This window comes from Accumulibacter sp. (genome assembly GCF_036625195.1).
In the GTDB taxonomy this organism is placed as follows: Bacteria; Pseudomonadota; Gammaproteobacteria; order Burkholderiales; family Rhodocyclaceae; genus Accumulibacter.
The window spans coordinates 3,143,276-3,373,961 of sequence record NZ_JAZKUG010000001.1 but is presented as its reverse complement, the minus strand read 5'-3'; the positions used below and the strand labels follow the sequence as shown (position 1 = coordinate 3,373,961).

General features: G+C 67.7%; 168 protein-coding genes, 9 tRNA genes, 3 rRNA genes and 4 pseudogenes (2 of these 184 cut by a window edge). 101 read left to right on the top strand and 83 right to left on the bottom strand.

Annotated elements, in window-relative coordinates:
• Together amrS and V5B60_RS14860 are read left to right on the top strand one after the other, a co-directional pair.
• Positions 1-800, top strand: the 3' portion of a protein-coding gene (gene amrS, locus V5B60_RS14865) for an AmmeMemoRadiSam system radical SAM enzyme (RefSeq protein WP_332347784.1). The gene continues 310 nt to the left of window position 1, outside the view; 800 of the gene's 1,110 nt are visible here — the last part of the coding sequence; its start codon lies off the left edge, out of view; it ends in the stop codon at positions 798-800.
• Complete coding sequence (locus V5B60_RS14860) at positions 797-1,498, top strand: hypothetical protein (protein WP_332347783.1); 702 nt, start codon at positions 797-799, stop codon at positions 1,496-1,498. Before amrS ends, V5B60_RS14860 begins: the two co-directional genes overlap by 4 nt.
• Here the strand turns inward: V5B60_RS14860 and V5B60_RS14855 are convergent.
• From V5B60_RS14855 to V5B60_RS14835, 5 genes are all read right to left on the bottom strand, one after another.
• Positions 1,495-1,830, bottom strand: coding sequence for a hypothetical protein (locus V5B60_RS14855; RefSeq protein WP_332347782.1), 336 nt, complete (start codon positions 1,828-1,830; stop codon positions 1,495-1,497). The genes V5B60_RS14860 and V5B60_RS14855 overlap by 4 nt on opposite strands.
• Before the next feature lie 153 nt (positions 1,831-1,983).
• Positions 1,984-2,952 carry an alpha/beta fold hydrolase gene (locus tag V5B60_RS14850; RefSeq protein WP_332347781.1) on the bottom strand — a complete coding sequence of 323 codons (969 nt, stop codon included), beginning with the start codon at positions 2,950-2,952 and terminating at the stop codon, positions 1,984-1,986.
• Between the two features lie 187 nt (positions 2,953-3,139).
• Positions 3,140-3,469 carry an addiction module antidote protein gene (locus V5B60_RS14845; RefSeq protein WP_332347780.1) on the bottom strand — a complete coding sequence of 110 codons (330 nt, stop codon included), beginning with the start codon at positions 3,467-3,469 and terminating at the stop codon, positions 3,140-3,142.
• Between the two features lie 5 nt (positions 3,470-3,474).
• The gene (locus V5B60_RS14840; RefSeq protein ID WP_332350577.1) at positions 3,475-3,768 is read right to left on the bottom strand and encodes a type II toxin-antitoxin system RelE/ParE family toxin; all 294 of its coding nucleotides are present in this window, start codon (positions 3,766-3,768) and stop codon (positions 3,475-3,477) included.
• A gap of 134 nt (positions 3,769-3,902) precedes the next feature.
• Positions 3,903-4,124 carry a hypothetical protein gene (locus V5B60_RS14835; protein ID WP_332347779.1) on the bottom strand — a complete coding sequence of 74 codons (222 nt, stop codon included), beginning with the start codon at positions 4,122-4,124 and terminating at the stop codon, positions 3,903-3,905.
• 1,013 nt (positions 4,125-5,137) lie between these two features.
• Between V5B60_RS14835 and V5B60_RS14830 the strand changes: the two genes are divergently transcribed.
• The gene (locus V5B60_RS14830) at positions 5,138-5,437 is read left to right on the top strand and encodes a hypothetical protein (RefSeq protein WP_332347778.1); all 300 of its coding nucleotides are present in this window, start codon (positions 5,138-5,140) and stop codon (positions 5,435-5,437) included.
• Between the two features lie 191 nt (positions 5,438-5,628).
• Here the strand turns inward: V5B60_RS14830 and V5B60_RS14825 are convergent, their stop codons facing one another.
• The 5 genes and pseudogenes from V5B60_RS14825 to V5B60_RS14805 all read right to left on the bottom strand — a co-directional run.
• Positions 5,629-6,036, bottom strand: a complete 408-nt coding sequence (locus V5B60_RS14825; protein WP_332347777.1) for a hypothetical protein — start codon at positions 6,034-6,036, stop codon at positions 5,629-5,631.
• 407 nt (positions 6,037-6,443) lie between these two features.
• Positions 6,444-7,613 (bottom strand): annotated as a pseudogene (locus V5B60_RS14820) (IS91 family transposase).
• A 10-nt stretch (positions 7,614-7,623) separates the two neighbouring features.
• A complete protein-coding gene (locus V5B60_RS14815) occupies positions 7,624-7,977 on the bottom strand; it encodes a phage integrase N-terminal SAM-like domain-containing protein (protein ID WP_332347776.1) in 354 nt (117 codons plus the stop codon).
• A gap of 93 nt (positions 7,978-8,070) precedes the next feature.
• Complete coding sequence (locus V5B60_RS14810; RefSeq protein WP_332347775.1) at positions 8,071-8,295, bottom strand: addiction module protein; 225 nt, start codon at positions 8,293-8,295, stop codon at positions 8,071-8,073.
• A 152-nt stretch (positions 8,296-8,447) separates the two neighbouring features.
• Positions 8,448-8,987: pseudogene (locus tag V5B60_RS14805) on the bottom strand (ATP-binding cassette domain-containing protein); the annotation flags it as partial.
• 193 nt (positions 8,988-9,180) lie between these two features.
• On the opposite strand from V5B60_RS14805, the gene V5B60_RS14800 reads away from it, so the two are divergent.
• From V5B60_RS14800 to V5B60_RS14785, 4 genes are all read left to right on the top strand, one after another.
• Positions 9,181-9,861, top strand: a complete 681-nt coding sequence (locus V5B60_RS14800) for a hypothetical protein (RefSeq protein ID WP_332347774.1) — start codon at positions 9,181-9,183, stop codon at positions 9,859-9,861.
• A 734-nt stretch (positions 9,862-10,595) separates the two neighbouring features.
• On the top strand, positions 10,596-11,168 hold the full coding sequence (locus tag V5B60_RS14795) for a DUF2760 domain-containing protein (RefSeq protein ID WP_332347773.1): 573 nt from the start codon (positions 10,596-10,598) through the stop codon (positions 11,166-11,168).
• Positions 11,165-13,012, top strand: a complete 1,848-nt coding sequence (locus V5B60_RS14790) for an Hsp70 family protein (protein WP_332347772.1) — start codon at positions 11,165-11,167, stop codon at positions 13,010-13,012. Before V5B60_RS14795 ends, V5B60_RS14790 begins: the two co-directional genes overlap by 4 nt.
• Before the next feature lie 49 nt (positions 13,013-13,061).
• Entirely contained in the window at positions 13,062-14,831 is a 1,770-nt protein-coding gene (locus tag V5B60_RS14785; RefSeq protein ID WP_332347771.1) for a hypothetical protein, read from the top strand.
• A 28-nt stretch (positions 14,832-14,859) separates the two neighbouring features.
• Here V5B60_RS14785 and V5B60_RS14780 read toward each other — a convergent pair whose 3' ends face one another.
• Positions 14,860-15,687, bottom strand: coding sequence for a DUF3313 domain-containing protein (locus V5B60_RS14780; RefSeq protein WP_332347770.1), 828 nt, complete (start codon positions 15,685-15,687; stop codon positions 14,860-14,862).
• A 216-nt stretch (positions 15,688-15,903) separates the two neighbouring features.
• Between V5B60_RS14780 and V5B60_RS14775 the strand changes: the two genes are divergently transcribed.
• A complete protein-coding gene (locus V5B60_RS14775) occupies positions 15,904-17,109 on the top strand; it encodes a hypothetical protein (protein ID WP_332347769.1) in 1,206 nt (401 codons plus the stop codon).
• Between the two features lie 108 nt (positions 17,110-17,217).
• Entirely contained in the window at positions 17,218-18,015 is a 798-nt protein-coding gene (locus V5B60_RS14770) for a 2-phosphosulfolactate phosphatase (protein WP_332347768.1), read from the top strand.
• Between the two features lie 24 nt (positions 18,016-18,039).
• On the opposite strand, the gene V5B60_RS14765 is transcribed toward V5B60_RS14770, so the two are convergent.
• The 3 genes from V5B60_RS14765 to V5B60_RS14755 form a co-directional block, all read right to left on the bottom strand.
• Positions 18,040-19,620, bottom strand: coding sequence for an MBL fold metallo-hydrolase (locus V5B60_RS14765; RefSeq protein WP_332347767.1), 1,581 nt, complete (start codon positions 19,618-19,620; stop codon positions 18,040-18,042).
• A gap of 154 nt (positions 19,621-19,774) precedes the next feature.
• Positions 19,775-21,172 (bottom strand): DUF3999 domain-containing protein, encoded by a 1,398-nt coding sequence (locus V5B60_RS14760; RefSeq protein ID WP_332347766.1) that lies wholly within the window; start codon positions 21,170-21,172, stop codon positions 19,775-19,777.
• Positions 21,169-23,937, bottom strand: coding sequence for a DUF2339 domain-containing protein (locus V5B60_RS14755; RefSeq protein WP_332347765.1), 2,769 nt, complete (start codon positions 23,935-23,937; stop codon positions 21,169-21,171). The genes V5B60_RS14760 and V5B60_RS14755 overlap by 4 nt, the downstream gene beginning before the upstream one ends.
• Positions 23,938-24,204: 267 nt before the next feature.
• Here V5B60_RS14755 and V5B60_RS14750 point away from each other — a divergent pair, with 267 nt between their 5' ends.
• Both V5B60_RS14750 and V5B60_RS14745 read left to right on the top strand, forming a co-directional pair.
• Positions 24,205-25,830 (top strand): hypothetical protein, encoded by a 1,626-nt coding sequence (locus V5B60_RS14750; RefSeq protein WP_434735335.1) that lies wholly within the window; start codon positions 24,205-24,207, stop codon positions 25,828-25,830.
• Between the two features lie 198 nt (positions 25,831-26,028).
• The gene (locus V5B60_RS14745; RefSeq protein WP_332347764.1) at positions 26,029-26,493 is read left to right on the top strand and encodes a hypothetical protein; all 465 of its coding nucleotides are present in this window, start codon (positions 26,029-26,031) and stop codon (positions 26,491-26,493) included.
• A gap of 36 nt (positions 26,494-26,529) precedes the next feature.
• Here the strand turns inward: V5B60_RS14745 and V5B60_RS14740 are convergent, their stop codons facing one another.
• Positions 26,530-27,339 (bottom strand): inositol monophosphatase family protein, encoded by an 810-nt coding sequence (locus V5B60_RS14740; RefSeq protein WP_332347763.1) that lies wholly within the window; start codon positions 27,337-27,339, stop codon positions 26,530-26,532.
• Between the two features lie 66 nt (positions 27,340-27,405).
• On the opposite strand from V5B60_RS14740, the gene V5B60_RS14735 reads away from it, so the two are divergent.
• The 12 genes from V5B60_RS14735 (at position 27,406) to V5B60_RS14680 (ending at position 36,361) form a co-directional block, all read left to right on the top strand.
• Complete coding sequence (locus V5B60_RS14735) at positions 27,406-28,209, top strand: RNA methyltransferase (RefSeq protein ID WP_332347762.1); 804 nt, start codon at positions 27,406-27,408, stop codon at positions 28,207-28,209.
• A 64-nt stretch (positions 28,210-28,273) separates the two neighbouring features.
• Positions 28,274-29,026 (top strand): serine O-acetyltransferase, encoded by a 753-nt coding sequence (cysE, locus tag V5B60_RS14730; protein ID WP_332350574.1) that lies wholly within the window; start codon positions 28,274-28,276, stop codon positions 29,024-29,026.
• Positions 29,027-29,083: 57 nt separating this feature from the next.
• Positions 29,084-29,575, top strand: coding sequence for a Fe-S cluster assembly transcriptional regulator IscR (gene iscR, locus V5B60_RS14725; RefSeq protein ID WP_332347761.1), 492 nt, complete (start codon positions 29,084-29,086; stop codon positions 29,573-29,575).
• 56 nt (positions 29,576-29,631) lie between these two features.
• Positions 29,632-30,789, top strand: a complete 1,158-nt coding sequence (locus tag V5B60_RS14720; protein WP_332347760.1) for a cysteine desulfurase family protein — start codon at positions 29,632-29,634, stop codon at positions 30,787-30,789.
• 87 nt (positions 30,790-30,876) lie between these two features.
• Entirely contained in the window at positions 30,877-32,088 is a 1,212-nt protein-coding gene (locus V5B60_RS14715) for an IscS subfamily cysteine desulfurase (RefSeq protein WP_332347759.1), read from the top strand.
• A 28-nt stretch (positions 32,089-32,116) separates the two neighbouring features.
• Entirely contained in the window at positions 32,117-32,506 is a 390-nt protein-coding gene (gene iscU, locus V5B60_RS14710) for a Fe-S cluster assembly scaffold IscU (RefSeq protein WP_034933954.1), read from the top strand.
• 34 nt (positions 32,507-32,540) lie between these two features.
• On the top strand, positions 32,541-32,864 hold the full coding sequence (gene iscA / locus V5B60_RS14705) for an iron-sulfur cluster assembly protein IscA (protein ID WP_295351292.1): 324 nt from the start codon (positions 32,541-32,543) through the stop codon (positions 32,862-32,864).
• Between the two features lie 94 nt (positions 32,865-32,958).
• Positions 32,959-33,486: a Fe-S protein assembly co-chaperone HscB gene (gene hscB, locus V5B60_RS14700; RefSeq protein ID WP_332347758.1), complete on the top strand. Its 528-nt coding sequence runs from the start codon at positions 32,959-32,961 to the stop codon at positions 33,484-33,486.
• Between the two features lie 58 nt (positions 33,487-33,544).
• Positions 33,545-35,446 (top strand): Fe-S protein assembly chaperone HscA, encoded by a 1,902-nt coding sequence (hscA, locus tag V5B60_RS14695; protein WP_332347757.1) that lies wholly within the window; start codon positions 33,545-33,547, stop codon positions 35,444-35,446.
• On the top strand, positions 35,443-35,784 hold the full coding sequence (gene fdx, locus V5B60_RS14690; protein WP_332347756.1) for an ISC system 2Fe-2S type ferredoxin: 342 nt from the start codon (positions 35,443-35,445) through the stop codon (positions 35,782-35,784). The genes hscA and fdx overlap by 4 nt, the downstream gene beginning before the upstream one ends.
• Positions 35,781-35,975 carry a Fe-S cluster assembly protein IscX gene (iscX, locus tag V5B60_RS14685; protein WP_034933942.1) on the top strand — a complete coding sequence of 65 codons (195 nt, stop codon included), beginning with the start codon at positions 35,781-35,783 and terminating at the stop codon, positions 35,973-35,975. The genes fdx and iscX overlap by 4 nt, the downstream gene beginning before the upstream one ends.
• On the top strand, positions 35,972-36,361 hold the full coding sequence (locus tag V5B60_RS14680; RefSeq protein ID WP_332347755.1) for a DUF2237 family protein: 390 nt from the start codon (positions 35,972-35,974) through the stop codon (positions 36,359-36,361). Before iscX ends, V5B60_RS14680 begins: the two co-directional genes overlap by 4 nt.
• A gap of 49 nt (positions 36,362-36,410) precedes the next feature.
• Here V5B60_RS14680 and V5B60_RS14675 read toward each other — a convergent pair whose 3' ends face one another.
• Positions 36,411-37,517, bottom strand: a complete 1,107-nt coding sequence (locus tag V5B60_RS14675) for a M12 family metallopeptidase (RefSeq protein ID WP_332347754.1) — start codon at positions 37,515-37,517, stop codon at positions 36,411-36,413.
• Between the two features lie 267 nt (positions 37,518-37,784).
• Between V5B60_RS14675 and V5B60_RS14670 the strand changes: the two genes are divergently transcribed.
• From V5B60_RS14670 to V5B60_RS14660, 3 genes are all read left to right on the top strand, one after another.
• A tRNA-Pro gene (locus V5B60_RS14670) sits at positions 37,785-37,861 on the top strand.
• Positions 37,862-37,942: 81 nt separating this feature from the next.
• Positions 37,943-38,019: transfer RNA gene (locus V5B60_RS14665), tRNA-Arg, on the top strand.
• Between the two features lie 8 nt (positions 38,020-38,027).
• Positions 38,028-38,103 (top strand) — tRNA-His (locus V5B60_RS14660).
• A 490-nt stretch (positions 38,104-38,593) separates the two neighbouring features.
• On the opposite strand, the gene V5B60_RS14655 is transcribed toward V5B60_RS14660, so the two are convergent.
• The 3 genes from V5B60_RS14655 to V5B60_RS14645 all read right to left on the bottom strand — a co-directional run bounded on the left by V5B60_RS14655 (position 38,594) and on the right by V5B60_RS14645 (position 40,369).
• On the bottom strand, positions 38,594-38,848 hold the full coding sequence (locus tag V5B60_RS14655) for a DUF2442 domain-containing protein (RefSeq protein WP_332347753.1): 255 nt from the start codon (positions 38,846-38,848) through the stop codon (positions 38,594-38,596).
• 18 nt (positions 38,849-38,866) lie between these two features.
• The gene (locus V5B60_RS14650; protein ID WP_332347752.1) at positions 38,867-39,070 is read right to left on the bottom strand and encodes a hypothetical protein; all 204 of its coding nucleotides are present in this window, start codon (positions 39,068-39,070) and stop codon (positions 38,867-38,869) included.
• 513 nt (positions 39,071-39,583) lie between these two features.
• On the bottom strand, positions 39,584-40,369 hold the full coding sequence (locus V5B60_RS14645; RefSeq protein WP_332347751.1) for a PEP-CTERM sorting domain-containing protein: 786 nt from the start codon (positions 40,367-40,369) through the stop codon (positions 39,584-39,586).
• A gap of 447 nt (positions 40,370-40,816) precedes the next feature.
• On the opposite strand from V5B60_RS14645, the gene V5B60_RS14640 reads away from it, so the two are divergent.
• The 18 genes from V5B60_RS14640 to V5B60_RS14555 all read left to right on the top strand — a co-directional run bounded on the left by V5B60_RS14640 (position 40,817) and on the right by V5B60_RS14555 (position 63,925).
• On the top strand, positions 40,817-41,071 hold the full coding sequence (locus V5B60_RS14640; protein WP_332347750.1) for a hypothetical protein: 255 nt from the start codon (positions 40,817-40,819) through the stop codon (positions 41,069-41,071).
• Positions 41,072-41,256: 185 nt separating this feature from the next.
• Positions 41,257-41,649 carry a hypothetical protein gene (locus tag V5B60_RS14635; RefSeq protein ID WP_332347749.1) on the top strand — a complete coding sequence of 131 codons (393 nt, stop codon included), beginning with the start codon at positions 41,257-41,259 and terminating at the stop codon, positions 41,647-41,649.
• Between the two features lie 48 nt (positions 41,650-41,697).
• A complete protein-coding gene (locus V5B60_RS14630; protein ID WP_332347748.1) occupies positions 41,698-42,999 on the top strand; it encodes a lytic murein transglycosylase in 1,302 nt (433 codons plus the stop codon).
• 10 nt (positions 43,000-43,009) lie between these two features.
• Entirely contained in the window at positions 43,010-44,332 is a 1,323-nt protein-coding gene (locus V5B60_RS14625; protein WP_332347747.1) for an HD-GYP domain-containing protein, read from the top strand.
• Positions 44,326-44,988: an ABC transporter ATP-binding protein gene (locus V5B60_RS14620; RefSeq protein ID WP_332350572.1), complete on the top strand. Its 663-nt coding sequence runs from the start codon at positions 44,326-44,328 to the stop codon at positions 44,986-44,988. The genes V5B60_RS14625 and V5B60_RS14620 overlap by 7 nt, the downstream gene beginning before the upstream one ends.
• Positions 44,985-47,495: an FtsX-like permease family protein gene (locus tag V5B60_RS14615; RefSeq protein WP_332347746.1), complete on the top strand. Its 2,511-nt coding sequence runs from the start codon at positions 44,985-44,987 to the stop codon at positions 47,493-47,495. Before V5B60_RS14620 ends, V5B60_RS14615 begins: the two co-directional genes overlap by 4 nt.
• Positions 47,496-47,754: 259 nt before the next feature.
• Complete coding sequence (locus V5B60_RS14610) at positions 47,755-50,367, top strand: Calx-beta domain-containing protein (RefSeq protein ID WP_332347745.1); 2,613 nt, start codon at positions 47,755-47,757, stop codon at positions 50,365-50,367.
• A 138-nt stretch (positions 50,368-50,505) separates the two neighbouring features.
• Positions 50,506-51,426 carry a DUF4338 domain-containing protein gene (locus V5B60_RS14605; protein ID WP_332345729.1) on the top strand — a complete coding sequence of 307 codons (921 nt, stop codon included), beginning with the start codon at positions 50,506-50,508 and terminating at the stop codon, positions 51,424-51,426.
• Positions 51,423-52,943 carry a transposase family protein gene (locus tag V5B60_RS14600; protein ID WP_332346274.1) on the top strand — a complete coding sequence of 507 codons (1,521 nt, stop codon included), beginning with the start codon at positions 51,423-51,425 and terminating at the stop codon, positions 52,941-52,943. The genes V5B60_RS14605 and V5B60_RS14600 overlap by 4 nt, the downstream gene beginning before the upstream one ends.
• Before the next feature lie 445 nt (positions 52,944-53,388).
• Positions 53,389-53,763, top strand: a complete 375-nt coding sequence (locus tag V5B60_RS14595) for a hypothetical protein (RefSeq protein ID WP_332347744.1) — start codon at positions 53,389-53,391, stop codon at positions 53,761-53,763.
• Positions 53,764-53,818: 55 nt separating this feature from the next.
• Positions 53,819-55,936, top strand: a complete 2,118-nt coding sequence (locus V5B60_RS14590) for a CsgG/HfaB family protein (RefSeq protein WP_332347743.1) — start codon at positions 53,819-53,821, stop codon at positions 55,934-55,936.
• Between the two features lie 19 nt (positions 55,937-55,955).
• On the top strand, positions 55,956-56,297 hold the full coding sequence (locus tag V5B60_RS14585) for a hypothetical protein (RefSeq protein WP_332347742.1): 342 nt from the start codon (positions 55,956-55,958) through the stop codon (positions 56,295-56,297).
• Between the two features lie 112 nt (positions 56,298-56,409).
• On the top strand, positions 56,410-56,934 hold the full coding sequence (locus tag V5B60_RS14580) for a glycine cleavage system protein R (protein ID WP_332347741.1): 525 nt from the start codon (positions 56,410-56,412) through the stop codon (positions 56,932-56,934).
• Between the two features lie 59 nt (positions 56,935-56,993).
• Positions 56,994-57,287, top strand: coding sequence for an antibiotic biosynthesis monooxygenase (locus V5B60_RS14575; protein WP_332347740.1), 294 nt, complete (start codon positions 56,994-56,996; stop codon positions 57,285-57,287).
• Positions 57,284-58,468 carry an iron-containing alcohol dehydrogenase gene (locus tag V5B60_RS14570; RefSeq protein WP_332347739.1) on the top strand — a complete coding sequence of 395 codons (1,185 nt, stop codon included), beginning with the start codon at positions 57,284-57,286 and terminating at the stop codon, positions 58,466-58,468. The genes V5B60_RS14575 and V5B60_RS14570 overlap by 4 nt, the downstream gene beginning before the upstream one ends.
• 218 nt (positions 58,469-58,686) lie before the next feature.
• A complete protein-coding gene (locus V5B60_RS14565) occupies positions 58,687-60,237 on the top strand; it encodes a TIR domain-containing protein (RefSeq protein ID WP_332347738.1) in 1,551 nt (516 codons plus the stop codon).
• On the top strand, positions 60,234-62,345 hold the full coding sequence (locus V5B60_RS14560) for a hypothetical protein (protein ID WP_332347737.1): 2,112 nt from the start codon (positions 60,234-60,236) through the stop codon (positions 62,343-62,345). The genes V5B60_RS14565 and V5B60_RS14560 overlap by 4 nt, the downstream gene beginning before the upstream one ends.
• Positions 62,342-63,925, top strand: coding sequence for a HEAT repeat domain-containing protein (locus tag V5B60_RS14555; protein WP_332347736.1), 1,584 nt, complete (start codon positions 62,342-62,344; stop codon positions 63,923-63,925). Before V5B60_RS14560 ends, V5B60_RS14555 begins: the two co-directional genes overlap by 4 nt.
• Before the next feature lie 77 nt (positions 63,926-64,002).
• Here V5B60_RS14555 and V5B60_RS14550 read toward each other — a convergent pair whose 3' ends face one another.
• From V5B60_RS14550 to V5B60_RS14500, 11 genes are all read right to left on the bottom strand, one after another.
• Positions 64,003-67,869 carry a PAS domain S-box protein gene (locus V5B60_RS14550; RefSeq protein ID WP_332347735.1) on the bottom strand — a complete coding sequence of 1,289 codons (3,867 nt, stop codon included), beginning with the start codon at positions 67,867-67,869 and terminating at the stop codon, positions 64,003-64,005.
• 7 nt (positions 67,870-67,876) lie between these two features.
• Positions 67,877-69,820 (bottom strand): PAS domain S-box protein, encoded by a 1,944-nt coding sequence (locus V5B60_RS14545; protein WP_332347734.1) that lies wholly within the window; start codon positions 69,818-69,820, stop codon positions 67,877-67,879.
• The gene (locus V5B60_RS14540; protein ID WP_332347733.1) at positions 69,817-71,043 is read right to left on the bottom strand and encodes a PAS domain-containing protein; all 1,227 of its coding nucleotides are present in this window, start codon (positions 71,041-71,043) and stop codon (positions 69,817-69,819) included. Before V5B60_RS14540 ends, V5B60_RS14545 begins: the two co-directional genes overlap by 4 nt.
• The gene (locus tag V5B60_RS14535; RefSeq protein WP_332347732.1) at positions 71,019-71,246 is read right to left on the bottom strand and encodes a hypothetical protein; all 228 of its coding nucleotides are present in this window, start codon (positions 71,244-71,246) and stop codon (positions 71,019-71,021) included. Before V5B60_RS14535 ends, V5B60_RS14540 begins: the two co-directional genes overlap by 25 nt.
• 203 nt (positions 71,247-71,449) lie before the next feature.
• Positions 71,450-75,343 (bottom strand): PAS domain S-box protein, encoded by a 3,894-nt coding sequence (locus tag V5B60_RS14530; RefSeq protein WP_332347731.1) that lies wholly within the window; start codon positions 75,341-75,343, stop codon positions 71,450-71,452.
• A gap of 89 nt (positions 75,344-75,432) precedes the next feature.
• On the bottom strand, positions 75,433-77,406 hold the full coding sequence (locus V5B60_RS14525; RefSeq protein WP_332347730.1) for a PAS domain-containing protein: 1,974 nt from the start codon (positions 77,404-77,406) through the stop codon (positions 75,433-75,435).
• Positions 77,403-79,289, bottom strand: coding sequence for an ATP-binding protein (locus V5B60_RS14520; protein ID WP_332347729.1), 1,887 nt, complete (start codon positions 79,287-79,289; stop codon positions 77,403-77,405). The genes V5B60_RS14525 and V5B60_RS14520 overlap by 4 nt, the downstream gene beginning before the upstream one ends.
• A 13-nt stretch (positions 79,290-79,302) precedes the next feature.
• Positions 79,303-81,444 (bottom strand): CHASE domain-containing protein, encoded by a 2,142-nt coding sequence (locus tag V5B60_RS14515; RefSeq protein WP_332347728.1) that lies wholly within the window; start codon positions 81,442-81,444, stop codon positions 79,303-79,305.
• Complete coding sequence (locus tag V5B60_RS14510; protein WP_332347727.1) at positions 81,434-84,376, bottom strand: PAS domain-containing hybrid sensor histidine kinase/response regulator; 2,943 nt, start codon at positions 84,374-84,376, stop codon at positions 81,434-81,436. The genes V5B60_RS14515 and V5B60_RS14510 overlap by 11 nt, the downstream gene beginning before the upstream one ends.
• A gap of 164 nt (positions 84,377-84,540) precedes the next feature.
• The gene (locus V5B60_RS14505) at positions 84,541-89,793 is read right to left on the bottom strand and encodes a PAS domain S-box protein (protein WP_332347726.1); all 5,253 of its coding nucleotides are present in this window, start codon (positions 89,791-89,793) and stop codon (positions 84,541-84,543) included.
• An 83-nt stretch (positions 89,794-89,876) separates the two neighbouring features.
• Positions 89,877-91,049, bottom strand: a complete 1,173-nt coding sequence (locus V5B60_RS14500; RefSeq protein WP_332347725.1) for a response regulator — start codon at positions 91,047-91,049, stop codon at positions 89,877-89,879.
• Positions 91,050-91,443: 394 nt separating this feature from the next.
• On the opposite strand from V5B60_RS14500, the gene V5B60_RS14495 reads away from it, so the two are divergent.
• Genes V5B60_RS14495 through V5B60_RS14485 form a run of 3 tightly spaced genes read left to right on the top strand, consistent with a single transcriptional unit; the run spans position 91,444 to position 92,616 of the window.
• On the top strand, positions 91,444-91,704 hold the full coding sequence (locus V5B60_RS14495; protein ID WP_332347724.1) for an integrase core domain-containing protein: 261 nt from the start codon (positions 91,444-91,446) through the stop codon (positions 91,702-91,704).
• The gene (locus V5B60_RS14490; protein ID WP_332347723.1) at positions 91,701-92,201 is read left to right on the top strand and encodes a hypothetical protein; all 501 of its coding nucleotides are present in this window, start codon (positions 91,701-91,703) and stop codon (positions 92,199-92,201) included. Before V5B60_RS14495 ends, V5B60_RS14490 begins: the two co-directional genes overlap by 4 nt.
• The gene (locus V5B60_RS14485; protein ID WP_332347722.1) at positions 92,185-92,616 is read left to right on the top strand and encodes a putative toxin-antitoxin system toxin component, PIN family; all 432 of its coding nucleotides are present in this window, start codon (positions 92,185-92,187) and stop codon (positions 92,614-92,616) included. Before V5B60_RS14490 ends, V5B60_RS14485 begins: the two co-directional genes overlap by 17 nt.
• 340 nt (positions 92,617-92,956) lie before the next feature.
• On the opposite strand, the gene V5B60_RS14480 is transcribed toward V5B60_RS14485, so the two are convergent.
• The 5 genes from V5B60_RS14480 to V5B60_RS14460 form a co-directional block, all read right to left on the bottom strand.
• Positions 92,957-93,811: a hypothetical protein gene (locus V5B60_RS14480; RefSeq protein ID WP_332347721.1), complete on the bottom strand. Its 855-nt coding sequence runs from the start codon at positions 93,809-93,811 to the stop codon at positions 92,957-92,959.
• The gene (locus tag V5B60_RS14475) at positions 93,811-99,270 is read right to left on the bottom strand and encodes an eCIS core domain-containing protein (protein WP_332347720.1); all 5,460 of its coding nucleotides are present in this window, start codon (positions 99,268-99,270) and stop codon (positions 93,811-93,813) included. Before V5B60_RS14475 ends, V5B60_RS14480 begins: the two co-directional genes overlap by 1 nt.
• 228 nt (positions 99,271-99,498) lie before the next feature.
• Positions 99,499-99,753 carry a hypothetical protein gene (locus V5B60_RS14470; RefSeq protein WP_332347719.1) on the bottom strand — a complete coding sequence of 85 codons (255 nt, stop codon included), beginning with the start codon at positions 99,751-99,753 and terminating at the stop codon, positions 99,499-99,501.
• A complete protein-coding gene (locus V5B60_RS14465; RefSeq protein ID WP_332347718.1) occupies positions 99,750-100,580 on the bottom strand; it encodes a hypothetical protein in 831 nt (276 codons plus the stop codon). Before V5B60_RS14465 ends, V5B60_RS14470 begins: the two co-directional genes overlap by 4 nt.
• Positions 100,564-100,908 carry a hypothetical protein gene (locus V5B60_RS14460; protein WP_332347717.1) on the bottom strand — a complete coding sequence of 115 codons (345 nt, stop codon included), beginning with the start codon at positions 100,906-100,908 and terminating at the stop codon, positions 100,564-100,566. The genes V5B60_RS14465 and V5B60_RS14460 overlap by 17 nt, the downstream gene beginning before the upstream one ends.
• Positions 100,909-101,428: 520 nt before the next feature.
• Here V5B60_RS14460 and V5B60_RS14455 point away from each other — a divergent pair.
• Positions 101,429-101,572: a hypothetical protein gene (locus V5B60_RS14455; protein ID WP_332347716.1), complete on the top strand. Its 144-nt coding sequence runs from the start codon at positions 101,429-101,431 to the stop codon at positions 101,570-101,572.
• Positions 101,573-101,800: 228 nt separating this feature from the next.
• Here V5B60_RS14455 and V5B60_RS14450 read toward each other — a convergent pair whose 3' ends face one another.
• Entirely contained in the window at positions 101,801-102,658 is an 858-nt protein-coding gene (locus V5B60_RS14450) for a hypothetical protein (protein WP_332347715.1), read from the bottom strand.
• Positions 102,659-102,896: 238 nt separating this feature from the next.
• Here V5B60_RS14450 and V5B60_RS14445 point away from each other — a divergent pair, with 238 nt between their 5' ends.
• A complete protein-coding gene (locus V5B60_RS14445) occupies positions 102,897-103,253 on the top strand; it encodes a UPF0175 family protein (protein WP_332347714.1) in 357 nt (118 codons plus the stop codon).
• A complete protein-coding gene (locus tag V5B60_RS14440; protein WP_332347713.1) occupies positions 103,217-103,714 on the top strand; it encodes a DUF3368 domain-containing protein in 498 nt (165 codons plus the stop codon). The genes V5B60_RS14445 and V5B60_RS14440 overlap by 37 nt, the downstream gene beginning before the upstream one ends.
• A 241-nt stretch (positions 103,715-103,955) precedes the next feature.
• Here the strand turns inward: V5B60_RS14440 and acuI are convergent, their stop codons facing one another.
• Both acuI and V5B60_RS14430 read right to left on the bottom strand, forming a co-directional pair.
• Entirely contained in the window at positions 103,956-104,939 is a 984-nt protein-coding gene (acuI, locus tag V5B60_RS14435; protein WP_332347712.1) for an acrylyl-CoA reductase (NADPH), read from the bottom strand.
• Positions 104,940-105,014: 75 nt separating this feature from the next.
• Entirely contained in the window at positions 105,015-105,698 is a 684-nt protein-coding gene (locus V5B60_RS14430; RefSeq protein WP_332347711.1) for a helix-turn-helix domain-containing protein, read from the bottom strand.
• Positions 105,699-105,752: 54 nt separating this feature from the next.
• Between V5B60_RS14430 and V5B60_RS14425 the strand changes: the two genes are divergently transcribed.
• A complete protein-coding gene (locus V5B60_RS14425) occupies positions 105,753-135,647 on the top strand; it encodes an Ig-like domain-containing protein (protein WP_332347710.1) in 29,895 nt (9,964 codons plus the stop codon).
• A gap of 265 nt (positions 135,648-135,912) precedes the next feature.
• On the opposite strand, the gene V5B60_RS14420 is transcribed toward V5B60_RS14425, so the two are convergent.
• Together V5B60_RS14420 and V5B60_RS14415 are read right to left on the bottom strand one after the other, a co-directional pair.
• Positions 135,913-136,335, bottom strand: a complete 423-nt coding sequence (locus tag V5B60_RS14420; RefSeq protein WP_332347709.1) for a HEPN domain-containing protein — start codon at positions 136,333-136,335, stop codon at positions 135,913-135,915.
• Positions 136,259-136,624, bottom strand: a complete 366-nt coding sequence (locus tag V5B60_RS14415) for a nucleotidyltransferase domain-containing protein (RefSeq protein ID WP_332347708.1) — start codon at positions 136,622-136,624, stop codon at positions 136,259-136,261. Before V5B60_RS14415 ends, V5B60_RS14420 begins: the two co-directional genes overlap by 77 nt.
• Before the next feature lie 160 nt (positions 136,625-136,784).
• On the opposite strand from V5B60_RS14415, the gene V5B60_RS14410 reads away from it, so the two are divergent.
• Positions 136,785-137,531: a hypothetical protein gene (locus V5B60_RS14410; protein WP_332347707.1), complete on the top strand. Its 747-nt coding sequence runs from the start codon at positions 136,785-136,787 to the stop codon at positions 137,529-137,531.
• Between the two features lie 49 nt (positions 137,532-137,580).
• Here V5B60_RS14410 and V5B60_RS14405 read toward each other — a convergent pair whose 3' ends face one another.
• Together V5B60_RS14405 and V5B60_RS14400 are read right to left on the bottom strand one after the other, a co-directional pair.
• Positions 137,581-138,489, bottom strand: coding sequence for a DUF4351 domain-containing protein (locus tag V5B60_RS14405; RefSeq protein ID WP_332347706.1), 909 nt, complete (start codon positions 138,487-138,489; stop codon positions 137,581-137,583).
• 3 nt (positions 138,490-138,492) lie between these two features.
• Positions 138,493-139,638: pseudogene (locus tag V5B60_RS14400) on the bottom strand (IS3 family transposase).
• 217 nt (positions 139,639-139,855) lie between these two features.
• On the opposite strand from V5B60_RS14400, the gene V5B60_RS14395 reads away from it, so the two are divergent.
• The 10 genes from V5B60_RS14395 (at position 139,856) to V5B60_RS14350 (ending at position 146,670) form a co-directional block, all read left to right on the top strand.
• Positions 139,856-140,875 (top strand): hypothetical protein, encoded by a 1,020-nt coding sequence (locus tag V5B60_RS14395; RefSeq protein ID WP_332347705.1) that lies wholly within the window; start codon positions 139,856-139,858, stop codon positions 140,873-140,875.
• 487 nt (positions 140,876-141,362) lie between these two features.
• Positions 141,363-142,583 carry a tyrosine-type recombinase/integrase gene (locus V5B60_RS14390; protein WP_332347704.1) on the top strand — a complete coding sequence of 407 codons (1,221 nt, stop codon included), beginning with the start codon at positions 141,363-141,365 and terminating at the stop codon, positions 142,581-142,583.
• Between the two features lies 1 nt (position 142,584).
• Positions 142,585-142,842 carry a DUF4160 domain-containing protein gene (locus V5B60_RS14385; RefSeq protein WP_034908722.1) on the top strand — a complete coding sequence of 86 codons (258 nt, stop codon included), beginning with the start codon at positions 142,585-142,587 and terminating at the stop codon, positions 142,840-142,842.
• Between the two features lie 5 nt (positions 142,843-142,847).
• Positions 142,848-143,108, top strand: a complete 261-nt coding sequence (locus V5B60_RS14380; protein ID WP_332347703.1) for a DUF2442 domain-containing protein — start codon at positions 142,848-142,850, stop codon at positions 143,106-143,108.
• Between the two features lie 69 nt (positions 143,109-143,177).
• Positions 143,178-143,408, top strand: a complete 231-nt coding sequence (locus V5B60_RS14375) for a type II toxin-antitoxin system MqsA family antitoxin (RefSeq protein WP_332347702.1) — start codon at positions 143,178-143,180, stop codon at positions 143,406-143,408.
• Between the two features lie 110 nt (positions 143,409-143,518).
• Positions 143,519-144,058 (top strand): hypothetical protein, encoded by a 540-nt coding sequence (locus V5B60_RS14370; protein WP_332347701.1) that lies wholly within the window; start codon positions 143,519-143,521, stop codon positions 144,056-144,058.
• A gap of 132 nt (positions 144,059-144,190) precedes the next feature.
• Positions 144,191-144,409, top strand: a complete 219-nt coding sequence (locus tag V5B60_RS14365; RefSeq protein ID WP_332347700.1) for a helix-turn-helix domain-containing protein — start codon at positions 144,191-144,193, stop codon at positions 144,407-144,409.
• Between the two features lie 8 nt (positions 144,410-144,417).
• Entirely contained in the window at positions 144,418-144,696 is a 279-nt protein-coding gene (locus tag V5B60_RS14360; protein WP_332347699.1) for a hypothetical protein, read from the top strand.
• The gene (locus V5B60_RS14355) at positions 144,693-145,124 is read left to right on the top strand and encodes a DNA primase (RefSeq protein ID WP_332347698.1); all 432 of its coding nucleotides are present in this window, start codon (positions 144,693-144,695) and stop codon (positions 145,122-145,124) included. Before V5B60_RS14360 ends, V5B60_RS14355 begins: the two co-directional genes overlap by 4 nt.
• Positions 145,117-146,670: a YfjI family protein gene (locus V5B60_RS14350; RefSeq protein WP_332347697.1), complete on the top strand. Its 1,554-nt coding sequence runs from the start codon at positions 145,117-145,119 to the stop codon at positions 146,668-146,670. The genes V5B60_RS14355 and V5B60_RS14350 overlap by 8 nt, the downstream gene beginning before the upstream one ends.
• A gap of 174 nt (positions 146,671-146,844) precedes the next feature.
• Here the strand turns inward: V5B60_RS14350 and V5B60_RS14345 are convergent.
• Positions 146,845-147,980, bottom strand: a protein-coding gene (locus V5B60_RS14345) for an IS3 family transposase (RefSeq protein WP_332347696.1) whose coding sequence is annotated in 2 segments (ribosomal slippage) — positions 146,845-147,728 and positions 147,728-147,980 — 1,137 coding nt in all. Because the reading frame shifts where the segments join, the coding sequence is not laid out codon by codon here.
• Positions 147,981-148,219: 239 nt separating this feature from the next.
• Here V5B60_RS14345 and V5B60_RS14340 point away from each other — a divergent pair.
• The 3 genes from V5B60_RS14340 to V5B60_RS14330 all read left to right on the top strand — a co-directional run bounded on the left by V5B60_RS14340 (position 148,220) and on the right by V5B60_RS14330 (position 149,888).
• A complete protein-coding gene (locus V5B60_RS14340; protein WP_332347695.1) occupies positions 148,220-148,696 on the top strand; it encodes a hypothetical protein in 477 nt (158 codons plus the stop codon).
• 22 nt (positions 148,697-148,718) lie between these two features.
• The gene (locus V5B60_RS14335; RefSeq protein ID WP_332347694.1) at positions 148,719-149,162 is read left to right on the top strand and encodes a hypothetical protein; all 444 of its coding nucleotides are present in this window, start codon (positions 148,719-148,721) and stop codon (positions 149,160-149,162) included.
• A gap of 102 nt (positions 149,163-149,264) precedes the next feature.
• Positions 149,265-149,888: a hypothetical protein gene (locus V5B60_RS14330; protein ID WP_332347693.1), complete on the top strand. Its 624-nt coding sequence runs from the start codon at positions 149,265-149,267 to the stop codon at positions 149,886-149,888.
• A gap of 11 nt (positions 149,889-149,899) precedes the next feature.
• Here the strand turns inward: V5B60_RS14330 and V5B60_RS14325 are convergent, their stop codons facing one another.
• On the bottom strand, positions 149,900-152,704 hold the full coding sequence (locus V5B60_RS14325) for an ABC transporter substrate-binding protein (RefSeq protein WP_332347692.1): 2,805 nt from the start codon (positions 152,702-152,704) through the stop codon (positions 149,900-149,902).
• A 470-nt stretch (positions 152,705-153,174) separates the two neighbouring features.
• On the opposite strand from V5B60_RS14325, the gene V5B60_RS14320 reads away from it, so the two are divergent.
• On the top strand, positions 153,175-153,507 hold the full coding sequence (locus V5B60_RS14320) for a hypothetical protein (RefSeq protein WP_332347691.1): 333 nt from the start codon (positions 153,175-153,177) through the stop codon (positions 153,505-153,507).
• A 302-nt stretch (positions 153,508-153,809) separates the two neighbouring features.
• Here the strand turns inward: V5B60_RS14320 and V5B60_RS14315 are convergent.
• The 4 genes from V5B60_RS14315 to uvrC all read right to left on the bottom strand — a co-directional run bounded on the left by V5B60_RS14315 (position 153,810) and on the right by uvrC (position 156,521).
• Positions 153,810-153,883 (bottom strand) — tRNA-Cys (locus V5B60_RS14315).
• Between the two features lie 63 nt (positions 153,884-153,946).
• Positions 153,947-154,022 (bottom strand) — tRNA-Gly (locus V5B60_RS14310).
• Between the two features lie 103 nt (positions 154,023-154,125).
• Complete coding sequence (gene pgsA / locus V5B60_RS14305; RefSeq protein WP_034940628.1) at positions 154,126-154,704, bottom strand: CDP-diacylglycerol--glycerol-3-phosphate 3-phosphatidyltransferase; 579 nt, start codon at positions 154,702-154,704, stop codon at positions 154,126-154,128.
• On the bottom strand, positions 154,704-156,521 hold the full coding sequence (gene uvrC, locus V5B60_RS14300; protein ID WP_332347690.1) for an excinuclease ABC subunit UvrC: 1,818 nt from the start codon (positions 156,519-156,521) through the stop codon (positions 154,704-154,706). The genes pgsA and uvrC overlap by 1 nt, the downstream gene beginning before the upstream one ends.
• Before the next feature lie 272 nt (positions 156,522-156,793).
• On the opposite strand from uvrC, the gene V5B60_RS14295 reads away from it, so the two are divergent.
• Together V5B60_RS14295 and V5B60_RS14290 are read left to right on the top strand one after the other, a co-directional pair.
• Positions 156,794-159,241, top strand: a complete 2,448-nt coding sequence (locus V5B60_RS14295; RefSeq protein WP_332347689.1) for a tetratricopeptide repeat protein — start codon at positions 156,794-156,796, stop codon at positions 159,239-159,241.
• Positions 159,238-160,053, top strand: a complete 816-nt coding sequence (locus V5B60_RS14290; RefSeq protein ID WP_332347688.1) for an N-acetylmuramoyl-L-alanine amidase — start codon at positions 159,238-159,240, stop codon at positions 160,051-160,053. Before V5B60_RS14295 ends, V5B60_RS14290 begins: the two co-directional genes overlap by 4 nt.
• Positions 160,054-160,116: 63 nt before the next feature.
• Here V5B60_RS14290 and V5B60_RS14285 read toward each other — a convergent pair whose 3' ends face one another.
• Complete coding sequence (locus V5B60_RS14285) at positions 160,117-160,848, bottom strand: queuosine precursor transporter (RefSeq protein WP_332347687.1); 732 nt, start codon at positions 160,846-160,848, stop codon at positions 160,117-160,119.
• 166 nt (positions 160,849-161,014) lie between these two features.
• On the opposite strand from V5B60_RS14285, the gene asd reads away from it, so the two are divergent.
• On the top strand, positions 161,015-161,872 hold the full coding sequence (gene asd / locus V5B60_RS14280) for an archaetidylserine decarboxylase (protein ID WP_332347686.1): 858 nt from the start codon (positions 161,015-161,017) through the stop codon (positions 161,870-161,872).
• 360 nt (positions 161,873-162,232) lie between these two features.
• Complete coding sequence (locus V5B60_RS14275; RefSeq protein WP_332347685.1) at positions 162,233-162,958, top strand: hypothetical protein; 726 nt, start codon at positions 162,233-162,235, stop codon at positions 162,956-162,958.
• 41 nt (positions 162,959-162,999) lie between these two features.
• On the opposite strand, the gene V5B60_RS14270 is transcribed toward V5B60_RS14275, so the two are convergent.
• The 4 genes from V5B60_RS14270 to V5B60_RS14255 all read right to left on the bottom strand — a co-directional run bounded on the left by V5B60_RS14270 (position 163,000) and on the right by V5B60_RS14255 (position 166,914).
• Positions 163,000-164,640, bottom strand: a complete 1,641-nt coding sequence (locus V5B60_RS14270; RefSeq protein WP_332347684.1) for a 3-(methylthio)propionyl-CoA ligase — start codon at positions 164,638-164,640, stop codon at positions 163,000-163,002.
• Positions 164,640-165,551: an alpha/beta hydrolase gene (locus V5B60_RS14265; protein WP_332347683.1), complete on the bottom strand. Its 912-nt coding sequence runs from the start codon at positions 165,549-165,551 to the stop codon at positions 164,640-164,642. The genes V5B60_RS14270 and V5B60_RS14265 overlap by 1 nt, the downstream gene beginning before the upstream one ends.
• 9 nt (positions 165,552-165,560) lie before the next feature.
• The gene (locus tag V5B60_RS14260; protein ID WP_332347682.1) at positions 165,561-165,848 is read right to left on the bottom strand and encodes a putative quinol monooxygenase; all 288 of its coding nucleotides are present in this window, start codon (positions 165,846-165,848) and stop codon (positions 165,561-165,563) included.
• A gap of 154 nt (positions 165,849-166,002) precedes the next feature.
• Positions 166,003-166,914, bottom strand: a complete 912-nt coding sequence (locus V5B60_RS14255) for an oxygenase MpaB family protein (protein ID WP_332347681.1) — start codon at positions 166,912-166,914, stop codon at positions 166,003-166,005.
• Between the two features lie 338 nt (positions 166,915-167,252).
• Here V5B60_RS14255 and V5B60_RS14250 point away from each other — a divergent pair, with 338 nt between their 5' ends.
• From V5B60_RS14250 to V5B60_RS14235, 4 genes are all read left to right on the top strand, one after another.
• Complete coding sequence (locus V5B60_RS14250; protein ID WP_332347680.1) at positions 167,253-168,488, top strand: phospholipase D-like domain-containing protein; 1,236 nt, start codon at positions 167,253-167,255, stop codon at positions 168,486-168,488.
• Positions 168,489-168,996: 508 nt separating this feature from the next.
• Positions 168,997-169,437: an inner membrane protein YiaA gene (yiaA, locus tag V5B60_RS14245; RefSeq protein WP_332347679.1), complete on the top strand. Its 441-nt coding sequence runs from the start codon at positions 168,997-168,999 to the stop codon at positions 169,435-169,437.
• Positions 169,438-170,061: 624 nt separating this feature from the next.
• Positions 170,062-171,048 carry a cysteine synthase A gene (gene cysK, locus V5B60_RS14240; RefSeq protein WP_332347678.1) on the top strand — a complete coding sequence of 329 codons (987 nt, stop codon included), beginning with the start codon at positions 170,062-170,064 and terminating at the stop codon, positions 171,046-171,048.
• 760 nt (positions 171,049-171,808) lie between these two features.
• The gene (locus V5B60_RS14235) at positions 171,809-172,981 is read left to right on the top strand and encodes an RtcB family protein (RefSeq protein ID WP_332350570.1); all 1,173 of its coding nucleotides are present in this window, start codon (positions 171,809-171,811) and stop codon (positions 172,979-172,981) included.
• Between the two features lie 171 nt (positions 172,982-173,152).
• On the opposite strand, the gene V5B60_RS14230 is transcribed toward V5B60_RS14235, so the two are convergent.
• Positions 173,153-173,989, bottom strand: a complete 837-nt coding sequence (locus V5B60_RS14230; protein ID WP_332347677.1) for a sulfite exporter TauE/SafE family protein — start codon at positions 173,987-173,989, stop codon at positions 173,153-173,155.
• Positions 173,979-174,845 (bottom strand): MBL fold metallo-hydrolase, encoded by an 867-nt coding sequence (locus V5B60_RS14225; RefSeq protein ID WP_332347676.1) that lies wholly within the window; start codon positions 174,843-174,845, stop codon positions 173,979-173,981. The genes V5B60_RS14230 and V5B60_RS14225 overlap by 11 nt, the downstream gene beginning before the upstream one ends.
• Positions 174,846-174,965: 120 nt before the next feature.
• Between V5B60_RS14225 and V5B60_RS14220 the strand changes: the two genes are divergently transcribed.
• Genes V5B60_RS14220 through V5B60_RS14200 form a run of 5 tightly spaced genes read left to right on the top strand, consistent with a single transcriptional unit; the run spans position 174,966 to position 177,195 of the window.
• Positions 174,966-175,295 (top strand): metalloregulator ArsR/SmtB family transcription factor, encoded by a 330-nt coding sequence (locus tag V5B60_RS14220; RefSeq protein ID WP_332347675.1) that lies wholly within the window; start codon positions 174,966-174,968, stop codon positions 175,293-175,295.
• Positions 175,295-175,729 (top strand): YeeE/YedE family protein, encoded by a 435-nt coding sequence (locus V5B60_RS14215; protein WP_332350569.1) that lies wholly within the window; start codon positions 175,295-175,297, stop codon positions 175,727-175,729. The genes V5B60_RS14220 and V5B60_RS14215 overlap by 1 nt, the downstream gene beginning before the upstream one ends.
• A gap of 9 nt (positions 175,730-175,738) precedes the next feature.
• A complete protein-coding gene (locus V5B60_RS14210) occupies positions 175,739-176,185 on the top strand; it encodes a YeeE/YedE family protein (RefSeq protein WP_332347674.1) in 447 nt (148 codons plus the stop codon).
• 30 nt (positions 176,186-176,215) lie between these two features.
• Entirely contained in the window at positions 176,216-176,614 is a 399-nt protein-coding gene (locus V5B60_RS14205; protein ID WP_332347673.1) for an OsmC family protein, read from the top strand.
• A gap of 11 nt (positions 176,615-176,625) precedes the next feature.
• The gene (locus tag V5B60_RS14200) at positions 176,626-177,195 is read left to right on the top strand and encodes a Tll0287-like domain-containing protein (protein ID WP_332347672.1); all 570 of its coding nucleotides are present in this window, start codon (positions 176,626-176,628) and stop codon (positions 177,193-177,195) included.
• 64 nt (positions 177,196-177,259) lie between these two features.
• Here the strand turns inward: V5B60_RS14200 and V5B60_RS14195 are convergent, their stop codons facing one another.
• The 4 genes from V5B60_RS14195 to V5B60_RS14180 form a co-directional block, all read right to left on the bottom strand.
• Complete coding sequence (locus tag V5B60_RS14195) at positions 177,260-178,093, bottom strand: PEP-CTERM sorting domain-containing protein (protein ID WP_332347671.1); 834 nt, start codon at positions 178,091-178,093, stop codon at positions 177,260-177,262.
• Positions 178,094-178,329: 236 nt separating this feature from the next.
• On the bottom strand, positions 178,330-181,017 hold the full coding sequence (locus tag V5B60_RS14190) for a mechanosensitive ion channel domain-containing protein (protein WP_332347670.1): 2,688 nt from the start codon (positions 181,015-181,017) through the stop codon (positions 178,330-178,332).
• A complete protein-coding gene (locus V5B60_RS14185; protein WP_332347669.1) occupies positions 181,014-181,928 on the bottom strand; it encodes a transporter in 915 nt (304 codons plus the stop codon). The genes V5B60_RS14190 and V5B60_RS14185 overlap by 4 nt, the downstream gene beginning before the upstream one ends.
• A 42-nt stretch (positions 181,929-181,970) precedes the next feature.
• Positions 181,971-182,528 carry a YSC84-related protein gene (locus tag V5B60_RS14180; RefSeq protein WP_332347668.1) on the bottom strand — a complete coding sequence of 186 codons (558 nt, stop codon included), beginning with the start codon at positions 182,526-182,528 and terminating at the stop codon, positions 181,971-181,973.
• A gap of 258 nt (positions 182,529-182,786) precedes the next feature.
• Between V5B60_RS14180 and V5B60_RS14175 the strand changes: the two genes are divergently transcribed.
• Positions 182,787-183,872 (top strand): magnesium transporter CorA family protein, encoded by a 1,086-nt coding sequence (locus V5B60_RS14175; RefSeq protein ID WP_332347667.1) that lies wholly within the window; start codon positions 182,787-182,789, stop codon positions 183,870-183,872.
• 78 nt (positions 183,873-183,950) lie between these two features.
• Here V5B60_RS14175 and V5B60_RS14170 read toward each other — a convergent pair whose 3' ends face one another.
• The gene (locus V5B60_RS14170; RefSeq protein WP_332347666.1) at positions 183,951-185,696 is read right to left on the bottom strand and encodes a SulP family inorganic anion transporter; all 1,746 of its coding nucleotides are present in this window, start codon (positions 185,694-185,696) and stop codon (positions 183,951-183,953) included.
• A gap of 293 nt (positions 185,697-185,989) precedes the next feature.
• On the opposite strand from V5B60_RS14170, the gene V5B60_RS14165 reads away from it, so the two are divergent.
• The 3 genes and pseudogenes from V5B60_RS14165 to V5B60_RS22270 form a co-directional block, all read left to right on the top strand.
• Complete coding sequence (locus tag V5B60_RS14165) at positions 185,990-186,268, top strand: toxin-antitoxin system TumE family protein (protein ID WP_332347665.1); 279 nt, start codon at positions 185,990-185,992, stop codon at positions 186,266-186,268.
• Positions 186,265-186,609: a MarR family transcriptional regulator gene (locus V5B60_RS14160; protein WP_332347664.1), complete on the top strand. Its 345-nt coding sequence runs from the start codon at positions 186,265-186,267 to the stop codon at positions 186,607-186,609. Before V5B60_RS14165 ends, V5B60_RS14160 begins: the two co-directional genes overlap by 4 nt.
• A 47-nt stretch (positions 186,610-186,656) precedes the next feature.
• Positions 186,657-186,833: pseudogene (locus V5B60_RS22270) on the top strand (IS1096 element passenger TnpR family protein); the annotation flags it as partial.
• Between the two features lie 72 nt (positions 186,834-186,905).
• On the opposite strand, the gene V5B60_RS14155 reads toward V5B60_RS22270, so the two are convergent.
• The 6 genes from V5B60_RS14155 to V5B60_RS14130 all read right to left on the bottom strand — a co-directional run bounded on the left by V5B60_RS14155 (position 186,906) and on the right by V5B60_RS14130 (position 192,151).
• A complete protein-coding gene (locus V5B60_RS14155; protein ID WP_332347663.1) occupies positions 186,906-187,790 on the bottom strand; it encodes a polyphosphate kinase 2 family protein in 885 nt (294 codons plus the stop codon).
• A 357-nt stretch (positions 187,791-188,147) separates the two neighbouring features.
• Positions 188,148-188,825, bottom strand: a complete 678-nt coding sequence (locus V5B60_RS14150) for a hypothetical protein (RefSeq protein WP_332347662.1) — start codon at positions 188,823-188,825, stop codon at positions 188,148-188,150.
• 12 nt (positions 188,826-188,837) lie between these two features.
• Positions 188,838-189,710, bottom strand: coding sequence for a DUF2092 domain-containing protein (locus V5B60_RS14145; RefSeq protein WP_332347661.1), 873 nt, complete (start codon positions 189,708-189,710; stop codon positions 188,838-188,840).
• A gap of 58 nt (positions 189,711-189,768) precedes the next feature.
• Positions 189,769-190,056 (bottom strand): hypothetical protein, encoded by a 288-nt coding sequence (locus tag V5B60_RS14140; RefSeq protein ID WP_332347660.1) that lies wholly within the window; start codon positions 190,054-190,056, stop codon positions 189,769-189,771.
• A 50-nt stretch (positions 190,057-190,106) separates the two neighbouring features.
• Positions 190,107-191,447: an OmpP1/FadL family transporter gene (locus V5B60_RS14135; RefSeq protein ID WP_332347659.1), complete on the bottom strand. Its 1,341-nt coding sequence runs from the start codon at positions 191,445-191,447 to the stop codon at positions 190,107-190,109.
• 41 nt (positions 191,448-191,488) lie between these two features.
• Positions 191,489-192,151, bottom strand: a complete 663-nt coding sequence (locus V5B60_RS14130) for a MarC family protein (protein ID WP_332347658.1) — start codon at positions 192,149-192,151, stop codon at positions 191,489-191,491.
• Between the two features lie 464 nt (positions 192,152-192,615).
• On the opposite strand from V5B60_RS14130, the gene V5B60_RS14125 reads away from it, so the two are divergent.
• Complete coding sequence (locus V5B60_RS14125; RefSeq protein WP_332347657.1) at positions 192,616-193,176, top strand: PEP-CTERM sorting domain-containing protein; 561 nt, start codon at positions 192,616-192,618, stop codon at positions 193,174-193,176.
• Between the two features lie 121 nt (positions 193,177-193,297).
• A complete protein-coding gene (cls, locus tag V5B60_RS14120; RefSeq protein ID WP_332347656.1) occupies positions 193,298-194,728 on the top strand; it encodes a cardiolipin synthase in 1,431 nt (476 codons plus the stop codon).
• 120 nt (positions 194,729-194,848) lie between these two features.
• Here cls and V5B60_RS14115 read toward each other — a convergent pair whose 3' ends face one another.
• From V5B60_RS14115 to V5B60_RS14095, 5 genes are all read right to left on the bottom strand, one after another.
• Positions 194,849-196,864, bottom strand: a complete 2,016-nt coding sequence (locus V5B60_RS14115; RefSeq protein ID WP_332347655.1) for a methyl-accepting chemotaxis protein — start codon at positions 196,862-196,864, stop codon at positions 194,849-194,851.
• 153 nt (positions 196,865-197,017) lie between these two features.
• On the bottom strand, positions 197,018-199,087 hold the full coding sequence (locus tag V5B60_RS14110; protein WP_332347654.1) for an SIR2 family protein: 2,070 nt from the start codon (positions 199,085-199,087) through the stop codon (positions 197,018-197,020).
• Between the two features lie 15 nt (positions 199,088-199,102).
• Positions 199,103-200,461: a hypothetical protein gene (locus V5B60_RS14105; protein WP_332347653.1), complete on the bottom strand. Its 1,359-nt coding sequence runs from the start codon at positions 200,459-200,461 to the stop codon at positions 199,103-199,105.
• Between the two features lie 41 nt (positions 200,462-200,502).
• Positions 200,503-201,078 (bottom strand): NUDIX hydrolase, encoded by a 576-nt coding sequence (locus V5B60_RS14100; protein WP_332347652.1) that lies wholly within the window; start codon positions 201,076-201,078, stop codon positions 200,503-200,505.
• 314 nt (positions 201,079-201,392) lie between these two features.
• Positions 201,393-201,866, bottom strand: a complete 474-nt coding sequence (locus V5B60_RS14095) for a DUF2721 domain-containing protein (RefSeq protein WP_332347651.1) — start codon at positions 201,864-201,866, stop codon at positions 201,393-201,395.
• Positions 201,867-202,141: 275 nt separating this feature from the next.
• Here V5B60_RS14095 and V5B60_RS14090 point away from each other — a divergent pair, with 275 nt between their 5' ends.
• From V5B60_RS14090 to V5B60_RS14070, 5 genes are all read left to right on the top strand, one after another.
• Positions 202,142-204,739, top strand: coding sequence for a hypothetical protein (locus V5B60_RS14090; protein ID WP_332347650.1), 2,598 nt, complete (start codon positions 202,142-202,144; stop codon positions 204,737-204,739).
• Positions 204,740-204,896: 157 nt separating this feature from the next.
• Positions 204,897-205,226, top strand: coding sequence for a hypothetical protein (locus tag V5B60_RS14085; protein WP_332347649.1), 330 nt, complete (start codon positions 204,897-204,899; stop codon positions 205,224-205,226).
• 243 nt (positions 205,227-205,469) lie between these two features.
• On the top strand, positions 205,470-205,913 hold the full coding sequence (locus tag V5B60_RS14080) for a glycine zipper 2TM domain-containing protein (RefSeq protein WP_324601177.1): 444 nt from the start codon (positions 205,470-205,472) through the stop codon (positions 205,911-205,913).
• A gap of 70 nt (positions 205,914-205,983) precedes the next feature.
• A complete protein-coding gene (locus V5B60_RS14075; protein WP_332347648.1) occupies positions 205,984-206,400 on the top strand; it encodes a hypothetical protein in 417 nt (138 codons plus the stop codon).
• 130 nt (positions 206,401-206,530) lie between these two features.
• Positions 206,531-206,604: transfer RNA gene (locus tag V5B60_RS14070), tRNA-Gly, on the top strand.
• A gap of 182 nt (positions 206,605-206,786) precedes the next feature.
• Here V5B60_RS14070 and trmB read toward each other — a convergent pair.
• Together trmB and V5B60_RS14060 are read right to left on the bottom strand one after the other, a co-directional pair.
• Positions 206,787-207,458 (bottom strand): tRNA (guanine(46)-N(7))-methyltransferase TrmB, encoded by a 672-nt coding sequence (gene trmB / locus V5B60_RS14065; RefSeq protein WP_332347647.1) that lies wholly within the window; start codon positions 207,456-207,458, stop codon positions 206,787-206,789.
• Positions 207,448-208,455, bottom strand: a complete 1,008-nt coding sequence (locus V5B60_RS14060; protein WP_332347646.1) for a tRNA dihydrouridine synthase — start codon at positions 208,453-208,455, stop codon at positions 207,448-207,450. Before V5B60_RS14060 ends, trmB begins: the two co-directional genes overlap by 11 nt.
• Positions 208,456-208,714: 259 nt before the next feature.
• Here V5B60_RS14060 and V5B60_RS14055 point away from each other — a divergent pair, with 259 nt between their 5' ends.
• On the top strand, positions 208,715-210,256 hold the full coding sequence (locus V5B60_RS14055; protein WP_332347645.1) for a GGDEF domain-containing protein: 1,542 nt from the start codon (positions 208,715-208,717) through the stop codon (positions 210,254-210,256).
• Between the two features lie 86 nt (positions 210,257-210,342).
• Here V5B60_RS14055 and V5B60_RS14050 read toward each other — a convergent pair whose 3' ends face one another.
• Positions 210,343-211,737 carry a PAS domain-containing sensor histidine kinase gene (locus V5B60_RS14050; protein WP_434735334.1) on the bottom strand — a complete coding sequence of 465 codons (1,395 nt, stop codon included), beginning with the start codon at positions 211,735-211,737 and terminating at the stop codon, positions 210,343-210,345.
• Positions 211,738-212,210: 473 nt separating this feature from the next.
• On the opposite strand from V5B60_RS14050, the gene V5B60_RS14045 reads away from it, so the two are divergent.
• From V5B60_RS14045 to hybE, 7 genes are all read left to right on the top strand, one after another.
• Positions 212,211-213,389, top strand: coding sequence for a hydrogenase small subunit (locus V5B60_RS14045; protein WP_332347643.1), 1,179 nt, complete (start codon positions 212,211-212,213; stop codon positions 213,387-213,389).
• A gap of 1 nt (position 213,390) precedes the next feature.
• Positions 213,391-214,431 (top strand): hydrogenase 2 operon protein HybA, encoded by a 1,041-nt coding sequence (gene hybA / locus V5B60_RS14040; protein ID WP_332347642.1) that lies wholly within the window; start codon positions 213,391-213,393, stop codon positions 214,429-214,431.
• Positions 214,428-215,597 (top strand): Ni/Fe-hydrogenase cytochrome b subunit, encoded by a 1,170-nt coding sequence (hybB, locus tag V5B60_RS14035; RefSeq protein WP_332347641.1) that lies wholly within the window; start codon positions 214,428-214,430, stop codon positions 215,595-215,597. Before hybA ends, hybB begins: the two co-directional genes overlap by 4 nt.
• Before the next feature lie 23 nt (positions 215,598-215,620).
• Complete coding sequence (locus tag V5B60_RS14030; protein WP_332347640.1) at positions 215,621-217,324, top strand: nickel-dependent hydrogenase large subunit; 1,704 nt, start codon at positions 215,621-215,623, stop codon at positions 217,322-217,324.
• Between the two features lie 77 nt (positions 217,325-217,401).
• Complete coding sequence (locus V5B60_RS14025; protein WP_332347639.1) at positions 217,402-217,893, top strand: HyaD/HybD family hydrogenase maturation endopeptidase; 492 nt, start codon at positions 217,402-217,404, stop codon at positions 217,891-217,893.
• Position 217,894: 1 nt separating this feature from the next.
• Positions 217,895-218,203: a HypC/HybG/HupF family hydrogenase formation chaperone gene (locus V5B60_RS14020; RefSeq protein WP_332347638.1), complete on the top strand. Its 309-nt coding sequence runs from the start codon at positions 217,895-217,897 to the stop codon at positions 218,201-218,203.
• On the top strand, positions 218,203-218,781 hold the full coding sequence (hybE, locus tag V5B60_RS14015) for a [NiFe]-hydrogenase assembly chaperone HybE (protein WP_332347637.1): 579 nt from the start codon (positions 218,203-218,205) through the stop codon (positions 218,779-218,781). Before V5B60_RS14020 ends, hybE begins: the two co-directional genes overlap by 1 nt.
• A gap of 141 nt (positions 218,782-218,922) precedes the next feature.
• Here the strand turns inward: hybE and V5B60_RS14010 are convergent, their stop codons facing one another.
• On the bottom strand, positions 218,923-219,870 hold the full coding sequence (locus tag V5B60_RS14010; protein ID WP_332347636.1) for an MBL fold metallo-hydrolase: 948 nt from the start codon (positions 219,868-219,870) through the stop codon (positions 218,923-218,925).
• A gap of 93 nt (positions 219,871-219,963) precedes the next feature.
• Between V5B60_RS14010 and V5B60_RS14005 the strand changes: the two genes are divergently transcribed.
• Positions 219,964-220,797 carry an alpha/beta fold hydrolase gene (locus V5B60_RS14005; protein ID WP_332347635.1) on the top strand — a complete coding sequence of 278 codons (834 nt, stop codon included), beginning with the start codon at positions 219,964-219,966 and terminating at the stop codon, positions 220,795-220,797.
• Here the strand turns inward: V5B60_RS14005 and msrA are convergent.
• The 7 genes from msrA to V5B60_RS13970 all read right to left on the bottom strand — a co-directional run bounded on the left by msrA (position 220,781) and on the right by V5B60_RS13970 (position 226,865).
• Positions 220,781-221,329, bottom strand: coding sequence for a peptide-methionine (S)-S-oxide reductase MsrA (gene msrA / locus V5B60_RS14000; RefSeq protein ID WP_332347634.1), 549 nt, complete (start codon positions 221,327-221,329; stop codon positions 220,781-220,783). The two genes, V5B60_RS14005 and msrA, sit on opposite strands and share 17 nt — an antisense overlap.
• A gap of 140 nt (positions 221,330-221,469) precedes the next feature.
• Positions 221,470-221,583 (bottom strand): 5S ribosomal RNA (gene rrf / locus V5B60_RS13995).
• Between the two features lie 83 nt (positions 221,584-221,666).
• A 23S ribosomal RNA gene (locus V5B60_RS13990) occupies positions 221,667-224,553 on the bottom strand.
• 235 nt (positions 224,554-224,788) lie between these two features.
• Positions 224,789-224,864, bottom strand: a tRNA-Ala gene (locus V5B60_RS13985).
• 53 nt (positions 224,865-224,917) lie between these two features.
• Positions 224,918-224,994 (bottom strand) — tRNA-Ile (locus tag V5B60_RS13980).
• A gap of 61 nt (positions 224,995-225,055) precedes the next feature.
• A 16S ribosomal RNA gene (locus V5B60_RS13975) occupies positions 225,056-226,591 on the bottom strand.
• The 16S, 23S and 5S rRNA genes sit together here with 3 tRNA genes alongside, the layout of an rRNA operon.
• Before the next feature lie 197 nt (positions 226,592-226,788).
• Positions 226,789-226,865 (bottom strand) — tRNA-Met (locus V5B60_RS13970).
• Between the two features lie 377 nt (positions 226,866-227,242).
• Here V5B60_RS13970 and groES point away from each other — a divergent pair.
• Together groES and groL are read left to right on the top strand one after the other, a co-directional pair.
• Entirely contained in the window at positions 227,243-227,533 is a 291-nt protein-coding gene (groES, locus tag V5B60_RS13965; RefSeq protein WP_034942117.1) for a co-chaperone GroES, read from the top strand.
• 98 nt (positions 227,534-227,631) lie between these two features.
• Complete coding sequence (gene groL, locus V5B60_RS13960) at positions 227,632-229,284, top strand: chaperonin GroEL (protein ID WP_332347633.1); 1,653 nt, start codon at positions 227,632-227,634, stop codon at positions 229,282-229,284.
• 128 nt (positions 229,285-229,412) lie between these two features.
• Here groL and V5B60_RS13955 read toward each other — a convergent pair whose 3' ends face one another.
• Positions 229,413-230,686, bottom strand: partial view of a SurA N-terminal domain-containing protein gene (locus V5B60_RS13955; RefSeq protein WP_332347632.1) — the 3' portion only. The gene runs 637 nt beyond the window's last position; 1,274 of the gene's 1,911 nt are visible here — the last part of the coding sequence; its start codon lies off the right edge, out of view — the gene reads right to left on this strand; its stop codon occupies positions 229,413-229,415.

Genomic DNA, 230,686 nt, shown 5'->3' with positions numbered 1-230,686 from the left:
AGAACTGGGACATCTCGAAATCGAAGGACATGGACCGGCTGCTCGACGCCGCCGGGCCCGACGACATTGCCCGCGCAGCCGTCGCCTACGGCGCGCAGTCGGTCGCCTTCACCTACAACGACCCGGTGATCTTTGCCGAGTACGCGATCGACACCGCCCTCGCCTGCCACGAGCGCGGCATCCGCACCGTCGCCGTCACCGCCGGCTATATCCACCCCGCGCCGGCGCGCGAGTTCTTCGCCGTCATCGACGGCGCCAACGTCGACCTGAAGGCCTTCACCGACGATTTCTACTTTCGCCTCTGCGGCGGTCACCTGCAGCCGGTGCTCGACATCCTCGCCTACATCCACCACGAGACCGACTGCTGGCTCGAGATCACGACGCTGCTGATCCCCGGCAAGAACGACTCGCCGGCCGAGATCAAGGCCCTCGCCGACTGGGTGGCGCGCGAACTCGGGCCGCAGGTGCCGCTGCACTTCACCGCCTTCCACCCCGACTGGAAGATGGACGATCTGCCGGCGACCCCGGCGTCGACCCTGACGCAGGCGCGGCGAATCGCCATCGACGCCGGCCTGCATTACGTCTATACCGGCAACGTCCATGACAGCGAGGGCGGCACCACCTTCTGCCCGGGCTGCCAAGCGGCGCTGATCGAGCGCGACTGGTACCACATCCGTCACCACGACCTGCCCGCCGACGGCCACTGCCCGCACTGCGGCACCCGGATCGCTGGCCACTTTGCGCGCTTCGGCAAGCCTTTCGGGCCACGCCGGGTGCCGGTCAGGCTGTTGCGTCCTTGACCGGCGCGTTCGCCTTCCCGGGCCAGACGCCGATCGCCATCGCCGCCGGCCAGGGCTCGCTGCAGGGATTGCTGACGCTGCCGGCGCGGCTCTGCGCACTGGTCGTGCTGACGCACGCCGGGCCGGCACCGGCAGCACGTGACGATGCCCTCGCCGTCATCCTGCAGCATGCCGGCATCGGCACCCTGACGCTCGATCTGCTGACGCCGGCGGAAGAGCGTTTCGCCGATCTGCAGCACAACGTCTCCCTGCTCGCCCGCCGTCTGCTCGACGGCCTGGCGCTGCTCAAGCAGCGGATGCTGCTCGGTGAACTGCCGCCGCTGCCGATCGGCCTCAGTGCCGCCGGTGACTGCTCGCCCGTCGTGCTGCGCGTCGCCGCGCTGCGCGATCACGACATCTACGCGCTCGTCTGCCGCGGCGGGCTGATCGATCTCGCCGGCGCCCTCTACCTGCGCTCGCTGGCCGCGCCGCTGCTGGTCCTCGTCGATGAGAACGACGAGCGCAGCACGACGAGCAACCGCCGCGCGCTGCGCCAACTGGCCTGCCCGCACGAACTGCAGACCCTGGCTGCCGCGGCCGACTCGCCCACTTCGGCAGCGGCCTTCGAGCGGGTCGCGCGCGCCACCGCGCGCTGGTTCATCGACCGCCTGCCCGCCGCCAACCCGGCACCTGCCACCGTGACGCCGGCGGCCGGCTAGTCTGGCGGCAACGCCGGATCCGGTGGCACTGCGTCGGGTGAAAGCACCGGTGATGCGCCGGTCTCGTCGGGCGGGAGCGCCCGGTCGGGCCGCACCGCGCCCGGCGACCACACCGGTCCGGAATCGGTCTGATCGGGTGCCAGGGCCCTGTCCGGACGGACTGCCCCGGGCGAGAGCGCCGGCTCGCCGACGCTTTCATCGGGCGACAGCACCCGCTCCGGGCGCACCGAGCCATCACGGCGATATTCCTGCGCCTGCAGCGGCGGCAGACCGGCGACCGCGATGGCCGCGCACAGCAGCACCCGCGACGGGATGCAACGATTCAAGCGCATGCTCATCCTCCCTTGACGGCAGCGCCGACGCGACGGCCGGCGCGGTGCCTTCGATGTTTGCTCCAACGGTGGCGAGATGGGCACTGCATCCGTCGCACGGCTGCAGCGGCTGCAGTGCCCGATGCGCCCTCAGCATTCTGGCGCAGAATCCACCTACGGAACCGCATTTTCAGCCAGGAACGAGGAGACGAGGGACAGCACCTCGTCTTCCCTCTCGCGGTGCGGAGTGTGGCCACACGCATCAAGCATCTCCATTCTTGCCGGCCCGCTGACACCTTCCGCAATGCGGCGCGGGAACGCAGCGGATCCGAACTCATCCGAATCGCCGTGAATCGCGAGCACCGGGCAATGCACCTGCGCCAGGTAGGGATCCAGCGACCACGCACGAAACTCTGGAGACAGCCAGACCTCGGTCCAGGCATCCAGTACCCAGCGCGCGCTCTGCCCGTGCCACCTGACGATCCGGGAGAACTGGCGGTGGTCGGCAAAGGACTGCATGGCCTGCCGGATGCCGCACAGCGTTCGCTCCTCGACGAATGCCTGCGCGGACTCGGTGATGACCGCCACGCAGCGATTTTCCGCAACAGAGGCCGCGACCAACGCCATGCCGCCACCGACGCTATGGCCGAAAAGCACGTACTCGCAGAGCCCAAGAGCATCGGCAATGGCCGGCCAATGAAGCCGTGCCTCGTCGTCGATGAAGCCGCGGTCCGCAGGCGTCGTCCGGCTGCTCGACTGGCCAAATCCAAGGCGGTCATACGCCAGGACCGGGCGGCCTGTCCTCGCGGCCAAGGTCGCCGGGAAACTGCGCCACTGTTCGACCGAACCCAGCGAGTCGTGCAGCAGGACGATCGGCGCATGCGTGGCGCCATCGGGCTGCCAGTGGCGAACGAATACCTGCCCGCCAGCCACCTCGACCAAGCAATCATTCACTGCGACAGCCATCTCGTTGTCCTTCGTGCATGATCGGGATGGGGAAAAGCCGCGCGGCGGCCGGTTCCGACCTGGACTCTGCGCTTCATGAATTCCGCTTGTTCTGGAAACCCTGGACTGTCTTCCAAGATTCCCGTTGTGCTTCGAGTGATTCGCAATGTCCTCGTCTGGGTCGAACTCGATGCGCATTCTTCAATCCAGCCACACCAGAGTCAGCGCTCAAGGTGCGCGCGGGTTCTTGCCTCTGGAGGCCGAATTGCAGGTTCAGCGGTGAGCGAAGCGAGTACGCTGCAATGCGATGCTTGTGCAAGGCCCGGTTGACTGCAGGGTCGGGCGTCATGCGGCACCGCTGCGGCGTGGTAGGTTGACTTACTCGTTAGACGCCACTCGGTAATGCCTGAGCATGAAGCCTCACTCCAAGTGCCTTGGCTACCTTGAGAACGGTTGCGAAGCTAGGATTTCCTTCCGCGCTCAGTGCTCGGTACAGGCTCTCGCGACTGAGGCCAGCATCCTTGGCTACTTGTGACATACCTTTGGCACGAGCGATGTCGCCGAGAGCACGGGCAATTCCTGCTGCGTCTTCAGGCGCTTCTTCAAACCATGCGTCCAGATATGCGGCCATCTCTTCCGGCGTGCGCAGGTGTTCCGACACATCATAAGGTGTCGTCTTTGTATTGCCAGATTTCTTCGTACTTGCCTTGACCATGACCACTACTCCAAATATTTCCGATTGAGCAATAGTGCTTTGGCAATGTCCTTTGCCTGGGTTGACTTGTCGCCGCCCGCCAGCAACAGAAGGAGCCTGTCGCCGCGAAGAGAGTAGTAAACCCTGTATCCAGGACCAACATCGACCTTGAGCTCCGAAACACCCTCAGTGAGATCTCGATGTGTACCGGGATTTCCGTGAATCAGACGATCAACGCGCATCAGCACGCGAGCCCTTGCGGCCAGATCCTTCAGGCCGTCGATCCAGGCGCGGTAATCATCGGTCTTCTCGACTCGCATTGGTGCAATGTAGCTCAAAGGCTACACCCTGGCAAGCACGCCGAGAATTCGTGTTGGTGGCGTCCAATCGGGATGGGAGAAGGCCTCGCGGCCTCCCGCTCCCACACCACCGGACGAACGGGTCACGTATCCGGCTACTCCTGGCTTCCCCGTTCGATGATCCTGCAGATGTCAAGGTAGCGTTGATGCGAACCGGTCTCCGCGGCAGTCCTGGCGGCGTCGATTTCGTTCAGCAGCCGGGCGCAGAAGCGTTCAAGGGCAACGGCATGCAGCTTGCGAAACAGCTGCCAGTCAGACTCGGAAATCTCGCGCGTCATGAGGTTCGGCGTCTGCGTGATTCGGAAGAAGAGCGTCATACAACTCGTTGGACCACGCCCGGCGGGCTGCCAGAAACGCCCGATAGGGCTCACTTCCCCAAGACTGAAGGTCGGCAATGATTTCGCCGATGGTTAGAACGGCAAAGAAACCCCGTTCACGGACAACTGCGGCTCGACCTTCGTCTGTAGCCGCACCCCAAACAAGAATTGCTCCGTCAATCGGAACCTCGCGCCGGCGAACGTAAGCGTGTAGCCCAGGCTGCTTGAGCGCAGCCGCAAGTAGTGCAGCGAATGCTGGTTTGGTGTGATGGTCGAGCTGGCGGGTCTCTGCCAGAACGAAGTACTTGTAGTCCTGATACTCGATTTCGCACTTCAACTCGGCGGGGTAGATGCTCCCAGTTTGTCTGCTCCGAAAAGTGAAGTCGAGCGTGGAACCGGACACTTCACCTTCCTTCCGAAGTGTGGGGCGACCCAAGTCCTCGTATGGTGACCGCGGATCGGCAGCCCAGATGCGCACGATTTCCTCTGAGAAGATGCCGAAGACCCTGGAGAGAAACTTCCCTCGGGCTTCGGGCGATGTTGCGTTCCGGAATGCGGCGATGAACTGCGTAGTCACGGTTTCAGACGCCCAATCGGGAGAGGAGAAAGCCTCGCTGCCTCCCCCTCCCACACCACCGGACGAACCGGTCACGTATCCGGCGGTTCGATGAAGCAAATTCCTGCCGCGGCGCAAGGCTCGGTAGTCCCGTTTGGTCGAAGAAGGCGATAAGCGCGCCGACTGCAGAGACGACGGCGGCGAAAAGCGCTACGGTTGCACTGAATTCGGGTGAGCCGGGGATCATGGGGTTATGTGGCCTAACGTCTAAGCTCAGGGGCGCTGCGCGGCTTTATCGCGCACCGTCCTTTGGAGCGCAGTGTTAGGGGTTAGCTCACCGGCGAAGGCTCTCGATGAGTTGCCACGAGGACTTGCCAGGAAGGCGACACTCCCAGAAGCGCCAACCATTCACAGGGCTACCTGTTACAGCTACTGCGGCGGCTGACGGAGAGTCATAGTGCTGCCCGTTGACTACAAGCGCGCCACCTTCAACGCGGCCAGTGCGAACTTGGCCTTTGTAGGTAGCTCGAAACTCGGTGCCTGCGGGAAACCGAACCCCTTTAGCAACCCAATCGTCTGGGGATGGGCCGGATGTTTCCTTCGCAGTACTCGCCTTGCCTTGGCCGAGGCCAAGAAGCTCGCGAATGACGTCGTTGTAGCTGACATCTTCCGTTGCCCTGCGGACGGTGAGCTGTTTGAAAACGTCGAAGTCGACTTCAACGGTATGCATGGTTCGCTCCTGAAAAATTGCGCGTGACCCAATGTCTCGTCGCATTGCGAGCACTATAGTACTCCGAGGACTGCGAGTCAAGAGCGATCTTTAACCCCTAACGAATAGCGTTTATCTGCCGCGCCGAAAGCGTCCGGCCTTGCCGCTGGAGCATCCGCGGCAGATAAACGCTATTCGTTAGGCGCCAGCACTGCCGCGAGGAGTGCTTTGCAACGCAACTACTTCTTTGATGAGGTGCCGACCAAGTAGCAGCCGCCTTCATAGGCCCCAATCCCGGCGGCGATAACGGCGCCGGCAGCAATCACAGGCGTGGACATGACGACGGCACCCGCCGTGCCAATTGCACCGGCGGTGCCTGCAAGGATGCCAGTTGTGCCAGCCGCCGACGCTCCTGCTGCTGTAGAGCCGAGCATCCAAGCACCAGAGACAGCGTTCTGAATGGCATAAAGACCGGCTGCCTTCATGCCCATGCCAGTCGCGGCAGTTGCGGCTGCTCCGACGCCAGCGCTCGTTGCCGTAGTCTTGCCGAGCAAGCTGGAAGGGGTGTATTCGCACAGGCCCGCAGCGTGTGCTCCCCCAGAAGCGAAGAGCACTACAAGGGTGACTGCAATGTTGGCATTCCGCATTTCGGCTCCTCAGGATGAAAGCATCGTAGCGGCGACGACCGGACCTAGCAATTTCTGGCGCCTAACGAATAGCGTTTATCTGCCGCGCCGAAAGCGTCCGGCCTTGCCGCTGGTGCATCCGCGGCAGATAAACCTCGTTGGACTGAAGCGCCTCGACGGCGGTACTTATGGGGATTGTAAGCCCCCCGCGCCGCGGGTCAAGCCACGGGTAAGCCCCAGATGGCGTGACCAGAGGCAGACGAACGGCTCCGTGCCGTTCGCGAGCCGGTGAACGGAACGAAACGGGCGAACTGGCACGCGGAAAGCTGCGGCAGAATGGAGCGCTCGGCAAGCAGACGACGAGGCACCGCCTGGCAGCCCGAACCGCCATCGCCCATGGGGAGCGCCTTGCCCAGCAGCAGCCGTGTTCATGGCGGCCCGCGAACGGAGGCGCTCTGCGGCATGGCCTGACGCAGGGCCGGAATCGCCGCCGTCGGCACGAAGCGTCCGTCGTGGCAGTGGGAACAGCGCGCCCACTCCGCTCGGCCGACGCGCTGCAGGAAGTCCTCCACCGTCGCCGTGATCACCGCATCAGGTGCCGGCACCGACAAGGCCTGCCGCGCCAGCGCCAGCTTCGTCGCCTTCGCCGCCGGCGCCAGCAGGCCGTAGTGCCGAATCCGCTTGCAGCCGCTCGGCAGCACGTGCAGCAGGAAGCGCTCGATGAATCCCGCCGCCGGCAGCCGGAGCACGCGTTTGCCAGGCGGCGCGCGCACGCGGAAGCGGACGGTCGTCTCGTCCATGGCGGCGAGACGACCGTTCGAGATTGCCACGCGATGGGTGTACCGACCGAGGCATTCGAGCTATGCGAGGACCTGCTCTGGCCCGCCGAGCGGCTGCTTCGCGTAGACCACCCAGTCGTGCGCGTAGAGCTGCTGACGCAGAAGCTGCCAGAGCTTCTCGTCGGCCAGCGATTCCGTCAAGCGCTGGCGCGGGCCGCGGGCCTCGCTCAGAGCCGCGATGAACTTGCCGCGGAAGACCCGTGACAGCGCCCGAACGGGAAGCAGGAAGCCGCGCGTCGGCGACCGCCATTCGCCTTCGGGCGTCAACGCCCCACCGGTGACCAAGGCGTGCACATGCACGTGCCGCCCGAGATCCTGCTTCCAGGTGTGCAGGATCAGCGAGAACGCCAGCTTTCCTCCCAGCCAGCGCGGGGGGTTGGCACCGAATTCGGTGAGCGTGGCCGCCGCCGCGCCGAAGAGCATCTCGTAGATCACCCGCGGACGTTGTCCGACCAGCGCGTGCAGCGCCTGCGGCAGGGTGAACACCAGATGGAAGTACGGCACCGGCAACAGCTCCTGGCGCCGTTTCGCCAGCCAGTCCTCCCTGGCTCGCGTCTGGCACTGCGGGCAGTGCCGGTTGCGGCACGAGTGATCCACGTGGCGCGTGACCCCGCAGCAGTCGCAGGTCTCGACATGGCCGCCGAGTACAGCGGTGCGACAGGCGACGATCGACCGCCAGACCTTGGCCCTGGCCGGCGACAGGACCTGGTTGGCGAGGTACGCCGGCCCATGCCGGCGGAAGACCTCGGCCAGGGTCACTGGCGAGAACTCAACCGAGCGGGGCGAGCAGCTCCAGGGGCGAGGTGTTGCCGATCCGCTTCGAGCGCGCCAAGTGCAGGTCGCGCGAGGTCGTCGACAGATATACCCGCAAGCCGGCGGCGTAGGTGGTCATCAACAGCGTGCGTCCGCGCAGGGTTCGCGCCGCGTCGATCAGGCGTGCGACCTCTTCGCGCGACAGGATCTGCGGCAGGCGCTTGGGCACCTTCGCCATCGGGATGTCGAAACCGGCTTCCGGGCGACCGAGCACCCGCCGATAAAGGAAGCGCAGCGCACACGATGCCTGGTTGACACTGGCGTAGGCCAGCTTGCGGTCGCGAATCAGGTGCAGCAGGTAGGCCGGCACCTCGACGGGCTGGGCATCACCGGTCGAAGTGGCAACAGCGCGCTACTTCCTATGCGCCCAGTAACCAGGGCGCCAGAGGAGCAACAACAAGCTTCACCTCAGCGACGCACGAACCTGTGCAAGTGCATCAGCAATTGGAATGGTCTGTACCGCTCCACTCTCGATGTCGGAAATTCTGCGCTCGGTTTCGGCGGCCCATGCTTCCTCAACCTCAGCATCTTCGTCGAGACTGGCAAGCAATACCTGGGCGAACGCCGCGCGTTCACCGACTGTAAGTTGCAGGGCTTCGGCTTCGAGCAATTCGAGTTTGTTTCCCATGGCGAGTGCCTCCGTAGAGAGAGAGGTCATTGTACTGCGGGCCCGGTGCCGAGTGCTTGCCCCGGCGGTCTGCACGCCATCGCGAATGGCGCACCCCGTCGTCGGGCGCTTCCATTCCCGTAACGATCCCAAGCGCAGCGCGCCGGAGCGCCTCAGCGCGCGATCGGCCGGTAGCGCTTCCGTTTCGGGCGCGATGCTTCCTCGCCGAGGCGGCGTCGCTTGTCTTCCTCGTACTCGTGGTCGTTGCCGCCGAAGAAGGTCCATTGCCAATCGCCCTCGCAGGCGAGGATGTGCGAGCAGATGTGGTCGAGGAACCCCGAGATCTCCTCGCAGACCGTCTTGTTGCCGTCGAGACCGTCGCGGATCTGGTCCACGTAGGCGAGGCGGATGGTGTCGCCGACCTCGATCTCGCCCGAATCGGGCTGCTGGCTGCCGGTGAGCATGCAAGAGAGCGTCGACTTGCCGGCGCCGTTCGGGCCGACGATGCCAACCATCGCTCCCGGCGGAACGCTGAAACTGAGCCGGTCGAGCAGCAGGCGGTCACCGAAGGACTTGCGGACGTTGCGCAACTCGATCAGCTTGCCGCCGAGGCGCTCGCCGACCGGGATGAAGATCTCCTGCGTCTCGTGGCGCTTCTGGTACTCGACGCTCGCGAGTTCGGTCTGGTTGTCGAGGTCGGCGCCGCTGCTGGCGATGATCGCCTCGAGCCGCGCCTGCTCCTTCCGCCGGGTGGCAAAGCCCCGCGCCATGCACACTCGGCCCGGTCGAGCCGCCGCGCGCGGCGCAGGAACGCGGACAAGCGCATCAACAGCTTGCCAGAAGGGGCGCAGCGCGCTAATTTCCCTTCGGCAGTCCTGCCATTGACCCTTTACCGGTGACCCCATCATGAATGACCGAGAAACTCGCCGTTATGACATGTTCGGCCGCGTGCAGATTTTCGGCAGTTGCAACGCCGCGGATTTCGTCACCGGCAGCAAGGCGGCCGGGCATTTTGCCCGGCTGGCGCAGATCATCTGGGATCTCGATGTCGAAAAGGCGCGGCAGGGGGGCGGATCGGCGACAGCCAAGGAGCTTCTGTTCGATTCGCTGCGTCTCGACCTGCAGAGCATTGCGCGCACGGCGCGCGCCATCGATGTCGGCGAACCCGGCTTCGCCGACCGCTTCCGCAGCCCCGAAAATCCGACCCAGAATGCGTTGCTCACCGCCGCCGATGCCTTCGCGCGCGAACTCGCCGACCCGGCCGTCGTGGCGAAGTTTCTCGCCTACGAGTTGCCGGCCGATTTCGTCGCCGAACTCGCCGATGAGGTTGCCGCGATCCGCTCCGCCGAGACCAGCATGCAGTCCGACGACCAGAGCGGCGTCGCCAGCACCGCCGCCGTCGGCCGCCTGATCCGCGAGGGTACGGCCGAGGTGGTGCAGCTCGACGCCATCATGAACAACAAGTACGCCCGCAACCCCGCCAAGCTGCGCGCCTGGGACAGCGCCAGCCACGTCGAGCGCGCGCCGCGGCGCGAGAGAAAACCCGCCGGCGGCACGCCACCCGGCGCGTCGACAGCCGCGGGGTAGCCAGCCGCGCGCCTCCGTCCGCAGAGTGGCTCGCGACGGTCATGGCTGATGCGGCTCATGACCGTCTCCGTCATCCCCGGCCCTTCTCCCGGGCGTCCCCTGCCAGCCCTCGGCCGACCGGCTCCAGGATCGGGCTCGCACGCCCCTCGCTCCATCTCGCACGTCCCTGGCTTCATCTCGCACATCCCTGGCTACATCTCGCACGCCCCTCGCTCCATCTCGCACGTCCCTGGCTTCATCTCGCACGCCCCTGGCTTCATCTCGCACGCCCCTGGCTGCATCTCGCACGCCCCTGGCTCCATCTCGCACGCCCCTGGCTTCATCTCGCACATCCCTCGCTCCATCTCGCACGTCCCTGGCTCCATCTCGCACGTCCCTGGCTTCATCTCACACGTCCCTGGCTGCAACGTGCACGGTGCCGGCAGCGTCGCGCCCGTGGCAGCGGGCCGGCGCGTGGCCGCGCGCTACCGAATTTCGGCAAAATGGTTTATATTGCGCCGCAACAGACGCGCCCGTCGCAGCACCGGCGGCCGGCCATCGAGCCGGCTGCGGTCCGCCGGCCGGCGTTGCGTCTCACCCCGGCCATCGCTACCATGCGCACGCCAGCGCGCCCGAGCCCCGTCGCCACCGGCAACAGACCGGCGCCGGGCCCGGCTGGCGGCCGTCGCCGAGCCACGGCCGAACCCGCGAACACCCGACCGCGCCGCCCGCGCGGCAGACACCAGGAACCATCCATGAAAGCAGCCCACCCATCCCTGTTGAGCAGAATCTCGATTGCCTTCGGCACCTTCTTCGCCGTCCTTGCCGACGGCGACCTCGCTGCCCGCATCCAGGCCTTGCGCAGTGGCGAGCAGCGCCACGAACCAGCGGCGCCGCCGGCCCCGCCTGCCGCCGCCGCCAGACCGGCGCCGCCGCCGCTGCTCGCCGCGGCGCCCGACGGCGCGCTGCAGCTCCTCGGGCTGCTGCAGCGCGAAGCGCGCTTCATCGACTTCATCCAGGAGGATGTCGCCGCCTACGGCGACGCCGACATCGGTGCCGCGGCGCGCGTCGTCCATGAAGGCTGCCGCAAGGTGCTGCGCGAGAACTTCCGCATCGAGCCGGTGCGCGACGAGCCCGAAGGCAGCCGCCTGACGCTGCCGGCAGGCTTCGACGCCGCGGCGATCCGCGTCACCGGCAACGTCGTCGGCCAGCCGCCGTTTACCGGCAGCCTGACGCATCGCGGCTGGCGGGTGGGCGAAACGCGCCTGCCGCAACTGGCGAGCGGCCACGACCTGCGCATCGTTGCCGCGGCGGAGGTGGAACTGTGAGCGAAGCCAGATTCTCGATCGGCATCGACCTCGGCACCACCCACTGCGCGCTCTCCTATGTGGAGCTCGCGGCCTGCGACGGCGAGCAGGTCAGCCAGCAGGTGCTGCCGATCCCGCAGCTCACCGCACCCGGCACGGTCGAGTCACCCGGACTGCTGCCCTCGTTCATCTACCTGCCGCATGCCAGCGAACTCGCCAGCGGCGATCTCAGCCTGCCGTGGACGGCGGAGCACGACTACGCCGTCGGCGAAATGGCGCGCAGCCGCGGCGCGGCGACGCCGATCCGCCTGGTGTCGAGCGCCAAGAGCTGGCTTTGCCACGCCGGCGTCGACCGCCGGGCCGCGATCCTGCCGAGTGACGCACCACCGGAAGTCGCCCGGCTGTCGCCGCTCGAGGCCTCGCTGCGCTACCTCGCCCACCTGCGCGCCGCCTGGGACCACGCGCAACCCGCGGCGCCCTTCGTCGAGCAGGAAGTCGTCGTCACCATCCCGGCATCCTTCGACCCGGCGGCGCGCGAGCTGACTGCCGAGGCGGCGCGCGCCGCCGGCTGCGAGCGGATGATCCTGCTCGAGGAGCCGCAGGCGGCGCTCTACAGCTGGATCGAGAAGAGCGGCGGCGGCTGGCGCAAGCAGGTGCAGCCCGGCGACATCATCCTCGTCGTCGACGTCGGCGGCGGCACCAGCGACTTCTCGCTGATCGCCGTCGTCGAGCGCGACGGCAACCTCGAACTGCACCGCGTCGCAGTCGGCGAGCACATCCTGCTCGGTGGCGACAACATGGACCTGGCACTCGCCTACGCCGTCGCCGGCAAGCTGTCGGCGCAGGGCAGCAAGCTCGACGCCTGGCAGTTGCGCGCGCTGACGCACGCCTGCCGGTCGGCCAAGGAGGCGCTGCTCGGCGACCCCGATCTGGCGTCCGTGCCGCTGGTGATCGCCAGCCGCGGCGCCCGGCTGATCGGTGGCTCGCTGCGCAGCGAGCTGACGCGCGAGGAACTGGGCGCGACGCTGGTCGACGGCTTCTTCCCGCCGGCGGCGATCGGCGACCGGCCGCAGGGCCGCGGCCGCGCCGGCCTGACGCAGCTCGGCCTGCCGTACGCGCAGGACGCCGCCATCAGCCGCCACCTCGCCGCCTTTCTCGCCCGCCAGGTGGCGGCGACCGCCGACCTCGAGGGCTTCAGCAGCCGGCTGCCGGACGGCGCCAGCTTCCTGCATCCGACCGCCGTCCTCTTCAACGGCGGCGTCTTCAAGTCCGATCTGCTCGCCGAGCGGACGTTGACGATCATCAACTCGTGGCTCGCCGCTGAAGGGGCAGCGGCCGCGCGCCTGCTCGAAGGCGCTGACCTCGACCTCGCCGTCGCCCGCGGCGCCGCCTACTACGGCTACGTCCGGCGCGGCCAGGGGGTGCGCATCCGCGGCGGCACGGCGCGCGCCTACTACGTCGCCGTCGAGTCGGTGATGCCCGCCGTTCCCGGCATGCAGCCGCCGGTGCAGGCGCTGTGCCTGGCGCCTTTCGGCATGGAGGAAGGGAGCGAGGCGGCGTTGCCGGCGATGGAGTTCGGTCTCGTCGTCGGCGAGCAGGTGCGCTTCCGCTTCTTCGGTTCGTCGGTGCGCCGCCAGGACCAGGTCGGTACGCTGCTCGAAGAGTGGGAGCCGGACGAACTGCAGGAACTCGACGAGATCCAGACGACGCTGCCGGCCGACGGCCGCGCCGCCGGCGAGGTGGTCCGCGTCCGCCTGCACGCGCGCGTCACCGAAGCCGGCACGCTCGAGCTCGAGGCGCTGCCGCACGATGGTCCGCAGCGCTGGAAGGTCGAGTTCGACGTGCGCGCCGGCGCCGGCGATTGATCATTCAGCGCAGGATTTCACCCCCGTTGCCGGGCCATTGGAGATGTCGATGACTCTGAGAGATTTGCTGGCATGCCTCACCGTGCCGGATTTGAAGGAGCTGCTGGGCTTCCTGCAGAGCGGCGCCTCGAGCCCGCGCAAGGACGATCTGGTCGAACGCATCGTCGCCGCCATGTTCGGGCCCGAGCTGAAGGCAGTCTGGGCGCTACTGGACGAGACGCAGCAACTTGCCGTCCGCGAAGCGGCGCATCACCCGCTGGGCGAGTACTCCGACCGGCGGTTCCGCGCCAAGTACCAGCGCGCACCGGCCTTTCACATCGCCGCGGCGAGATCGTACGGCCATGCCGCAGGCAAGAAGACCGCCTTGTGCCTGTTCATCCTGTACTCGCCGGCTGAAGGCTGCTACGTCGTGCCGAGCGACCTGCGGCCGCACCTTGTGGCCTTCGTTCCGCCGCCCGCACCGCCAGGCATCGCAAGCTCGGAAGCACTGCCCGAAGACCCGCTCCTGACCGTCCGCCTGACCGAACGCGAAGCCTTGCAGGAAGTGCTGATCATGCTGCGCACCGTCGAACAGGAGCGCGTGCCGGTCAGCGACAAGACGGCGCTGCCGGGCGCCGCCAGCCTGCGCCTGCTGAGCGACAGGCTGGCGGGTGGCGACCATTACCCGCATGAGGTGAAGCAGTACGACTGGAGCCAGGAAATCGGCGCGATCAAGGCCTTCGCCTGGCCGATGCTGTTGCAGGCAGGCGGTCTCGCGGCGGTGGTGTCAGGCCGCCTGCAACTCAGCCCGGGCGGCGTCAAGGCCCTCGCCACGCCGCCGGCACAGGTGCTGCGCGGACTCTGGCAGAAGTGGCTGAAAAGCACCCTGTTCGACGAGTTCAGCCGCGTCGAAGCGGTCAAGGGGCAGAATGCCAAGGGACGCGTGATGACAGCCGTCGCGCCGCGGCGGGCGGCCATCGAGGCGACGTTGCAGGCCTGCCCGATCGGCCAGTGGATCGCCGTCGATGACTTCTCGCGCTTCATGCAGGCGACCGACCGCGTCTTCGCGGTGACCCACGATGCCTGGAAGCTCTACCTCTGCGACCGCCAGTATGGCAGCCTCGGTCATGCCGGGTGGGGCGGCTGGAACATCCTGCAGGAACGCTACATCTTCGCTTTCCTCTTCGAGTACGCGGCCACGCTCGGGCTGGTCGACGTCGCCTACGTCCATCCGGCGCAGGCGCGCTCGGACTTTCGTGACCAGTGGGGCACCGACGACCTGTCGTTCCTCAGCCGCTACGACGGTCTCAGAGCCTTTCGTCTGACGCTGCTCGGCGCGTATATCCTGGGTCGCGAGCCGGCCTACCAGCCACCCGCCATCGCCAGCAGCGTCGCCCTGTCATTCTCCCCGGAACTGCAGCTCGATATCGTCAGAGGCGCCCTCGCGGGCGAGGAAGCGCTGCTGCTCGACAACTGGGCCGTGCCCTTGCAGCCGGGAAGCTGGCGCCTCGACCGCGACAGGTCGCTGGCGGCGATCGAGAAGGGCCACGCCATCAGCGAACTGAAGGGCTTTCTCGAAAGCGCCGGTGGCCAGCCGCTGCCGGCGCCGTTCGCGTCCTTCATCGCGCTCTGCGAGCGCAATGGCACGGCGCTGAAGATGCTCGGCAACGCCGTGCTGATCGAGTGCCGCGACGCGGAAACCACCGCGCAGATTGCCGGCCGGCCGGAAACCTCCGCTCTCTGTCTGCGCGCCGGGCCCAAGACGCTGGTGGTGCGCAGCAACCAGCTGGCCCGCTTCCGCGAGCGGGTGCGCGCGCTGGGCTTCGGGATGGCATCCTGAAGCCCCCGGCGCAGCGCGCCGCGAAACGCTACGGCTGGCCGGCGCGCAGTTTGGCGAGACGCTCGGCCACCTGCAGCGACCACTTGTCGAAGGCATCCTTGGCATAGGTCCATGCCTGGAAGGAGCTGAGGTAGCCATTGGCCCAGGTCTGCGCCGCACCGACCGCCGAGGAGTTGACATCGACCGCGTACTTGCGGCCGATCTCGGTGTCGCGGCACTCGCCGAGAATCCGGCCCGACGCGCCGTCGCGGAACTGCATCTCCATGCCGGTCTCGCCCATGTACGGAGTCGATCCCGCCGGCCGGCCGGTGGCCGCACCGGAACCCGCCTCGGCGACGAAGCCGTAGGGAATCAGCGTCCCCGCCACACTGTCGGTGACCTTGGTCGGCACGAGATCGGTGAGTGCCACGCGCAGGACGACGACCCCCGGTCCCGGCTGGTTGACGATCTGCATCTGCGGCCGCAGCGCCTTGATGAGCGCGTGATGGAAGTAGTCGGTGAGGGTCGCGATGTCCTTCGGATCGAAGGTCTGCGGTCCGCCATCGCGCGACCTGAGCGAGACGTCGATGCGCGAGACCAGGACCGCGTTGTAGCGCGTGGCATCGAGTGCCGGGTCGCGCCAGCACTCGATCCCGTGCCCCCACGAGGTCGGACGCAGCCGGGCATAGTCGGAGAGAAAGCCGCTCTGCGTCAGTCGCGCCTTGTCCGTGGCGACGGTCGTCGTACCGCTGCCCAGCAGGCTGCCGCCGTCACCGGCGCAACCGGCGAGGAGTGCGCACCCGGCCACGGCGAAGGCCCGCAGGCTGCGGCGCCTGCCCGCCCGATGAAGAACTTGAAGAACTCGTGCTCGCTGCATCGTCTACCCCTCCGCGAAAAAATCACGCCGGCGATGGTAGCACGTGGGCTGCCTGACGCGCGCTTTGACACGCTGCCGGGCGCCGCCGATAATCGCCGCGCAGGAGAGTAAGGGGAAGCCGTGCCGCAGGTTCCAATCGTCGTCTGCCATGGCCGCTGCGCGACCGGCGGCGCCGACTCGCGAACCGCTGCAGCGACGTTCCCGTCGAGGGGGCACATGAAGATTCAGGAAGGCGCCGTCAGCGACGGCGGTGCAGGGTCAACGAGCAGCGACAGCAGGGCAGGGTGCGGCCGGCTGGCGGCCATCGGTCGCCACGAAGGCCGCCAGAGGCGGCGCGGCGGCGGCCTTCTGCTCGCGCTGCCGCTCGCCTGGGCCTTGCCGCTGCTGGCCTGCGAGCCGCATGTCGAGGCGCTGGCCGACCCGGCGCACGCCGTGCTGCGCGCCGACCGCTCGGCCTCTCCGCACTGCACGCTGGGCGAGGCAGACTACCGGCGGGTCGTCGGCGAGTGGCTGGCTCGCCGCGGCGGCGACGCCCCGGCGCTTTCGTCGCTCGCTCTCGGCCGCGCCGTCGAGCACCCGTGGATTTCTCGCCATCTGGTCGAGGCGGCCGCACGGAGCAGTGAATGGACGCCACGGCTGGCGCGCGCCACCGCCGCCGAACACAACCGCTTCGTCGCCCGGCTGCTCGCTGCGCCGGACTTCCTGCAGCGCCTCGATGCACCCTTCACCGCCACCGCCTACCGGGTGCACGGCGTGGTCGTCGAGAAGGTGCTGCTTCTGGCGCCCGGCGGCAGCGCACCGGCACCTGCTGACATGCGCCGCACACTGCCTTACGATGCGCAGCTCTGGTTGCGGCTGGTTGCCGATCGCGCGGCCCGCGGCGGCGGTGAAGGCGCCTCGCCGAGGCCTGGCGGCAAGCCACGGCGCCGCCGGCAGGCAGGCGCCGGGCGGCCGGGCGCGGCCGCCACCACACTTTTGCTGCAAGTTCCGGAAGGAGTCGATCCCTTGTCGATGCGTGCCCAGGTGGAGTTCGTTTCCGCCGACTTCCCGCCCTACCCCGGCGAGGACCAGCAGCTCAACCCCGGCCGTTACGGCATCCGTCTGGCGGAGTTCCTGGCACAGGAACTGCCGGCGCACGGCTTTCCGGTCGAGTCGGTGACGGTCGAGATGTGGGGCGTCCGCGTCGGCCTGCAGCACGCCGATTATCCGTTGTGGGTTGGTTGCGGCAACTACGAAGCGCATGAGAACGGCTTCCTCTGCTTCATCGAGCCGGCCACGCCAACCGTCCGCAAATGGTTCCGCAAGCTGCCGAACGCGCCGACGGTCGAGCGGCTGGCGAGCGCGATCGAGTCGATCCTGCAGGGCAGCGGCAAGGTTTCGCAACTCCGCTGGTGGTCGGAGAACGAGCTGCGCCGCCCCTGAGCCAACGGCCCTGCGGCGACGGCGATCGGCGTTTGACGGGTCGCCGGACATCGGGGATACTCGGCGGCCGGATCCGATCCACCACGACCAGAGGAGTTGCACGCCGCCATGCGTACCCGCCGCGTCTTCCTGAATCGCCTCGATCCGATCCGCGAGCCGGTTGACGCGGTGGTGGTGATCGACGTCCTGCGCTCCTTCAGCACCGCGGCCTACGCCTTCGTGGCCGGCGCCGGAACGATCTACCCGGTGGAGACGATCGCCGCTGCCTTCCGCCTGCAGCGGCAGCTCCCGGATGCCGTGACGACCGGTGCGGTCGGCGGCGGCGACCCAATACCGGGCTTCGATTTCGGCAACTCGCCCGCCGAGTTGCAGCACGTCCACCTGGCGGGCCGGCCACTGATCCAGACCACGGCTGCCGGCGTGCGCGGACTGACGCGCTTCCGCCACGCGCGGGCGCTGTTCGCCGGCAGCCTGGTGCTCGCGCGTGCCACCGCCAGCGCGCTGCTCGAGCTGCAGCCGGCGGAAGTGTGTTTCGTCATCACCGGCGAGTGGGTCGACCGCGATGGCGACGAGGATGTCGCCTGCGCCGACTACATCGATGCCCTGCTGCAGGGCGAGCAGCCCGATCCCGAACATTACGCGGCGCGGGTCCGCGAATCGGATTTCGGCCGCCGTTTCCTCGCCGACGACAACCCCCACCTGCCGGCGCGCGATCTCCACCTCTGTGCGCAGCCCGACCGCTTCGATTTCGCCCTCGCGGCAGCGCACGTCGATGGCCATCTGCAACTCCGCCGTGTGCGCTGCGCGCTTCCCGGACAGTCGCCGGCGGCCGGCGAAGTGCGCCATGCGCTGCGTCTGCGCGATACCCGCGGCACGCCGCCGACGGCGCGGACGGAGGGCTGCTGAAGCGACCGTCGCCGGCGGCGACGATCAGTTGCCCGCGAGTTGCGCCAGCGGCGCGTAGGGGGCGACGCTGCCGTGGCCGCCGGCAAAGCGCTCGGGGTCGATGCCGTAGCGGGCCACCGCCGCCCGCAGCGCTGCCTGGCCGGCGTTGAGGCGGCTGCCGAGCGGGTCGCGACCAGGGCTCCAGAGATCGGTGACGAAGCCGAGCCGGACATCGGGAACATAGCCGATGAGCATCGCGCTGGCGTGCGGATTGTCGACCTCGAGGACCAGGACCTCGCGTCCACCGTCGCTGATCCGCAGGCGATCGTTCACCTCGATGATGCGCGGCTCGCCGACGGCGCCCGGCAGGAGCGGGTTGCGGCGATGCGGGACGAGCGCCATCCGCCGGTAGTGATCGGCCGCGCCGGCGCCGACGACCAGCGTCGCGCCGGCGGCGATGAAGCTGCGGGCGCCGGCGATATGGTCGTGGTGGTGATGCGTCAGCACCAGATGACGGACGCGCTTGTGCGGGAACTTCTCCCGCAGCGCATCGAGCGTCCATTGCGCCTGCGCATCATTGATCGGTGCGTCGAAGACGACGAGCGAGTCCGCCAGCTCGACGACCATGCTGTTGTGCGAGCCACCCTGGACGAGCAGCACGCCGGGAGCGATCTCCTGCAACGCCAGACCGCGGCTGGCGCCCGCGTCCCAGCCGAGCATGTCGGAGTCGAGGAAGACGCCGATGTACTGGCGGCGCAGCACCCACTGGTAGGCGGGGATGCCCGGCCCGCCGGCGAGCGCTGCCGCCCGCCGACCGGGCGGCAGCTCGAACTGGCCGGCAACCGGCGGCGGATCGATCGTCACTTCGCTGAGGACGGTGTCGGCGACCACCTCTCCCGCCAGTTCGTAGACCTGCCGGTGCGCGACCTGGATGCCGCCGACCGGACGCCAGTCGGAAAGGACCAGGTCGAAGTCGAGGTCGCCGCGGACGAAATCGTAATCGAGGCTGCGCACGCGCGCCGGCAGGCCGCTCTCCGGGTCGAAGAGGACGATGAAATCTCGCCCGGCAGCGGCGTAGCGCACCGCCGGCAGGCTCCGCCCGCCGACCCTGAGCGGCGGCAGCGGCTGCGTCCACGCCGCCGCGCGCTGCATGTCGAGCGCCAGCAGCGGCGAACTGCGTGCCAGCTCGCGCAGCGCCGCCTGCAAGCGCACGCCGGACATCGCATGACTGGGCGGATCGGCCGCCCGGCTCTGGCCTGTCCGCGTGCTGCTGTCGATGCCGTAGACCTGGCCGCCCTCAGCGGTCATCACTTCGCTGAAGCGATACTCGCGCGCTCCCGGGTACGCCAGCTGACGCTGCCAGTCGATGCGGGCGGCGCCGCTGGCGAAGTCGCGCGTCAGGGTGAAGGCCGACTCGCCGGCGAAGCGTTTCTCGCCACCCGGCACCCGTGACTGCTCGGGCTCCCAGTGCTTCACCGTACCGCGGATCTGGACACTGCGGATGGCAGCCAGCGCGTCGCTGCCGCCGAGCGCCCGCACCGCCCGGTCGACGTCGACATCGCCGAACACGCGGCTGCTGCCGAGCAGCGTCGCGATGCCCAGCAAGATGAGTGTGATTCGCTTCATGTCTCCTCCAGTCAGCGCCAGGCGCCCGTTTCGATCGCGCCGGCGATCGCGAGTCGCCGGCACCTGCTGTGATGGACCCGGGGCGGCGGCGAATCGTTCCGGTCGCGCGCCAGCGGCCGCCGGTTGCTCGGAGACTGTCGCTGCCTGCGGGCACTCAAGCGGCAGGCCCGTCGTGCGGCGGGCGCGCGAGCTGCCGCGCCAGCCGCCAGGCCATCCCGGCGAGCACGCCGACACCGAGCAGGAGGCTGGCCCAGAGCCCCCAGAGCCGCCAGTCGATGCGGAAGCGGCCGGCCCCCTCGCCAGCCAGCGGGTGCACCGCGGCTGGCGTCGCGCGGCCGATCTCCAGGCCGCTGTCGGCGGCGGCGACCGGCTGCCCGTCGTCGCCGATGCGGTACCCCGGTACCAGGGTGCTGATCGGGTAGGCGGTCGGTTGTGCACGGTCGCTGCCGAAGGCGAGCTGGAACGGCGCCGGTCCGCGCGCGGCGAATACCAGCCCCTGGGACAACCAGCCGGCGGCCAGTTCGGGAACGCCGGCACCGAGACCGCCGCCGCGCTGATCGACGCGCAGCAGCCAATGGCGGTCGCCGTTGGGCACGATGGCGATCTCGGGACTTAGGACTTCCTGCCCGGCGGTGCCGAGCCGGTAGACGGTGGCCGTCGTCACCCGCCGCCACGGATCCGCTTCGCGCGCGCGCGACAGCAGCTCGACGGCGGCGACGCTGTTCGCTTGCGGCAGCAACAGGCGCAGGCGGTCGGCCGGGAACTGGCCGGCAAGGTCGAAGCGATGGCTGCCGGTCTCGTCCGGCACGGCGCTGCCCGCCACCTGCCGCCACAGTCGCGGCCGCTCGACGACGCTCGCCGCCGACTCGCCGCCGACGGCCGACAGTCGCAGCGCCGGGGTGTCGGCCGCCCAGCTCAGGCGGAAGTACTTCGCCTGCCGCGGCGCGAACTCGATCCGCCGGACCTCGAGCCGCTGTCCGCCCGCCGCCAGGCGGAGAACCGGTGCGTCGCCGACCAGCGTCGTCCAGCGGGCGAGATCGTCACTCGCCTCGACCCGTACGCGCGCGACGACATCCTCGCCCGTCGCCGGCAGTTCGAGCGCGAATGCCTGCAGTGGCTGCTCGACGGCGCTGGCGTCGACGAGGTAGCCGAGCAGCAGCGTCGGCGCGCTCGCCCCTGCCCGCTCGTCCATGCGCAGCACCGCCCTGCCCCCCTGCCGCTCGATGCGGACCTCGACGCCCTCGACGCCGGCGGTCGCGGCACCGCGCAGCGCGAACAGGGGCAGCGGCAGCAGCGTCGGCCGGGCGCGCGCTGCCGGCGGCTGCGGCAGCCAGGCGTGCGGCACCGCCTCGCCGGCAGCGTTGAACACCCGCAGGTCGCCGAGATCCGGACGGCGGACACCGGCATGGACCGCCGCCGGCAGCTCGACGCGCAGCAGTGGCTGTGACCCTTCGGCCTGCAGCAGCATGCCGAAAGCGAAGTCGCCCGGCGCTTCGGCGAGAGCCAGGACCGACCACAGCAGGCACAGCCAGCCGGCAAGGGTCTGCTTCATGGCGCATCCTCCTTCGGCGGCGCCGGCGCGAGGTAGCCGATCACCAGCATCAACAGGCCGACGCCGACGAACGAGACGATCCGTTCGATGGTGCCGGCATTCGACAGATCGACGAGCAGGAGCTTGCCGACGACGACCGCCATCAGCCCCGCGCCGGCGAGCCACAACGCTCGCCAGCGACGACGCGTCGCGACGACCATCGCCGCCAGAGCGAGCAGGGTCCAGAACAGCGACAGCGAGGCCTGCACGAGTTCCGAGCGCAGCATCGCCGCCGGATGCAGCGGCACCCCGGCCCAGTGATGCAGGGCGCGCAGGAGAACGGCATTGGCCCAGAGGAAAGCGGCGACGCCGAAGATTCCCCAGGCCACCGGCAGCGGCGCCGTGGCGTACGGCGGCAGCTGCAGGCGACGCACCGCGCTGAACCAGGTGGCGAGCAGCAGGAGGACGCCGGCTTGCGCCAGGTCGAGCGGGTTGAGCAGTGGCAGGTAGGGCAAGGGCCACGGGTTGCCGTCGGAGAGGACATTGCCGGCGATGAACCAGACGGCGAGGAAGACCGCCAGCGGCGTGCCGCCGAGGACGAAATAGGCGGCGCGGTGCGCGGCCACCGGCCAGTGCAGGCGCTCGCCACGCACCGCCAGCACGGCCAGCAGAGCCCCCGGCCACAGTGCCCAGCCGAGCAGCGGCCAGGCGGCGCGACCGCCGACCCAGCGATCGATGTTCCACGCCAGCTCCCAGGCGCCGATCACCGCCAGCAGCCACAGGCCGGCAGCATGCAGCCAATCGACATGCCGGGATCCATCGGCCTCGAGCCGCTGCAGGAGCCGGAAATGGGCGGCAAAGGCGACCGGCCAGGCCAGGTAACCGAGGTCGGCAAAGGGATGCGGCACGTGCCCGACGCCGAGCAATGCGAGCAGGAACAACAGCGGCAACAGGGCGAGCGCAGCGTGCCGCGCCGCCGGCCAGTCGCAGCGCCTCGCGAGCCAGGAGAAGAGCAGACAGGAGGCGGTGAAGAAGACGATCGCCGCATTGAGCTGCAGCGCCTGCGGCAGGAAGCGGTCGATCTCGTGCAGGCCGCTGCCACTCCACCAGGCGACGCCCCAGACCAAAAGCAGCGGCGACAGCACGCGCTCGGCGGCCCGCAGGGGCCGCGGTTCCTGCCGCCACGCGCGCTGCAGCAGCCAGGCGCCGGACAGCCCGGCGAGCGTCAGCAGCACGCCGCCGAGGAAGACGCCGTTGAGCAGCGGCCATTCGCCGGCGCGTGCCGGCAGTTCCGCGAGCTGGAAGAGGCCGGCGAGGAACTGCAGCAGGATGCCGAACAGCCGTGCCGGCAGCCGCTGCTGGCGGACGCCGACCCAGACCAGCGCGGCCCCCTCGATCGCCCAGGCGGCTGCGGTCCAGCGCCCGTCGAAGGCGAGCGGGATGGCCAGCGTCGTGAAGCCGATGCCGAGGGCGAGGAAGGCTTCGACCAGCAGGCGCTGCCCCTCGCCGAGACGCGACCACAGGGTACGCGCCAGCATCAGGTAGAAGGCACCGAGGGTCAGGGCACTCCACGCCGAACCGTAGGCGAAGCCGCGCACCAGTTCGACCTGCAACCCGAAGGTGATCAGCGGCAGGGCAAAGACCAGCGTCGTGTCGAGGCGGCTGGCGCGCGGTCCGCCAGCGCGCCGGGCGAACAGCACCGGCATCGCGGCGTAGATCAGGAAGAAGATGATCAGGAAAGGCTCGGTGGACGCGAAGTGCTCCGGCCGGTAGCGCAGCGCGCCCCAGACCGTGGCGATGGCGAAGGTGAAGACGAAGCCGACCAGGTTGAGCAACCGCCACGCCTTGAAGAAGGCGATCGCCAGGATGCCGGCGTTGAGCACGGCGTAGTAGCCGAACAAGCTCACATGATTGCCGGCGCCCGTCGCGGCGATGATCGGTGCGAGAAAGCCGCCGACCGCGCCGAGCACGGCCAGGACCAGGGCATCCTGCAGCACCGCCAGCATCGCCGCCAGCGCCGCGACGGCGAGCAGCATGATGAAGGCCGGCGCTGCCTCGAGCAGCCCGAACAGCCGCAGCGCACTGAAGATCGTCAGGTAGAGGAGACCGATGGCGCCGCCCTGCAACGCCAGGGCGTAGGCCTCGCGGGTCGTTCGCAGGCGCCAACCGAGCAGCAGCAGGACCACAGCCGCCAGCGCGACGCCGGTCAGTCGCAGCTCGAGCGGTACCTGCAGGTGCTGGTAGCTGTACTTGAGCAGGAAGGCGACACCGAAGAAGAGGACGATGACCCCGGCGCGCGCCATCAGGTTGCCGCGCAGCAGCCAGTCCACGCCGGCCGCCACCCAGCCGCTCGCCGGCTGTGCGGCGAGCGCTGGCGGCGCCGTCGAGTCGCCGGCGGCCGCTGGCGCGACGACGAACGGCGCGGCTGCCGCCGGCGGCAGCAGCGGGGTCGTCGCCTCGGCCGGCAGTTCGCCGGCAAGCCGCTCAACGCCGCCGGCAAGGCGCGGCGGGGTCGCGTCGACCGATGCCGCCGCGGCCGGCGCCGGGACCGCCGACGGCTGCGGCTCTGCCGGCGACGGCTGCGGCGACTGCAGCAGGCGATCGACGGCGCTTTCGAGCCGCTGCAAGCGCTCCTCGAGCAGGCGCTGGCGCTCTTCCTGCCGCTGCCGCGCGCGACTGCCGAGCGACCAGCCGACGATGCCACCAAGGAGCGCACCGACCAGCCACAGCCCCGAGTAAAGCTCGCCGACGAGCAGCGCTCCGAGTACCGCACCGAGAAACCACATCCGCGCCTCCGCACTCTGCGCCCACCGACTGCCTGCTCTCCCCTGCCAGCCCGTCCGGCATCGGGATGCAGCCGGGCGACCGCGCGCGCCCTACGCCCTAGTCTACGGCCATTCGCCCGGCAGGTGAAGCAGCAGCGCCGGCGACCCCCGTCCCCCGCGCGGCGCCCGCTTGGTGCACAATGGCGACGCCAGCGGCCGCCGCTGCCCGACCCGCACGCGCTGCACCCGCCGCACCCGACGCCGCACGAGACTTCCCGGAGTTCCGCCTTGCTCACGACCATCCGCCACTGGCTCGACCGCAACATCCTCGAACTCGGCCGCGAGATGCGGCTCTCCTTCCTGCCGCCACTGATGGTGTACGTCGCTGCCGGCGTATCCGGGCTGACCGGCATCGTCGGCACCTTCTTCGTCAAGGAGCACCTCGGACTGTCGGCCGCATTCCTCGCCGCCCTCGGCTTCTGGGCGGGAATCCCATGGGCACTGAAGATGCCGATCGGGCACCTGGTCGACCTCATCTGGCACCACAAGGCGGCCCTGGTATGGCTCGGTGCGGCGCTGATCGCCAGCAGCCTGCTGATCATGTACGGGCTGGTGAGCGAACCGCTGCGCATGGGCGCCATCATGTCGCTGGAAGCATGGTTCGTCGTCTCCGCCCTGCTGTCACCGGTCGGCTATGTCATCCAGGACGTCGTCGCCGATGCGATGACCGTCGAGGCGGTGCCGCGCGTCGACGAACACGGGCAGCCGCTGCCTGCGGAGACGCGGCGACTGATGAACACGACGCTGCAGACCCTCGGCCGGGTGGCGATCATCGGCGGCGGCGTGCTCGTGTCGGTCATCAACGTCCTCATGTTCCAGGGCGTCGAGACGCTGCCGCAGACGGCAAGGATCGCGGTCTACGCCCAGGTCTATGGCATGGCGCTGCTGATTCCGCTGGTTTCGGTGGCCGGCGTCGTGCTCGCCGCGTTGCTCCGCCGGCGCGACGAGCGACGGCTGCGCGCGCGCGGCTTCGACGAGGCGCGCCTGCGGGCGCTGCTCGAGCCACCGCTCGCAGCGGTGCGACCGAACTGGTGGATTCTCGGCGGCAGTGCGGCCTTCGTCGCCTTCAGCCTGGGCGTCGGCCTGGCGCAGTTCGAGTTCGGGCAGGAGATCATCTTCTTCGGATCCTTCGCCATCATCAGCTTCCTGATGGCGCGGCTGCTGCGCGAACTGGACGAGGATGCGCGGCGAACGCTGCTCGGGACGGCGATCATCATCTTCGTCTTCCGCGCCATCCCCGGTCCCGGCGCCGGCTCGACCTGGTGGATGATCGACGTCCTCGGCTTCGACCAGTCCTTCCTCGCCAGGCTGTCGCTGCTCTCGAGCGTGCTGACGCTGCTTGGACTCTTTCTCTTCCGCCGCTTCATGGGCGAACGGTCGATCGCCCACATCGTCGGCTTCCTCACCGTCGCCGGAACGCTGCTCAGCCTGCCGACGCTCGGCATGTACCACGGCCTGCACGAATGGACTGCGGCGCGAACCGGCGGCATCGTCGACGCGCGCTTCATCGCCCTGATCGATACGGCACTCGAATCTCCACTCGGGCAGATCGCGATGGTCCCGATGCTGGCGTGGATCGCCAATTCGGCGCCCGCCGGTCTCAAGGCGACCTACTTCGCGGTGATGGCCTCGTTCACCAACCTGGCGCTGTCGGCTTCGCAGCTTGGCACCAGGTACCTCAACGAGCTCTACCCGGTCAGCCGCGAGGTACGCGACCCGGCCAGCCAGGCCATCAAGGTGGCAGCCGACTACAGCGAACTCGGCAGCCTTTTCCTGACTGCCATCACCCTCGGGCTGCTGCTGCCCTTCGCAGCCATCTGGCTGACTCGCCTGTGCCGGCTGCGCAGCGCCTGAGCGCGGTGGGCGACCGTGACTGGCCCGCCACGCCCACCAAGCGCCGAGGATGGTTTATCCTTGCCGGCATGCGACGAGCTGTCCTGCCGACGGGCGCGTTCTTCGCTCGACTTGCCGGGCGGGCGGAAGTCGGTGATTGCGAACCTTCCCGCCTGCCACATGCCCAATTCGCAGCAACGACCCCGGAGGAATTCCAGCATGTACCCTGACCTCAGACGCCTGTCCCTGGCCGCCGTGATCGGCAGCCTCTTCGCCGTCACCGCCTGCGACTCCACTCCCCAATACGATCAATACGATCGCCCTTACGACGGCTACTCCTATGGTCGCCAGCCGGGCTACGGGCAGCCGGCGTACGACCAGCGTGACGCCTACGACCGGGGTTACCGCGACGCGCAGCGGCAGCAGGGCTACAACCGCTACGGCGGCCAGGACTACGAGCGCGGCTATGAGCGCGGACGACAGGAGGCGGAGCGCGAAAACAAGCGTGCCGCCAAGGAAGAGCGCCGCGAGCGCGAGGCGCGGGAGGAGTGGCGCCGGCGCGAGGAACAGCGCGGCAGTCACGATTACCGTCGTCCCGCCGATGTGCGCCCGCCGATGACCCCTCCGCAGCAGCCGGGATCACCGCCGCCGGCCCCGGGAACCTGGGGTATCAACGATGGCTGAGGGACGCGTCCCGCAGCGATCGTCGTTACGCGATGTTCAGGCCGGCAGCAGTGGCGTGCGGTGGACGTCGATCAGCTGCAGCAACTGGGCGAAGACCTTCGGCGTGCCGGCGACGACGTTGCCCGTCTGCAGGTAGCTTTCGTTACCCGCCAGATCGCCGATCAGGCCGCCGGCTTCGCTGATCAACAGCGCCCCGCCGGCGATGTCCCACGGCGACAGGCCGAACTCCCAGAAACCATCGAAACGACCGCAGGCGACGTAGGCAAGATCGAGCGATGCGGCACCCGGTCGCCGGATTCCCGCCGACCGGCGCGTCAGATCCTTGAAGATGGCGAGGTAGGTGTCGATGTGCTCATGGGCGCGATAGGGAAAACCCGTACCGATCAGCGCCTCCTCGAGGCGAAGACACTTGCTCACCCGGATGCGGCGATCGTTGAGGAAGGCACCACCCCCCTTGCTGGCGGTGAACATCTCGTTGCGCACCGTGTCGTAGACCACCGCCTGGGTCACCTGTCCGCGATGCGCCAGGGCGATCGAGATGGCATACTGCGGGAAGCCGTGGATGAAGTTGGTCGTGCCATCGAGCGGATCGATGATCCACTGGTACTCGCTGCCCGCAGCCCTGCCGGCGACCTGGCCGGACTCTTCTGCTAGAATCCCGTACTCCGGATAGGCCTCGCGCAGGATGTCGATGATCGCCGCCTCGGCCGCCTTGTCCACCTCGGTGACGAAGTCGTTCTGGCGCTTGCTGGTGACCTGCAGGTGCTCGATGTCCAGCGCGGCACGATTGATGATCTGGCTGGCGCGGCGCGCCGCCTTGATGATGATGTTCAGAGCTGGATGCATGTCTGCTGACGAACCTGACGGGCGGCTGCTGTCGCCCGGTTGGTGTGGAGGAGCCCCGATTCTAATATGAACCGCGCCGCCGGGGCCGATCCTTCGCACCTGCCGCTCGAACGTGTCCGCATCGTCCTCTCGCACACCAGCCATCCCGGCAACATCGGCGCCGCCGCCCGCGCCATGAAGACGATGGGACTGACGCGCCTGCTGCTGGTCAACCCGAAGCGCTTCCCGGACGAGGAAGCATTCGTCCGCGCGGCGGGCGCCGACGATCTGCTCGCGACCGCACGGGTGTGCAGCAGCGTCGACGAGGCCCTGGCGGACACCCGCTTCGCCTGCGCCGTGACGGCGCGCCAGCGAAATCTCGGGCCGCCGCCGCTGGCGGCTCGCGCCGCCGCGGCAGAGATCCTGGCGAGGACCGGCGATGGCGAGGTGGCGCTGCTTTTTGGCAACGAGACTGCCGGCCTGTCGAATGTCGAGGTGCAACGCTGCCAGCGCACGGTGTTCATCCCGGCAAACCCGGACTATGGCTCGCTCAACCTCGCGGCAGCGGTGCAGGTCCTCGCCTATGAGCTGCGCCTCGCGGCCTTCGCCAACGACCCACCGGCGTGCAGCAGAACCGTCGCCTTCGCCTCGCCACCGGCGAGCCACCAGGACATCGAGCGCTTCTATCAACATCTCGAACGGGTGATGGTGCGCAGCGGATTCCTCGACCCGCAACGTCCACGCCGGCTGCTGCCCAAGCTGCGGCGCCTGTTCGGGCGCGCCGCACTCGAACGGGACGAGATCAACATCCTGCGCGGCCTGCTCGATGCGGTCGAACGGCAGAGCACCACCCGGTACGTCGATCGCCACCCCGAAGGCATAGATGACTGAATTGGTCGGCTATTGTAGAATGCCGCCAGGCTTTCCCGTTGCCCCGCTCAAGGACTTCCACCCCATGTTCAGCCACCTGCGCGAAGACATCCAGTCGGTATTCGACCGCGATCCCGCTGCCCGGACCTTCTGGGAGGTGCTGACCTGTTACCCGGGCGTCCATGCCATGGCCTCGCATCGCCTCGCGCACTGGCTGTGGACGCACCACCTGCGCTGGTTCGGCCGCCTGGTCTCGCATTTCGGGCGCTTTCTCACCGGCATCGAGATTCACCCGGGGGCAGAGATCGGCCGCCGCCTGTTCATCGATCACGGCATGGGTGTCGTCATCGGCGAGACGGCGGTGATCGGCGACGACGTCACCCTCTACCACGGAGTGACCCTCGGCGGCACCTCCTGGAACAAGGGCAGACGACATCCGACTCTCGAAAGCGGCGTCGTCATTGGCGCCGGCGCCAAGGTGCTCGGACCGATCACGGTCGGCGCATCAGCCAAGGTGGGTTCGAATGCGGTCGTCGTCAAGAACGTTCCAGCGGGCGCCACCGCCGTCGGCAACCCTGCCCGCATCATCGACCCGGCGCAGGCGCAGAAGCGCGAGCAGATGGCTGGGAAGCTCGGCTTTTCCGCCTATGCGCTGGCGGCGGATCAGGACGATCCGCTGGCGAGGGCGATTCACGGCCTGCTCGACCATGCCGTCGAGGTGGACCGCCGTTTTGCCCTGTTGCTGACGCGGGTCGAGGCAGCCGGAGTCGAGGTTGACGGCGAACTGCTGCGCAGTGACCCGTTCGACCCCCAATACCTGAGTAAAATAGTTGACTAATCACCACCGGTCCACTAGACTTGGATTGTCCGAACAACCGCTCTACAAGGAGGAGCCATGCGACTGACAACAAAAGGACGCTTCGCCGTCACTGCAATGATCGACTTGGCGCTGCGCTGCAGCGACGGCCCCGTTTCTCTGGCCGGCATCAGCGACCGCCAGAAGATCTCCCTTTCCTATCTTGAGCAACTGTTCGGCAAACTGCGCCGCTACGGCCTGGTCGAGAGTGTGCGCGGCCCCGGCGGTGGTTACTGTCTGGCTCGCCCGACCAGCCAGATGACGGTCACCGACATCATTCGCGCCGTCGATGAACCGCTCGATGCGACGCAGTGTGGTGGCCGCGAGAACTGTCACGACGACGAGCGCTGCATGACGCACGAACTGTGGGCGACGCTGAACGACAAGATGTACGAGTATCTCAGTTCGGTCAGCCTGTCCGAACTCGTCGAGCAGCAGATCCGCAAGAGCGGCCACGTCGCGATCCTGCAGGATGCGCGGCGCAGCCGGCAAAAGCCGCGCAACGCCAAGACCCTGGCGGTCAGCGGCTGAGAGGCCGTGAAGGAGTCGCGTCGGTTGATCCACGACCGCTGAGCGTTCGCAACCCCATGTTCGCGCCCGTCTATTTCGACCACAACGCCACGACCCCGGTCGACCCGGAGGTGGTCGAGGCGATGTTGCCCTACTTCTCGCAGCAGTTCGGCAATGCCTCCAGCCGGCATGAGTATGGCCGGGCGGCGCGACGGGCGATCGATGAGGCGCGGGCACAGGTGGCGGCCGCGGTCGGCGCCCACGCCAGCGAAGTCGTCTTCACCAGCGGCGGCTCCGAAGCCAACAACCTGCTGCTCAAGGGCGCCGCCGCCTGCCTCAGGCCGGGCCTGCTGGCGGTCGGTGCCGCCGATCACCCGTGCGTTCTCAGACCGGCCGAGCAACTCGCACGGCGCGGCTGGAACCTGGAGAAGCTGCCGACAGACCCTGCCGGTCGGATCGATCGCGAGCGGTACGCAGCGGTGATGGCGCGCAAGCCGAGGATCGTCTCGCTCCTGCTCGCCAACAACGAAACCGGCGTCATCGAGGACATCGAGCCGCTGGCCGTGAGCGCCCGGGCCGCCGGTGCCTGGTTCCACAGCGACGCGGTACAGGCCTTCGGCAAGGTGCCGGTCGATTTCCGCCGCCTCAACGGTTGCGGCGTGCACGCGCTGACGCTGTCGGCGCACAAGATGGGCGGACCGAAGGGCGCAGCGGCCCTGATCCTCGACAAGCGCCTCGAGCTCGAACCGCTGATTGCCGGTGGTGGCCATGAGCGTGGCCTGCGTTCGGGGACCGAGAACGTTGCCGCGATCGTCGGTTTCGGCGTCGCCTGCCAGCTCGCGGTCGCGCGCCGGGCCGCGCTTGCCAGCCAGCTGGACCGGCTGCGGACGCAGCTCGAGGAAGGACTGGTCGCGCTGGGCGGCAGGCTCTTCGGGCAGAGCGCGGAACGTTTGCCGAACACGGTCTATTTCGCTTTCGCCGGCGTCGATGGCGAGACGCTGGTCGGCCATCTCGACCGCGCCGGCTACGCCGTGGCCAGCGGCGCCGCCTGTTCGAGCACCAACCCGGAACCCTCGCACGTGTTGCGCGCGATGGGCGTCGACGATGAACTGGCGCGCGGCGCGGTACGTGTCAGCCTGGGGCGTGGCAACACCGAGGAACAGGTGGCAGGCTTTCTCGCCACCCTGCGATCGACCGTCGACCGACTGCAACGATTGACGGCCATGGCTGTCTGAGCGGCGAGTGAGTTGGCCAACGCCCGCCGGCAACGACGGCAGCGGCCACGAACCTGACGCTGACTTCCACAACCCGGAGCAAGAACCATGTTGAAGCTGCCCATCTACCTCGACTACTCGGCCACCACGCCGGTGGATCCGCGAGTGGCGGAGAGGATGATCCCCTATCTCGTCGAGAAGTTCGGCAACCCCGCTTCGCGCTCGCATTCCTTCGGCTGGGAAGCCGAGGCGGCCGTCGAGGAGGCGCGCGAGGAGGTGGCGAAGCTGGTTCATGCCGACCCGAAGGAGATCGTCTGGACCTCCGGCGCCACCGAATCGAACAACCTGGCGCTGAAAGGGGCGGCGCAATTCTATTCCGGCAAGGGCAAGCACCTGGTGACGGTGAAGACCGAGCACAAGGCGGTCCTCGACACCTGTCGCGAACTCGAGCGGCAGGGCTTCACGGTCACCTACCTCGATGTCCAGGAGAACGGACTGGTCGACCTCGCCGCCTTCACCGCGGCCCTGCGGCCGGACACGATCCTCGCCTCGGTGATGTTCGTCAACAACGAGATCGGCGTCATCCAGCCGATCGCCGAGATGGGTGAAATCTGCCGCAGTCGCGGCATCCTGCTGCATGTCGACGCGGCGCAGGCGACGGGCAAGGTGGCGATCGATCTGGAAACGCTGAAGGTCGACCTGATGAGCTTCTCCGCCCACAAGACCTACGGACCCAAGGGAGTCGGCGCCCTCTACATTCGGCGCAAGCCGCGCGTCCGCCTGAACGCGCAGATGCATGGCGGCGGGCACGAGCGTGGTTTTCGTTCCGGAACCCTGCCGACGCACCAGATCGTCGGCATGGGCGAGGCGTTTCGCCTGGCGCGGCTGGAAATGGGTGCCGAGAACGAGCGCATCCGCATGCTGCGCGACCGCCTGCTGCGCGGCCTGTCGGACATCGAGGAAGTCTATGTCAACGGCGACATGGAGCATCGCGTGCCGCACAACCTGAACCTCAGCTTCGCCTATGTCGAAGGCGAGTCGCTGCTGATGGCGATCAAGGATCTGGCCGTGTCGTCGGGATCGGCCTGCACCTCGGCGTCGCTCGAACCTTCCTATGTCCTGCGCGCGCTCGGGCGCAACGACGAACTGGCGCACAGCTCGATCCGCTTCACCCTCGGCCGCTTCACGACCGAGGAGGAGGTGGACCACACGATCCGGCTGCTGCACGACAAGATCGGCCGCCTGCGCGAGCTGTCGCCGCTCTGGGAAATGGTCCAGGATGGTGTCGACCTGAACACGGTCCAGTGGGCCGCTCATTGATGCAGTACTGAACTGAAGGAGTAGCAACATGGCATACAGTGTCAAGGTTCTGGATCACTACGAGAACCCGCGCAACGTCGGTTCCTTCGCCAAGGACGAGGAAGGCGTGGCGACGGGAATGGTCGGTGCCCCCGCCTGCGGCGACGTGATGAAGCTGCAGATCAAGGTCGGCAAGGGCGGCGTCATCGAGGACGCCAAGTTCAAGACCTACGGCTGCGGCTCGGCGATCGCATCGTCGTCGCTGGTCACCGAATGGGTCAAGGGGCGGACGATCGACCAGGCGATGGACATCCGCAACACGCAGATCGCCGAAGAGCTGGCGCTGCCACCGGTGAAGATCCATTGCTCGATTCTTGCCGAGGACGCGATCAAGGCGGCGGTGGCGGATTACCGGAAGAAGCACGGCGAGCAGGCCTGAGTGGTTGTGACCGGTACGAAAGGAGATGGCTTTCATGGCAGTGACGCTTTCTGAGCGGGCAGCGACGCACGTCGCCCGCTACATCGTCAAACGTGGCAAGGGAATCGGTCTGCGCCTCGGCGTACGCACCAGTGGTTGCTCGGGAATGGCTTACAAACTCGAGTTCGCCGATGCCGCACAGCCCGACGACATCGAGTTCGAGTCGCATGGCGTCAGGGTCCTGATCGACCCCAAGAGCCTGCCCTACCTCGACGGCACCGAACTCGACTACGCACGTGAGGGGCTCAACGAAGGCTTCCGCTTCAACAATCCGAACGTCAAGGACGCCTGCGGCTGCGGCGAGAGTTTCAACGTATGAGGTTGGCGGCTTGCCGCTGCCGCCCGCGCCCGGCCGGCAGATGGCGCACGGGCGGGGCCCGCGCTGCTTGCCGGAACGCCTGACGCGCACAGCCATGGACTTCGCAGCCGACCATTTTTCGCTTTTCGGTCTTCCGGCCGCCTTCCGGATCGATCCGCTGCTGCTCGACCGGCGCTACATCGAATTGCAGACGCAGGTGCACCCCGATCGTTTCGCCAGCGCCGGCGAGGGCGCGAGACGCCTGTCGCAGCAGTGGGCGACGCGGGTCAACGAGGCGTACCAGACGCTGCGCAAGCCACTACCGCGCGCCAGGTACCTGCTCCAACTCGCGCGGCACGATGTCGGCAGCGAAAACAACAGCGCGATGCCGGCCGATTTTCTCGTCGAACAGATGGAATGGCGCGAGGCCGTTGCCGAAGCACGCGCCACCGGCGACCACCACGAACTCGAGCGCCTGCATCATCGCCTGCAGCGTGAACTGGCAGCACGCGAGGAGGAGATCGCCGCGCTGCTTGACGAGCGGCGCGACCTCGAACAGGCCGCCGATCACGTGCGACGGCTGATGTTCCAGGAGAAGCTGCTGTCGGAGATCGACGACGCGATCGCTGCCGGCGAAGAATGACCGCCGATCCGCCGGCAACCGCCGGTGCCCGCAACCAGCCTCAGGACCTCGTTTCTTCATGGCATTGCTCCAGATAGCGGAACCCGGCGAGTCGACCCTGCCGCACCAGCACCGGCTGGCCGTCGGCATCGACCTCGGCACCACCAACTCACTGGTCGCCACCGTCCGCAGTGGTCTCGCGGTCGTCCTCAGCGACGACCTCGGTCGGCCCTTGCTGCCGTCGGTGGTCCGTTACCTGCCCGACGGACAGATCGAGGTCGGCTACGACGCACAGGCGAGACAGGCGGATGATCCGCGCAACACGATCGTCTCGGTCAAGCGCTTCATGGGCCGCGGGCTGCGCGACATCGCCAACCCGGAGGGGCTGCCCTACCTCTTCGACGACCGCCCCGGCATGCTGCGCCTGCACACCGTGGCCGGAATCAGGAGCCCGGTCGAGGTCTCGGCCGACATCCTGCGCGTCCTGCGGCAGCGCGCCGAAGCATCACTCGGAGGGCCGCTGGCCGCCGCCGTGATCACCGTTCCGGCCTACTTCGACGATGCGCAACGGCAGGCGACGAAGGATGCGGCGCGCCTCGCCGGGCTGCCACTGATTCGCCTGCTCAACGAGCCGACCGCGGCAGCGATCGCCTATGGGCTCGACAACGCCGCCGAAGGCATCTACGCCGTGTATGACCTCGGCGGCGGCACCTTCGACATCTCGATCCTCAGGCTGACGCGCGGCGTCTTCGAGGTGCTCGCCACCGGCGGTGACTCGGCGCTCGGCGGCGATGATTTCGACCACCGCATCTTCTGCTGGATACTTGAGGCGGCGGCACTGCAACCGCTCTCGGTCGAGGACGCACGCATGCTGCTGACGCGGGCGCGCGAAGCCAAGGAGTTCCTGACCCTGCACGGCATGGCGCCGATCAACGCGCGCCTGAACAGCGGTGAAGTGGTCGATCTGACGCTCAGTACCGAAACCTTTGCCGAGATCACCCGCACGCTGCTCGCCAAGACCATGCAGCCGGTTAAGAAGGCCCTGCGCGACGCCGGCCTGTCGATCGGCGACGTCAAGGGCGTGGTGATGGTCGGCGGTGCGACGCGCATGCCGCAGGTGCAGCGGGCGGTCGGCGATTTCTTCCGGCAGGAGCCGCTGAACAATCTCGACCCGGACAAGGTGGTCGCCATCGGCGCCGCCATGCAGGCCAACCTGCTCGCCGGCAACGGCCGCTCGGGCGACGACTGGCTGCTGCTCGACGTCATCCCGCTGTCGCTCGGGATCGAGACGATGGGCGGCCTGGTCGAAAAGATCATTCCCCGCAATTCGACCATCCCGACCGCCCGTGCACAGGACTTCACGACCTTTCGCGACGGCCAGACGGCGCTCTCCGTGCACGTCGTCCAGGGCGAGCGCGAACTGGTCAGCGACTGCCGTTCGCTGGCGCGATTCGAGCTGCATGGCATTCCGCCGTTGGTTGCCGGTGCCGCGCGCATTCGCGTCAGCTTCCAGGTGGACGCCGACGGCTTGCTGGCGGTCAGTGCGCGCGAGCAGACCGCGGGCGCCGAGGCGAGCATCATCGTCAAGCCCTCCTACGGCCTGACCGACGACGAGATCGCACTGATGCTCAAGGACTCGCTGCTGCACGTGCGCGAAGACGCGGCGGCGCGGGCGCTGAAGGAATCGCAGGTCGATGCGCAGCGCCTCCTGGAGGCCGTGCGCACGGCGCTGGCCAGCGACGGCGAACTGCTGTCGGCGGACGAGCGCGCGCGCGTCGACGCGGATCTGCTGCGGCTCGACGATGCCGCGCGCGGCGACAACCGGCGGCAGATCATGCTGGCGATGGACGACCTGGAAGCCGACACCAAGGATTTCGCCGCGCGTCGGATGGACAAGTCCATCCGGCAGGCCTTTGCCGGGCGCAACATCAGCGAGATCGAGTCCGTCGCCCACCCGGCACGCCGAGAGGAAGCGCCATGACCCGGATCATCGTGTTGCCGCATGTGGACCTCTGCCCCGATGGCGCGCTGTTCGACGCCCGGGCGGGCGAGTCGATCTGCCAGAATCTGCTCGAGAACGGCATCGCCATCGAGCACGCCTGCGAGATGTCGTGCGCCTGCACGACCTGCCACGTCATCGTTCGCGAAGGCTTTGCCTCGCTCGAGCCATCCGACGAGGTGGAGGACGACCTGCTCGACAAGGCCTGGGGACTCGAGCCCGACTCCCGCCTCTCGTGCCAGGCGATCGTCGGGCAGACACCGCTGGTCATCGAGATCCCGCGTTACTCGATCAACATGGTCAAGGAGGGCAAGCGATGAGATGGACCGACATCAACGAAGTGGCCGTGGAACTGGCCGAAGCACATCCCGAGGTCGACCCGCTGCGCGTCAATTTCGTCGACCTGATGAACTGGGTCCTCGCCCTGCCCGGTTTCGAGGACGATTCCCGGCACTGTGGCGAGAAGATCCTCGAGGCGATCCAGCAGGCCTGGATCGACGAGCTGGCATGAAACCCGACGACTTCGGCGGCAGGCAGCGCAACGTCCTCGGCGGCATCCTCGGCTCGTGCAGCGAGCAGCCGATGACCGGCTTCTTTCGCGATGGCTGCTGCAACACCAGCGACGAAGACCTCGGCAGCCACACCGTCTGCGTCGTGTTGACCGCCGACTTCCTCGAATTCTCGCAACGGCGCGGCAACGACCTGTCGACGCCGCGCCCCGAGTTCGCCTTCCCCGGACTCAAGCCGGGCGACCGCTGGTGCCTCTGTGCCGCGCGCTGGCGCGAAGCGTTGCAGGCGGGCGTGGCGCCGCGCGTCGTCCTCGCTGCGACCAACGAAGCGTGCCTGCTGATCGTCGGCCTCGACGACCTGAAGCGGCACGCGATCGACCTCAACTGAGCCCTCCGGAGCGGCCACAGCCACCGGCGCGGCGGCCCGCGCCCACGGCTCAGCTGATCAGCAGCGAAGTCGGCGCGCTGGCAGTGGCGTAATAGAGGCGAACGCCAACCCGATGCAGACGCCCGGCCTGCAGGACCCGGTCGATGCGCGCATTGGCGTCGGTGCCACTGTCGTCATCGGCGGCGATCTGCACGTTGCCGGCCGGCGTCACCTCGAACAGCACCATGACGGTGTCCGAGCTGCCGCGGGTCTGCAGCTGGTAACTGCGCGTCGCCGGTGGCAGGAAATCGAAGACGCGGGTCTCGCCGCTGCCCAGCATCAGGTCTTGCGCGACGCCGACCGTCAGCGTCGGAGCCGCCGGCGGGGCGGCTGCACCGGGGTAGGTCTGCCGAATCCAGTCCCTGTCGGCCGCAGAAAGCCCGCCCTTCGGCTGCAGGCCGGCGCGATAGGCGGCCGGCTCGATGATCAGCCCGGCGCCGAAGGCATACTCCATCACCGAATCGGGATCCCAGGTGCTTCCCTTGACCTCCGCCGGGCTGATCTTGCGCAGGATGTTGAAGTCGATGTACCGGTCGTCCCACTTGTTCGGCGGACCCCGGAAGTAGCGCCGCACCGCATCGACATCCCAGCTGATGCCGGCGAACGGGTTCTGGTGCTCATGCTCGAGACCGAGCGCGTGGCCGATCTCGTGCATCGCCGTGTCGCGGCCATAGGGCGTATCGAGCGGCCAGCCGAAGTTCATCGTCCGCTGCCGCGGATCGCGAATCGTCAGATTGTCGCGGCCGACGTAGGACCAGGATCCGCCAGTCTGATCGAAGCCGATCCGCAGGCTGGCGCCTGCCGGCTGCGCGACCTCGCGGAAACTGATGCCGATCCCCAGACCGAACCAGGCGGCGAAGGCCTCGCGGACGGCTTCGATGTCACTCGCCTTGCCCTTCCAGCCTGCAGGCACATCGTCGCCAGCCTGGAAGCAGTGATAGCTCAACTGTGTGCCGTTGACCCACTTCTTGCCACCGGCGACGATCGCCCGCGCCCGCTCCGGCGCCACCGCCGGATCGAACTGGCGCGCTTCGACGATCGGCTGGCAGCAATAGCGCAGACCGCCTGCGCTGTCGCCAACCGCCGCCACTTCCTGATTCCGGGGATCGTCCGTCATCTGATTCTCCTTTGCAGCGCCAGTAATGATCACGGTGCCGGTGTGCTGCCGCCGGCAGCAGACGGGCGCCGGGCTCGACTCCCGAGCGGCTGTCAGCATGCCGCCTGCCGCGCCCGTGGTCAACCGCTGTCCTCACCCGCCATGCCAATCCCGCATCAGCCGAGGTGCGGCAGGCCGCCACCGGCACGCGGACCAGCCGACGAATGGCACAAATGGCAGCCTGCGCATTGACCCTGCTCCGGCCTGCTTGTAAAATGCCGCCTTCCTCGGGGCGTAGCGCAGCCTGGTAGCGCATCTGCTTTGGGAGCAGAGGGTCGTGAGTTCGAATCCCACCGCCCCGACCAGTTTGACAGGCAGCAGTTGCCAGACGCAGCAGGATGCGATACCCGGGGGAAATGCAGGCAACCAGCAGGTCTCGCACTCTCGCGCCCGTAGCTCAACCGGATAGAGCACCGGCCTTCTAAGCCGGGGGTCGTGAGTTCGAGTCTCGCCGGGCGCGCCAGAATGACGGCGGTGTTAGCTCAGTTGGTAGAGCACTGGATTGTGATTCCAGTGGTCACGGGTTCGAATCCCGTACATCGCCCCATCAAACCAAGTGGTTGGCTCTGGCATCCAGTCAGGATCGTTGATACTGGCCCTCGTGTAGCCAACATGTAGCCAAATTTGGGCAATCCTGGTCAACGCGACCAGAGCCATCAGGTGGCGGCGGTGCTCCGTCAGGCGCATGGTTTGGATCCTGCACGATCACGGCATGACGACGACTGCAGCCATCTTTCTCCGGTACCACCGCCAAGCTCCCCTGCCTTCTGCTTGCGCTTCCAGAGTTCCGCGCACGGCGTCGGGCGCTCGCGGATGTCCGACACCTTTTCGCCGCCCAATCCCCATGATGCGCGCCATCCGGGCACACCGAAGCATTGCCTCCCGATAGCGGCCGTCGCTCAGCGCACGCGGCGCGCCGATGTGGTTCTCGACCGTGCGCAACTGCGCCATCGCGGCCGGCAGCGAAACGCCCAGCTCCGCCGCCAACGCGTCGCGCAACACCAGCGCCGCTTTCAGCCGCGTGTGGCCGGAGCGCCTTACTGCAGCAACCTCTCGCCCGACTCCTTGATGAAGTGGTGCATGGCATCGGGCGCCAGATCCAGTTCGCCGGGCCAAGTGACAAAATAGCCGATCACGTAAAGCTGCCTGAAGATCTCCGGATCGCGCAGCTTGGCGAAGACGCCCCGGTAAGCCGTCGGTGCGATGCGCACCGTACCCTCAAGTCCGTCGGCAAACTTCACATGAAAGAGCCCATGTTGCAGAACCCGCGCTTCGCGAACCTCCCAATCCATGACCGCTTCTCCTTGGTCTTACTGCAGCGGCGCAATGTCGGCCGGCTGCTCATGCTGCTGGCACGAATCCCAATCCTTCAGCAACTCACCCTGATGCAGTTCGGCCCAGTCGAGCACCAGTTCGAGCGCCCGCCGTGCGGACCAGCGGCCTGGGCTGCGGCAGGAGCTGCACTGGCTGTCGCAGGCAGTGGCAAGCTGGAAGCGGAAAGCACAGAACGCCACGGCGGTTTCGTCGGAGAGACCACCCGCCTCGCGATCAGACCACCGCCGCCTGTTTGCGTCTGTTCATCCCGAAGCCGCGCGCCACCTCATGCTGGCTGATGCAGTCTGTTGCCGGGAGTTTTCGGCGATCAGCGCGTCCGCGTCGACCAGATGCTCACGCAGCAGGGGAGGCAGCGCGATGGTGCCGCGCACGCGGATGACCGGACTGCTGATCGGCGGACGGCCGCGCCGGACGGATGTCGGATCTCCGACCGCAGACCCCGGTATGAACGACCGGGGAATTCTGGCGCGAAATGTCAGGAAACGGGAAGATCCGGCGCACCGGGCTGCTGAGCACACCGACCTCCGGCAACGGTCATCGCTGTGCCAGACACTCCGGATGGTGAAAGCCATGACCGTTCCCCGCGCGCGGGCGAGGGGATATTCGCCAATCGCTCGCACGACTTGCACGCTGACGCAGTACGGCCCCGGCAGCGTGAACCGCCAGGGCCGTGGGCCGAACTCCTCGCGGAATCAGCCGCGGCTGCGGCGCCGCCAGCCGAGTGCGCCGAGCGCCAGGCCGACCAGCGCGAGCGAAGCAGGTTCCGGCACACCACCGACCGCCGGCGCGCAACCCGGCGCAGTCGGGTTGGCGGTGCAGAAATCGATCGCCGTATCCTGTACGCCGACGGTGAAACCGTTCCAGTATTCGTTGCTCAGACTGCGCCAGCTCACGGTGTCGAACGTCCCCTTGAACTGCAGCACGCCATGCGGCTCGCCGGTGCCCAGCAACCGATACTCGGTGCCCACGACCTGCTTGTACGAGGTCCCGCACCCCCAGTAACCGCACGCGTTGCCGTCGCTGGCATCGCCGAAGCTGAGGATGTCGAAGTCCCGGTCGAAAGCATAACCGTTGCCGTTCAGACTCACGTAGGCGAAGACCGGGTTGGCAATCGCCTCGGAGAATTGCAGGGTCTGCCCGCCGGCATACTGCAGGGCGATGATGTCGGTGGTGGGCGGCCGGTTGTCAACCGCACTGCTGGTGAAGGGCGACGTTCCGCCGGGACCGTCCGTGCCGTTGCTGTAATAGTAGTTGCCGCCGCTCGGCTGATAGAAGCCGACCCCCTGTGGGTTCGTGTAGGTCACGGTGACCGTCGAACTGCCCGTGGTGATCGTGCCCTGAGCCTGGAAGCCGGTGCCGGAATCCAGGTCGCCGCCAGTCCAGTCGGTCCAGAAGATCGGGGCCGCCGAGGCTCCGCCTGCGCTCAGGGTCAGGGTCAGCAGCACGGCCTTGCACAGCGAAGATACAGCCGTTTTCATGTCGTCCTCCGGGAAATCAAACAGTCTTTCTTTGCATGGAACAATCCTAGCAAGTCCCATGCCAGAATCCGGTGCGATCGATTCCCATCATTTATATCAATGACCGGCATCAGACTGGCGCAGAATGAGGGACGTCGCCATCGTCCGCCTGTAAAATTCTCCGACATCGAAATGACCGCGCCATCAGGAGGCGCCGAGCGAATGCGCAGCGCCGGGAAAGGGGCCCTGTCCCGGCCTGCCGCTGGCGCCCGTGTGACGACCCTGACCGATGGTCTGCAACGCCGGCCTGGGCTGCATGCCGCGAGACAGACGCAAGGAAATCGATGAAGCTGGACGACAGCGGCTTCGTCCTGCGCTCACAGACTTTCGCCGGCAACGCGTCCGAGACCGGCACGCCGACGTCCATGATCGGCTCTGTTCGGCCTCCTCCTCGGTTACGCGCTGGCCATGGCCTTCACCCGGTTGCTCGCTGGCGACCTCGGCGGCGGCTACTTTGCCGGCAACCCGCCGGTGATCGTGCCACGCCTCCTGCCGGCAGTCGGCTTCTTGTTCCCCGGTTGTGCCGCCAGCCTGGCCGGTGCCACCCCGCCGACCTGGCTGAACCTGCGCCAGCCCCGCGTCCGCAACCTCCGCCTCCGATGGCTCCATTCGCGTGAGCAAAAAAGGGGGTCAGACTTCCTGAGCGTCAAGAGGGGTCCTTGAGATTCCCGGCGAGACACTTGAGGAAGTGCTCGCGGCGGGCGCCGTCGCTTGCGAAAGTCTGGCCGAGGCATGCAACGGGCTGTTGTCCGGCGCCCGGATGCCACTGCTGGCCGCCTGACGGCTGGCCTGGATCGTCTACAATGCGGGCTCCGCCTGATTGCCGCGACCGCACCACGAGGACATCAATGAAACCCAGCCCACACGGCAGCGCCCCGACACCGCCTGGCGGCGGGCTGCTTGGCCGCATCCTGACCATGCTCGCCGGGGCCGTGCTGTTGGTCGCCGCCTTCATGTTCTCGCTCGTCGCGCTTGGCGTCCTGGTGGTCGGCGGCGTGCTCGTTTACGCCTACCTGTACTGGAAGACCCGCCACCTGCGCCGCCATCTCGAGGAGCAGATGCAGCAGGCGACGCAACAGCGCGAACAACGCGACGGACGGGTGATCGATGGCGAGGTGCTCGGCGGCGCCGAGTACGAGGGGCAGCCTGAGCCATCCGCCGCCAGCCGCGCAGCCGCACGGCTACCCCGGCCCGCCGACGTGCCCCCTGGCGAAGACACGCGCGACGACCGGGCGCGCTGAACCCCGACGCCGTTCCCTCCGACCTCACTCGTCCTCGACCGCCCACCCATGAAGACTGCCCACCTCACCCTCATCGCCAGCCTCGGCCTGATCGCTGGCCACGTCGCCGCCCAGAGCACCGCTGCCGGCGACCGCTTTGCTCCGTGCCTGGCCGGATTGCGCGCCGACGCGGCGGCGAAGGGCGTGCCGACGGCCAGCTTCGATCGCCTGACGAAGGGGCTGACGCCGGACATGAGTGTCCTCGAACTGCTCGATTACCAGCCAGAGTTCCGTACGCCGATCTGGGACTACCTGGCCGCCCTGGTCGACGAGGAGCGCGTCGCCGACGCGCTGGCGATGCGCCAGCAATGGGCCGCGCCGCTCGCCGCGGCCGCAGGGCGTTACCAGGTCGATGCCGACACGGTGATCGCCGTCTGGGGCGTCGAGAGCAACTTCGGGCGCAACTTCGGCAAGCGGCCGCTGCTCACCTCGCTCGCCACCCTCTCCTGCTACGGGCGGCGGCAGGCCTTCTTCCGCGGCGAGTTCCTCAGTACGCTGAAGATCCTCGACGCCGGCGACATCGCACCCGAGCGACTGGTCGGCTCGTGGGCCGGCGCCTTCGGCCACACCCAGTTCATGCCGTCCACCTTCCTGCGCCTCGCCGTCGATGGCGACGGCGACGGCCGGCGCGACCTGATCGACAGCGTCCCCGACGCCCTCGCCTCGACCGCCAACTTCCTCAACCGGGCCGGCTGGCGACCGGGTGAGCCCTGGGGCTACGAGGTTCTCCTGCCGGCCGGTTTCGACGCCAGCGTCGCCGGGCGGACGAACAAGCGACCGCTGTCCTACTGGAGCGAACGCGGCCTGCGTCGTGCCGACGGGCAGCCGCTGGCGGCAACGGCCACCCCGGCCGGACTGCTCCTGCCGGCCGGGCCGAATGGCCCGGCCTTCCTCGTCCTGCGCAACTTCGACGTGATCTACGGCTACAACGCCGCCGAGAGCTATGCCCTGGCGATCGCCCACCTCGCCGACCGCATCAAGGGCGGCAAGCCCTTCGTCACGCCCTGGCCGACCGACGACCCGGGGCTCTCGCGCCAGGAGCGGCGCGAGCTGCAGACACTGCTCTCTGCCCGCGGCCACCCGATCGGCGAGATCGACGGAATGATCGGCGCCAACTCACGGCAGGCGATCCAGGCCGAGCAGAAGCGGCTCGGCATGACGGTGAATGGCCGTGCCGGGCAGAAGCTGCTGCAGGCCCTGCGTGCACCGCCGCTTGCCGTGCCGGACGGCCCCTGGCGGCGGCAGCCGATGAATCCCGGCGCCATGGCTGCCGTTTCGGCGAGAACTCCGCTCGTCGTGCCCGCCGGCTGAGCCCGAACCGATGGCGACTGCCCCAGCTCGCGGCGACGGCGACATCCAGGAGGGCGAGATCGCCATCGTCGCGGCCCAGCTGCGCCCCGGCGTGCACGTCCGCCTGCCGATTCCCTGGATGGCGCATCAGTTCCTGTTCAGCTCCTTCGTCATCGCCGACGACGAGCAGGTCCGACTCATCGCCGCCATGCAGCTGCCGGAGCTTTTCTGCGACCCACGCCGCTGCCGGGTCGAACCGCTGCCGCCACCACGCGATATCGCAGTCGACCCGCCACCGACTGCCGACACCGCCGCCGAGCGGGCTCGCCTGGCGGCCGTGACGGCGGCGGCTCTGGCCGAGAAGCAGGAGCGCAGCCGCGTCATGCAGCGTCTGCGCGAGGGCCTCGACCGCGCGCAGAAGCTCTACCTCGGGGCGGCGACGGCGGTGTCGGGGGCCCTCCGGGACTTGCCCGCTCGCCCGCAGGAGGCCGTCGCCGAAGTGCTGCGCGTCAGCGCCGACTCGACGGCCGCGCTGCTCGGGGACACCGACAGCGCGCTCGTGCTGATCGCCGAGAGAGCGCACGACGACCGGCTCGCCGCGCACTCGCTGGCGGTGATGACGCTCGCGCTGCTCATCGGCAGACAGGCGCAGATTCCGCCGACAGCACTGCCGGCGATCGCCAGTGGCGCGCTGCTGCACGACATCGGCAAACTGCAGATCAGTCCGTCGATCCTGCGCAGCAGCGAGCGCAACCGGCACGAGGAGGCGATCTACCAGTCGCACGGCCCCAGCGGCCAAGATACGGCAAGGCGCGCCGGAACCCTTGCACCACCCGTGCTCGACGCGATCCGGCACCACCACGAACGCTGCGACGGCCGTGGCTTTCCGGACCGACTCAGCGGCAACGCGATTCCCCTGACCGCACGCATCGTCGCCATCGCCAACCGCTTCGACAACCTCGTCAATCCGCTCGAACCCGGGCGCGCGCTGTCGCCCTCGGAAGCCTTGTCCGTGATGTGGACCCGCGAGCGGCCGGCCTTCGACGAGCACCTGCTGCAGTTCTTCATCCGCGCCATGGGCGTCTACCCACCGGGATCGATCGTCCGCCTGACCGATGGCCGCATCGCCGCCGTCGTCGCCGCGGCAGCGGCAGACAAGCCGCTCCTGCCGACGGTCATGGTCTACACGCCGGAGATTCCACGCCAGCAGTCGATCATCATCGACCTGGCACGAATCGACGGCCCCGCCATCGAGCGTGCCCTGCGTCTGCAGGAACGCAGCCCCGAGGAGCTCGACTACCTGCTGCCGCGACGCAGGATCAACTGGTGCCACCTGTCCGAGCGACGATGCTGACGGTCACCGGCCTGGCCAGGCGACACCGCCAAGCCAGCCGCGCGCTGTTCACCGACCTCGCTCTGAGCGTCGCCACCGGCGAGATCGTCGCGCTGGTCGGTGAATCGGGGATCGGCAAGAGCACCCTGCTCAACTGCATCGCCGGCCTCGACATGCCGGACAGCGGCTCGATCGCGATCGGCTCGCCGGCGGTGGACATCGTCCGCCTCGACGAGGCCGCACGGGCAGCGCTGCGCGCGCGCAGCATCGGCTTCGTCTTCCAGGCCTTTCATGTCCTGCCGACGCTGACCGTCGCCCAGAACATCACCGTGCCGCTGCTCCTCGCCGGCGTGCCGCCGGCCGAACACGCGCCGCGCACGCGGGCGCTGCTCGACGACGTCGGCCTGTCGGGCTTCGCCGACCGCTGGCCGGCGTCTCTCTCGGGTGGCGAGCTGCAGCGGGTGGCCATCGCGCGCGCGCTGGTGCACCGGCCGCGACTGATCCTCGCCGACGAGCCGACCGGCAACCTCGACCCGCGCACCGCCGGCCAGGTGCTGGCGCTGCTGCTCGAACGGGTCCGCGAGCAGGGGGCAAGCGCGCTGATCGTCACCCATTCGCGGCACGTTGCCGAGTCCTGTGACCGCATCCTGACGCTGACCCCGCTAGGGCTCGAATGAGGATCCTCGCCGCCTGGCTGATCCGCGCCCAGTTCCGTACCCGACGGGCGGCGACGCTGCTGTCGATGCTGGCGATCGCCCTCGGTGTGGCGCTGGGCTACTCGATCCACCTGATCAACGAGGCGGCCCTCGCCGACTTCGCGCGCGCCATGAAGACCGTCCAGGGCGAGCCGGACGCCGTCATCGCCGCCCGTGACAGCGCCGGCGGCGTGCCGCTGACGCTGGTCGACGAGATCGCCAGCGATCCGGCGGTACTCATTGCCGGCGCGGTGATCGAAACCCGCGTGCGCATCGGCAGCCAGCGCACGCCGCTGCGCCTGATCGGCATCGACGTCTTCAGCGCGCCGGCGCTGATGCCGGCACTGCTGCCGCGCGATGCCGAGCGAGTGGCGACCGGCGGCATCCTCGATGGCGGGTTGTACGCCTCGCCAGCCCTGCTCGGCGAACTCGGCCTGCAGGCCGGCGCGACGCTGACGCTGCTGCGTGGCGATCAACGCTGGGTGGCGACGATCCGCGGCGACCTGCCCGCCGCCGGCCGCGACGATCTCCTGCTGGTCGCCGACATCGCCTGGGTGCAGGAACACTTCGGGCCAGCCGACGCGGTCAGCGAGATCCGCGTCCGGCTGGCGCCCGACGGCGATCCGGCCGGCTGGCAGGAACGCGTCGCGGCGCGCCTGCCGCCCGCCCTGCTGCTGCGCGTCGCAGAGGACGACGGCGAGCGCGCCGCGAACCTGTCGCGCGCCTACCGCGTGAACCTCAACGTGCTCGCTCTCGTCGCCCTGCTGACCGGCGCCTTCCTCGTCTTCGCGACCCAGCTCACCGCCGTTGCGCAGCGCTCGACGCAGTTCGCCCTGCTCGGCGTACTCGGCCTGCCGCCGCGCATGCGCCTGCTGCAGGTGCTGCTCGAAGGGCTGGCGATCGGCCTGCCCGGAGCCCTGTTCGGCCTCGCCCTCGGTTACGCGCTGGCCATGGCCTTCACCCGCTTGCTCGGTGGCGACCTCGGCGGCGGCTACTTTTCCGGCAACGTGCCGGTGATCGTGCCCCGCCTCCTGCCGGCAGCCGGCTTCCTGCTCCTCGGCTGTGCCGCCAGCCTGGCCGGTGCCGCCTACCCGGCCTGGCTGAACCTGCGCCAGCCGCTCGTCGCAGCACTCAACAACGGCTTCACCGCACACCCGCAGCGACCGCGCCAGCGCGGCCGGCAGCTGCTGCTGCCGGCCGCGCTGGCACTGCTCGCCGGCGGGCTGCTGCAACTGCCGCCGCTCTCGGGGGTGCCGCTGGCCGCCTACATCGCCATCGCGCTCGTCCTCTTCATCGGCGTCGCCGGCGCGCCGCTGCTGACGCAGGAGATCTTCGGCCGGGCAGCCGGATTGCAGTTGCCGGCACCGCAGCGCATCGCCCTGCAGAACGTCGCGCAGGCGCCGCTGATGGCGCAGGTGGCGGCCAGCGGCCTGATCGTCAGCTTTGCGCTGACCGCCAGCATGGTGATCATGGTGTCGAGCTTCCGCGTCGCGGTGGACCAGTGGCTCGACCATGTCCTGCCGGCACCGCTCTACCTGCGCGGCAAGGCGAGCCCACTGCCGCAGGAGCTGCTGACGGCCCTCGAGCGCCCCGACGCGCCCTTCCTGCGCGTCGAACGGAGTGCCTACGGCAGCCTGACGCTCGACCCGCGGCGACCGACAGTGGCGCTGCTGGTGCGCGAGCTCGACCGTCGCGACCCGGCCGCGCGCCTGCCGTTCACGGGAGCGGTGGTCGTCCCGCCGGCGGAGATGCCGGTGGTCTGGATCAGCGAGGCGATGCACGAGATCTACGGCAGCCGCCCCGGCCAGACCCTGCGCCTGCCCGTGCTCGGACGCGAGGTCGAGGTCTTCGTCGGCGGCATCTGGCGTGACTACGCGCGCCAGTTCGGCGCCATCGTGATCAGCCGCGAGGATCATCAGCGACTCGGTGGCGACTTCCGTCCAAACGATCTCGCGCTCTGGCCACGGCCGGGGCAGGAAGTCGCCGCCGGCGACTGGCTGGCGGCACAGGTCGCCGCGCACGGGCTGGAAGTCGCAAGCAGCGGCGCCATCCGCCAGTTGAGCCTGTCGATCTTCGACAAGAGCTTCGCCGTCACCTACGCGCTCGAGGCGGCAGCGATGGTCATTGGCGTCTTCGGTCTCGCCGTCACGCTCACCGCCAGCGTCTGGTTGCGCGCGCGCGAACTGGCGACGCTGGCCGCGCTCGGCTTCGACCAGCGCATGCTGCGCCACTCGCTGATGCTCGAAGGCGCGCTGATCGCCGGCATCGGACTGCTGCTGGGCCTCGCCTGCGGCATCGCCATCGGCGCCGTGCTGACGCACGTGGTCAATCCGCAGGCCTTCCACTGGCGGATGCCGCTCGACGTTCCCTGGCTGGCCCTGCTCGCCGGCGCCGCCGCGACGCTGGCCGCTGCCATCCTCGCCAGCCGCCAGGCCGCGCGCCAGGCGACGCGGCTGCCGCTGGCGCAAGTGCTCGCCAGCAGCCAGTGAGCGGGCGCCGGCGGCAGCACGGCCGCCGGCGATCAACGATTGCCACCGCTGGCCGTGGGGCCACCTATACTGTCTACAGACCGCTCCCGCCCGCACACCCGGATCGTCATGCCGCTGCTGGACAGCCGCGGCCACCGGCAAGCTGCGCGGGATCAGGGAGTGTCGTGTCGGCATCGGCAGCAGCCCGTCGTGGCTCCTGCCGCCAGCCATTCGCAGCGGGCGACGGCGGTCGCCCACGAGGTGACGGGACAGGCTTGCAATGAGTTCGCTGGCGCAGCAACGGAGGCCACCGGGTCGTTGCGGGTACGCGCTGCGGCAGCGCACCCTCCCCTTTCCCGCCCTTCTCGCCCTGGTCGTCCTGTCGCTGCTGGCCATTGCCTGGCCCCGCCTGGCAAGCGCCATCCAGAACTGCCACGACTACACCTATCATGCGCTGACCGGCGAGGACGGCAACATGCTGAGTGCCGGCGAACTGCGCGCCCGCCTGGCCGCGCGCGGCTACACGAAGTACCGGTACAGTGCGTCGGCCGCCGTCGGCCGGCTCGACGAAAAACAGCGCTACCGCCCGGGCGACGCGCTGCTCTTCGGCGACAGTCACTCGGGCGTCGTCAACCCGGCCGGAACGATCGACCACTACTTCCAGAATTTCGTCGGCGATAGCCTGCCACGCACGAGCGAGGTGGTCGATCCACGCGACCTCGACTACCAGAAGACCCTTTTCAAGGGCTGGACGGTCGAGCGCATCCTGCAGGCACACCCGACCTATCGCGAGGATCAGATCGAGATCTGGCGCAAGGGCAGCCCGGACACCATCGGCTTCGTCGAATCCTCGGGCGAGGTCGGCAAGGATGTCGGCCAGGTGAGCCTTGCCGTCCACAGGGCCGGCAGTGGCCGGGGCGCCGTCAGCGTGCAGATCGTTCCCCGCGGCAGCCCGTGGTATCTGGCGACGGCATCGGCGGGTGTCAGTTACCGGCTCGCCAGCGACACCCTCGACTGGGCCGACGGCGAGCTCGGCAGGAAAACCGTCGACGTCGAGATCCTGAACAGCGATGCCGAACCCGGTGACCGCGCGCTGCTGCTCGGTATCGCCGTCAAGCGCGGCGATGCCCGCCCGGATCGCTGGCCGGAGACGACGCTCGTCCTCAAGCGCGCAGCGGCGAGCCGCGATCGCTCGCGGATGGGCGGCGAGATCAGCTTCGTCGAGGACGCGGTCACCGCCGCTCCGGCCGACCGCCAGGTACGGCTCATCGTCACCCGCGACGGCTTCAGCAAGGGGGCGGTGACGGTCGACTATCAGACGCAGCCCGGCAGCGCCCGACCCGGGGTCGACTACACCCCGGTCACCGGCAAGCTCAGCTGGGCCGAGAGTGACAAGGGCATCCGCAGCATCGACGTTCCCATCCTGGCAGCTTCCGGCGGCGGTGCGATGGCAAGCTTCACCGTCACGCTCGCCAATCCGTCCGGCGGCGCCGAGGTCGTCCGTCCGGCGACGGTCACCGTCAATCTGCAGCGAGCGCCGGTGGATCCCGGACAAGCGCTTCCGGGAGGCTCGCGCGCCGGGCCTGCAGAGGGCGACACAAGCGAGCCGGATCCTGCCAGCGCAGGGTCGCAGACGCGGCGCAAGGAGTGCCGCTACCTGCGGCTGAAGCCGGAGCAGGTGCAGATCGGCGCGGGCGGTCAGCTCAGCTTCACGGCGACCGCCGTCTTCGACGACGGCTCCGAGGCCAATGTGACACGTCTCGCGAGCTGGCAGCCGGGGCCGGCGAACACCTATGGCGCGCCGCCGGAGGTGCGCTTCGACGAGCGCGTGATCGTCCGCGCACGCTGGGACGGCTGTGAGGGGAAGGCCACCGTCGACCTGCAGGCGGCCGCATGGACACCGCCCCTGAGCCACGCCGACGATCGCCGGCCGGCTGAACCGGGAAGCGAGCCCTGGCGTCCGACCTGGTATGTCCTCTGCGACCGGAGTGGCCGCGTCGTGTATGGCGAAGACACGACCCCTGCCCTCTTCGGCATCATCGCTGGCCCGTTCATGGGACCGCGACGCGCCGAGCAGTGGATCGGGGAGAACTGTCCGCGAACCGTGTGCACGATCGAAGGCACATACGGCCTGTGCGCCCGCGAGCCACCGCCGGCGGCAGCCGCTGGTGACGGCTACCAGGCACTCTGCGATCCGACGGGACACGTCGTCATCGGCCGCTCCAGCACCCTGTCCGGGCACCGCCCGATGTCGCCGGCACTCGCCGGCGAGGCCAGTGCGCGCTGGTGGATCGAGCAGAACTGCCCTTCCTGGACGTGCACGCCCGACGGCGCCTGCGCCCGCGCCGGAGCGATCCGCAGTGGTGGCCGCTGGGCTGTGGTCTGCAGCCGGCAGCACGGTGGCGTCGGCTTCACCGAGTACCCGAATCGCGTCGACAGCTGGGTCTGGGTCGAACATCTGCTGAGCGACGGTGATGCCCGCAACTGGCTGGCCGCCAACTGCCCGAGTGAGCGCTGCGACCGGGATGGTCGCTGCCTGCCCGGCGGCCCGGCCACCGCGCCGTCCGCCCAGCAGCGACCCAGTGAGGTGCCGACAGGCAGCGTGCTCGACCTCTATGGACAGCGAGAGCGCTCGCGCCAGGGCGCCGGCAGCGGCAGCCTCGGGCCTTATTGGGGAGTCGGTGGACGCTTCTCGTCCGACACCCTGCGGCAACAGATGTCGCGTGACGGCCAGACGCAGTCCACGTCGCGCGACGGCGACGGTCGCAGTGCCGGCGGCGAGGTCCACTGTGCCAGCGACGCCACGTGTCCCGCCGGGTACAGCTGCCAGAACGGCCACTGTCTGCCGGCAAGGACCGGCGACGGCCAGCAACAAGCCAGCCCTGAAGCATGACCCGCGCAGCCCAGTCGTAGCAAGGCTTGACGGCCACCGCAAAAAAAGGCTTTCGCAAAGGAGGGCTAGACAATTTTCGAGGCCTTTGGCAGAATAGGCTGAGGTTAGCGGATCTGCGTTTCTGGTGAAGGTTGTGCGATGGATGCGATGACGCCGAGCAGTTGGGTGCACTGCGGCCGGGAGTTCAGTGCGCGAGAGGTTGCCGACATCTGCGCGACGGTGGCGTGGCTGCCCGGGTTGGCGCGCCATGAACTGGCGGCGACGCTGTGCGAGCATCTGGGCTGGGTGACGCTGACGGGGACGGCGAAGACGGGCGCCTGCCTGGAGTTCCTGCAGCGCTTGCAGGCGGCCGGCCTGCTCGTCCTGCCCGCACAGCGGGCCGCGCGGGTATCCCGTTCGACGCCACGCTGCCCGGCGCAGCCCCGGGCCGTTGCCGAGCCGATGGTCGAGCCGACTCCGGTGGAGGTTTCGCTGTCGGCCCTGGCCCCGGTCCGCCTGGAAGTGATCCACGACACCGCCTTGGCGAAGCAATGGGATGATCTGATGGCGCGCTGGCACCCGCTCGGTTTCCAGGGTGCCTTCGGCTACCGGTTGCGTTACTTCATCACGGCGGGCGAGCTGCGGCTCGGTTGTGTCCTGTTGTCCGGTGCCGCCCGGGCAGTGGCCGTGCGCGACGACTGGATCGGCTGGACCGCTCAGACCCGGCGCCACAACCTGCCACGGGTACTCAACAACAGTCGCTTCCTGATCTTCCCGCACGTTCGCGTACCGCATCTGGCCAGCCAGGTGCTCGGCCAACTCGCGCGTCGTGCGCGCAGCGACTGGCTCGAACATTGGGGCTTCGAGCCCCTGCTGCTGGAAAGCTTCGTCGACCCGCGACAGCATACCGGCACCTGCTACCGGGCTGCCGGTTGGCAATTGCTCGGAGAGACCAGCGGACGCGGGCTGGCCCGCCCTGGGCGGACCTATCACAGCACGCCTCGGCAAGTATGGGTCAAGCCGCTCGGCAGCGACGGTCGGGACCGGCTGTGCGCCGTGACCGAGCCCACCCGGCGATGAGCAAACCCTGCAGTCGTCCGACGCGTGCCGGCATTCGGGCGCAACGCAGCGACAAGAGACGGCAGGAGCAGGCGCTGAACGCGAAGCGGCGCGCGATGGGACAACGGCCCCAGTCACCCCCGCCGCTGCCCAACCGATGCTCGGCCTTCACGACCATCGACGAAGAACGGGCAGCCCGCGAGGACGCCGTGAGCAAGCAGGCACGCCTCCTGCGCCAGGAGCTGCCGGCCTTGCTCGACCAGCTGGAACGGATTCCCGACCCGCGGGCCCCCAGGAAGCGCCGGCACAAGCTGACCGCGCTGCTGCTCTATGGGCTGCTGATGTTCGTCTTCCAGTTCGCCTCCCGGCGCGAGACCAACCGCGAAATGACCCGTCCGCAGTTCCTCGCCAACCTGCAATTGCTGTTCCCGCAGATCGAGGCCCTGCCGCACGCCGACACCCTCTATCGGCTGCTGCGCGACATCGACCTGACGCAACTCGAACAGGCGCACGTCGACCTGGTGCGCCGCCTGATCCGCGGCAAGAGCTTCCGGCGTTATCTGATCAACCACTGCCATCCGATCGCCATCGATGGCTCGCAGAAGCTCGCCGGCGACACCCTCTGGGCGGAGGAACTCCTGCAGCGCAGCGTCGGCAAGGACGAAAACCGCCACACCCAGTACTTCGTCTACGTGCTCGAAGCCAGCCTCGTCTTCCACGGCGGTCTGGTCATCCCGTTGCTCAGCGAGTTCCTCGAACACGCGCTGGGCGACAGCGAAGCGCAGAAGCAGGATTGCGAGCTGCGCGGCTTTGCGCGCTTGAGCGACCGGCTCAAGAGGCTGTTCCCGCGCCTGCCGATCCTGCTCGTGCTCGACGGACTCTACGCCAACGGGCCGGTGATGCAACGCTGCCGGCGCGCCGGCTGGCAGTTCATGATCGTCCTCCGGGACAAGGATCTGCCCTCGGTCTGGGAGGAGTTCCGCGCGCTGCAGCCCCGGCAGTCGCAAACCCGGCAGCTGGACTGGGGCAAACGCCAACAGCACTTCAGCTGGGTCAATGACATCGAGTATGCCTTTGGCGCGAACGGTCGTTGCCGGCTCAAGCTGCACGTGGTCGTCTGTGAGGAAAGCTGGCAGCGGGTCGACCAACAGGCCGCCATCGTGACCGAGACGGCACGCCACGCCTGGCTCTCCAGTCGGCCGCTCAGCTGCGAGAACGTCCATGTGCGTTGCAATCTCGGCGCCCGCCACCGCTGGGGCATCGAAGCGGGCTTCCTCGTCGAGAAACACCAGGGCTACCACTACGAGCATGCCTTTGCCCTCGACTGGAATGCGATGCGCGGCTACCACCTCCTGATGCGGCTGGCGCATGTCTTCAATACCCTGGCGCGCTTCACGCGACAGCTGCGCGATCTGTTCGACCAACTCGGCGTGCGCGGGGCCATCGCCTTCATCCGAAATTCCTGCGCTGCGCCCTGGCTCGATTCCGCGCGGATGCGCGTGCTTCTCGCCAAACCCTTTCTGCTGCAACTCGAGTGACCTCTCCAGGACGGCCCCAGGAACCACCCCGCGCGGTGCGCTCCGTGCAGGGAGAGGCTCGCCCAGAGATCACAACGGAGTTCCTGCCACCGATCGACACCCTCTTCACGGACCCCACACCACCCACGCATCCAGCCCTCACCTGCCACCAGCCTCCAGCAATCTGACCGCTTCAGCGCCGAAAACGGGGGCTTCCGGCAAGCGGGGCCGATTCAGCAGGGTCATGCTTCAGGGCTGGCAACAAGCCAGCGCCGCGACCCGCGACACGTCCAGCCGGCCGCCTGCTGTCGCGACACCCGCCGTCACCGGAGCCAGCGCAGCGGCCACCACAGCGGCCGCCCCGTCGACTGCGGCGGGCAGTCCGCCGGCCGGAGTCTACGAACCGAAGGGGAACGGTCAGCCCTGCCTGCAGGTCGGGCAGCAGATGGAGGCGCGCTGTCGCCAGATGTCGGAGGACTGCAACCGCCGCAACTGCTCGGGCGGCGGCTACTCGGGCTGCGCCCTCGATTGCCCGGGCTGTGGCGGCTATTTCGGCAGCTACATCGCCTGGTGCAGCCTGCACCCCGCTTACCAGGCGAAGGTGAGCGCCGGCCTGGCTGGCTTCGTCGCCGAGATCGGCACCTGCATCGCCCAGTTCCTCGCCGACGGCAAACCCGGCCGGCGCGAGCGGGGCGCCGACTGCCAACGCCAGGCGCAGCGCAAGCTGGACCAGGGCCGCGACGCCTGGGTGCAGCAGACCTGCCAGGCGCGCTGCGCCGAGGACGGCCGCAAGGGCGTGGCGGTGCTCGGCGGCGCCCGCCACCGCTGCGAATGCCATTGAGCGCCGCAACGCGCACCGCCGGCAGCCAGACGGCCGACGACGAGAAAGGAGCACGATGCAAGCCGCTGCACAGACGCCGCCAACCGCCGGCGGCGACCCGCCGAGCCCGCCCCCGATGACCGGTGCAGGCTTCGGCCGGCGACGCAGCACCGCCGTCGGCCGAAGCCTGAACAGTTGCTTCCGCCTGCTGGCGGGCCTGTTGCTGTCGGCGGCGACTCTCGCCGCAGCAGGCGAGTTCGGCCTCGAGCTGCGCGATACGGGCGACGCGAGCGGTGCCGAGGTGGCGACGGTGGCCCCGGACAGCAGCGCGGCGACAGCGGGCATCCAGCCCGGCGACATCGTCCGCCGTCTGCAGCAGACGCCGATCGGCGGCGCCGCCCAGTTTTCCCTGCGCGCCCGCAGCGTGCCTGCCGGCGAGCCCGTGACGCTGCGCATTTCGCGCCAGGGCTGGGAACGCGACATCGTGCTGCCGCCGCAGGCAGCCCGCCCGGCGCCAGCGCGACGGTTCGGCCTGCACCTGGCCGAGCCGGCTGCGGGCACCCAGCCCACCGGCAGCGTCGCGATCGCTGCCGTGCTCGCCAACACGGCAGCGGCCGAAGCCGGCCTGCAGCCAGGCGACCTCGTGACCCGCGTCGACGGCCATCCCCCCGGCGGCGCGAGCGGGCTCGTCGGCCTGCTGCAGGAGGCCGCTGCCGCCAACCGCCCCTTGCGTCTCGTCGTCCGGCGCGACGGCTGGGAGAAGGAAGCGCTGCTCAGTGCCGCCGCGCCAGCGGCCGCGATGACCACCGCCGAGTGGGACGCTGCCGACCGGCTCGCTGCGGCTGCCGTACCGGCGCCCGCCGCCGCGAGCCGGTCGGCTGCAGGCCGCGCAGCGGGCCCGCCGGCGGCCGACACTGCGGCAGCCGCGCAGGTGCGCGCCGAGCTGCTGGCGCTGGACGAAGCCAGCTACCGCGCCTACAAGACCGACCTCGAGCTGGCCGACGCCGCCTACGAAAGCGGCCGCTGGCAGGACGCCGAACGCCATTATCGGCAGGCGACTGCGCGCGTGCCCAGCGAAGCTCAGAGCTGGGCCAGGCTCGGCCATGGCCTGCTGATGCAGCAGCGTCATGCCGACGCCGTACGCGCCTGCCGCAAGGCACTCGATCTCTCTGGGCCACGGGCGGAGACGCTGAACAATCTCGCCCTCGCATACGCCGGACTCGGAGCCCTGGCGCAGGCGCGGGACGCCTATCTCAAGGCCATCGAGACGGCCCCGGAATGGCCGCTGCCCTACGCCGGACTGGCCCTGGTCCACTACACCCGCCAGGATTGGCCAGAGGCCGAGAAATACTACCGCCTGGCGCTCGAACGCGACCCCGGCAACGCCAGCCACCGCCAGATGCTGGAGGTGCTGCGGCAACGACAGGGCGAGCTGACGACGGCCAGCCCGGCGACGGCGGCGCCGGTCGCGGCGACGTCCGACGCCGCGGCCCTACAGCCAACGGCACCGCCGATGGCGACCGGAGCAGGCGCCGAACCGGCGGCGCGCCCGGCCGCCCGGTCCACCGGCGCGATGCCTGCCGAAGCCGTGCCGCTGGGCAGGAAGGCGATGATCGCGATCGGCGAATTCATGGTCAAGGCGGCGGGTGCCGGGCAATTCGTCGGCGATGGCCTGCGTGAAATGATGATGACGACGATGCACGAGAACGGTCGCTTCATCGTCGTCGAACGTCTCGATCTGCAGGGCCTTGCTGCCGAACAGGCCCTCTCGCGGTCGCCGCTGGCACGCCCGGACGCGATCATTGCCGAAAGGCAGATGGATGTCGCCGAGATCATGGTCTCCGCTGCCGTCACCGAGTTCGAGCTCGAAGCATCGGGCGGCGGACTCGAGCTCGGCGTGCCGAAGATTCCGCTCACTTTCGGCCATCAATCCCGCAACGCCCACCTGGCGATCGACGTCCGCGTCATCGACATCGCCACCGGTCGCGTGCTCGGGGCCAAGAGGATCGAGGGCAGGGCGAGCGCATCGCAGACCAGCATCGGCGCGACGCTGTCGCACCGCGGGGCCGCCATCCCGGTCAGCCTCGGCGGCTTTCGCAACACGCCGATGGAAGCCGCGATCCGCGACTGCGTGCAGCAGGCGAGCGAATACATCATCAACAGCACGCCGAAGAAGTACTTCCGGCACGACTAGCCGCCGATCGACGACGCCCATGGGAACGCCCCGCAGCAGCACCGCGCTCCTCGCCAGCCTCGTGCAGGCGATCGTCGGCACCGCCCAAGCGGCGACGGCCACCGTGCCGACGCCGGAAGTGCTGGAGATGTTCGCGCAGCGCGAGCGGGCGCGCAGCGAGCAGTTGTGGCTGCGCAGCGACCTGCAACCACCGCTCGTGCTGCCCTTCGCCACCCGCCATCCGCAACGCCCGGACTGGCAGGACCCCTGGTCGCGTCCACCGCGCAGCGAGCCGTCGCACGACGGCCGCGACCTGCCATGCCGTCCGACGCGGCACCCACCGCCGCCCTATCGGCGCTGCCCCGAAGCCGGCGCCTGGTGACCGGGCGCCAGCAGCTGCCGCCCTCTGCCGACGCAGTGCGTGCCGCAGCACCCTGCTCCGGCTCGCGGCCGCGCGTTAGAATGAGGGCTCACCGTCCCCGGAGCGCCACCTCATGAACGTTTCCCTGGTTCTCACCGTCATCGGCGATGATCGACCTGGTCTCGTCGAGCAGCTTGCGACCGCCATCAGCCGGCACCACGGCAACTGGCTCGAGTCATCGATGTCGAATCTTTCCGGCAAATTCGCCGGCATCGTCTGCGTCAGCATCGGCGAAGGCGATCTGCCGGCGCTCGAAGCCGAACTTGCCGCGCTGCCCGGCCTGCGCGTCGGCTGTGAGGTCTCGCGAGCAGCGGCCCCACCGGCTGCCACGCGGCGGCTCAAGCTGTCGCTCGTCGGCCACGACCGCATCGGCATCGTCCGCGAGGTGTCGCAGGTGCTCGCGCGGCACGCCATCAACGTCGAGGATCTCAGCACGCATACCGCCAGCGCACCGATGTCGGCGGGCATCCTTTTCCACGCGACCGCCGAGCTGACGGCGGCAGCGACCCTCGACGTCCGCCAACTGACCGGCGATCTCGAACATCTGTCGAACGACCTGATGGTCGACATCACGCTCGACGAGGCGATCCGCGCCTGACCGCACGCACCCGATGCGGTCGATCCATCAAGCAACCGTTGCCAGCCAAGGAGCGCATCATGCAGGTCACCCTCGTCCATGTCCGCGTCCGTCCGCAGTCGGTCGACGCCTTCATCGCCGCCACGCGGGCGAATCACGAAGCTTCGGTCGGCGAGCCGGGAAACCGGCGTTTCGACGTCCTGCAGGCACCTGAAGACGCCACCCGCTTCATCCTCTACGAAGCCTACGCCTCGGCCGCCGACGCCGCCGCGCACAAGCAGACGGCGCACTACCTCGCCTGGCGCGACGCCGTCGCCGGGATGATGGCCGAACCGCGCCGGGGTGAGCCGATGAACGGGCTGTTCCCGGCGTGAGCGACGCCTTCGCCCCCTTCTCGATCGCACGCCTGCCGCGCATCGAGTTCGGCAGTGGTGCTCTCGACCGGCTGCCGGCGATCGTCGCCAGTTACGGTAGCCGGGTGCTGCTCGTCACCGGCGAGCGCTCGTTCGTCGACTCGGCTGCCGCCGGCCGCGTGTTCGCGCAGTTCCAGCAGCTGGGCCTGGGTTGGCAACGGCTGCCGGTGTCCGGCGAGCCGTCGCCGGGGTTCGTCGATGACAGCGTCGCCGCGCTGCGCGGCACCACCTGGGATTGCGTCGTCGGCATCGGCGGCGGCAGCGCGCTCGATGCGGCGAAAGCGGTCGCCGGCCTGCTGCGGCCGGGGAATTCGGTGCTCGACCATCTCGAGGGGGTCGGCCCCGAATTGCCCTACCGCGGGCCGGCAACACCGTTCATCGCCGTCCCGACGACCGCCGGCACCGGCTCCGAGGCGACGCGCAACGCCGTCCTGACGGCGCCCGGCGGCTTCAAGAAGTCGTTCCGCGATGAGCGGCTGGTGGCGGAATGGGCGATCGTCGATCCCGACCTGCTCGCCACCTGTCCGCCGGCGCTGATCGCCGCCGACGGCCTCGACGCCTTCACCCAGCTCCTCGAGGCCTTCGTCGCCACACGGGCCAACCCGCTGACCGACGCCCTCGCCCGCTCCGGCATCATGGCCGCGCGCGACGCGCTGCTCGCGCTCCACCGCGAGCAATCGGCGACGGCCCGTGCGCAGATGGCCCATGCCTCGCTCTGCTCCGGGATCTGCCTGGCACAGACGGGTCTCGGCGCCGTGCATGGCCTCGCCTCGCCGCTCGGCGCCTTCTTCCCGATCCCGCACGGCGTCGTCTGCGGCACGCTGGTGGCGAGCGCGACCGCGTGCAACATCGCCGCCCTCGAAGCGCGCGAGCCGGACAACCCGGCGCTGCCGAAGTACGCCGAGATCGGCCGCCGCTTTGCCATGCAGAAAGGCCTCAACGGTCGCGACGCCCGCCACTTCCTCATCGACACGCTGCGCCGCTGGGAGATCGAACTCGAACTGCCCCGTCTATCGGCCTACGGCATCGGCGAGGACGACCTGCCGCGCATCGTCGCCGCCAGTCGCGGCGGCAGCATGAAGACCAATCCGCTCGTCCTCAGCGACGACGAACTGCGCCAGATCCTCGTCGCGCGGCTCTGAGCGTGGCGGGCCAGGCCATCTTGCCGCTAGTGGCGGCGGACCGGCGCTGCGATCATCGGGCCAACGCGTTGGCGGCTTGCATTGCCCATAGCCCTGTTAAATAATGGCACGGCAGGCGCGAGCAGGCGCCAGCGTGGTGGCTGCGGCGGTCGGGCCAGCGTACTGCGGGAACCGGAGCCGTCGCTTGCCGCCGACGCCTTGTCAGGAACGGATCAACGATGAGCTACGACGCTTTCCTGAGCTACAGCAGGGAGGACGAAGACGAGGTGACGCGGATCGCCGAGCGCCTGCGCGACGAGGCCAACCTGCAGGTGTGGTTTGACCGCTGGGAACTCGTCCCGGGCGACCCGTGGCAGGAAAAGCTCGAGGAGGCACTGCGCCAGCTCAACACCAGCGTCGTCTTCATCGGCCGCAAGGGGCTGGGCAACTGGCAGGCGCCGGAGGTGCGGGCGGCGCTGAACCGCAATGCCGAACGCAAGATGCGCGTGGTACCCGTGGCGTTGCCCGGCGTCGACGTCCGCGACGAGCGCATCCCGCTGTTCCTCAAGAACCTCGACTTCTGCCTCCTGCGTTCGCTCGACGACCAGCCGAACTTCGAGCGCCTCGTCGCCGGCATCACCGGCGTCCATCCGCGCTTCGCCCGCGCCGCGCAGGCGGCCCGTCCGGCGGCGACGACGCCCGAGCCGATCGACCCGAACCGCGAGGCGATCGCCTATCTGCAGGGACACCTCGAGAACGATGCCATCTCGTTTTTCGTCGGCCGCGGACTCATGTCGGCGCTCACCCCCTGCGACATCAGCGAGAAACTGTTGCGATCGCTCGAACTGATCGGCGAGGAGGCGCCGGTGATGCTCCCCTCGCTCGACCTCGCGGCCAACTACTACGCCGTCAAGAGCGACGAGAACCGCTTGCAGGCCGATGTCGCGAGCATCCTGCGCCAGGGTCATCTGCAGATACCGGCGGCCTATGGCGAGCTCGCGCTGCTGCTGCGGCAACTCTGCGCCCGCCCCGCCGGCCGTGGACGCCGGCGCTACCGCCATCTCGTCATCACCTCGGTGCTCGACACGACGATCGAGCAGGCCTTCCTGCGCGCCGGCATGGGATTCACACGCCTCGTCCAATCGGCCTCGGGCAGGCGGCTCGACATCAACCTCTACGACCAGGTCGAGCTGGGCGGCGGCGGTTTCATTCGCGTCGGCGAGCGCAGTGGCTACCACCACTCCTTCCCGCTCGACAGCAGCGACGACATGGACCGCGTCATCGAGGAATGCGACGCCCGCAGTGTCAGCCTCGAGCAGGCCGGCGCCGGCTCGCCCGATGCCACACAACTGGCGACCATCTTCGCCGATCTGCGCGAACCGATCCTCTACAAGCTGCACGGTTCGCTCGACGTTCGCGACAGCTTCACCCTCTCGACCGAACAGTACTACGAGGCCGTGTCGCGCTCGCCGTCGCACAAGGCGGTACCGGAGCAGATCGGACAGATTCTCTCCAACACGCCGATCGTCTGCCTCGGCAGCCGCATTCTCGACCCGGATTTCCGCCTCAGCTATTACCTGCTGCGCGAGTGCCTCGACGTCCGCCGCGGACAGATCCGGCGCTTCGCCGTACATCCCCGCGACCTCGGCGACCAGCGCGACTGCAGCCACCAGATGGGGCTGCGTGCCTGGAGCCGGCTGGCCAACTGGGCGACGACGCGTTACGGCGTCGAGATGCTCGACATGCGCAGCGAAGTCTTCCTCAAGCAACTGCGCGGGGGTTCGCCGTGACGACGCCGACACTCGAGCAGTACAAGCCGTACAAGGGCCCGGAAAGCTACCAGGTCGAGGACGCGGCCTTCTTCTTCGGCCGCCGGGAAATGGCAGACCAGATCGTCGCGCACGTCCTCTCGGCGCAGATGAGCCTGCTGCACGCCCAGTCGGGCGCCGGCAAGACCTCGCTGCTCAACGCGCTGCTGATCCCGCAGCTCGAGCAGCGTGGCTGGACACCGGTGCGCATCCTGCCGCAGAACGACCCGGTCCGGGCAACGCGAATTGCCTGCCTGCAGTACGTCGTGCCGCCGCCGGAAGCCGAGGCGCTTGCCCTGCGGCGGGCGCTCGACGGCCTCTTCAGTGCTGCCGACGATCCGACTCTCGACGAGCTGCTCGCCCGCTATGACGATGCGCAGATCCTGCCGCTGCGCGACCCGCGCAAACGCTGCCTCATCGCACCCGTGCCGCTCGATGAACTCGCTGCCCGTTACCCGGCGCTCGATGGCGGCAAGGTGACGCCCTACCTCTGCCGCCTGCTGCGCTCCAGCCTCGATCTGGCAAGCGTCGCCGACCATCTGGCGGCGATCGCCACCGCCTGTGGTACCGGCAGCGAGTCCTGGCTGCCGGTGCGCGGCGACACGCGCGTGCGGCAGCTGCTGCAGGCCCTCGATGCTCCCGCCTGTCGGGCGGCCTACGCGACGACGCTGGACTACCTCGACCTGCCGGTACGCGAGCTGCGCCCCTTCATCGACAACCTGCTGTGCATCTACGGCTCGGTGCGGCCGGGTTTCTGCCTCGTCCTGCTCTTCGACCAGTTCGAGGAGCTGTTCACGCGCTTCGTCGACGCCGGCTCGCTGCACGCCCCCGGCAGCCACGACATGCCCGACTGGCGCCTGCGCGTCGAGTTCATCGACGAACTGCGCACGCTCTGCCGCGAGCCACCGGCAGAGGACGGGCGCCGTCGTCGTGGTCGGCGGTCGCCACTGCCGGTCCGCTTCCTGCTCTCGATGCGCAGCGAGTACATCGCCCAGCTGCGGCCGATCCGCGAGTTCGTTCCCGAACTCGATCGCTCGGCCTGCCAGCTCGAACTGCTGACACAGGCCAGCGCACGGCAGGCGATCGAGGAGCCGGCGGTGCTCTACGGCTATACCTACGAAGAAGAGTGCTTCAACCAGATCCTCGCCGACCTGTTGAAGGAAGAGCGCTACATCGAACCGGCGCACCTGTCGCTGGTGTGCGAGAAGCTCTGGCTCGAATCCGGCCGCCAACTCGTCCGTGGCGCTGCCCCGGCTGCCGCCGCTGAGCTGCCGACCGTGCCGCTCGCCACGTACGCCGAACGCCTGCACGGCGCGCGCGGAATCCTGCGCGACTTCCTGCACGACTTCCTCGTCGCCCTGGCCGACGACGACGAGCGGCGAGAGGCACTCGAGCTGATCGAACCGCTGATCACCGGCAGCGGCACGCGCAACATCGTCGAACGTCGGCAACTGATCCAGTTTCCGTTCCGCGACCCGACGCGGCGGACGTCCCTGCTCGACAAGCTGGTCAACCGCACGCTGGTGCGCATCGAGCCACGCCTCGGTGGCCAGTTCATCGAGATCACGCACGAATTCCTCATCCCGGCGATCCAGGAGGCTCTGCAGAAATATCTCTACGGCAACGTCGAGTATCAGCAGTTTCGCGTCGCGCTGCGTGCCCTGGCAGAGAGCCAGCGCGATCCCGCTGCCTCGGCCACCGACTCGGTGATCAACCGCGCCGAGTTCGCCGTCCTCGACCGCAACCGGCAGCGCGTGCAATGGAACGGCTGGGCGGTCGAGCAGATGCTGCGCGCCTGGCTCTGCCACGGCAGCGGCAGCGAGCAGCGGGCGACCCTGCGTTACTGGCTCGACGCCGCCAGCGGCCTCGCCGCGATCGCCGACCTCGGCACCATCCGCCAGCGCCTCGCCGGCAGCGCTGCCGGACCGGGCTTTCTCTCGCGCCCCGAGCTGCAACAGATCAATGCCAACCGTGACCGACAAGCCTTCACCCCCGCCGAGCGGCTGGCGATCCTGCGCAGCGAACTCCTGCGCGCCACCGCCGAGGAGCATGCCGACGTGCGCCACTGGACCCAGCAGGTGATGCAATGAGCCCTCATCCCGCCCATCAGATCATCGACGAATTCCTGCAGGCGGAAGACAGCAGCGCGCAGGCGCGGCGCAATGCCGCCGTCGCGCTCGCCACCATCGCCGACGACACGGCACTGCAAAAACTGCTGCAGCTCGCCATCAGCGACGGCGACGCGGGCGTGCGCAGCACCGCCGAAGCCGAGCTGGCGACGCTTTGCCGACAGTCGCCGGCGAATCTCGGGCCGGCGATGGCGGCGACGCTCGGCAGCCCCGAGCAGGCGCCGCCAGCCTATGCGCTGATCGGCCGCCTGCAGGCGCAGGGCGCCATCCTGCCGCCGCTGCCGGCCACACTGCCTTGGCTGCACCTCGCGCTGTCGCTCTTCCGTCAGGCACGCGGTACGGCCGGCTGGTGGTCACGCTCCGTCCGCGCAATGGTGCCGGGACTCTTCACCGCCCTCCTCGGCGTCCTCGCCGCGCTCGCCTACCTGCAGTGGCTGGCCGAAATCAGCCTGCGCAGCGAGCACGACGTCGTCGGCCCGCTGGTTGCCAGCCTGCTGTTCATCGCCGGCCCGCTGATCGCCTTCGGCACCTGGCGAACGACGCCGTCCCGCCTGCATCCTAGACGCAGCAGTGGCGCGCTGGCGGAAATCGCCTGGGCGTGTCTGCATACGGCTGCGCCCGGCATCATCTGCGTCGCCGCAATCCTCCTCGACAACGCCAGGGGCGCCCTCGCCGACCCGGAAGACTGGGTCATTGCCGGCATGCTGCTCCTGCTGCCACCGATCGCCGCTGGCGCCATCCGCGCCGGCACCATTGCCGCGGACGGCGCGCTCGGCAGCTGCCGGCGTCTCGTTGGCGGCTGCTTCGCCAGCATCGTCGGCGCCGCTGCCGGCCTCGTCTGCGTCACCCTCGCCACCGGCCTCTTCCATGGCATCAGCGGCAGCGTCTGTTCGCAGGTCTGGATCTGGTGGCTACCGATCTGCTTCGGCCTCGCCGGCGCCTACGCCTGGATCGACGCCCGTGTTCCCTGCGCCCGCGAAGCGGCCGCCGACGGCCAGCGGCTGACGATCTGCGCCGGCATCCTCGCGCTCTTCCTCGTCGGCGCCCTGATGCCGGTGCTGCGCGCCAGCGGTGCCATCCGTGGGCTCGCGGAGCCGCTTGCCAGCGTCGATGTCGCAGCACTCGAGACGAAGCCGGCGACCATCCCGCTGCACTCGCTACCGGCACGAATCGAACTCAAGCTCGCCAGCAGCGACCGCTGGAACCTGATCGTCGACATCGACCCCCCGTCACCGGCAGGCGAATCCGGCGCCTATCTCTGGCGCGCCCGCAACCGGCCACCGCTGCAGCAGGTGGCACCGGGCTCGATCCACGAGATCGGTGGCAGGGGCACTTCGACCCTGCTCTTCTTCGAGCGCAAGCTCGACCAGCTGCTGCGCGACTCGCAGGCGCTCGGCGCTTTCCTCGACGCCTGGTGGGGCCGCCAGAGCATGCCGCCGACACCACCCGGACCTGCCGCCGACACCCCGTCGGCGCCACGCGTCGTCACGCTCTCGGCGTTCCCGGTGGCACCGACCGTCCACTTCGGCAGCAAGCAGTGAGTCGTCGTCATGATGGCCGCCACTCGGCAAGGCAGCGCCTGGTCGCGGCTCCGAGGGCCGAGCCACTGCCGGCATGATCAGCGCGGCTGCCCGCCGTCGCGCAGCACCGCCAGTGCGTCTTCGAAGCGGAAGGACTGCAGGTGGCGCTCGAGGAGGGTCGCGGTCGGGCCATCCAGAATCGCCCGAAACGCGCTGGCGTGCCTGGCGAAATGCGCCTGCGCCGCCGTGTCGCCGTGCAGCAGGAGATCTTCGAGGGTCTGCAGGACGCCACCAAGGTGCTCGGGGTCGACCGGCTCGCCGCCAGCCGCGCGCTCGGGGACGCCCAGCAAGACGGCGGCGAGTCCAACGAGCGTGTCCGCCAGCTCAGCGAGCAACGACTCGACGAGCGCCGCGTCCACCGCCGCCCCGCCCTGCCGCAACAGGACATCGAGACGGCTCGCGCCCTGCGCGAGACGGTCGACTCCCAGCGTACCGGCGACTCCCTTGAGATCGTGCGTGAAGCGCCGGGCCTCTTCCGGCACGCCCGCGACGAGATGCCTGCGGATCCGCTCGGCGTCGTCGCGATGATCTTCGATGAACTGGCGCAGCAGCGACACGTAGAGCTCGTCCTTGCCGCGCACCGCGCGCAGTCCTCGCCCGACATCGATCCCCGGCAGGCGGGCGAGGCGCTCGACGACTCCGGCGACATCCGTCGCGCCGCTGCCCTCGTCCCCTGCTGCAGGCGTCTCGGCCGCCTCCTGTCGTGGCAGCCACTGGAGCAGCGTTGCATAGAGCCGCGCCGGCTCGACCGGCTTGGCGACGAAGTCGTTCATGCCGGCCTCCGCGCACGCGCGGCGGTCGTCGGCGAAAGCGTTGGCCGTCATGGCGATGATCGGCACCGCGCCGTAACCCGGCAATCCGCGCATCTCGCGCGCTGCGGCGATGCCATCCAGCTGGGGCATCTGCATGTCCATCAGCACCAGGTCATAGGGGTATCGCCGCGCCCGGGCAACTGCCACGCGGCCGTCCTCCGCCAGATCGACCTCGAGTCCGACGGCGCGCAACAACTCGACGGCGACCTCGCGGTTGATGGCGTTGTCTTCGGCCAGCAAGACACGTGCCCGCCCTGCGCGCTGACGCAGCATCGCCTCGGCAGCCGCCGTCTGCCCGACCCTTGGGGCCAGCATCGCCGCGCTTCGGCCGACCTGCAGCCGGGCGGTGAACCAGAAGCGGCTGCCGCTGCCCGGGGTGCTGCAGACCCCGGCCTCGCCGCCCATCAGCTCGGCGAGTCGCCGCGTGACGACCAGCCCCAGCCCCGTACCGCCATGACGACGCGTCGTCGAGGCATCCACCTGCTCGAAGGGCTGGAACAGGCGGGCGATCTGCTCCGTTGTCAGACCGATGCCGCTGTCCGCGACCTCGAAGCGCAGCAGGACGTGGTCGCCCTGTTCCTCGATCAGGCGTACCCGCAGATCGATCGAACCGTGCTCGGTGAACTTGACCGCATTGCCAAGATAGTTCAGCAGTGCCTGCCGCAACCGGGTCGGATCGCCATGCAGCCAGGACGGCAACTCGTCGTGCTCGAAACCCAGGGCGAGTCCCTTCGCCCGAGCCGCTTCCGCCATCATCGAGAGGACGTTGTCGAGCAGGCTGACGAAGTGGAAGTCGACATTTTCCAGATCCAGTCGTCCGGCCTCGATCTTCGACAGATCGAGAATGTCGTTGATGACCCGCAGCAGGTGCTGGCCGGCGCTGTCGATCCGGTCGAGTCGCTCGATCTGGTCGGGTGGCAGCTGCTGCCGGCGCATCAGATGCGTCAGGCCGATGATCGCGTTCAGCGGTGTGCGGATCTCATGGCTCATGTTGGCCAGGAAATGGCTCTTCGTGCGACTGGCTGCCTCGGCGCGCGCCCGCGCCTCGTCGAGCTGTTGCGTCCGCTCGGCGACGAGGACTTCGAGACGGTGGCGGTGGCTGTCCAGCTCATGGCCGATGCGCTTCTTCTCGGTGACGTCCTCCTTCACCGCCACGTAATGGGTCGCCTGGCCATGACCGGCGCGCAGTGGCGTGATGATGGCGAATTCGACATACTCGCTGCCATCCTTGCGGCGGTTGATGAACTCGCCCTTCCAGGTTTCGCCACGGAGCAGCGTCTGCCAGAGCACGGCATAGGTTCCGCGGGGAGTCTTCCCCGATTGCAGCAGGCCCGGACTCTGGCCGATCACTTCGTCGCGGCGATAGCCCGTGGCGCGCAGGAAGGCATCGTTGACATACTCGATGCGCGCGTTCAGGTCGGTGATGACGATGCTCTCCGGACTCTGCTCGACGGCGAGAGAGAGCTTGCGCAATTCATCTTCCGCCAGCTTGCGCGCGGTGATGTCGCGATTGGCACCACTGCGGCCAAGATATTCGCCCTCCTCGCCGACAACCGGCTGACAGTGATGACCCAGCCAGCGAAGGGCCCCGTCCTTGCGCGTGATGCGGAACTCCATCTCGACATCGTCCGCGGCATGGTCGAGGGCCAGATGCAACCGATACGCCTGACGGTCGTCGGCATGGACCATCAGCAGCGCGAGATCCGGATCGGCGATCAACTCCTCCGGTTCGTAACCGGTAATCTTCTTGCAGGCGGGCGACAGGTACCTGAAATGACCGTCCGCCCCGCGCCAGAAGATCCAGTCGGCGGCGTTTTCCGCCAGCAGACGGAAATTGGTCTCCGATGCCCGGAGCGAAACGCAGGCATCCTCGGCGCGCCGGCGTTCGGCGAGCGCATCCTCCATCAGGTTCAGCGCCGCGATGCGGGCGTTCTGCTGTTCCTCCAGCACCGCCCTGAGCTTCATCTCGGTATCGAGGCGCTCGCGGATGTCGCGTACCTGGCAAAGCACCGAGCCGTCGGGCAGGCGGATGCCATTGACTTCGACGGCCACGCGGCCGCCTTCCCTGTCGGCGAGCGCGGTCGTGAAGGACTGCGCCTGCGGACTGCCGGCGCGGATGCGCTGCAAGCCGGGCAGCGCGCCCGCCGCTGGCGGCGGCAGGAGGTCCGCCAGGCCCATCCGCAGCAGCTCGCTTCGCTCGTAGCGCAGCAGGCGCTCGGCCTGCCGGTTGACGTAGATGAAGCGGTCGTCCACGCCGACCACCAACACCGCGTCGGGCGAGAACTCGAGGATCGTCTGCAGCTTCTCCTCGCTGCTGCGCAGTGTCTCGTACGCATTCTTGCGCACGCTGATGTCCTCGGAAAAGATGACGATGCCGCCGACGCCGCCAGCCGCCGCCTGCCAGGGCCGAACCTCCCAGCGCAGCCACTGCACCGTACCGTTGGCACGTTCGAAGCGATCCTCGTCGGCAGTAACGACTTCCCCCGCCAGGGCGCGCTGATGGACGGCTTTCCAGGCGGGTGAAATCTCCGGAAAGACCTCGTAGTGGCAACGACCGATGAGCTCCTGCCCGCCGAGCGCGTAGTCGTCCAGCCAGCGCCGGCTGACGGCGAGGTAGCGCATGTCGCGGTCGAACATCGCCAGCGCGGCCGGGGCATGGTCGAAGAACAGTTGCAGCCGGTCCTGCGCTTCCCTGCTCTCGACTGCTCGCCGCCTTTCCTCGCTGAGGTCCTGCACGCAGGCGATGCGATGCAGTGGCCGCCCGTCGGCATCGCGGACGATGGTGAGATCGATCCGCACCGGGAAGCGGCTGCCGTCGCGGCAGAGGTGCTCGCTCTCGAACAGCGTGTGCACCCCGCCATCGGCATCGCTGATCTGCGCGCGAACGGCATCGCGCAAGTCCGCCGGGAAGAGTTCCAGCAGGGCTTTGCCGAGCAGTTCCTCGGCACGGTAGCCACGCCGCCGGGCAAAGGCGGGATTCGCCGCCAGCAGCGTGCTGCTGCGCGCATCGGAGATGGCGAGGCCCATTTCGACATGTTCGAAGGCTGCGGCCCAGACCCGCGCCGTCGAATCATCTTCCCGGGCAGTGCTCATCGCCGTTTCAGCCGCCAGGGGAAGGCTCGCTGTCCGCCGTCGGCTGCAGGAACGCCAGCGGGTACGGCGGTTCGCGCCCAAGCTCGCGCGACAGTTCGTTGATCCGCTTCTTCAGCCCGACCATGTCGAGCTCCCGGCCGACGGTCGCGCGGTTGAAGCGCTCGAGTTCATCGTTGCGCCGACGCAGTTCCTGTTCGGCAAGCTTGCGGGCGGTGATGTCGAGGACCAGGCCGATCACCGCCGGCTTGCCGAGGTAATCGAAGCGCCGGGCATGCACTTCGATCTCGATCAGCTGGCCATCGCGGCGCACGCCGCGGCAGGTGTAGCTCATGCTGCTGGATTCACCCTCGAGGCAGCGGCCGATGCTTTCCCTGACGGCCGTTCGGTCTTCGGGGCTGACGAGTTCGTGCGCAGCGACCCGGTCGATCAGGTCGGCGGCCGATTCGTAGCCGAAGATGGCGGCGAAGCCGGGATTGACGTAGCGCAAGCGATCGTCCTGACGGATGTAGATGCCGGCGATCGACTGCTCGACCAGGGCGCGAAAGCGTTCTTCGCTCTGCCGCAGCGCTGCTGCCGCTTCCTCGCTGGCAATCCGTGCGGCGGTGGCCTCCTCGAGCAGACTCAGGGTCGCGCGCCGCACTTGCCGTTGCTCGTCGACAGCCAGCCTTTGTCCGGCACGCAGCGCCTCGACCGCCGCATCGCGCGCCGTGTCACTCTCCTGGCGGGCCAGTTCGGCCTCCTTGCGCCGGGAAATGTCCTCGACCGCGGCAATGAAGTAAGCCGGCTCACCGTTCTCCTGTCGCACGAGAGCCATCGTCGTCGTGGCCCAGAGAATGGTTCCTCCCTTGCGGCGATAGCGCTTTTCGATTGAAGCGCTGTCGACTTCGCGATCGAGCATGCGCTGCATCTGGTCGCGATCGGCGGCGACATCCTCCGCGTGGGTATCTTCCCCCAGGCTCCTGGACAGCAGCTCGGTTTCGCCGTAGCCCAGCATCTCGCCAAGGCGCTGGTTGACTCGCAGCCAGCGGCCATCGATTGCCACGATGGCGATACCGAACGCGCTCTGTTCGAAAATGGTCCGGAAGCGGCGATCGCTTTCCTCGCGCCGCGCGAGTTCCCACGACAGATTCTCCGCCATCCGGTTGCAGGCTTCGCCGACGCGGCCGAACTCCCCCTTCAACCCGGTGATCCGCCGCGACAGATTGCCGCCGGCGACCACCTGGATGTGCTCATCGAGCCTCCGCAGCGGGCGGATCACGTGGCGATCGACGGCCCACGCCGTGCCGATGCCGAGCAGAGCCAGCGCGGCGAGCGCAGCGCCCAGCAGCCACAGCAGCCTCGCCCGCGCCTGTGCCTCGAGCGGCGTCGCCGGCACCCTGATGCTCAGGATGCCTTGCAGATCGCCGGCGCGATGGCCGATGGCATCGTCACGCTCCGGACCGGCCGCCGTCAGGCGGACGTTCGCTGCGCCGCTGCATTCGCGGCAGCCCTGGTCAGCGCGGATCGGGCGCGCATGCAGATAGTAGCGTTGCCCGTCGACGCCGGCGAAGGCGACGAAGCGCGACTGCGCCTGCGGATCGGCGCGAAAATGCTCGATGGCCGCCATCTCGACGTCGTCGGCCTGGTCGAAACCCTCGCCGGCGTCGACGGCGACATTCCGCACCGACAGGCCGGTCGTCTCGCGGCTTTCCAGATCGCGCCCGATCCGCTGCATCGCATGCGCGGGCAGGAAGCCCAGCGTCCCTTCGTCGACCGGCAACCCGCTGTCGATAAACTGGCGGTGGTAGAGCTGCCGCATCGCCAAGACGATGCGATGGACGCGCTCGGCGTTGTCCTGCACGTTGGCTTCGACCCAGCGGCGGACGCAGTACTGCTGGCCGACGGCGAGGACGGCGAAGCCGATGCCCAGCACGACGAGCAGCGTACCCAGCAGGCGGCGCGACAGCGTCATGCCGGGTCATCCCGTGCAAAGGCCAGGGGATAGGGGGGCGCACGGCCGAGTTCGAGCGACAGTGCGTTGATGCATTTCTTCATCTCGATCATCGCCAGCTCGCGACCAATCGTCGCGCGACCGAGTCGTTCGAGCTCGGTGTTGCGCTCGCGCAGCTCGTCTTCCGCCTGCTTGCGGTCGGTGACATCGAAGATCACGCCATCGAAGTGGAGCTCCGTTCCGGCCGCAGCGCGGATCGGCCGCGCGTGGTCGAGTACCCAGCGCACGTCCCCGTCGGCCCGATGAATGCGGTAGACGGTGCTGAATGGACGGTCATCCCGGATCGCGGCGTCGACCTCCTGCCGCACCCGTGGCAGATCCGCGGCGAAGATCAGGTCTTGCCACGGCAGGGGATTCTCCTCGCGAAGGAAGTCCCGTGCCGAATGCCCGGTCAACGCCAGGACGCCATCCGACATCATCGTCGCGCGCCACGGCGGCAGCAACTCGCAGCGGTAGACCGCTCCCGGCAGGTTGCTGGTCAGCGAGCGGAACATCTGTTCACGTTCCGCCAGCGCGTCCGCTGCCCGCCGGCGCTCGCTGATGTCCCGCGAGATGCCGAAGATGCCGCAGATCCGCCCCTCGGCATCGCGCAACGGCCCCTTCGTGGCCAGAAACGTCCGCTTGCCGAGCGCCGTGTCGAGGCAGTCCTCGCTCGTCTCGATCCGCTCGCCGGCAACGATGCGCTCGCCGATGGCCATCAGCAGCCGGGCCTGCTCCTCCGGGAAGAGATCCCGGTCGTCGTGACCGAGCACCGCCGCGGCCGGCTTGCCGACATAGCGACACGCCGCCTGGTTGAACAGCAGGTAGCGGCCCTGGAGATCCTTGGCATAGATGGCATCGTCCGAATGGTCGGCAATGGCCTGCAGCAACTCGAGGGATCGCTGCCTCTCCTCCTGCATCGCGATCTCGCTCCGGTGCGCGGCGTCGATGCGGCTGAACTGGCGCCGCACGAGGACATAGAGCAGCAGCGTGGTGACGGCGACGAACAGCCAGCCCTTGAACAGGCTGACGCGAATGATCTGGTCCGGGTCGGTGAGCAGCGACTCCACTGCACGGTCCGAGAGCAGGATCCAGAGGCTGGCGAAAACGCCGTAGGTCGATACGACCAGAAACGAAGCCTGGTCAAGCTTCCGGCGGCGCCCGAGGTGCTGCTGCTGCGTCATGCCCGCCCAGGCGCACGGCATCGTCGCCAGCCGTTCCGGTGCCGCATGCGGATGTCCCGCCGGACCAGGTCGGGCGCCGGCCGGTCGTGCGCCAGGTCGCGGCAACGCCCGCCCGATGTCGCCGCCAGCACCCGGTACGCGCTCGCCGGCAGACCCGGGAGAACCTGCAGATTCTCTGCCGAATCATCGACGATCAGGATCGTCGCCCGCGTGCCCTCTGCCATCGATCGTGCCTCTCGCCAAGACCCGGTAGTTTAGAACAGATCGCTGCTCGTCGCCCGGGCATTTTCTCCGGCCGGGCCATGCTCCGCTGAGGCCTCGTCGCCGCGACCGCGTGCGTGGCAGCAGGCGTCGGTCGCAGCGCGACGTCGCGCCGGATCCGCAGTCGGCGCCGCACGCGAGGCGCGCGACCGCTGGCGGCGAAGGATCAGCGCGGCGCCGGGCTGTCGATGATCGCCAGCAGCTGCGCGAGTTCGCCGTCGACCGCCGCGACCAGCAGCGGGAGATCGGCCGGCGCCACGCCGGGATCCCTTGCCAGGGGCCTCTCGACCGCCTGTGCGGCCGCCGCCAGCTCCCGTGCGCCAAGCGTCGCCGCCACACCCTTGAGCGTATGCGCAATGCGCCGCGCCTCCGCGCCGGCACCACGCTGCAGGCAGTCTTCCACTTCGCGCATCGCGTTCCGCTGCGCAGTCAGCATCGAGCGCAACAGGCTCAGCAGCTTGACCCGATTGCCGCGCACGACGCCCAGGCCCTGCCGCAGATCCATGCCCGGATGCTTCGCCAGGCGGGCGATGACGGTCTCGTCGTCGGCAACGGGCGGCGCAGCGCTGTGCCCGGACACCGCCCCGCCGCCACCTGCCTGCCCGCCCTCCGCTGCCGGGTCCATGACCGGCAGCCACTTCTGCAGCGCGGCATAGAGGGTCGGCGGATCGACCGGTTTGGCGACGAAATCGTTCATGCCCGCTGCCAGACAGGCCTGGCGATCGTCGTCGAAGGCATTCGCGGTCATCGCCAGGATCGCCACGCCTTCGCGTCCGGGCAGGGAGCGGATCGCACGCGTCGCCGCGAAACCGTCCATCTCGGGCATCTGCAGGTCCATCAGGACGAGGTCGCAGGCGTGGTTGCCCAGCCACTCGACCGCCAACCGACCATTCTCGGCGACGTCGACGGACACCCCGGCCTCGCGCAGGAGTTCCGTTGCCACTTCGGCGTTGAGCGGGTTGTCTTCGACCAGAAGCACGCGTCGGCCGGCATGCGAGCGGCGCAGCTCGGCGGCACTGACGCCGCTTGTCGGACCGCTGCCGGCGGGTACCGGCTCACCGTGCTCCAGCCAGGCGGTGAACCAGACGCGGCTGCCCACCCCGGGCGTGCTTTCGGCGCCGGCATCGCCGCCCATCATCTGCGCCAGGCGGCGCGTGATCGCCAGCCCGAGTCCCGTACCGCCGTACTGGCGGGTCGTCGAGGCATCGGCCTGCTCGAACGACTGGAACAGCCGCGGCAGCACATCCGGCGCGATGCCGATGCCGCTGTCCTCGACCTCGAAGCGTACCAGGCTGCGGCTTGCGTCGCGATCGACTAGGCGGGCGCGCAGGACGATGCCCCCCTGCCGGGTGAATTTGACGGCGTTGCCGGCGCAATTGAGCAGGCACTGGCGCAGTCGGGTCAGGTCGCCACGCAGCCAGCGGGGAACGTGGTCGCCGTCAATGCGCACGCTCAGCCCCTTGGCGGCCGCGTCCTCGCCGATCAGGCTGGCGACATGGTCGAGCACTGCTTCCAGCGCGAAGTCCTGCGTTTCCAGCTCGATCCGGCCCGCCTCGATCTTCGCCAGATCGAGGATGTCGTTGATGACCGCGAGCAGATGCCTCGCCGCGTCGTCGATCCGGCCCAGCCGCTCGCGGGCGAGCGACGAGGTGGCATCGCGCCGCAGCAGGTGGGTGAGGCCGATGATCGCGTTCATCGGCGTGCGGATCTCGTGGCTCATGTTGGTGAGGAAGGCGCTCTTCGAGCGGCTGGCTGCCTCCGCCCGCGTGCGCGCCTCGCGCAGCTCGACCGTGCGCTGCTCGACGAGTTCCTCGAGATGGTGTCGGTGGGCGGCGAGTTCCTCGCCCAGCTGCTTCATCTCGGTGACGTCGTCCTTGACGGCGACGTAGTGCGAAACCGTGCCATCCGGCTGGCGGATCGGAGAAACGATGGCAGACTCGATGTATTCACTGCCGTCCCGGCGCCGGTTGACGAACTCCCCCTTCCACGTCTCGCCACGCTGCAGGCTCGCCCACAGCGAGGCATAGGTTGCCGGCGGCGTCCTGCCGGATTGCAGGAGACGCGGATTGCCGCCGATCAGTACGTCGCGACCGTAGCCGGTCTGTCGCAGGAAGGCCTCATTGACGTATTCGATCGTCCCTGAAAGGTCGGTGATGACGATGCTTTCGGGACTTTGCTCGACGGCCTGCGACAGCTTGCGCAGCGCATCGGCGGCGGCCTCGGCGCGTGCACGCGCCACCTGCGCGTCCTCCATCAGGCTCAGTGCCGCCAGGCGCGCGCGCTGCTGCTCGTCGAAGGCCTCGCGGAGCCGGTCTTCGGCAATCTTTCGCTGCGTGATGTCCTCGGAGAAGATGACGATGCCGCCGACCGTGCCGTCGCCGGCCTGCCACGGCCGCAGCTGCCAGCGCTCCCAGCGCACGCTGCCGTCGGCGCGCTCGAAGCGCTCCTCGTCGCGGCTGACGGTCTCGCCCGCCAGTCCGCGCTGGTGCGCCGCTTTCCAGGCCTCGCCGATCTCGGGGAAGACGTCGTAATGCGAGCGGCCAATGAGGTCGTGCCCGGCGAGGCCGTAGTCGTCGCGCCAGCGGCGGCTGACGGCAAGATAGCGCATCTCGCGGTCGAACATGGCGAGGGCTGCCGGCGCGTGGTCGATCAGCAAGCGCAGCCGCTGCCGGCTTTCCTGCAATGCCACGGCGTTGCTCTCCGCCTCCCGCCGCGCCGCGCTCTGCTCCGCCAGGGCAGCCTGCAGCGCCAACCCGGCCTGCTTCTGCGCGGTGAAGTCGATGAAGAACGCCAACGTTCCTTCCGGCTGCGGGATCGACGAAATGAGGATGTCGCGCCAAGTGCCGTCCTGGCAGGCAATCCGGTGCTCGCGCGGGCCGATGTCTGCGCCGGCGGCACTGCGCCGCCAGTTGGCGCGGGCGCGCTCGCGCGCCGCGGCCTCCGGGTAGGCTCGCTGAAACCACGCGTCGACATCCGGCAGTTCGTCCACCGTATAACCGAAGAGCTCGTGGAAGCGTCCGTTGAGCCGCACGATGCGACCGTCGTCGGCAACCATCGCCAGCGCCAGCGGCGCGCCATCAAGCAAGCGGTGAAACCGCTCGTCACTGGCGTTCTTCGCCGCCCGGGCGTCATCGATGCGCGCGCGCGCCGCGCTGAACTCGGCAATGCCGGAAGTGGTGCCCGACTCCTCGGCGGCGACAAGCATCGTCGCCTCGCGCTTGATTCGCCGGCTGGCGAGGACGCCGCCGACGATGCCGGCGAGCGTGGCGAGCAGGATCGCACCGGCCAGGATGACGAGCGACCTCAGCTGCGCGGCCTGATGGCTCTGGCGTGGAATCTCGACGACCACCGACCAGGCGGAATGTGCCAGCGGGACGACGAAGCGGTGGTCGGCATCGACATCGCGCGTGCTGTCGAAGCCGGCCGGCGAACGTCGCGCGATGTCGGCACCAGTGCCGTCCTGCAAGGCGAGCGACCAGTCATCAGGCATCGCCACCCGGTCGAGGCGCTGCTGCACCTGCGCCACCTCGATCGTCGTCAGCAGCAGGTGGCCGACCTTGCCGTCGCGCAGCCCGGGCACGACGATGGCGAGCAGCGGCACGTTGGCGACTGGCCCGAAGACGATGTCGCTCACCTGCGGCTGGCCGGTTTCGAGCACCAGCGGCACGACGCTGCGCCCCTGCGGCAGCGGCAACCTGGGCAGGTTCGCGCCAAAGGGTATGCGCGTGTTGAAGAGCATCTGTCGCGTACTGTCGGCGAGAATGACGTGGCTCCCGAAACTCTTCTCGAAGCTCAACGCATCGGCATAGAGATCCGGCCAGCGCCGCGGATCATCGGCCAGCCGCGAATTTGCGAGCACCTGCAGCGCGCCGATGCGCGCAATCAGGAAGCTGTCGTGGGCAGTGGCCTGGTTGTGCGCCAGGTTGCCGCCCTCGCGCAGGTGCCGGGCTTCCTGTTGCCGCAGGCTGTCCCATGCCAGCCAGACGGCGAGCAGCAGCAGCGGCGCAATGCACAGCCAGATCAGCCGCACGAGGAACGAAGCGAGTGGCCGCAACTTCATGGCTCTTCCCCCGGCACCGGGCGCCACGCCGCTTTCCGGATCGCCGGCGAAGTGACGCGGACGCTGCGGCAGCGGGTCGCCACGATGGGTCACCTGCGGCCTGTCGTCGCACCCGCCTGGTCCTCCAGAAAAACCAGCGGATAGGGCGCTTCGCGGCCGAGCTCCCGCGACAGCGCGTTGATCGTCTGCTTCATCTCGAGCATGTCGAGCTCGCGACCGATGGTAGCGCGGTTGAAGCGCTCGAGTTCGGCATTGCGCTGCCGCAGTTCGTCTTCGGCCACCTTGCGGCGGGTGATGTCGCGCGACAGGACGATGAACCGTTGGGTCTGGCCCGCCACCATCGGCTTGCAGGCGACCGAAATCTCGAAATGGCGGCTGCCTTCCGCCACCGGCAACGTGATCGTCCGGCCATAATCCGTACCGCACCGGCTGGCGGCCGCCAGCGCCGCCAGCCCCGTCGCGGCCGCCTCGGGCGGCAGCACGTCGGTCAGCTTGCGGCCGAGCAATTGATCGGCGGGAGCGGCCAGCAGGGCTTCCTGCGTGGCCATGACCTTGCAGTAGCGGCCATCGGCATCGAGCTCGAACAGCAGGTCGGGAATCGCCCGCAGCGTCGCGCCGAGGTCGTCGGCCAGCCGCTGCAGCGCCAGTTCGGCAGCCTTGCGTGCGCTGACGTCGCGGTCCAGTCCGCGATAACCGCGCAGCGTTCCGTCGGCGGCGAGGATCGGCATGCCATTGGTCGACACGTGGCGCAGGCTGCCGTCCCGGTGCAGGTGGACGTTGTCGAGGTCGCGGAAAGGCGCCCGGCGCGCAGCGATGTCGCGAAACAGCGAACGTACGCGTTCCGCCTCGACCGGCGGCATGAAATCGAAGGGCGTCCTGCCGATCACTTCGGCCGCGCTGTAGCCGAGCAGGCTCTCGACGCCCGCGGAGGCGTAGGTGTAGCGGGCCTCGCCATCGACTTCCCAGATCCAGTCGGCGGAAGCCTCGACGATGTCATGGAAACGGCGCTCGCTCTCGCCCAGCGCGATCTCGGTCGCCATGCGTTGCGAGATGTCCTCGGCGAAGATGACGATGCCGCCGATCGCGCCTTCCGGCAGCAGCCACGGGCGCAGCTGCCAGCGCAGCCACTGCACGCTGCCGTCGGCGCGGTCGAAACGGTCCGCCTCGCTGCCCAGCGCCTCGCCCGCGAGCCCCCGTCGATGCAGTTCCTTCGCTTCCTCGCCGATCTCGGGGAAGACCTCGTAGTGCGAGCGACCGATGAGGCTCTGCCCGCCCAGACCGAATTCCTTCGACCAGCGGTCGCTGGCCGCAACGTAGCACATGTCGCGGTCGAACATCGCCAGCGCCACCGGCGAATGCTCGACCAGCAGGCGCAGGCGCACCGCGCTTTGCAGCAGCGCATCGCGCGCCTGCTGGCTGGCGGTGATGTCGCGCGAGATGCCGAAGATGCCGATGATGCGCTGCCCGGCATCGCGCAGCGGCCCCCTCGTCGAGAGGAAGGTCCGCCTGCCGTGGGGCAAGTCGAGCACTTCCTCGTTGGTTTCGATGCAGCCGGTGGCAATGACGCGTTCATCGACCGCGCGGACCATCGCCGCCTGCGCCGCCGGGAAGAGCGCGCGCTCGTCGCGGCCGAGGACTTCGCCCGCCGGCCTGCCGACAAAGCGGCTGGCGGCGGGGTTGAACAGCAGATAGCGGCCATCGAGGTCCTTGGCGAAGATCGCGTCGTCCGAATGTTCGGAGATGGCGGCAAGCAGCTCATAGGTGCGCTGCCGGTCGCGCAGGTTCTCGACCTCGCGTCGCAGCGAGGCCTGCAGTTTGCCCAGATAATGTCTGACGAGGAAGAACAGCAACAGCGAAGTCGCTGCGACATAGAGCCAGCCTTTCAGCATGCTGGCGCGGATGATCGCTTCCGGGGTGCTGAACAGCGACTCGACCGCCTGGTCGGAGAGCAGAATCCACAGGCAGCCGAGCGCGGCGTAGACGACGGCGATCGTCAGGGCGGAACGTGTCGTGAAACGCCTGTCGTTCAGGCGCGCCGCATCATCGACAGCCGTCGGGCTCACCGGGCCAGCTCGGAACGAGCGGCGCGAGCGGCGCCGAGCGAAGCCAGCGCAGTGCCGTACTCGAAAGCGTTCACCTGCCGCTGCAGGCGGTCCAGCTGCTCGCCCAGGGCCAGGCGCAACAGCGGAGCCGATTCATGCAGGACCTGATTCGCTTCGATATCGTCCGCCTGCAGCAGATCCTCCAGCCGCGCCAAGAGGGCGCGCGCAGTCGGCCAATCGACGGCATCCGGCGCGACGGTTCCAGGTTCCGCCGGCTGCGCCGTTGACCTCGGCGGCGGCGGCTGGTGCCGCGGCAAGCCGCGATCTGCGTCCCCGCCGCTCCTGCCGAGACGCACCACGAAGCCGAAGCTGCTGCCCTCGCCCGGGCGACTGTCCACCTTGATCGTGCTGCCCATCAGCTGCGCCAGGCGCTGGCAGATCGCCAGCCCCAGCCCCGTGCCGCCGTAGCGGCGGGTCGTCGACGAGTCGGCCTGCTCGAAGGCGCCGAACAGGCGGCCAAGGGTGTCGGGTGCGATGCCGATGCCGCTGTCGCGCACCTCGAAGCGAACGAGCACGTCGGCGGCGCGCTCCTCGATCATCCGCGCCCGCAGGAGTACGGATCCCCGCTCGGTGAACTTGATCGCATTGCTGACGAGATTCAGCAGCACCTGCGTCAGACGCATCGCGTCGCCATGCAGGCCGGTGGGCAAGGCCGGATCGACGTCGAACAGCAGCTCGAGCCCCTTCGCGACGGCCTGTTCGGCAAGAACGGAGCGGATCTGGTCGAGCACGGCTGCCAGAGCGAAATCGGCCTGCTCGAGGTCGAGCCTGCCGGCGTCGATCTTCGCCAGGTCGAGGACATCGTTGATGATCGACAGCAGGTGCTGGGCGGCATCGGCGATCTTGCCGAGTTGCGCCTGCTGCCGCGCATCAACGGTACTTCGTCGCAGCAGGTGGGTCAAGCCGATGATGGCGTTCATCGGCGTCCGGATCTCGTGGCTCATGTTGGCCAGGAAGACGCTCTTCGCCCGGCTCGCGGCCTCGGCCGCGTCGCGCGCCGCCGCCAGTTCGACGGTGCGCGTCGCCACCAGCTCCTCGAGATGCAGCCGGTAATGCGCCAGCTCGCCTTCGGCTCGCCGGCGCTCGGTGATGTCGTCGAAGCAGCTGTAAACCTCGACCAGCCGGCCGTCCTTGAACAGCGGCATGGCGATGACGTCGATCCAGACGTACTTTCCGCGGACTGGATTGAAGACCCCCATCACGACGTTGCGCACCGCCTGGCCGGTGCGCAGCGCGACCATGCTCGGATGCTGCTCGCCGGGAAATGCCGAACCGTCCTCGTGCAACGCCTGCCAGCACGGGTCCGCTGAGCGGCGATTGCGCAGCTGCTGCAGGCCAACGCCGAGAATGCGCTCGGCAGCAGGATTGGCGGCCGTGATGCAGCCCTCGAGGTTCTGATAGACCACTCCCTGCGACACGGTCTCGAACAGCATCCGGTAACTCTGCTCGCTTCGCCGCAGCGCTTCTTCGGCCCCATGCCTGTAGAGCGCCATGTCGACGACGACCCTGAGTTCGCGGTCGTCGAAAGGCTTCAGGATATACCCGGAGGGCTCGGCCTGCTTCGCCCTTTCGAGCGTCGCGTCCTCCGAATAGGCGGTGAGGAAGACCACCGGGATGCCGAAGCGCCGGCGAATCTCCTCCGCCGCAGCGACACCGTCCATGGCGCCGGCGAGATGGATGTCCATCAGCACCAGGTCGGGGCGCAGCCGCTCGCTCAGTTCGAGTGCCTGTTCACCACTCGGACAGCCGTCGATCGCCCGGTACCCGAAGCGGATCAGGCGCGCCTTGATGTCCGCCGCCACGATGAACTCGTCCTCGACGATGAGGATGGCCTTGTCGTTCATTCGCTCCTCCCACTCAACCCGCGCGGCACGGGAAAGCGATGCGGAACTCGCTGCCGCCCTCATTGCCGATGTCCACCACGCCCTGCAACTGGTTGACCAGCATGCACACCAGCTGCAGCCCCAGGCTGTCGCTGCTGCGCGGGTCTTCAGGCGGCAGGCCGACGCCGTCGTCCGTCACCGACAACCTCAACAGCCCTTTGGGCAACATGCTTGCCGCGACGACGATCTGCCCGCTGCGCCCCCCCGGGAAAGCGTGCTTCAAGGCGTTGGACACCAGTTCGTTGATGATCAGCCCACAGGGCACGGCCTGATCCAGCGGCAACGAGAGGTCGTCGATCCGCTGCTCCAGGCGGACGTTGGCGGCCACCGAACCGGCGGCGTGCCACAACGGCGCACACAGACTGCCGACGTACTGCGGCAAGCCGATCCGCGCGAGGCTGCCCGACTGGTAAAGCGCTTCGTGCAGCAGCGCCATCGACCGGATGCGGCTCTGCGTGTCGCGCAGCGTCTCGCGCGCCTCCGGGATCTGCGTCCGGTTCAATTGCAGGTTGAGCAGGCTGGTGATGATCTGCAGGTTGTTCTTCACCCGGTGATGGACTTCCTTCAAGAGGACGGTCTTCTCGTCCAACGACGCGCGCAGGCTTTCCTCAGCCTCCTTGCGGTCGCTGATGTCGGTGCAGATCGCGCCCAGGGCATCGATCCGGCCACCGGCATCGCGCAGCGGGAACTTCACCGAGACATAGGTGCGCCGGCCATCGGCGAGCAGCGCCGACTCCTCGAATTCCAGGGAATGCCCCGCCTCGAGCACTTGCCGGTCATTGCTCGTGAAGTCTGCCGCCTCATTCTGCGGGAAAATCTCGGCGACCGTGTGACCGAGCAGTCGTTCGCGTGGCAGGCCGAGCACCGCTTCCGTATGGCGATTGACGACGAGGAACTGTCCCTGCAGGTCCTTGATCCAGACCAGGCTCGTGGCATTGTCGAAGAAGGCCTTCAGACGCCCCTCGCTGGCTGCGAGTTTCCGGTTGCTTTGCGCCGTCGCGCGCAGCGCGGCGGCGACGCGCAGCTGACCCCAGGCGAGAACGCCCATCAGGGCCGCCAGCAGTGCGCTGCCGAGGCTGCCGGCAAGGGCGATCAGCTTCGACTCCTCGGTGTTGAGCCGCGCGTCGAATGCGGCGCGGGAAGTGACGAGCAGCGACCAGCGATGGCCGCCGTACTCGAGCGGGCGCAGGGTGCGGAACGCGGCGGTTTCGGCGGCACGATGCGCCTCGTCGCTGTCGAACATCAGGGCTTCGGGCGCCACGAGGGCGCCATCGTAGATCTCGACGTCGAGCCCGGCGAGTACGCCCGCCAACCCGACGGCGCCGAGCACGCCGCGCATCAGGTCGTGCATGCGCAAGGGCGAATAGGCCCAGCCCAGCAGACTGGCCCGGCGTTCCTCCACCGTGTCGTGGGCGAGGCCGCGACCATAGACTGGCACGTAGATGAGGAAGCCGGGCTGGACAGCGGTCTTCGTTTCCTGCACCAGCGTCACCTTGGCCGACAAGGTCGCCCGGTTTTCGTCGCGCGCCCGCGCCATTGCCGCGTGGCGCACCGGCTCCGAGAACATGTCATAGCCGAACGCGCGCAGGTTGCGGCCGGAAAATGGCTCCAGGTAGATGATCGACGTATAGACTTCGCGCTCGCCATCGGGACGGATGGCGTACTCGGGGAAGCCTTCGCGGCGCATGGCTGCCGTGTGCGCCGCCTTGCGCCCGGGCGGAACGAGCAGCGAGAAGCCGACGCCCAGGATGCCCGGGTAGCGCTCGTCGAGCCGCAAGGCGGTGACGTAGGCGCGAAACTCCTGCCGCGTCACGTCCTCCGAGGAGTCGAACAGGCCGACGACGCCGCGCAGCACCTGGACGTTGCCATCGATCTGGCGCCTGAGCGCATCCGCCAGCCTGTCGACCGAGAACTCGAATTCCGCCGCCAAGGTGCGCTCGGCATCCTGACGGGCGCCCCGCCACAGCCAGCCGGTCACCGCCAGGCCCAGGAGCAGGACCAGCCACGGCAGCAGCAACAACAGGCGCCGCCGGCTGGCGGCGACCGCGACTGGCCGCCGCCAGCCGGCAGCGGCCGCGCGCAGTGCGTCCCGCCACTGCCACAGATTAAGGCCCATCAGCGTCAACGTCCGGCATCCGCGCCTCCGCCGCCACCGCCGAGGACGACTCCTCCCGCTCGATTCGGGCCGGCGAGCGATCGCCGGTGGCGCGACGCGCGCACGCCTCGAGGGCGAAAGCCGCGCGCAAACCGGTCGCCAACAGGCTCCGTACGGCCTCGACTTCGCGCGACAGCCGCTCGATCTCGGGCGCCGGCTGCCTGTCGCGGATCGCCACTTCCAGTTCGCCGGCCGCCGCCTGCAGTCGGGTGGCGCCCAGCGCGCCAGCGGCGCCCTTGAGCGAATGCGCCGATCGCCGGGCGGCGATTGCGTCGCCGGTAGCGAGCTGGCGGTCGATTTCGGCCGCGTCGCCGGCTTGCTCGGCGACGAACTGCCGCAGCAGCCGCAGGTACGTCTCGCGCCGGCCGCCGACGCATTGCAGTCCGCGTCGCACGTCGAACCCGGGAATGTCGGCCAGCACCGCCAGGCAGCCGTCGTCCGCCGCCGCTGCGGATCGCTCGGGCAGCGGGACCGCGAACGCTGCCGTCGCAGCCGGCGGGCGCAGCGGCAGCCAGCGCAGCAGGGTGGCATGCAGCACGGCCGGATCGACCGGCTTGGCGACGAAATCGTTCATGCCCGCAGCCAGGCAGCGCTGGCGGTCGTCGTCGAAAGCGTTCGCCGTCATCGCCACGATCGGGATCGTCTCGCCGCCCGGCATGGCGCGGATCGCCCGCGTCGCTGCCATCCCGTCGAGCACCGGCATCTGTACGTCCATCAGGATCAGGTCGTAGCGCTCACTGCCGACTCGCGCCGTCGCCTGGCTGCCGTTCTCCGCCGTGTCGACGGCGAAGCCGAGGGCCTGCAGCTGCTCCAGCGCCACTTCGCGATTGACTGGGTGATCCTCGACCAGAAGGACGCGGGCACCCCGGCACACGCGGCGCAGCGCATTTTCGGCCGCGTCGGCGTGCGCTGCCGTGGTGGCGCCCGGCGGGTCACCGTGCCCGCGCCGCAGGCAGGCCGTGAACCAGAAGGTGCTGCCCTCGCCGGGCGCACTGTCGACGCCAGCCTCGCCAGCCATCAGCTCGGCCAGCCGCCGGGTGATCGCCAGTCCGAGACCGCTCCCGCCATGGCGACGGGTGGTCGAGGCGTCTGCCTGCTCGAAGGCGTCGAAGATTCGCCCCTGGTCGGCAGGGGCGATACCGACGCCGGTGTCGTGCACTTCGAAACGGACGCGCAGCGAGTCGCCGTCGTCCGCCAGCAGCTGCGCGGCCAGGATGATGCTGCCGCGCTCGGTGAACTTGAGGGCATTGCCGGCGTAGTTGAGCAGCGCCTGCCGCAGCCGGGTCGCGTCGCCGCGCAGCCACAGCGGCGCGCTGGCGCAGTCGACCCAGGCCAGCACGCCTTTCGCCTGCGCGCCGTCGGCGATCAGCGAACGGACCTGATCGAGCAGCGCGGGAAGGGCAAAGTCGCTCTCCTCCAGCGTCAGCTTGCCGGCCTCGATCTTCGACAGGTCGAGGACGTCGCTGATGACGCTCAGCAGGTGGCGTCCGGCGGCGTCGATCTGCTGCAGCCACCCGGCCTGCCTGGGCGTGACGCCGGAGCGGCGCAGCAGATGGGTCAGGCCGAGGACCGCGTTCAGCGGCGTGCGGATCTCGTGACTCGTGTTGGCGAGGAAGACGCTCTTGGCCCGGTTCGCGGAGTCGGCCCGTTCGCGGGCTTCGGCCAACTGCCGGGTGCGCTCGGCCACCAGTTCCTCGAGATGGTGGCGATGCCGGTCGAGTTCCTCGCCGAGCCGCTTCCGTTCGCTGATGTCTTCCTTGACGGCGACGTAATGGGTGATGCGTCCGTCCGCCTGGCGAATGGGCGTGATGATGGCAAACTCGAAATACTCGCTGCCATCCTTGCGCCGGTTGTGGAATTCACCCCGCCAGAGGTGGCCGCTGCCGAGTGCCTGCCACAACGCCGCGTGGGTGGCAGCGGGCGTCTTGCCGGAGTTCAGGATACGCGGGTTCTCGCCCAGGACCTCTGCGCGGGCATAGCCGGTGGTGCGGACGAAGGCTTCATTGACGTATTCGATGCGCCCATCGAGGTCGGTGATGACGATGCTCTCGGGACTCTGCTCGACCGCCAGCGACAGCGGCCGCAAACGGTTCTCGAAAGACTTGCGTTGGGTGATGTCGAGCGCCGTGAAGGTGACGCCCTTGCCGTGGTCGCCCGGCTCGAAGGGACAGGACGACAGAAGGACGTCGATCATCGCGCCGTCCTTGCGTCGCCAGCGCGTTTCGACCATACCCAGACCGTGTTCGGCGATCTGGCGATACTTTTCCTCGCCGACGTAACGGAATTCCTCGTCCGTCGCGTACAGCAGGCGCGAGCTGAAGCCGATCAACTCCTCGCGGCTGTAGCCGGTCATCTCGAGGATGCGCGGATTGACCTCGCGCAACACGCGATCGACGACCACGCCGATACCGATCGGCGCCGCCCGAATGATCGCGCGCAGTTGCGCCTCGCTCTCGCGCAGGACATCCTGCGCCCGCTTGTGCTCGCTGAGGTCGGTCACCACGACGCTGAACGTCGTCGCGGAACCGGCAGACAGGGTCGCGAACGCCAGCAGCAACGGCAGCGTCGTACCATCGGTGGCACGACCGCTCAGCTCGCCGCTGCTGCAGCCGCTGCGCGCGGCCTGCAGCAGCGCACGCAGCGCCGGGCGGCCCGACGGGTCGACCAAGGTCTCGAGCGACGAGCCGGCGACGCGGTCCGCTGCAATCCGGAAAATCTCGGCGAAGCGCCGGTTGCCATACAGGATGAGCGCGTCCGCCGAGAGCACGGCCACCCCGTCGCTGATGCGGTCGACGAGCGCGCGACAGGTCTCCGGCGACGACAGGACGGCTTGCGCGTCCGCCGACGCCACTTCGCGCGGAGCACCATCGCCATTGGCCGTCAGGCCGGTCATGAGATTCTCCAGGTTGGGTCGCTGCAACCGCTCCCCCGCTGGCGAAGGACCGCCAGGGTTCAACGGATGCGGTGCGTTCCGCGTCCGCCTGCGCGACGGAAGGACCGCCGTCGCCGCGCTTTTCGGAGCCAGTCAATCATGAGCCATTCCCGGCAAAAAATCCATCATTTGGGTCTGGTATTTCGGCTCGCTTCGCGCAGGATCGCCAGCGCCCGCTCGTAATCGAAGCGATCGATGTCTCGTGCCAGATTCGTCGCCGCCTCGATGCCCAAAGCCGCCTGCAACAGGGGTGCAATCGTGCGGAACTTGTCGCCGGCACGCATGTCGTCTGCCGACAGCAGCGCTTCCAGCTCAGCCAGCGCCAAACGGGCACCCGACCCGTCCTCATCGGCGCGGGATGCCGCCGGCTCAGCCGGCAGCGCCGCGCGCAAGGCCACCGACAGCGCGCCCTGCGCCGCCTCGACCTCTGCCAGCAGCCGTCCTGTCTCGGCCGCCGACCGTCCCGCGCGCAGCGCGTCCTCCAGTTCCGCGGCCAGCATCTGCAGGTGGGCGGCGCCCAGCGCACCGGCCGCACCGCGCAACGAGTGCGCCAGGCGACACGCCGCCACACGATCGCCGGCGGCCAGGCAGCGCCGCAGATCCCCGCCTTCCTCGGCGACGGACTCGGCGAAGCGGCGCAGCAAGCGAAGGTAGGTGTCGGAACGGCCACGGACCCGCTCGAGGCCCAGATGCGGATCGAAACCGGGAATCGCCGCCAGTCGCTGCGCCAGGTCGGTCGCCACTTCGGCAGCGGGATCGGCGGCGGCAGGCGCTGCCGGCGCGCTGCGGCCGGCCAACCAGCGGAGGATCGTCGCGAACAGGACTTCCGGATCCACCGGCTTGCCGACATGGTCACTCATGCCGGCATCGAGGCAGCGCAGCCGGTCTTCCTCGAAGGCATTGGCGGTCATCGCCAGGATGGGAACGTGTTCGCCCCCCGCCATCGCACGGATCGATCGGGTCGCGTCCAGTCCGTCGAGCACCGGCATCTGCACGTCCATCAGGATCAGGTCGTAGGCCGTCCGGCGCGCCAGCTCGACCGCCTCGGCCCCGTCGTGCGCGACATCGACCAGCAAGCCGATTTCCTGCAGCAGGCCCAGCGTCACTTCCCGATTGATTGGATTGTCCTCGGCCAGCAGCAGGCGAGCACCGCTGTGCCGTTGCGCCAACGCCTGCTCGGCGCTCTGCTCCGGAGCGGGATCCGCCAGCGGCTCGCCCGGGGCCGCTGGCGGGGGTGTGCCGCCGCACTTTTCGAGGGGGATGACGAACCAGAACGTACTGCCCTGACCGGGCTGGCTGCGGACACCGAGGGTCCCGCCCATCAGTTGCACCAGCCGCCGGTTGATCGACAGCCCGAGACCGCTGCCGCCGAACTGGCGGGTCGTCGAACTGTCACCCTGCTCGAAATCACGGAACAACCGCTCCTGCTCCGTTGGCTCGATACCGGGGCCGGTGTCCTCGACCTCGAAACGCACCCGCCAGGCGCCGGCCGCTTCCTCGACGGCCTGCACGCGCAGCGTGATGGAGCCACGGTCGGTGAACTTGAGGGCATTGCCGGCGAAGTTGATCAGGATCTGCCCCAGGCGCAGCGCGTCGCCGCGCAGCCTGCCAAGCAGCGGATCGACTTCGCTGATGAGCGCCAGTCCCTTGGCTCGCGCTCCGTCGCCGATCAGGACGAAGACCTGGGCAACGATCTCGTCGATCGCGAACTCGGACTGCGCGAGTTGCAACTGGCCCGCTTCGATCTTCGACAGATCGAGCACGTCGTTGACCACCCCGAGCAGGTGATCGGCGGCGGCGCCGATCTTGTCCAGCTGTTGCCGCAGCTTCTCGTCGCTCGCCCGACGCCGCGCCAGGTAGGTCATGCCCAGAATGGCGTTGAGCGGTGTGCGAATCTCGTGGCTCATGTTGGCGAGAAACGTACTCTTCGCCCGGCTGGCCGCTTCCGCGGCATCCTTGGCGACGGCCAGGGCCGCATCGGCGCGGCGACGCATGACGATGCGCCAGAGATCGTCGCCGATCAGCTGCAGTTCGCGCTCGTCCGAATGATCGTAATCCGTGGCCTTGTTGCCGACGCCGAACAACACCCGCACCTGCTCATTCTCGACGATCGGCACGCCGAGGTGACGGATCAGGTGGGCATGGCCCGGCGGGTAGCCGTGCCGGTCGGGCAGGCTCTGGTAGTCATTGTGTACCACGGCACGGCGCAGTCGGGCGGTGTCGGCCCAGACACCGGCCAGCGCGATCGGGTAGTGGCTGTCGTAGGCGGCGGTGCAATGCTTCAGGGTCCCCGCCGACCAGGTGTAGAGCTGGATCGTCTCCTGGTCCTCGTTGACCAGGTGCAGGTAGCCGATCTCGCTCTCGGTCAGGCGGACCGCTTCCTCGATGCCGCGCTGCAGGAGCTCGCGTTCGCTCATCCGCTCGGCCTGCTGGCTCATGTCGAACATGGCCTGGAGCCGCGTGTCGCTGATCAGCAGTCGCCGGTTGGCGGCCTCGAGCCGGGCCGTCCGCTCCGCCACCAGTTCTTCCAGATGGTGGCGGTGCTGCTCGAGTTCGGCGGCGACCTGCCGGCGCTCGCTGATGTCCTGGAAGGTCCCGGTGAGGTAGGTTTCCCCCCGGTACTCCACCCGGCCGACGCAGCGCAACTCCGCCCAGAAGCGGCGTCCCGACGCGGCGATCATTTCGCACTCCAGGCAGAAGGTCGCGCCGCGCGCCCAGCTTTCCTGCAAGTGCTGGCGAACGCTGTCGCGGCATTCCGGCGCGTAATAGCGCAGGCCCTCCTCCAGCGTCGCCGGTGGCTGCTCCCGGGGATGTTCGACGAGCCTGAAGACCTCGTCGGTCCACATCACCGTGTCCGTCAGCGGATTCGCCTTCCAGCCGCCGACGCGGGCGATGGCCTCGCTCTCGCGCAGGAACATCGTCGCCTCGCGCAGCGCCGCCTCGGCGCGCTTCTGCTCGCTGACGTCGCGCCAGATCCCGAGGAAGTAGTCGCGGCCATGCAGATGGATCGCGCGCACGCTGACCTGCGCCTCGAGGATGTGGCCATCCTTGCAGCGGTGCCGCGAGTCGAAACGCGCGCCGCCGGCGGCGCGCAACTGCGCGCACAGCGCCCTGATCTCGTCTTCTCCCCGATCCGCCTGGATCGCCACCAGCGACATGCCGAGCAGTTCCTCGCGGCTGTAGCCCAGCATCCGGCATGCGGCGGCGCCGACCTCGACGAAGCGGAGGGTCTCGGCATCCACCAGGTCGATCGCCTCGCCGGCTTCGTTGACGATCGTCCGGTACAGTTCCTCGCGCTCGCGCAGCGCCTCCTGCGTCACGCGACTGGCGGTGATGTCGTGGGCGATGCCGAGGACGCCGATCAGGCGGCCGTCACTGCCGCGCATCGGGGTCTTGATCGTCTCGAACAGGCCGCGACGACCGTCGGCGGCAAAGGTGAGCCATTCCTCGTTGACCCGCGGCCCGCCGGCGGCGACCGCGGCCCGGTCGTTTGCCCGGAAGAAATCGGCCAGCTCGCGATCGACGAAGTCGTCGTCGGTGCGGCCGACGATCGCCGCTTCGCTGGCGGCGAACAGGCGCTCGAAAGCCGGGTTGCAGGCGAGATAGACGCCCTGCGGATCCTTCAGCCAGACCAGGTCGGGGATGGTCTGGAGCAGCGTCCGCAATTGCGCCCGTTCGTCTTCCAGCGCGCGCTGCGCCCTGTTCCGCTCGGTGACGTCGCGGAAGCTCCACAGGCGCGCCCGCTGCCCATCGAGGGGAAACGCGCGCGTGAAGCGTTCGAAGACCCGGCCATCCCGGAATTCGACGATGTCCCACCGACTTTCGTCTCTCCGGTAGAGTCGCTGCACGTCGCTCAGGAAGGTCTCGGGCTGCGACACCTGGTCGAGCACGTGGCCGAGCAGCCGCTCGTCCAGCCCGGCAGCCATCAGTTCCTCCGGGACCCGCCACAACTCCTGGAAGCGGCGGTTGGCGGTCAACACCGAACCGTCCTCAGCGATGACCAGGATGCCGTCGGCAGTCGAGTCCAGGGTGGCGCGCAACAGGGCCTCGCTGCGCTGCAGCGCCTTTTGCTGCCGCAGCGATTCCGTGACATCACGGGCGACGCCGATCAGTGCCGGCCGGCCGTTCCAGCGACCGGTGGCCACGCGGGTATCCACCGGCACGAGGGTGCCGTCCGCCTTGCGCAGCGGCAGCGAGCAATGTCCACCCGCACCGGTGACGATCCCAGCCACGACGCGGCGGCATTCGTCACCCACTTCGGGCGGATGGACGGCCGACACCGGCTGACCGAGCAGTGCCTCACCGTAGCCCAGCCCCTCGGCCACCGCCGCGTTGTAATGCACGATGCGACCCTCGGCATCGAGCACGAACACATGATCGGTGATGGCGCCGAACAAACCCTCCAGGTCCTGCCGCTCCCTGGCAACCCTCTCGTGCTCATGGAGCAGTTCGAGTGCCAGGGTGAACTGCCGCGCCAGCGTCTCCAGTGCGGTCACGGTCAACGGCCGCACCGCGCCCATTTGCCTGCTGGCCAGGTTGAGGCAGGCGACCGGCTCGCCGCCGACGTGGATCGGCAGAACCACCAGCGAGACGATCCCCTCCGCGATCAGTTCCGGTTTCGCAACCAGCGCGGAGTCGGTGCAGAAATCCTGTGGCGGTACGCAACTGCAGCGCAAACGCCCCGCGCGGATCACCTCCGCCTGCGGCGAATCGGCGGCCAGATGACGCACCTCGGCGAGGAAGGTTGCGGACAGTCCACGTTCGACCACCAGCCGATAGCCGCCGTCCGGCTCGCGCCAGTAAAGCCCGCCGCCGTCCAGTTCGGGCAGGCGCAACGCGCTGTCGAGGATTTGCGGCAGCAGCGTCGCGCGATCCGGCCCCAGCGCGAGCGCCCCGGCAAAGTCGTGCTGTGTCTGCAGCAGCAACTCGGCATGCTTGCGCTCGGAGATGTCGATCATCGTGCCCGCGGTCAGCAGCGCCTGCCCCGCCGCGTCGCGTCGTACGACACGGCCGCGCGCGTTGAACCAGATCCATCGTCCGTCCGCCGCGCGCAGGCGATACTCGGCCTCGTACAGCCGGGCTTCGGGCGCCAGCAGCGTCGCCTCGACCTGCGCCAGCACCGCCGGCCGGTCGTCCGCATGGATCAGGTCGAGCCACGCCTGCATGCCGCCGGGAATCATGTCGCTGCCATGGCCGAGGAGGGAGCACAGGTGGGCATTCCAGGCGCAGCGATCGGCACCGTGGTCGTATTCCCAGACGCCGATGCCGGCAGCGTCGAGCACCCAGTCCAGCGAAGCCTGCCGGCCGGCTGGCGCCGCGTCGGGCGCGTTCCGGCCAGCCGGATACCCGGGCAGGTCAGCGGCGGTCGATGACTTCATCGGATGGCTCGCTGCAGGGCGATGTGAAGCTCACGGTGACCCGACCGACGGACGCTGCCCGACCACGCCGACGCACCACCGACTCAGGCACCGGCCCGACTTCTGAGCCGGCCCTCGACCCGGTCCAGTTTCGCCAGCAGCGTCTTCTCGTCATCGCCATAGCGCTCGGCAACCGCCAGGAACCGGTCGAACGAAGCGAGAAAAGCCTCGACCACGTTCGGATCGAAATGTCGTCCGCTCTCGGCAGCGATGATCTCGCGTGCCTGGTCAGGCGGCAGTGGCGCCTTGTAGACGCGCCGCGTGATCAGCGCGTCGAAGACATCGGCCAGGGCCATCAGACGAGCCGGGATCGGGATCGCGTTCCCGGCCAGTCCTTCCGGGTAACCGCTGCCATCCCAGCGCTCGTGGTGGTAATGGGCGATTTCCTTCGCCAGGGCGAGGAACTCGACCGGCTGTTCGGCGTCGCTCTCCGCATGCTCGATGGCCTCCATGCCGATCCTGGCGTGCGTCTTCATGATCGCCCACTCGTCGGCATCCAGCTTGCCGGGCTTCAGCAGGATGTGGTCGGGGATACCGACCTTGCCGATGTCGTGCAGCGGCGCCGACTTCGCCAGCAGCTGGATGTTGCGATCGCTCATGAACGCGGCGTAGCCCGGATGATCGCGCAACTCGATGGCCAGGATGCGCATGTATTCCTGCGTGCGGCGCAGGTGATTGCCGGTTTCCGGATCCCGTGTCTCGGCCAGCCGCGCCAAGGCATGGATGGTGATGTCCTGGACGAGCTGGTTCTCGGCCATGCGCCGGGCGATTTCGGCCTCGAGGAAGGTGTTCTGGTCGCGCAACCAGTCGCGCGCCCGTTTCAGCTCGAGCTGGGTACGCACACGGGCCAGCACGATCAGCGGCCGCAGCGGCTTGGAGATGTAATCGACCGCCCCGAGCTCCAGGCCGTAGTGCTCGTCGACGGTCGTATCCAGCGCCGTCACGAAGATGACCGGGATGTCGCTCGTTCGCGGATCCTCGCGCAGAGAGGCCAGCACGGCGTAGCCGTCCATTTCCGGCATCATCACGTCGAGCAGGATCAGGTCCGGCTTGGGCGCGGAAACCGCGATGCGCAGGGCGGCGCGGCCCGAATTGGCCACCCGCACCCGATACTCGGGTTGCAGCAGTTCGCCGAGAACCGCCAGGTTCTCCGGCGTGTCATCGACAACCAGGAGCGTCGCCTTCCCTTCGGTCGCCAACAAGCCATTCGAGTTCACGCGTCACTCCCGAGTATCACCGTCCGCCCATCGCACCATCGATGGCAAAGCCAAGTGCAGCACGGCGAGTGTAGGGCGCTGGTCGGGGTGCGTCAACCAGCAACGGAGAGTCCCCCGCCTCTACCGGGGAAGCGAAAAAATCCGACGTTTCAGGGGCCGGTCGGCGAACTGCGACCCTTGATCGACAGTCCGCTGCGCATCCACGGCTCGGCTGCCAGCGCTCGCGGGGGCTCATGAGCTCGGGCTCGCCCTCGGCGAGGCGCAATACGGTGACAGTATACTCAATTACTGTTTCCACCGGCAAAGGCAGGAAGCCCCCCGGGTCTGGTGCATCGCTCGGATAGCCGGTCGCAATACGCCGCCAGCGACTCTCGCCAAGTTCTCCAAGCGCGGGATGACCCTTTCCGTGAGCCGCAAGGGCGACTGTTGGGACAACGCCCCAAAGGAATCGGCCAATGGCACGGTCAAGATCGAGTGCGTGCTCGGAGAACATTTCCGTACGCGCGCCGAGGCTCAGCAGGCGCTGGTCGAATACATCGGTTACTACAATACCCAGCCTCGCCACTCATCGTTGGGCAACCTGTCACCGGCGGCATTCGAACAGCGCTGGCATGACGCCCTGTCGCCGACCGGCGCGGGAGGAACCTTGCAGTGAGCAGCGCCGCGTTATCCACCGCCGGCCGGTTTCCGGTTCGTCGCAAGCGACCGAACCGGCCGGCAGTGGATAACGCTCCTCGCCTCCTGGCGTCCACTGAACGCGTACCGGTGCAGTTTCTTTCCGCCGCCATTGACACACCTCTAGCTCTATACTCTCCTCCTCAGGATAGAAGATGCCGTGCTGACAGCAACGGAGCTCGAACGATGGACTCAACCGTGGAACAGACTTTGATCTCGCAGCTGAGAACGCTTGCGCCGCAGCAGGTGGCGGAGGTCGTCGACTTCGTGGAGTTCCTTGCTGCCAAGGCGAGCAAGCGCGCGGCGTTGGATCGGCTGCTGGCCATCGCGCCTGCGCTGGAAGCGGCCGGCGTCCAGCCGGTGAGCGAGGAAGAAATCGCTGCCGAGGTCAAGGCCGCACGCGACGAACGGCGCCTGCAACCGGCAGCCTTGGCGGCGCAGCCCGCCGCCAAGGACTCCGGTGCGGATCGTCATTGACACGAACGTCGCGCTGTCGGCACTGCTGTGGCGCGGCACGCCATATCGGTTGCTGCAGGCCCTTCGCCAGCGCGGCGATTTGCAGCTCGTCAGCAGCCCCACACTGCTGGAGGAACTATCCGACGTGCTCAGGCGGCCGGTCGCAGCGAAGCGGCTGGCGATTATCGGCATGACGGTGCACGAGGTGCTGGCCGATTACGTTGAGGCCGTCGAATGGGTCGTGCCCACCGACGTGCCGCGCGTGGTGCTCGGCGACGCGGATGACGATCACGTCATTGCCGCGGCGGTAGCCGGCAGCGCAACCTTGATCGTCTCGGGCGACGGCGACTTGCTCAGTATCGGCAGCTATCAGCGCATCTCCATCGTCTCGGCGCGGGATGTTCTTGCTCGGATTGATGCGCAAGGCAAAGCCTGAGCCCACGATCCTTTGGGTGTTGGAATGTTGGACTTGACCCCGCTGTTGCTGTCTTAAATCCGGTGACAAATCCGGTGACAGTATATTTAATTACTGTTTCCAACAGCACAGGCAGGAAGTCCCCCGGGAAGCCTGCATGCGGATCAGCGATCGGCGCGCAGTGCTGCTGCGATGGTGAGCAGCCCAGCGGCTGTGAAGCGGACCGATCCCGGCCATCGGACGACGAAGCAAGCATGCAGTACACGAAGTACCGCCCGCACCCATATGATTTCCGATGCGTCATGGGTGCTTTCCCGCCATGGCCCGTGAGGGCGTCCGACGACCTGGTGCAAACGCCGCTCTACGCGTCCGTCGGCATCACCGGCAGAAACACACCGCCGCAGTCAGGGCAGGACACGCTGAGTCGCGACGCATCGCTGACATCGACGTTCGTCGTGGCGAAGTGCAGCAGGTCGAGAAACAGGTAGGCACCCAACGGCAATCGGTCGATCTCCTCCGGCGTCGCCTGCCGGCCATCGGCCCAGGCGAGACCTTGGCTCAGGCGCAGAATCGCGCGAAAGCCCGTGTTGCTTCGCGTCCAGTGCCAGTGGTCATCGTCGCGCTCGATCGCGGCCACGTCCTGCCAGGCGGAATCCTCCCTCGCCAGGCCGTCGCGCCCGACGAGTGGCCGGAGCAAGCCGCGCAATGGCTGCTCTGCCGGATACGAGAAGCCGATCGCCCGTGCCAGGGTCAGGCCCGCCGGACGGCTGCCGCCGTGCAAGGGATCGGCGAGCGCCGGGTGCCCCATGAGCACACCCTCGTCGAACAGCCGATAGGGCGGCAGGCGCAGCGTCAGCCAGTAGAACAGCAGATCGAGTTCCACCTCGCCTACCGAACAATGCGGACAAGCGGCGAGAACCCGGCCGCTGGCGACCAGGGCATCGTAGAAGGCGTTGCGCGCCTGGCAGACCGCCGCCAGCGCCGCCGGCGAGGCGACGATTGCCTGCGCCTGCTCCTCGGCAGGCACCTCGCCGTCGATGGTGTCGATCAGCGCCGCCATCTCCAGCGCCAGTCGCCCCTCGACGACCGCCGGAAAGCGCTGCTCCGGATCGAGGAGCAGCGGCAGGATCTCGGCGGTCTCGGCCTCGCGCAGCACCAGCTCGCGGTGACGGCCCGCCAGCTCGACGCGCAGCCGGGGTCGCCGCACGATGTCCATCACAGACGCACCTCGGCGGCCGACCCGGCTGGCGCCGACGGCGCGGGCGCCAGCGTGACCGCGGGCGCGGCGAGGTCGCGCAGGCGCACCGCGCGCAGGCTGTAGTCCGGAAGACTGCGGACACCCGCGCCACCCAGTCGACTGACCGCCGCCGCGTTCAAGGGCACGACCCGCACCATCTCGAAATGCCCCCTGGGAGAGACCGATCCGGTCGATGCGCCTGCCCTGCCGACGAGCACGTTCTCGTCTTCCCGGATCGTCGTCAGCGGGATTTCCGTGATCAGCAACGGCAGCGATTCGATCGTCCCGACGACGCGGAAGACGCCGCCGATGTTTTCGTCTTCCGACGCCGGGATGCGCAGGCCCTGCACCTGGTCGAGCCGGTTGCTGACGGTGCTGATGCCGGCCGCGTGCTCCTCCAGGCGGCCGCCGGACAATGCCGCGAGTTCCTCGACGGTCAGCGCCATGGTCCCCGGCGCCTCGCCCAGGCGCGGCGCGAGGCGGCGGGTCTCGGTGGCGCGGACGCGCGCCGCAACGGGATCGAGCTCATCGAGGAAGAGCAGCCCGTCGCGATCCCGGCGTTCGCTCACCGCTGCGCGCACACGCAGCGCGAGATCCCGCGCCGCGCCGGCCGACGCACCGGCCGACTCGCCGCCGCTGCCGCTCAGCGCGCGTTCGGCGAGCCGCAGCAAGGACGCCTCGACGGTCTGCAGCCGCTGCAGGTAGGCAGCGTAGTCGCCGTGCTCGGCAACGAAGCGGCGATAGCTCACCGCCACCGCCTCGGAATAGCGATGCAACAGGGCCGCGTCCGGATGCGTCGGCGCGCGCGCCAGCAGCGTCCGGTAGGCGCGCAGGGCGTCCTCCACCGCGCTCAGGGTGACATCGGCGCTCGGCGTCGGCGCGCCACCCGGCGGCCGCGACGGCATGGTCATCGTCGCCGCTGGCCGGCCCACCGAAGCCGACAGCGCCGCACGCGGCGACTCGGCGATCAGGGCAAACTCGTCGCGGTTGAGCCGCGCCTCGGCGGTGGCGAGCAGACGGTCGTAAGTCGGTCGGCCAAGTGCCGTGGCCGCCATCAACGGCGCGTCACGCAGGCCGAAGGCGGCGGGATCGACCCGGTAGCGCGCGTTGCGCAGCATCTGCTGCACCTCGACGTGCTTCTCGCGCACCTCCTGCCAATCGATCTCCTCGGCGCGCAGCAGGCTCTCCAGCTCATCGAAGCCCTCGTCAAGGTGCGACCACTGCGGCATCTCCCGCACCTGCTGCTCGCTCATCGTTGCGGTCGCCTCGCGGAGCTGGCGGTCGATCTCGTCGAAGCGGCGAGTGACCGTGGTGGCCGCTTCCGCGCCACCCTCCTCGCCGCGATGGACCTGCTCGCGCAACTGGAGGAACTGGGCGCGCAGCGTATCCAGCTCGAACAGCCCGGCGTATTCCGTGCGGGCTCGCCCGTAGCCGCGCTCGAACGCGGCCAGCAGCTCGCGCTCCTTGGCGCGCGCGGACGCGCGGTTGCTGTCGATATCCATCGCCGCGCTGCGGCGGAGCGCTTCCGGGTCGCTGACGCCGACCGCGTGCAACTGCGCGTCGCTGCGCTGGCCAAGCTGGATGGCGCCGACGATGGCGCGGTACTCGGTCATCAGGTCCCGCAGTTCCTGGTTGGCCGCAGTGACCTCGGAAGGCAGGAAGGCGGAGGCACGCTCGATGGCGTCGAACAGCCCCAGGTAGTCGAGGAAGGAAACGATCGGGCCGCCGAGGAGCATGATGCCGAAGCCGGCGGCGACGACATAGGGGTTGCCCGAGCGCATCATCGCCTGGCTCAGGACCATCAGGAAGAGGTTGATTCCCTCGGTGATGGCGACGCGGCTGATCGCGACGGCGGCCTCCTCGCGGCTGGCATAGTCGGCCGAGACCGCCTGGGTGAAGCTGAGCGCCGACATGAGGACGAACTCGCCGGGGTGCACGTGGATGCCGGACATCATCCGCAGACCGATCGTCAGCCCGTGGACGTTGTGCGTCGTGCCCGCCAGCCCCTCGACGACGGTGGTGCGGCCGCTGCGCGCCCTTTCCTCCAGTTCCTGCTGCTCGCGGATGGTCTGGATGACCATCACCGCACCGAGGACGCGCCCCGCCCGCTCGGCGCCGGTGCGGACCCGATCGGCGGCCGTCCGCTCGACCGCCGGCTCGTAGACCACGCGGTTCTCGATCAGCCGCCCGGTGCCCGGCTCGCGACTGAAGAGGACCTGCCCTTCCTCGGAGCGCACCAGCGACTCCAGCTCGCGCTGGGTATGGACCAGTTCCTCGGCGAGCACCGTGCGGCTCGCCTCGGGTACCGTCGCCAGCTGCTCGCTGATCGCGGCGCGCAGTTCGTTGAGTGCCGCCGTCAGCTCGACGCGCGTCTCCGCCGGCCGCTCACCCGCGAGCAGGCGCTGGCGCAGCAGGTCGGCCTGCTGGTTCGCCTCCATCACCCGGCGCGCCGCCGGGTCGAGCGGCGCCTCGCCGCTGCGGCGCAGCAAGACCAGTGCGGTATCGGTGATCACCGGCACCCTGCCCGGCTCGGGCGCCGTGAAATCGCCCAGCTCCGGCGCGCGCAGGGCGTTGCGCAAGGCCTGTTCGGCGCTCGCCATCGTCGCCGGCAGCGGCCGCGAGGCATCGGGAGCCACGGCCGGCCGGCCCGATTCGTGCGTGCCGCGCCAGATCTCGTCGCTGACCGTGCGCACATAGGCCTCGCGCGCGGCCCGGACGGCGTCCCGGGCACGGGTGAAAGCCTCTTCGCGCGTCCGCGAATCCGCCGCCAGGGCGTCGTACTCGGCGCGCGTCCGGCCGCGCCGCGCTGACCGCGAACGGCGTCCCTGCTGCGTCTCGATCTGCGATTCGAGATAGCGCAACGCCGCCTCGGACTGGCTCAGCAGCGGGTCGGCCGGGCGCAGCCCCGCGGCCGGCAGCCCGGCGACGCCTTCGACGCGAGTGCCCGCCGCGGTGGTCGCCTCGATCAGGCGCACATCGCGCCCGGAGGCGGCGAGGAAGACCTCGAAGCCGCAGGCGCGCAGGAACCACACCATGGCCGGGTTCACCAGGCTGCGCCCGAGCGCTTCGTGCTGCGCCGAGACCACCACCATGTCCGCCGCCGCCGCCGTCCCCGGCGGCCGCGCCGCCGCCTGCGCCTGCCGCACGTCGTGCAGCAGCGAGACGAAGCCGTCGAGCTGGCTGGCGCGCACCAGGTTCGGCTGGCCGCCCTCGACCCATCCCGACTGCATGTGGTGCGTCATGTTCCACACCTGGAAGCGCGCCGGGCTGCCGAGGCGTCCCAGCTCCGCCTCCAGGTTGGCGCGGCTGGCGCCGCTGCGGTCGGTCGCCGGCCGCGTCAGGTCGGTGGTGCGCACGTCCGGGACGACGATCAACCGATTGCCCGCCGGCAGGTCGATGATGTAGCTGGTCGAGGTGGTATCGACGAGCGTGTCCGGCAGCGGCGCCCGCGGGTCGACGGCCGCGCGCGCCCGCCGCGCCGCCAGATGCTCGCCGGTGGCGGGATCGACCAGCGCGGTGTCGGCGATGTCGCCGGGCACGCCGGCGCGGCGTATCCCCTCGACCACCGGGTCGGAGGTCGCGGCGCCGAGGTCGCGGAGGGTACCCAGGGGCGCCGCGGCGGCCACCAGGCGGCCACCCTCGGGCACCAGCAGTTCGACCTGGGTCGGTGTGTCGGCGAGTCGCCGCAAGGCCTCGCTGACATGCTGCGCACGCGCGCGGCGAAAGGCCTCCTCGCGCATGGCCGCGTCGCCGACACGGCTGCCTTCGCTCGCCTCCCAGGCGCTGCGCCGCGCGTCGAACTCGGCCTCGGCGCGATTCCGCACCCCCCGCGTCTGCGCCTCGGCGATGTCGCGCAGCAGATCCTGGAAGCGCGGGTCGGCGAACTGCAGCGCGTTCACCCGCAGGCGGCCGATCGGGAAGCGCTCGGCCAGTGCGGGCAGCAGATTGGTGTGGTCGGCGTGCAGGTGGGTGATCATCACCTCGAGGATCGGCCGTCCGCGCAGGCTGCGGCCAACCCGATCGACCATCGCCGAGGCCACTTCGGCGCGCCCGTCGGTACCCACCCCGGCGTCGATCAGGCGCACGCCCTGCGCGGTCTCGAGAACGGTCAGCGCCCCGGCGCCGACCGCGAGGTGGTGATACTCGCTGACGATGACATAGGCGTCGGTGACCCGTTCCACGGCCAGGGTCCGGCCGTCGGCGGTGACCGTCGACGGCGTGACCGGCGGCACGCCGGGAAAGGGAAAGCTGCTCGGGCCGATCCCTGGCGAGCGCTCGCCTTCGGCCCCGGCTGGCGGTGCGGCCGTGCAGCTTGCCCCCTCCACCCCGCCGAGATTGGTGAGCTCGATCGGGATCGCGTAGAGGACGATCGGGACCGCGGCGTCGAAGGGCTCGAAGACCTCCACCGTCTCGCTCACCGCCGGCGCCCCGCCGGCCCCCGGCAGCGAGACGCTGACCCGGGTCGGCGCCGGCGCCGCCGCGTCCGGCGCCGCCTCGGGACCAATGAACGCGTAGGGCCCACCGCCACCGCAGAGTGGCGCGCCGGCTGCGCCGCCATGGCGGCGCAGCGCGTCGGCGCGCAACACCCGCAGGTTCGCCTCGGCGACCTGACGCTCGGTCGATCCGACGACCAGGCCGGGCATCTCCCGGCGCAGGATGTCGAGTTGTTCGTCGAGTTCCGCGTCGCTCAGGGCCTCCGCCCAGGCGGGATTGACCGAGATGCTGCGCACATCGCCGTCCACCCGGCGCGCCAGCCGCCGCTCGCCGGCGCCGTGCTGCAGCACGTGGGCCAGTTCGTGCGCCAGGAGCTGCCGCCCTTCACGTGTCCCAGGCGCGAACTCGCCGGCACCGAACACCACGTCGCTGCCGCTGGTGTAGGCCCGCGCCCGGATCGAGCGGGCGGCGGCCGCCGCCTGCGGGCCGTCATGCAGGCGTACCTGTCCGAGATCGGCGCCGAAACGCGGTTCGAAGTCGCTCCGCTCGGCTGCGGACAACGGCCGGCCACTACCGGGGACGCTGCGCTCCGCCGCCGCAGGCGGCGGAGCCTGACGCGTCAGCGTCTTGCGCCAGGTCGTGTCGGGTGCATCGCCGGCGCCGGCACAGGCGGGCGGCGATCCGGCGCCGGCGGGGGGCGATCCGGCACCCGGGGGCGGCGGGGCGGCACCCGCGGGCGGCGAGGCGGCAGCGGCCGCCGGCACCGCGGACAGGGCGCGCTCGGCCATCCGGTCCGCCTCCAGCTCCTCCGGATCGCCCGGCTGGCTGAGCCGCGCATCGTCAGGAACCGGTCCCGCCGACGCACTCGCGCGGCGCAGGTAGCGCGGCAACTTCGGCACCGGCTGGTGGGCGGGGGCGCGCGGCGCTTGCTGGCTGCCGGGCGCATGCCGCTCCGGGCCCGCGGCATCGTGCCTGTCACCCCGCCGGGCGAACAGCCTCGACATCGCTTACGGTCCGGCGCGCACTTGCCGCCACAGCGTGCGGCAGCAGCCGCTGCGGGCAGCGGGTGGCGCGAAACGATCGCTGGCGACGAGCATCCTGCCGGCACCGGTCCGAGCGATGGGGAGCGCGCGCACGCCGCGCCGACAGCGGTCCCGGCTGGCCCGCCCCGGTCCGGTGCGGAGTCGCTCGCGGCTCCGGCAAGGATGGCAGATGGAAGGCATCTGCGGAGTCTAGGAGGCTCGTCGACGGACTGTCAATTCGGCGGCCGATGTTTCCCCAGGAGTCATCCTGGCTGCTGGTCCAACCTGCGGGTTCCCCCGGCGGTCGGCACGCCGCGCGTCATCCGCCTGATAGACGCGAATCAGCTCCTTCAGCCTCTCCGAGCGATTGATTTGGTCGAGCGCGGTCGGCGCAATCTGGGACTGGATCGCCGCGAACCTGGTGCCACTGCCAAAGTCGGCACTCGTCAGATTGGGGGCGCTCATTGAATCGTCTCCTCAAGAGGAATGGCATGGGAAAAGGAAAAGTCCGTCGCGCAGGTCTGGTACTCGAAGCGAAAATTGAGTCGGGCCACCGCGGAGAACGGATGCCGTGTCAAGCTCGCGGAAAGGCGTCCCGTCGTATGTAAAGCCTTCGGCCGAAGAACGGGGTGAATGTCGAGGATGCGTGCGCTCTCTATCTGTGAGGCGAGCGGTGCAAGAAACTCGCGCACCATGTCGATCGAGATGCAGGTTTCGTCCAAGGAAAGACGCCCAAAGAACAAAGCGTACCTCTTGCCGGTCGGCTTTTCGATCTTTGGCCGAACCTCGATGTCAGCCCAACCCGTCCCAACCAAGTCCCGCGGCTGCGAGAAACCGCCGCTCTTCCCCTTCGGACCCACACCGATGTAAGTCGGATACTCCTTGGTGAACAGATCCGTGAAACCGAAGACCGCGAGCACTGCGGCGGCATCGGTCAGCGGCACGTTGGCGACGACGTAGCCGATCTTTTCGAGCAGGTCGCGTCCCCGTTCGAGTTGGGCTGCCGTGGGCAGCGGCAGCGGCGGTAAGGTTTGCGGGGGCGACGGAACTTCCTCCTGCGCGCCGGCCACGCCAAGGGCCAGCGACAGGGCAGCAGCCGCAACCCTGTGTGCAGCTCGGCGCCACAGGCCACTGCGTGGGCGAGAGGGACCACCGGAGGGTGCCACAAAAGCGCCCGACGACCAGGGCGTCGTTTCTGCGCACCGCTTGCCAGCTTGACCGTTGCCGCCAGCGTCCGCCCCTGCCCGAGTCGGTCGGCCAACGGCAACAAAGCGATCACGTTCCGCAATCACTCGTTCTCCTTCCTGGTGTCGAAGCCTGCCCGGAAGCGCGGCAACCGAAACCCGCGGCGAGGTGGTGATACTCGCTGACGATGACACATAGGCGTCGGTGACCCGTTTCACGGCCAGGCGGCCGGCCGTCGGCGGTGACCGTCGACGGCGTGACCGGCGGCACGCCGGGAAAGGGAAAGGTGCTCGGGCCGATCCCTGGCGAGCGCTCGCCCTCGGCCCCGCCCGGCGGCGCGGCCGTGCAGCTTGCCCCCTCCGCCCCGCGGAGATTGGTGAGCGCGATCGGGACCGCGGCGTCGAAGGACTCGAAGACGTCCACCGTCTCGCTCACGGCCGGCGCCCTGCCGGTGCCGGTCCGAGCGATGGGGAGCGCGCACGCCGCGCTGATGGCGGTCCCGGCTGGCCCGCCCGGTCCGGCGCGGAGTCGCTCGCGGCTCCGGCAAGGATGGCAGATCGAAGGCATCCGCGAAGTCTAGGAAGCTCGTCGAAGGACTGTCAATGCGGCGACCGATTCCGCCCAGGCGATTGACGCGGCACGCCCGTCCACCCGGCGCAGGGGCGTTGCCCGTGCTGAACGGTGCAACGCCGGCACCGAGGATCGCGACCCGGCGCCGGCTGGAGCACGCGACCTGCGCAGCGGCGGCCGGCCAGAGCGCGCCGGACGTCCCGAAAACGACCGATACGCGCCGGATGTCTTGTGCCATCAGCTAGAATTGACGGCATCGGATTCGCCGCCGGGACGCTTGTGATTCCTGCGTGCGACGGCGGACCTCTGGGCCGCTTGCCGGCCATCGGCCATCGGCCGTCGCCCCGCCGGCGCGGCCCACGATCACGTTCAGGAGGCCTCGGTCATGTCGGCACACGCCTATCTCTCGCAGTTGCCACTCGCGCCCGTCGCCCTGCGCGCGACGAAAGAGTTGAACGCGACCGCGGCCGTCTTCCCACGCACCAACCTCCGCTTGATCCTGCAACTCGGTGCTTCGCAGAATCCGTGAGATCCGACTGTCTGCGCCTGTTGCCGCTGCGCAGACCGCCGCGGCGGCAGGCGCCGTCGTGCAACCGGGCATGCCCGGGCGGTCCAGGACCATCAGCCCACCGTGTCGGCGTCGATCAAGGCGGTCGCCGGCACCTTCGACGCCCCATCCATCGCACGACAGGCCCTGACACCAATCCGCCAACGGACCCGGCAGCCATCGCTGGCGCCGCACCTCGATGCGGGTTCGTCAGCTCCCCCCGGCAGCCGGCGGCGCAGGACGGCGCGCCGCGGCATCGAGGTCAGCCGGCGGCCGCTCGAGGCGATAGAAGCGGACCCGCGCGGCCGGCGGCAGATCGGCGGACTCCGGATCGCCGATGAAGCGCAGCCCGGCACTGCCTTCCCACGGGGCGAGGGGGCCGCGCGCCTGTGGCGAATGCGGATAGTAGAAGTTGACCACCAGCGAAAGGCCGTGGCGCCGCTCCCACGCCGTGTCGAGCAGCGGATTGTCGTGTCCGCGCAGCGCCAGGCTGGCCGCTGCCACGGCGAACTGCCACGCCGCCGCGTCCTGCGGACAGAGGAAGTCGGCGGCGAAGGGCGAACGGCGCGACACGGCCGGGTTGAACTGCTGTGGCTGGAAGATCACCCCGGCGACGCCGCTGCCGTAGCGCCGGCGCGCGCTCGCCGCCACCTCGGACAGACGCACCCGGTTCATCGCGCCCCAGGCGATGCCGCGCGCCACTCGCGGATCGTCGGCAAAGCCCGTCGACCGCGCCTCGGCATATACCAGCCGGGCCAGCAGTTCCTCGTCGCCCGGGCGGATGGCGAGGATCGCGTCCCGCGGCGCCTGCTCGGCGACGCGTCGCAGACACGTCGGCAGATCGTCGGCGGCGGCGGCCTGCGCTGCCAGCAATCCGCAGGCCAGCGCCGCGAAGGCGGCGACTGGCGGCGCGCCGGCGGCGGCCAGCCTCCGTCGTGCCGCCCCGCCCGGCCCGTGCCAGCCCGCCGACTGCGCGCTGGCGCAGCGTCGCCAAATCGCCGCCAACACGAGCGCAACGGCCGCGAGGCCGAAGACGAGCATGCGGATCGGTGCCATGCGGTCCACCATTCACTCCTTCCTTGTGCCGCGCAAGGCGGGCCACGGCGCCGACACAGCAGGCGGCGGCAAGCCTGCCACGGCACGCCATGCCATGCCTCGAGCAGTGCGCGCCCGCTGCGGACAGCAGCCCCGCCCGCACCAGCCCGGCCCGCGAACCGGCGGTTCACGTCGAACGTTGATCAGGCCGGTCGCCGTGTTAACATTCCTATCATACTTTTCCAGATCAGGTTCCCGTGAGGAGGCCAGCGTGGATGTCGTCAATATCAGCAGCCTCAGGAACAATCCTTCGGAGGCGCTGCGCAAGGCGCGCCAGGGGATGGTGGTGGTCATGAACCGCGAACGGCCGGACGCCTTGCTGGTGCATCTGGACAGGGAACTGTCGCTGCCCGGTGTGCGGGCCGCGCTGGCCACGGCCCTGTTCCGGGAAGGCAATCTTTCGCTCGGCCGCGCCGCGCGGTTGGCGGAGATGAGCCTGCCGGCATTCCTGCAGCATCTTTCCCGCCTGGGGATCCCCGCCATCGGCGGGTCGGCCGAGGAAGCCAAGCGCGATATGGAAACGCTCGCCGCATGGCTCGGCTCGTCCTCGCCGACGCCAGCCCGCTGATCGCGCTGGCGCGCCTGGGCGGGCTTCGCTGGCTGCCGGTGCTTTTCGGCACGCTCGTTCTGCCGGAATCCGTGCGCGCCGAGATTCTCGACCATGGCGACTGGCCCGGGCAGGATGCCCTGCGTCAAGCGCTCGATGCCGGTGCACTGGTCATCGGCGACGACGACGGCACACCGGAACTTCCCGAACTTGATGAGGGCGAGGCGGCGTGCATCCGCCTGGCGCTGCGCCACGGCGGACCGGTGCTGATCCTGATCGACGAGCGGGCCGGCCGCGCCGTGGCCGCCGAGCACGGCATTGCCGTCGCCGGAACGGCGGCAATCATCGGCATGGCGAAGCAGTGCGGCCTGATTCCCTCGGCGCGGGATGCGTTCGAGGAACTGCGGCGAGGCGACTTCCGAATCTCCGACGAGGTGATTCAGGCCGTGCTGCAGCGGGTCGGCGAGATCGCTCGCGCCTGACCCCGCTTGATGCGAAAGTCGCGTCAGCGACTCGCGAAAATCTCCTTCTCACGCGCGAGGGAGAAGGAGCGTGGCAACGGTCATGACTTTCATCATCCGAGGTCTCTCGACAGTCATGACCGCTCAGCACCATCCTCCCCTTCGTTTGCATCGAGCTTGCCGGGCGTCGGCAGAATGCCGACCGGCACGCCGATGGCCGAAGGGCTGCAGCAGCCCCGCCATCCCCTGCCCCGCCCGCGAACTAGCGATTCACATCGACCACCACGCGCCCACGCACCCTGCCGGCGAGCAACTCGCCGGCGACCGCCACCGCCTCGCCGAGGCCGATCTCGGTGGTCATCGCCTCCAGCCGGCCGGGGTCGAGGTCGCGCGCCAGGCGCTGCCAGGCCTCTTCGCGCACCGGCAGCGGCGCCATCACGCTGTCGATGCCGTAAAGCGTCACGCCGCGCAGGATGAACGGCGCCACCGTCGCCGGGAAATCCATCCCGCCGGCGAGGCCGCAGGCGGCGACCGCACCGCGGTAGCGCGTCGTCGCACAGGCGTTGGCGAGCGTGTGGCTGCCGACGGTATCGACCACCCCGGCCCAGCGTTCCTTGCCGATCGGCTTGCCCGGCGCCGAGAGCTCGCCGCGATCGATCACCGCCGTCGCGCCGAGCGCGCGCAGGTGGTCGGCGTCGCCGAGGCGACCGGTCGAGGCGACCACCTGGTAGCCGAGGCCGGCGAGCAGCGCGATCGCGACGCTGCCGACACCGCCGTTGGCACCGGTCACCAGGATCTCGCCGTCGCCCGGCTGCAGGCCGTGCTTCTCCAGCGCCAGCACGCAGAGCATCGCCGTGTAACCGGCGGTGCCGATCGCCATCGCCTGCCGCGGCGTGAACGCCACCGGCAGCGGCAGCAGCCACTCGCCGCGCAGGCGCGCCTGCTCGGCCAGGCCGCCGCAATGCGTCTCGCCGACGCCCCAGCCGTTGAGCAGCACCAGATCGCCGACCCGCCAGCGCGGATGCGAACTCTCGCTGACGCTGCCGGCGAGATCGATCCCCGGCACCATCGGAAAGCGGCGGACGACCGGCGCCTTGCCGGTGATCGCCAGACCATCCTTGTAGTTGAGCGTCGACCAGGCGACGCGCACGCTGACATCGCCGGCCGGCAGGACGGCCTCGTCGATTTCCTGCAGGCGCGCCTGGTAGCCCGCCTCGTCCTTGTTGATGAGGATTCCCCTGAACATGCTGACTCCTTCCCGTCTGAAAAGACCCTGTCCCGCCCGCCGCCCAGCCCGGCTGCCGGTCGCAGCGGCCGCGCGTCAAGCGCCGCCGGCCGCGTCGTCATCCGGCTCGGGGGCGATCGCCTGCTGGTAGAGATCGACCACCCGTGCGGCGATCCGCTCCGGCCGGGGCTGCGCGCCCTGCGCCTCGAGCACCGCCTGCACGATGCCGGCGAGCACCGTCGCATCGATCGCCGTGCCACCGCGCGCCGCCGCGCCGCGCACGGCGTAGGCCGCCTGCCCCGCGGCGACCGCCGGCGTACCACCGGCCAGCCAGCCGAGGCTGACGCCGGCCGCGGCGGCGATCGCCGCCGCCTTGTCGAGCGGCGGCATGCGGCCATCCTTGAGGTAGGTGCGCAGCACCGATTCGGAAAGACCACAGCGGCGGGCGAAAGCCGCCACCGGTTCGCTGCCGATCAGCAGGCGCAGGCGTTCCGGCAGCAGCGCGGCCGTGGCTGCCGCAACACGCGTCGGGTCTTCCGTCGCGCCCATGAACGGGTCGCCGTCAATCATCGTCGGGCAATAAAAAAATTCATTCGCAAGAAATATTGACAGCTCGTAACATCTTGTCGAGAATGCCGCCGACAGCATAGCAGGAAACAGCCAGCCTGCGCCGTTCGCAACAGCGCCCCGCCCTTCGCTCTTCGCCCTCTTCGCCAACTGGCGCCGCATCGACGGAAGCGGCGGCGGGGGCCACCGGCGAAGGGAGCGCCGCAGCGGCACGCAAGGTGGCTGCGAACCGCTGGCAGGAAGCGTTGCGATCAGGGGGAAGTCGCCATGCGCCGCTCTGCAAGACCGCAGCAATCGGGGCTTCACCGGCCGGGGCCGCCACTCCGGCCACTGCTCGACGCCATCCGCCAAGCCTGGCGCAGCTGCGTCGCCGAAGTGGCCGCCCACGACCGACCGCCAGCCGCGAGTGGGCGCCCCTCGCCGGCAACAGCGGAGTCGCGCCTGCATTGCGAGCCGCTCGAACCGCGGCTGCTGCTTGCCGGCGACCTGCCCGTCGCGGCCGTTCCGCTCGCCGCCGCCGTGGCGAGCGCGCCGTTCACCAGCGGCGAAAGCCAGCCCGCCGCTGCCCGCGTCGTCATCGCCTCGCCAGCGGCCGGCCCTGCAAGCGGCCCGGCGCCAAGCGGAGGCGCTGCCGCAGACCTGCTGCTCGACGCCGACTTCGACGCCGACGGACGCACCGACCTGCTGCAGATCAGCCGGCGCGCCGACGGCATGGCCGTCGCCCGGGCGTGGGTCGCCGCCGACCGTGGTTTCAGCGGCGGCGAAGCGGTGGTGCTCGGCCCCTGGCTGGCCGACAGCCGCTTCCTCGTCGGCGACATCGATGGCGACGGTCGCAGCGACCTCGGTGAGATCCGCCAGGCCGCCGGCAGCCTGGCGATCGCGCACAGCTGGCTGATGCGAGACGGCGGCCTGCAACCGGCCGGCGAGAGCGCCTTGCTCGCCTACCCGGCCGATACCCACTACAAGCTCGGCGACAGTGATGGCGATGGCCTCGCCGACCTCTCCGTGTTCGAAGTCCGCAGCGACGGCCGCAACCGCTTCAGCATCTGGCGAGGAGACGGCTCTGCTTTCCACCTGTCGCTCTCGCAGGATACCTGGTGGCAAGGCCTGACCGACGCAGAGACGCTGAGCGTCGATCTCGATGGCGATCGCCGCAGCGACCTGGTCGTCGTGCAGCGCGATCCGGCGCAGGCCGCGAGCAGCGGCTCGAGCACCTGGCTGAGCATCCGCGACGCCGGCAGCGGCGGCGTCAGCGGCGACGCCCTCGGACCGTGGGCGAGGCACGTCGCGCTGCTCGCCAGCAGCAGCGGCGCTGGCCGCGACGACCTGCTGCACATCACGCACGACGATCAGGGCGAACTGCAGGTGACGTCCTGGCGGGACGATGGCAGCGGACTGAAGGCGCTGCGCACCAGCCCACTCGGCAGCCCGCGGCCGGCGCAGCGCTTTCTCGCCGGCGATGTCGACGGCGACCTGCGCGGCGACATCGTCCAGCTCTGGCAGAGCGGTGACGGGCAGACGATCGCCACCGCCTGGCGCGCCGTGGCCACCGCCCAGGGCAGCGAATACCGCCTCCTCGCCGAGACCGCCCTCGGCCGCAGCAGCGGCGATGCCGACTGGCGACTGCACGATCATGACGGCGATGGCCGCGCAGACCTGCTTGCCAGTTCGCGTGACGCCAGCGGCGAGATGCAGGTCGAGCTCTGGCTGTCGGATGGCCAGGCTTTCGCCGCCAGGGAGGGCTGGCCGGGCGATCTCGCCTGGTTCGACGGCGACTTCGACGGCGACGGCCGGCGCGACCTGCTGCAGATCAGCCATCGCGCCGACGGCCAGGCGGTCGCCCGCCAGTGGCTGGCCACCGCCGCCGCCTTTGCCGAAGGGCCCGCGATCGAACTCGGACCCTGGCACGCGGCAACCCGCTACCTGAGCGGCGACCTCGACGCCGACGGCCGCAGCGACCTGACGCTGATCCGCCAGGCAGCCGATGGCGAGACGGTCGCCGAAACCTGGCTGACGATCGGCGACCGCCTGTCGTTCTCGGCGCGCAGTGCGCTCGGTGCTTACCCGCCCGGTGGCGAGCATCGCCTGCTCGATGCCACCGGCGATGGCCTCGCCGACCTGCTGCTCGCCTGGCAGCCGGACGAGAACGCCAGCACGCTGACGCTCTGGCAGGGAGATGGCCAGCGCTTCGCGCACCACGGCGAGACCACCGCGTACGGTCTCGATCTGCTGCAGGCGGAGCGCTTGTCGCTCGACCTCGATGGCGACCGCCGCGGCGACTTCGCCGTGGTCCAGCGCAACCCCTGGCCCGGCACCCCGTCGACCGGGCAGAGCACCTGGCTGACGACCTGGCGCGCCCGGGATGACGGTTCGTGGACGCTCGTCGAGCAGGGCATCGGCATCTGGGAACAGCATGTCGCGCTCCTCGCCGTGCACAGCACGGGCGACGAGCGCGACGACCTGCTGCGCCTGTGGCAGGACGACCACGGGAATCTGAACGCCACCCTCTGGCGCAGCAACGGCCTCAGCTTCGATGAGGGCGGTACCAGCCCGCTCGGAACCTCCCGCCCGGCACAACGCTTCCGCGCCGCCGACCTCGACGGCGATGGCGACAGCGAACTCGTCCACATCTGGCGCAATGCGCAGGGCGAGAGCGTCGCCACCACCTGGCGGGCGGTGCAGCAAGGCGAAGGCTTCGCTTACGAGCAGCAGGGCGAGCGCATCCTCGGCGCCGCGGGCGAAGACATCGACTGGCGCCTGCAGGACCACGACGGCGACGCGCGGGCCGACCTGATCGGCACCTGGCAACGGCCCGACGGCCAAGCCGAGGTCGGCGCCTGGCAAGCCGATGGCCTCGGCTTCGCCGGCGAGAACGGCTGGCTCGGCGATCTCCGCTGGCTGGCCGCCGATGTCAACGGCGATGGCCAGGATGACGCGTTCGAGGTCGGCCACCGCGGAGACGGCACGGCGGTCGGCAGGCTGTGGCTGGCCAGCGGCAGCGGCCTCGTGGCAAGCCAGACGATCGAGCTCGGCGCCTGGCGGGCCGACACGCGCTACCTGCCCGGCGATCTCGATGGCGACGGCTGCAGCGACCTCTGCGTGCTCAGCCGGCAGAGCGACGGCAAGCTCGTCGCCAGCTTCTGGCTGAGCCGCGGCGATCATCTGGAGTGGTCGGCCGACAGCGTCCTCGACCGCTATCCGGCAGGCAGCGACCACTTGCTCGGCGACGCGGACGGCGATGGTCGCGCCGATCTCCTGGTGCACTGGCAGCCGGACCACGGCGTGACGCGTTTCACGCTCTGGCCGAGCGATGGCAACGGCCTGCAGCGCGGCATCTCGCAGGATGCAGACTGGGAAGACCTCGCGGGCTCGATCCGCCTGCCGCTCGAAATGAACGGCGACGGCCGCAGCGACTTCGTCATGCTGCAGCTCCTGCCGATGGCGGACCGGCTGACCAGCGACTACGGCGCCTGGCTCAGCACCTGGAGTCTGCGCGACGACGGCTCGTGGCAGGTCGCGCAGCAGGGGATCGGCATCTGGGCGCAGCAGGTCGCGCTGCTCGCGGGCGATGCCGACGGCGACGACCTTCAGGATCTGCTGCGCATCTGGCGGGATGAGCAGGGCGAACTGCAGCTCAGCACCTGGCGCAGCCAGGGCGGCGACTTCGCCACTGCCGACACCATCCCGCTCGGCGCTCCGCGGCCGGCGCAGCGCTTCCTGGCTGCCGACGTCGACGACGATGGCCGCGACGATCTGCTGCAGATCTGGCGCGACAGCGCCAACCAGACGGTCGCCACCGCCTGGCACCGCGACGGCGCCGGCGGCTACTGGTCGACCGACAGCATCCTCGGCCCGTGGCGCGACGACGCCCATCACCTGCCGCTGCGCCGCGCGGCAGGCGCCGCCGAACTGCTGCGCAGCACCGTTACTGCCGGCGGCGTCGCGACGGTCGAAGAGTGGCGCTACAGCAACGGATTCGTCCTCGGCAGTCGCGACAGCCAGCCGTCCACGGCCGGCAACCCGCCGCCACTGCACTTCGTCCAGTCGGCGCAGCAGGCCAGCGACACGCCCGCCGCAACCCACTTCCGGCAGAACCTCGCCGATGGCGCCGGTGACGCCGACCCACTGCGGCCCGACCTCGTGCTCAGCGACCTCGCCATCACGCCCGCCGCGAACTGGGTCGCGGCGAGCCCGCTGACGGTCTCGTGGCGGACTGCCAACCAAGGGCAGGCCGCCGCCGCCGGCACTTGGCGCGAACTCCTCGAAGTGCGCAACGAGACGACCGGCGAGACCATCCTGCGCCAGGAGATCGTCAGCGGACCCGGCCCGGGCAGGAGCAGCCTCGAGGTCGGCGAGTCCGTCCGGCGCTCGCTCACCCTGCCCTGGCCGGCGGGAAGTGCCGGCCACGGTGCCATCAGCTTCCGCATCCTGGCCAATCCGCAGCGCACGATCGCCGAAGGCAACCCGCAGGGCAACGCCGAAGACAACAACGAAGTCGTCCTGCGCGTCGCCAACGGCCCCGACCTCGGCATCGCCAACCTGCGCGCGCAGCCCGATCCCGCCGCCGCCGGCGAAGAGCTGACCATCTCCTGGGAGGAGCGCAACGCCGGCGGCGTCGCCACGGCGAGCACCTGGAACGACCGCCTGCAGATCAGGAACCTCGACACCGGCGAACTGCTCGCCGATCTCGTGCTGCCCTTCGAGCCGGCGCCTGCCGGCCACGACCCGCTCGCCGCCGGCGCGTCGCGGCAGCGCAGCCACACGCTGCGGCTGCCCGACGGCGCCCGCGGCAGCGGCCGGATCGAAGTCACCATCGGCATCGACGCAGACCACAACGACCAGGGCACGGTGTTCGAGGCGAATGCTGGCAGCGATGCCGAGCACAACAACCGGGCGCAGATCGTCATCGACTCGCTGCTCAGCCAGCAGCCCGACCTGTTGCCGCTTCGCCTCGATGTTCCCGCCACCGCGTGGAGTGGCGAGCCCATCCGCGTCGACTGGCAGGTGCTCAACCAGGGGAACGCGGCCACCGACCGCGGCGAATGGAGCGATCGCCTGCTCCTCTCTCTGGACCGGCTGCCGAGCGCCGACGACATCGTTCTCGCGCCCGCCGTGGCGCACTCGGGGATCCTCGCGGCCGGCGCCGCCTACGACGCCCGCAGCACGCTGCAGCTGCCGCGCGATCTGGCTGGCGAGTACTTCGTGCTGCTGCTGGTCAACGCCGACGGCGGCGTCGACGAAGCGACCGCACGCGACCGCCGGCGCCTCGAGAACAATCTCCTCGTCAGCCCCGACCGCCTGCGGGTCGAGCTCAAGCCGACGCCCGACCTGCTCCCCGGTGACCTCGTCGGGCCGGCCGCGCTGCGCCCCGGCGACACCGCGACGCTGCGCTACACGCTGCGCAACGTCGGCGCCGCCGCCAGCCCGGCTGGCTGGTGGGACCGCATCTACCTCGATCACGGCGCGGCCGGCGGGCTGCTCGAGCTCGCCGCCGTGCGCCAGGATGCCAGTCTGGCGGCGCAGCAGAGCGTCACCCGGGATGTCGACATCACGCTGCCCGGCTGGCTTGCCGACGGCGATTACCGCTGGCTGCTGCGCAGCGATGCCGACGGCGCCGTCGATGAGCGCAACGACGAGGGCAACAACGAGGCTGCCGCGCCGCTGCGCGTGCAGCGTCCCGACCTGCACGTCGCCAGCCTGCAGGCGCCGCAGCTCGCCCGCTCCGGCGACCGCATCCGGGTCGAATGGCGCGTCGACAACCGGGGCGCCAGCGCCAGCGGCGACTGGCTCGACCGCGTCGAACTCGTGCAGGGGACGAGCCGGCGGGTCGTCGCCACGCAGCCGCATCTGCAGGGGCTGGCGGCCGGTGCCGGCTATTCCGCCAGCGCCGAGTTCGTCCTGCCGCTCGAGTCGAGCGGCGATCATCAGATCGTCGTCACCACCGACGCCGAGCACCGCGTCGACGACCGCGATCGCCAGGACAACCGGCAGGCGCAGGCGACCCGCGTCGAACAGTTGCCCTGGGCCGACCTGGCGATCACCGCGCTCAGCGCAGCGCAGCAGCTCATCGGCGACCCGGCGCGGTTCACCGTCGACTGGACGATCGCCAACCAGGGGACCGGACCCGGCATCGGCAGCGCCTGGAGCGAACAGGTCGTCCTCTCGGCCGACGAGCTGGTCGGCAACGGCGACGACCGCGTCGTCGGCGAACATCGGCAGCAGGGGCTGCTCGCCGCCGGCGAGACGGCCAACCGCTCGCTCGACATCGTCCTGCCCGCTGGCCTGTCCGGCCGCTACCGGCTGTTCGTCGTCGCCGACGCGCGCCACGAGGTCTTCGAGAATTTCTCCGAGGCCGACAATGCGGCCCGACTGCCGCAGCCACTCGACATCATGCCGCGCCCCTACGCCGACCTGCAGGTGGTCGCGGTCGGCGCGACCGGCGCCGCGGCGAGCGGACAGCCGCTGCGCGTCGAGTGGGAGGTGGCGAACCGCGGCATCGGCCCGACCGACAGCGCCGACTGGCGCGACGAAATCTGGCTCAGCCGCAACGCCGACGGCAGCGACCGCGTCGCCAGCTTCGGCTGGGCGCAGCACATCGGCCAGCTTGCCGCCGGCGAGAGCTACCGCCGCAGCCTCGAGCTGACGCTGCCCGAGGGCATCGCCGGCGACCATTACCTCAACGTGCGCAGCGGCGGACCGTTCGAGTTCATCTTCGGCGACAACAACCGCGGCGCCTCGCCGGCCATCCCGGTGACGCTCTCGAACTCGGCCGATCTCGTCGTCGAGCACATCGGCCTGCCGCAGTCGGCCGTCGAAGGCGACTGGATCGACGTCTCGTGGACCGTCGCCAACCAGGGCGTGGCGGCCGCTGCCGGCGGCTGGCGCGACTCGCTCCGGCTGCTGCCGGCGGGCGGCGGCGCGCCGATCGAGCTCGGCAGCTTCGCTTTCGACCGCGCCCTGGCAGCCGGCGAGCGCTACACGCGCAGCGAGCAGCTTCGTCTGCCGACGCGCAGTGCCGGACCATATCGCCTGCAGGTGGTGAGCAACGCCGCAGCCGACGCGCAGGGCCGCCGGCTCTACGAGCACGGCAGCGCCGCCGGCAACAACAGCGCACTTTCCGCCGGCCTGCTCGACATCAGCTCGCGCCAGCGGCCAGACCTGCGGCTGACGCGGGTCGAGGTCGCCGAGCACGTCCCAGCCGGCGGCACCACGGCCATCCGCTACACGACGGGCAACTTCGGCAGTGCCGCGACCAGCGGCCTGTGGACCGACAAGGCATACCTCTCGCTCGACGCCTTTCTCGGCAGCGACGACCTGCTCGTCGGCGAGATCACCAGCCCGGGCGCGCTCGCCGCCGGCGAGTTCCACAGCGCCACGACGGCGCGCATCGACCTGCCGCTGCGCCTGCGCGGCGATGTCTTCCTGATCGTCGTCGCCGACGCCAACGGCCAGGTCGACGAACATCCGAACGAAGCCAACAACGTCCTCGCCGTCCCGTTCACCATCGACCCGCTGCCCTTTGCCGATCTGGTCACCAGCGAGGTCGTGGCCCCCAGCCAGGCCGTGCATGGCGCCAGCATCGAGGTCCGCTACCGCGTCGCCAACCTCGGCAGCGCACGCACCCGCGGCGAGGCCGACGCGACCGAGAGCTGGACCGACAGCGTCTGGCTGGCACGCGATCAGCGCCGGCCGGGTGCCTTCAAGGGCGACATCCTGCTCGGCACCTTCGAGCACGTCGGCAAACTCGATCCCGGCGACGACTACCGCCGCAGCGTCCAGGTGCGGCTGCCGGAGGGCCTGTCCTCGGGCCAGTATTACCTCAGCGTCTGGAGCGACACGCACGACCTGATCCTCGAGGACACGCTGGCGAGCCAGATCAACCCGGAAGACCCGCAGCAGATCGACGGCAACAACCATCGCGCGCGACCAATCGTCATCCTCGGTGCGACACCGCCCGATCTCGTCCTTACCGAGGTCGTGGCGCCGGACACGGCGAGCGCCGGCGGCAACTACAGTTACCAGTACCGCGTCGTCAACCGCGGCGAGCGCTTCAGCGGCGACTGGGTCGATTCGGTCTACCTCGCCGACAACCCGGACTGGAGCCTGGCGCGCGAGGTCTGGCAGCTCGGCGAGCACCACGCCAAGCGGACACTCGCCGACGGCGAAGGCTACACCGTCAGCCAGTCGCTGCTGCTCGCACCCTCCGTGAGCGGCCGCTTCCTCATCGTGCGCAGCGACAGCGGCAACCGCATCGCCGAAGCCGACGAGCTGAACAACAGCCGCGCCCACTCGTCGCAGGTGAGCAGCCAGGCCGCCGACCTGCGCGTCACCGAGGTGCGCAGCGAGGCCGCCGCCTTCTCCGGCGAGGAGACGCGGGTCAGCTGGACCGTCGGCAACTTCGGCGCCGACGTCTGGGCGGGCACCCGCTCCTGGGTCGACGCCGTCTACCTCAGCCGCGACCCGGTCTTCGACGCCGACCGCGCGCTCCTGCTCGGCAGCTTCGTCCACGCCAACGGCGGCGGACTCGGCAGCGGCGGCAGCTACGACAACTCGGCGACAGTCCGCCTGCCGGCGGGCAGCGATGGCCCGCACTACCTCTACGTCATCACCGACGCCAATACCGATGGCGCGCCGGGGAACCCGCAACGGGTGCGCAGCGAACTGAGCGGCGGCGGCGACAACGGCAGCGCCCGTGACCAGTATTTTCCGCTGTCGGTCCATGAAGGCGGCGCAAACGACAACAACCGCGGCAGCGCCGCGCTGACCATCCGCTATCGCGAGGCCGACCTGCAGGTCGATGGCGTCAGCCTCGCCGCGACGCGTGTCGCTGCCGGCAGCCCGCTGACCGTGAGCTGGCAGGTCAGCAACCGGGGCAGCCGCGAAACGCGCACCAGCTCCTGGTTCGATGGCCTCTACCTGTCGCGCGACACCTCGCTCGACGAGGGGGATTTCGCGCTGCTCGCCGACGGCTCAGGGGGCGGGCCGGCAGCACAGCGCATCAGCCTCGGCGCCGATGGCAGAGCGACGTTCCTCGGCCCGGGCGAATCCTACAGCGCCTCGGCGACTTTCGAGCTGCCCGATTCGCTCAGCGGCGACTTCCATCTCATCGTCCGCGCCGACACCGCCATCAGCAGCGACGGCCGGCAGCGCAGCACGATCCGCGACGGGCTGCCCGGGCTCACGGTCGGCGGCGACGCGGCCGGCGTGGTGCGCGAGTTCCGCGACGAGGGCAACAACCAGGCGTCGACCCGACTGTCGATCACGCCCGGCGTGCCGCCCGACCTGCAGATGGCTGAAGTCGCCACACCCTCGCACGTGCTTGCCGGACAGAGCCTCGTCGTAGACTGGCGGGTCGCCAACCGTGGAGGCGACACTCCGGGCAGCCAAGCGAGCTGGAATGACCTCGTTTACCTTTCCCGGGACCGCTTCCTCGACCTCAACCAGGATCACTACCTCGGCTATCGCCGCCACGAGCACGGGCTGGCGGCGGGAGACGACTACACGGCGCGGCAGAGCTTCGCCGTCCCGGCCCATCTCGCCGGCGCCTATTACGTTTTCGTCGTCAGCGATCCGGCACGCGTCTGGGGCAGCGGCGACAGCGGCATGCTGCGCGAGTCCGGCAACGAAGACAACAATGCCGGCGCTGCGCCGCAGCCGATCCTCGTCGAGACGCCGCCCGCCGCCGACCTCAAGGTGGGCAGCGTCCTGCTGCCGGCCAGAGCCGAGGTGGGCGAAGAGATTCGCATCGAGTTTTCGGTATTCAACGACTCGACCAACCCGGCGCGTGGCCAGTGGACCGACGCCCTCTATCTGTCGGCCGACAGCGACTGGGATGTCGGTGACCCGCTGATCGGCAGGATCGCGCACAGCGGCGACCTTGCCAGCGGCGACGCCTATACGGCCGCGCTGACGGCCATCCTGCCGCCGGTGCGCGACGGCAACTGGCGGGTCATCGCCCGCACCGACCTGTACAACGAAGTCTTCGAGGGCAACCGCAGCGACGCCGCGAGCGGCCTTGCCCTGCCGCCAGGCGAAGCCAACAACCACGGCGCGTCGGGCAGTACCCTGCGGGTCACCGTTCCCGAACTGCAGCTCGGCAGTCCGCTGGCGACGACCCTCGTTGCCGGCCGGCCGGCCCTCTACCGGATCGCCGTCGCTCCCGGGGAAAGCCTGCGGGTCAGTCTCGACGCCGCGAGCGAGGACGGTCACAACGAGCTGTACCTTCGTTTCGCCGACGCGCCCAGCGCCCATCAGTTCGACGCGGCGCACGGCAACCCGGTTGCCGCCGACCAGCAGGCGGTGGTCAGCACGACCCGTGCGGGCGACTACTACGTGCTGGTACAGGCGCGTCAGGCGGGCGCCGCCCAGACGGTCAGCCTGCGCGCGGATCTGTTGCCACTCTCGGTCACCGGCATCAGCCCGGACCACGGCGGCATCGGCAACGACGCGCAACCCTGGATCACGATCGACATCAGCGGCTCGCATTTCCATCCCGCGGCACTGGTCCGTCTGTCGCGACCCGGGGTTTTCGACGCCGAGCCCGAGCGCTGGCAGGTGCTCGACAGCAGCCACATCCGGGCCATCTTCGACAGCCGCCGCCTGCCGTCCGGGCTCTACGACCTCAGCGTCATCAACCCCGACGGACAGCGCGTGACCGAAGCGCAATGCTATCTCGTCGAACCGGCGGTCGAGAGCGAAGTGACGATCGCCGTGGGCGGCCCGCGCAGCCTCGATCCCGGTGACGGTGCGACCTACAGTGTCTCGCTGCAGAGTCTGGGCAACGTCGATACGCCGTACGTGCGCTTCTCCGTCGGCGTCCCCGAAATGGGCTACAGCCCGGATCTGCTGGCTGGCCTGCCACTGCCCCATCTCGTCTTCAGCAGTTCGCTTGCCGGCTTGCCCGACGGCCCGACGGCAGACGCCGCCGGCAACACGCTGAGCTTCGGTCCGACCCCGACGCTGGGCCTCGCCCGCAGCGACATCCCGTGGGCGCAGCTCGACGGCGTCAACAACAGCGACGGTCACAACCTCGCCACCGGCTACGCAATCGATCTCGCAGGCGGCGGATTCGCCGGCGCTGCCGTCAGGCTGCAGACCTATCCCGGCCTCCGCGAGTGGTTGGCCCGCGATTTCGACGGCCTGCGTGCGCGGCTCTACATGCTGCATCCGGAATGGCAGGCGATCGGCCTGCTCGACGGCGGAGTCGCCGATCTCGACCGGATCGCCGCCGATCTCGGCCGCCGGTTCCTGTCGCGAGTCGACGGCGAACATCTGACGCCTCTCGAAGCGCTGGCCATGCCCTTCCGTTTCGACCTCGTCGCCAGCGCCACGGCACTGGGCCGCGACGAGTTCATCGCCGAACAGCAGGCGCACGCGCAGAGGCTGCGCGCGGCGATCCTTGCCGACCCGGACGCGCCCACGAGCCTGTCGGTGATCGCTGCCGATGCCGGGCAATGGCAGACCGCATGGCTCGCTGCGCTCGAGGCCGCCGGCATCCTGCGACCGGTCGACGAGGCGGCACCGATCCGCACGCAGCCGCAGATGTTGAGCCTCAACGCGACCCTCGGCGCCGGCATTCTGCTCAGCCGGGGCGGTGATGGCTACCGGACACAGGCCGATCTCGTCGCGTTCTTTGCCAAGGTGCAGGAGTGGTACGGCGACACCGCCCGCCATATCGGCGACGCCAGCGCCCGCACGGCGCCGGTCGACTACTTCGAGACGCGGCAGAATCTCGACGGCAGCGTCGCCGTGCCGGTTCCGCAACTTGCCGACCGCGATCTCTTCGACCTGGGTGCCACGCACGAAACCCACTTCCTCGACTTCAGCGTGTTCGTCGGCGGCCGCTCCGAACTCGAATACCTGCGCCACGTCGGCGTTCTCGATGACGACTTCCGGCCGGTCGCGGCGCAGGCACTCGACTTTGCTCGCTACCTGCCGGACGCACCCGAGCAGCCCAGCGGCGAATCCTCCCTGCTCCGTGTCAGTGGTCCGCAGGCAATGCGCGGCAGCGATGGCCGCCCGCATGTCGCAGCGGGACTCGCCCTGCCCTACCGCATCGAGTTCGGCAATCCGGTCGCTTCACCGGCGGGCGAGCTGCGCATCACCAGCCAGATCGACGCGAGCCTCGATGCCGCCTCTTTCCGTCTTGGTGACCTGCGCATCGGCGACCTCGCGCTCCACCTGCCGGCCGACCGGGCAAGCTTCCAGGGCGATTTCGACTTCAGCGGCAGCAAGGGATTCATCCTGCGCGTCAGTGGCGGCATCGACAGCGGGAGCCGCGTCGCCACCTGGCTACTGCAGGCCATCGATCCCGCCACCGGCGAAGTCGTTCGCGACCGCAGCCGCGGCCTGCTGCCCGCAGAGGTCGCCAGCGCCGGCGTGACGCCGGAGGGTTTCGTCGCCTACACCGTTCGCGCCGCCGACAGCGCAGCGTCCGGCAGCGACATACGTACCGCTGCCCGCCTGTTGGTCGACGCCCTGCCGCCGATCGACAGCCCGATGCACGCCATCCGGCTCGACACCGAGGCACCGCGAACGCAACTGACCGTCACCCAGGCCGGCGCGGGAAACGCTGCCGGCATCGCCAGCTTCGATTTGCGCTGGCAAAGCACGGACGAGCTTGCCGGAGTGCGCTCGGTGAGCCTTTACGTCGCTGAGGACGGCGGCCGTTTCCGTCTCTGGCAGCGCCAGTTGCCGGCAGGGACGGAGCAGGCCGTCTTCGTCGGCGACGCGGGCAGGCATTACGAGTTCATCGCAGTCGCCACCGACCACGCCGGCAACGCGGAGGCCGCTGTACTCGCCCGGACGACCCTGCCCGACGATGGCGCCCGTCAGGAGATCGTCGCCGCTCTCGGCGCGAACGAGACCGTCGCCTCGACTGCGGCCACCCCGGTCGCCGCCGAGGACCGCAGCTATCCGGCCAATGCGCTGTTCGCGGCCGCCGCGCGGCTCCTGCCGGGCCCGTTGGCGGGCAGCCTGCCGAGCGACCTCGACAGCGTCCTGGCTCCCTTCGCGCTGCGCAGTTTCGCCCACGGCTATGCCGCCAGTGCCGCCGGAATCGGCGCCCAGGCGCTGGTCGAGATGCCCGATGGAACGATTCTGGCAAGCGCCGGCGCGCTGCGCAACGAGATCCACCGTTACGGCGCGGATGGCCTGCAGACGGCAGACCGTGCGGGCGCGCCGCTGTTCGTCCTGGACGCTCCGGTCATCGACCTGCAGGTGGATGCGTTTGGCCGGCTCTGGGCGATGAGCGGCGACCAGCTGCTTCAGCTCGACCCGGCCAGCGGTCACGTCCTGCAGCACCTGCGAGCCCCGGGCGACCAGCCGCTGACGCATGCGCTGGCAATCGACCCGGACACCGGCGAGATCTATGTCTCTTCGGGCACCGGCATCCTGGTCTACGACCCGGCCGCCAGCGACTCCAGCCAGGCCTGGAAGAGCTTCAGTCGGCAGCGCGTCGGCGATCTGGCCTTTGCGCCGGACGGACGGCTGTGGGCGGTCAAGCGCGCCGGCAACGAGTTCGCAAGCGCGGCCGCACATGCCAGCAGCGAGATCATCAGTTTCCCGATGAGCGGCCAGCAAACCGGCCGCGGCGAAGTCGAATACCGCCTCGCCGGCATCATCGACAGCATCGCCTTCGCTGCACCCGACAGCCAACTCGCTGGACTGCTGTTTGCCAGCAGCCAGCCGGGCCAGCAGCCAGCCGGCGGTGGCGGCGGTGCGGCGCGCCAGGGCAGCGTCTGGATGATCGAACTCGCCAGCCGCCGCAGCCTGGAACTGGCGGGTGGCGGCAGCCGCGGTGAATCGATCGTCGCCATGCGCGACGGCCGCATCCTGGTTGCGCAGACGAGCAGCATCGACGAGATCGCCCTGCAACGCGTGCCGACGGTCAGCGCGGTGACGGTCCCGGACGGCGCGCTCGTACCGCTGCCACTGAACCGGATCGGCGTCGTCTTCGATCAGGAGATGCAGCTCGGGGAAGCCGGCGACCCCGCCAGCGTGCTCCATCCTGACAACTACCGCCTGCTGGCCCTGCAGTCCGCGACAGCCGGCGAGACCGGGCAGCATCCAGCGAGCGTCAGTTGGGAGCCCGCGACGCGCACCGCCTGGCTCGACGTGAGCGGGCTGGCTGCCGGCGACTACCGCCTGCAGATCGCGCGCCGCATCGAGAGCCAGGCGCACACGCCGCTGGCGAGCGACTTCGAGAGCCGCTTCACGGCGCTCGAGGACCTCAGCCACAGCTTGCGTGTCGACTTCTCGAACACGCGTGCCAACCGGGCGACCGGCGAACTCAGCTACGACGTCAGCCTGACCAACATCGGCAGCGACGAGATAGCCGGCCCGCTGGCGCTGCTGCTCGATCCCGGCCGTCATTTCGGCGCGACGGTCGCCGGCGCCGTTGCCGGCGGCGGCGAGCAAGCCGACCTCTGGTTGATCGACCTCGGCGACGCACTCGACGATCTCGGCGGCAGGCTGGTTTCCGGGGCGACGATCCGCGGATTGACGGTCAGCATCGTAGCTGCCAGCCGCTTCGCCGCCGATGCCGGCATCGCGCCGATCGTCAAGGCCCACCTCGGGCACGGTGTGTACGCCGCGCCGCGTGCGAACCGGCCGCCGCTGCTGCGCTTGGCCGCTGCTCCGGACGGCGATGACCTGCCGCCGGCCCGCGTCGGCGAAGCCTGGAGTGCGGCGATCGAAGCGCTCGACAGCGACGGCACGCGCCTGCATTGGCAACTGCTCGAAGCACCCACCGGCCTCAGCCTGCAGGCAGCCACCGCGGCCAGCAGCGCACCAGCCGGCGCGAGTTCCGTCGCGACGCTCGCCTGGACCCCGACTGCGGCCGCCGAGGCCGACAGCACGATCCTCATCCGCGTCGAAGACAGCCGCGGCGGTTCCGCACTGCGCCGCTTCCAGCTTCCGGTCAACGGCGGCAACCACGCACCGCTGCTTGCCGTGCCCGACGAGATCGTGATCCGTGCAGGCGAAGCGCTGGTGCTGCCGCTGCGCGCAGCCGATGCCGACGGCGACCACCTGACGCTGCTGCTCGACGCCCTGCCGCCGGGGGCGCGCTTCGATTCGGGCAACGGACTGCTGCACTGGACACCGGGCAACGACCAGGCCGGCATCTGGCGCGACATCCGCGTCAGCGCCAGCGACGGCAAGCTGATCGCCAGCCGCAGCTTCAGCATCACCGTCGAGCAGGCCCATGCCGCACCGCAGTTCGATCCGCAACCCGCGTACTTCCTGCATGAGGGCGACCCGTGGACGCTGCGCCTCGCGGGCAGCGTGCCGGGCTTCACGGCCGGCGCCACGCAGCCGGGCGGCGAAACGCTGCAGCTGGAGTACGGTGCCGCCTGGCTGCCGGGCGGGGCGACCCTCAACCCGGAGTCCGGCCACTTGGCCTGGACCCCTGGCTACGATCAACACGGCCAGTATCGCATCCCGCTGACGCTGACCGCGATCTGGACCATGGCCGACGGCCGCAGCGAGCGGACGCAGGCGAACGCCGAACTGATGCTCGACGTCGCCAACGCCAACGCGGCGCCGGTCCTGCCGCAGACGGCAAGCCTGCACGTCCGCGAAGGGCAGCCGTTGCGCTTCAGCGTCCTCGCCTTCGACCCCGACAACCCGGACTTCCAGCCCGCGCTGCGCCAGCAACCCGGTGCCGCGGCCGTCGGCGCGTTAGGCGTTGCGCCGACGGTCGGCTACCGGGTCGGCGGCCTGCCTGCCGGCGCGCGTTTCGATGCCGAGACGCTCGAGATCCTCTGGACACCCGGCTACGATCAGGCCGGGGTGTACGCGATCGACGTCAGCGCCACTGACGACGGCGATGGCACCGGCATCCCGCTGGGCAGCGCGCTGACGCTGTCGATCGCCGTCGCCAACGCCAACCGCGCGCCGCTGATCGGCGACATCGCCGCCGCCAGCGTCGACCGCGGCGACAGCATCGACATCCGGGTCACGGCATCGGATGTGGACGCGCGGCTGAGTGGCGCGCCGGTCCACCTCGACTTCGCCGGCCTGCCGCGCTTCGCCCGCTTCATCGCCGATGGTTCCAGCGCGCCGGGCGAGGCATCCGGCTGGCTGCGCTTTGCCCCGGGCGAAGGCGATCGCGGCGACTACCTGATCACCGTCAGCGCCAGCGACGATGGCGACGGCGATCCGCAGCAGATTCTCGCCAGCAGCCGCAGCTTCGTCCTCAGCGCGCGCAGTGCGGCCGAAGCACCGCGGATCGACGGCCCGCGGCAGGTCGTCGCGATCGCCGGGCAACCCTTCTCGCTCACCCTGCGGGCGCGCGACCTCGATCAGGATGCGCTGCACTGGACGGCCGCCGGTCTGCCCGCGGGGGCCAGCCTGACGCCGGGCCTGCGCTACGGCGAGGCCGTGCTGCAGTGGATGCCAGCCGCCGGCGACGGCGGTGCGCACGACATCGAGCTGATCGTCAGCGACAGCGGCCTGCCACCGCCGGGCGGCGGCTATCCGCTGCCGCAGCAGCCGCAACCGAATGTCAGCCGGCAAGCGCTGCGCATCGTCGTCCGCGACGACAACGGCGCGCCGCAACTGGCGGCGGTCCGCGTCGATGCCGCGGCCGTCGCTGACACAGGGGACACCCTGCGCCTGCGGGCGAGCGAGGGCGTGCCATTGACGATCGAGATCCGCGCCAGCGATGCCGACGCCGACCCGCTGCACTGGCAGTTCGAGGGCCTGCCGCGCGGCATGTCGGTGACGACGGATGCCGATCGGGTCCTGCTCGCCTGGACCCCCGACCTCTTCGCCGCCGAGGACGGAAACGGCGGCACCGCCGGACTGTGGCGACTCTCGCTGCGCGCCAGCGACGGCATGGCGGACTTCACACGCGACATCGAAGTGCAGGTGGACAACCGCAACCAGCCGCCACGCATCACGCCGCTGCCGCTGCAACTGGTCGGCGAGGGGGAGACGCTGGCTTTCGCCGTGCACGCGGGCGATGCCGACGGTGACGCCGTCCGGCTGGCGCTGCTGCACGAGCCGACGACGCCGGCCGGGGTCCATTTCGACCCGCTCAGCGGCCTGTTCAGCTGGCAGCCCGGGCTCGATGTGGTCGACAACGCCACCGCCGCCGAGCGCGATTTCGTGTTCACCTTTCGCGCCGACGACGGGCAGGCGACGAGCAGCCAGTCGGTCCGCGTGCGGGTCCTCGACGCCAACCGCCGGCCGCAGCTCGTCGCGCGCAACCACGCCGTCGTCGTCGGCGATACGCTGCGCATCCCGCTCGTCGCCGGCGACCCGGCCAGCCCGCGCGGCGCGGGCATCGTCTTCAGCGACCCGGACGGCGTCGCGCAGACGCAGGCGCTGCGCTTGCGCTTCGCCGACCTGCCTGCCGGCGCCACCCATGACGAGCAGAACCACGAACTGCGCTGGACGCCGGGCCCGGGCCAGCTCGGCGACCATCTGCTGACGCTCGCAGTCGCCGACGGCCAGCCCGGCGAGAGCGGCAGCAGCCGGCAGAGCTTCGTCGTGCGCGTCGTCGCCAGTGCCGCGGCGAACGCACCCGAGCTCCTCGTCTCGACCACCCCGGAGCTGACGGCGAGACCGCGCCAGCCGGTGATCGGCAGCGCCCGCGCCGTGGCGTGGAGCGGCATCGCCGACCTGGCGGTCGAACGGCGCAGCGCCGCGGCGGAACCCTGGCACAGCGTCGCGGTGGATGCGGCCGGCCGCTTCCGCTTCACGCCGGAGGAGCCCGGTGTGGTCGAGCTGCGCGTCACCGCCACCGACCACGACGGCTTCAGCGCGCAGCGCATCCACACCCTGCCGGTGCTCGATCCCGCCGACTCCGCTGCCCCTCGACTCGCCTGGAGCGGCGCGCTGGCCGGCGCGACAGGCAGCGCGCCGCCACTGCGCGTCGCCGCGCCGCTGGCACTCGCCGCCGACTTGGCCGAGGCGCAGTTGCTGGACTGGCAACTGCTGCTGGCGCCGGCGGCCAGCGACGAATGGTCGACACTGGCCCGGCAGGAGAGCCGCGCCACGGCAATCGACCAGACCCTGCCGCTGGCGACGCTCGACCCGGAGGTGCTGGCCAACGGCGTCTGGCAGCTGCGCCTGGTCGCCCGCGATCTCGCCGGCCGCAGCAGCCAGATCGACGCCGCCGCGCTCATCGACACGCCGCTCAAGGCACCGCCGGCCGCCGTCGCCAGCGACGCCGTCTACCAGTTGGGCGGTCACTCGCTGGCGCTGGCGCGCGTGCTGCCGGCCGGACCCCTGCCCACCGCTGATGCGGTCGATGGCCGGGCCGGTGCCGTGAACGATTTCGGTAACTGGCAACTGCCGCTGCTGACGCCGCGCCTGCTGAGCGACCAGCCGGCGACGCTGCCTTCGGGAGCGATCGCCGCCTGGCGGGACGGCGCCCGGGTCTGGGTCAGCATGCCGCGTGATCTCGCCGACGCCGGAGCCGGCGAGCTGGCACTGCGCTTCAGCCTCGCCGCGGTCGGCGAGCGCCTCGGCAGCGACGCGGCGGCACCGCTGGTCTGGCATCCGGCCTTCAGCGGCGACCGCGGCTGGCAACTCGAGGCGCAGGCGTCGATCGACGGCTCGCGCCCCGACAGCCTGATCCGCCTCGGCGACTCGCTTTACGACCAGGTCAGCGGCCTGCCCTGGGTGCCGCAGCGCTATACGCTGGTCTCGCCCGGCGGTGATCGCTATCAGTTCGATGCCGGCGGCCGCCTGCAGCAGGTCCTCTTCGCCGATGGGGCGCAGTGGCTGGTCTCGGATGCCGGCGTTGCGGCCGTCGCCGCGGATGGCAGCCCGGCCGGGCGACTCGAGCTGCTGCGCGATAGCGACGGGCGGATCGTCCGCAGCAGCGGCTTCGTCGCGGGAGAGGCGGAACCGGCCGGCACGGCCTACCTTTACGACGCTTCCGGCAACCTGCGCCTGGTCCGCACGATCGGCAGCGGCGCCGGTACGGCCTACGTCCATGATGCGACCGGCGCGCTGCTCAGGACCGCGCCGACGGCGGACCTGGGGACGCCGGCGAGCTGGAACGGAGCGGCGAACGAGTGGCAGGGCGAGATCGGCGGTGGTGCGACGCTGGCGTTCACGATCCGCGACAGCGAGATCGCTTCCGTCGCGCGTGCGCCGGGCGGCAGCGCAGCGCTGCTCATCGCCGTCGACAGCACGACGGCCGACGCCGGCGCGACGATCGAGTTCGTCGGCGGACAGGTACTCGGCAGCCGGGAAGACGGCACGACGCGGACGACGTTGCTGCAGGTCAGCGAGAGCGGTGTGAAGCTCCTGCGCCTGGCGGGCAGCGGCGCCGCGCGCGTCAGCCTGCGCGTCGCCGGCGACCTCGATGTCGACGGCCGCATCGACGCTGCCGATGCGCTGCTCTGGGAAGCCGCGCAGCGCGCCGGCGGGAAAGCGGGCGACGTCGACGGGGACGGCCGCAGCGATGCGGTCGATCGGCAGATCGTCTTCGCCAACAGCGGCTTCAGCGCCAACCGGGCGCCGGCGATCGTCGGCCAGCCGCCGTTGCGGACGCACAGCGAGCTGTCAATGATCGTCGCCCTGCACGACATGGCGCGCGATGCCGAAGGCGACATGGTGTTCTGGCGCGTCGTGCAGGCGACCAACGGCCAGGCGCGCCTCGCCGCCGATGGCGAGAGCCTGGTGTTCACGCCGCAGGCGGGCTTTGCCGGCCAGGCGACGGTCCGCCTGCAGGCGGACGATGGCTACAATGCGGGCCAAGCGGTCGATCTGGCGATCGACGTCAGCGGCGCCCGCTTGCAGCAGATTCACCTCGCACCACTGGACCGCCTCCTGACGGGCCAGACGCAGGCGATCCGCGCGACCCTCGACTTCGCCGATGAGGCCGGCGTCGCGCTGCACGATCCGGCGTACCTCAGCGTGCAGGCGGTGGACCTCGCCGGCCTCGGCGACAGCGGAGGGAGCCTCATCGTCGTGGACGACCGCCGTGACCAGTTTCGCGCGACCCGCGTCGGCCCGGCTCTGCTCGCCGTCAGCCGCATCGATTCGAGCGGGCTGGCGGTGCAGGCGGTCGCCGCGCTCAACGTCCTCGCCGCCTCGACGCTCACCGGTGCCGGCGAGGACGACGGCACAGCGGGCGATGCGCTGCCAGCGGTCGACCCGGAGGTCTACCCGCGAACGCTGAGTCTCGCCCCCGGCGCGACCCGGCAGTTGCGCGTGCAGCGCCTCGACCCGGCGACCGGCGAGCGGGTCGACATCGGCAGCGCGAGCCAGGTCGCATTCGCCGGCTCGCCGGAAGTGGTCGAGATCGATCGCGATCCGTGGACGCAGGAACCGCTGCGTGACCCCGCCACCGGCGACGTACTCCTCGATCCGGCGACCGGCGACATCCTTTTCGACCCGGACAGCGGCGACATCCTGGTCTCGGTGATCCCGGCGATCGCCGAGGTGCGCAACGGCACCCGCTACTTCTCGAGCGACGAGACGATCGCCAGCGTCGCTCCGGACGGCCTGATCAGCGCCCACCGCGAGGGTCGGGTGACGCTCTCGGTCGTCCATCTGGCGAACGAGGTGGACGCCAGCGGCGCGATCACGGCACGCGCCATCGGCCAGACCGACATCGCGCTGCTGGTGCAGATGCCGCAGGCGATCGACGACGACCCGGCGACGCCGATCCCGGCCGCGAGCATCATCCGGGCCGCGCAGGGCGGCATCGTGCAGGCCGCCAGCGGCGAGCTGCTGCTGGTCGGTGCCGGCGCCGTGGGCGAAGACACGCCGGTGTCGATCCGCCGCATCGACCTCGCCCACCTGGCGGCCGAAAGCGGCCTCGCCGCCCCCGCGCCGGGGCTGCTGCAGACTCTGGCGGCTTTCCGCCTCGATCTCGGCGAACGGCCGACGACCACGCCGGTGCAGCTCGCGATCCCGCTGCAGGACACGGCCGGCGTGCGCGAGGGCGAGGAGGTGCTGTTCCTTCGCCGCGGCCTGGCTCCGGGCAGCGACGGGCGATTGCAGGACGTCTGGTGGATCCTGGACAACGGCTTCGTCGCCAGCGATCCCGCAGCCGGGCTGGTCGCGCGCACGGCCAGCCCGCCCTACAGCGGCATCAGCGGCTCCGGTGACTTCATTTGCGTCCGCACCACTTTCGACCGGCAGAGCGGCGCGCTGGCGCTGCGCGGCTTCGGCGCCGATGCGCTGGCGTTGCGCGCGAACGATCTGGTTCTCGGCCTCGCCGCCGAACTGGGCAACGGCAACCTCAGCGGCTTCGCCGCCGCCGGCGACCTGATCGGAGCGCTGGCGGCAGCGGGCGAGGTGTACGCGATCAGGCGGACACAGGGCGGCGTTTACCAGACGGTGCCGGTGCACAAGGATCCGGCGACGGGCGTCCTGATCCTGCCCGGCGACAGCGGCAGTGGCAGCCTGCCGAACCCCGGCGACAGCGAGACCGCGCCGCGCGTGCTGCGCGCCGCGATGCTCGCTTCCGGCAGGCTCGAACTGACGCTCGACCGGCTGCAGTCGCCGGCAGCCTCGACCGCGGCGCCGGCAACCGCCCTGCGCATCTGGATGACGCCCGCGGCACCGCAGATCGACAGCGCAGGCAGCGCCAGCCTCGGTCCGTGGCGCGACGACCAGGGCGGGCAGCGTGATCGCTTGCTCGTCTGGCAAAGGCTGGTCGACCTGCAGCCACTGCCCGGCGACGCGTCCGGCCTGACGCTCGAACTCGATCTGCCGCAGGGCATCGCCGGCGGGCTGCACGTCATCAGCATCCAGCGCATGCTGCAGACCCTCGACGCGAACGACCCGGGCCGGACGCGATGGGTCGCCGATGGCGAGGCAGCCAGCCTGACGCTGACGCCACCCACCGATTTCAACCTCGTCGCCGGCGAAGACCTGATCCGCGTCTTCCGCGGCGAGCTCCAGATCGGCGAGATCGCCTACCCGGACAGCGGCGGCGCAGCCGCTCCGGCAAGCGGCAGCAAGACCGACGCGATCGCCTTCAGCCTCGACAACCGGCTGGCTTTCGTGGCGCACGGCCGCGGCCAGATCCACGTCCTCGACACGGCGACGATGACGCTCGCCGACACCTTGCACATCGGCAGCGCCAACATCAGCAGTCTCGCCGTCTCCGGCCAGTGGCTGTACATCGCCGAAGGCGGCGCGCACGATCCTGCCGGCGGCCATCGGCTGCTGCGCGCGAACATCGACCCGGCCGACAGCCGCTTCCTCGCCCTGCAGCAGATCCAGCTGCCGCCGTCGGTCAGCGGTGCCGACGCCCCCTACGGCTATGTCGACCTGGCGATCAACCACGGCCTGCACAGCTATCTCGCGGTGACCGCCAGCCAGCAGGGCCTGGGCATCGGCGGCGCCCGTGCCGCCGCCGGCGGCCAGATCTTCGTCGTCGATCTCGATGTCGCGCGCGAGTCGGCCGGCCGCCTCGACGCGACGGTGAGCGGCGCCTGCACGTCAGTCAGCGTGCCCGATGGCCAGGGCAAGGCACCGCAGTTCGTCACCGCAGCGGGAATCCGCGACGACACGATGCGTTTCCTGCTGAGCGACGCGCAGGACGAGAACGCCGGGCTGGCCACCGTCAGCGTCGCTCTCGGCGCCGACGGGCGGCTGCAGGGAGCGCCGACGTTCCGACGGCTGCCGCTGCTCGGTTCGTCCGCCGGCCACGACCGAACCGAGGGCGAATACCAGTTGAACATCCAGCGCGCCCAGTCGCCGGTGCTCGTCGAGACAAGTGATGGCAGCGAGTACGCGCTCGTCGCCGACTACTTCTTCGACTTCCTCGACCCGCTGTACCGCGCCGGAGACGCCGCGGGCGGCGCGCGCCAGCTCGGTGGCAAGGTCGGCATCATCCGCGATCCCTTCGGTCCGCAGCCCGAATACCTCGGCGCCACCTCGCCGCTCGCCGGCGCCAACATTTCCCGGCTCGCCGTCGGCGACGACGGCGGCACGCTCTGGGCCGACCTGCGCTACTGGCCGACGCTCGATTCGTCGCCACCGCCCGCCGGACTGCTCAAGTGGGACCTCGGCCAGCTCATCGCCGCCGCCGAACGCAATTCGCTTGCCGCGCAGGCATCGGCGCGCCCGCTGCCGATCGACCGCGAACTCGTCGGCGGCGCGGTGCAGCAGGTGGTGACACCGCTGCGTCATGAACTGGGCGACGGCAGCCGGCTGACCTCGGGCTGGGTTTTCGGGATGGCGGCGAGCCCGCTGCGTCGTCCCGACTCGATCCGCTTCACCGACCCGGTCGATGAGCTGCACTTCCTGAAGACGATCGAAGCCGACCGGGACCTCAAGGTGCCGAGCTTCAACTACGGCGACATCGCCCGCGTCGACCTGTTCAGGCTGATCCGCAGCCAATATGCGAGCACCCTCGCGCAGGTGCCGGATGCCGACCTCAACATCAACTGGTCGAACATCGAGGTCAGCGGCGCCGCCACCCTCCTGCGCGACGGCAAGGGGCACCTGCTGACCGCCGAACGCGAGGACGGCATGCAGTCGGTCGAGGCAGCGAGCCGGCGCAGCTACCAGGGGCTGCAGACGGTCGGCAGCGACGCCGGCAAGAAGACCCTGAGCAGCAGTGGCGTGATCTTTCTGGCGCCGGTCGTCGACCTCGGGCGACTGCGCCGCGGCGAGGCGCTCAAGCCCGGTGAGATCACCATCCACCTCGCCGGCTTCGACCGCAGCCGGCCCGACGAGCGGCTCAGCCTGAAGCTGCAGGTGGTCGACTACGTCCGCGCCGCCGATACGAGCTTCTTTGGCGACCGGCCGCTGAACAACCCCGGCTACCACGAGTTCGCGCTCGACGGATCGGTCGGCGGCGACCCGCGCAGCGACAACCGGCTGCTCGACGTGGCACGTGTCGAGCAGCGGCTGAAGTATCTCGGCTACGGTCTTTCGGCGATTCCGAAGAGCGGCGAGATCCAGGTCGACGGCACCCTGGACGCGGCGGAGCTGACCACCCTGCGGCAGTTCGAGCAGATCGTGCAGAACAGCGCAGACTACCAGGACAGCACGAGCGAAACCGTCAAGGACCGCAAGGGCAAGAGCACGACCGTCGTCAAGCCGCTACCCCCGATCACGCTGTCGGCGGCCAGCGCGACCTGGCTGAGCGCCTACAACGCCCCGCACTGGATGCAGTACCGCTTCGGCAACGGCAGCCCGCTGCCGGGCTGGAGCGACCGGACCGACCCGAAGAAGCCGGTTGAAGCGATGGGAACGAGCTGGGTCCATGACCTGATGGTGGCCAGCCAGGGCGCCAACCGGAGCTCCGACGGCAAGGCGCGACAAGCGCTGTGGTTCGCCGGAACGAACCTGCTCGGCAACCGCCTGCAGCTCGGGATCAACACCGCCTACATCTCGCTCGACAACCAGAAGGGCATCTACGGCGACGAGTGGCTCCTCGGCCTGAGCAGCACCAACAGCGTCGACCTGCGCAACCTGACGGCGAGCAGCGACAGCACGGCAACACCCCAGCAGAAGCTGAAGTACCTGCTCGAAGAGATGGCGCGCCTGCGGCAGCAGCCCGGCAACGGAACCTGGGATGCCCAGAGGGCGCAGCAACTCGCCGAGCTGTTGCAGTACGTGAATCGCGTGCAACCGAACGGCAACTCACCGAACAACCAGGTGGACGCACTCAAGGACTTCCTGGCCGTGTACACGGCGACGCAGAACGACACGGTAGCGAGCAATGGATCGCTCGAAGAGCAACTGGCGGCAATCAAGTCGGGAGCATCCGATGACGCCAGGCGGGCGATCCAGGGGGCGTTGTTTGGCGGGGGAACCCAGTCTTCTGGCCTGATCGCGACCGACAAGCTGCTACTTGGCGGTGTCGGGGACAAGGGTTCCGGGTTCGGCTCGCAGTTGAGCGCCGCAAGCCTCGCGGCCATCATGGGATCTACTGCGGATGGCGTCAGAGATTGGGTGGAACCACTGAACTCCGCACTCGCCAGGTTCGATATCAATACAGCGAAGCGGGTCTCCGCGTTCCTGGTCAATGCACGATTCGAAGCGTTCTTTGACTCCGACTTGGTCGAGAATCGCAGCGATCAGTCTGCCGAGTTGGCTTACGGCAACAGGTACGGAAATGACGCACCTGGCGATGGCGCTCGGTACAAAGGCCGAGGCATCATGCAGATCACATTCAAATGGGGCTACGAGGTCCTTGCCGAAGGCGGATATCGGGGTTGGACTCACAAGCTAACCCCCCCCGTGGAACCGAAAGCGAACAAGGTACCGGGTTTGAACGAAATCCTGGGAACGAACCATGACTTCGTCCAGAGCCCCGGCGATATGGTCGCGAATAAGAGCATCGCTGCGCTGTCTGGTGCCTGGTATTGGCGATACGGGGCACAGCCGATTGATGGTGATCTGAACAAAATGATCGATCGGTCGGCCCACGTTGACCAAAAGAATTTCGCGGACGCTACTAAAGGTATCAAGGGTCATGGAGACTCACTCGAACATCGGGCGAACCGAGAGGCTCGCTTGGCCTCTTGGAAAGCGGTAAACGCCGAAACTATCCGAAACCAAAACGCTTTGGGCAACCTCAAGCATGTGCTAGTAGACTTGGGCTTCTCTCCGGAGAACCGCCGAGATTACAACACCAAACTCGGGGTAGTACTGTCGAGCCGGCCGCCCTTGGCCATAGAACGCGTTCGCCACCTTGCGGATCCATCGTCAAACAGTCTAACGTTTGAATCTCTACCTACGGAACTACCACCACTTGATCCAATCCTGGACCAAGGAGAACGGAAAATGCTTCCTGCCGACCACGCTTTTCTCGACGTGCATCAGCTCCGGGCGCCGGCCTTCCTCGCGGCTAATGCCGAAAGAACTCAGCAGGCTGCAGAAAGAGTTCCGCGATTCGGCATCTGTGTCATCTCGCCTACTCATGAGCAGATAAAGAAACTGGGAAGCGGCCAGTCAATTAGCATTGTAATCGACCCGCGAATGGACGCCGAGGATCACTTTGCCCCAAAGGATAACAAGTGGACCGGATTCGAGGCTCAGTTCATCGACGAAAATCGACTGGCGAAAGTCAGCGTCTTGGAGATGCCGAAACACGGGCGACTCGTCGCTTACCAAGGCGAACTCGGGACCGATTTTGCCCCCGGCACCTCAGTGGAGTACATTCCAAATTCCGGTTTCACTGGCAAGGACAAGTTGACGGTTTTGGTAACCAGCCAGAGCGGCCTTTCAATCCTTTTTTCCTATCATATTCACGTGACTCCGGCAGCCGGAAGGTTTGATCTGTACGATGACTCTGCCTACAAGAAGTACTGCCCGCGCGGGCTTCTCATCTGGAGAATCGCCGAGAGTCCAAGCCCAGATCCAATCGTCGGTGCATTTTCGGTCGAGCCGGCCGGCACATGGATCGCCATCGATGAAGACCTTGCCGGAGCAGTCTCCTTCGCCAACCTCCCCGATTTCGCCCTCGGCCACACCATCGGCACTGGCTCCGCCGCCGAGATCACCCTCGATACCGATGCCGCCGGCCACGGCTGGTTCGTCGACACAACGCCTTTGCTCAACGAGGAGTTCCTGCCGACCAGCAACCCCGGCGAGTGGGTGGCGCGGCCGGGTTCGGCCGCTGATGGCCGGATCGACCTGCTGACGGTCCTCCTGCACGAGCAGGGGCACGCGCTCGGCCTCGAACACAGCACCGATGCGCATCATTTCATGGCGGCGACCCTGAGCCCGGGAATCCGGCGGACGATCTCGGCCGCCGACCAACTCGCCCTGCTGCAGCTCGCCGGCTACCTGCCGCCACCCGACAGTTCCAGCGAGGCCTATTCGGCCTTTTCCTGGGGCCTTCCCCTTCCCTTCACCCGCGTCACCGGCCTGGCGCACGACGCCCGCCCGGGTCTCGCCACCGCCAGTGAACCCGCAGCGAACCGCCCGCAACTCCACATCGCCGCCAACCCCCGCCTCGAGAACCCATCCTTCACCGACGGCAGCGGCTGGAGCACGGCCGGCGACGTCCGCTTCAGCGATGGCGCCGCCACGCTGCTCGAAACGCCCGACAGCCACACTCGTCTCAACCAGGTCTTCGTCCTCGGCAGCGACGACCACTTCCTGTCCTTCACGCTGGCCGACCTCGCGATCGGCGGTCAGCTGCGCGGCCCGGACGACGCATTCGAGCTGGCGCTGATCGACGCCAACAGCGGGCTGGCCCTGCTGCGCGCCGGCGGCCTGACGCGCAGCGACGCCGCGCTCAACCGCCAGGCCGACGGCAGCGAAACGCGGGCGAGCGAGATCAGCGTCACGGCCAACGCCGACGGCAGCTGGCGCTACCTCGTCGACCTGCGTGGCATCGCCACCGGCAGCGTGCTCAACCTCGCCTTCGACCTGATCGGCTTCGCCTCGACTGCCGGCGACGGCCCGGAGGCGCGCAACAGCCGCGTGACGATCCGCGAGCTGCATCTCGGAGCCGCTCCGCAGGGGACACGAGCGCAGGATGACGCCGCCACGACGCCCGAGGACACGCCGCTGCGCATCGACGTGCTCGCCAACGACTCGGGCGTTGCCGGTGCCGGCGCTGTCGAGCTCGTCGCCGCGCCGACGAACGGCACCGTCGTGGCGAATGCCGACGGCAGCCTGCTCTACCAGCCGGCGCCCGACTGGCATGGCGACGACCGCTTCAGCTACCGCCTCGCCGGCGCTTCGGGCACCAGCGCGCAGGCCGAAGTGCGGCTGACGGTGACGCCGGTCAATGACCCGCCGCGCTTGCACCCGCTCGCCGCCAGCCTGCCCGAGGACGGCACGATCGTTTTCGACCTGCTGGCCATGGCGAGCGACGCCGACGGCGATCCGCTGACACTCACCGTCGGCACGCCGCGGCACGGCAGCCTGACGCCGACGGACGACGGCCGCTACGCCTACCGCCCGGCAGCCGACTGGCACGGCGATGATTCCTTCACCATCGGCGCCAGCGATGGCGTGGCCGCGGTGGACGGCCTCGTCCGCCTGACGGTGACGGCGGTCAACGACGCGCCGCTGGCGCGCGACCACGTGTCGGAACTCGACGAGGACGGCTGGCTCGCGCTCGACCTGCCGGCGCTGGGCTTCGATGCCGATGGCGATCCGCTGACGCTCGCCTTCACCAGCCAGCCGGCGCACGGGACCTTGAGCCGCGACGCGCAGGGACGCCTGGTCTACACCCCGGTGGCCGACTGGGGCGGTCACGAGCGCTTCACCTACACGCTCAGCGACGGCACCGGCGAGTCGCTGCCGGCGACGGTGCGCCTCGCGGTGACGCCGCTGGCCGACGCGCCGGCGGTCTTCGTCGGCGGGCTGGCGGGCGGCCAACGCGAGCTTTTCCGCACCGGCTGGGAGAGCGTCGCCAACCCGGATGCCGCGGCGACGCGGCTGCGCCAGGACGAACTCGAGGGCTGGCGGCGCGTCGCTCTCGCCGGCGATGGCGATGCGCTGCGCATCTGGAGCACCGGCGACCGCCTGGGCGATCCAGCGGGCAGCAATGCGCCGCTGCGCGCCGCCGCCGGCAACGGCAGCAACTGGCTGGAGCTTGGCGGCCGCTCGGGCGATGGCGGGCAGGTGCTGGCCATCGAGCGGACGATCGAGACCATCGCCGGCGCCCGCTACACGCTGGCACTCGACCTCGCCGGCCACCCCGCCCGCGCCGCCGACCAGCCACGCCTGGCGGTCAGCGTCGATGGCCGCGAGATCGGCGGCGTCACCGCCTTCAGCGCCGGCGAATCGCTGGCCTGGGAGACATACCGCTTCGACTTCGTCGGCAGCGGCAGCCGCCAGTTGATCCGCATCGCCAGCGCCGCGCCGCGGCTTGCCGGCGAGGCGCCGGGGACGATGATCGACGACATCGTCGTCGGCGAGTCGCTGCCGGTCGCCAGCGGCCGCGCCGGCACGGCGATCGGTCTGCCCGCGCTGCGCGTCGCGCTCGCCGACGGCGACGGATCCGAGTCGCTGCGCGTGACGCTCGCCGGCATCCCCGCCGGCGCGACGCTCAGCGACGGCGAGCGGTCCTTCAGCGCCACCGCGAGCAGTGGGACGGTCGACCTCGATGGCTGGAATCTCGCCCGGCTCTCGCTCCGGCCGCCCGACGACTTCGCCGGCACGCTGCGCTTCGACCTCGTCGCCACCGCAACCGAGCAGGCCAACCGCAGCGAGACGGGCAGCCGCACGAGCATCGCCATGGACGTGCAGCCGGCCAACGTGGCGCCGGTCGCCAGCGACGCGAGCTTCGCCGTCGCTCCCGGCGGGCGCGTGCGCATCGACCTGCGGGCGCTGGTCGGCGACGGCGACGGCGACGGGCTGTCGCTGCGCGTCACCGACGCCGCCCACGGCGAGCTGATCGACCACGGCGACGGAACCTGGACCTACCTCGCCGGATCGCGTTTCGCCGGCAGCGACAGCTTCCGCTACACGGTGTCCGACGGCCGCGCCGCGGCATCGGCGACGATCCATCTGACGCCGCTGCCGGTTGCCGATGCGCTGCCGCCGCCGGCGCTGGCCAACGGGAGCAGCGAGCCGCAGCCGCCGGAGCCCGGCCACCTGGTTGCGCGAGCGCAGGAGACTACCGCAAAACCGCCGCTGTCCGTCGCGGCGACGACCGCGAGCACGGCGGCGGCGAACGATGCGCTGGGCCAGCAGCCACCGCTCGCCGCCGCCGCCCCCGCCGCCCCCGCCTCCCCCGCCAGCCCGCGGGTCGCGGCCCTGTCCGGCGCCACCGACGAGCGGCATCCTGGCAACGGCCTCCCGCAGCTCGAAGCGGTCGCCGGAGTCCGCATGGCCGCCGCCTGGGCGCAACCGGCGTCCGCTGCGCCGCATGCCGGAACGCCCTTCCCGCCGGCGCCAGGTCCCATCCGCCGGGAGTCCGTTCCCGAGCCCGACCCCGCTGCGGCCGGTCGCGCCAGCGAAGCGGCGCTGCATGCCGGGATGCAGCAGACGGCACGGCCGCTGCCGCTCGACGCCTTCCTGCGCGAAACCGCCGTCCTTGACGGCAGCCCGACCGGCCGGCCTGCGTCGCAGCCAGCAGACGGGCCGGAACCTGACGCCGCACCGAGAATCGACTGGCGCGGGACGCAACCGGCCTGCTTCCAGGTTCCCCGCACAGCGCGTCCGGCCTGGCTGCCCGCGTTCCTCGGCAGCCCGCCGATCGCCGCCCGGCTGCCTGACACACTCCACGGGCTGACGATCCGGATCGCGGCCCGGGATCGCTGAGCTTGCCGCAGGCGCTGAGCGCTGATACCGGAGAACCGTCAGCATTTTCCTGGCGCAGGTCATCGCCACGTACTGCGGACGCTGAAGGACTTCCGAGCTGCGCGCGAGCAGGGATGGCAACGTCGCGGGGACGATCTCTGGTTACTGCGCAAGTCGCATCAGCGACGCCCCCCTCGCCCGCTTGCGGAAGAGGGGGCGGGGGAGAGGGAAACAGTCAGTCCTTTCATCCTTTCTTCCTCGGTTACCAAGCCTGAACCCGGTTCGGTCACCGCCTGTCCCGCTCGCGCGTTCCGCCCACGCTCACCCCGATCAGTCGAGCGACGGTGCCGAGCAACTGCTGCACCTCCTCGATCACGGCACTGCGGTCGATCGGCGCCTCGGCCTCCATCAGGCCGGCTTCGTAGCGGGCCTGCACAGCGAAGAGCGTGTATTGAACGAGTGGCCAGAACGCGCTGACGTCGTTGCCGTTCTCTTCCAGCAAACCAAGCAAACGCGACAGATCGTGCGTCAGCGGGAACGACACCGAGCGCGCAGCAAGCCATGCCGTGAGTGCCTTCTCGATGGCCTGCTGAGCGTGAAAACCGAAAATCTCGTCGGCGAACAGCGGATTGTCAAGCATGCCACGCAAGGCATCGAAATCCTTGCGCGCCACGAGCAGCAAGTCCTGCGCGTGATCCGGCGCGCGCATGCAGAACCTTTCCTTCGCGCTGGGCGCGGCCAACGATATGGTGCGGCGACTCCTTGAGTTGCTCGAATTCATCGCGGCTATAGAGCAACAGGTCCTTGGCGATCGCCAGCTTGCGCAGGGCCAGGTACAGGCGCGCAGTTTCCTGGCGGCGACTGCGCCGTGGGGTGAAGGGCTCAGGCTCGACGATCAGAAGATCGACGTCGGAACCCGGCCGGGCGTCACCGCGTGCTCGCGAACCAAAGAGGATCACGGTGTCGGGATTGACTTCACGAACGATCGTATCGACCATCTCGCGGATCAGGCTGTCCTCTTCGCTTTGCATCCAGGACACCTCCTTCTTTCAACGCAACGCCGGCTTCTCCAACCACCCGTCAATGTGAAAGTCGCGTCGGCGACACGCGAACCTCGCCGGATCGCGTTTCGCCGGCAGCGACAGCTTCCGCTACACGGTGTCCGCCGGCCACGCCGCGGCATCGGCGACGATCCATCTGACGCCGCTGCCGCTTGCCGATGCGCCGCGGCCACCGGCGCTGGCCAACGGGAGCAGCGAGCGGCAGCCGCCGGAGCCCGGCCACCTCGCCGCGCGAGCGCAGGAGACTACCGCGAAACCGCCGCTGCCCGTCGCGGCGACGACGGCGAGCACGCCGACGGCGAACGATGCGCTGGGCCAGCAGCCACCGCTCTCCGCCGCCGCCTCCCCCGCCAGCCCGCGGGTCGTGGCCGTGTCCAGCGCCACCGACGAGTGGCATCCTGGCAATGGCCTCCCGCAGCTCGAAGCGGTCGCCGGAGTCCGCATGGCCGCCGCCTGGGCGCAAGCGGCGTCCGCTGCGCCGCATGCCGGAACGCCCTTCCCACCGGCGCCAAGTCCCATCCGCCGGGAGTCCGTTGCCGAGCCCGACCCCGCTGCGGCCGGTCGCGCCAGCGAAGCGGCGCTGCATGCGGGGATGCAGCAGACGGCACCGCCGCTGCCGCTCGACTCCTTCCTGCGCGAAACCGCCGTCCTTGACGGCAGCCCGGCCGGCCTGCGTCGCAGCCAGCAGACGGGCCGGCACCCGACGCGGCACCGAGAATCGACTGGCGCGGGACGCAACCGGCCTGCTTCCAGGTTCCCCGCGCAGCCCGGCCGGCCTGGCTGCCCGCGTTCCTCGGCAGCACGCCGATCGCCGCCAAGCCGCCCGGCGCACTCCCCGGGCTGACGATCCGCATCGCGGCCCGGGATCGCTGAGCCTGCCGCAGCCGCCGAGGCTACGGCCTGCTCGGTCCGAACAGGTCCTCCAGGGTGCCTGCATCAAGGACCTGATCGAGCCAGATGTCGATCTGCTCGACGGAGGCGCCTGAGATCTCCTGCAGAACCTCCGCGGGGATCGAACCGAAGCGCCTTCGCAACAGTTTCTGCAGCGCCAGTGCCTCACCCTCGGCCTTGCCCTCGGCCTTATAGGCATGCGCCCATTCTTCCAGTCGTTCGGCCAACATGACGTTCAGCTCCTGTAGATCATCGACCCGAGGCAAGACGATACGGTATTCCGCCCTGCGCATCAACGTCGCGCGAATCCAGAGGGCAAACATCCGACGCAGGTCCGGCCGGTCTGCCAGCCACTCGGACAGCAGGCTGAGAAGGCCGCCGATCGCCTGCGGCGATGCCGGATGTTCGATTCGGAATACCGCTGCGACGAGGTTGCGCAGCGATGCGAGTTCCTGCTCGCTGTACGCGTTCTCGTCGATCAGCAGGTGCTTCATCCGCGGTTTGAATTGCTCAACCAGCCCCGGAACCGGTGGGATCAGTTCGCAGACATCGGTCACGGCCGACCAGCGCTGGCTGCCGTTGTACAGCACGATCGGCAAGATCGGCGGCAGGCGACCATCGGCAAGCACTTCTCCCCGCCGGATCAGGTCCTGATAGAGCAGCCCGACAGAGGTGGCCCCGCTTGTTTGGACAGCAAAGGCTCTTCGATAAGTGGAGCCTTGCCAGTTCCGGTCGGCTGACCGGTGATGCGGTTGGTTTTGACCTTCTGGGATTTTATCCGAACCGAATAGAGCTCGGTGGAGCTTGTGGGCGAAGGGACGTGCGGTGGGAAAGTCGCCAGACTTTTCCACGGCAAGCGGCCCGGTGCGCGCTAGCGCATCGTCCACAAATCCACGGAGCCCCTTCCCCATGCCTTACGCCGCGGCTCGGATGGCCGACGCGAGGGCAGCGAAGTAGGCGGTGTCCGGCGTCTTGCCGTCCAGGGCGCGATGCGGTCGGCGCTCGTTGTAGAAGCGGACGTACGTGGTCAGGTTGGCTCTTGCATCGGCGACGCTGTCATAGGCCTTGAGATACACTTCCTCGTACTTGAGCGTCTTCCACAGGCGCTCGACAAAGACGTTGTCCCGCCAGGACCCCTTGCCGTCCATGCTGATCCGGATGCCGTGCGCCTTGAGCATCCCGGTGAATTCGCCGCTGGTGAACTGGCAACCCTGATCGGTGTTGAAGATCTCCGGGCAGCCGTGCCGGTGGATGGCTTCCCGGACCGCGTCCAGACAGAAGTCTGGTCGTCAAGGTGTTCGACAGCCGCCAGGCGAGCACCCGCCGCGAGTACCAGTCGATCACGGCGAACAGGTAGAGGAAGCCCCGGCGCATCGGAATGGTGGTGATGTCCGCCGCCCACACCTGGTTGGGCCGCTCGACGGCAAGATCGCGCAGGAGATACGGATGAATTTCGTCGCCGCGCCGCCGACGAGAGGTGTTGGGCTTCCGATACAAGGCCTCGATGCCCATGCGCGCCATCAGGGTGCCGATGTGTCGGCGGCCGGCCCGGAAGCCCTCGGGGCGCAGCAGATCGCGCAACATGCGGGCGCTGGCGAAGGGGTGCTCCAGATGCAACTCGTCGATCCGGCGCATCAGCGCCAGATCCTCCGCCGAGACCTCGCGGGGCGTGTAGTACGCGCTCGAACGGGCCACCCCGAGGAGGGAGCACTGATGCGCGACAGGGAGCTTGTGCTTGCGGTCAATCATCTTCTTGCGCTCAGCAAGCCCGCCTTGGTGAGCGCATGTTCTAAAAAATCCTTCTCCAGCGTCAGCTGTCCGATCTTGGCGTGCAGTTTCGTCAAGTCCGGATCGCTGCTCGCAGGAACGCTGGTATCCCCAAAAACCTGGACCGCACGCTCCGTCAGCTGCCGCTTCCAGTCCGTGATCTGGTTCGGGTGAATGTCGTACTGCTGCGCCAGTTCGGTCAGCGTCTTGTCGCTCTTCAGCGCCGCCAGCGCCACCTGCGCCACCTGCGCCTTGAATGCCGGCGTGTGGTTCCGCCTCGTCCTTCTCGTCATGCTCTCGCTCCTGTTGGGGCTGCTTCCGCAGCCGTTCAATGGGGCAAGGCTACCACTTATCCTGTTGTCCGAAATTCCGGGGCCCCCTCTTTGTGGAACCAACAACCGTCATGTAAGCTCATATACTTGTACTTGTCCGCTTGCCTTCGGTTGTCATGATCGGCGAGATTTCCGGAAGGGGAGAAACTTCTGAACCTACAACCTTTGGAGAACAGCGATGAGATCCCGAATTATTGCCTATGCCGGAGTTATTGTCGCCCTGATGCCGCTGTCGGTACATGCCGGATTCACGGTGGCTGTCACGTCCGTGGCTCAGGGAAACATTCCAACACATCAAGAAGATAACCGGCGCTCCGCTTCCCTCGCTGATTGGACGTCGGCTGGATTTGTCGCCACCACGCATGCCCATGCCGACAGGGACGCCTTCGATTCACCCTCCGATGGGGCAGATGCGACCGCCGTGTTTGACCAAGCCAACCCGACAGACGCCGTCTTGCGGTCCAAGGTCGTAGCGCGGCGCTTTTATGGTGGTCGCTATCAAAACATCGTTTGGGCGCAGAGCATCTTTTCCCTGAACTATGGCCTGCAGATTGAAAACCTGACGGGATCCCCTGTCGACGTGAACTTTGCTGGCGAAATGCACGGACTGTTTGCGACTCCCGTACGTGACTTTGCACACGTACAAGCGGAGGAGAAAGTGCATCTGACTGGTCTGACGAAGACAGGCAGCGACAGGGGCAGTCTCTTCGTAGACTATGATGGCGCGAAGTCCGATGGGCTGTGGTCGAGTTTTGTCCATCCCGCCAAGGTCCATGACGACATCTATGGAACGATCGACGGGTTCGAACTCAACTCATTCGAGTACTACGGATCGAGGTTGGTCGCCGGTGGCGCGACAGTCTTCAGCGATGTCGACTACGACCTCATGCTGACCGCGGATCTGGATATTGGCAACGGCTTGGCACTGGTGGACTTCACCAATACAGGACACCTGATTGTGACGGCAACCGATCCGTTCACCGGCGCGAATCGTGATTCGGACATCCGCGTCACGCTGGTGCCGATTGTGCCCTCGGGCTCCGTGCCTGAACCAATCGGCCTCATTCCGCTACTTCTTGGCGCCCTCGCATTGACCCGCAGACACCACGCAAACCGAGTGCAGCAGTGTAAGGGGCATAGTGTCGGTCGCCGACGCATGCTTTCCAAAATCGGATTTCCAAAATGCTTTCGAAATTGATTGCCAACAACACGGTGGTGCCAACTTGCTTGCCACTTCCGGTGTTCAACGGCGACGCTTCCCCGTTGCCGATCGTACAGCACCTGGCGTTCAGTTCGACGGGGCGCTGGTGATGAACTGAGCGGCGCTTGGCACCGACGACGCGCGCGCGGCCCACTGGCGTGCCTGTGCCGATGGCGCAACCCTCGACGAAGCGCAGCGTCTTTTCCCCGCAGTGCAAGGCCCGGTGCTGGACTGGAAAGACCCCGGGGCGGGGGAAGCGTGCCACAACTGCTTGATTTTTTTGGAGGCGCGAGCGGGAGTCGAACCCACCTACACGGATTTGCAATCCGTACTTTCATGCACCTATGCGGACTTGCGAACCTTAACGCACCTATACAAAGCAAGTCTTTGCAGCTATACTCACCTCCACGGGCTAGCACGAAACATGATGAATTTTGATAGCCCGTGCTAGCCCGGTGCTAGCCCGACATATGCGAGGTGAGAAATGACCAGTATCAGATTCGGCAAGGTGGCCATTCAGGGGCTTGAGCTTCCGCCTTTGGGCAGGCGGCTGACGATCTACGATACCAAGGTGCCGAAGCTTGCCCTGCGCGTGACGCATGCGGGCACCAAGACCTTCTACGTGGTGAAGCGGGCCGGTGCGTCAATGGCCTGGGTGAAGCTCGGCACATTCCCTGAAATGACGGTGGAGAAGGCGCAAGCTGAAGCGCAGCGAATCCTTGGGGAGTTTGCGAGCGGCGCGAACCCTGCCGAACTGAAGCGCGCACTCAAGGCCGAGCCGACGCTGACCGAATTCTTCGTCGAGTTTGGCGCCCGGCATGGTATGAAAAAGCTGTCCTGGCGCGACGATCAGCAGCGGTATCGGGACTACCTGCAAAAGCCCTTGGGCGACCGCAAGCTGTCGGCGATCACGAGGGCGATGGTTGCCCGGATTCTTTCGGATGCGGAAATTTCCGGCAAGGCTGCCGCGACCGTGCGCCAAATCCGTGCGCTGGCGTCAAACATGTTCGCAAAGGCCGTCGAATGGGGTTATCTGGAAGCGAACCCGGCAACGGGCATCAAAGTGAACGGCCGGATCGTGACCCGCGACCGCTTCCTGCAACCTGACGAACTGCCCCGATTTTTTGCAGCGCTGGCCGACGAGCCGAGTGCAGCCATGCGCGACTTCATTCTGTTGGCGTTGCTGACCGGCGCCCGTCGGGCGAACCTCTGCGCGATGCACTGGCGCGAAATTGATCTGGCGGCGGGGAACTGGCGGCTGCCGGTGACGAAGAACGGCACTCCGCAAACCGTGACGCTCTGCGCGGAAGCGGTAGAGATTCTGAAGTCGCGCCAAGATGCGACCGCTGGAGGTTTCCTGTTCCCCAGCAGAAGCGCAAGCGGTCACTTCAATGGCGCCAGGGATGGACTGCTGCGCGTGCTGAACAGGGCCGGAATCCCCTACGGCCGCAACGAGCCGAACGGGGTCACGCTGCATGACCTGCGGCGCACCTTGGGGAGTTGGCAGGCTCGGACGGGCGCATCACTGGCGATCATCGGCAAGAGCCTGAACCACAAGAGCCAGCAAGCAACCGCGATCTACGCGCGACTCGATCTTGATCCGGTGCGCCAGTCCGTGAACACCGCGACCAGTGCCATGCTGGAAGCTGGCGGCATGAAGGCCGGCGGCGACGTGGTAAAGCTACCAAAACGTGGCGCGGCGTAGCATGCCTGAAATCTCCCGCTTCTTCGGCATCGTCATTTACATGAACTGGCGGGAGCATCCGCCGATGCATTTTCACGCGGTCTATGGCGAGCATGAAGCCCTGATGACGCTGGATGGCAAGCTATACGCCGGTTCGCTGCCGGGCCGGGCGCTGTCGATGGTGCGCGAATGGCTGGCGCTGCACCGGAAAGAGATTGAAGCCGACTGGGAGCTTGCCATGCTGCGCAAGCCGCTGAATCCCATTGATCCCTTGGAGTAACCCTGATGATCCTGCACACCACGGAAGTAACCCCGTTGTCGGGCTATCGCCTGTTCCTGCGCTTCAACAACGGAGAGTCCGGCGAAGTGGATCTGTCCCACGAACTTGACGGTGAAGTCTTCGAACCGCTACGCGACCCGGTGCTGTTCGCTACGGCCAGCCAGCACCCGGTCATGCGCACGGTGGCATGGGCAAGCGGCGCGGACATCGCCCCGGAATTCCTGCTCGATCTGATGCACGCGCAGCAAGGAGATCGGGCTGCGTGATCAAGGATCTCCGGACCAATACGCCCGACCCCGCCCTGTGGCGGGCCGAGCTGGCAGCGAGGAAAACCCATGAGATGCGCCATCTGCCGACACGGCGAAACCCGACCCGGTGCCGTGACTGTTCCACTTGAACGCCACGGCCTGACAATTGTTTTCCGGGAAGTTCCGGCGCTGGTGTGTGAGAACTGCGGCGACGCCTTTCATGATGAAGGCGTGACCGCTTCCTTGCTGAAACAAGCGGAACAAGCAGCGGCGGCGGGCGTGGAAATCGCCGTGCGGCGATTTGCGGTGGCCGCATGACCTGACAAAACTTAAGTTTTGCCGCGCCTATCTCGACGGAGAGAAAACCGGGGACCCTTGCCCGGCTGGAGCGGCATCCTGAACCAAGGGTGGAGCGTGAAAGGGGCGCTATGCAGAAAATCTTATCAGACGAACTTGATTGCCTCGAAGACTATGCGTGGGAGCTTCTTGGCGTTGACCGAACCGAGGAGGAAAGGAAAAAACTGCAAGCGAAAGTGCATGAGGCGGTTCTCGTCCTATGGCAAGAAGGCGATGACATTATGGTGGAAAGAACAGAGATTTCTACCATTGCTGTCCTGACAATCGTTCTATGCCGTTATGAAATCAAACGATGGGAATCTCCGCAAGCCGCGGTCTCTCTTTTGAGCGCAGCTGCGAGAGCTGTCGGGCTATGGGAGGGCCACAATCTCAGGCCACCTATCGAGGAGGTCGAATCTTTCGTGGGAAGGAGAGCGGCCCATGCAAGGCACGAAGACGACCGCAAGAAAGCCGAGGCAATAAAAGCGTGGTACAGGCAGAACCGAGATAACCATAGCAGCATGGATGCGGCCGCGGCGGAATCAGCCGAAATCTTCAGCGTAGCATTCCGGACGGCACGCAAACACATCGGGATTGGATCGAAAGAACTACGTTCTGCGCGCAAAGAGTAAACCCTGCACGCTGGCTGTAATACGTGCAGGCAGAGCTTGCACGCTGCATGCTGACGGGATTTTCAACCACTCTCCTTTTCCCTAGCATTCGTTCCATGAACTGCGCTGTGCAGTTCCCCAATGGAGCGAATCATGACCATTCAGCAAGTCATCGGCAAGACCCGCGAGCTTGTCGACGAGAAGACTGCGGCGAAAATCCTCAACGTGTCGCCTGGCACACTCTCCGTTTGGCGGAGTACGGGCAGGTACAACCTGCCATTCACCAAGTGCGGTCGATTGGTTCGATACGACAAGGCCGTTCTCGACGCATGGCTTGACTCCCGCACCCGCCAAACCGGCGCAACGGCGTAGGGGCGACCATGACCCTCAAAGAAAAAGCCGCACCGGGGGCAAACCGGGCGGCTTCAAGCAGTGCATTCGATGGTGAGATTGTAGCCGAGATCCCGAAGAACAGCCGAGAGGTCTCCCGCATCGTGCTGCGCGACTTCAAGGGCTTTCCACTGGTCGACGTTCGCCCCTGGTTCGACGAAGCCGCAACCGGCGAGCTGGGACCGGGCAAAGCCTTGTCGATCAAGCTCGAATCCTTGCCGGGCATTGTGGCCGTGCTGTCAGGGCTCATCGAGGAGGGGCGGACATGAGCATCGTCGACAACCTCCTTCAGCATCTCGACAAGGTAAAGTGCACCGGGCCGGGAACATGGTCTGCGCGCTGCCCTGCTCATGAAGACCGCGGGCCAAGTCTAACGATTGCCGAAAAAGATGACGGGCGAATCCTCCTGCATTGTTTTGCCGGATGCGATGTGCACGACGTTCTGGCCGCCGTGGATCTGGATATTTCTGATCTGTTCCCTCCTCGTGCCATCGATCTCCGGGTCAAGCCCGAGCGCCGACCGTTTCCGGCTGCTGACGTGCTGCGTGCCATTGGCTTTGAGGCGCTTTTCGTCGCGGCGGCTGCGGTGGCACTGCTCGACGGCAAGCCCTTCAGCCAACATGACCGCGAGCGGCTGATCCGGGCTGCAAGTCGAATCCAGGCGGCAATGGCCGCAGCGGGCGTGTCCCATGGATAAGGGCGTCGAACGCGGTCAATCGTTTCTCGACAGCGCGGCAGAAACCATGCGAGGCTCGACAGCGAGCGCAAGAGCACCGTCAAGGGGCGGCGTGCATCAAACCGACGGTGAGAACGCGCCAGCGGGCGATTCTGTACCTGCGCCGATACCCCTGCCGAAGCTCCCCGCTGTTCCCAAAATCGACCTGGCAATCCTGCCGAACGAACTGCGGCCGCTAGTCGAAGATGCTGCCGATCGAGCGAGGTTTAGTCCTGACCTTGCGGCGGTGGCCGGCATGGTGGCGCTCGGGAGCGTGCTCGGCCGGAAGATCGGCATCCGGCTGAAGCGGTACGATGACTGGACCGAGCACGCGAACATCTGGGGTGGCGCGGTCGGGCCGCCGTCAGCCTTGAAATCACCCGCCATGCGCGCGGCGATGACTGCCTTCAAAAAGTTGCAGGTATCCGCGGATATCGCGCATGCGGACGCTTCGCAAGTTTACGAAGCCGCGATGGCTGCCGCCAAGTTGCGCCACGATGCCAAGAAGAAGCGGGCGGTAAAGGAGCTTGCTGATAACCCAGACGCCGAAATCGACCTGGGCGACCAAGGCGCGGGCAAAGCGCCTGTTCCCCGCTGCTACTGGACCAGCAACGTCAATGAGGCATCGCTGGGCGTCCTGCTGGCAGAGAATCCGAATGGCCTGCTGATCGAGCGTGACGAGTTGTCGTCCTTGCTGGTGAAGCTGGAAGATGAGAGCGCGGCCGATCTGCGCGGCATGATGCTGTCTGGCTGGAGCGGGCAAGAGGGATACCGCTTCGATCGGATCATGCGCGGGACGACGACGCTTCCAAAGTTCGCGCTGTCCGTCATGGGCGGCATCCAACCCGGACCCCTGGCGCGGTACGTCCGAAGCGCCTATTCCGGCGAACGCGCCGACGGCCTGCTGCAACGGTTTCAGTTGATCGTCTGGCCGGACCCGGAACCATTCAATTACGTCGACCGATACCCCTCGAAAAAGGCGCGCGAAGCTGCGGATACCTTGTTCGAGCGGGCAGACACTTTTGACCCGGTGGCGATGGGACAGAGCGATCGCTTCGGCAACGATCCCCCATTCGTGCGCCTGTCAGATCCGGCGCAGGAACTGTTCGTCGAGTGGTACAGCAATTTCATGCAGCAACGGCGATCCGCCGAGGCGACGGGCGCGGAGTCCGGACCGATCGGCGCGCACTTCGGGAAATACCCCGGCTTGGTTGGCAAGCTGGCGTTGGCTCTGCATGTTGCCGACGACCCCGGCGGGACGGCGGTTTCAGAGCGGACGCTGTGCAAGGCTTTGGCGTGGATCGAGTACCTGACGCCGCATGCCCAGCGTATCTATCACGCGCAGTCACACCCCGAAACCGGCGCGGCCGAGTTGCTGCTGGTCCGACTGCGGGCCGGGAAGTTGCCGGCAACCTTCAAAGCATGGGAGATTTCCCGCTTGGGGTGGCACGGCCTGAGAGGTGGCCCCGCTTGTTTGGACAGCAAAGGCTCTTCGATAAGTGGAGCCCTGCCAGTTCCGGTCGGCTGACCGGTGATGCGGTTGGTTTTGACCTTCTGGGATTTTATCCGAACCGAATAGAGCTCGGTGGAGCTTGTGGGCGAAGGGACGTGCGGTGGGAAAGTCGCCAGACTTTTCCACGGCAAGCGGCCCGGTGCGCGCTAGCGCATCGTCCACAAATCCACGGAGCCCCTTCCCCATGCCTTACGCCGCGGCTCGGATGGCCGACGCGAGGGCAGCGAAGTAGGCGGTGTCCGGCGTCTTGCCGTCCAGGGCGCGATGCGGTCGGCGCTCGTTGTAGAAGCGGACGTACGTGGTCAGGTTGGCTCTTGCATCGGCGACGCTGTCATAGGCCTTGAGATACACTTCCTCGTACTTGAGCGTCTTCCACAGGCGCTCGACAAAAACGTTGTCCCGCCAGGACCCCTTGCCGTCCATGCTGATCCGGATGCCGTGCGCCTTGAGCATCCCGGTGAATTCGCCGCTGGTGAACTGGCAACCCTGATCGGTGTTGAAGATCTCCGGGCAGCCGTGCCGGTGGATGGCTTCCCGGACCGCGTCCAGACAGAAGTCGGTCGTCAAGGTGTTCGACAGCCGCCAGGCGAGCACCCGCCGCGAGTACCAGTCGATCACGGCGAACAGGTAGAGGAAGCCCCGGCGCATCGGAATGTAGGTGATGTCCGCCGCCCACACCTGGTTGGGCCGCTCGACGGCAAGATCGCGCAGGAGATACGGATGAATTTCGTCGCCGCGCCGCCGACGAGAGGTGTTGGGCTTCCGATACAAGGCCTCGATGCCCATGCGCGCCATCAGGGTGCCGATGTGTCGGCGGCCGGCCCGGAAGCCCTCGGGGCGCAGCAGATCGCGCAACATGCGGGCGCCGGCGAAGGGGTGCTCCAGATGCAACTCGTCGATCCGGCGCATCAGCGCCAGATCCTCCGCCGAGACCTCGCGGGGCGTGTAGTACGCGCTCGAACGGGCCACCCCGAGGAGGGAGCACTGATGCGCGACAGGGAGCTTGTGCTTGCGGTCAATCATCTTCTTGCGCTCAGCAAGCCCGCCTTGGTGAGCGCATGTTCTAAAAAATCCTTCTCCAGCGTCAGCTGTCCGATCTTGGCGTGCAGTTTCGTCAAGTCCGGATCGCTGCTCGCAGGACCGCTGGTATCCCCAAAAACCTGGACCGCACGCTCCGTCAGCTGCCGCTTCCAGTCCGTGATCTGGTTCGGGTGAATGTCGTACTGCTGCGCCAGTTCGGTCAGCGTCTTGTCGCTCTTCAGCGCCGCCAGCGCCACCTGCGCCTTGAATGCCGGCGTGTGGTTCCGCCTCGTCCTTCTCGTCATGCTCTCGCTCCTGTTGGGGCTGCTTCCGCAGCCGTTCAATGGGGCAAGGCTACCACTTATCCTGCTGTCCAAAATTCCGGGGCCCCCTCTCTGACCGATCGGGAGGGCGTCAAGAAGGCTTGTCGTCTGCTACATGAGCATGGATGGCTGATCGAGATTGAAGCGCCTGCGCGCTCTGGCGTGGGCCGTCCTGCCGATCCGGTTTACTGCGTTTCCCCTGGCGCAGAAAGGGCGGGACTATGAACTACCTAGATCGCCTGAAGGGCTTGGACGAAAAATATTCGTCCATGGAGGCGACTGCAAAAACTGCAAGAATTGATTTACGCGGTTTTTGCAGTTCGCCCATAGAGCAAGAAAGATCAATCCCTGCTGAAGCTGAGCCGATCGGCGAAGATACCTCGTCGGGTGTTTCAGGGCGCTGGTGGCTGCACTTCGCCGACCGCAATCCGCTAACGGTGGCCTTCTCGCCAGCGGCGACCCATGCCGAAGTGCTCGAAGCCTACCCTGCTGCGCTGGCGGCGGAACCGATCGAGCCGGGCCGGCAGCAGTCAGACGCTCTGCTGGCCGACGATCAGGAAGAGGCGATTGTTGCATGGCTGGCGGCGATCGCCGAAACCGACCGAGCCATCATCGACGACGTGCTGGCCCTGTGCAGGCACGACGGAGATGCACGGCAATACTTCCTTGGCCGGGCAGCGAACGCTGACCCGGACTGACCAATCAGACGAGATAGGCGAAATGACGGCGAAGCGCAATAAAGAATCTTTCATCCGCGGTACGGCAGCGCATCGGCGCACCGAAAGCGATTACATGGGGGCGCTGCTCGAAACCGTAACCCTGGACGATTGGCGGGACGTGGTAGCGGGCGCACTGCAAGCGGCGAAGGGCGGTGACCCCGCGGCGCGGGCCTGGCTGGGTCAATATCTCGTCGGCAAGCCGGAGACAAAAGCGCCAAGCGCGTTGACCGTCGTCGTTCAGCAATGGAGCGGGGGCGATCCCGTTGCCGAGAAGTTGGCAAAGCCAATTCTTGACCGGGCACTCTACCCAACGTCACACGAAAACGACGATTGGAAGGAAAGCGTCAAGGTCGCAATCGCGGCGGAGCTGGCGCAAAAACTGCCCCTATCAAGAACCGACGCAACGCCAGCTACAGCAAGGGATTCAGGCGATTCGCGGGCTTGATATACACGCGATTTCTCAAATGATTTCGGAAAATCCAGCGAGGCGTGAACAATGGGCGGATTCGGTAGCGGGCGGCGGTGGGGCAAAGAAACGACAAGCGACATGCGACCGCTGGATGTTCGCAAGTTGCAACGCGGTGGCCTGCTGACACCGGGCCGGAGCATCACCTTGAACTGGTCACGCAACGGCGAGCAGGTAGCGACTATCCAAGCGCGGACGGAAGCCGAGCACGTGACTTTGATCTATCGCCACAAGAGCGGCGGTAACGACTGGCAACCGATGGACTACCCGGTACGGCTGGAATGGACGGCTTGCACCCTGGGCGGTCGGCGCGCGTGGTTTCTCTGCCCGGCGGAGGGATGCGGGCGGCGCGTGGCGCTGCTCTACATCGGCGGCGCTGGCATCTTCGCCTGTCGTCATTGTTACCGGCTGGCGTATGCCTGCCAACGGGAAGCGGCTGATGATCGAGCCGCGCGGCGGGCCGACAGCATCCGCGAAAGGCTGGGCTGGCAGGTGGGCATCCTGAACCTGAACGGCGGCAGGCCAAAGGGGATGCACTGGCGCACCTTCAATCGACTGACTGCCGAGCATGATGCCTTCGTTGGGGTATCGCTGGCCGGTATGTCTGCCCGCCTGGGGCTGATCGAGCGGCGGCTTACAAACCAAGGGGCGGTTTGCACGGCAAGAACTGAATTTGTCTTGCAAAGCAACGAACTGCTCTGGTGACGACTGGCCCGCTACCAGACACTCACCAATGTCCCACAAATAAACTTACCGCGAGGAACCTGTTTGATGATATCGTCTTGCTTTGGTATGTTGACGACTTGTGACTCAGTAGGCTGTAGCGGCGGATTGAATTGAACTAAATAATAGACAAATGGCCCTTGTCGTTGTGTGCTGCAGTCTCCGCCGCCATCCAATTCGTAAGCGATGCCCATCATGACTTCGTTGGTGAGATTAGTCACATAAATGTGAAAACCAGCATTATCCATCCACCATGTTTCGCGGTCCCTAAGGTAGTTTGTTACTGTGGCCGGTGCTTCGCGAATTCGTTGTCTCTGCAAATACTGTTTGGCGATTTGAATATCGCGGAACCGAATAGGATTTAGCTGGCTTGTCTGTACTTTTCCGCTCTGAATCCACTGCGCAATAGTTGAGACCTGATTTGGGTAGGATTCTGCGCGCAACTTGTCATTGATGCGGATCGCATTTTCCATACGAGCTTCAGTCAGCGCCACAGGGTCCTTTCTGTCCACGGCTCTACCGACGGCACCGTATGCTCTAGGGTCGTAGATTGCATCGCGCGCTACCAGCTTGCCATCGTTGATCTCGAAAACGGTAATCGCACCGTTCTTGATATCGCCCTTCTCGTCGAACTCGATCTTGCCGGTAACACCGTCGTAGGCGGTCTTGCCGACTTCCGGCAGGTACTTGACCGGATCGGCCGAATTCGCCCGCTTCATCGCATCGACCAGCACCATCACCGCATCATAGCTGTACGGCGAATAGATCTGGATCTGGCCGTACTTCTTGGTGAACTCCTCGACGAACTTCTGGCCGTTCGGCAGCTTGTCGACCGGCAGACCGGCTTGCGTGCAGATGACGCCTTCAGATGCCGGCCCGGCAAGCTTGATCAGCTCGGGCGAGCAGCCGCCGTCACCGGTGATGAACTTGGCGCGTATGCCCACCCCACTCATCTGCTTCAGCATTGGTCCTGCGATCGAGTCCATTCCGGCGAAGACGATTACGTCGGGATTGTTGGCCTTGAGCTTGCTCAGAATCGCACTGAAGTCGGTAGCCTTGTCGTTGGTGAACTCACGGGCAACACTTGCAGCACCGGTGGCCATGGCAGCTAAAGCGGCCACGTCTGCCAGACCCTGACCATAGGCCGTGCGATCATCGATAATTGTGATCTTTCTCCCGCCCATAGTTTTGGCGGCGTAGGCGCCGATCACTGAACCCTGGTGGATGTCGTTGGCCATCACCCGGAAGGCGGTATTGAAGCCCTGCTGAGTGTATTTCGGATTGGTTGCCGAAGGCGAAATCTGCGGCAGGCCGGTCTGGTTGTAGATCGCCGAGGCGGGAATGGTCGTACCCGAGTTCAGGTGACCGACGATGCCGGCGACCTTCGCGTCGACTAATTTCTGCGCAGCAACGATACCGGTTTTCGGGTCCGCGTGATCATCCTCGCCAAGCAACTCGAACCTAACGACATGGCCGTCAATCTCGATCCTTTTCGCGTTGGCGTCTTCGATAGCCAGACGGGCACCGTTTTCGTTGTCCTTGCCGAGATGCGCCATCGGGCCTGTCAGTGGCGCAACGTGCCCAATCTTGACCACCAGCACAGGCTTCGCGGTTGGCGCAGTTCGGGGGGCATCCCTAAGAAAGTCTTCTGCGGACATGTGGTAACCGCTCGCCGGCCGAGAAAGACTTGCCTTACCAAACACCTCGTGATCAGAAAGCAACTCGCTCCTCAACTCCTGCTTTAGAGCCTGCTTGTTCAGGTTACTGATGACCAGAATGCCGAGCAGCAGCAGGACGCTCAACGATGTTCCAAGTAGGAACCTGAACGAGCCTATCCCTACTTGCGTAACCATCGATCCGGCCTTGTTGTCCCACGGTGTGCTGCCCGTTGTTGTGAGGTCTTTGTATCCTCGCCACCAGAAAAACAGGGTTGCTGCGGGAAAGAAAAGATAACAGGCATTGCCGCTGACCCATACCCAGAAGGATCGCCGGAAGGCGCTTCCCCGTTCTAGGAGCCCGCCGTCTGCGGCGCTGATGCGAAGTCCAAACGTGACCTTGCCTATAGTGGTGCCAAATAGTGAGAGGGCAACGGCTTCATATCCAAGCAACGCGATCCCAAAGACGAGTGTGCTCAGTAAAGCCGATGGCACTGCCCCCATTTCCCAGATTGGCAGCGTCACCGCCGCCGCAATTTCCGCCGTGATAGCCAATACGGCGACCACTGCAAGATCAATTCCTCTGGCCAAGAACCTGGCCCATGGCATGGTGTCTGGTGGCTTCCTTCCACCGCGTGAGCGCTCATTCTGCCGCTTTGGCGGCACGGTTCCGGGCGGTTCGCTGCTACGCTCTGAAGCGCTTCGCTGAGAGTTTTTCGTGCTCTGTCGATTGGCCATTGCATGTGCGCGTGCCGCAACGGTCTGTGCGATATTCTCCGGGCAACCTCCTGCAATGAGTGCCCGATAGATCGTGATCTGATCGCCGCCGCGTAATGCCACCTCGAAAGCCAAGTCGAGCATTGCCGCCAAGAACGTGGCGAAGGCTTTATCGTCAGAGAAGTCGGCGCTTCCATCTTGGAAAGCAGAACCCGCGCCAATGACCGCCTCGTCGTAATTCTTCCGTTTGATAGGATCGGAAAGAACGCTGTACGCATGAGCAATTTCCTTGAACCGACGCTCAGCTTCCGCCCGATTCTCGGGGTTTCGGTCCGGGTGCCACCGCATCGCTTGCCGGCGATATGCCTTCTTGATGTCGTCTGCTGATGCCGTCGGGCTGACGCCAAGAGTGTCGTAAAGGCTCATGTGGAATCACCGGGAGAATTTCACTGCGGTTGAGGGAAACGGCAGGGGTCTGCCTAGGACACCGAGAGTGTATGTGGCCTTGTGAACCGCGGTCAATCGGGCAAGCGGCAAGTGGGAGATCCCCGGGCAAGACTGCAGGGCGCGTGCCCCCTCGTCGCGCAAGTTTATTGACTTGTGGCGCATCCGGGGTTACCCAGCGAAAGCCCCTTGACGTAGTGCTGGCCAGTGGCCAATACTGCTGCTGTCGCTGCACATGAGCGATGCGGGTTTGGAAGCCCGGAGCACTTGGCGGACGAGCCGCTGCTTGAGCGGTTTTTTTCTTCCGTCGCATGGCGTCCAGGTTTTGGGCGACCGTGCGGGAGGCCTTCGCGCCTGCCGGTTCCAGGTGCCGGTCTTCCAACCCGCACGGTCTGCCCTCCCGTTTGGAAGCGGGGAGGCGGAAGACAACAACCGCAACCTGGAGTCATGCCATGATCCACCCCGATACCTGCGCGACCGCGCCAACTCACTGCGACGATTTGGTCAGATTGCAGGCAGCCGTCCTCGACATGGACAGTCTGTCGCAAGAAGGCTTCTCCGCGATCTCGGCCATTGCCAAACTCGCCTTGGCAGCGATGGAAGGGCCAAGCGCCAGCAGGGATCACGAAGCCATCGCTGGCGCACTGCGCGCCATTTGGGGCAAGGCCGACGACATCGAGAACTGCATCAACTCCCGCGCCGAAGAAGTCGGATGCAACTACCGAGATCCAAACACCGAGCGTCGCTATGCTGTTCACCGTGCTGCCAGCTCGACGGGGGCCTGATTGAGACCACACGACCCGGCCGCGCGCCGGGTTTTCTTTGATGCGACGGTGGTGTCGGGCATGGTTTCGGTCGCCGGCGCAGACTTTCCAAAGTCGGATTTCCAGAACAGTTTCCAAGCTTGGCTACCAACATGGTTACCACTGTGGGCGGCGCCTGGCACCGACCTCGCGCGGCCGGCCAGCGTGCCTGTGCCGGTGGCGCAACCCTCGACGAATCGCAGCGTTTTTCCCCGCGGTGCTAGCCCGCTGCTAGCCCAGCAAGACCAGATCGGCGGAATCATGGCATAACTGATTGATTTTTTTGGAGGCGCGAGCGGGAGTCGAACCCACCTACACGGATTTGCAATCCGGTGCATAACCGCTTTGCTATCGCGCCACGCCCGTCGGCTGACTGGCGGTACGGCCTGCCCGGGGTGGCCCGAGTGCCGTGCGGAAGATCTGGAGCGGGAAAAGAGTCTCGAACTCTCGACCTATACCTTGGCAAGGTATCGCTCTACCAACTGAGCTATTCCCGCTTGCAAAGAACGCGCATTATAAAGGCCTGCCCAAGACTGTCAACGCATTCGTCCCGGCGTGCCACGACGGGCGACGGTGGGCCGAGCGGGCGTCGGGCCGCCGCTAGCGCCGCCGATCCTCCTCGATCAGGTGCGGCCAGGCCATCCGCATGTAATAGCCCATCGACCACAAGGTCAGCACGGCTGCGATGTAGATCAGCCAGGTGCCGAGTTCGAAGGCGCTGAAGCCGAACAGCGGCCGGTAGTACAGGAGCATCGGAATGGCGACCATCTGCGCCGTCGTCTTGATCTTGCCGATCATCGACACGGCGACGCTGCGGTGTGCGCCGATGCGCGCCATCCATTCGCGCAGTGCCGAGATGGTGATCTCGCGGCCGATGATGATTGCCGCCAGGATGGCATCGAGGCGACCGAGCTGGACGAGGACGATGAGGGTGGCCGCGACCATCAGCTTGTCGGCCACCGGATCGAGGAAGGCGCCAAAGGCCGAGGTCTGGTGCCAGCGCCGCGCGAGATGACCGTCGAGCCAGTCGGTGGCGGCGGCGACGATGAAGATCAGCGTCGCCGCCAGATCCTGATGAGTGGCGCGCAGCCACGATTCCGGCAGGTAGTACACGGCGATCAGCAGCGGGATCAGGATGATCCGCAGCCAGGTCAGCAGGATCGGTATGTTGATTGGCATCAGTGCAGCGCCGCGTAGATTTTCTCGGCCAGTTCCCGGCTGATGCCCGGAACTGCGGTGAGCTGGTCGACCCCGGCATCCGAGATGCCCTGCAGGCCGCCAAAACGCGCGATCAGCGCCTTGCGTCGCTTCGGTCCGATACCACTGATCTCGTCCAGACGCGAACTTCTGCCAGCCTTGCCGCGTCGTGCCCGGTGCCCGGAGACGGCGAAGCGGTGCGCCTCGTCGCGAATCTCTTGGATCAGATGCAGCGCGGGATGTTCCGGCGGCAATTGTAGCGGCTTGCGGCCGTCCGCGAAAACGAGTGTTTCCAATCCGGGTTTGCGCGCCTCGCCCTTGGCGACTCCCAGCAGTGGCAACTGCGACAGTCCGAGTTCCTCGAGCGCCGCCGCTGCGGCGGCCACCTGGCCGCTGCCGCCGTCGATCAGGAGCAGTGTCGGCAATATGCCCTCGCCCGCCGAGAGTTTCTCGTAGCGCCGCTGCACCGCCTGCCGGATGGCGGCGCAGTCGTCGCCGGGCTGGATATCGGCGATGTTGAAGCGGCGGTATTCGCCGCGTCGCATGCCGCCGCCCTGATGGACGACACACGAGGCGACCGTCGACTCGCCCTGCGTGTGGCTGATGTCGAAACACTCGATGCGCACCTCTTGCCCCGGCTCGACATCCAGTTGCAGCGTCCGGCAGAGTTCGTCCAGCCGGGCTTCCTGCCGCGCGAGGGCGACCCGCCGCGCCGTGATCGCCAGACGGGCGTTCTGCTCCGCCATCTCGACCCAGATGCGCTGCACGGTGAAGCGCGGTTGGCTCAGGCGGACGCGGACGCCGGTCATCTCGGCCAGCGACGCGGCGACCTCGCCATCGGGCAGGGCCAGATTGAGAAGAATCCGTGTCGGCATCGGGTGCGCCAGGTAATGCTGGTACAGGAAGGCCGTCAACGCCTCGAGCGGCGACGAATCACCGGCATTGGCGGGAAACTGCGGCCGGTCGCCGAGATGCCGGCCACCGCGGACCATGGCCAGGTTCACGCAGCACAGGCCGTCCGCGGCGACGGCCGCGACGACGTCGACGTCGCCATCCCGGCCGCTCTCGACGTACTGCTTCTCCTGCACCTGGCGCAGCGACTGGATCTGGTCCCGGTAGACGGCAGCCTGCTCGAAGGCGAGCCGGGCGGCGGCGCGGTCCATCAGCTCGCTCAGGCTGTCGATCACATCGCGCTGCCGCCCCTGCAGGAACAAGCCGGCGAGGCGGACGTCCTCGGCATAGCGCGCGGCGTCGATGAGCCCGACACAGGGGCCGGAGCAGCGCCCGATCTGGTAGAGCAGGCACGGCCGCGAGCGGTTGTTGAACACCGGGTTGTCGCAGGTCCGCAGGCGGAACATCTTCTGCAGCAGATGGATGCTCTCGCGCACCGCGACCGACGACGGGAACGGGCCGAAGTAATCGGCACGCCGATCGGTGCTGCCGCGAAAGAAGGCCAGTTGCGGAAAGCTCTCGTGCGTCAGGACGATGTAGGGGTAGGACTTGTCGTCGCGGAAGAGGATGTTGTAGCGCGGCGCCAGGCTCTTGATCAGATTGTTCTCGAGCAGCAGCGCTTCCGCCTCGGAGCGGGTCACGGTGGTCTCGACATGCGTGACCTGCGCCACCATCAGGGCGATGCGCGGGCTCGGGTGGCGTTCGCGAAAATACGAGCCAACCCGCTTGCGCAGATTCTTCGCCTTGCCAACGTAGAGCACCTGCCCGTCGCCGTCGATCATCCGGTAGACACCCGGCAGGTCGGTCAGCGTGGCAAGCAGGGCTTGGGCATCGAAGGCTTCGGTCATCGGCAACGGGAGGCTTGCCGCGGCGGCATCCGCGGCGAACGGTCGCGGGCGATGGTATCACGCGCACCGCCTCCGCAGCTCCCCGGACTGCCGCCCGTCCGCTCGCCGGGGAGCCACCATGCCGCCTCGCCGTGCCGCAGGAAGGCCGCGCCGATCCGCGGCGAAACCGGATGTGGGCCGCCATGCTCCACGGCGGTCCGATTGACCGTGCCGCGCGGGCCGACATACACTTGGCCGATGAGCCGCATCGCCAATCCATCGCGCGCCGGTCGGTGAGCACCGGGCGCAACGAGCCCTGTCCCTGTGGCAGCGGCAGGAAATACAAGAATTGCTGCCTCGGACGCGCCGACGGCAGTGGCCAGCCGGCCGGCACGCCAGCCGCCGGTGACCCGGGACACTTGCTCGCGATGTATCGCGGCGGCCGCTTCGCCGAGCTCGCCGCACTGCTGCAACACCTGCTGCGGACCTCGCCGCAGTCGGGCTTCCTCTGGGGGCTGCTCGGCGCCAGCCTGGAAGCGCAGGGGCAGGACAGTCTCGCCGCCTGGCAGCGCGCGGCGAATCTGTCACCGCAGGATTTCGAGGCGCTGAGCGGCCTCGGCCGGGCTTTCGTGGCTCATTCCCGCCTCGCCGACGCAGTCGCCAGCTTCCGGCGCGCGCTCGCCGTGCAGCCGGCAAATCCACTCGCCCTCTTCCACCTCGGCGACACGCTGCGCCGGCTCGGACACTTCGCCGAGGCGGCGCAGCACCTCGGCCAGCTGCCCGTGCGGGCGCCCGATTTCGTCGACGGACTGGTGGCGCTCGCCCTGACGCTCGGCGAGCTCGGCCACCTCGACGAGGCGGAAAGGCACTGCCGGCGCGCACTGCACCTGGCACCGGCGACGCCGGTGGCGCACTTCTGCCTCGGCAACGTCCTGCTGCGCTCGGCTCGCCTCGCCGAGGCCAGGCAATGCTTCGTCGCCGCGCTGCAGAGCGAGCCGAACTGGCTGCCGGCGCTCGAGGGTCTCGGCAACGTGCTGCAGGAGCTCGGCCAGACCGCGCAGGCCAGCGACTGCTATCGCCGCTGTCTCGAACTCGACCCGCTGCTGCCGAGCGTCCATGCCAACCTCGGGCGGCTGTTCGTCGAGCAGAACCGCTTCGCCGAAGCGGAGCACAGCTACCGCCAGGCCGTGGAGGCCGATCCGCAGGACCCGGCGCTGCACGAGAGACTCGCCAGCGTGCGGCAGGAACTCGGGCGCGCGGCCGAAGCCCGCAGCTGCTACCTGCAGGCGATCGCCCTGCAGCCCGAACGGGCGAGCGCCAGGCTGGCGCTCGCCACCGCGGCACTGCCGGTGGTGGCGCAGAGTCGTGAGGAGGCGGCGGGCATCGCGCCGGCTTTCGCCGCTGCGCTCGACGAACTGGCCGACTGGCTGCACGCCAGGAAGCGCCCGCCGTTGTCCGCCGCCGAGCTCGCAAGCACGCAGCAGGCGTTCTTCCTGGCATACCGGACCGGCAACCACGTCGGGCTGCTTGCACGCTATGCCGACCTCGTCGGCGAATGCCTCGGCCCGCAGCGCCGCCCGCAGCCGCCAGCCCGCACACGGGTCCGCCTGCTCATCGTCTCGCATCACGTGCGCTGGCATTCGGTCTGGAACGTCGTCCTGCGCGGACTGTTGCTGCACATCGACCGGCAGCGCTTCGAGCTGATCGTCTATCACCTCGGCAACGTCGAGGACGAGGAGACCGCTTTCGCCCGCGGACTGGTGGACGGCTGGCGCGACCGGCAGACGGTCATCGATGCCGCCGGCTGGCTGGCCGCCGCCGCCGAGGATACGCCCGATGTCGTCTTCTACCCCGAGATCGGCATGTCCTCGCTCTGCTACTTTCTCGCCGCGCACCGCCTGGCGCCGCTGCAGGTGGCCGGCTGGGGACACCCGATCACCACCGGCCTGGCGAGCATCGACCTCTTCCTCTCCGGAGAGCTGCTCGAGTCGCCGCAGGCCGACGCCCACTACCGCGAGCAACTGATCCGCCTGCCCGGCACCGGCTGCTGCACCGCCGCGCTGCCGCTGGCTGCCGAAGCGCTGCCGGACGATATCGAGACGCGCTTGCGGGCGATGCCGGGGCCGCGCTTCGTGATCGCGCAGCGGGCGATCAAGTTCGATCCCGCCGACGACGACCACTACGCCCGCATCGCTGCCGCCAGCGGGGCGTGCGTCTTCATCATCCTGCGCGACCCGGTCTGCCCGTGGGCAACCGATCGCATCGTCGCCCGCCTCGAGTCCACCTTCCACGCGCACGGGCTCGATCCGGCGCGACACCTGCTCTGCATCCCCTGGCTTGTGCCGGCGCGCTTCCTGACCCTCCTCGACCGCTGCGACGTCTATCTCGACTGCCCGGCCTTCTCCGGCTACACGACGGCCTGGATGGCGCTGCACCGCGGCCTGCCGATCGTCACGCTCGAGGGCCCCGCGCTGCGCCAGCGACTCGCTGCCGGACTGCTGCGCCGGGCAGGACTGCCGGCGGGCATCGCCTCGTCGGCTGACGAGTACGTGGCCATCGCCGCCGGACTCGCCGCGGGCTGTTGCGACGAGGTTCGCCGTCGCGAGCTGCGCGCGGCGATCCGCGCTGCCGCACCGGCGGTCGACGACGACCTGCGCGTCGTCCGCTCCTTCGAGGAGTGCCTGCTGCGCGCGCTGGCGGCACGCGGCGCCGGCGTGCCGCCAGCGCCGGGCGAGACATGAACGGCTGTCGGCGGCGGCGTCCGCCCGGGCAGCGGCAGCAAGCCCGCGCCCCCTGCCGCCCGGCGCTGTCGCTTGCCGCCGTGCTGGCGCTGGCGGCGAGCATCCTCGCTGGCTGCGGCAGCGCGCCGACCGGACCCGCCGCGGGGGTCGTGTCGGTACCGTCGCCCAACCACAACGCCCGTCGACCGAATTTCGTCATCATCCACGACACGACGAACAGCAGCGTCGAGCCAGCGCTGAGGACGCTCACCGACCCGGCGCGCGGCGTCAGTTCGCATTACCTGATCGGCCGTGATGGCACCCTCTACCAGCTGGTCGACGAGGACCGGCGCGCCTGGCACGCGGGCGCTTCCTACTGGGGCGGAACGACCGACATCAACTCGGCGTCGATCGGCATCGAACTCGACAACAGCGGCGCCGAGCCCTACCCCGAAGACCAGATCGCCCGCCTCCTGCAACTGCTGCACGAGCTGCGCCAACGCCACCGGATCCCGGAGGGCAACGTGCTCGGTCACGGCGACATCGCGCCAGGGCGCAAGGTCGACCCGGGCCGCCGGTTCCCCTGGCAGCGCCTGGCGGCCGAGGGCTTCGGTCTCTGGTGCCGCGAGCTGCCGGCAGAGCAGGACGTCGTGGCGCTCGATCCGCTGCTCGCGTTGCAGGCGATCGGTTACGACGTCGCCGACCCGGCGGCGGCGCTGGCTGCCTTCCGCCGCCATTTCCTCGGCGTCGATGGGAACGGCGAAGCGGACGCTGCCGAACGCCAGCTGCTGCTCTGCCTGCTGCTCGAGAAGCGCCGCAAGCCGGCGCCCTGAGCGGTCGCGGACGGTCTCGCCGGCGACCGGCAGCGCTGCTGGAGGCGCGCCCGCCGCAGCGCTTCAGGCCTTCAGGCTGAAGGGCGTGAAGTTGGTCTGCAGGTCATAGTAGTCCTCGTTCTCCGCCCGCTTCAGCGCCCGCACGATGCGGTAGGTCAGCGGCGTGAACAGCACTTCGACCATCACCTTGACGACGAACTGGGAAAGCATCACCTGCCACAGGATCTCGTTCGGAATCAGCCCGGAACCGTAGAAGGCCAGCGGGTAGAACAGCGCCGAGTCGACGCCCTCGCCGACGATGGTCGAACCGATGGTCCGCGTCCACAGCCAGCGGCCACGGGTGAGGATCTTCATCTTGGCGAGGACGAAGGAATTGACGAACTCGCCGCAGAAGAAGGCGACCAGCGAAGCCAGCACGATGCGCCAGGTCGAACCGAAAGCGATCTCGTAGGCGGCCTGGTTCTGCCACTCCGGCGCCGGCGGCAGCTGCACGACGATCCAGGCCATCGCCGAGGCGAAGGCCATTGCCGCGAAGCCGGCCCAGATCACCCGCCGCGCCCGCGCATAGCCGTAGACCTCGGTCAGGATGTCGCCAAAGATGTAGGAGATCGGGAAGAAGAGGACGCCGGCGCCAAAGGTCACCGGCCCGAGCAGCGGCAGCGTCAGTTGTGCCGCCTTCGCCGGTCCGATCAGGTTCGAGCAGAGGTAGACCGCGACGAAGGCCGCCATCACCAGATCGTAGTAGCGATAGGTGGCGGCCGGACGCTGCGGCGAGAGGGAGGCTTCATCGTGCATCGCCCGTCTTATACCACCGAACTCCGCCGACCGCAGCCTGCCGCTGCCCGCCGCGGGGCATATCGACCAGCGCTGGCGTTGCGTGCGCCGGCGCGGCGCCGGACGAAGGCCCGCGACCCTCGCGTGAAGCACTATAATCTCGCCCTCCATTGCCGCGGACACGATCGTGCTTGAGCGCCTCGCCGTTCTTCCCCAGTACCTGATACCGAAACAGGCACTGACGATCCTCGCCGGCAAACTGGCCGCGAGCGAGTCGGGCAATCTGACGACGCAAGTCATCCGCTGGTTCGTCCGCCGCTACGGCGTCGATCTGGGCGAGGCGGCCGACGCCGATCCGGCCAGTTACCACAGCTTCAACGAGTTCTTCACCCGGCCGCTGCGCCCCGGCGCCAGGCCGCTCGCCGACGCGGACTTCATCTGCCCGGTCGACGGCGCGATCAGCCAGTTCGGCGCCATCGAGCGCGACCAGATCTTCCAGGCAAAGGGTCACCGCTACACGACGACCGCGCTGCTCGGCGGCGACAACGGACTCGCCGCCCGTTTCAGCGATGGCGCCTTCGCCACGCTCTATCTGAGCCCGCGTGACTATCACCGCATCCACATGCCGGTTGCCGGCCGCCTGACGCGGATGATCCATGTCCCCGGTGCACTCTTCTCGGTCAACCCGACGACGGCACGGGGCGTACCCGGCCTCTTCGCGCGCAACGAACGCGTCGTCTGCGTCTTCGACAGCGACTTCGGCAGCTTCGTCCTCGTTCTCGTTGGCGCCACGATCGTCGGCAGCATGGCGACGGTCTGGCACGGCACCGTCAACCCGCCGCGCAGCGGTGTGCCGCGCGAATGGTCCTATGACGCGCAGACGCCCGACCTCGGCAAGGGCGACGAGATGGGGCGCTTCCTGCTCGGCTCGACGGTGGTGCTGCTCTTTCCAGCCGACGTCGTGCGCTTCAATCCCGCCTGGTCGCCGGCGCGTCCGGTGCGCATGGGCGAAGCGATGGGCGAACGCATCGGGCGTCGTCCATGAGGGCCGCAGTCGAGGGCGCGACGTACTGCCGTGACTCCCGGGGACTGCGTCAGGTCGCCGACATTCCCCGTTCATTTCCTGGCCATGGCAATCATTCGCTGCAATAAGTGCGCTCACCTTCAGGAACAGGCCGACAGCGACGTTGGCGTCATGGTCTCCTGCCCACGGTGTGGCAACCCGACACAGGTGTACCCCACCATCTTCTTTGTCACGCGGCTCCTCGAAAAGTACTTCACCGCCCAGCGCGAAGTGATTCGCTTGAGCGCTGCAGTTGCGGGCGGGAGCGAAACAGCCTCACCAGCGGCAGTGCCTGCCCCCGCCACGCCAGCCGCAAGCGTCGATCTCTCGAACACCGATCGAATGACCAGCAGCGAACAACACCAACCGATTGCCGACTGGTTCAAGCGCCGGCAGATCACGGTGCAGATCGCTGCTCAGGCCGTCGACACGAGTGGCTTCTTCGACGAAGTCGCAACGCTGATCGGTCGCGATCTGTCGCTGCTCAAGGAGGTCCTCGACCGCATCCGCTGGGCTCAGCAGAAAGGGTACGCGAGCACGGTGATCCCCTTCGACGGAAGATCGCCGAGTGATGCGCAGAAGCTGACGAGCTTCTGTCGGCAGCTTTACGACTACTCTTTCGTTGCCAAGGCGATTCCCAACAAGCAGAAGAACCATCTGCTGCTGGTCGTGCAGACCGCGCCCGCGATCCGTCACTTCTTCAACGGTGAATGGCTGGAGTGGTTTGCCCTCATGACCTGCGTCGAGCAAGCCACGGCGCACGGCAAGCGGTTCGCGTGTGCGCGCAATCTCGGGCTGACGTTCAGTGACGGCGAGCGGCAGGAAGTGGACGTCGTTCTGCTGCTCGACGGGCAATCGCCCATCCTCATCGAATGCAAGAGCGGCGAGTATCGCCCGGACATCGACAAGTCCGTCGGGTTGCGCAAGCGCCTCGGTCTGAGTGGCCGGCACCTCGTCGTCTGCGTCGCCGGTCTCGAAGACGAGATGGCCAAGGGCCTGCGCGCGATGTACGACCTGAGCTTCGTCAGCGAGCGTGGACTCGTGCAGCTCATCGAGCGCATCGTCTGACGCCGACACGCCCACAACCTGCCCGACAGACCCCGAGACGCTCAGGCGCCCGGCAGCCGGTAAGCCTTGAACTGCTCGCGCAGACGCAGCTTGTGCAGCTTGCCGGTGGCGGTGTGCGGCAGTTCGTCGACGAAGGCGACATCGTCCGGCAGCCACCAGGTGGCGACCCTGTCGCGCAGGAAATCGAGCATCTCCTCGCGGCCGAGTTCGTGGCCCGCCTTGCGCACGATGATCAGCAGCGGCCGCTCCTGCCACTTGTCGTGTGCGGCGCCGATCACCGCCGCCTCGGCGACCGCCGGATGGGCGATCGCGGCGTTCTCGAGAGCGATCGACGAGATCCACTCGCCCCCCGACTTGATCACGTCCTTGGCGCGGTCGGTGATCTGCATGTAGCCATCGGCGTCGATCGTCGCCACGTCGCCGGTGTCGAAGAAGCCGTCGCCGTCGAGATTTCCGGCGCCCGCCTCGCGGTAGTAGCCGCGGGTGATCCACGGCCCGCGGACGAGCAGATGACCGGCCGCCTGGCCATCGTGCGGCAGTTCGACGCCGTCGTCGTCGACGATCTTCATCTCGACGCCGTAGACCGCCCTGCCCTGTTTCTCCTGCACGGCCAGGCGCTGCTCCGGCGAGAGGCCGGCATGGCGCGGCAGAAGGTTGCAGACGCTGCCCAGCGGCGACATCTCGGTCATTCCCCAGGCGTGCACGACGAAGGCGCCGAAGTCGTTGGCGAAGCGCTCGCTCATCGCCCGCGGCGCAGCCGAGCCACCGATGACGACGCGTCGCAGGCAGAGTTCCTCGGCCGGTCGCAGGCCGGCCGACTCGACGTACTGCTGCAGCATCAGCCAGACCGTCGGCACGCCAAGCGCCAGGGTGACGCGCTCGTCGCGCAGCAGTTCGTAGACGCTGCGCCCGTCGAGCGCCGGTCCGGGCATCACCAGCCGTGCACCGCTCATCGCGCCCGCGTAGGGCATTCCCCATGCGTTCACGTGGAACATCGGCACCACCAGCAGCACACTCTCCTGCGCACTGACCGCCAGCCCGTCTACCGCGCAGGCAGCCCACGAATGCAGGACCGACGAGCGGTGCGAGTAGAGCACGCCTTTCGGGTTGCCGGTCGTCCCCGAGGTGTAGCACAGCGACGAGGCGCTGTTCTCGTCGAACTGCGGCCACGCGAAGTCTGCCGACTGCGCGGCAAGCAGTTCTTCGTAGCACAGCAGCCCGGGCAGACTGCTCGCCGGCATGTGGGCGCGATCGGTGAGGACGACATGTCGGCTGATCCCGGGCGCGCGCGCCGCCAGCTTCTCGACCAGCGGCAGGAAGCCGGGATCGAAGAACAGCAGCCGATCCTCGGCATGGTTGACGATGTACTCGATCTGCTCGGGAAAGAGGCGCGGATTGATCGTGTGCAGGACCGCCCCCATTCCGGAAACGCCGTAGTACAGCTCCATGTGCCGGTAGCCGTTCCACGCCAGCGTCGCGACCCGCTCGCCGGCGCCGACGCCGAGCGCCGTCAGCGCATTCGCCAGCTGGCGGGCGCGGCGGCCGACGTCGGCATAGGTACAGCGATGGATCGGTCCTTCGCTGGTGCGCGAGACGATCTCGCTATGCGGGTGCAGGCGGGCGGCATGCTCGATCAGCGACGAGATCAACAGCGGTTGCTCCTGCATCAGTCCATTGAGCATCACTCACCCTCCTCTGACGGGTTTGCTGGCAGTGCCTGCAGCGCTCGCATGAGCTCGCTGCCATAGGCCGGGAATTCGTGCACGTCGGCATGCGCGGCGTCCGCCACGCGCAGCAGCCGGGCGTGTGGCGCCACTGCCGCCAGTTGCTCGCTGTGCGCGATGGGAATCAGGCTGTCGCGCTCGCCATGCACCAGCAGCAGCGGGCCGTCGATGCCGGCCGCGTCGGCGCAGGTGGCCAGCGGATAGCGCAACAGCGCCGGCGGCAACAGCGGGTGATGCTGCCGCATCAACTGCCGCATGCTGCAGTAGGGCGAAACGAGGATCGTCAGATCCGGCTGCACCTCTGCGGCAAGTCCCGCCGCCAGTGCGGTGCCGAGCGAGCGGCCGTAGATCACCATCCGCCGGCCGGCGTAGGCGGGCGCGATCGCCTGCCAGGCGGCACGCACGTCGGCGCGCAGTTGCTCCTCGCTCTCGATGCGCCCACCGCTCTTGCCATAGCCGCGGTAGTCGAGCAGCAGCAGATCGTAGTTCGCGGCGCGATAGAAATCGGTGCTGCGCAGCCAGTCGGCGGCGTTGCCGCTGTTGCCGTGCAGGAAGAAGATCAGCCCGCGCGGATTCGGCAACCGCAGGTGCAGCGCCGACAGCGTCGCGCCGGCGACCGGTATGGCGACCTCGTAGACATCCGCCAGGGCGAATCGGTGCGTCGCCGGCAGCGGCGCCGGCCGGAAGATCAGCCGCTCCTGGTGGTGGTAGACCCAGGCCAGCAGCAGCAGATAGGCGAAGCCGGCAAGAACGGCCAGCGAACCGCCGGCCCGCAGCCAGCCGAGCACGTCGTGCGCTGGCGTCGCCTCTTCACCCACCGACGGCGCCAGGATGCCGGCAGGCACCGAAAAGGGTCGTTCGCCGAGCATCGCGCGGCCTCAGACGAGCTGTTGGAAGCGGTGGATCAACGGCGGCTGCGCCAGCAGGGCGCCCGCCTGCTCGATGGCGCGCGCGACATGCGCCGTCGCGAGGTGGCCATCCGCTGCCGCCTGATCGGACCAGCGCTCGACGGTGACGAACTCGCACGCCGCGTCCTGGTTGCGGAACAGCTCGTAGCCGAGACAGCCGGCCTCCGCGCGGCTGGCAAGGGCCAGCTCGACGAGCACCGTCTGCAGTTTCTCCTCACAGCCCGCGTGCGCGGCAAGCCGCGCCATGATCCTGATCATCTCTCTCTCCTCGTCTCCGCATTCGATCTCGTTCGCGGCTGACCTCGATCAGCCCACCATCGTCCATACGCTCCCGGCCCGCCAGCGGATGCAGACCGGCTGCGCCCAGGGCTTGCCGTCCGGCGCCACGACCGCGGCCGCAGCGGACCCCAGGTCAGCCATCGGACCCCCGCCGGGCGACGGCCAGCCCACTGTCAGCCACTGCGCCACCGGCTGCCGGAGCCGCCGGACAGGCCGCCCGCGGCGCTGTCGCCGGACCCAAGTTGGCAATGTCGTAACCGCAGGGATAGGCGGCGCGGGCGATGCGGGTCCGCAGCTTTGGGTGCCGCCGCCGTGGCAGCCAGCGCAGCAGGCGCGCCCGCCCGCGCAGGGCCGCCTCGACGGTCCACAACAGCCACCGTGGCGCCGGTCGCAGATCGAGCGCAAGCAGCAGCGGCGGGTCGAGCAGCGCGTGGATGCTGCGGCGAACCAGCGGACGCAGCGGCGCCGGGAACCATCCGGCGAACATCTCCCTCGTCGCCAGCGCGACCTGCCGACAGGCGGCCAGAGGCCGGAAGTGGCGCATTTCGTACTCGCGGCTGAAGGCGGCGAAGTCGGCCAGGGTCGCGGGAATCCCGAGGATTTGCATGCGCTCGCCCACCTCGCGCCAAAAGGTGAACCACGCCAGGCGCTCTGCATCGCTCATCCGCCGCCAGCCGAAACGCTCGTTCCAGCGCAACGGCTCGAGGACGAAGGTCGACAGGACATAGAGGAAGTCCTCGTTGGCAATGCGAAAGCGCGCGTGCAACTCGTTCATGCGCTCGATCGCGCGCTGCCCGCGCGGGCTGTCGAAGCCGTTCTCGATGATCTCGCTGACGATCAGGTCGGTATCGTCGTAGCGTTTCTGCGGTCGCCTCGCGAACTCGCCGGTGGCGTGCAGCAGGCCGCCGATGCGCGCCGACGCGAAGCTGCGGAACAGCGCCAGTTCGAGGGCACGCGTCGTATCCCAGGGAAAGAGCACGGTCGCCAGGTGGCGCACCACCTGCTGGCAGTCGCGGCCATCGTCGGCGTATGGGTGTGTCGTCATCGCGCCCCTCCTCTTCTCTGCTCGATGCCGCAACATACGCGCTGGCGGCGGCACTGGATGCAGCCGGCAACGCCGAAACTGTCCGGCGATCCGCCCGGACCTGCAAGAAATCCCGCGCCTGGATTACAATCTGCCGGCCAAGGACCGCCTCGCGCGACCGCGTCTGCGGCGGCGACAGGCAGCGCGCGCCAGGGACGGCGCGCTGGCCGTCGCCTCACCGACTGCCGCCAGTGGAGCCGCACAGATGGCTGTCGAGACAGGCGCGGCCGTCGAAAGTTCTGATCGCCGGGGAAAACGCCCGCCACCGTGACCACCTGCAGGGACAACCGGACCTCGTGATGTATCGGAAGATTTCGCTCATCGTCCAGCCCGGCGACAGCTTCTTCCCGATCGTGCGCGCGATCGATCGTGCCGAGAGATCGATCAACCTGACCGTCTTTCGCATGGATGATCCGATCATCCAGCGCGCGTTGATCGAAGCCCGCCAGCGCGGCGTCCACATCCGCGTGCTGATCTCGAGCAGCGCCCGCGGCTGGGAGGAGCGCAATCGCAGGCTGCTCAAGGATGCCAAGGAAGCGGGCATCGACACCCGCGAGCCCGCCGGCGACAGCAGGCGCGCGCGCTACCACTACAAGGTGATGACCGTCGACGAGACCGAAGCCTTCGTCTTCACCTTCAACCCGACGCGCGACAACCTCCACTACGCGCGCGACTTCGGCGTCGAGGTCTATAGCCCGTCGATCGCTGCCGAGATCAACCGGCTGTTCGACGCCGACTGGGCCGATCAGCCCTTCACCCCCGACCGGGACTCGCCGCTTCTCGTCAGCCCGTTCAACAGCCGGCCGAAAATGGAGACACTGCTCGCCGGCGCGCGCAGCTCGATCCACATCGCCGATGCCAAGCTCGCCGACCCGGCGATGCTCCGCCTGTTGATGAAGAAGGCGCGCAGCGGCATCCAGGTGCGCGTCCTCGGCGACGAAAGCCAGCGTCGCAGCTTGCCGCCCGGGGTCGAGTTCCAGGCGGTGCCGCGCTACCGGCTGCACGCCAAGTGCAGCATCGTCGACGGTGCGACCGCCGTCATCGGCAGCATGAACCTGCGCACCGAGAGCCTCGACCGTCGCCGCGAGTTGTCGATCATGGTCGACGACGCGGAGCTGCTGCAGGGGCTGAACGCGGTCTTTGCCAGCGACTGGGAACACCGGGCGCCGCTGCCCGACAGCACGGCGACGCAGGTGCTGCGGCAGAGCCAGCTCGGCCCGGCCGGGCCGCTGCCGTCGGCGGCTGGTGGCTTCGTCCTCATCTCGCGCAGCAACCCGCAACTGCGCCATGTCCTGCGTGCCGGGATGAACTCCATCGGACGCGCGCAGGACAACGACGTGGTGATCGGCAGCGCCCGCGTCAGCAGGTACCACGCCCGCATCAGCCTCGACGACGGCATCTGCACGCTCAGCGACCTCGCCAGCGGCAACGGCACCTTCCGCAACGGCGAGCGGGTCGACGGCAGCAGCGCACTGTACGCCGGCGATGTCGTGCGCATCGCCGACAGCGACGAGTTCCGCTTTCTAGAACTCTAGGCTTCTTCCACGACCGACCTCGCCCGCCGACGATGACGATCGAGCGGTGCCGGTGGCGATCGCCGCCAGCGCTGAACGCGTCCGCAGCGCGTATCGTTCTCCATGCGCTTACGCCGCGGTGCTGGCGAGCGGGAGGAGTTTGCCGGGGCGCCGTGAGACGACTGGCGGATTGACACCTTTTTGCGCGATCCCTACACTCGGCCCGCTGCGCTGGGATTGATCATCCGTCGGCGCGAGCCGAGCGCAAACTGCTGCGCAGGGGAGGCCTACATGGCTTGCATGAGCGAGCGGATGGACTGGGCGCGGCGCCGCATCGACGTCGGCGACGGTCACAGCGTGGCCGACGCCGGTGGCTTAGGGCACCGGGCGTAGCCGAGGTGTGGCTGCTTGAGCTGACAGGCGATGACTTGCTCATTTTTCCGCGTCGCAGGGGGGAAGACGCGGGCCGTGCCCTTTTGACTCCTCAGCACATCGTGACGGGAATGAACGCCAAGCAAAGGAGCCGTACATGCAAGCGCAACCGCAACGCCCGACCGGAGCCTTCATCGGCGCATCGTGGGCAGCCCTCCTGGTGGGTGCCATCGCCTACCTGACGGGCCTCTGGAACGCCGACATGGCGCTCAACGAGAAGGGCTACTATTTCACGGTCCTCATGTACGGCCTGTTCTCGGCCGTCTCGCTGCAGAAGTCGGTGCGCGACCGGATCGAAAGCATCCCCGTGACCGCGATCTACTACGGCCTGTGCTGGGTTTCGCTGCTCCTGGCGGTGCTTCTGCTCACCGTCGGGCTGTGGAACGCCACGCTGGTGGCCTCCGAGAAGGGCTTCTACGCGATGTCCTTTCTCCTCAGTCTGTTTGGCGCCGTCGCCGTGCAGAAGAACATCCGCGACCTCGCGCACTTCAAGGACGAGCCGCCCCTGCAGAGCGCGGCGACGCTGCCGGACGATTGAGGTCGCGCCGTACGAGGCCACTGGTCCGGGTCCGGCGGATTTCACAGGCAGCCTTGTCGTGAGAACGCCAGCCCTGGGCTGAGGCCCATCGTTGCCTCGCGCAGCGCCCGCGAGTCGTGCCCGTATCTCGCCATCTCTGTCTACTCCTTATCGCCCTCTGTTTCGGATCCTATCGAGGCGACAACTAATCTGACACAGAGGGGGAGCGGGCAGTGACCTTGGGAAGGACGACGGAAGGCGCGCTCTGACGATCGCCGTGGACGCCCCACAGCAGGTGCACACAATGGGCGCTCCGTCAAGGCGCTGAGCAAGACCTGCTCGAAGCAGCTCGGTTCTATCGGCGCGAGGCCGGCGCGAAGATCGCGAACCTCTTCATCAGAGAGTTCCAGCGTGTCGCCGAGGTGGATCGCCGTCTTCAGGCGGACGCCCAGAGCCAGCAGGTGGCTGGTCTTCGTCCGCGCCCGGGCGAATCCATCAGGCGGGCATGAACATAGAAGAACTTCGTCTTTGCGTGGCATACTGCAGCGGCTAAGCTTGGTAGTCGCGTGCTTAAGGAGTCGTGGCAGGGCAGCCGATCGTGGCAACCTGCCATCCCCACAACCTTTTTCGCCCCAGGAGATCCGCATGTCCAAATGGTATGCAGACAATTCCCTGTCCATCGGCCGTACACCGCTGGTCAAGCTCAATCGAATCGCCGACGGCGCACCGGCGAGCGTCTTCGCCAAGATCGAGGGCCGCAACCCCGCCTATTCGGTCAAGTGCCGGATTGGTGCGGCGATGATCTGGGATGCCGAGCAGCGCGGTCTGCTGGGCCCGGGCAAGGAACTGGTCGAGCCGACCAGCGGCAATACCGGCATCGCCCTCGCCTTCGTCGCGGCGGCACGCGGCATTCCGCTGACCCTGACCATGCCGGAAACGATGAGCATCGAGCGGCGCAAGTTGCTGGTGGCCTATGGCGCCAGGCTGATACTGACCGAAGGCGCCAAGGGCATGAGTGGCGCCATTGCCAAGGCGGAGGAGCTCGTCGCTGCCGACCCGGACCGCCATGTGCTGCTGCAGCAGTTCAAGAACCCCGCCAACCCGGCGATTCACGAGAAGACCACCGGCCCGGAGATCTGGGACGACACCGACGGCGATATCGATATCTTCGTCTCCGGGGTCGGGACCGGCGGTACCATCACGGGCGTCTCGCGATACATCAAGAACATCCGTCGCAAGCCCATCCTGTCGGTGGCAGTCGAACCCTCCGCCAGCCCGGTGCTCACGCAGACGCTCGCGGGCGAAACGCCGAAGCCGGGGCCGCACAAGATCCAGGGGATCGGCGCCGGCTTCGTGCCGCAGGTGCTGGACCTCTCGCTGGTCGACGTCGTCGAGCAGGTCTCGAACGAGGAGGCAGTCGACTACGCGCGCCGCCTCGCCCGCGAGGAGGGCATCCTCGCCGGGATTTCGTGTGGTGCAGCGGTCGCCGCGGCGCTTCGCCACGCCAGGAAAGCCGAGAACGCCGGCAAGACCATTGTCGTCGTGCTGCCCGACTCGGGCGAGCGCTACCTGAGTTCGGTGCTGTTCGATGGCATGTTCGACGCCACCGGCCAGGCGCTGCCAGGCGGTTAGAAGGCGACCCTGCGGCCACCATGCTGCGCCACCGCCAGGCGAACGGGTCGACACCCGGGGCCGTGGCGGCCACGTCGGCCGGATGCCGGCGCGCCGCGGCGGGCTGGTGGAGCGCCTCGCCACACCGCGGGCGGGCGAGCCAGCCGCGCCACCACCTGCCCCGGCTCGCCGTCCGTCGCTGCCAGAAGGCGGCCCCGGCGCGCGACGCCGATCCGCTGGCGCAGCCGCCACCGGGTTTTCATCCGATCGGCGACTCGCCTGTGCGAAGCGGGCTGCAGCCTTTGCCAGACGGCAAGGCCGTCCCGTGTCACTGCCGGGCGATCGTTGCCCGGCCCGCATCAGTCTGCCCTCCCCTGCCGAGAAATCCGCCGCCATTCGAAGCCAACACCCGCCGGGTACTTGCGCAGACGATCGGCATCGTTGACCTGGCCCTGCCACAGCCCTGAAACGGCAAACGGGCGGCGAACAGACTGTCGGAGCCGCGACCGAACTCGATCAGGGCGTTGCAAGCGGCGTTGCGGGCCGCGATGCCGGACTCAGGATGCTGACCGCAGCTTCGCATTCGCGTCGAAAGCGCTGCGCGCGGCGGTCGGCACGCATTCGCCCCGCGAGCAGCAACGGAGCAAGGAACGGTCTGGTGGCGAAGCTGCGACCACCCGTGCCGCAGCGGAATGAAGAAAGGAAACGAGTCATGCAAGAGGCAGCCAGGCGACAGTCTGCGAGCGAAGTGATCGCACTTCCCGGCGCCCAGCCGATCCGCATGTGGACCGAAGGCGTTCCGGTCGAGGATGAGGCACGTCGGCAACTGATCAACACGGCGCGCCTGCCGTTCATCTTTCACCACCTCGCGGTGATGCCCGACGTCCATCTCGGCAAGGGGTCGACAATCGGCAGCGTCATCCCGACACGCGGTGCGATCATTCCCGCGGCCGTCGGCGTCGACATCGGTTGCGGCATGATCGCGACGCGTACGACGCTGAACGCCGCCGACCTGCCCGACAACCTGCATGCGCTGCGGACGGCGATCGAGCAGGCGGTACCGCACGGGCGCACGGTCGGCCGCGGCAAGCGCGACGACGGGAGCTGGGAGAACCCTCCGGACCTGGTCAACGCGCTCTGGCGCGAGCTGCTGCCCGGGTTTCAGCGCATCGTCGCCAAGTACCCGCGTCTCCAGTCGACCAACAACCACAAGCATCTGGGCACGCTCGGAACCGGCAACCACTTCATCGAAGTCTGCCTGGACGAGGCCGATCGCGTCTGGTTCATGCTCCATTCCGGCTCGCGCGGCGTCGGCAACGCGATCGGCAACACCTTCATCGAGCTCGCGCAAGCGGACATGCGGCAGCACCTGGCCAATCTCCCCGATCGCGATCTGGCATATCTCGAGGAAGGCAGTGCGCATTTCGACGACTACCTCGAAGCGGTCGGCTGGGCGCAGGACTACGCGCGCCGTAACCGGCAGGCGATGATGTCCAACCTGATCGCGGCAGTGCGCAAGCTCATCACCCAGCCCTTCGGCATCGATCTGGAAGCCGTCAACTGCCATCACAACTATGTGCAGAAGGAAACGCACTTCGGTAGCGAAGTCTATGTCACGCGCAAGGGGGCGGTTTCCGCCCGCCGCGGTGAACTGGGCATCATCCCCGGCTCGATGGGCGCACGCAGTTACATCGTGCGCGGTCTCGGCAACGAGGAATCGTTCTGCTCGTGCAGCCACGGCGCCGGACGCAGGATGAGCCGCAGCGAGGCCAAGCGACGGTTCACCATCGCCGACCAGGTACGTGCGACCGCACACGTCGAGTGCCGCAAGGACCAGGCGGTGATCGACGAAATCCCGATGGCGTACAAGGATATCGACGCCGTCATGCAGGCGCAGCGCTCGCTGGTCGAGATCATCCACACGTTGCGGCAGGTCGTCTGCGTCAAGGGATGAAGGCACTCATCCTTGACGGCAGCCAACGGCCATGACTGTCGAGACACCGGTGATGATGCAAGTCATGACCGTTCCCCTCATCCCCGAGCCTTCTCCCGCGTGCGGAGGGGGGCAGATGCCAGAACCGCGCGCCGGCGTCACGCTGGGCTTCCCGAGCTTCCGGCAGGGTGATCAGATGACGGCGGCGACGACGCGTCCGAGCAGCAGCCCGGCGACGACCAGACAGAGAACGGCAAAGCCCTGCTGCAGGCGCTCGCCGGCGAGGCGCGCCGCGAGCAGGCGGCCGAGAAGCAGACCGGCCATCGCGCCGGCGGCGAAAGGCAGGGCAAGCTGCCAGACGATACCGCCAGCCAGCGCTGCCGCCCCGACGCCGCCGAGCGCTACCAGCGTCATGACGCCGAGCGAGGTGGCGATGACGCTCGCCGGTGGCAGATCCGAGTATCGGCCGAGCGCCGGAATGATGACGAAACCGCCACCGACACCGAGCAGGCCGCTGAGCAGACCGCTCAGCACGCCGGTGGCGCCGAGTACGCGCGCGCAGCGGAGATTCCAGTCGAAGCGTCCGACCGCCGGGTTCAGCCGACACGGTCTGTCAACCACCGCCGCTGCGTCACGCGGCAACGACCGCCTGCGCCACAACCTGCGCCCGCCCGTCCACGCGAGCAGCAGAGCGAAGGCCAGCGTCAGCGGCAGGTTCGGGATGCGATGTGCGAGCCACACCCCGACCGGCGCGGCCAGGATGCCGCACAGCCCGATCAGCCCGGCGGCGCGGTAGCGCAGGATGCCGCTGCGCAGGCCGAGCAAGGCACCCAACCCGGCGGCGAGGCCGACCGCCAGCAGCCCGATCGGCCCCGCCTGCTGCATCGGCAGGGCGAGACCGAAGACCAACAGCGGCACGGCGATGATGCCACCGCCGGCACCGGTCAGGGCCAGCACCAGGCCGACGGCGGCGCCGAGCAGCGGGGCGACGATGGCCTGGTCGATCGGCATGACTGCCTCAAAGGACATTCAGCGGGATCTTCAGGTAGCGTGTCCCGTTCGCTTCCGGTTCCGGCAGCACGCCGCAGCGCATGTTCACCTGCACGGCGGGCAGCAGCAGGACCGGTACCGCCAGCGTCGCATCGCGACGCCGCCGCAGTTCGACGAACTCCTCCTCGCCGACCCCGTCGTGCACGTGAATGTTGCTGCGCCGCTGCTCGCCGACGGTGGTGAAGAAGGCGTTCGGCCGCTCGCCGGGGGGATAGTCGTGGCAGAGATAGAGCCGGGTCTGCGGCGGCAGCGCGAGCAGCCGGCGCAACGAGCGGTAGAGGGCGTGCGCGTCCCCGCCGGGGAAGTCGCAGCGCGCGGTGCCGGTATCGGGCATGAACAGCGTGTCGCCGACGAACAGCGCCTGCTCGTCACCTTCGGAGAACAGGTAACTGAGACAGGCCGGCGTATGGCCGGGAGTGTGCAGCGCCGTGATGCGCAGGTTGCCGACCGCGATCGACTCGCCGTCGGCAAGAAGCCGATCGAACTGGCTGCCATCGGTGGCGAAACCGGATCCGAGGTTGAACAGTCCGGCGAAGAAAGCTTGCACGACCGTCACCCGCTCGCCAATGCCGGTCCGGCCGCCGAGTCGCTCCTTGAGATGGGCGGCGGCAGACAGGTGGTCGGCGTGAACGTGTGTCTCGAGGATCCACTCGACGCGGGCGCCGCTCTCGACGACGCGGTCGATCAGCCGGTCGGCATTGTTGGTGCTCGTTCGGCCAGCTCGTGGATCGTAGTCGAGCACGCTGTCGACGACGACGGCGCGCTTGCCTTCGCCATCGAAGACGAGGTAGCTGTTGCTGCTGGTCGAGGGATCGAAAAAGCCTTCAATGTGCATGCTGCTGCTCCCGGTTGAGCGCTGGCCATCGACCATCAGCCAACGCGAAACAATCTATTGACAAACATAATACTCTTCAACATAATATTGTCAAGTAGAACTTGTCGATGGGAGCAAAGCATGCACGGTACCCGCCTCGATATCGAGTCGATGCGCGCTGCGGCCAGCGAGGCGACGACCATCCTCGGCGTTCTCGCCAACACCAACCGCCTGTTGCTGATGTGCCAACTCAGTCAGGGCGAGAAGTGTGTCGGCGAACTCGAGGAACTGCTCGACCTCCACCAGCCGACGCTGTCGCAACAACTCGGCGTCCTGCGCAGCGCCGGGCTGGTCAACACGCGGCGTGACGGCAAGAAGATCCACTACTCGGTCGCCGACGCGCGGGTGCTCGCCCTGCTCGGCACCCTCTATCAACTGTACTGCCCGCAAGGGGGGGACGGAAGCCCATGATCACCATCGACTGGCTGCATTTCACCCCCACCAGTGCCTTTGCCGGTGGGCTGCTGATCGGTCTGGCAGCGGCGCTGCTGATTCTTCTCGAAGGACGCATCGCCGGCATCAGCGGCATCGTCGGCGGCCTGCTGCAGCCGCTCGCCAGGAACGACGTCGCGTGGCGGCTGGCCTTTGCGCTCGGGCTGGTCGCCGCGCCCCTGCTCTATCGGCTGCTGGCAGAGTTGCCGCAGAGCCGCATCGATGCCGACTGGGCAACGATCGTCGTCGCCGGACTGCTGGTCGGCTTCGGCAGCCGGCTTGGTTCAGGCTGTACCAGCGGGCACGGCGTCTGCGGGCTGTCGCGGCTGTCGCCGCGCTCGCTGGTCGCCACGATCGTCTTCATGGCAGCCGGTTTCGCGACCGTCTTCGCAGCTCGTCATCTCTTCGCTTAGGAGCCGCGCGTGAGCATCCTGATTTCCCTGCTGATCGGCCTCGTGTTTGGCTGCGGCCTGATCGTCTCCGGCATGAGCAACCCGGCCAAGGTGCTCGCTTTTCTCGATCTCGCCGGCGACTGGGATCCTTCTCTGGCGCTGGTCATGGCCGGCGCGATCGCCGTCGGCCTGCTCGCTTTCCGCATTGCCGGGCGGCGAGCGACCTCGCTGCGCGGCAAGCCGCTGCAGATGCCAAGCGCGCGCCAGATCGACCGCCGGCTGCTCGCCGGCAGCGCGCTCTTCGGGATCGGCTGGGGTCTGGCCGGGATCTGTCCCGGACCGGCTCTCGTCCTGCTCGGCACGGGTGCCGCCCAGGGCTTCGTCTTCGTCCTCGCCATGCTCGCCGGCATGGCCATCTTCACCGCCAGCGAGCGCCTGTCGCGCGCGCGTCAGGCAGAATCAGCCCCGGACCAGTGATCCGGGGTTCCCCTTGCTCAGGAGAGTTGCATGTATTCAGTAGATGTCGATGATTCGAAAGTGATTACGGTAAGCGGCGGCAGGCATCGGGCGAGCTACGCCGTCGATGGCTCGCAGATGAATCCGCTGGAGGCCTTCTACGCCGTCCTGGCGGGCTGCGCGGCCGTCTATGCGAAGAAGGAGTGCAAGGCGATGGGCATCCCTGCCGCCGGCATCAGGATCGGCTGCAAGCCCTTCGCCGGCCATGGCGGTCCGCTGACGCTGTCGCGCTTCCGCACCGAAGTCAGCTTTCCCGAGACTTTTTCCGCCGAACAACGGGAACGCGTGCTGCAGGCGATCAGCGAGTGCGCCGTGAAGAAGATCGTCCAGACGGGCGCCGAGATTGCCTTCTCGGTCAGCGAAACCGCAACCACCGCGGCAGCGGCCTGAGGAGGCCGAGCATGCAGTCGCCCATCGCCATCGCCCTCCTCGTCAGCTGCAGCCTGCCGGTCTGCGCCCAGGATCTGGCTGCGCTGAGCAGCGAAACCCGGAACACCGTCCTGCCGGTCATTCCGAAAGTCATCGCCACGATGCAGGAAGCCGTGACGAACGAGGGGGTCGCCGGCGCGATTCCCGTCTGCAAGGACCTGGCACCGCAGTTGATCGCGAAGAAGCGCGCCGAAACCGGCTGGGACATCCGGCGCGTCAGCCTGAAGACGCGCAACGCCGAGCGCGGCACGCCGGATGCGTGGGAAGCGGCACGACTGGCGGACTTCGACCGCCGCGCCGCCGCCGGCGAGAAGCCGGAGACGATCGAGGCGAGCGAGATCGTCTCGCTCAACGGTCGTCCGGTGCTGCGCTACATGAAGGCGCTGCCGGTCAGCGAGGTCTGCCTCGGCTGCCACGGTCCCGTCGACAGTCTCGATGCAGACCTGCGCCGGAAACTTTCCGATCACTACCCCGATGACCGCGCAACCGGTTACGCCAAGGGGCAGATTCGTGGTGCGCTGACGGTCAAGCGTCCGTTGTAAGCCACGACGCCGCTTCGCTTGGCGCCGCGAGACCGGCGCCGCCGGCCTCGCCCGCTGGCTTGGGTCAGTGACGCGCCGCGCGGCGGCGTTGCCCGGCCGCGGCAAGACCGAGCGCCGTCGCCAGCAGCGCCAGCGAACCCGGCTCTGGAACCGGTGCGGCTGGGTCACGGATCACGTCGAAGCTGATGTTGTCGATACCGATGTTCCAGTCGGTTCCCCACTCGATATAGGCCGTGCTCGCACCGGCAGTGCCGAGGCCGAAGCTCGAATGACGTGGCGGGGTGGCAAAGTCACCCTGCACGGTCGTTGGCGCGAAGCTTGCGGTCACTGGTCCAATTCCGGCGCCGATCGTCTGCGCGAGCAAGTCCACGTTGGGCCAGCCAGCCAGCTCGAACGACACCGAACTGATCAGCCAGCCGGGGTCGGCCGTGAAGCTGATCCGGGCGAGCGTGCCGTTGGTCGGCGTGAACGCGACCTTGTTCAGATCGCCGTAGTCGTTGTTCCAGAAGAGGAGGTAGTTGGTGGCGCCGCTGCTGCCGCCGTAGCTCACACCGACGCGCGCGTCACCGGCACCGCCGGCACCATGGTCACCGTAGGTGCCTGGGATGACATCCCAGTCGGCCAAGCTTAGGTTGTCGAAATCGATCGTGCCGGCGTGCGCGAGCGAGCTGGCGCCTGCAAGCAGCAGGGAAGCGAGCAGGGAGGAAATGGTTTTCACTGTTGTTGGCTCCGGAAAAGGTTGGCGGGAGACGGCAAGCCCTGCACCGCCTCCTTGCAGCAGCAGGCTTGCCGCAGTTGGCGGACAGGAACGCCGGCTGAACTGCAGCAAATACCGTGCCTGCACGATGATTCTGCTCCAAGCATCTGCTTTAATGAGGTCCACCAGCAGCCCCGGCACGGGTCTGGCCCTCCGCCTGTAAAATCGGCCGACATCGGGCTTTGCAGCGGGCCGCCACCCCGCAGCGACGGCAACTAGGAAACGCATGCAGCGGCTGCGTCGGCCAGACACGGAAAACGGCCCCCGGCTGGCGCCGAGCAACCGTGGACCAATTTGCCGCCCGAAAAGCCGCCGGGCGCTGCCGGCTCGCATGTCGCCGCAGCAACGGCTTCGACGCGACAGCCCGCCCTCTTCGCTCAGCGACCCGTCGCCACCACCGCCGCACCGGCTCGCGCAGCGGCCGCCATGCCCTCCGGCAGCGAACGGATGTGCAGGTCGCGCTGCGGGAACGGGATCTCTATTCCCCGCTCTTCCAGTGCGCGCGAGATTCCCTGGTTGATCTCGTGCTGCACGCGCATCCGCTTGTCGAGTGCGTCGACGAAGGCGCGAATCTCGAAGTCGAGCGAGCTGTCGCCGAACGCCACCAGGAAAACCGACGGCGCCGGATCGGGCAGCACGTCGGTGTGGCCGTGCACGACCTCGAGGATCACCCGCTGCACGAGCGCGATATCGCTGCCATAGCCGACGCCGATCTTGATCAGCAGACGGATGATCTGGTTCGACAGCGTCCAGTTGACGACGTGGCCGGTGATGAACGACTTGTTCGGAATGATCACTTCCTTGTTGTCGAAATCGATCACCGCGGTCGCCCGCGCGCGGATGCGCGCCACCTTGCCGGACACCTCGCCGACGGTCACCACGTCGCCGATGCGGATCGGCCGCTCGGCGAGGACGATCAGCCCGGAGACGAAGTTGGCGACGATCTCCTGCAGGCCGAAACCGAGGCCGACGCCGAGCGCGGCGACCAGCCACTGCACGTCCTCCCAGCCGACGCCGAGTAGACGACTGGCAGCGACGATGCCGCCGCCGGCGATCGCGTAACGGGTCATCACGGTGATCGCATAGGTGGCGTCGGCCTGCATGTCGAAGCGCCGCAGCAGCACGATGTCGAGCAGTGCGCCGATGCGACGGACGACGACGACGGTGATGACCAGGACGACGATCGCCAGCAGCAGGCGGCCAACCGTCAGCGCGTGCGTCACCGCCTTGCCGCCGACCGTTTCGGTATAGCTCCACAGTTTGTGATCGGTGATCACGCCAAGCGTCGCCACGGCGTCGCGCCATACCCACCACAGCCCGCCGACCAGCAACAGGGTGACGACGAAGTCGAGCAGCGAGCGCGTTTCCTCGCCCAGCGCGGCGAGGTCGAGACGCAGCCGCTGCCCCCTGTCGGCGTGTGCTGCCAGCGCACTCCCTGATTCCCCCGCAGCCGGTGGCGCTCCCGCGCCACCCTCGACGACCGCCTGCTCGCGCGCGAGTCGCTGCCGCTGCATCTGGACCCACAACGCCATCAAGCCGTAGAGGACGATGGCGAGAAGGACGAAGAAGAAGGAATTGACCAGCCGGCCGAAGACGTAGCCGGCGGCAACGATGTAGCCGGCGAGCGCCAGCGCCGCGACGGCGCCAGGTACGCCGACGAAGCCAAGCAGCCACACCGGGCGCAGGCGCACTGCCCAGCTGCGCGGCGCAATCTGGCGCCAGCGGCGCATCAGCGCGCTGCCGGCACGGAGCAGGTGAAGAAAGAACAGGGCCACCGAGACGGCTCCCAGAGCGAGGGCGACGCGGCCGAGACTCTCTTCGTTGGCAAAGGGTGCATGCGCCGTTCCGTTCATCGCGGCGACGAGCATCAGCGGCACGAAGACGAGGGTCAGTGCGCGCAAGTCGCGCCGCATCGCCACCAGCAGGGTTTCGTCCCAGCCGAAATGGCGGGCGGCAACCCCGCCCGGGTCGAGCAGCCAGGCGGTGATCAGCAGGGCCAGCAGGAGCCGGCCGACGACGAGCAGCGCGTGTCCGAGCGCGCTGGTGAACTCCTGACTCTCGACCGCGCTCGCCAGTGGGCCGGCCGCCGTCCACATCAGGAGCGGCAGCGGCAGCGCCAGCAGGCAGGTGACCGCCAGTGCGCCCAGGGCATGCCGCAACCGGTAGCGATCGGCGGGCAATGCCGCCGGCGACAGCGCCAGCAGCAGGCGCCGCAGTCTGCCGCGCAGGAGCAGCAGGAGGCCGACCATCGACAGCGTTGCTGCCGACGACGACGGCATGCGCCCGAACTCGCTGCACAGCGCGTCGCCGGCCTCGCGCCAGTGGGCGGGCGAGAAGGTCCACAGCAGCGCCGGCGGGAGTTCGGCCAGCGTCCGTGCGCCCGGCGGGGCCGGCGTCCAGAAAAGCAGTTCGGTCAGCTTCACCCGCGCAGCGTCGGCATCCTCCAGCAGCGCGCTCGCTGCCTCGCCTGCCTCGTCGAGAGTCTTGCGCATCCTGCTCTGCTCCGCCGACAGCCGATGCAGCAGGTCGCGCTGCTGGCGCAGCGCCGCCGTCAGCGTGCGCAGCCGCTGCGCTCGTTCTTCATCGCTGACCGGCGGCGGTGCCTTCGCCAGCAAGCTCGCGCTCGCCGCATCGAGATCGTCGAGCCGGTGCAGTGCGCGCTCGACGGCGAGTTCGGAGTCGCTGGCGGCAGCGAGAAGCTCCATGCGGCGTTCCTTGCCGGCGGCGGCCTGTTCGGCGGACGGCAGCCCGCGCAGATACTCCCGGAGCGTCTCGGCGAATTCCTGCCCCAGCGCCTGCACGCTGGCGCGGCGCTCGACCCAGCGCATTCGCTGTTCGAGCTCGGCCTGATCGCGTCGCAGGTCGGCGAGCGCCTTGGCCGGTTCCTCGATGGCCTGGACCGTTGCAGCGATGTTCGTCGAGATCTGGTCGTTGCGTTCGGCGACGACGCGCAGCGGATCGACCGGCTGCGCCAGCACGGCGCTCGACAGCAGCAGGCACAGCCAGACCAGCCAGCGACGCAGGTCGGCCGTCGGGCGGCTGATCCCTCGTTGCCGCCGCCTCACAGGCCGCCACCCCAGCGGTATTGCCAGGCGATGCCGATCAGGTCGTAGTCGTTGCCGGTACGCGACGCGACACCCCTGCTGGCATAGATCTTGACGGAGTTGTGGAGATCGACGGGCAGTGCCAGCGTCGCGCCCAGCCGCCAGTTCCGCTGCAGGTCCGAAGCTTCGACCCCGTCGAGCGTCGTGCGACCGCCGGTGAAGTAGGTAGCGTCCAGCGAAGCCCAGATGCCGGCAGGAAAGTTGTAGATCGCGTGCCCCTGCAACGAGTAGATCGGAGCCTGCTGCCGCCTGTTGCCGCCGTAGAAGTCACTGTTGTCGGTGAACAGGGTGACTGCCGCCTGTGACTCGAGTGTCCACCTGCCGAGCGCCTTGGAAACCCCCACTTCCGGCTTGAACGACCAGCGGTTGCTGCCGAGGTTGACCACCCGCGGCGGGTCGTACTGGCCAGCCGGCGCCGATACCTGCAAGCTGACGCCGACGATCAGGTCCTGCCGGTACTCCGAGAACTCGCGCAGCGACAGCGCCGGCGCACCATGGAGATTGACCGAAAGGCGAAAACGCGGGTCGGCCAAGCCGTCGACGATGCGCTCGATCGGCTGCCCGCGCAGTTCGGCGTGTCCCGAAAGCCAGCTGTAGGGGAGGATGGCGTCGAACTTGGCCGACATGCCCGCGAGATCGAGGACCCGCGCGTAGGCGAGAACGGCGTTCGAAGTCCGCATTTCGGCGTTGCGGATCGGCAGTGAAGAATCGAAAGGGACGGCGCCGACCGTGTAGGCATAACCCGCGATCAGGAAGTTGACGCCGACCGGCGCGTTCGAATAGGCGCGCGGCTCGATGTCCTGCGCGCAGACTGGGCTGCTGGCGACGAGTCCGGCCAGCAGGGCGAGAAGACGCAGCGTTGAAGACGGCATTCGACCAGCGTCTTCTGCTCATACCGCTCCTCGGACGGCGTGCTAGTTCAGATCCTTGTCCTGCCAGAACTTCGTGCCGCGCACGGCGACTCCGGCCTGCAGGCCGTTCCTGGTCAACGTGTAGTAGGCACCACCGGGACCACCGCCACCGGCGACACCGGCCGACTTGCCGCTCGCTCCCGCCTGCATGCCACCTCCGCCGCCACCTTCCCAGCCCTTGCTGACGAACCACTCGAGTGACTTGGCTGAATCGAAGATGATCAGCGTCTCACTCTCCGCCAGTCCGATCTCGGCACCGGCACTCGCCTGCGCCATGGCCATGAAGGTGTCCTTGCCGGTCCGGTTGTTGTGCACCAGGCCCTTGCCGCCGGCACCACCGACGAGGAAGCTCAAGCCATAGGTGGTGAACACGGCGTAGCCGGGCGACTTAGCCACCCGCGCCCTGAGATCCGGCTGCGCGGTGTAGAACTTCTGAAGAGAAGCCTGCGTCACCTGCCGAATTTCGGCCTGTCTTGCTGCCTTGTCGTCAACCGCCGCGGCGGTGCCGGACAACAGGGACAGGGTGAGCATGGCGCAGAGAAGGATTCGGTACGTCTTCATCCAACAACTCCTTTCGCAAGTGGCCGGTCTGGCGGAAATCCGGGCATCCTATGCGCGCTGCCGGAGGTCGTCAATGAGTACCTGCGGCGCAGTGGCTGCGGCGGCTGTCGCGGCAGGATGAAGCGTGTATATACTGTTGCCCGCGATCGACCGGCATCGCCACTGGCGGCCGGCGGGGAAGCGCGGGACGCGGCCGTGCGCACGCCGCGACGACGGACCACGAGCACTGGGTTGCCAGGAGCGGGAGACCGAAGGGACGTGAACGCGACGCTGACTGATGCCGAAGGTGCCAGTACCGCAGGTTCGGCAAGGGAACTGGCCGCGCGGCTGCCCGAGCGCGGCTTCTTCTGGCTCGACCTGGCGAACGCCAGCGAGGACGAGTACGCCGCGGTGGCCGCCGCGCTGCATCTCGACGACAGCCTGAGTTCCTGGCTGCCGCGCTTTGGTCGATCGGCGCACCTCGAGTCGAGCCCACGATACCTGCGCATCTCGGCCTGGGCCGACGCCGGCGCGCAGGGAATCGTCGAGGGGCACATCCTCTACTCACCGGCCTGGTTGATCACCGCCTTCGACGGCGACGCACTGTGCACGGAAGCGGCGCGCCAACGATTTCGTGAGTTGCGCGACCGGATCGCCGTGGATCCCGGTTACGCGCTGCTCATCGTCCTCAACGAACTGCTGACGGGTTTCTACCCGCGCCTCGAGCGCGCCGACGAACTGCTCGACCGGCTCGAGGACCAGATCTTCCTCGATCCGGTCGCCGAGCAGTTGCTGAGCCTCGCCGATCTGCGCCGGGAACTGTCCTCGCTGCACCGGCTGCTGGTGCCGCTGCGTGATCGGGTGAAGAACGTCGTCACTTCGCTCGGGAGGTTTCCCGGCATCAGCGAGGAAGTGTGGCCCGCATTCCAGACCTACAGCGAACGCCTCGCCGAGCTGGTCGAAGTGATCGACGATTACCGTCAGCGTACCGCCGACGCGATGGAGGCTCATGCGGCGAACCGGGCCAACCAGCAGTCCGAACAGATCAATCGGCTCACCGTGATCTCCTGGGTGTTCCTGCCGATCAGCTTCCTCACCGGCTACTTCGGGATGAACTTCGACTGGGCGGTCAACCAGCTTCTGTCGACCCGCGATGCCTTTCTCCTGCTCGGCGTCGGACTGCCCCTGTTGTCACTCGTCCTGACCGTGCTGCTGTTCAAGAGCCTCGGCTGGCTCGGGGCTTGGCGCCGCAAGAGCAAGCATGCGAAGCGCAACCGCCCGGATTGGGTACGCCGCGCACGGCACCACCGGAAGCACCGTGAAGGCGACACGACGGCAACTGGCCGGCCAGCCAACGGGCGGTGATCGATCGCAGGTGGCACGCGATGGCGACCAGCGGTCGACCCGCTGCGGCGCCTCCGGCAGCAGGCGACCTCCCCGGAATCAGACCTGCGGCGTGTCGCCTGCCGAGGTCGGCGACGATGCCCCGGTCGCATCCTGCATGTGCTCCCAGGCATCCACGACGGCGCGCAGCGAACCGTAGAAAGCGTCGGCTCCGAAGACCGCCGTCAACCCATAGCGGTCGAACTGTTCGCGCACGGCCGGCGAGACATGCGCGAAGACCAGGCTGATCCCCTGCCCCTCGAGCAGCTTGCTGGTATCGCGCAACATCGCCGCGGCCGAGAAGTCCACGTCGCCGATCGCCGCCGCCTGTACGCACACGCAACGCAGCGGCACCTCGCCCCGGGCCTTCGCCAGTTGCAGCACCTCCTCGGCGAACTGGCCGGCGTTGGCGTAGTAGAGGCTGTTGGTGAACCAGTAGGCGAGCAACCCGGGCGCGATCTGACGCGCTTCGCCGAGCGGCACCGTCAGCCAGCCCTTGTGCTTCTTGTCCGCCGCGATGACGGAGTTGTTGCCGCGATAGCCGCGCCGCACGTGGTCGAGCAGCGACAGCACCATCGCCAGCAGGATACCCTGCTCGACGCCGACGACGACGACCGTCGCCGCCGTCAGCAGGGCCACCCAGAATTCGGCACGTGCCTGGACGTAGATTCGGCGCATGCCCTGGATGTCGATCATCTTCACCGCCACCAGGAAGACGATCGAGGAGAGCACCGCCGTCGGCAGGTGCGCCAGCGGCCCGGTGAGAAAGAGCAGCACCAGCAGGACGAGAACACAGGTGGTGAGCTGCGCGACCTGGCTGCGGCCACCGCCGCCATCGACCATGGCGGTGTTGGTCGGGCTGCCATTGACGATGAAGGTCCCCGACAGGCCAGCGCCGAGATTGGCCATGCCGAGGCCGACCATGTCCACGTTCTCGTCGAAGCGATCGCTGTACTTGGCGGCGTAGGCGCGCGAGGTGGCGGCGCTCTGCGCCAGGATGACGACAAAGCAGGCGAAGGCGATCGGCAGCAGCTTCTGCAGCAACGGCCAGCTCCATTCGACCTGCGGCAGGCCGAGCGTCGGCAGACCGCTCGGCACCGCGCCCAGCGTCTCCAGGTGGGCATCGAGAGCCAACGCCCAGCTGATGCCGATGGCGCCGACGACGGCGATCAGCCCGCCGGGGACGCGCTCCGAGATTCGCCGGCAACCGAGAATCACCGCCACGACGGCGAGCGAGACGCACACCGCGTAAGCATTGCTGTCGCCGATCAGCCGCAGGTCGTGGACGATCTCGAGCAGCGGGTCGTTGCTCGTTCGCTGCAGGCCGAGCATGCCCGACACCTCGAGCAGCGCCACCTGCACACCGACGCCGGTGAGGAAGCCGACGAGGACCGTGCGCGAGAGGAAATCGGCGAGAAAGCCGAGGCGCAGCACGCGTGCGGCGAACATCAGCACGCCGGCGATCAGCGCCAGCAGGCTGCACAGCGCCAGCCACTCGTTCGAGCCGCGCACCGCCAGGCCGGCGAGGCCGGCGGCGACGACCGCCGCCGTCGCCGAATCGGCACCCACCGACAGATGCCGCGACGACCCGAAAACGGCGAACAGAGCCATCGGGATGAGGATGGTGTAGAGGCCGGTGATCACCGGCGTGCCGATGATCTTGGTGTAACCCATGGTGCCCGGGATGGCGAGCGCGGCCAGGGTCAATCCGGCCAGGACATCGCGCGTCAGGCCGGCGCGATCGACCGGCAGAACCCCCTGCAGAACGGGTAGCCGAAAGCGCCGTCCTTCGCCTTGCTGTGTCATCGTCCCCTCGCAATCCATGTCGGCTCTGCCCCGCGGCGCCGGCCTTGCCCGTGCGCTGCCTCTGCGCCGCGCCGGCGGCGTGCTCCTGCGCCACTACCTCCCGCTGGCGGAAAGGAAACGAGAGCACCGTGGCGCGAGTATCTCCGCCCTGACCCCCCGGCGTCAAGGATCGAGCGCCGCCGTCGGCGTGGACGCAGGCGGTCTGCTCAGCGCATCATCGGTGCGGCAGGCGAACGGCGGGATGCGGGCGCTCGTGACGGCGGAGTGCGCAATATCTTGCTAACATGCCAGCCATGAAAGCCCATGCCCTCGTTCGCCGAAAGGAAGTCCGTGCCGACGGCAGCATCGTGGAAGTCGTCGTGTGGCAAGTAGCCGAACCCTTGGCCCCTTGCGAGCACCACTACAAATATCGTCTGGCCTACGTTGAGAACGGCCGGTGCGTGGTGCGCTACGACAACGAACTTGGCAAAGGCGATCATCGCCATATTGACGGCGTCGAGAACGAATACCGATTCCTCAGCCTGGCGCAGCTCTTGGCAGATTTTAGAGATGACGTGGAGAACCGCCAATGAAAGCAATCATCGAAATCAGCGCGCGTAACAGCATTTTCGACACGGCAATCGCCGACATCGCAACGGGCGGCAGCGCGGATTTTCATCTCAGCTTCGAGTCCGCCCGCCAGCTCTTCGCCGAAATCACCCCGGTCCGGCTCGACTTGCTGGATACCCTGCGCAAGAACGGCCCATGCAGCATCTACGCCCTCGCCAAGACCGCCGCCCGCAACCACTCGAACGTCCACACGGACATCGCCAGGCTCATCGATCTCGGGCTGGTCGAGCAGACCGATGGCGACATGGTCCACGTTCCGTTCGACGATATCGAAGTGCATTTTCGTCTGGCTCATGCGGCTTGATTTCTGCCGAAACAGGCAGCGCCGATCGATGATTCCCCAGCAGGCGGCTGCCGGCCGATCGGGCGGTGCCGTCCGCCGTGCTGCTCGCCGGCAAGCGAGCCTGTCCACCCGCGGACTGTCGGCGTGTGCATGGCTGCGCTGACCTCGTCGCCAGCGGGGACGACCCGGCGGCCGCCGACTACGCCGGCAGTAAGGGATGGCTCGGCGACGACTTCGCCCCAAATGAGTTCGACGCGGCGGCACATTCCCGACGGGTCGGCCGTTGCCGGGCACTCGTCCCGGTCGGCGGCTGCCGTCTACGCCTTCGCGCCGCGCTTGTTGGCGGCCTTGGCGGTGCCCGTGCGCTTCTCCTGCGCCGCCTCCGCGGCGTGGTACTTGGCGGCAATTTCCTGCAGGTTCACCCGCGTCGGCGGCGTCTTGAGTCCCATCGCTTCCATCGTGTCGACGATGATCTGCGAAATCGCCAGGTTGCGGAACCACTTGTGGTTGGCCGGGATGACGTACCACGGCGCTTCCTTGCTGCTCGTCCGGCTCAGCGCCTCCTCGTAGGCGGTGACGTAGTCCGACCACAGTTCGCGCTCCGAATAGTCCGACTCGCTGATCTTCCAGTTGCGCGCCGGGTCGTCGAGCCGCTGCTTGAAGCGGGCCAGCTGCTCGTCCGGACTGATGTGCAGGAAGAACTTGAGGATGCGCGTGCCGTTCTGCGCGAGCATCTTCTCGAAATCGTTGATCAGCGCATAGCGCTTCGACCAGACCGCCTTCGGCACCAGGTCGTGGACGCGCACGACGAGCACATCCTCATAATGCGAACGGTTGAAGACGACGACCTCGCCCTTCGCCGGCGTCCGCTGGTGCGCGCGCCAGAGGAAGTCGTGCGCCGCCTCGTCGGCGCTCGGCTGCTTGAAGCCGAAGACGCGCGTGCCCTGCGGGTTCATGCCGCTGAACAGGTGGCGCACGACGCCATCCTTGCCGGCCGCGTCGAGCGCCTGCAGGACGACCAGCAGCGACTGGCCACCGTCGGCGTAGAGCAGCGCCTGCAACTCGTCCATGCGCGCGACGTTCTTCTGCACCTCCGGCAGTGCCGCCTCGGCCGAAGCATGCGGCCCGCTCTGCGACGGATCGATCCTCGCCAGGCTGAGCTTCTCGCCCGGGGTGACCATGAACTGCTTGCGGTAATCCATCACTTACCTCCTCTCCAGACAGTGGGACCGGTTCGCCTCAGCCCGCGACGACGTGCGGCTGCAGCGACTGATTGACCAAAGTGGCGTGCTTCATGTGCCGCACCGTCCGGCAGCTGGCGAAGCGATCGTCGATCAACCGGGCACTGCCGGGAATGAACAGCCGGCGATCACTTCGGGAACATCCGCTGCACCTGCCCCCGCAACTGCCAGTTCGAGGCGTCATCGGGATGGACGACGTGGTAGCAGGCGGACAGCCGCCTGCTCACCGGTAGCCGGCCGAGTTGATGAACGGCTGGATCAGACCGTTGTGGTAGCTGCCACCCCGCTGGCTGCTCTCGGCCGTCGCTGGCGCTGCCATCAAGGTGCGGGCACCACGCGATAGTAGACCCCGTTCGCACCATACGCCGGCAGAAACCAGGTGTTGCCGACGAGGTAGTAGGTGGTGCCGAACTTCTGCACCACCGTCGCGCCGGCAGGCAGCGTCGCGTAGCTGGTTCCCATCGCGTAGGCGGCTGCCGTCGTCGCGCTGCTGGCAGCATAGCCGGAGGCATAGGCGTTGCTCGTCGCCGCCGCGGTATTCGCCGAAGCGACCGCCGCGCCGGCGGCGACACCGACGACGGCGCCCGCGGCTGCCGCACAGCCCACACAGCCGGTCGCCGGGTAATAGGCCACTGCCGCCGGCGGGTGATACGGATAGTAGGGAGCCGGCGGGCGGTAGGCCGCTGCGCCATCGGGGGCGACGTGATAGGCGCCGTCGCCGTAGCGGGCGGCGGTCGTCCCACCATACATGTTCGTGTGCTCGACGCCGTCGCCGTAGCGACCGGCGGTGCTGCCGCCATAGACGTTGGTATGCTCGGTGCCGCCACCAAAGGCATGTTCGGTGCTGCCACCCCAGGCGTTGGTGTGCTCGGTGCCGACGCCGGCGACGTGCTCGGTGCTGCCGCCGAAACGGTTGGCGCTGCCCCAGGCGGCCGCTTCGCCGGCCAGCAACAGACCCCCGGCGAGGCCACCCACCACGATGATGATTGTTTTCATGTCTGCCTCCCCTTACTGCGATCTGGCCGCTGCCGCGGCTGCCGGCTTCGCTGCCGGATGGGCAAACGGGATGGCCACCGCGCTGGCCGCCTTCGCCGTCGTGAAGTCGCTCGCTGCCACCACCGGGTCCACCTTCCAGTTCGACAGCTCCATCTGATGGCGCTGGCGCAGCGGATCGCGGCGATACACCGCACGCAGCATCCGCGGCAGCTTGTCCTCGGCGCCGATCCACAGCTGCATGAAGACCTCGTTGTTGGCGAAGGCCACCACCTGCGTCGTCGTCCCGCCGACGACTTTCGACTGGCCGACGACGAAGGCCGTGCCGAGACCGGCGGCGAGGTTGGCGTACGGGTCGGCGAGCAGCACGTCGGCGAACGGGAAGTAGATGCCGGCATCGCGGAATGCCACTTTCAGGGCCTCGTCGATCGTTGGCGGCGCAGCCGTCACGGCGACGAAGTTCTCGGCCGGCGAAAAGGCGGTCATCGTCTTGCCGTCGAGGTAGAACTCGGAGGCGGGGCCATCGCCGAGAGTCAGCACACGCAGCTTGTCTGGACGCTGCATGAGCACCTCGGAGATCGTCATGAACGCCAGTGGCGGCCCGAGGCGGCTCGGATGTTCATAGGTCACCTGCGCCGTGAAGGACAACGAACGTGCCGTCATCAGTCGCTCGCTCATCGCCTTCAGCAGATCGAGCGCGCGCTGCTCGAAGACCGGCTTGCCGGCAGCCGGGGCAGCAGCCTTCCTGCTCGTCGCAGCCGCGACCTTGGCCGGCTTGGCCGCCTGGCCGCCGACGGGATCGGCCGCCTGCGCCTGCATCCCAGCGACGAGAAAAAACCCGGCAACGAGCATCGCCGCCCGCCGCACCAGATGATGAAGATCGATCATCGACTCTCTCCGCAAAAAAAAAGAAACGGGTCCGCCCTGTTGCCGGTCCGGCAAAGGCTCAGGGAATCATCCCGCATTCGAACATCTTGTTGGCGATCGGCGCGGCCACGCGATTGATGAACTCGGTGCGCATCGCCGGATCGCTGCGCAGCATCTGCAGCACCTCCTGCTCGCGCGGCGACTTCGGCTCCGACCGCTGCACCCACAGTTCCTGGCAGCTCGCTTGCTGGTACTTCTGAACGACCCTGCCGGCAACCATGTCGAGAAGCGGATACTGCTGCGCCCAGGCGTAGCCGCCGGCGGCCGCTGCGGCGACCAGCAGAAAAACGGGAAGGATCTTCTTCATGTCATTCCTCCAATCGTCAATCAGACCGGCGGCGCAGTCGCCGCCCGGCGTCAGAACTTCCAGTTGAAATTGGCGGCCATGAACAGCACGCCGGTGTTGCGGTAAGCACCCTCGACGTCGCCACGCCCGCCGAGAAGGAGCGGCGCCTCGCCGCTCTTCTGCAGGTCGAGCGTACCGCCATGGACGTACTCCGCCGACAGCCCCCAGTTGAAGCTGCGGTCGACCTCGTTCTGCACGCCGACGCCGAAGCGCCAGGCGCTGTTCGCCGGCAGCAGCGGCGACTGGATGTCACCGCTCTGGAAAGCCGAGTCATAGGCGATGCCGAAATTCAGCAGCCAGGGTTGCGAGATGCGGTACTGGCCGCCGAGCGCGACGTGCCAGGTGTCCTTGAAATCGAGGTCGGTCGTCAGGCTGGCGGGATTCCGCGTATCGCTGATGCCGATGTCCACCTTGCCGAACTTCGACCACTGCTGCCAGCCGACGCTGCCGAGCACTGCCCACTGGTCATTGATCTGGTGGAAGGCGCTGGCCATGACGCCCTGCGGCACGTGGATGCCGAGGTCGAGGTTGGCGCGCTGGGCGCCACGGCTCGCCAATGCTGCCGCGAGGACCGGCGACAGTCCGGAGAAATCGGGACGCGCCGAGAAGTCGAGCTTGACCTGCGAATTCCACGTCAGCCCGAGACGGGTTGCCGGATCGACCTCGTAGAGAAGCCCCAGGTTCAACCCCCAGCCCCATTCGCGATCGCTCACCTCGAGCCGGCCATCGGGACGGCCGAAAGCTCCCGGATTGTTGATCGCCACCTGCTGCTTCATGATGCCGAACATCGCGTTCACCGTCGCGCCGAGCGAGAGCCGGTCATTCACCTTGTAGGCGATCGACGGCAGCAGCGACAGGCCGATCAGCGTGCCTTCCTGGCCGTAGTAACGCCCCACCCAGCTCGAATCGTACTTCACCGCCAGACCGAAGTTGCCGGCGGTACCGAAGCCGACGCTCAGGTCGGGCGTGACCTGCTGGGTGATGAAGAAGCTGCCGCCGGGAAACCAGCCGATCGGGTTGCCGCCCTCGTTGCTGCCGAGAGCCGGCGAGGTGCCGGCAGCGCGCGAGAAATCGACGTCGCCGTAGAGCAGCTGCGCCGCCGCCAGCACCTGCGTTCCCGCCAGACGGGTCATTCCGGCCGGATTGGTGAGCACCGTCGACGCATCCTGCGCACGCGCGCCGTAGCCCGCCGAAGCCAGGCCGACATCTGCCGTCCCGACCTCGTAAAGGCTGATGCCGCCGGCACTGGCTTGGCCGACGGCGAGCACGGACAGGCTCGCGACCATCGCCAGCCGTCTCGCCCGATTGCTCACGCGCGGCCGTCCGGCCGCCTGTTGGCTATTCCGCATCATTTCCCTCCCCCTCAGCCAAACGCGGCGCAAGCATAAACCGTTCACAACGCGAGCGCCACCCTGCCAGCGGCCTGGTACGGCTGCAGGAACTCGACCGCGCCATTGAAGATCAGGCCCATTCCCATCGCCGCAACGAAGAAGCCGACGATTCGCGTCGCCGCGTCGATCCCCTGCCGGCCGATGCGGCGCAGGATCGGCTTGGCGTAGGTCAGCGACAGGTAGGTCACCGCCATGCAGGCGACGATCGCCGCGCTGGCAGCAACGAAGTGCATCAGCTCTGCGGCCGACTGCTTGATCGTCGACGCCATGCTGATCAGCGTCGCGATGGCGCCCGGTCCGAACATGATCGGCATCGCCAGCGGCACGAAAGCGATGTTCCCTCCTTCTTCGTTGCCGCGCGGAATGATGCCACCGGACGCTGGCGGGTTGAAGAGGTCGAAGCCGACCCGCGTCAGGATGACGCCGCCGACCACCCGCACCATGCTCAACGGCACTTCGAAGACACGCAGCAGCAGCGTGCCGAATAGCAGGAAGAAGAAGCTGAGCAGCAGCGCGTACAGGCAGGCATCCCGCGCCACCCGCCGCTGCTCGTCGGCCGGCTTGCCGTCAATCAGCCCGAGATAGACCGGAATCGCCTCGAGCGGGTTGATGATCGCCAGCAGGGTCGTGAACAGGCTGATGAAGAGGCTGAGTTCGGGTGTCATCCGCGCTCCGCAGAAAGGGTGACAGTGACAGCAACAGATCCAGGCAGGCCCAGAGATCTCCGATCGCTGCGGGTGCTGCCCACCGTCGACGCAGAACTGATGGCAGGTGGCCGGGAACTGCCCTGAGGACGGTGCCACGTGCATGGCCGACCAGGTAGCCACACACCCGCCGCGACGCGCCGGCAGCAAGTCGGCTGGCGTAGCGCAGGGGCGAGTCTGCCACGGTTCGCAAACTGGAGTCCACAGCCTCGTCACGCGCGCCTGACTCCCCGCAGGCCGGCGACGTCGTTCGACCGGCGCAGCTTGTCGGAAAATCTTACAGATCGCCGGATCGAAAAGAAAAACAACTTATTAATCGCCATATTATCGCATGGCATCAAGTTTGCTTATTCCGAATGCGAGTAGTCCGCTGCGATCCCCGCAGCGCGCTCGATTCAATCGTTCAACAACATTCGGAGGTTCCCATGTCAGTTTCACATCGCGCCAAGTCCTCGCTTGCCGCCGCAAGCGTCGCGCTCCTCGGACTCATCGGCAGCTCGGCCCATGCGGCTCTGCCCCCTCTGGTCGCGCCCGCCTGCGGCGCCGGCGACATCAGCGGCGCCTCGTTCATCAGTTGCGCCGGCTACTACGCGGGCAACCTGATCAGCAACAGTCCCACCGACCAAGCCTCCGTGGACCAGATCCTCGCCAGCCTCGGCCTTCCCGGTACCGGCGGCACATGGATCGAGAAGCTGACCCCGCTCAGCGGCGCGACCTCGATCAACTTCAACATGCCGCTCAACGGCATCACCTACATCGGCATCCACCGCGGGGGCGGCACCACCGGCGAGAATGGCACGGCTTTCTACAAGCTCGATGCCGGCGCCGGCACCAATCTCGATGTCATCACCTACAACCTGACGGCATCGTCGAACGCGGCCCTCTACGCCACGGCGCCGGTACCTGAGCCGGAAACCTACGGCATGCTGATGGCCGGCCTCGGACTCGTCGGCTGGATGGCAAGGCGCCGGCAGCAGCAGCCCTGAGCGATGCGGGACGGCGTGCCTTGGTCGCCTGCCGTCCCCAGTGGCGCACCGCGCAGCACCAGGGCATCAGCCGCCGGCCCTTCCTTGACCGGGCGAGGGAAGCGGCCGCATACTCGGTGCCATGTTCCTCAGCTTCCTGTACGTCGTCTACTTCCTGCTGGCGGTGGCGGTTGTCCTGCGCATCTTCTCGCACCGCAGTTCGCGCGGGTCGGCGCTCGCCTGGTTGCTGCTGGTCATCCTGGTGCCGGCGATCGGCGCCCTGATGTACCTCCTGATCGGCGAACGCCGCCTCGGCAGGACCTGGATGCAGAGAGCGATCAGCCTGCAGCCACAGGTCGTCCGCTGGGCGCGCGGCATTCCGGCGACCGACGTGGTGACGTCGGCCAGCCTGAGTTCCGCCGCCGAAAGCATCAGCCGGCTGGCGACCGGGCTCACCGGCCTGCCGGTGATGGCCGGTCACCGGTTGCGCCTGCTCGCCGACAGCGAAGCGGTGATCCGCTCGCTGCTCGCCGACATCAACGTCGCCCGCAACTCGGTACACCTCGAGTTCTACATCTGGAGCCCGGGCGGCTTCGTCGACGATCTGGTGAGCGCGCTGGTGAACGCCGCGCAACGCGGCGTCAGCTGCCGGGCGTTGATGGATTCGCTGGGCAGCAGGCCTTTCTTCCGTTCCGAGGCGATCGAGCGGCTGCGCGCAGCCGGCGTCGAGGTCGTCGAAATCCTGCCGGTGAATCCGCTGCGTGCGCTCTTCGTCCGCCTCGACCTGCGCGACCACCGCAAGATTGCCGTCATCGACCGCGGCGTCGCCTACACCGGCAGCATGAACATCGCCGACCCGCGCTTCTTCAAGCAGGATGCAGGCGTCGGCGAATGGGTCGACGCCATGGTCCGCATCGAGGGACCGGCGGCCTGGGCCCTCGAAGCCGTTTCGCTGTCGCTGACGGCGCTGCAGACCGGACACGACTTCGCTCCGCCGGAACCGCCGATCCTCTCGCTGACCGACAACTGCCGCGTCCAGATCTTCCCTTCCGGACCGCAAACATCGACCCGCCACATCGAGGAACTGCTGCTGACGGCCATCTACTCGGCGCGCCGCGAGATCGTGCTCACCACGCCCTATTTCGTTCCCAGCGAGACGCTGTTCACCGCGCTGCGTTCGGCCGCCACACGCGGCGTCGCGGTCACCCTGATCGTCCCGGAAAGGATCGACTCGCGGCTCGTGCGCTACGCCAGCGATGCCTACAACGACGACCTGCTGGCCGCCGGCATCACCCTGCTCCGCTTCCGTGACGGGCTGCTGCACACCAAGAGCATGGTGATCGACGAACAGATCACGATCTTCGGCACCGTGAACCTCGACCTGCGTAGCTTCGAACTCAACTTCGAGGTCTCGCTGATCGCCTACGACCAGCGCTTCTCGGCCGAGGTACGCGCACTGCAGCGCCAGTACGAGTCGCGCTCGCAAGCCCTCGAACTCGAACAGTGGCGCGCCCGCCCACTCTGGCGGCGACTGCTCGAGAACGCGATCCAGGTGATGAGTCCTCTGCTCTGATGCCGTGCCGCTGGGGTCGGCCGCCACGCGAGGTGCCAGCGGACCGACAACGCGATCAGTGGTGCAGCACCCGGGCGGATCGAGTCCGGACGCGCTGGAATCAATATACTGTCACCGCAATCAAAATGCGGGCTGTTTGCCGAAGTACTCGAAGCAGCGGGCCAGGCCGGCTCGCTGCTCTTCGTCCAGCGCAGAGAACTCGACACCGCAGAGGCAGCCGCCACCGTTCGCGACCTCGCTCCATGCGACACGCCCAGCGAGCCTGAGGGGAGCCTGCTGCTCATAGTGCGCCATCTCCTGTGCCGGCAGAAAGATCGCCAGGCTGAGTGTCTGGTTGGTCTTGACCGGCCGTCCCAGACGCAGGCGCGCGCCGACCAGCGAGACGTCGCTGGTGATGCCGTCGAAGCTCTCACCCCCTTGCTGCACGATGACCCGCAGGCTGCTCGGCAGGCGCGGTGCGCGACGCTGTTCGTGCTGCGCCTTGTCGATCAGCGGACTGTGGGTGAACGAGAAGCTGGCCATGATCGCGTTGAGGCGCGCCGCGACCGAGCGCAGGTCATCGCTGATCGTGGCCGTGACCTCGACCTTGTTGCTCGCTTCGCGCAGGGTCTGGAACAGCGTATCGAGCGTCTGCCGGAGCAACCCGGACTGATCGAGCTGCCGCGTGCTGGCCGTCGCGATGCTCTGGTTCGCACGCACCGTTTCGGCAACGTTGCTCGAGATGTGCTCGATCGTTTCGGCCATGCGACGCGATTCCTCGCGCGTCTGGCCGACCGACGCCACCAGTGCGTCCATGGTCGACACGACACGGCTCACCTGCTCGGCGAGATGCCCGATGATGCTCCCGACGCGCTCGGCCGACTTGCTGCTGCGTTCGGCGAGCTTGCGCACCTCGTCCGCCACGACCGCGAAGCCCCGCCCCTGCTCACCGGCACGCGCCGCCTCGATGGCCGCATTGAGTGCGAGCAGGTTGGTCTGTCCCGCGACATCCTTGATCGAGGCGGCGATTTCGTCGATCTCGCGCGCCGACCGCTGCAGGTCGCGAATCTCCCCGGACACCTGCTCGACCCGCTCGGACGTGGTCTCGAGCGCATCGATGCTGCTCTCGACGCTGGCAATCCCGGCGCGCGCCATGCCCTCGACGCCGTTCGAGCGCTCGACCGCGGCGAGCGCCTGCGCGAGTGCCTGGCGAGAGATCTCGTCGAGCCGCGACATCGCGCCATCGACCTCGCCGGAACGGCTTTGCTGCTCCTGGCTCACCCGCGCGATCTCGTTCGAGATCGACGAAATCTGGTAGGACGACTGGCCCATGCTCAGCCCGCAGTTCTCGACTTCCTGCAGGACGTCGTTGAGACGTTCCTGCATCCGCTTCATCGTCGTCAGCAGGTCGCCGACCTCGTCTTTCGAGGCAACCTCGATCTCGTTGTCGAGCTTCCCGGCGGCGACCGCATGTGCCACGTCCATGCCGTGCGCGAGCGGTCGCGTCACCACCCGGCGGATGAACAGGAAGATGATGAACAGCATCGGAACGGTCAGCAGGACCGCCGCCAGGACGGTCTGCATGCGCTGGCGTGCGACAGCCTCCTGCGTCTTCTGCAGTGAAATCTTCATGCTGACCGCGCCAAGAACGGTGCCCGGCGGCACGGCATGGCAGGTCGTGCAGTTCTTGCCGAGATAGTTCTCCTGCGCCAGCGCCGGCCGGATCACCCGCAGTGCCTCCTCGCCACTGCCCGTCGCCTCGACCGCGGAGTACGCCTCGCCCGTCGCGAGCACCTGCGCTTCCCGAGTGTCGTGTTGTCGCTCGTCCTCGGCCCCGGCGCCGAACTGCCTCGTCACCGCCTCGGCGCGCAGGACCCGCAGCTGACGGATGCTGGGCAGTTGCTTGATCTGGTCGATGAACACCTCGCGTTGCGGCATGGTGCCGGTGACCATCATGCCGGTCAGCCCGGCGAGCACCATGTCGTGCGCACTGATCGCGAAGTCCTGCGCTTGCACGATCGCCGCCTCCTCGCTGACGCGCGCCGTCCACAGGATCATGACCGCCCATGAGGCAATGGTCATGGCCCCGATCGAGACGATCAGGCGCACCCAGATCTTCTGGTTCCCGAATCTTGCCAACAAGCCGATCAACGACATGGTGCAGCGATCCTTTCGTTGCTGTTCTAGTGCGCGACCGATCGGCGGCGGTGCTCACTCGCTCACTCCCCGCCCATCCATTCGATGTGTCTCGTCGTTCGCTCCCTTGCGCCTTGCATCTCGCCCTGTTTGCGGCGATCTCTTCACAGCCGCTCAGCCTCCCCCTCCGGCATCGACCAATCGCAGCGCGCCCTCGCCGTACAGGCAGTACAGCAACGCGGTGGCGCTCTGCTGTTCGCGCGCCAGGGCACGCGCCGCCTGCAGCGCACCGGCCACGCTGTGGCCTTGCAACAGCCCGCGAAAGAGGGCGAGGGCGAAGTCGCGGGCGCCGCTGTCGTCGATCGCGCCGCTGTAGGTGCCGAGGAAGGCGCCGACGCCGCTGCGCATGGCGAGGTCGGCAAAACCGGGGCGCCCGCGCAACCCGGCGCTGACCGTTGCCGCATGGGCACCGCCCTGGCCCTCGACGCCAGCCGGAATGAATGCCGTGTAGTGCGAGTTGAGAAACATGAAGGCGGGCGAATGCCGCGTCAGCCAGGGCCGCATCATGCTTGCCGTCAGGTGGCGGTCGGCGAGTTCGAGGTAGGCCTCGTGCTCGTCGAACCAGGCATGACCGGCGAAGTGGAAGACATCCGGCGCGAAATCGTCGAAAGCCCTCGCCAGCGCGTCATGCGTTGCATCCTGGCCGAGCAGGAGTCTCACCTCACCGACGCCATTGGCGCGGATTTCATCGGCCACCGCGCGCCCCTCGGCGGCCGCACCCGGCAGCGCCAGCGCCGGCTCGGCGCTCTTCGTATCGGCGACCACCAGCGCACGCAACGGTGAAGCGACCGCCGGCAGGCCCCGTGCGCTCTCGGAGACGCCAACCGGTGCACGGTAGACCGCCGCCAGTTCTGCCAGCGTCCGCGAACCGGCTGCGAGCAGCTCCCACGGCAGACGCTCCACCTCGCGCGTCAGGTCGAGCCGCAGCGGGCGGCTGCGCCGCCCCTGCAGCGCGTTGGCGAGGGCTTTCACCATCACCGGCCCGAGCGTCCGCCCCAAGGCACCGCTGCACTCGGCGAGCGAGCCCTCGCGGTCGCTTCCCGACTCCAGCGCGCGCGACGCCGCGGCGGGCGCTGCCCAGGCTTCGCGCGGCCCGGAAGCGGTGGCAACGAGCTTGCCACCGTCACTGAGCATCGCCTGCACGGCCCCTTCGCGCCAGTCGAGAGCGAGGACGGCGGGTGTTGCCACTGCCGCTGGAGCAGGGGCTGCCCGGGTCGCGCGCCGCGCCGGCGTCGCCACGGCTACCGAGGCCACCCGCGCGACACTGGACACGGTCGCTGCGGGTGCTGCCGCGAGCCGATCGGCAAGGCTCTGGAAGAAGGCGGGAACCGCCTCATGCTGTCCCTCGGGATAGGCGATGACGCGAATCTGGCAGACGCGCCAGAGGTACTCCTCCTCGACCTTGCCGATGCCGGACATCAGCGCATAACGCTCCGGAGCAAAGCCACGGAAGGTGAGGAGCTGGCGGTCGAGCAGCAGGTTGAAATCGGGATCGGCGAGCGAATAGCCGACGAAGAGCACCGAGTGCGTCAGCAGGATGGACGAGAACACGGCGCTGAACGCCGCATTGCCGTGGATCAGGTCACGATAGTCGCGCGAGGTGAAGACGAGGCTGTCCGGCTTGTCGAGATCGCCGTGCGCCTTGAGCACGAAGGGCGCGCCATCGAACAACAGACGCCCGAGCGCTTCAGTGTCGAGGCTGGTCAGGGTCTTCGGCAGACCGCCACGCTCCTCGGCGTAGGCGCGCTCCAGAAGCTTGTCGTAGTTGGTCGTCACCCAGGCGGCAAAGGGCAGCCGGACGGCCAGTCGATGCGCTTCGGGCACCGGCCTGCCGGAGTCGCTGAGCCGTTCGCCGAGCAGCCGTGCATACTCGCCGGGGCCGAGCTTGAGCTTGCAGTGATCGGCGATCTGCAGCCACTTGCCGGCAGCAATCATGCTCTCCAGCTCGCGGCGGGACTCCTCACCCTGCATCGTTTCGGCGATCGTCGCGTCGACGACATCCTGCACCAGCGATCGCCAGGTCGGCAGCCCGGCCTGCGCCGACAGCCCGGCGCCGGCGAACAGCAGCAGCCGGCGCTCGCGCAGGTGCTGCAGCAGCTGCGGCGGAATCGGCAGCTCGGGCGCCGTCGTGGCAGTGGCGGCAGCGACCGGCGCTGGAGGTTCGGGAGGGTTCCTGGCTGGCATTGGTTGCGCCCCGCTTCAGCGGCCGCCGTCGGCCACGGCATGAACGGGCGCGCCCGCATGGCCGCAGTCGGGGGCGCTCACGCGATCAGTCTGCGCGACCTGCGCCGCCTGCCCCGCGGCTCCGGCGACGGCAACATGGTCCACCTCGGCGATGCCGAGCTCGGCCAGCGCCACCTGCAGCGCCGACAGGTGCCTTTTCGTCGGCGCCAGGAAACACACACGCTCGAGCCGGGTCGCTGCCGCCCGCGCTTCGAGGTAGTTGCGCGCGGCTTCGAGCTGCTTGCGGGCGTTGTCGACCAGGCTGGCGGAGCCGCTGCCGGTCGCCAGCAGCGGAAACAGGATCGACCGATACGGTGCCTCGCCCGCTTTCTCCAGACGCGCCGATTCGCGATCGGCCTGCACCAGCGCTGCCGTCACGCACTGTTCCACCTGCGCAATCGGGTGATAGCCGCCACCAATGACGCCGTAGACCGACGCGACGTGGAAGATTCGCCGTACATGGTGCGACTCGGCCAAGGCGCCGCTGCCGGTCGACACCACCATGCCCGGGTTCACCTGCTGCCGGCCACGCATCCTGGCGCGCAGTTCGTCGGCGATGGTGTCCTCGACGATATCGCCGACGTCGTCGCGGCGTGCCCCGAGATAGCGGATCAGCGCCGAGACGGAGGCATCGAAGACACGCGCCATCTGCATGTTGATGTTCTCCGAGCTGACCCAGATGTCGATCTGGTCGTCGGCACTGCCCGAGTCGAGATTGACATGCCGCAGATTGCCGGTGATCAGCCGAATCTCCCTGCCAGGCGCATTCGCCGGTGCATGGCGATGGATTCGCGAAGCGGCGAAGGCGCCCAGCCGCGAACTGACCTCGAGGCCCGGTACAGCGGCATGGACGAGGCTGTCGCGCGTGCTCGACAGCAAACCGTTGCGAATGAAGCTGCGGATCAGAGACTGCGCCTGCGCAATCTTCTCCGTATCCGAGTCGTCGTAGTCGATGGTGTTCATGCCGGCGATGTTGAAGGGATTGCGCGTTCCTTCGCGGCGGATGAGCACCGTCACCCGATCCCTGAGCGCATGGCGCACGCCGAGTTCGTAGTACACGTTGGGGTTGGCGGTGCTGATGTCGACCACTGCAACCTCGGCGTCGAGGATGAAGTTGATCATCCGTTCGTGGATGAGGCCAGCCTTCTCGACCTCGTCGCAACGCAGGCAACGGATGCGAATCCGCTCCTGCGCCAGCGAGTCCACCGCCGGCTTGATGATCTGCCGGTAGACCGCGTCGAAGTCGATCAGCTTGCCGTGATCATCCTTCTCGCCGAAGGGCATGATGACGAAACACAGGCGCCCCGTGTCCTCGCTCCGCTGTTCGTTCGCCATGTCGTTCCCCTTCTCCCCGTGCGGCCCGCCCGGCCATGGAACTACGGCAGTGCTCGCGCGCGCAGCCATTGCAGACCGATGATCGTCTTCGCATCGACCAGCGCACCTTCGCGCAGCGCGTCCATCGCCGTTGCCGTCGACATGCTGACAATGCGGATCTCCTCCTGCTCGGCAGCAACGCCGCCGCCGCTGCCGACGCGCCCGTCCTCGCTGACCTCGGCGTAGTAGAGCCAGATGCGCTCGGACGAGCCCCCGGGAGAGACGAAGAAGGTGGCGATCGGCTCGCAGCGGGTGAGCGCAAAACCCAGTTCCTCCTCGATCTCGCGGCGCAAGGCGGTCTCCGGCGACTCGCCGCGGTCGATCATGCCGGCGACGACTTCGAGCAGCCAGCCGGAACCCTTGCCGACGGTCGGATAGCGAAACTGCTCGGCAAAGAGCAGGCGGTCCGAATCGCGGTGGTAGACGACGGCGGCGACCGAGTCGCCGCGCTCGAAGACGAGCCGCCGCGCGGGCGGCGTCATCGAACCATCGGCACGCTCGAAGCTCACCTCGGCTTCGTCGACCTTGAAGAAGTCGTCGAGCAGGCGCCGACGACCGCGAACTTCCACCCTTCCCATGGCACCCCTTCCCGCCCCATGTACACTCGCCCCGCAGCTCGGCGACCCGATCCTTTCCCGGTTGCCGCGCGGCACGCCGGGAAGCATAGCGACCGCCCGCGCACGCGTCAATTTCGCTGCGCCCCCGCACGGCAGCGGACAGCCACGCTCCCGGCTGCCGCCCTGTCAGCTCCCGTGACGCTGCCAAGAGCAGCAGCGCGACGTGCAATTGCCGCGGCTCAGGGCGACGGGGTGCCACCGCGGCCCGTGGTCGCCCGGGCGCCGGCCAGGCGATGAGGCGATGGCCGGTGCTGCAGCCAGCGCGGGAGATCGCGTCAGGTCTCTTGCTCGGCACGCGCCGCCGTCCGCCCGATGCTCTCGATGAAGCTCGTGGCGAGAGCGATCTCGCGCAGGAAGCAGGTCAGGCCGGCAATCAGCGCCAGCATCGCGGCGACGAACAGCGCGCCGATCGGGCGCGACAGGTCGATCTGCATCTCGGCTCCGATGAAGAGCGCAGCGACGACGAGGCAGACCAGCAGTTCGCAGGCGACGCAGAGGCTGATCGCCCAGTGGATCATGCGCGCCCTTCGCGACAGCGAGACGATCGTGGCGAGCGTCTGTGCGCGCTCCGTCGCCGGCAGGCTGCCGGCCAGCAGCTTCTCGAGCACGTGGAAGCGGTCGATCACCCGCGCCAGCCGGTTGGCGAGAACGCCGAGCAGGGCACCGACGCCGGCGAGCAGGAACACCGGCGCAACGGCGAGCTGGATCACCTGCGCCACCGATGAGACCTGGTTCGAGAGCGTGAGCATCGGCCGACCTCCTGCCTGGGTTCCTGCCATTGACGAGCGTGCGCCACCCGTGCGGGCAGCGACTCGACTCTAGCCGACTGTCGGCTGCGGCGCAAACCGCCAAGCGCGTGCTGCAGACCCCGCCCCACTGTCCGCGAAGCCCACGCGGCGAAGCGTGCCCATGCCCGGCAACGCCGCCTCTCGCCGCCACGGCACCAGCCGACCTTGACCGGTGCGACGGGCAGCGCGATACTCCGCCACCTGCTCTCGCCAGCCATCCCCTCGAGGACACCCCGATGATGATGACGCCACGCACACCGGCCCCCGGCGGGCTTGCCTGCCTGATCGCAATCGCCCTGCTCGGACCACTTGGCTGTGCCAACCAGCAACCGATGGGTCCTCCCCTGCAGGTGATCGACGTCATCCCCGGCAGCGGCCCCGCCGTACTGCCCAACGGCGCAGCGATGAGCGCCGGCGACACCGCTGCGGAGCCTGCCGCACAGCCGCCGCAGGCTGACGCCTGGCCACGCCAGGTCGCGCTGGCCAACGCGACGGCCCTGGTGTACCTGCCACAGGTCGATGGCTGGCAGGGCAACACGCTCGCCTTCCGCGCCGCCGTGTCGCTGCCGGGCAGCGGCGCGAACCAGCAGACCTTTGGCGTCATCTGGGGCAGCGCGCGCACCGCCGTCGATCGCACGACGCGCACCGTCACCCTCGAAGACCTGACGCTGACGCGAGCGCGCTTCCCGACCGTCGCCGACAACGGTCTCGCCTACCTCGAGCAGTTGCGCGGCGCCCTGCCGGCGGCGCTGGGCAGCATGTCTCTCGACCTGCTGCAGGGCCAGCTCGGCGCCTCGCAGACGGTGCAGCCGAAGAGCGTCGCAGTGAGCAACGAGCCGCCACGGGTCATCATCAGCCAGAGTCCGGCAATCCTGGTGCCGATCGACGGCAGCCCGGTGATTCGGACAGTTGCCGGGTCGCGCTTCGAGCGGGTGATCAACACGCAGGCGCTGATCGCCCGCCCGCGTCTGGGCAGCACCTGGTACCTGCACGTCTACGACGGCTGGCTGGCTGCGTCGTCGCTCGACGGGCCCTGGCTGCCCGCAGGCGAGACACCGCTTGGGCTCGCCGACCTGATGCAGCGGCTCGCCGGCAAGGGCATCGTGGACCTGCTCGACGGCGGCCCGAAGGCGGACCCGAAGCCGTCTCTCGCCAACGGCGTGCCGACCATCCACGTGACCCAGACGCCGGCTGAACTGGTCGTCTTCAAGGGGCAACCGAACTTCGTCCCGATCACCGGCACCGGCCTGCTCTGGGCCGACAACACGACTGCCGATGTGCTCGTCAACACCGCCAACGACGATTATTACACCCTGCTTTCCGGGCGCTGGTATCGGGCTCCGTCACTCAACGGCCCGTGGACCTTCGTCGCCGCCAATTCACTGCCGGCGGACTTCGCGCGCATTCCGAAGGACGCTGCCGCCGGCGTCGTCCTCGCGTCGGTCGCCGGCACACCGCAGGCGCAGGAGGCGCTGATCGCCAACTCGATCCCGCAGACGGCAGTCGTGCCGCTGCGCAACGGCCCGTCCTTCACGCCGACCTTCGACGGCGCACCGCAGTGGCGCGGGATCGGCGGGACACCGCTGCAGTACGTCGTCAACACCGCGACGCCGGTCATCAAGGTCAGCGCGAACGCCTACTACGCGGTGCAGGCCGGCGTCTGGTTCACCGCCAGCGGACTGACCGGACCATGGACCGTCGCCAGCAGCGTACCCGCGGTGATCTACAGCATTCCGCCGAGTTCGCCCCTGCATTACGTGACCTATGTCCAGGTGTACGGGGGCAGCAGCGAGGTGGTCTATGTCGGCTACACGCCAGGCTACCTGGGAACCGTCGTCGCCCCTGACGGAGTCGTCGTCTATGGCACCGGCTACACCTACGCGCCGTGGATCGGTTCCGTCTGGTATGCGACGCCCTACACCTGGGGACTGGCTGCCGCACCGATCTACAACCCCTACGTCGGCTTCGGCTTCGGCTTCGGCCTCGGCCTCGCCACCGCCGCCTGGGCCGCGCCCTACTGGGGTGGCGCCTACTACCACCCGGGCTACTGGGGCTATCCCTGCTGCGGCTCGGCCAGCGCGAATGTCTATGGCCACTGGGGCAACACCGTCTACTCCGGGACGCGCAGTTGGACCGCCAGTGCCGATGGTCGCGTCGGCACGAGCGCCAGCGGTACCTATGCCAACACTCGCACCGGCACGACCGGCTCGTATGCAGCCGGGCGCAGCTACAACCCCTATACCGGCCAGGCGGCGCGCGGTTACGACCGCACCTTCGACACCGCCGGCGGCGTCAGCGGCAATGTCGCACGCGCCGGTTCGTACAACGCCTACACCGGCCAGCGCTCGTACGCCTCGAGCGCCACCGCAACGGGCCCGCAGGGCAGTTCGGTGTCGAAGACGGCGACGGCAACGGCGGGCCCCGCGGGGGCCAGTGCGCAGCACACGGTCAGCGCTTACGACGCCAGAACCGGCGAGAGCAAGAGCTATACATCGAGCGGGCTGTTCGGCGACCATTTTGCCGGTGCCGACGGCAACGTCTACCGCAACAGCGACAACGGCTGGCAGCAACATGGCGCCGGCGGCTGGCAGTCAGCGACCGGCGACACCTCGTGGGCCGACCGCGAACAGCAGGCCAGAAGCAATTACCAGGGTGGCTGGGGCGGCGGCGACCGTGCCGCCGGTGGCTGGGGCGGTAGTGACAGCTGGGGCAGCCGCTATGGCGGCGGCAGCAGCTTCGCCGGCCGCTTCGGCGGCGGCGGCTTCGGCGAAGGACGCTTCGGTGGTGGAGGCTTCGGCGGCGGCTTTCGCGGTGGCTTTGGGGGCAGACGCTGACGCAGCGCAAGCGCGTCCGGCAGCAGGATCAACGACCCTGGCAACGGCGACCACATTCTTGCCGCCGCCGCGCCAGGAACACGCGGACCCTGTCTCGCAAGCCGCGCCGGACAGCGCGGCGCGGCGCCAGGACCAGTTCCCGATCGAGGAGAATGTCATGCAAGTCAAACAACGAGGAATCTTCATTTTTCCGGCTCTCGCGCTTTTTCTCGGCGGCTGCGCCAGTCCGCAGCAAATGCTGGCCAGCGAGGAGGAGCAGGCCCTGCTGACCGCCGTACGCCGCGGCCAGTTCGAGATGTCCTGCCCGACGGCACGCGGCGTCGTGCTCTCGGCCAACCTGTTGCAGCCCGTCCTCTGGAACGGCATCGAGCGCGCCGAGTACACGATCGGTGTCGAGGGCTGCGGACAGAAGGCAACCTACGTCACCGTGTGCCCGCTCGGCTCGCCGGGCTGCGTCGCCGTCTCGGGCCGCAATCTGGCGCAGTAGCCGCCGTCGACGCCGCACGCGAGAAACACCGCCATTGCCCGGCCAAGACGGCCCGCGCGGGGCGCGTGCCGCGCCGCCGGGGAACTGCGCAGGGATCGATGGCAGCGGCTGTCGGGATGCCAGCCGAGGCGTTCGGTGTGCGGCTGCCGACGAAACGTCGGCAGGAAAAGAGGTATCATGCAGCGGCTGCAACGCAGCCATCGACCGTCCCCTCCTGCTCAACCGCCTTTCAAGGAGCCCAACATGTTCAAGCAAGTCACGTCCTACCTTTCAGCGCTCGCGTTTGCGGTTCTCCTGGCGGCCTGCGCGGCGCCCGGGCAGCAGCCCGGAGAAATGGAAATCCGCAGCGGGGTGATCGAGCAGATCAGCTTCGTCGATCTGCAGAGCAACCAGCATCAGGGAGTCGGAGCGGTCGTCGGTGGCCTCGCCGGCCTCGGCATCGGCAGCCTGATCGGCGGCGGCAGCGGGCGCGACGTGGCGATGGTTCTGGGTACCATCGGTGGCGCGATCGCCGGCAACCAGATCCAGAAGCGCTACGACCAGCCTGTCCAGGGACAGCAGATCATCGTCCGCACCTCCTACGGCGTCCTGGTCTCGGTCACGCAGCCGACGAACCAGTCACTGTTCCAGGGCCAGCGGGTTTTCATCGAGGGTAGCGGAGAAAACGCTCGTGTCGTGCCACGCTGATCGAATCCCGGTCTCCGGCGGGGTCCCGTCACGCTCGCTGCCCGGACGCGCCCAGGGAGGAGCCGACGGCATGGCGGCTGCTTCGCCCGGTCCGGTTGCGTCCCCGTGTTGGCGACGGCGGAGCGATCGTCCGGCGACATTCCGCCGCTCACTCGCCCTGCTGTTGGTTGCTGCCGCGACGGCCTGCGCGCCGGACGCCTGGCGGCCGGACAGCCGCTTTGATGCATTCCTCGATCAGGTGCAGGATCGCTGCGGCAACCTCGACGTGGGCGGCCGGCGCATCGGCGCCAACCTCATCCAGGGTCCCGATTCGTATTTCCTTGACCTCACCTCGCGCTATTTCCACCGCGAGATATCACGCGAGAACTATGCCGACGCGCTTGCCGGTACGTTCTCCAGCGACCCGGGATCGGCTGGCATTCGCTGCATCCTCGCTGTGCCGCGGAGCAGCGACCCGATGCCGATGCCGCCAGCACTGCTGCAGTGATCGCCGCCGGGACACCCCGACCGCCGGCTGCTGCGCCGGTCGCCCGGCCCTTCCGCCCGCTTTGCGACGGATGACCGGGCGACCGCAAGCGTTGTGCAAGCAGGGACAAGCTCGTAGAATGGCGGCCTGCGCGGGCGTCGTATAATGGCAATACCCTAGCTTCCCAAGCTAGAGCCGAGGGTTCGATTCCCTTCGCCCGCTCCACTTCCCCTGCCGCTGCAAGGCAGCTCCTTGCCCGTTTGAAGCGGCCGTACGGCGCCGGCGCCAGACGGTCCGCTCCCCGCCGTTCCATTGCCGCGACGCGACCGCCCGCCAACGTTCCAGATGCCCACCGCAGCGGCGGCCCGCCAACGTTCCAGATGCCCACCGCAGCGGCGGCCCGGCTGCTAGCGGAGATCGACCCGGCAGCGCCAGAGCGGATGGCCGGCAGCGAGGTACTTGCGCTCGAAGGGGGTCATCGGCGCGAGCGGAACGTAGGCCTCGCAGGTTGCCGCGTGTCCGCTCAGCAACTCGACTGCGAGAGAGAATTCGGCAATGTAGACCGGCCAGTTGCTGCGGCATTCGAGGGCACCGGCAAGCGCCAGAATGGTCGGGAACACTGCATGCCCGTGCCAGCGCCGGCCGACGTGGCAGCTCTTCGGCCAGGGGTTCGGATAGAGCAGGTAGTGGCGGTCGAGCTGGCCGCCGGCGTCGTGCAGCAAGCGCCAGTAATCGACGAGATCGGCGCGCTCCAGGTCGAGGTTTTCCGGCCAGGCGGCAGCCGTGCGGCGAGCGCGTGCCAGGCGCACCGCCGACTGGTCGATGCCGATCACGTAGTGATCCGGGAAGCGCCGGGCGAGCGCGATGCTGCTCTCGCCGACCCCGCAACCCGAGTCGAGAATCAGCCGGGATCCGCCCGCCAGGCGCTGATAGCGCTCGAAACTGTCGGCAAAGGCGCGCCGGCTGTGTTCGGCACAGGGTTTGCGGAAGGGGGCCCGGGAATGGCGATCGAGCAGCCGCCGCAAGTGCCGATGGACGGCGTCCTGGCCGCTGACCGGCAGGCGCGAGTCAGCCGGCATCGGGCGGCCGGCCGTCACCCGCGGCCGCCACTACCCCGTGCTGCCACAGCCGCTGGTTGACCTCGTCCACGGTGCGCAACGGGCGAATCGCCAGGAACAGCGCAGCAGCCCCGGCAAAATTCGGCCGCAATGCTGCCAACCACAGCTTGAGACGTCCGGGCGCATGTTGCGGCGCAACCTTGGCACAGACCTGCTGCCAGTACGACGCCAGCAGGGGCAGCAGTTCCTGCCAATCGGCGCTGCGATCGACCTCACCGTCGTCGCCCTCGCCGGCCATCACCCGCCGGATGTTGCGGGCAAGAAAAGGATCGGCGACAGCGCCACGGCCGAGCATCACATCACGGCAGCCGCTGACGGCACGGCAACGCCGATAGTCGGCCATTGTCCACACTTCGCCGTTGGCCGCCACGGGCTGCGCCACCACCTCGCAGATGCGGGCCACCCACTCCCAGTGCGCCGGCGGCCGATAGCCTTCGGCCCGTGTGCGGGCATGCACGACCAGCGAATCGACACCACCAGCGGCCAGCGCCCGCGCACAATCGAGCGTCCGCGACGTATCACGGACACCGAGCCGCATCTTCGCCGAAAACGGCGTTCCTGTCGGTAGCGCACGCCGTACCGACGACGCAATGCGGAAAAGTTGCTCGGGGTCGGCCAGCAGGGTCGCGCCGCCACCATGACGATTCACCTTCGGCGCCGGACAGCCAAAATTGAGGTCGATCCCCGCCGGGGCCAGGCGGGACAGTTGTCCGGCGTTGTCGGCCAGGCAGGCCGGGTCGCTACCGAGCAGTTGCACGACCAACGGCGTCCCCGCCCGGGTGCGGCCGGCCCGCGCGAGCTCCGGGCAAACGCGGACGAAGTTTCGTTGCGGCAGCAGGGTGCCGGAAACGCGAATGAACTCGCTGACCGCCAGGTCGTAGCCGCCGACCCGCGTCAGGACGTCGCGCAGTACGTCGTCGAGCAGACCTTCCATCGGTGCAAGCAACAATCGACTCATCTCTTTCCGCCATCCTCGCCTCGATTGTACCCGCCACGGAAGTGAGAGTGCGCTTCGCCATCGACCACTTCTCCGGATGCGGCGTGGTCAGCGCAGCCGGCAAGGCCCCGCACGGCGGCAGGTGAATGAGGAGGCGGAGACGATTGGTTCCCGCTGCGCACCGTTTGGCGATAGACTTGAGCGCCTGCCTCGTGCGAGCATGGTCACCAGGTGGGTGACGTGTGCGAGAAGCATTGCCGCGCGGTTTCTGTCTGCCAGGATGAGCGACCCGAAGAATCCACTCGAAGTGGCCCGTGAAACGTTCAGACTGCTGTCTGAACGCAAGCTGCTGCCGACGCCGGCGAACTACCAAGCGTGCTACAACGAGGTCGCCAGACTGCCCAACGTCGCCGGGTTTCCCGAGGCACCCATGCGGCAGCTCGCCGCTGCTCTCGGCAGACTGAGCCCGACAGCAGACCAGCAGCAGCTCGCCGCGCTCGAAGCGGCGATCGCCAAGCGCAGCTGGCAAGGCGTCCAGGAGGCTCTGCTCACGTTCACGCGCAGGAACCAGCCGGCCATCGCCAACCAGATGGATGAGTCGGCAGGAAGCAGCGGCAGCGCACCGGCACTGCTCGTGGGTCTTCTGCCGCCCCTGATGCACCTGATCGAAAGCCTGCTGCCGAGCCTCTGCCAGGACGATGACTCCCTGCTGGCACAGGGAAAGCAGCTTCTGCAGACGCTTGCGGCCCAGAAGGACGACCACCAGGAACTGCTGCCCCGACTGACTGCCTTCAGCCAGCGCATCTCGCTGATCGCCGAGGAACAGGGCGAAGTCCGGCTGACACTCCTCAAGCTGCTGCAACTGATCGTCGACAACATCGCGGCGCTCAGCGTGGATGAGCGAAGTGTTCGCGGTCAGATCGATACCCTCGCCAGGGCGGTGCTGCCGCCGCTCACGCTGCGCCGCCTCGACGACGTCGAGCGTCGCCTGCAGGACGTCATCGGCCGCCAGCGCGCGGCCAAGGAGCGCGCGCTTGCCGCCCAGGAGGCGATGCGCGCGATGCTGGCGGCGTTCATCGACCAGCTTGCGATGATGAACCAGTCAAGCACGGACTTCCAGAACGACCTCGAAGCGAGCGCGCTGCTCATCGCCGAAGTGCAGACGATCGAGGACCTGACGCCGCTGCTGCAACGGGTACTTCATGCCACTCGCTCGATGGCGGCGGATACCGCCGCTGCGCGCGACCAGCTGGGTGAACTCCAGACCAGGGTTGTCGACACGAACGCCGAACTCACCCGGCTGCACGAGGAGTTGCAGCAAGCGAGCGCCTCGGCACGCCACGACCCGCTGACCGACGTGCTCAACCGGCGCGGCCTCGACGAAGCGCTGGCGCGTGAGGTTGCCAGCATGCGTCGCAAGAGCGAGCAACCGCTCTCGCTGTCGCTGCTCGACGTCGACAACTTCAAGCAGATCAACGACCGCCTGGGGCACGCAACGGGCGATGATGCCCTCGTCCACCTGGTCCAGGTCGTCCGCAAGCACATGCGGCCGGTCGACACCCTGGCACGCTACGGCGGCGAGGAGTTCGTGATCCTGATGCCCGACACCCGCCTGGCCGAGGGCATGACGGCCATGCAACGACTGCAGCGGGAACTGACGAGGAACTTCTTCCTCGCCGGCAACGAGAAGATCCTGATCACCTTCAGCGCCGGTGTCGCCGAGCTGCATGCGGAAGAGTCCGGCGAAGACGCGATCCGGCGGGCGGACCAGGCCATGTACCTGGCGAAGCGCGCGGGCAAGAACCGCGTCATGGGCGGCTGAAGGGGAGCCGCCACCCACAAGTGACGAACGGCGACCGTTAGCGCAGCGCCGACGCGCGCAGTGGCTGCGCTGGCCGCTCGCCCGGATCAGGAGGGCATCGACTGCGCGAGGGGCAGGATCAGGCTGAACCGCGCGCCACCCTGCGCGCGGTTGCAGACCTCGAGGCGACCCCCATGCCGCTCGACGATGCCATAGCTGATCGACAGGCCGAGCCCGGTGCCCTGCCCCACGGGCTTGGTGGTGAAGAAGGGATCGAACACTCGCGACAGGTCGGCCGGGTCGATCCCGGGCCCGTTGTCGTCCAACTGCACGCAGACCGTGCGGTCGGCAATGATCGCGGCGATCTCGAGTTGCGGTGAGCGGCAGCCAGAGGTGGCATCGCGGGCGTTCAGCACCAGATTCATCAGCACCTGCTGCATCTGTCCCGGCGATCCCGTGACCGGCAGCTCGGCCGGCAGATCGACCTTGACCTGGAAGCCCGATGGTCCCGAGCGCGTCACCCAACGAACTGCCCGCGCGACGACCTCGGCAAGATTGAACGGCTCGTCGACCGTCCGATCGATGGCCGAGAAGCGCTTGAGTCCGTCGACGATGTCTCGCGTGCGCTCTCCACCCTCGGTCATGCCGTCGAGCAGCGGTTCGAGGTCGGCCATGATGCGGTCGATGCGCAGTTCCTGCCGCAATCGATCCACTTCCGGAGAACGCTGGCAGTCGTCCGAGTGAACCGCCTCAATGTAGCTCTGCAGGCGAGCAGCGTAGCGGCGAAAAGCCAGCACGTTGCCGAGGACGAAGCTGATCGGGTTGTTCAGCTCATGCGCGACGCCGGCTACCAGACGGCCGAGCGATGCCATTTTCTCCGCCTGTACGAGCTGCTGTTGCGTCCGTTTGAGATCCTCGTGCGCCTGCCGCAGGGCATGATAGGCACGCCGCAGTTCGCCGACCGGACGACCGGTGACGACCATGCCGACCAGCTTGCCCGTACCCGACAGCCGCGGCGTACAGTTCAGCGAGACGGGCAACGGGCTGCCGTCACGGCCGCTGATCAGCAGTTCGCAATCCTGTACGGCGGCCGGACGGGCCGCCGAGAAGAAATCGCGCGCGCGCTGCCGCGAACCTTCGTCGGCAAACAGCTCGGCCAGCGGTCGCCCCCGCAGCTGGCTCTCATCCTGGCCGATGCAGCGTCGCAACGAGTCGTTGACCTCCTGGATGGTACCGTGACGGTTGCAGACGATGAGGATGTCGGACATCGAAGCGAGAACGCTTTCGATGAACTGCTGCGAGTCCTCGAGGGCAGCGTTCTTCTGTTCGAGCACCACTTCGTACTGCAGGAGGTCGTTGTAGACCTCGTCCATCTTGCGAATGACCTCGACCCAGACCGTTTCGTCGACTTGCTCAAGGCCCGCCCGCGCCTCGGCGAGCGCATCGGGGCCGGGCACGGTGCACCGCTTCGCCGGCGTGGGCGATCGATCAGGTCCTGCCATCGAAGCACCGCCACCGATAAACCGCAGCACCGGTCGGCGCCCAACCCGTGCGCGGGCCGCTGCGCTCGTTCGCCACGACGGACACCAGCGACCCGTGCGCGACGCGGCGGCAGGTACCAGGAAGACGGGAACGGTCCATGCGCTGATCGTAGGGCCAATTGCTGGCGGCCGCAACACTGTCGTCGCGTGGTGGCGCCTGCCTTGAGCGGCCAAGCAGCGGCACACGGCGGCAGTGACCGGTCTTTCGCCCCCGACACGACGGGGTGGAAGGCAAGTTTCCAGTGCAAATGAAAAGAGCAAGGCCCCTGCTCGCCAAGGAACCCCGGGGCAGCAGAAAAGTTCCTGTTTTTGTTCAAGTCCTTCGCCTGGCACAGTTCTTGAGTGCGGTTCCCGCAGGAGCGGCTGCGCACTTCCCCGCGCAGTCGGTGGCAAGCTCCCGACCGGCGGTCGGACGACGAGAGAAGGGACAGAAGATGGCAAACAGCAGTCTGCTGCGGCTCGAAGGTGACTCGCGTATCGCCGTGGCAAGCGACCGGCTCGGCATGCGGCGGCGCGAGTTCCTGCAATTCTGTGCCACGCTGGCAGCCGGCCTGGGCTTGCCGCCGGGGGCCGATGCTGCGGTCGCCGAGGCGGTAGCGAGCAAGAAGCGGCCATCGGTGATCTGGCTGCACTTTCAGGAGTGCACCGGCTGCAGCGAATCGATGTTGCGCGCCGAGCATCCGACGCTGGAAAAGCTGATCTTAGACGTGATTTCGCTCGACTATCACGAGACGCTGTTTGCCGCCGCCGGTCATCAGGCCGAGCAGGCGCGCAAGAAGGCGATGGCGGACAACAAGGGAGGCTACGTCCTCGTCGTCGAGGGAGCGATCCCGACCCGCGACGGCGGCATTTACTGCAAAGTCGGCGGCCAGACTGCGATCGAGCTGACCAGGGAGTGTGCGGCCGATGCGGCAGCGGTGATCGCCATCGGCTCATGCGCCAGTTGGGGCGGCATGCCCGCAACCGATCCCAACCCGACCGGCTCGTCCGGAGTCGCTGCGGTGCTGGGCAAGCCGGTGGTCACGATTCCGGGTTGCCCGCCGAACCCCTACAACTTCCTGTCGACCGTCGTCCATTTCCTGGCATTCGGCAGCCTGCCGGCAGTCGATGACCTGGGCCGGCCAAAGTTTGCCTACTCGCGGCTGATTCACGAAAGCTGCGAGCGTCGCGCCCATTTCGACGCCGGCCGCTTTGCCGTCGAGTTTGGCGACGAGGGACACCGCAAGGGATATTGTCTCTACAAGCTGGGCTGCAAGGGACCTGAGACCTACGCCAACTGCCCAACCGTCCTCTTCGGCGATGCCGGCGCCGGCACCTGGCCGATCGGCTGCGGTTGCCCGTGCTTCGGCTGCAGCGAGCAGGGTGTCGGCTTCAGCAAGCCGCTGCACATGCTGGCCAAGGTGAAGAACGTCGAGCCGCCGCAGCAGTACCCGCGCATCGTCGAGGAGCAGGGCATGGGCGCGACGCTCGGATCGGCCGCCATCCTCGCCGCGGTCGCCGGCGCAGCTGCCGGCGGCGCGGCGATGGTGGCACGCAACCTCGGCCTGTCACACCAGGCCGAGGAGGCCGAGCGCGCCAAGGCAGCCAGCAAGAGGACGGAAATGGAGGCCTGACATGAAAACACGAGTGGGCAATGGGGGCGTCATTCCCGCCGGCCGCCGCCGCTTCCTCAAGGGTTGTCTCGGCACCGCCGGTGCCGCCGTTGCTGGCGCCACCGTCAGCGAGCGGGCCGCCGCGCGCGAGACCTACCAGCGGCCGGCGGAAGCGCTCGGTCTGCTCTACGACGCCACCCTGTGCATCGGCTGCAAGGCCTGCGTCGCCGCCTGCAAGCGGGCGAACGACAATCCGCCCGAATTCTCGACGACCGACAAGCTTTGGGACACGCCGCTCGACACCAGCGGCTACACCTTCAACATCATCAAGACGTACCGCAGCGGGACGATGGCGACGAAGGACGACGAGGAAAACGGCTATGCGTTCATGAAGACCTCATGCATGCACTGCGCCGACCCGTCCTGCGTCTCTGCCTGCCCGGTGACGGCAATGACCAAGGACGCGACGACCGGCATCGTCGCCTACGATCCCGAAGCCTGCGTCGGCTGCCGCTACTGCGTCGTCGCCTGCCCCTTCGGCATTCCGAAGTATCAGTACGATTCGCCGACCGGCAAGATCGGCAAGTGCGAGCTCTGCCGCCATCGCTACAAGGATGGTCACTACTCGGCCTGTGCCGAGGTCTGCCCGACCGGTGCCACCCTCTACGGGCGCACCAGCGATCTGCTCGTCGAGGCGAAGCGCCGTCTCGCACTCACCCCCGGCAGCGTCACGACCTATCCGCGCGGCAACCTCAGCGGCGGGCCGCAGCAGAGCTACGAAGGCAAGGTCGGCAACTACAAGCAGCACGTCTACGGCGAGACCGAATACGGCGGCACGCAGGTCCTGAAGCTTTCGGCGGTGGACTTCGCGAAGGTCGGCATGCCGTACCTGCCGCCGAAGTCGTCGGCATCAACCTCGGAGACCATCCAGCACACGCTCTATGGCGGACTGTTGATGCCCTTCGCGGTGCTCGGCGCACTGACCTACGTCGCCAAGCGCAACGTCCATCATGAGGATGACGAGGCGCCGCCGGCAGAGCCGCCCGGCAGGGAGGAATCATGAGCGCGCAGCAACATGCCCAGCCAGCACCGGTCGGCGGCAGCCTCTTCAATGCCACGACGCTCGTCTGTGGCATCCTGATGGCGATCACGGCGACGATCATCATCGTCCGTCTGTTCTTTGGCCTGAGTTCGACGACCAACGTCAACGACGGTTACTCCTGGGGCATCTGGGTCGTGGTCGATGTCTTCATCGGCTCGGCCCTCGCCTGCGGCGGCTTCTGCATGGCCCTCCTGGTCTACGTCTTCAACAAGGGCAAGTATCATCCGCTGGTGCGGCCGGCGCTGCTCGGCAGCCTGTTCGGATATACCTTCGCCGGTGCTGCGATCACCTTCGACCTCGGTCGCTGGTGGAACTTCTGGCACATCTTCTGGCCGGGCTACTTCAACGTGAACTCGGTGATGTTCGAAGTCGCCGCGTGCATCACGCTCTACATCATCGTCATGTGGATCGAGTTCTCGCCGGTCTTCCTGGAGAAGCTCGGTTTGCGCGACGCGCGCCGCAAGCTCGAGAAGTCGCTCTTCTTCTTCATCGCGCTCGGCTGCGTGCTGCCGATGATGCACCAGGCGTCGTTGGGAACGATGCTCGTGGTCATGGGTGGTCAGGTCCACCCGCTTTGGCAGACGCCGATCCAGCCCTTGATCTACCTGCTGTCGGCGATCATGCTGGGCTATGGCGTGATCCTCTTCGAGTCCTGTGTCGCCGCCTCGGCGTACCGGCGACAGATCGAGGTGAGCCTGCTCAATCCGATGGCGAAAGTCATGCTCGGCATCATCGTACTGTTTCTCGTCGTTCGCTTCACCGATGTCGCCGTACGTGGGGCGTTGCCCGAGGCTTTCCGCGCCAGCCATATCGCCCTGACCTTCTGGGCCGAGAACCTGTGCCTGGTGGCGACCTTCCTCCTGATCGGCACGGTCGAGGCGCGGCGCAATCCTGCCCGGCTGTTCCTCGCCGGAATCACGGTCATGCTGAGCGGCATCCTGCTGCGCCTGAACGGCTTCCTGATCGCTTTTGACACCGGTCCGGGCTGGAGCTACTTCCCCTCGGTGCCCGAACTTCTGGTCACCATCGGCATCTTCGCCGCCGAGGTTTTCGGCTACATTTACATCACCCGCCGCTTCCCGGTCCTGCCGCGTGAAGAAACCTACGCCCAGCCAGCGCACAGCTGAGGCCGCTTTCAGGAGACAACGAGATGTCGCAAAGAGTCACGATTGATCCGGTGACGCGGATCGAAGGCCATCTGCGCGTTGATGTGGAAGTCGATGGCGGCAAGGTGAAGAAGGCGTGGGCGTCGGGCCAGATGTGGCGTGGCGTCGAGAACATCCTGATCGGTCGCGATCCGCGCGACGCCTGGGCGATCACGCAGCGCATCTGCGGCGTCTGTACGACGGTGCACGCGCTGGCCTCGGTCCGCTCGGTCGAGAACGCCCTGCAACTGGAACTGCCGGTCAACGCCCAGTACATCCGCAACATGATCATCCTGGCGCACGCGGTGCATGACCACATCGTCCATTTCTACCATCTCTCGGCGCTCGACTGGGTCGATGTCACGAGTGCGCTGAAGGCCGATCCGGCGAAGGCCGCCAGCCTCGCCGAGAGCCTCTCGTCGTGGTCCGGCAACAGCAAGGCCGAGTTCAGCAAGGTGCAGCAACGTCTTTCGGGATTCGTCGGGACCGGTCAACTGGGCATCTTCACCAACGGCTACTGGGGACATCCGGCGATGAAGCTGCCGCCGGAGATCAACCTGATCGCCGTCGCCCACTATCTGCAGGCACTCGAAGTGCAACGGCACGCCAACAAGGTGGTCAGCATCCTCGGTGGCAAGACGCCGCACATCCAGAACGTCGTCGTCGGTGGCGTCGCGAATGCACTGGCCGTCGACTCGCAGGCCGTCCTCACCGTCGAGCGCCTGCTCGCCGTCAAGGACTGGATCGACCAGCTCGCCGACTTCGTCAAGAATGTGTACCTCGTCGACGTGGCGGTGGTCGGCGGATCGTATCCCGAGTGGACGCAGATCGGCCGCGGCATCGTCGACTACCTCTGCGTGCCCGACATCCCGCTCGACGGCAGGAACACGGAGTTCGCCCTGCCCGGCGGCCACATCGCCGGCGGCGACCTGGCGAGCTTCAAGCAGATCAGGACGCACGACGACGCGTACTTCAAGGATGGCGTGAGCGAGTCGGTCAAGCATTCATGGTATGAAGGCGGCAAGGGTCCGCTGCATCCGTACAAGGGGGAAACACGGCCGCAATACACCGATTTCCAGGATGACGGAAAATACTCGTGGCTGAAGTCACCGACCTTCTACGACAAGCCGATGCAGGTTGGACCGCTGCCACGCGTACTCGCGATGGTCGCTGCCGGGCACAAGCCGACGATCGACTATGCAGCGCACGCGCTCGAACTGGTGTCGACGGTGGCGAAGACCAAGGTCGGCATCGACGCGCTGCACTCGACGATCGGGCGTCATGCCGCACGTGCCGTCGCCTGCGCAGTCGAGGTGGACGAACTCGCCCGGCAATGGGATCTGCTGCTGGCAAGCATGGCCAAGGGCGACCTGAAGACCTTCAACAAGCCGGTTTTTCCGCAGGGCGAAATCACCGGCGTCGGCATGCACGAAGCTCCACGCGGCGTCCTCTCGCACTGGATCGTGATCCGGGACGGCAAGATCAGGAACTACCAGTGCGTCGTGCCGACGACCTGGAACGCTGCGCCGCGCAACGAGAGGGACGAACCCGGCGCCTACGAGGCATGCCTCGCCGGAACGCCCGTCGCGATTCCGGATCAGCCGCTCGAGGTTCTGCGTACGGTGCATTCCTTCGATCCCTGCCTGGCCTGCGCGGTACACGTCGTGGACCAGGAAAGGCAGCCCGTCATCCGGGTCAAGGCGGCCTGATGCGGCCGCCGGCCGAGCCGCCGCGCGGCACCGCTGCAGCGGCCCCGACCTGACGCTTCGTGCAGGCGCGAACGAGCATGCGAGTCGTGGTCCTCGGGGTGGGCAACGTTCTCCTGAGCGACGAGGGGCTTGGCGTTCGCGCGGTCGAACGTCTGCAGCGGATAAACTGCCTGCCGCCCGAGGTTGAAGTGATCGATGGCGGCACATCGGGCATGGAACTGCTCGAGCAGATCGAGGGAATCGACGCCTTGATCATGGTCGACGCGATCCGCGCCGGCGCGCCCCCGGCAACGCCGATCCGACTGGCTGGGGAAGCCCTGCCGGTGTTCTTCCGCACCAGGCTGTCACCGCACCAGGTTGGCCTGAGCGACGTCTTGGCCAGCCTCGAGCTCCTCGGCAGGTCGCCGCGTCACATCTGCATCCTCGGCCTGCAGCCGCAATCCCTCGCCTTGGGGATGGAACTGAGCCGCGCAGTCGAGGAAGGCATGCCCGCGCTCCTCGCCATGGTCACAGCCGAACTGGCTTCGCTCGGGCTGGCCGCGCCGGCAAAGAGCTGCGGAGGAAGCTGAGATGTGTCTGTCGCTACCGATGCAGGTCGTCGCCGACGCCGACCCGACTGGCGAGGTCGCCATCGTCGAGCGGCGGGACGGTGAAGAAGTGCGGCGCGAGCACGTCAACATGCTGCTGCTTGGCCGGCAGGCGATCGGCACCTGGGTCCTTGTCTCGCTCGGACTGGCGCGGGAGGTCGTCGACGACGATCAGCGAGTGCTGATCGAAGACGCGCTCTCGGCCGTGCAGGCTGTCCGCAGCGGCAGCTATGATGCCGAACTGCACTTCGGCGACCTGCTGCACGCCCGGCCGCAGAGGGACGGCCCCTGATGATTCGCAGGCGCGCGTTCGAGGCGGCACAACCGCCACCGGCCCGACCAATCGCCGAGGATCCGGCGCGACGAGTCGAGGCGAAGTACCTCCGCCTGTGGACAACCAGCATGCGCGACCTCCCGTTCGTCAATCCCGCCCTGTCGGTCGAGGCGATCGGCTTTCGCCGCCATGGCTCGACCGGCGAATCCCTTGCCGGCACGACGAGCAGCGCAACAGGCGACTGGATCGGCGCCGTCATCACGCCATGGGTGATCGGCCTCCTCCTGTTGCCCGGCGGCGGCAGCCTGTGGTCTGATCGCCGCCCGGGAGACCGCTGTCACGTTACGTTTCCGATCGGTCCGATCGAGTTCATCGCGGACTACGAGCCTGACGCGGACCTGCCGGCGTACCAATACTGCCCGCTCTTTGCCCCCCCGAGCCGCTTTGCTTCGCAGATCGCCGCACAGGCGGCGGCAACGGCGGCACTCGACGCCTTGCTGAACGGCGGCGCGAGCGAAGACCCGGCGAACAGCCCGGCGACCGGGCAGCGTGAGTCCTCCCGCCGTGCCTTCCTGCGGCGATTCGTCAAGACCTGAGGGTCGTTGACGAGAGCGCCACGAGCCCCAGACGCGAGCGAGCAGGAAGGGCAGTAAAGCGGCTGCCGGCTGGCTCCGCCCGAACACCCCTGGAGCGGCATCCGGTCGGGCGGCCGGCGCCCCATCCCCGCCCAAAAGATCTCAGCCGGCGCGCGAGTCAAGCCACACCTCGAGCCCTTGCGCATTGAGGTCGAGATCAGTGGCGAAAAGCTTCAGCACCTGTGCCCTGGGCAGCGCGCAGCCGAAGCGCTCAGCCTCGACCAGAAGCAGTTCCTGCAGTCCCGCGCGAATCCTTGCTCGACGCTGGCTGCCTGCCGCATCGGCAAGACGGGCGATGCGGACATGCTCGTCGATCAGCTCGTGCAGGCGCACCGCCTTGGCTGCCACATCGCGCACCTGACTGTAATGCGTCAGGTACATCACTTGCGGCGCATGGCTGAGCAGCAGATCGAGCGATGCATGCATGGCCACCGGATCGAATTGAACCGGCGTCGTCGTCGGAAAGATGAACTGCCTGCCATCCCGGTCCAGCTCGCGATAGGACAGCCCGAAGATGTCTCCGGTGAAGAAACTCGAGCTGCGGTGGTCGTACACGCTGATGTGATGCCGGGCATGACCCGGAGTGTCGAGACACAGCAGTTCCCGACCCGCCAGATCGACCCGCAGGCCGTGCGTCGCCGGGATGATCCGCCGCTCGGCGATCGGCAGGATCTCGCCGTACAGCTCCCTGACGGCCGCCGAACCGTAGACGGCAGTGACACCCGCGACCAGCCGCGACGGATCGACCATGTGTGCGACGCCACGCGGATGCACCAGCAGCCGTGCGTTCGGCAATACGCCCATCAGGCTGCCCGCACCACCCGCATGATCGAGGTGAATGTGGGTCAGGATGAGGTAATCGACGGCTTCGGGCAACAGATCGAATGCGTTCAGGGCTGCCAGCAGCGGCTGCACGGACGCGTTGCTGCCGCTGTCGACGATGGCCACCCGGCCTTCCTCGACGATCAGATGGACGGCCGCGAGCAGCGGGCGCACGTAGCCCGCGTCGACGGAATGGATGCCGTGCTCGTAGGAACGGAGAGAATTCATCCCGATGGTTTCCTTTTTTGCAGGCGAGGATTATAGTTGCCATCGCGCCGTAGTGACGATCCATCCGATTCTTGGCTTTGCCCGCACTTGATCATGACGCACTTCTTTGCTGACGATGGAGAAAAGATCCACGTCCAGCTCGCCGGCGATGGCCCGCCGATCATCATGCTGCACGGCTGGACCGCCAGTCATCTGGAGTGGGCGCCGTTCCTCGACCAGTTGACGCCGCATCATCGCGTGCTCCGCTGGGACGCACGCGGCCATGGCGGCCACCGACTCACCCGCGACACGGTCCCGACGGTGCAACGAATGGCCCGTGATCTGCACAACCTGATCGACCACTACCAACTCGATCGGCTGGTCGCAGTCGGTCATTCGATGGGCGCCCTCACGCTCTGGCAGTACATAGAGGAACACGGCTGCAGTCGACTCAGCAAGGTCTGCTTCCTCGATCAGTCGCCGAAACTGCTGACCGACGCTGAGTGGCTGAACGGCATCTACGGTGATTTCGACCGCGAACGTTCAGCCGCTTTCCTCAAGCACCTCGAGAGCGACTTTGCGGAATCGGTTCTGCTGCTCGGCGCCATGGGACTCAACGAACGCGCCCGGGAAAAGTACCACGCCGGTTCGCGCGGCCTCGAGAAGGCCCGGAAATGGCTGAAGGAACAGGATCCCGCGCCGTTGATCGCCTGCTGGGAGAGCCTCGCCGAGGCCGACTATCGCGCCACTCTCGAGCGCATCGATATCCCCGCGTTGCTGGTCTACGGTGGCAACAGCAACTATTACCGCAGCGAGACCGCCCACTACGTGAAGAATCGGATTGCCAACGCCGTCCTGCACGTTTACGAAGGCACCGATCACTCGCCCCACCAGTGGGAACGGGAGCGCTTCGTCCGCGACCTGCGCGAGTTCATCGATTCCCCTTGAACCGTTGCACAAAGCGCTTGCGGAAGGTCGCGAGCTTCGGGCTGACGACGTACATGCAGTACGGCTGATCGCCGTTACGGCGAAAATACTGCTGATGGTGGCTTTCGGCCGGGAAGAAGGTCGGCACTGGCAGCACTTCGGTAACCACCGGCCTCGCCCAACCAGCCTCCCGAGCCAGCTCGGCGATCACCGAACGCGCTATTTCTTCCTGCTCCGGGCTGTGAAAGAAGATCACCGATCGATATTGTGAGCCGACGTCGTTACCCTGGCGATTGAGTGTGGTCGGATCGTGGATGGCAAAGAAGACCTCGAGGACTTGACGAAAGTCGCATCTTTTCGCGTCGAACGTCAGCCGCACGACTTCCGCGTGGCCTGTGCGCCCGCTGCAGACCGCCTCATAGGTCGGGTTCTCGGTGCTCCCCCCACAGTAGCCCGAGATCACCGACTCCACCCCGATCATCTGTTCGAAAACCGCCTCCAGGCACCAGAAACAACCTCCGCCCAGTGTCGCCATCTCGATACTTGTCGCCATGCCCAATCTCCGCTCAGAGACCGCCACCCCCCAGAGCCCTTGGCGCTGCCGTGTCTGTGCTCACTCCCCTTCGCCGTCCAGCCGCGAACGCCAAAAGCCCTCGCCACGTGTGTGGTGAGGGCTTTTGTTGTGGTTGGGGGGCCTGGCGGTGACCTACTTTCACACATGGGAGATGCACTATCATCGGCGTACCTTCGTTTCACGGTCCTGTTCGGGATGGGAAGGGGTGGGTCCAAAGGGCTATGGCCGCCAAGCGTAACGGGTATGTCCGCGGTGGGTTGCGGACGCAAGGGAGGAAGAAGGGGTTGTGATGTGTTGAGTTGCTGCGCAAGGTTATAGGATCAAGCCGCACGGGCGATTAGTACTGGTTAGCTGAACGCATTGCTGCGCTTCCACATCCAGCCTATCAACGTGGTGGTCTACCACGACCCTTGAGGGGGATCGAGTCCCCGGGGAAATCTCATCTTAAGGCGAGTTTCACGCTTAGATGCTTTCAGCGTTTATCTCTTCCGAACTTAGCTACCCGGCGATACGACTGGCGTCATAACCGGTACACCAGAGGTTCGTCCACTCCGGTCCTCTCGTACTAGGAGCAGCCCCCTTCAAATTTCCAGCGCCCACGGCAGATAGGGACCAAACTGTCTCACGACGTTTTAAACCCAGCTCACGTACCACTTTAAATGGCGAACAGCCATACCCTTGGGACCGACTACAGCCCCAGGATGTGATGAGCCGACATCGAGGTGCCAAACACCGCCGTCGATATGAACTCTTGGGCGGTATAAGCCTGTTATCCCCAGAGTACCTTTTATCCGTTGAGCGATGGCCCTTCCATACAGAACCACCGGATCACTATGACCTACTTTCGTACCTGCTCGACGTGTGGGTCTCGCAGTCAAGCACGCTTTTGCCATTGCACTATCAGCACGATTTCCGACCGTACCTAGCGTACCTTCGTACTCCTCCGTTACACTTTAGGAGGAGACCGCCCCAGTCAAACTGCCTACCATGCACGGTCCCAGACCCGGATTCACGGGCCGTGGTTAGAACCTCAAACAAACCAGGGTGGTATTTCAAGGTCGGCTCCACCAGGACTAGCGTCCCGGATTCACAGCCTCCCACCTATCCTACACAAGTCGGTTCAAAGTCCAATGCAAAGCTACAGTAAAGGTTCATGGGGTCTTTCCGTCTAACCGCGGGGAGATTGCATCTTCACAACCACTTCAACTTCGCTGAGTCTCAGGAGGAGACAGTGTGGCCATCGTTACGCCATTCGTGCAGGTCGGAACTTACCCGACAAGGAATTTCGCTACCTTAGGACCGTTATAGTTACGGCCGCCGTTTACCGGGGCTTCGATCAAGAGCTCTCACTCCATCACTTAACCTTCCGGCACCGGGCAGGCGTCACACCCTATACGTCCACTTTCGTGTTTGCAGAGTGCTGTGTTTTTATTAAACAGTCGCAGCCACCATTTCACTGCAACCCTTTCAGCCTTCACCCGCGAGGGGCTACAACCTATCAGGGCGCACCTTTTCCCGAAGTTACGGTGCTAATTTGCCGAGTTCCTTCTCCTGAGTTCTCTCAAGCGCCTTAGAATTCTCATCCTGCCCACCTGTGTCGGTTTGCGGTACGGTCTCCTTGTAACTGAAGCTTAGAGGCTTTTCTTGGAAGCATGGTATCAATCACTTCGCGGTCAGAGACCACTCGTTGTCACGCCTCGGCATTGACCCCCCGGATTTGCCTAAGGGACCTGCCTACACGCTTGAACCGGGACGTCCAACACCCGGCTGACCTAACCTTCTCCGTCCCCCCATCGCATTACAAAGAGGTACAGGAATATTAACCCGTTTCCCATCGACTACGCTTTTCAGCCTCGCCTTAGGGGCCGACTCACCCTGCGCCGATGAACGTTGCGCAGGAAACCTTGGGCTTTCGGCGAGGGAGCTTTTCACTCCCTTTATCGCTACTCATGTCAGCATTCGCACTTCTGATACCTCCAGCATCCCTCTCGAGACACCTTCAACGGCCTACAGAACGCTCTCCTACCATATCCTTGCGGATATCCGCGATTTCGGTGCATGGTTTGAGCCCCGTTACATCTTCCGCGCAGGACGACTCGACCAGTGAGCTATTACGCTTTCTTTAAAGGATGGCTGCTTCTAAGCCAACCTCCTGGCTGTCTATGCCTTCCCACCTCGTTTCCCACTTAACCATGTCTTCGGGACCTTAATCGGCGGTCTGGGTTGTTTCCCTCTCGACACCGGACGTTAGCACCCGATGTCTGTCTCCCAAGCTCGCACTCAACGGTATTCTGAGTTTGCAATGGTTTGGTAAATCGCGATGACCCCCTAGCCATAACAGTGCTTTACCCCCGTCGGTGATACTTGAGGCACTACCTAAATAGTTTTCGGAGAGAACCAGCTATTTCCAAGTTTGTTTAGCCTTTCACCCCTATCCACAGCTCATCCCCTAATTTTTCAACATTAGTGGGTTCGGACCTCCAGTGCGTGTTACCGCACCTTCATCCTGGCCATGGATAGATCACTTGGTTTCGGGTCTACGTCCAGCAACTAAGCGCCCTATTCGGACTCGGTTTCCCTACGCCTCCCCTATGCGGTTAAGCTCGCTACTGAACGTAAGTCGCTGACCCATTATACAAAAGGTACGCAGTCACCCCACGAAGGGGCTCCCACTGTTTGTATGCATGCGGTTTCAGGATCTATTTCACTCCCCTCCCGGGGTTCTTTTCGCCTTTCCCTCACGGTACTGGTTCACTATCGGTCGATTACGAGTATTTAGCCTTGGAGGATGGTCCCCCCATCTTCAGACAGGATTTCTCGTGCCCCGCCCTACTTGTCGCAAGCTCAGTACCACCATCATGTTTTCGCGTACGGGGCCATCACCCTCTACGGCGCCACTTTCCAGAAGCTTCCGCTAACACGATCGCTATCACTTGCCGGCTGTTCCCATTTCGCTCGCCACTACTCTGGGAATCTCGGTTGATTTCTTTTCCTCCGGCTACTTAGATGTTTCAGTTCGCCGGGTTCGCTTCCACACGCCTATGTGTTCAGCGCGGGATACTCCTCGCGGAGTGGGTTTCCCCATTCGGACATCTCTGGATCAAAGCTTCATTGCCAGCTCCCCAGAGCTTTTCGCAGGCTTGCACGTCCTTCATCGCCTGTAATCGCCAAGGCATCCACCACATGCACTTATTCGCTTGATCCTATAACCTTGCGCTCTCTTTCGAGATCACAACGCCACAGGCAACTCGGTGCCACCCCCGCACCTCTCGGCACAGGGGCTCGATGCAATCACAACCGTATCACCAGCAACCCAATGCCCCGGGATGCCGGCAATACAACCTTCTTCCATCTTGTTAAAGAACAAAGACCCCGTAAGGAGTCAGGACTGCAGGGTGAACCACCCCGCAGGCCTGACCACTCACGCGCTGCACCGCCTGGTGGAGGATGACGGGATCGAACCGACGACCCCCTGCTTGCAAAGCAGGTGCTCTCCCAGCTGAGCTAATCCCCCGCCGTGCCCAACAACGCAGCAGCCGATCATCGCACCCAGCTTCGTCGCGACGCTGGTGGGTCTGGTTGGAATCGAACCAACGACCCTCGCCTTATCAAGACGATGCTCTAACCGACTGAGCTACAGACCCGTCGCAGGTGCAGCCTCTGACAACCGATAGGTTGTGGGTTCTCAACCCAGCTCTTCTCTAGAAAGGAGGTGATCCAGCCGCAGGTTCCCCTACGGCTACCTTGTTACGACTTCACCCCAGTCACGAACCCTGCCGTGGTAATCGCCCCCCTTGCGGTTAGGCTAACTACTTCTGGCAGAACCCGCTCCCATGGTGTGACGGGCGGTGTGTACAAGACCCGGGAACGTATTCACCGCGACATGCTGATCCGCGATTACTAGCGATTCCGACTTCACGCAGTCGAGTTGCAGACTGCGATCCGGACTACGATCGGCTTTCTGAGATTGGCTCCCCCTCGCGGGTTGGCAACCCTCTGGACCGACCATTGTATGACGTGTGAAGCCCTACCCATAAGGGCCATGAGGACTTGACGTCATCCCCACCTTCCTCCGGTTTGTCACCGGCAGTCTCACTAAAGTGCCCAACTCAATGATGGCAATTAGTGACAAGGGTTGCGCTCGTTGCGGGACTTAACCCAACATCTCACGACACGAGCTGACGACAGCCATGCAGCACCTGTGTTCAGGTTCTCTTGCGAGCACTCCCAAATCTCTCCAGGATTCCTGACATGTCAAGGGTAGGTAAGGTTTTTCGCGTTGCATCGAATTAATCCACATCATCCACCGCTTGTGCGGGTCCCCGTCAATTCCTTTGAGTTTTAGCCTTGCGGCCGTACTCCCCAGGCGGTCAACTTCACGCGTTAGCTACGGCACTAAAAGGTTTAACCCTCCCAACACCTAGTTGACATCGTTTAGGGCGTGGACTACCAGGGTATCTAATCCTGTTTGCTCCCCACGCTTTCGTGCATGAGCGTCAGTAGTGACCCAGGGGGCTGCCTTCGCCATCGGTGTTCCTCCACATCTCTACGCATTTCACTGCTACACGTGGAATTCCACCCCCCTCTGCCACACTCCAGCTTGGCAGTCTCAAATGCAGTTCCCAGGTTGAGCCCGGGGATTTCACATCTGACTTACCAAACCGCCTGCGCACGCTTTACGCCCAGTAATTCCGATTAACGCTCGCACCCTACGTATTACCGCGGCTGCTGGCACGTAGTTAGCCGGTGCTTCTTAGTCGGGTACCGTCATCTACACAGGGTATTGACCCGTGCAATTTCTTCCCCACCGAAAGAGCTTTACAACCCGAAGGCCTTCTTCACTCACGCGGCATGGCTGGATCAGGCTTCCGCCCATTGTCCAAAATTCCCCACTGCTGCCTCCCGTAGGAGTCTGGGCCGTGTCTCAGTCCCAGTGTGGCGGATCATCCTCTCAGACCCGCTACGGATCGTCGCCTTGGTAGGCCTTTACCCCACCAACTAGCTAATCCGACATCGGCCGCTCCCAGAACGCAAGGTCTTGCGATCCCCTGCTTTCCTGCTCACAGAATATGCGGTATTAGCGTAACTTTCGCTACGTTATCCCCCATTCCAGGGCACGTTCCGATGCATTACTCACCCGTTCGCCACTCGTCGCCAGGTTACCCCGCGCTACCGTTCGACTTGCATGTGTAAGGCATGCCGCCAGCGTTTAATCTGAGCCAGGATCAAACTCTTCAGTTCAAATCCCAAAACTCTCGCTCGACGCGCCACCAACCCCAGACCACATAACCCACATAAACACCAGGCTACATGCCCCAGAATCAGCAGCATACTGCTCGTGCGAGTCCTTCCATCTCTCAGCAGCACACGCATACCACCACGCATGCCACCACCAGATCAAGAACCCACACCTATCGGTTGTCTCGTTTTTAAAGAGCTGGTTGCGGGGACAGGATTTGAACCTGTGACCTTCGGGTTATGAGCCCGACGAGCTGCCAGACTGCTCCACCCCGCGACACGCCGGAAATTACCCGGCCACCTCCCCAATCAGCACGTCCGAACGGGGCGAATCCCGATGGTTTGAACACGTGCCGGCTGCGAAGAAGGAGCATTCTAGCAACGGAGGCCAGCCGCGTCAACCCACTCCGCGGAGAATCGTCGCATTCTTCCATCCCCCGGCCGGCCGGCTGGCCCGGGCCCTCTCGTCACGGGCTGGCTGGCGTGGCAGCGGGCTGCTGCACCGTCGGCTCTTGAAATCCGAATGAAGGAACCCTATTATTAGCACTCGTTAGCGACGAGTGCCAACACGCTCGTGCCCCCGAGCTTCAGCTGCGAGGGGTTCCAACAAGCTAGCCGATGTTCTGACTTGTCATCCAACCTAGGAGAAACTGCATGAAGATTCGTCCGCTGCATGATCGCGTGATCGTCAAACGTCTCGAAGAGGAGCGCCGTACCGCATCCGGCATCGTCATCCCGGATACCGCAGCAGAGAAGCCAGACCAAGGCGAGGTTCGCGCCGTCGGCAACGGCAAGATCCTCGATGATGGCAGCGTCCGTGCCCTCGCCGTCAAGGTTGGCGACCGCGTCCTCTTTGGCAAGTACGCCGGCCAGACCGTCAAGGTCGAGGGAGAGGAACTGCTCGTCATGCGCGAGGAAGACATCATGGGCGTCATCGAGGGCTGACGGATCAAGCCCGGAAGGCGCCTCCCGCGCTCGTCCGGTCGTCCCGCAGTCCGCCCGTTTCAGACATAAATCATTGAAGATACACAGGAGTTAACTCTATGGCAGCTAAAGACGTCAAGTTTGGCGACACCGCACGTGCACGCATGGTCGAGGGCGTGAACATCCTCGCCGACGCGGTGAAGATCACCCTCGGCCCCAAAGGACGCAACGTCGTTCTCGAGCGTTCATATGGTTCCCCGACGGTCACCAAGGACGGTGTTTCGGTCGCCAAGGAAATCGAACTGAAAGACAAGTTCGCCAACATGGGCGCCCAGATGCTGAAGGAAGTCGCTTCCAAGACCTCCGACATCGCTGGTGACGGCACCACGACCGCGACCGTTCTGGCACAGTCGATTGTCCGCGAAGGCATGAAGTACGTCGCCGCCGGGATGAACCCGATGGACCTCAAGCGCGGTATCGACAAGGCCGTCGTCGCGACCGTCGAGGAACTGAAGGCCCTCTCGAAGCCCTGTTCGACCAGCAAGGAGATTGCTCAGGTGGGCGCCATTTCCGCCAACGCCGACGCCGACATTGGCGACATCATCGCCAAGGCGATGGACAAGGTCGGCAAGGAAGGCGTCATCACCGTCGAGGATGGCAAGTCGCTGAACAACGAACTCGACGTCGTCGAGGGGATGCAGTTCGATCGTGGCTACCTGAGCCCGTACTTCATCAACAACAACGAGAAGCAGAATGCGATCCTCGAGAACCCGTTCATCCTGATTTTCGACAAGAAGATCTCGAACATCCGTGACCTGCTGCCGGTTCTCGAACAGGTCGCGAAGTCGAGCCGGCCGCTGTTGATCGTCGCTGAAGACGTCGATGGCGAGGCCCTTGCGACCTTGGTGGTGAACAATATTCGCGGAATCCTGAAGACCTGCGCCGTCAAGGCTCCGGGCTTCGGCGACCGCCGCAAGGCCATGCTCGAGGACATCGCGATCCTCACCGGCGGCCAAGTGATCGCCGAAGAGGTCGGCCTGACGCTCGAGAAGGCAACCCTGGCAGATCTCGGTCAGGCGAAGCGCATCGAGATCGGCAAGGAGAACACGACAATCATCGACGGCGCTGGCGTCAGCGCCAACATCGAGGCACGCGTCAAGCAGATCCGCGCCCAGATCGAGACGGCGACCAGCGATTACGACAAGGAAAAGCTGCAGGAACGCGTTGCGAAGCTGGCTGGCGGTGTCGCACTGATCAAGGTCGGAGCGGCAACCGAAGTCGAGATGAAGGAGAAGAAGGCACGCGTCGAGGATGCATTGCATGCGACCCGCGCAGCGGTCGAGGAAGGCATCGTCGCCGGCGGTGGGGTCGCGCTCCTGCGCGCTCGAGCCGGGCTGAGCACGCTCAAGGGCGACAACCACGATCAGGATGCTGGCATCAAGATCGTCCTGCGCGCGATGGAACAGCCGCTACGCGAGATCGTCGCCAACGCTGGTGACGAGCCCTCGGTAGTGGTCAATGCGGTCCTCCAGGGAAGCGGCAACTTCGGCTACAACGCAGCGACCGGAGACTACGGCGATCTGGTCGAAATGGGTGTTCTCGACCCGACCAAGGTCACTCGGACGGCCCTGCAGAATGCAGCCTCGATTGCCGGCCTGATGCTCACCACCGATTGCATGGTCGCTGAACTGGCGGAAGAGAAGCCGCCGATGGGTGGCGGCATGGGCGGCGGCATGGGTGGCATGGGCGGCATGGGCGGCATGGACATGTAACCCCTGCCCGACCAAGCGATAGCCGGACAAGAGAAACCCCGCCGCGGCGGGGTTTTTCTTGTGTCGTGATCGCGGCGCGGCGCGATTCGGAAGCGACCAGCACGCTACGGCCTTCGTCCTGCACGCACCTAGCGCTCCTTGCGCTCCAGCGCCGCCCTGTTGATGTCGATCCTGTAGCGCTGGCGCAGACCGGCGAGATAGGCGGCGAAATCTTCCTGCCCCAGAATTTGCGCGTACTCGCGCTGCAGCGCCTGCCGCCGCGCCTCGTCTACGCGCTCCGGTTGCGTCACCTTGACGATCTTGTACAGCACGTACCCCCCATCGCCCGCCGCAGCGCCGACGAAGACCGGCAGCTTGTGCACGTCGGCACTGAAGATGGCTCTGGCTGCCGCTGGCGGCAGTTGTCGTGCGTCTTGCCGCGAGAGTTTGCGTGGCGGCGCCCAGGCGACGCTGTCTGCGGCGCCCTGCCGCAACTCGGCCAAGCGCGCCTCGCCCGCGGAACGTGCCAAAGCGGCCTCACCCTGCAGCATCAGCGCTGCCTGGATATCGGCCTTCACCTCCGCGAACGGTCGCACACTCGCTGGCCGGTGCTCGACGACGCGCGCCGCCAGCAGGGTGTTCGGAGCCACCTCGATCGCTTCGGTGTTGCGCTTGTTGCGAACAGAGTCCTCCGAGAAGATCGCTGCGAGAATCTTTGCATTACCCAGGTGCCCCAGACTCGCCACCGCCGCCGGAGTCGGGTTGCGGGGCAACCAGTCGGATGTCTGCAGCTTCAGATTGAAGCGTTCGGCAGCCGGTTGCAGACTGTCCGGTTGTTCGTAGACGATGTTGCTGAACGCTTCGGCATCTTCGGCAAATCTGCGCTGCGCTGCCTGTTGCTTGAGTTCGGCCTCGATTTCCGGGCGCACTTCGGCGAAAGTCCGCTGCCTGGGCGCCTTGATGCCCGTTACGATGATGATGTGGTAGCCGAACTCCGACTGTACGACACCCGACACCTCGTTCTCTCGCAGGTTGAAGACAGCCTCCTCGAACGGCTTGACCATCGTCCCGCGCGCGACTACCCCCAGATCGCCGCCCTTGGCCGCCGAGCCCGGATCCTGCGAATGCTTTCTGGCGAGATCTGCAAATCGTGCTGGCGATTTCCGCACTTCCTCGAGAAGTTCTTCGGCCCTTGCCCTGGCCTTTCCCTGCTCGGACTCACCGCTCGGCGCCAGGACCAGGATGTGACTCACCCGCCTTTCTTCGCTCTGCTGGTAGCGATCCCGGTGGCTCTCGTACCACTCCTGCAGATCGGCATCCTTGACCGCAGTCTGGCTGATCCGCGCAGCAAGTGACAGCAGGACGTACTCCACTCTGGCCTGTTCGGCAATCTCGAACCGCTTGCCGTTCTCGTCGTAGAACT

What these genes read in the sequence shown, in the direction of transcription:
- V5B60_RS14855 (WP_332347782.1), bottom strand. Translation starts at nt 1,830, where the DNA reads ATGCGCTTGAATCGTTGCATCCCGTCGCGGGTGCTGCTGTGCGCGGCC.
- V5B60_RS14850 (WP_332347781.1), bottom strand. Translation starts at nt 2,952, where the DNA reads ATGCGCATCGAGTTCGACCCAGACGAGGACATTGCGAATCACTCGAAG.
- V5B60_RS14845 (WP_332347780.1), bottom strand. Translation starts at nt 3,469, where the DNA reads ATGGTCAAGGCAAGTACGAAGAAATCTGGCAATACAAAGACGACACCT.
- V5B60_RS14840 (WP_332350577.1), bottom strand. Translation starts at nt 3,768, where the DNA reads ATGCGAGTCGAGAAGACCGATGATTACCGCGCCTGGATCGACGGCCTG.
- V5B60_RS14835 (WP_332347779.1), bottom strand. Translation starts at nt 4,124, where the DNA reads ATGACGCTCTTCTTCCGAATCACGCAGACGCCGAACCTCATGACGCGC.
- V5B60_RS14825 (WP_332347777.1), bottom strand. Translation starts at nt 6,036, where the DNA reads ATGCGGAATGCCAACATTGCAGTCACCCTTGTAGTGCTCTTCGCTTCT.
- V5B60_RS14810 (WP_332347775.1), bottom strand. Translation starts at nt 8,295, where the DNA reads ATGGGAAACAAACTCGAATTGCTCGAAGCCGAAGCCCTGCAACTTACA.
- V5B60_RS14800 (WP_332347774.1), top strand. Translation starts at nt 9,181, where the DNA reads ATGAATGACCGAGAAACTCGCCGTTATGACATGTTCGGCCGCGTGCAG.
- V5B60_RS14795 (WP_332347773.1), top strand. Translation starts at nt 10,596, where the DNA reads ATGAAAGCAGCCCACCCATCCCTGTTGAGCAGAATCTCGATTGCCTTC.
- V5B60_RS14785 (WP_332347771.1), top strand. Translation starts at nt 13,062, where the DNA reads ATGACTCTGAGAGATTTGCTGGCATGCCTCACCGTGCCGGATTTGAAG.
- V5B60_RS14780 (WP_332347770.1), bottom strand. Translation starts at nt 15,687, where the DNA reads ATGCAGCGAGCACGAGTTCTTCAAGTTCTTCATCGGGCGGGCAGGCGC.
- V5B60_RS14775 (WP_332347769.1), top strand. Translation starts at nt 15,904, where the DNA reads ATGAAGATTCAGGAAGGCGCCGTCAGCGACGGCGGTGCAGGGTCAACG.
- V5B60_RS14770 (WP_332347768.1), top strand. Translation starts at nt 17,218, where the DNA reads ATGCGTACCCGCCGCGTCTTCCTGAATCGCCTCGATCCGATCCGCGAG.
- V5B60_RS14765 (WP_332347767.1), bottom strand. Translation starts at nt 19,620, where the DNA reads ATGAAGCGAATCACACTCATCTTGCTGGGCATCGCGACGCTGCTCGGC.
- V5B60_RS14760 (WP_332347766.1), bottom strand. Translation starts at nt 21,172, where the DNA reads ATGAAGCAGACCCTTGCCGGCTGGCTGTGCCTGCTGTGGTCGGTCCTG.
- V5B60_RS14755 (WP_332347765.1), bottom strand. Translation starts at nt 23,937, where the DNA reads ATGTGGTTTCTCGGTGCGGTACTCGGAGCGCTGCTCGTCGGCGAGCTT.
- V5B60_RS14745 (WP_332347764.1), top strand. Translation starts at nt 26,029, where the DNA reads ATGTACCCTGACCTCAGACGCCTGTCCCTGGCCGCCGTGATCGGCAGC.
- V5B60_RS14740 (WP_332347763.1), bottom strand. Translation starts at nt 27,339, where the DNA reads ATGCATCCAGCTCTGAACATCATCATCAAGGCGGCGCGCCGCGCCAGC.
- V5B60_RS14735 (WP_332347762.1), top strand. Translation starts at nt 27,406, where the DNA reads ATGAACCGCGCCGCCGGGGCCGATCCTTCGCACCTGCCGCTCGAACGT.
- cysE (WP_332350574.1), top strand. Translation starts at nt 28,274, where the DNA reads ATGTTCAGCCACCTGCGCGAAGACATCCAGTCGGTATTCGACCGCGAT.
- iscR (WP_332347761.1), top strand. Translation starts at nt 29,084, where the DNA reads ATGCGACTGACAACAAAAGGACGCTTCGCCGTCACTGCAATGATCGAC.
- V5B60_RS14720 (WP_332347760.1), top strand. Translation starts at nt 29,632, where the DNA reads ATGTTCGCGCCCGTCTATTTCGACCACAACGCCACGACCCCGGTCGAC.
- V5B60_RS14715 (WP_332347759.1), top strand. Translation starts at nt 30,877, where the DNA reads ATGTTGAAGCTGCCCATCTACCTCGACTACTCGGCCACCACGCCGGTG.
- iscU (WP_034933954.1), top strand. Translation starts at nt 32,117, where the DNA reads ATGGCATACAGTGTCAAGGTTCTGGATCACTACGAGAACCCGCGCAAC.
- iscA (WP_295351292.1), top strand. Translation starts at nt 32,541, where the DNA reads ATGGCAGTGACGCTTTCTGAGCGGGCAGCGACGCACGTCGCCCGCTAC.
- hscB (WP_332347758.1), top strand. Translation starts at nt 32,959, where the DNA reads ATGGACTTCGCAGCCGACCATTTTTCGCTTTTCGGTCTTCCGGCCGCC.
- hscA (WP_332347757.1), top strand. Translation starts at nt 33,545, where the DNA reads ATGGCATTGCTCCAGATAGCGGAACCCGGCGAGTCGACCCTGCCGCAC.
- fdx (WP_332347756.1), top strand. Translation starts at nt 35,443, where the DNA reads ATGACCCGGATCATCGTGTTGCCGCATGTGGACCTCTGCCCCGATGGC.
- iscX (WP_034933942.1), top strand. Translation starts at nt 35,781, where the DNA reads ATGAGATGGACCGACATCAACGAAGTGGCCGTGGAACTGGCCGAAGCA.
- V5B60_RS14680 (WP_332347755.1), top strand. Translation starts at nt 35,972, where the DNA reads ATGAAACCCGACGACTTCGGCGGCAGGCAGCGCAACGTCCTCGGCGGC.
- V5B60_RS14675 (WP_332347754.1), bottom strand. Translation starts at nt 37,517, where the DNA reads ATGACGGACGATCCCCGGAATCAGGAAGTGGCGGCGGTTGGCGACAGC.
- V5B60_RS14655 (WP_332347753.1), bottom strand. Translation starts at nt 38,848, where the DNA reads ATGGATTGGGAGGTTCGCGAAGCGCGGGTTCTGCAACATGGGCTCTTT.
- V5B60_RS14645 (WP_332347751.1), bottom strand. Translation starts at nt 40,369, where the DNA reads ATGAAAACGGCTGTATCTTCGCTGTGCAAGGCCGTGCTGCTGACCCTG.
- V5B60_RS14640 (WP_332347750.1), top strand. Translation starts at nt 40,817, where the DNA reads ATGGCCTTCACCCGGTTGCTCGCTGGCGACCTCGGCGGCGGCTACTTT.
- V5B60_RS14635 (WP_332347749.1), top strand. Translation starts at nt 41,257, where the DNA reads ATGAAACCCAGCCCACACGGCAGCGCCCCGACACCGCCTGGCGGCGGG.
- V5B60_RS14630 (WP_332347748.1), top strand. Translation starts at nt 41,698, where the DNA reads ATGAAGACTGCCCACCTCACCCTCATCGCCAGCCTCGGCCTGATCGCT.
- V5B60_RS14625 (WP_332347747.1), top strand. Translation starts at nt 43,010, where the DNA reads ATGGCGACTGCCCCAGCTCGCGGCGACGGCGACATCCAGGAGGGCGAG.
- V5B60_RS14620 (WP_332350572.1), top strand. Translation starts at nt 44,326, where the DNA reads ATGCTGACGGTCACCGGCCTGGCCAGGCGACACCGCCAAGCCAGCCGC.
- V5B60_RS14615 (WP_332347746.1), top strand. Translation starts at nt 44,985, where the DNA reads ATGAGGATCCTCGCCGCCTGGCTGATCCGCGCCCAGTTCCGTACCCGA.
- V5B60_RS14610 (WP_332347745.1), top strand. Translation starts at nt 47,755, where the DNA reads ATGAGTTCGCTGGCGCAGCAACGGAGGCCACCGGGTCGTTGCGGGTAC.
- V5B60_RS14605 (WP_332345729.1), top strand. Translation starts at nt 50,506, where the DNA reads ATGGATGCGATGACGCCGAGCAGTTGGGTGCACTGCGGCCGGGAGTTC.
- V5B60_RS14600 (WP_332346274.1), top strand. Translation starts at nt 51,423, where the DNA reads ATGAGCAAACCCTGCAGTCGTCCGACGCGTGCCGGCATTCGGGCGCAA.
- V5B60_RS14595 (WP_332347744.1), top strand. Translation starts at nt 53,389, where the DNA reads ATGTCGGAGGACTGCAACCGCCGCAACTGCTCGGGCGGCGGCTACTCG.
- V5B60_RS14590 (WP_332347743.1), top strand. Translation starts at nt 53,819, where the DNA reads ATGCAAGCCGCTGCACAGACGCCGCCAACCGCCGGCGGCGACCCGCCG.
- V5B60_RS14585 (WP_332347742.1), top strand. Translation starts at nt 55,956, where the DNA reads ATGGGAACGCCCCGCAGCAGCACCGCGCTCCTCGCCAGCCTCGTGCAG.
- V5B60_RS14580 (WP_332347741.1), top strand. Translation starts at nt 56,410, where the DNA reads ATGAACGTTTCCCTGGTTCTCACCGTCATCGGCGATGATCGACCTGGT.
- V5B60_RS14575 (WP_332347740.1), top strand. Translation starts at nt 56,994, where the DNA reads ATGCAGGTCACCCTCGTCCATGTCCGCGTCCGTCCGCAGTCGGTCGAC.
- V5B60_RS14565 (WP_332347738.1), top strand. Translation starts at nt 58,687, where the DNA reads ATGAGCTACGACGCTTTCCTGAGCTACAGCAGGGAGGACGAAGACGAG.
- V5B60_RS14555 (WP_332347736.1), top strand. Translation starts at nt 62,342, where the DNA reads ATGAGCCCTCATCCCGCCCATCAGATCATCGACGAATTCCTGCAGGCG.
- V5B60_RS14550 (WP_332347735.1), bottom strand. Translation starts at nt 67,869, where the DNA reads ATGAGCACTGCCCGGGAAGATGATTCGACGGCGCGGGTCTGGGCCGCA.
- V5B60_RS14545 (WP_332347734.1), bottom strand. Translation starts at nt 69,820, where the DNA reads ATGACGCTGTCGCGCCGCCTGCTGGGTACGCTGCTCGTCGTGCTGGGC.
- V5B60_RS14540 (WP_332347733.1), bottom strand. Translation starts at nt 71,043, where the DNA reads ATGCCGTGCGCCTGGGCGGGCATGACGCAGCAGCAGCACCTCGGGCGC.
- V5B60_RS14535 (WP_332347732.1), bottom strand. Translation starts at nt 71,246, where the DNA reads ATGGCAGAGGGCACGCGGGCGACGATCCTGATCGTCGATGATTCGGCA.
- V5B60_RS14530 (WP_332347731.1), bottom strand. Translation starts at nt 75,343, where the DNA reads ATGAAGTTGCGGCCACTCGCTTCGTTCCTCGTGCGGCTGATCTGGCTG.
- V5B60_RS14520 (WP_332347729.1), bottom strand. Translation starts at nt 79,289, where the DNA reads ATGAACGACAAGGCCATCCTCATCGTCGAGGACGAGTTCATCGTGGCG.
- V5B60_RS14515 (WP_332347728.1), bottom strand. Translation starts at nt 81,444, where the DNA reads ATGGGCCTTAATCTGTGGCAGTGGCGGGACGCACTGCGCGCGGCCGCT.
- V5B60_RS14510 (WP_332347727.1), bottom strand. Translation starts at nt 84,376, where the DNA reads ATGACCGGCCTGACGGCCAATGGCGATGGTGCTCCGCGCGAAGTGGCG.
- V5B60_RS14505 (WP_332347726.1), bottom strand. Translation starts at nt 89,793, where the DNA reads ATGAAGTCATCGACCGCCGCTGACCTGCCCGGGTATCCGGCTGGCCGG.
- V5B60_RS14495 (WP_332347724.1), top strand. Translation starts at nt 91,444, where the DNA reads ATGACCCTTTCCGTGAGCCGCAAGGGCGACTGTTGGGACAACGCCCCA.
- V5B60_RS14480 (WP_332347721.1), bottom strand. Translation starts at nt 93,811, where the DNA reads ATGGACATCGTGCGGCGACCCCGGCTGCGCGTCGAGCTGGCGGGCCGT.
- V5B60_RS14475 (WP_332347720.1), bottom strand. Translation starts at nt 99,270, where the DNA reads ATGTCGAGGCTGTTCGCCCGGCGGGGTGACAGGCACGATGCCGCGGGC.
- V5B60_RS14470 (WP_332347719.1), bottom strand. Translation starts at nt 99,753, where the DNA reads ATGAGCGCCCCCAATCTGACGAGTGCCGACTTTGGCAGTGGCACCAGG.
- V5B60_RS14455 (WP_332347716.1), top strand. Translation starts at nt 101,429, where the DNA reads ATGTCGGCACACGCCTATCTCTCGCAGTTGCCACTCGCGCCCGTCGCC.
- V5B60_RS14450 (WP_332347715.1), bottom strand. Translation starts at nt 102,658, where the DNA reads ATGGTGGACCGCATGGCACCGATCCGCATGCTCGTCTTCGGCCTCGCG.
- V5B60_RS14440 (WP_332347713.1), top strand. Translation starts at nt 103,217, where the DNA reads ATGGCTCGGCTCGTCCTCGCCGACGCCAGCCCGCTGATCGCGCTGGCG.
- acuI (WP_332347712.1), bottom strand. Translation starts at nt 104,939, where the DNA reads ATGTTCAGGGGAATCCTCATCAACAAGGACGAGGCGGGCTACCAGGCG.
- V5B60_RS14425 (WP_332347710.1), top strand. Translation starts at nt 105,753, where the DNA reads ATGCGCCGCTCTGCAAGACCGCAGCAATCGGGGCTTCACCGGCCGGGG.
- V5B60_RS14420 (WP_332347709.1), bottom strand. Translation starts at nt 136,335, where the DNA reads ATGCGCGCGCCGGATCACGCGCAGGACTTGCTGCTCGTGGCGCGCAAG.
- V5B60_RS14415 (WP_332347708.1), bottom strand. Translation starts at nt 136,624, where the DNA reads ATGGTCGATACGATCGTTCGTGAAGTCAATCCCGACACCGTGATCCTC.
- V5B60_RS14405 (WP_332347706.1), bottom strand. Translation starts at nt 138,489, where the DNA reads ATGGGGAAGGGGCTCCGTGGATTTGTGGACGATGCGCTAGCGCGCACC.
- V5B60_RS14395 (WP_332347705.1), top strand. Translation starts at nt 139,856, where the DNA reads ATGAGATCCCGAATTATTGCCTATGCCGGAGTTATTGTCGCCCTGATG.
- V5B60_RS14390 (WP_332347704.1), top strand. Translation starts at nt 141,363, where the DNA reads ATGACCAGTATCAGATTCGGCAAGGTGGCCATTCAGGGGCTTGAGCTT.
- V5B60_RS14385 (WP_034908722.1), top strand. Translation starts at nt 142,585, where the DNA reads ATGCCTGAAATCTCCCGCTTCTTCGGCATCGTCATTTACATGAACTGG.
- V5B60_RS14380 (WP_332347703.1), top strand. Translation starts at nt 142,848, where the DNA reads ATGATCCTGCACACCACGGAAGTAACCCCGTTGTCGGGCTATCGCCTG.
- V5B60_RS14375 (WP_332347702.1), top strand. Translation starts at nt 143,178, where the DNA reads ATGAGATGCGCCATCTGCCGACACGGCGAAACCCGACCCGGTGCCGTG.
- V5B60_RS14370 (WP_332347701.1), top strand. Translation starts at nt 143,519, where the DNA reads ATGCAGAAAATCTTATCAGACGAACTTGATTGCCTCGAAGACTATGCG.
- V5B60_RS14365 (WP_332347700.1), top strand. Translation starts at nt 144,191, where the DNA reads ATGACCATTCAGCAAGTCATCGGCAAGACCCGCGAGCTTGTCGACGAG.
- V5B60_RS14360 (WP_332347699.1), top strand. Translation starts at nt 144,418, where the DNA reads ATGACCCTCAAAGAAAAAGCCGCACCGGGGGCAAACCGGGCGGCTTCA.
- V5B60_RS14355 (WP_332347698.1), top strand. Translation starts at nt 144,693, where the DNA reads ATGAGCATCGTCGACAACCTCCTTCAGCATCTCGACAAGGTAAAGTGC.
- V5B60_RS14350 (WP_332347697.1), top strand. Translation starts at nt 145,117, where the DNA reads ATGGATAAGGGCGTCGAACGCGGTCAATCGTTTCTCGACAGCGCGGCA.
- V5B60_RS14340 (WP_332347695.1), top strand. Translation starts at nt 148,220, where the DNA reads ATGAACTACCTAGATCGCCTGAAGGGCTTGGACGAAAAATATTCGTCC.
- V5B60_RS14335 (WP_332347694.1), top strand. Translation starts at nt 148,719, where the DNA reads ATGACGGCGAAGCGCAATAAAGAATCTTTCATCCGCGGTACGGCAGCG.
- V5B60_RS14330 (WP_332347693.1), top strand. Translation starts at nt 149,265, where the DNA reads ATGCGACCGCTGGATGTTCGCAAGTTGCAACGCGGTGGCCTGCTGACA.
- V5B60_RS14325 (WP_332347692.1), bottom strand. Translation starts at nt 152,704, where the DNA reads ATGAGCCTTTACGACACTCTTGGCGTCAGCCCGACGGCATCAGCAGAC.
- V5B60_RS14320 (WP_332347691.1), top strand. Translation starts at nt 153,175, where the DNA reads ATGATCCACCCCGATACCTGCGCGACCGCGCCAACTCACTGCGACGAT.
- pgsA (WP_034940628.1), bottom strand. Translation starts at nt 154,704, where the DNA reads ATGCCAATCAACATACCGATCCTGCTGACCTGGCTGCGGATCATCCTG.
- uvrC (WP_332347690.1), bottom strand. Translation starts at nt 156,521, where the DNA reads ATGACCGAAGCCTTCGATGCCCAAGCCCTGCTTGCCACGCTGACCGAC.
- V5B60_RS14290 (WP_332347688.1), top strand. Translation starts at nt 159,238, where the DNA reads ATGAACGGCTGTCGGCGGCGGCGTCCGCCCGGGCAGCGGCAGCAAGCC.
- V5B60_RS14285 (WP_332347687.1), bottom strand. Translation starts at nt 160,848, where the DNA reads ATGCACGATGAAGCCTCCCTCTCGCCGCAGCGTCCGGCCGCCACCTAT.
- V5B60_RS14275 (WP_332347685.1), top strand. Translation starts at nt 162,233, where the DNA reads ATGACCAGCAGCGAACAACACCAACCGATTGCCGACTGGTTCAAGCGC.
- V5B60_RS14270 (WP_332347684.1), bottom strand. Translation starts at nt 164,640, where the DNA reads ATGCTCAATGGACTGATGCAGGAGCAACCGCTGTTGATCTCGTCGCTG.
- V5B60_RS14265 (WP_332347683.1), bottom strand. Translation starts at nt 165,551, where the DNA reads ATGCTCGGCGAACGACCCTTTTCGGTGCCTGCCGGCATCCTGGCGCCG.
- V5B60_RS14260 (WP_332347682.1), bottom strand. Translation starts at nt 165,848, where the DNA reads ATGATCAGGATCATGGCGCGGCTTGCCGCGCACGCGGGCTGTGAGGAG.
- V5B60_RS14255 (WP_332347681.1), bottom strand. Translation starts at nt 166,914, where the DNA reads ATGACGACACACCCATACGCCGACGATGGCCGCGACTGCCAGCAGGTG.
- V5B60_RS14250 (WP_332347680.1), top strand. Translation starts at nt 167,253, where the DNA reads ATGTATCGGAAGATTTCGCTCATCGTCCAGCCCGGCGACAGCTTCTTC.
- yiaA (WP_332347679.1), top strand. Translation starts at nt 168,997, where the DNA reads ATGCAAGCGCAACCGCAACGCCCGACCGGAGCCTTCATCGGCGCATCG.
- cysK (WP_332347678.1), top strand. Translation starts at nt 170,062, where the DNA reads ATGTCCAAATGGTATGCAGACAATTCCCTGTCCATCGGCCGTACACCG.
- V5B60_RS14235 (WP_332350570.1), top strand. Translation starts at nt 171,809, where the DNA reads ATGTGGACCGAAGGCGTTCCGGTCGAGGATGAGGCACGTCGGCAACTG.
- V5B60_RS14230 (WP_332347677.1), bottom strand. Translation starts at nt 173,989, where the DNA reads ATGTCCTTTGAGGCAGTCATGCCGATCGACCAGGCCATCGTCGCCCCG.
- V5B60_RS14225 (WP_332347676.1), bottom strand. Translation starts at nt 174,845, where the DNA reads ATGCACATTGAAGGCTTTTTCGATCCCTCGACCAGCAGCAACAGCTAC.
- V5B60_RS14220 (WP_332347675.1), top strand. Translation starts at nt 174,966, where the DNA reads ATGCACGGTACCCGCCTCGATATCGAGTCGATGCGCGCTGCGGCCAGC.
- V5B60_RS14205 (WP_332347673.1), top strand. Translation starts at nt 176,216, where the DNA reads ATGTATTCAGTAGATGTCGATGATTCGAAAGTGATTACGGTAAGCGGC.
- V5B60_RS14200 (WP_332347672.1), top strand. Translation starts at nt 176,626, where the DNA reads ATGCAGTCGCCCATCGCCATCGCCCTCCTCGTCAGCTGCAGCCTGCCG.
- V5B60_RS14185 (WP_332347669.1), bottom strand. Translation starts at nt 181,928, where the DNA reads ATGCCGTCTTCAACGCTGCGTCTTCTCGCCCTGCTGGCCGGACTCGTC.
- V5B60_RS14180 (WP_332347668.1), bottom strand. Translation starts at nt 182,528, where the DNA reads ATGAAGACGTACCGAATCCTTCTCTGCGCCATGCTCACCCTGTCCCTG.
- V5B60_RS14170 (WP_332347666.1), bottom strand. Translation starts at nt 185,696, where the DNA reads ATGACACAGCAAGGCGAAGGACGGCGCTTTCGGCTACCCGTTCTGCAG.
- V5B60_RS14165 (WP_332347665.1), top strand. Translation starts at nt 185,990, where the DNA reads ATGAAAGCCCATGCCCTCGTTCGCCGAAAGGAAGTCCGTGCCGACGGC.
- V5B60_RS14160 (WP_332347664.1), top strand. Translation starts at nt 186,265, where the DNA reads ATGAAAGCAATCATCGAAATCAGCGCGCGTAACAGCATTTTCGACACG.
- V5B60_RS14155 (WP_332347663.1), bottom strand. Translation starts at nt 187,790, where the DNA reads ATGGATTACCGCAAGCAGTTCATGGTCACCCCGGGCGAGAAGCTCAGC.
- V5B60_RS14150 (WP_332347662.1), bottom strand. Translation starts at nt 188,825, where the DNA reads ATGAAAACAATCATCATCGTGGTGGGTGGCCTCGCCGGGGGTCTGTTG.
- V5B60_RS14145 (WP_332347661.1), bottom strand. Translation starts at nt 189,710, where the DNA reads ATGATCGATCTTCATCATCTGGTGCGGCGGGCGGCGATGCTCGTTGCC.
- V5B60_RS14140 (WP_332347660.1), bottom strand. Translation starts at nt 190,056, where the DNA reads ATGAAGAAGATCCTTCCCGTTTTTCTGCTGGTCGCCGCAGCGGCCGCC.
- V5B60_RS14135 (WP_332347659.1), bottom strand. Translation starts at nt 191,447, where the DNA reads ATGATGCGGAATAGCCAACAGGCGGCCGGACGGCCGCGCGTGAGCAAT.
- V5B60_RS14130 (WP_332347658.1), bottom strand. Translation starts at nt 192,151, where the DNA reads ATGACACCCGAACTCAGCCTCTTCATCAGCCTGTTCACGACCCTGCTG.
- V5B60_RS14125 (WP_332347657.1), top strand. Translation starts at nt 192,616, where the DNA reads ATGTCAGTTTCACATCGCGCCAAGTCCTCGCTTGCCGCCGCAAGCGTC.
- cls (WP_332347656.1), top strand. Translation starts at nt 193,298, where the DNA reads ATGTTCCTCAGCTTCCTGTACGTCGTCTACTTCCTGCTGGCGGTGGCG.
- V5B60_RS14115 (WP_332347655.1), bottom strand. Translation starts at nt 196,864, where the DNA reads ATGTCGTTGATCGGCTTGTTGGCAAGATTCGGGAACCAGAAGATCTGG.
- V5B60_RS14110 (WP_332347654.1), bottom strand. Translation starts at nt 199,087, where the DNA reads ATGCCAGCCAGGAACCCTCCCGAACCTCCAGCGCCGGTCGCTGCCGCC.
- V5B60_RS14105 (WP_332347653.1), bottom strand. Translation starts at nt 200,461, where the DNA reads ATGGCGAACGAACAGCGGAGCGAGGACACGGGGCGCCTGTGTTTCGTC.
- V5B60_RS14100 (WP_332347652.1), bottom strand. Translation starts at nt 201,078, where the DNA reads ATGGGAAGGGTGGAAGTTCGCGGTCGTCGGCGCCTGCTCGACGACTTC.
- V5B60_RS14095 (WP_332347651.1), bottom strand. Translation starts at nt 201,866, where the DNA reads ATGCTCACGCTCTCGAACCAGGTCTCATCGGTGGCGCAGGTGATCCAG.
- V5B60_RS14090 (WP_332347650.1), top strand. Translation starts at nt 202,142, where the DNA reads ATGATGATGACGCCACGCACACCGGCCCCCGGCGGGCTTGCCTGCCTG.
- V5B60_RS14085 (WP_332347649.1), top strand. Translation starts at nt 204,897, where the DNA reads ATGCAAGTCAAACAACGAGGAATCTTCATTTTTCCGGCTCTCGCGCTT.
- V5B60_RS14080 (WP_324601177.1), top strand. Translation starts at nt 205,470, where the DNA reads ATGTTCAAGCAAGTCACGTCCTACCTTTCAGCGCTCGCGTTTGCGGTT.
- V5B60_RS14075 (WP_332347648.1), top strand. Translation starts at nt 205,984, where the DNA reads ATGGCGGCTGCTTCGCCCGGTCCGGTTGCGTCCCCGTGTTGGCGACGG.
- trmB (WP_332347647.1), bottom strand. Translation starts at nt 207,458, where the DNA reads ATGCCGGCTGACTCGCGCCTGCCGGTCAGCGGCCAGGACGCCGTCCAT.
- V5B60_RS14060 (WP_332347646.1), bottom strand. Translation starts at nt 208,455, where the DNA reads ATGAGTCGATTGTTGCTTGCACCGATGGAAGGTCTGCTCGACGACGTA.
- V5B60_RS14055 (WP_332347645.1), top strand. Translation starts at nt 208,715, where the DNA reads ATGAGCGACCCGAAGAATCCACTCGAAGTGGCCCGTGAAACGTTCAGA.
- V5B60_RS14050 (WP_434735334.1), bottom strand. Translation starts at nt 211,737, where the DNA reads ATGGCAGGACCTGATCGATCGCCCACGCCGGCGAAGCGGTGCACCGTG.
- V5B60_RS14045 (WP_332347643.1), top strand. Translation starts at nt 212,211, where the DNA reads ATGGCAAACAGCAGTCTGCTGCGGCTCGAAGGTGACTCGCGTATCGCC.
- hybA (WP_332347642.1), top strand. Translation starts at nt 213,391, where the DNA reads ATGAAAACACGAGTGGGCAATGGGGGCGTCATTCCCGCCGGCCGCCGC.
- hybB (WP_332347641.1), top strand. Translation starts at nt 214,428, where the DNA reads ATGAGCGCGCAGCAACATGCCCAGCCAGCACCGGTCGGCGGCAGCCTC.
- V5B60_RS14030 (WP_332347640.1), top strand. Translation starts at nt 215,621, where the DNA reads ATGTCGCAAAGAGTCACGATTGATCCGGTGACGCGGATCGAAGGCCAT.
- V5B60_RS14025 (WP_332347639.1), top strand. Translation starts at nt 217,402, where the DNA reads ATGCGAGTCGTGGTCCTCGGGGTGGGCAACGTTCTCCTGAGCGACGAG.
- V5B60_RS14020 (WP_332347638.1), top strand. Translation starts at nt 217,895, where the DNA reads ATGTGTCTGTCGCTACCGATGCAGGTCGTCGCCGACGCCGACCCGACT.
- hybE (WP_332347637.1), top strand. Translation starts at nt 218,203, where the DNA reads ATGATTCGCAGGCGCGCGTTCGAGGCGGCACAACCGCCACCGGCCCGA.
- V5B60_RS14010 (WP_332347636.1), bottom strand. Translation starts at nt 219,870, where the DNA reads ATGAATTCTCTCCGTTCCTACGAGCACGGCATCCATTCCGTCGACGCG.
- V5B60_RS14005 (WP_332347635.1), top strand. Translation starts at nt 219,964, where the DNA reads ATGACGCACTTCTTTGCTGACGATGGAGAAAAGATCCACGTCCAGCTC.
- msrA (WP_332347634.1), bottom strand. Translation starts at nt 221,329, where the DNA reads ATGGCGACAAGTATCGAGATGGCGACACTGGGCGGAGGTTGTTTCTGG.
- groES (WP_034942117.1), top strand. Translation starts at nt 227,243, where the DNA reads ATGAAGATTCGTCCGCTGCATGATCGCGTGATCGTCAAACGTCTCGAA.
- groL (WP_332347633.1), top strand. Translation starts at nt 227,632, where the DNA reads ATGGCAGCTAAAGACGTCAAGTTTGGCGACACCGCACGTGCACGCATG.